Origin of the sequence: Sphingomonas montanisoli (genome assembly GCF_008274695.1) — a bacterium.
GTDB classification, from domain to species: Bacteria; Pseudomonadota; Alphaproteobacteria; order Sphingomonadales; family Sphingomonadaceae; genus Rhizorhabdus; species Rhizorhabdus montanisoli.
The window spans coordinates 668,282-895,747 of record NZ_VTOU01000003.1; the positions used below are offsets into that span (position 1 = coordinate 668,282).

Annotated in this window: 213 protein-coding genes, 2 tRNA genes and 1 pseudogene (2 of these 216 only partly in view); 81 read left to right on the forward strand and 135 right to left on the reverse strand. The window is 65.4% G+C overall.

The window, feature by feature from the left end; genetic code table 11:
• The 10 genes from nuoF to efp all read right to left on the reverse strand — a co-directional run.
• A protein-coding gene (gene nuoF, locus FYJ91_RS14475) for an NADH-quinone oxidoreductase subunit NuoF (protein ID WP_149522966.1) crosses the window boundary here: on the reverse strand, positions 1-314 show its beginning. Its footprint begins 979 nt before the window's first position; 314 of the gene's 1,293 nt are visible here — the first part of the coding sequence; the start codon lies at positions 312-314; its stop codon lies off the left edge, out of view.
• A 21-nt stretch (positions 315-335) separates the two neighbouring features.
• Positions 336-488, reverse strand: a complete 153-nt coding sequence (locus tag FYJ91_RS20690) for a hypothetical protein (protein WP_181008523.1) — start codon at positions 486-488, stop codon at positions 336-338.
• Positions 485-1,159, reverse strand: coding sequence for a complex I 24 kDa subunit family protein (locus FYJ91_RS14480; RefSeq protein ID WP_149522967.1), 675 nt, complete (start codon positions 1,157-1,159; stop codon positions 485-487). The genes FYJ91_RS20690 and FYJ91_RS14480 overlap by 4 nt, the downstream gene beginning before the upstream one ends.
• Positions 1,159-1,464: a nuclear transport factor 2 family protein gene (locus FYJ91_RS14485; protein ID WP_149523380.1), complete on the reverse strand. Its 306-nt coding sequence runs from the start codon at positions 1,462-1,464 to the stop codon at positions 1,159-1,161. The genes FYJ91_RS14480 and FYJ91_RS14485 overlap by 1 nt, the downstream gene beginning before the upstream one ends.
• A gap of 23 nt (positions 1,465-1,487) precedes the next feature.
• Positions 1,488-2,711 (reverse strand): NADH-quinone oxidoreductase subunit D, encoded by a 1,224-nt coding sequence (locus FYJ91_RS14490; protein WP_181008545.1) that lies wholly within the window; start codon positions 2,709-2,711, stop codon positions 1,488-1,490.
• On the reverse strand, positions 2,711-3,478 hold the full coding sequence (locus FYJ91_RS14495) for an NADH-quinone oxidoreductase subunit C (RefSeq protein WP_181008524.1): 768 nt from the start codon (positions 3,476-3,478) through the stop codon (positions 2,711-2,713). The genes FYJ91_RS14490 and FYJ91_RS14495 overlap by 1 nt, the downstream gene beginning before the upstream one ends.
• Positions 3,479-3,488: 10 nt before the next feature.
• Positions 3,489-4,046, reverse strand: coding sequence for a NuoB/complex I 20 kDa subunit family protein (locus FYJ91_RS14500; RefSeq protein ID WP_149522970.1), 558 nt, complete (start codon positions 4,044-4,046; stop codon positions 3,489-3,491).
• Positions 4,037-4,414, reverse strand: coding sequence for an NADH-quinone oxidoreductase subunit A (ndhC, locus tag FYJ91_RS14505; RefSeq protein WP_149522971.1), 378 nt, complete (start codon positions 4,412-4,414; stop codon positions 4,037-4,039). The genes FYJ91_RS14500 and ndhC overlap by 10 nt, the downstream gene beginning before the upstream one ends.
• A gap of 162 nt (positions 4,415-4,576) precedes the next feature.
• The gene (locus FYJ91_RS14510) at positions 4,577-5,398 is read right to left on the reverse strand and encodes an inositol monophosphatase family protein (protein ID WP_149522972.1); all 822 of its coding nucleotides are present in this window, start codon (positions 5,396-5,398) and stop codon (positions 4,577-4,579) included.
• 47 nt (positions 5,399-5,445) lie between these two features.
• Positions 5,446-6,009: an elongation factor P gene (gene efp / locus FYJ91_RS14515; protein WP_149522973.1), complete on the reverse strand. Its 564-nt coding sequence runs from the start codon at positions 6,007-6,009 to the stop codon at positions 5,446-5,448.
• A 272-nt stretch (positions 6,010-6,281) separates the two neighbouring features.
• On the opposite strand from efp, the gene zwf reads away from it, so the two are divergent.
• Genes zwf through glk form a run of 4 tightly spaced genes read left to right on the forward strand, consistent with a single transcriptional unit; the run spans position 6,282 to position 11,263 of the window.
• On the forward strand, positions 6,282-7,742 hold the full coding sequence (zwf, locus tag FYJ91_RS14520) for a glucose-6-phosphate dehydrogenase (RefSeq protein WP_149522974.1): 1,461 nt from the start codon (positions 6,282-6,284) through the stop codon (positions 7,740-7,742).
• Positions 7,743-7,756: 14 nt separating this feature from the next.
• A complete protein-coding gene (gene pgl, locus FYJ91_RS14525) occupies positions 7,757-8,461 on the forward strand; it encodes a 6-phosphogluconolactonase (protein ID WP_149522975.1) in 705 nt (234 codons plus the stop codon).
• 13 nt (positions 8,462-8,474) lie between these two features.
• Positions 8,475-10,295 carry a phosphogluconate dehydratase gene (edd, locus tag FYJ91_RS14530; protein WP_149522976.1) on the forward strand — a complete coding sequence of 607 codons (1,821 nt, stop codon included), beginning with the start codon at positions 8,475-8,477 and terminating at the stop codon, positions 10,293-10,295.
• Between the two features lie 2 nt (positions 10,296-10,297).
• Positions 10,298-11,263 carry a glucokinase gene (gene glk, locus FYJ91_RS14535; protein WP_149522977.1) on the forward strand — a complete coding sequence of 322 codons (966 nt, stop codon included), beginning with the start codon at positions 10,298-10,300 and terminating at the stop codon, positions 11,261-11,263.
• Between the two features lie 2 nt (positions 11,264-11,265).
• On the opposite strand, the gene FYJ91_RS14540 is transcribed toward glk, so the two are convergent.
• From FYJ91_RS14540 to FYJ91_RS14570, 7 genes are all read right to left on the reverse strand, one after another.
• Positions 11,266-11,613 carry an energy transducer TonB gene (locus FYJ91_RS14540; protein ID WP_149522978.1) on the reverse strand — a complete coding sequence of 116 codons (348 nt, stop codon included), beginning with the start codon at positions 11,611-11,613 and terminating at the stop codon, positions 11,266-11,268.
• A gap of 121 nt (positions 11,614-11,734) precedes the next feature.
• The gene (locus tag FYJ91_RS14545; protein WP_149522979.1) at positions 11,735-13,717 is read right to left on the reverse strand and encodes an acetyl-CoA carboxylase biotin carboxylase subunit; all 1,983 of its coding nucleotides are present in this window, start codon (positions 13,715-13,717) and stop codon (positions 11,735-11,737) included.
• 34 nt (positions 13,718-13,751) lie between these two features.
• Positions 13,752-14,765 carry a biotin synthase BioB gene (gene bioB, locus FYJ91_RS14550; RefSeq protein WP_149522980.1) on the reverse strand — a complete coding sequence of 338 codons (1,014 nt, stop codon included), beginning with the start codon at positions 14,763-14,765 and terminating at the stop codon, positions 13,752-13,754.
• Positions 14,765-16,912 (reverse strand): methylmalonyl-CoA mutase, encoded by a 2,148-nt coding sequence (scpA, locus tag FYJ91_RS14555; protein WP_149522981.1) that lies wholly within the window; start codon positions 16,910-16,912, stop codon positions 14,765-14,767. Before scpA ends, bioB begins: the two co-directional genes overlap by 1 nt.
• A 2-nt stretch (positions 16,913-16,914) precedes the next feature.
• Positions 16,915-17,697, reverse strand: a complete 783-nt coding sequence (locus tag FYJ91_RS14560) for an enoyl-CoA hydratase-related protein (protein ID WP_149522982.1) — start codon at positions 17,695-17,697, stop codon at positions 16,915-16,917.
• Positions 17,697-18,140, reverse strand: coding sequence for a methylmalonyl-CoA epimerase (gene mce / locus FYJ91_RS14565; RefSeq protein WP_127740106.1), 444 nt, complete (start codon positions 18,138-18,140; stop codon positions 17,697-17,699). Before mce ends, FYJ91_RS14560 begins: the two co-directional genes overlap by 1 nt.
• 110 nt (positions 18,141-18,250) lie before the next feature.
• Positions 18,251-19,783, reverse strand: coding sequence for an acyl-CoA carboxylase subunit beta (locus FYJ91_RS14570; RefSeq protein ID WP_149522983.1), 1,533 nt, complete (start codon positions 19,781-19,783; stop codon positions 18,251-18,253).
• A gap of 238 nt (positions 19,784-20,021) precedes the next feature.
• On the opposite strand from FYJ91_RS14570, the gene FYJ91_RS14575 reads away from it, so the two are divergent.
• The 3 genes from FYJ91_RS14575 to FYJ91_RS14585 are packed head-to-tail and all read left to right on the forward strand — an operon-like array spanning position 20,022 to position 22,741.
• Positions 20,022-21,425, forward strand: a complete 1,404-nt coding sequence (locus tag FYJ91_RS14575; protein WP_149522984.1) for a helix-turn-helix domain-containing protein — start codon at positions 20,022-20,024, stop codon at positions 21,423-21,425.
• 36 nt (positions 21,426-21,461) lie between these two features.
• A complete protein-coding gene (gene hisN, locus FYJ91_RS14580) occupies positions 21,462-22,226 on the forward strand; it encodes a histidinol-phosphatase (RefSeq protein WP_149522985.1) in 765 nt (254 codons plus the stop codon).
• Complete coding sequence (locus FYJ91_RS14585; RefSeq protein ID WP_149522986.1) at positions 22,223-22,741, forward strand: GNAT family N-acetyltransferase; 519 nt, start codon at positions 22,223-22,225, stop codon at positions 22,739-22,741. Before hisN ends, FYJ91_RS14585 begins: the two co-directional genes overlap by 4 nt.
• Before the next feature lie 103 nt (positions 22,742-22,844).
• Here the strand turns inward: FYJ91_RS14585 and FYJ91_RS14590 are convergent, their stop codons facing one another.
• The gene (locus FYJ91_RS14590; RefSeq protein WP_149522987.1) at positions 22,845-24,974 is read right to left on the reverse strand and encodes an AsmA family protein; all 2,130 of its coding nucleotides are present in this window, start codon (positions 24,972-24,974) and stop codon (positions 22,845-22,847) included.
• Between the two features lie 154 nt (positions 24,975-25,128).
• On the opposite strand from FYJ91_RS14590, the gene rpmI reads away from it, so the two are divergent.
• Positions 25,129-25,332, forward strand: coding sequence for a 50S ribosomal protein L35 (rpmI, locus tag FYJ91_RS14595; RefSeq protein WP_149522988.1), 204 nt, complete (start codon positions 25,129-25,131; stop codon positions 25,330-25,332).
• A 14-nt stretch (positions 25,333-25,346) separates the two neighbouring features.
• Positions 25,347-25,724, forward strand: a complete 378-nt coding sequence (gene rplT / locus FYJ91_RS14600) for a 50S ribosomal protein L20 (protein WP_149522989.1) — start codon at positions 25,347-25,349, stop codon at positions 25,722-25,724.
• Positions 25,725-25,831: 107 nt separating this feature from the next.
• On the opposite strand, the gene FYJ91_RS14605 is transcribed toward rplT, so the two are convergent.
• A complete protein-coding gene (locus tag FYJ91_RS14605) occupies positions 25,832-26,278 on the reverse strand; it encodes a hypothetical protein (protein ID WP_149522990.1) in 447 nt (148 codons plus the stop codon).
• Positions 26,279-26,414: 136 nt separating this feature from the next.
• Positions 26,415-27,272: a S1/P1 nuclease gene (locus FYJ91_RS14610; protein WP_149523381.1), complete on the reverse strand. Its 858-nt coding sequence runs from the start codon at positions 27,270-27,272 to the stop codon at positions 26,415-26,417.
• Between the two features lie 60 nt (positions 27,273-27,332).
• On the opposite strand from FYJ91_RS14610, the gene FYJ91_RS14615 reads away from it, so the two are divergent.
• Positions 27,333-28,559 (forward strand): phospholipase D-like domain-containing protein, encoded by a 1,227-nt coding sequence (locus tag FYJ91_RS14615; RefSeq protein WP_219822603.1) that lies wholly within the window; start codon positions 27,333-27,335, stop codon positions 28,557-28,559.
• A gap of 39 nt (positions 28,560-28,598) precedes the next feature.
• On the opposite strand, the gene FYJ91_RS14620 is transcribed toward FYJ91_RS14615, so the two are convergent.
• The gene (locus FYJ91_RS14620; RefSeq protein WP_246152634.1) at positions 28,599-29,555 is read right to left on the reverse strand and encodes an isoaspartyl peptidase/L-asparaginase family protein; all 957 of its coding nucleotides are present in this window, start codon (positions 29,553-29,555) and stop codon (positions 28,599-28,601) included.
• A 70-nt stretch (positions 29,556-29,625) separates the two neighbouring features.
• Here FYJ91_RS14620 and ispG point away from each other — a divergent pair, with 70 nt between their 5' ends.
• From ispG to FYJ91_RS14670, 10 genes are all read left to right on the forward strand, one after another.
• Complete coding sequence (gene ispG / locus FYJ91_RS14625) at positions 29,626-30,768, forward strand: flavodoxin-dependent (E)-4-hydroxy-3-methylbut-2-enyl-diphosphate synthase (RefSeq protein ID WP_149522992.1); 1,143 nt, start codon at positions 29,626-29,628, stop codon at positions 30,766-30,768.
• A gap of 11 nt (positions 30,769-30,779) precedes the next feature.
• Positions 30,780-31,655 (forward strand): DMT family transporter, encoded by an 876-nt coding sequence (locus tag FYJ91_RS14630; RefSeq protein WP_149522993.1) that lies wholly within the window; start codon positions 30,780-30,782, stop codon positions 31,653-31,655.
• Positions 31,652-32,134, forward strand: a complete 483-nt coding sequence (locus tag FYJ91_RS14635; RefSeq protein ID WP_149522994.1) for a GNAT family N-acetyltransferase — start codon at positions 31,652-31,654, stop codon at positions 32,132-32,134. Before FYJ91_RS14630 ends, FYJ91_RS14635 begins: the two co-directional genes overlap by 4 nt.
• A 70-nt stretch (positions 32,135-32,204) precedes the next feature.
• Positions 32,205-32,657, forward strand: coding sequence for a hemerythrin domain-containing protein (locus tag FYJ91_RS14640; RefSeq protein ID WP_149522995.1), 453 nt, complete (start codon positions 32,205-32,207; stop codon positions 32,655-32,657).
• Between the two features lie 250 nt (positions 32,658-32,907).
• On the forward strand, positions 32,908-33,441 hold the full coding sequence (locus tag FYJ91_RS14645; RefSeq protein ID WP_149522996.1) for a response regulator transcription factor: 534 nt from the start codon (positions 32,908-32,910) through the stop codon (positions 33,439-33,441).
• Between the two features lie 84 nt (positions 33,442-33,525).
• A complete protein-coding gene (locus FYJ91_RS14650) occupies positions 33,526-33,873 on the forward strand; it encodes a hypothetical protein (RefSeq protein WP_149522997.1) in 348 nt (115 codons plus the stop codon).
• Positions 33,874-33,940: 67 nt separating this feature from the next.
• The gene (locus FYJ91_RS14655; RefSeq protein ID WP_149522998.1) at positions 33,941-34,378 is read left to right on the forward strand and encodes a hypothetical protein; all 438 of its coding nucleotides are present in this window, start codon (positions 33,941-33,943) and stop codon (positions 34,376-34,378) included.
• Positions 34,379-34,419: 41 nt separating this feature from the next.
• Positions 34,420-34,959: a JAB domain-containing protein gene (locus FYJ91_RS14660; protein ID WP_149522999.1), complete on the forward strand. Its 540-nt coding sequence runs from the start codon at positions 34,420-34,422 to the stop codon at positions 34,957-34,959.
• A 114-nt stretch (positions 34,960-35,073) separates the two neighbouring features.
• Complete coding sequence (locus FYJ91_RS14665) at positions 35,074-36,207, forward strand: Gfo/Idh/MocA family protein (protein ID WP_246152635.1); 1,134 nt, start codon at positions 35,074-35,076, stop codon at positions 36,205-36,207.
• Between the two features lie 11 nt (positions 36,208-36,218).
• A complete protein-coding gene (locus FYJ91_RS14670; protein WP_149523000.1) occupies positions 36,219-37,406 on the forward strand; it encodes a glycosyltransferase family 4 protein in 1,188 nt (395 codons plus the stop codon).
• 23 nt (positions 37,407-37,429) lie between these two features.
• On the opposite strand, the gene FYJ91_RS14675 is transcribed toward FYJ91_RS14670, so the two are convergent.
• From FYJ91_RS14675 to FYJ91_RS20945, 11 genes are all read right to left on the reverse strand, one after another.
• Positions 37,430-37,723, reverse strand: coding sequence for a hypothetical protein (locus FYJ91_RS14675; protein ID WP_149523001.1), 294 nt, complete (start codon positions 37,721-37,723; stop codon positions 37,430-37,432).
• A gap of 18 nt (positions 37,724-37,741) precedes the next feature.
• Positions 37,742-38,785, reverse strand: a complete 1,044-nt coding sequence (gene cheB, locus FYJ91_RS14680; RefSeq protein ID WP_149523002.1) for a chemotaxis-specific protein-glutamate methyltransferase CheB — start codon at positions 38,783-38,785, stop codon at positions 37,742-37,744.
• A 24-nt stretch (positions 38,786-38,809) separates the two neighbouring features.
• Positions 38,810-39,259 carry a chemotaxis protein CheW gene (locus tag FYJ91_RS14685; RefSeq protein WP_149523003.1) on the reverse strand — a complete coding sequence of 150 codons (450 nt, stop codon included), beginning with the start codon at positions 39,257-39,259 and terminating at the stop codon, positions 38,810-38,812.
• Positions 39,260-39,280: 21 nt separating this feature from the next.
• Positions 39,281-39,649 (reverse strand): response regulator, encoded by a 369-nt coding sequence (locus FYJ91_RS14690; RefSeq protein ID WP_149523004.1) that lies wholly within the window; start codon positions 39,647-39,649, stop codon positions 39,281-39,283.
• 90 nt (positions 39,650-39,739) lie between these two features.
• Positions 39,740-40,258 (reverse strand): chemotaxis protein CheD, encoded by a 519-nt coding sequence (locus FYJ91_RS14695; protein ID WP_149523005.1) that lies wholly within the window; start codon positions 40,256-40,258, stop codon positions 39,740-39,742.
• Entirely contained in the window at positions 40,246-41,274 is a 1,029-nt protein-coding gene (locus FYJ91_RS14700; RefSeq protein WP_149523006.1) for a protein-glutamate methylesterase/protein-glutamine glutaminase, read from the reverse strand. Before FYJ91_RS14700 ends, FYJ91_RS14695 begins: the two co-directional genes overlap by 13 nt.
• Entirely contained in the window at positions 41,271-42,131 is an 861-nt protein-coding gene (locus tag FYJ91_RS14705; RefSeq protein ID WP_149523007.1) for a CheR family methyltransferase, read from the reverse strand. Before FYJ91_RS14705 ends, FYJ91_RS14700 begins: the two co-directional genes overlap by 4 nt.
• A gap of 16 nt (positions 42,132-42,147) precedes the next feature.
• Positions 42,148-44,274: a chemotaxis protein CheA gene (locus FYJ91_RS14710; RefSeq protein ID WP_149523008.1), complete on the reverse strand. Its 2,127-nt coding sequence runs from the start codon at positions 44,272-44,274 to the stop codon at positions 42,148-42,150.
• On the reverse strand, positions 44,271-44,552 hold the full coding sequence (locus FYJ91_RS14715) for an STAS domain-containing protein (protein WP_149523009.1): 282 nt from the start codon (positions 44,550-44,552) through the stop codon (positions 44,271-44,273). The genes FYJ91_RS14710 and FYJ91_RS14715 overlap by 4 nt, the downstream gene beginning before the upstream one ends.
• Before the next feature lie 14 nt (positions 44,553-44,566).
• A complete protein-coding gene (locus tag FYJ91_RS14720; RefSeq protein WP_149523010.1) occupies positions 44,567-45,937 on the reverse strand; it encodes a methyl-accepting chemotaxis protein in 1,371 nt (456 codons plus the stop codon).
• 70 nt (positions 45,938-46,007) lie between these two features.
• The gene (locus FYJ91_RS20945; protein WP_149523011.1) at positions 46,008-47,849 is read right to left on the reverse strand and encodes a methyl-accepting chemotaxis protein; all 1,842 of its coding nucleotides are present in this window, start codon (positions 47,847-47,849) and stop codon (positions 46,008-46,010) included.
• 165 nt (positions 47,850-48,014) lie between these two features.
• On the opposite strand from FYJ91_RS20945, the gene FYJ91_RS14730 reads away from it, so the two are divergent.
• A complete protein-coding gene (locus FYJ91_RS14730) occupies positions 48,015-48,461 on the forward strand; it encodes a response regulator (RefSeq protein WP_149523012.1) in 447 nt (148 codons plus the stop codon).
• 11 nt (positions 48,462-48,472) lie between these two features.
• Here the strand turns inward: FYJ91_RS14730 and FYJ91_RS14735 are convergent, their stop codons facing one another.
• Positions 48,473-50,206, reverse strand: coding sequence for a DEAD/DEAH box helicase (locus tag FYJ91_RS14735; protein ID WP_149523013.1), 1,734 nt, complete (start codon positions 50,204-50,206; stop codon positions 48,473-48,475).
• 179 nt (positions 50,207-50,385) lie between these two features.
• Between FYJ91_RS14735 and FYJ91_RS14740 the strand changes: the two genes are divergently transcribed.
• On the forward strand, positions 50,386-51,540 hold the full coding sequence (locus tag FYJ91_RS14740; protein WP_246152636.1) for an acyltransferase family protein: 1,155 nt from the start codon (positions 50,386-50,388) through the stop codon (positions 51,538-51,540).
• On the opposite strand, the gene FYJ91_RS14745 is transcribed toward FYJ91_RS14740, so the two are convergent.
• Entirely contained in the window at positions 51,495-52,667 is a 1,173-nt protein-coding gene (locus FYJ91_RS14745; RefSeq protein WP_149523014.1) for a BaiN/RdsA family NAD(P)/FAD-dependent oxidoreductase, read from the reverse strand. The genes FYJ91_RS14740 and FYJ91_RS14745 overlap by 46 nt on opposite strands.
• A 127-nt stretch (positions 52,668-52,794) precedes the next feature.
• Here FYJ91_RS14745 and FYJ91_RS14750 point away from each other — a divergent pair, with 127 nt between their 5' ends.
• The 5 genes from FYJ91_RS14750 to FYJ91_RS14770 all read left to right on the forward strand — a co-directional run bounded on the left by FYJ91_RS14750 (position 52,795) and on the right by FYJ91_RS14770 (position 58,834).
• Positions 52,795-54,381: a peptide chain release factor 3 gene (locus tag FYJ91_RS14750; RefSeq protein WP_149523015.1), complete on the forward strand. Its 1,587-nt coding sequence runs from the start codon at positions 52,795-52,797 to the stop codon at positions 54,379-54,381.
• 108 nt (positions 54,382-54,489) lie between these two features.
• Positions 54,490-55,482 carry a L,D-transpeptidase family protein gene (locus FYJ91_RS14755; protein WP_246152637.1) on the forward strand — a complete coding sequence of 331 codons (993 nt, stop codon included), beginning with the start codon at positions 54,490-54,492 and terminating at the stop codon, positions 55,480-55,482.
• Between the two features lie 10 nt (positions 55,483-55,492).
• Positions 55,493-56,098, forward strand: coding sequence for a M23 family metallopeptidase (locus FYJ91_RS14760; RefSeq protein ID WP_149523017.1), 606 nt, complete (start codon positions 55,493-55,495; stop codon positions 56,096-56,098).
• Positions 56,099-56,199: 101 nt separating this feature from the next.
• The gene (locus tag FYJ91_RS14765) at positions 56,200-56,829 is read left to right on the forward strand and encodes an arylesterase (protein WP_149523018.1); all 630 of its coding nucleotides are present in this window, start codon (positions 56,200-56,202) and stop codon (positions 56,827-56,829) included.
• A 190-nt stretch (positions 56,830-57,019) separates the two neighbouring features.
• On the forward strand, positions 57,020-58,834 hold the full coding sequence (locus FYJ91_RS14770; RefSeq protein WP_149523019.1) for a DUF885 domain-containing protein: 1,815 nt from the start codon (positions 57,020-57,022) through the stop codon (positions 58,832-58,834).
• A 124-nt stretch (positions 58,835-58,958) separates the two neighbouring features.
• On the opposite strand, the gene FYJ91_RS14775 is transcribed toward FYJ91_RS14770, so the two are convergent.
• Positions 58,959-59,035 (reverse strand) — tRNA-Asp (locus FYJ91_RS14775).
• A gap of 93 nt (positions 59,036-59,128) precedes the next feature.
• A complete protein-coding gene (locus tag FYJ91_RS14780) occupies positions 59,129-60,286 on the reverse strand; it encodes an AI-2E family transporter (RefSeq protein WP_425474052.1) in 1,158 nt (385 codons plus the stop codon).
• A 462-nt stretch (positions 60,287-60,748) separates the two neighbouring features.
• Here FYJ91_RS14780 and FYJ91_RS14785 point away from each other — a divergent pair, with 462 nt between their 5' ends.
• The gene (locus FYJ91_RS14785) at positions 60,749-61,321 is read left to right on the forward strand and encodes a cell wall hydrolase (RefSeq protein WP_149523021.1); all 573 of its coding nucleotides are present in this window, start codon (positions 60,749-60,751) and stop codon (positions 61,319-61,321) included.
• Between the two features lie 73 nt (positions 61,322-61,394).
• Positions 61,395-61,868 (forward strand): Cys-tRNA(Pro) deacylase, encoded by a 474-nt coding sequence (ybaK, locus tag FYJ91_RS14790; protein WP_149523022.1) that lies wholly within the window; start codon positions 61,395-61,397, stop codon positions 61,866-61,868.
• 47 nt (positions 61,869-61,915) lie between these two features.
• Here ybaK and FYJ91_RS14795 read toward each other — a convergent pair whose 3' ends face one another.
• The 9 genes from FYJ91_RS14795 to rpoB form a co-directional block, all read right to left on the reverse strand.
• Positions 61,916-62,245, reverse strand: a complete 330-nt coding sequence (locus tag FYJ91_RS14795) for a hypothetical protein (RefSeq protein ID WP_149523023.1) — start codon at positions 62,243-62,245, stop codon at positions 61,916-61,918.
• Between the two features lie 14 nt (positions 62,246-62,259).
• Positions 62,260-63,657, reverse strand: a complete 1,398-nt coding sequence (locus FYJ91_RS14800) for an MBOAT family O-acyltransferase (RefSeq protein ID WP_149523024.1) — start codon at positions 63,655-63,657, stop codon at positions 62,260-62,262.
• A complete protein-coding gene (locus tag FYJ91_RS14805; protein ID WP_149523025.1) occupies positions 63,658-65,094 on the reverse strand; it encodes an SGNH/GDSL hydrolase family protein in 1,437 nt (478 codons plus the stop codon).
• Positions 65,091-66,251, reverse strand: a complete 1,161-nt coding sequence (locus FYJ91_RS14810; protein ID WP_149523026.1) for a DUF459 domain-containing protein — start codon at positions 66,249-66,251, stop codon at positions 65,091-65,093. Before FYJ91_RS14810 ends, FYJ91_RS14805 begins: the two co-directional genes overlap by 4 nt.
• Before the next feature lie 203 nt (positions 66,252-66,454).
• Positions 66,455-67,165: a glutathione binding-like protein gene (locus tag FYJ91_RS14815; RefSeq protein WP_149523027.1), complete on the reverse strand. Its 711-nt coding sequence runs from the start codon at positions 67,163-67,165 to the stop codon at positions 66,455-66,457.
• A 33-nt stretch (positions 67,166-67,198) separates the two neighbouring features.
• Complete coding sequence (locus FYJ91_RS14820; RefSeq protein WP_149523028.1) at positions 67,199-68,464, reverse strand: glycoside hydrolase family 130 protein; 1,266 nt, start codon at positions 68,462-68,464, stop codon at positions 67,199-67,201.
• A 27-nt stretch (positions 68,465-68,491) separates the two neighbouring features.
• Positions 68,492-70,771, reverse strand: coding sequence for a glycosyltransferase family 4 protein (locus FYJ91_RS14825; RefSeq protein WP_149523029.1), 2,280 nt, complete (start codon positions 70,769-70,771; stop codon positions 68,492-68,494).
• A gap of 200 nt (positions 70,772-70,971) precedes the next feature.
• Positions 70,972-75,258, reverse strand: coding sequence for a DNA-directed RNA polymerase subunit beta' (gene rpoC / locus FYJ91_RS14830; protein ID WP_149523030.1), 4,287 nt, complete (start codon positions 75,256-75,258; stop codon positions 70,972-70,974).
• Between the two features lie 74 nt (positions 75,259-75,332).
• A complete protein-coding gene (gene rpoB / locus FYJ91_RS14835; protein ID WP_149523031.1) occupies positions 75,333-79,481 on the reverse strand; it encodes a DNA-directed RNA polymerase subunit beta in 4,149 nt (1,382 codons plus the stop codon).
• A 289-nt stretch (positions 79,482-79,770) separates the two neighbouring features.
• On the opposite strand from rpoB, the gene FYJ91_RS14840 reads away from it, so the two are divergent.
• The gene (locus tag FYJ91_RS14840; RefSeq protein WP_149523032.1) at positions 79,771-80,742 is read left to right on the forward strand and encodes a L,D-transpeptidase; all 972 of its coding nucleotides are present in this window, start codon (positions 79,771-79,773) and stop codon (positions 80,740-80,742) included.
• A 19-nt stretch (positions 80,743-80,761) separates the two neighbouring features.
• Here the strand turns inward: FYJ91_RS14840 and FYJ91_RS14845 are convergent, their stop codons facing one another.
• Together FYJ91_RS14845 and FYJ91_RS14850 are read right to left on the reverse strand one after the other, a co-directional pair.
• A complete protein-coding gene (locus FYJ91_RS14845) occupies positions 80,762-82,228 on the reverse strand; it encodes a sulfatase family protein (RefSeq protein WP_149523033.1) in 1,467 nt (488 codons plus the stop codon).
• Positions 82,229-82,264: 36 nt separating this feature from the next.
• The gene (locus FYJ91_RS14850; protein ID WP_149523034.1) at positions 82,265-82,711 is read right to left on the reverse strand and encodes a MarR family winged helix-turn-helix transcriptional regulator; all 447 of its coding nucleotides are present in this window, start codon (positions 82,709-82,711) and stop codon (positions 82,265-82,267) included.
• A 58-nt stretch (positions 82,712-82,769) separates the two neighbouring features.
• Here FYJ91_RS14850 and FYJ91_RS14855 point away from each other — a divergent pair, with 58 nt between their 5' ends.
• Together FYJ91_RS14855 and FYJ91_RS14860 are read left to right on the forward strand one after the other, a co-directional pair.
• Complete coding sequence (locus tag FYJ91_RS14855; RefSeq protein WP_149523035.1) at positions 82,770-83,501, forward strand: DUF899 domain-containing protein; 732 nt, start codon at positions 82,770-82,772, stop codon at positions 83,499-83,501.
• 12 nt (positions 83,502-83,513) lie between these two features.
• Positions 83,514-84,269: a VOC family protein gene (locus FYJ91_RS14860; RefSeq protein WP_149523036.1), complete on the forward strand. Its 756-nt coding sequence runs from the start codon at positions 83,514-83,516 to the stop codon at positions 84,267-84,269.
• Between the two features lie 65 nt (positions 84,270-84,334).
• On the opposite strand, the gene rplL is transcribed toward FYJ91_RS14860, so the two are convergent.
• Together rplL and rplJ are read right to left on the reverse strand one after the other, a co-directional pair.
• Complete coding sequence (gene rplL, locus FYJ91_RS14865; RefSeq protein ID WP_149523037.1) at positions 84,335-84,712, reverse strand: 50S ribosomal protein L7/L12; 378 nt, start codon at positions 84,710-84,712, stop codon at positions 84,335-84,337.
• A gap of 63 nt (positions 84,713-84,775) precedes the next feature.
• Positions 84,776-85,291, reverse strand: coding sequence for a 50S ribosomal protein L10 (rplJ, locus tag FYJ91_RS14870; RefSeq protein ID WP_149523038.1), 516 nt, complete (start codon positions 85,289-85,291; stop codon positions 84,776-84,778).
• 374 nt (positions 85,292-85,665) lie between these two features.
• Here rplJ and FYJ91_RS14875 point away from each other — a divergent pair, with 374 nt between their 5' ends.
• On the forward strand, positions 85,666-86,421 hold the full coding sequence (locus FYJ91_RS14875) for a hypothetical protein (RefSeq protein ID WP_149523385.1): 756 nt from the start codon (positions 85,666-85,668) through the stop codon (positions 86,419-86,421).
• Positions 86,422-86,452: 31 nt separating this feature from the next.
• Here FYJ91_RS14875 and FYJ91_RS14880 read toward each other — a convergent pair whose 3' ends face one another.
• The 8 genes from FYJ91_RS14880 to FYJ91_RS14915 form a co-directional block, all read right to left on the reverse strand.
• A complete protein-coding gene (locus FYJ91_RS14880; RefSeq protein ID WP_149523039.1) occupies positions 86,453-87,880 on the reverse strand; it encodes a M20/M25/M40 family metallo-hydrolase in 1,428 nt (475 codons plus the stop codon).
• A 325-nt stretch (positions 87,881-88,205) separates the two neighbouring features.
• Complete coding sequence (gene rplA / locus FYJ91_RS14885) at positions 88,206-88,904, reverse strand: 50S ribosomal protein L1 (RefSeq protein ID WP_149523040.1); 699 nt, start codon at positions 88,902-88,904, stop codon at positions 88,206-88,208.
• Between the two features lie 4 nt (positions 88,905-88,908).
• Positions 88,909-89,340 (reverse strand): 50S ribosomal protein L11, encoded by a 432-nt coding sequence (gene rplK / locus FYJ91_RS14890; RefSeq protein ID WP_149523041.1) that lies wholly within the window; start codon positions 89,338-89,340, stop codon positions 88,909-88,911.
• Positions 89,341-89,475: 135 nt separating this feature from the next.
• Positions 89,476-90,015, reverse strand: coding sequence for a transcription termination/antitermination protein NusG (nusG, locus tag FYJ91_RS14895; RefSeq protein WP_149523042.1), 540 nt, complete (start codon positions 90,013-90,015; stop codon positions 89,476-89,478).
• A gap of 16 nt (positions 90,016-90,031) precedes the next feature.
• Positions 90,032-90,229 (reverse strand): preprotein translocase subunit SecE, encoded by a 198-nt coding sequence (secE, locus tag FYJ91_RS14900; protein WP_127740229.1) that lies wholly within the window; start codon positions 90,227-90,229, stop codon positions 90,032-90,034.
• A gap of 103 nt (positions 90,230-90,332) precedes the next feature.
• Positions 90,333-90,408: transfer RNA gene (locus FYJ91_RS14905), tRNA-Trp, on the reverse strand.
• 67 nt (positions 90,409-90,475) lie between these two features.
• The gene (locus FYJ91_RS14910; RefSeq protein WP_149523043.1) at positions 90,476-91,186 is read right to left on the reverse strand and encodes a hypothetical protein; all 711 of its coding nucleotides are present in this window, start codon (positions 91,184-91,186) and stop codon (positions 90,476-90,478) included.
• 118 nt (positions 91,187-91,304) lie between these two features.
• Entirely contained in the window at positions 91,305-93,029 is a 1,725-nt protein-coding gene (locus FYJ91_RS14915; protein WP_149523044.1) for a fatty acyl-AMP ligase, read from the reverse strand.
• Between the two features lie 175 nt (positions 93,030-93,204).
• On the opposite strand from FYJ91_RS14915, the gene FYJ91_RS14920 reads away from it, so the two are divergent.
• From FYJ91_RS14920 to FYJ91_RS14945, 6 genes and pseudogenes are all read left to right on the forward strand, one after another.
• Positions 93,205-93,750 (forward strand): regulatory protein RecX, encoded by a 546-nt coding sequence (locus FYJ91_RS14920; RefSeq protein WP_149523045.1) that lies wholly within the window; start codon positions 93,205-93,207, stop codon positions 93,748-93,750.
• A gap of 92 nt (positions 93,751-93,842) precedes the next feature.
• A complete protein-coding gene (locus FYJ91_RS14925; RefSeq protein WP_149523046.1) occupies positions 93,843-94,439 on the forward strand; it encodes a cold-shock protein in 597 nt (198 codons plus the stop codon).
• Positions 94,440-94,444: 5 nt separating this feature from the next.
• Positions 94,445-94,918 carry a DUF192 domain-containing protein gene (locus FYJ91_RS14930; RefSeq protein ID WP_149523047.1) on the forward strand — a complete coding sequence of 158 codons (474 nt, stop codon included), beginning with the start codon at positions 94,445-94,447 and terminating at the stop codon, positions 94,916-94,918.
• Between the two features lie 55 nt (positions 94,919-94,973).
• Positions 94,974-95,363, forward strand: a complete 390-nt coding sequence (locus tag FYJ91_RS14935; RefSeq protein WP_149523048.1) for an NADH:ubiquinone oxidoreductase subunit NDUFA12 — start codon at positions 94,974-94,976, stop codon at positions 95,361-95,363.
• A 51-nt stretch (positions 95,364-95,414) separates the two neighbouring features.
• Complete coding sequence (gene mlaD, locus FYJ91_RS14940) at positions 95,415-95,921, forward strand: outer membrane lipid asymmetry maintenance protein MlaD (RefSeq protein ID WP_149523049.1); 507 nt, start codon at positions 95,415-95,417, stop codon at positions 95,919-95,921.
• A pseudogene (locus tag FYJ91_RS14945) lies at positions 95,918-96,403 on the forward strand (DUF2155 domain-containing protein); the annotation flags it as partial. The gene mlaD and the pseudogene FYJ91_RS14945, both read left to right, overlap by 4 nt.
• 35 nt (positions 96,404-96,438) lie before the next feature.
• Here FYJ91_RS14945 and aat read toward each other — a convergent pair.
• Entirely contained in the window at positions 96,439-97,155 is a 717-nt protein-coding gene (gene aat, locus FYJ91_RS14950) for a leucyl/phenylalanyl-tRNA--protein transferase (RefSeq protein WP_149523050.1), read from the reverse strand.
• A 77-nt stretch (positions 97,156-97,232) separates the two neighbouring features.
• Between aat and FYJ91_RS14955 the strand changes: the two genes are divergently transcribed.
• Entirely contained in the window at positions 97,233-97,766 is a 534-nt protein-coding gene (locus tag FYJ91_RS14955) for a nuclear transport factor 2 family protein (RefSeq protein WP_149523051.1), read from the forward strand.
• Between the two features lie 143 nt (positions 97,767-97,909).
• Here FYJ91_RS14955 and FYJ91_RS14960 read toward each other — a convergent pair whose 3' ends face one another.
• The 10 genes from FYJ91_RS14960 to FYJ91_RS15005 all read right to left on the reverse strand — a co-directional run bounded on the left by FYJ91_RS14960 (position 97,910) and on the right by FYJ91_RS15005 (position 105,945).
• Positions 97,910-98,302 carry a hypothetical protein gene (locus tag FYJ91_RS14960; RefSeq protein ID WP_149523052.1) on the reverse strand — a complete coding sequence of 131 codons (393 nt, stop codon included), beginning with the start codon at positions 98,300-98,302 and terminating at the stop codon, positions 97,910-97,912.
• 58 nt (positions 98,303-98,360) lie between these two features.
• Positions 98,361-98,753 carry a hypothetical protein gene (locus FYJ91_RS14965; RefSeq protein WP_149523053.1) on the reverse strand — a complete coding sequence of 131 codons (393 nt, stop codon included), beginning with the start codon at positions 98,751-98,753 and terminating at the stop codon, positions 98,361-98,363.
• Positions 98,754-98,782: 29 nt separating this feature from the next.
• Positions 98,783-99,286, reverse strand: a complete 504-nt coding sequence (locus FYJ91_RS14970) for a demethoxyubiquinone hydroxylase family protein (protein ID WP_246152638.1) — start codon at positions 99,284-99,286, stop codon at positions 98,783-98,785.
• Entirely contained in the window at positions 99,283-99,750 is a 468-nt protein-coding gene (locus FYJ91_RS14975) for a disulfide bond formation protein B (protein ID WP_149523055.1), read from the reverse strand. Before FYJ91_RS14975 ends, FYJ91_RS14970 begins: the two co-directional genes overlap by 4 nt.
• Before the next feature lie 68 nt (positions 99,751-99,818).
• Positions 99,819-101,162 (reverse strand): S41 family peptidase, encoded by a 1,344-nt coding sequence (locus FYJ91_RS14980; protein ID WP_149523056.1) that lies wholly within the window; start codon positions 101,160-101,162, stop codon positions 99,819-99,821.
• 129 nt (positions 101,163-101,291) lie between these two features.
• Positions 101,292-102,476, reverse strand: a complete 1,185-nt coding sequence (locus FYJ91_RS14985) for a murein hydrolase activator EnvC family protein (RefSeq protein ID WP_246152639.1) — start codon at positions 102,474-102,476, stop codon at positions 101,292-101,294.
• A complete protein-coding gene (locus FYJ91_RS14990; RefSeq protein ID WP_149523058.1) occupies positions 102,466-102,888 on the reverse strand; it encodes a 23S rRNA (pseudouridine(1915)-N(3))-methyltransferase RlmH in 423 nt (140 codons plus the stop codon). Before FYJ91_RS14990 ends, FYJ91_RS14985 begins: the two co-directional genes overlap by 11 nt.
• Before the next feature lie 36 nt (positions 102,889-102,924).
• Positions 102,925-103,254, reverse strand: coding sequence for a ribosome silencing factor (gene rsfS / locus FYJ91_RS14995; protein WP_149523386.1), 330 nt, complete (start codon positions 103,252-103,254; stop codon positions 102,925-102,927).
• Positions 103,255-103,316: 62 nt separating this feature from the next.
• Positions 103,317-103,964, reverse strand: a complete 648-nt coding sequence (locus FYJ91_RS15000; protein ID WP_149523059.1) for a nicotinate-nucleotide adenylyltransferase — start codon at positions 103,962-103,964, stop codon at positions 103,317-103,319.
• Between the two features lie 10 nt (positions 103,965-103,974).
• Positions 103,975-105,945, reverse strand: a complete 1,971-nt coding sequence (locus FYJ91_RS15005) for an OPT family oligopeptide transporter (RefSeq protein ID WP_149523060.1) — start codon at positions 105,943-105,945, stop codon at positions 103,975-103,977.
• A 226-nt stretch (positions 105,946-106,171) separates the two neighbouring features.
• Between FYJ91_RS15005 and FYJ91_RS15010 the strand changes: the two genes are divergently transcribed.
• A complete protein-coding gene (locus tag FYJ91_RS15010; protein ID WP_149523061.1) occupies positions 106,172-106,525 on the forward strand; it encodes a hypothetical protein in 354 nt (117 codons plus the stop codon).
• A 105-nt stretch (positions 106,526-106,630) separates the two neighbouring features.
• Positions 106,631-109,546 (forward strand): excinuclease ABC subunit UvrA, encoded by a 2,916-nt coding sequence (uvrA, locus tag FYJ91_RS15015; protein WP_149523062.1) that lies wholly within the window; start codon positions 106,631-106,633, stop codon positions 109,544-109,546.
• 5 nt (positions 109,547-109,551) lie between these two features.
• Here uvrA and FYJ91_RS15020 read toward each other — a convergent pair whose 3' ends face one another.
• On the reverse strand, positions 109,552-111,078 hold the full coding sequence (locus FYJ91_RS15020) for a deaminase (RefSeq protein ID WP_149523063.1): 1,527 nt from the start codon (positions 111,076-111,078) through the stop codon (positions 109,552-109,554).
• Between the two features lie 272 nt (positions 111,079-111,350).
• Entirely contained in the window at positions 111,351-112,022 is a 672-nt protein-coding gene (locus FYJ91_RS15025; RefSeq protein ID WP_149523064.1) for a hypothetical protein, read from the reverse strand.
• Positions 112,023-112,209: 187 nt separating this feature from the next.
• Between FYJ91_RS15025 and FYJ91_RS15030 the strand changes: the two genes are divergently transcribed.
• The gene (locus FYJ91_RS15030; RefSeq protein ID WP_149523065.1) at positions 112,210-112,806 is read left to right on the forward strand and encodes a hypothetical protein; all 597 of its coding nucleotides are present in this window, start codon (positions 112,210-112,212) and stop codon (positions 112,804-112,806) included.
• 169 nt (positions 112,807-112,975) lie between these two features.
• On the opposite strand, the gene FYJ91_RS15035 is transcribed toward FYJ91_RS15030, so the two are convergent.
• From FYJ91_RS15035 to FYJ91_RS15055, 5 genes are all read right to left on the reverse strand, one after another.
• Positions 112,976-113,899 carry a DUF3237 domain-containing protein gene (locus FYJ91_RS15035; RefSeq protein ID WP_149523066.1) on the reverse strand — a complete coding sequence of 308 codons (924 nt, stop codon included), beginning with the start codon at positions 113,897-113,899 and terminating at the stop codon, positions 112,976-112,978.
• A gap of 15 nt (positions 113,900-113,914) precedes the next feature.
• Complete coding sequence (locus FYJ91_RS15040) at positions 113,915-114,739, reverse strand: sulfurtransferase (RefSeq protein ID WP_149523067.1); 825 nt, start codon at positions 114,737-114,739, stop codon at positions 113,915-113,917.
• Complete coding sequence (locus FYJ91_RS15045; RefSeq protein ID WP_149523068.1) at positions 114,736-115,287, reverse strand: nuclear transport factor 2 family protein; 552 nt, start codon at positions 115,285-115,287, stop codon at positions 114,736-114,738. Before FYJ91_RS15045 ends, FYJ91_RS15040 begins: the two co-directional genes overlap by 4 nt.
• A 26-nt stretch (positions 115,288-115,313) precedes the next feature.
• Positions 115,314-116,768 carry a pyruvate kinase gene (pyk, locus tag FYJ91_RS15050; protein WP_149523069.1) on the reverse strand — a complete coding sequence of 485 codons (1,455 nt, stop codon included), beginning with the start codon at positions 116,766-116,768 and terminating at the stop codon, positions 115,314-115,316.
• 95 nt (positions 116,769-116,863) lie between these two features.
• Positions 116,864-117,562 carry a dienelactone hydrolase family protein gene (locus FYJ91_RS15055; RefSeq protein ID WP_149523070.1) on the reverse strand — a complete coding sequence of 233 codons (699 nt, stop codon included), beginning with the start codon at positions 117,560-117,562 and terminating at the stop codon, positions 116,864-116,866.
• A gap of 125 nt (positions 117,563-117,687) precedes the next feature.
• On the opposite strand from FYJ91_RS15055, the gene gpmA reads away from it, so the two are divergent.
• The 3 genes from gpmA to FYJ91_RS15070 are packed head-to-tail and all read left to right on the forward strand — an operon-like array spanning position 117,688 to position 119,945.
• Positions 117,688-118,374: a 2,3-diphosphoglycerate-dependent phosphoglycerate mutase gene (gene gpmA / locus FYJ91_RS15060; RefSeq protein ID WP_149523071.1), complete on the forward strand. Its 687-nt coding sequence runs from the start codon at positions 117,688-117,690 to the stop codon at positions 118,372-118,374.
• Positions 118,375-118,401: 27 nt separating this feature from the next.
• Positions 118,402-118,887: a 5-(carboxyamino)imidazole ribonucleotide mutase gene (gene purE / locus FYJ91_RS15065; protein ID WP_149523072.1), complete on the forward strand. Its 486-nt coding sequence runs from the start codon at positions 118,402-118,404 to the stop codon at positions 118,885-118,887.
• Positions 118,888-118,889: 2 nt separating this feature from the next.
• Entirely contained in the window at positions 118,890-119,945 is a 1,056-nt protein-coding gene (locus tag FYJ91_RS15070) for a 5-(carboxyamino)imidazole ribonucleotide synthase (protein WP_149523073.1), read from the forward strand.
• Between the two features lie 132 nt (positions 119,946-120,077).
• On the opposite strand, the gene FYJ91_RS15075 is transcribed toward FYJ91_RS15070, so the two are convergent.
• Together FYJ91_RS15075 and FYJ91_RS15080 are read right to left on the reverse strand one after the other, a co-directional pair.
• Positions 120,078-120,389 carry a hypothetical protein gene (locus tag FYJ91_RS15075; RefSeq protein WP_149523074.1) on the reverse strand — a complete coding sequence of 104 codons (312 nt, stop codon included), beginning with the start codon at positions 120,387-120,389 and terminating at the stop codon, positions 120,078-120,080.
• Complete coding sequence (locus FYJ91_RS15080) at positions 120,386-123,235, reverse strand: M16 family metallopeptidase (protein WP_149523075.1); 2,850 nt, start codon at positions 123,233-123,235, stop codon at positions 120,386-120,388. The genes FYJ91_RS15075 and FYJ91_RS15080 overlap by 4 nt, the downstream gene beginning before the upstream one ends.
• 131 nt (positions 123,236-123,366) lie before the next feature.
• Between FYJ91_RS15080 and clpB the strand changes: the two genes are divergently transcribed.
• Entirely contained in the window at positions 123,367-125,946 is a 2,580-nt protein-coding gene (gene clpB / locus FYJ91_RS15085; protein ID WP_149523076.1) for an ATP-dependent chaperone ClpB, read from the forward strand.
• 47 nt (positions 125,947-125,993) lie between these two features.
• On the opposite strand, the gene FYJ91_RS15090 is transcribed toward clpB, so the two are convergent.
• The gene (locus tag FYJ91_RS15090) at positions 125,994-126,179 is read right to left on the reverse strand and encodes a hypothetical protein (RefSeq protein WP_149523077.1); all 186 of its coding nucleotides are present in this window, start codon (positions 126,177-126,179) and stop codon (positions 125,994-125,996) included.
• A gap of 176 nt (positions 126,180-126,355) precedes the next feature.
• Between FYJ91_RS15090 and FYJ91_RS15095 the strand changes: the two genes are divergently transcribed.
• Complete coding sequence (locus FYJ91_RS15095; protein ID WP_181008526.1) at positions 126,356-127,804, forward strand: tetratricopeptide repeat-containing sulfotransferase family protein; 1,449 nt, start codon at positions 126,356-126,358, stop codon at positions 127,802-127,804.
• Here FYJ91_RS15095 and FYJ91_RS15100 read toward each other — a convergent pair.
• On the reverse strand, positions 127,801-129,039 hold the full coding sequence (locus FYJ91_RS15100) for an aspartyl/asparaginyl beta-hydroxylase domain-containing protein (protein WP_246152641.1): 1,239 nt from the start codon (positions 129,037-129,039) through the stop codon (positions 127,801-127,803). The two genes, FYJ91_RS15095 and FYJ91_RS15100, sit on opposite strands and share 4 nt — an antisense overlap.
• Positions 129,040-129,121: 82 nt before the next feature.
• On the opposite strand from FYJ91_RS15100, the gene FYJ91_RS15105 reads away from it, so the two are divergent.
• A complete protein-coding gene (locus tag FYJ91_RS15105) occupies positions 129,122-130,138 on the forward strand; it encodes a hypothetical protein (protein ID WP_149523080.1) in 1,017 nt (338 codons plus the stop codon).
• A 106-nt stretch (positions 130,139-130,244) separates the two neighbouring features.
• Here FYJ91_RS15105 and FYJ91_RS15110 read toward each other — a convergent pair whose 3' ends face one another.
• Positions 130,245-133,187 carry a TonB-dependent receptor domain-containing protein gene (locus FYJ91_RS15110; protein ID WP_342788018.1) on the reverse strand — a complete coding sequence of 981 codons (2,943 nt, stop codon included), beginning with the start codon at positions 133,185-133,187 and terminating at the stop codon, positions 130,245-130,247.
• 263 nt (positions 133,188-133,450) lie between these two features.
• Between FYJ91_RS15110 and FYJ91_RS15115 the strand changes: the two genes are divergently transcribed.
• Positions 133,451-133,975: a hypothetical protein gene (locus FYJ91_RS15115; protein ID WP_246152642.1), complete on the forward strand. Its 525-nt coding sequence runs from the start codon at positions 133,451-133,453 to the stop codon at positions 133,973-133,975.
• Between the two features lie 3 nt (positions 133,976-133,978).
• On the opposite strand, the gene FYJ91_RS15120 is transcribed toward FYJ91_RS15115, so the two are convergent.
• From FYJ91_RS15120 to xseA, 3 genes are all read right to left on the reverse strand, one after another.
• Positions 133,979-134,746 (reverse strand): M23 family metallopeptidase, encoded by a 768-nt coding sequence (locus tag FYJ91_RS15120; RefSeq protein WP_149523082.1) that lies wholly within the window; start codon positions 134,744-134,746, stop codon positions 133,979-133,981.
• Between the two features lie 119 nt (positions 134,747-134,865).
• Positions 134,866-135,063: a DUF2093 domain-containing protein gene (locus FYJ91_RS15125; protein WP_149523083.1), complete on the reverse strand. Its 198-nt coding sequence runs from the start codon at positions 135,061-135,063 to the stop codon at positions 134,866-134,868.
• A gap of 40 nt (positions 135,064-135,103) precedes the next feature.
• The gene (gene xseA, locus FYJ91_RS15130) at positions 135,104-136,549 is read right to left on the reverse strand and encodes an exodeoxyribonuclease VII large subunit (RefSeq protein WP_149523084.1); all 1,446 of its coding nucleotides are present in this window, start codon (positions 136,547-136,549) and stop codon (positions 135,104-135,106) included.
• On the opposite strand from xseA, the gene purD reads away from it, so the two are divergent.
• A complete protein-coding gene (purD, locus tag FYJ91_RS15135; protein ID WP_149523085.1) occupies positions 136,548-137,828 on the forward strand; it encodes a phosphoribosylamine--glycine ligase in 1,281 nt (426 codons plus the stop codon). The two genes, xseA and purD, sit on opposite strands and share 2 nt — an antisense overlap.
• A gap of 64 nt (positions 137,829-137,892) precedes the next feature.
• Positions 137,893-138,369: a hypothetical protein gene (locus FYJ91_RS15140; protein WP_149523086.1), complete on the forward strand. Its 477-nt coding sequence runs from the start codon at positions 137,893-137,895 to the stop codon at positions 138,367-138,369.
• Here the strand turns inward: FYJ91_RS15140 and modC are convergent.
• The 3 genes from modC to FYJ91_RS15155 all read right to left on the reverse strand — a co-directional run bounded on the left by modC (position 138,366) and on the right by FYJ91_RS15155 (position 141,909).
• Complete coding sequence (gene modC, locus FYJ91_RS15145) at positions 138,366-139,454, reverse strand: molybdenum ABC transporter ATP-binding protein (RefSeq protein ID WP_181008527.1); 1,089 nt, start codon at positions 139,452-139,454, stop codon at positions 138,366-138,368. The genes FYJ91_RS15140 and modC overlap by 4 nt on opposite strands.
• Entirely contained in the window at positions 139,451-140,146 is a 696-nt protein-coding gene (modB, locus tag FYJ91_RS15150) for a molybdate ABC transporter permease subunit (RefSeq protein ID WP_246152643.1), read from the reverse strand. Before modB ends, modC begins: the two co-directional genes overlap by 4 nt.
• 542 nt (positions 140,147-140,688) lie before the next feature.
• Positions 140,689-141,909, reverse strand: coding sequence for a polyhydroxyalkanoate depolymerase (locus tag FYJ91_RS15155; protein WP_149523088.1), 1,221 nt, complete (start codon positions 141,907-141,909; stop codon positions 140,689-140,691).
• A gap of 159 nt (positions 141,910-142,068) precedes the next feature.
• Here FYJ91_RS15155 and FYJ91_RS15160 point away from each other — a divergent pair, with 159 nt between their 5' ends.
• Positions 142,069-142,725, forward strand: coding sequence for a glutathione S-transferase (locus tag FYJ91_RS15160; protein WP_149523089.1), 657 nt, complete (start codon positions 142,069-142,071; stop codon positions 142,723-142,725).
• On the opposite strand, the gene FYJ91_RS15165 is transcribed toward FYJ91_RS15160, so the two are convergent.
• The 10 genes from FYJ91_RS15165 to FYJ91_RS15210 form a co-directional block, all read right to left on the reverse strand.
• Entirely contained in the window at positions 142,722-143,354 is a 633-nt protein-coding gene (locus FYJ91_RS15165) for a response regulator transcription factor (RefSeq protein ID WP_181008528.1), read from the reverse strand. The genes FYJ91_RS15160 and FYJ91_RS15165 overlap by 4 nt on opposite strands.
• On the reverse strand, positions 143,354-145,990 hold the full coding sequence (locus FYJ91_RS15170; RefSeq protein ID WP_149523091.1) for a PAS domain-containing sensor histidine kinase: 2,637 nt from the start codon (positions 145,988-145,990) through the stop codon (positions 143,354-143,356). Before FYJ91_RS15170 ends, FYJ91_RS15165 begins: the two co-directional genes overlap by 1 nt.
• Before the next feature lie 139 nt (positions 145,991-146,129).
• Entirely contained in the window at positions 146,130-146,978 is an 849-nt protein-coding gene (locus FYJ91_RS15175; protein ID WP_149523092.1) for an HpcH/HpaI aldolase/citrate lyase family protein, read from the reverse strand.
• Positions 146,979-147,124: 146 nt separating this feature from the next.
• Positions 147,125-147,931, reverse strand: coding sequence for a LytR/AlgR family response regulator transcription factor (locus tag FYJ91_RS15180; RefSeq protein WP_149523093.1), 807 nt, complete (start codon positions 147,929-147,931; stop codon positions 147,125-147,127).
• A complete protein-coding gene (locus tag FYJ91_RS15185; protein ID WP_149523094.1) occupies positions 147,928-149,037 on the reverse strand; it encodes a sensor histidine kinase in 1,110 nt (369 codons plus the stop codon). The genes FYJ91_RS15180 and FYJ91_RS15185 overlap by 4 nt, the downstream gene beginning before the upstream one ends.
• A 33-nt stretch (positions 149,038-149,070) precedes the next feature.
• Positions 149,071-150,348 (reverse strand): dicarboxylate/amino acid:cation symporter, encoded by a 1,278-nt coding sequence (locus tag FYJ91_RS15190; protein ID WP_149523095.1) that lies wholly within the window; start codon positions 150,346-150,348, stop codon positions 149,071-149,073.
• A gap of 32 nt (positions 150,349-150,380) precedes the next feature.
• On the reverse strand, positions 150,381-152,351 hold the full coding sequence (locus tag FYJ91_RS15195; protein WP_149523096.1) for a TonB-dependent receptor: 1,971 nt from the start codon (positions 152,349-152,351) through the stop codon (positions 150,381-150,383).
• Entirely contained in the window at positions 152,348-152,869 is a 522-nt protein-coding gene (gene rsmD / locus FYJ91_RS15200; RefSeq protein ID WP_149523097.1) for a 16S rRNA (guanine(966)-N(2))-methyltransferase RsmD, read from the reverse strand. Before rsmD ends, FYJ91_RS15195 begins: the two co-directional genes overlap by 4 nt.
• A complete protein-coding gene (locus FYJ91_RS15205; RefSeq protein ID WP_219822604.1) occupies positions 152,866-153,738 on the reverse strand; it encodes a pseudouridine synthase in 873 nt (290 codons plus the stop codon). The genes rsmD and FYJ91_RS15205 overlap by 4 nt, the downstream gene beginning before the upstream one ends.
• 36 nt (positions 153,739-153,774) lie before the next feature.
• The gene (locus FYJ91_RS15210; protein ID WP_181008529.1) at positions 153,775-154,800 is read right to left on the reverse strand and encodes a cache domain-containing protein; all 1,026 of its coding nucleotides are present in this window, start codon (positions 154,798-154,800) and stop codon (positions 153,775-153,777) included.
• Between the two features lie 168 nt (positions 154,801-154,968).
• Here FYJ91_RS15210 and pgi point away from each other — a divergent pair, with 168 nt between their 5' ends.
• Positions 154,969-156,471: a glucose-6-phosphate isomerase gene (gene pgi / locus FYJ91_RS15215; protein ID WP_149523099.1), complete on the forward strand. Its 1,503-nt coding sequence runs from the start codon at positions 154,969-154,971 to the stop codon at positions 156,469-156,471.
• A gap of 1 nt (position 156,472) precedes the next feature.
• Here pgi and FYJ91_RS15220 read toward each other — a convergent pair whose 3' ends face one another.
• The 8 genes from FYJ91_RS15220 to FYJ91_RS15255 all read right to left on the reverse strand — a co-directional run bounded on the left by FYJ91_RS15220 (position 156,473) and on the right by FYJ91_RS15255 (position 164,441).
• The gene (locus FYJ91_RS15220) at positions 156,473-157,201 is read right to left on the reverse strand and encodes a tetratricopeptide repeat protein (protein WP_149523100.1); all 729 of its coding nucleotides are present in this window, start codon (positions 157,199-157,201) and stop codon (positions 156,473-156,475) included.
• Between the two features lie 2 nt (positions 157,202-157,203).
• Positions 157,204-157,929, reverse strand: a complete 726-nt coding sequence (locus tag FYJ91_RS15225) for an alpha/beta hydrolase (protein ID WP_149523101.1) — start codon at positions 157,927-157,929, stop codon at positions 157,204-157,206.
• 55 nt (positions 157,930-157,984) lie between these two features.
• Positions 157,985-159,490 carry a hypothetical protein gene (locus FYJ91_RS15230; RefSeq protein WP_246152644.1) on the reverse strand — a complete coding sequence of 502 codons (1,506 nt, stop codon included), beginning with the start codon at positions 159,488-159,490 and terminating at the stop codon, positions 157,985-157,987.
• 41 nt (positions 159,491-159,531) lie between these two features.
• Positions 159,532-160,878 (reverse strand): glutathione-disulfide reductase, encoded by a 1,347-nt coding sequence (gor, locus tag FYJ91_RS15235; RefSeq protein ID WP_149523102.1) that lies wholly within the window; start codon positions 160,876-160,878, stop codon positions 159,532-159,534.
• Positions 160,879-160,977: 99 nt separating this feature from the next.
• Positions 160,978-161,571, reverse strand: coding sequence for an ABC-type transport auxiliary lipoprotein family protein (locus FYJ91_RS15240; protein WP_149523103.1), 594 nt, complete (start codon positions 161,569-161,571; stop codon positions 160,978-160,980).
• A gap of 4 nt (positions 161,572-161,575) precedes the next feature.
• Positions 161,576-162,526, reverse strand: a complete 951-nt coding sequence (locus FYJ91_RS15245; protein ID WP_149523104.1) for an MlaD family protein — start codon at positions 162,524-162,526, stop codon at positions 161,576-161,578.
• Positions 162,526-163,344 carry an ABC transporter ATP-binding protein gene (locus FYJ91_RS15250; RefSeq protein ID WP_149523105.1) on the reverse strand — a complete coding sequence of 273 codons (819 nt, stop codon included), beginning with the start codon at positions 163,342-163,344 and terminating at the stop codon, positions 162,526-162,528. Before FYJ91_RS15250 ends, FYJ91_RS15245 begins: the two co-directional genes overlap by 1 nt.
• Positions 163,344-164,441 carry an ABC transporter permease gene (locus FYJ91_RS15255; RefSeq protein ID WP_149523106.1) on the reverse strand — a complete coding sequence of 366 codons (1,098 nt, stop codon included), beginning with the start codon at positions 164,439-164,441 and terminating at the stop codon, positions 163,344-163,346. Before FYJ91_RS15255 ends, FYJ91_RS15250 begins: the two co-directional genes overlap by 1 nt.
• 134 nt (positions 164,442-164,575) lie before the next feature.
• On the opposite strand from FYJ91_RS15255, the gene FYJ91_RS15260 reads away from it, so the two are divergent.
• Positions 164,576-165,250 carry an HAD family hydrolase gene (locus tag FYJ91_RS15260; protein WP_149523391.1) on the forward strand — a complete coding sequence of 225 codons (675 nt, stop codon included), beginning with the start codon at positions 164,576-164,578 and terminating at the stop codon, positions 165,248-165,250.
• A gap of 121 nt (positions 165,251-165,371) precedes the next feature.
• Here FYJ91_RS15260 and FYJ91_RS15265 read toward each other — a convergent pair whose 3' ends face one another.
• Both FYJ91_RS15265 and FYJ91_RS15270 read right to left on the reverse strand, forming a co-directional pair.
• Complete coding sequence (locus FYJ91_RS15265) at positions 165,372-165,857, reverse strand: CHAP domain-containing protein (RefSeq protein WP_181008530.1); 486 nt, start codon at positions 165,855-165,857, stop codon at positions 165,372-165,374.
• A gap of 142 nt (positions 165,858-165,999) precedes the next feature.
• On the reverse strand, positions 166,000-167,328 hold the full coding sequence (locus FYJ91_RS15270; RefSeq protein WP_149523108.1) for a dihydroorotase: 1,329 nt from the start codon (positions 167,326-167,328) through the stop codon (positions 166,000-166,002).
• Positions 167,329-167,368: 40 nt separating this feature from the next.
• Here FYJ91_RS15270 and ygfZ point away from each other — a divergent pair, with 40 nt between their 5' ends.
• A complete protein-coding gene (gene ygfZ / locus FYJ91_RS15275; RefSeq protein ID WP_149523392.1) occupies positions 167,369-168,028 on the forward strand; it encodes a CAF17-like 4Fe-4S cluster assembly/insertion protein YgfZ in 660 nt (219 codons plus the stop codon).
• Positions 168,025-169,167: an aspartyl/asparaginyl beta-hydroxylase domain-containing protein gene (locus FYJ91_RS15280; RefSeq protein ID WP_181008531.1), complete on the forward strand. Its 1,143-nt coding sequence runs from the start codon at positions 168,025-168,027 to the stop codon at positions 169,165-169,167. The genes ygfZ and FYJ91_RS15280 overlap by 4 nt, the downstream gene beginning before the upstream one ends.
• Positions 169,168-169,299: 132 nt before the next feature.
• On the opposite strand, the gene acnA is transcribed toward FYJ91_RS15280, so the two are convergent.
• From acnA to FYJ91_RS15325, 9 genes are all read right to left on the reverse strand, one after another.
• Positions 169,300-171,984 carry an aconitate hydratase AcnA gene (acnA, locus tag FYJ91_RS15285; RefSeq protein ID WP_149523110.1) on the reverse strand — a complete coding sequence of 895 codons (2,685 nt, stop codon included), beginning with the start codon at positions 171,982-171,984 and terminating at the stop codon, positions 169,300-169,302.
• Between the two features lie 143 nt (positions 171,985-172,127).
• Complete coding sequence (locus tag FYJ91_RS15290; RefSeq protein ID WP_149523111.1) at positions 172,128-172,568, reverse strand: DUF6628 family protein; 441 nt, start codon at positions 172,566-172,568, stop codon at positions 172,128-172,130.
• A 72-nt stretch (positions 172,569-172,640) separates the two neighbouring features.
• On the reverse strand, positions 172,641-173,966 hold the full coding sequence (locus FYJ91_RS15295; protein WP_149523112.1) for a bifunctional folylpolyglutamate synthase/dihydrofolate synthase: 1,326 nt from the start codon (positions 173,964-173,966) through the stop codon (positions 172,641-172,643).
• Between the two features lie 12 nt (positions 173,967-173,978).
• The gene (gene accD / locus FYJ91_RS15300; protein WP_149523113.1) at positions 173,979-174,833 is read right to left on the reverse strand and encodes an acetyl-CoA carboxylase, carboxyltransferase subunit beta; all 855 of its coding nucleotides are present in this window, start codon (positions 174,831-174,833) and stop codon (positions 173,979-173,981) included.
• Positions 174,830-175,645, reverse strand: coding sequence for a tryptophan synthase subunit alpha (trpA, locus tag FYJ91_RS15305; RefSeq protein WP_149523114.1), 816 nt, complete (start codon positions 175,643-175,645; stop codon positions 174,830-174,832). The genes accD and trpA overlap by 4 nt, the downstream gene beginning before the upstream one ends.
• Positions 175,642-176,874 carry a tryptophan synthase subunit beta gene (gene trpB / locus FYJ91_RS15310; RefSeq protein ID WP_149523115.1) on the reverse strand — a complete coding sequence of 411 codons (1,233 nt, stop codon included), beginning with the start codon at positions 176,872-176,874 and terminating at the stop codon, positions 175,642-175,644. The genes trpA and trpB overlap by 4 nt, the downstream gene beginning before the upstream one ends.
• Positions 176,871-177,509, reverse strand: a complete 639-nt coding sequence (locus FYJ91_RS15315; RefSeq protein WP_149523116.1) for a phosphoribosylanthranilate isomerase — start codon at positions 177,507-177,509, stop codon at positions 176,871-176,873. Before FYJ91_RS15315 ends, trpB begins: the two co-directional genes overlap by 4 nt.
• Positions 177,510-177,669: 160 nt before the next feature.
• On the reverse strand, positions 177,670-178,356 hold the full coding sequence (locus tag FYJ91_RS15320) for a Crp/Fnr family transcriptional regulator (RefSeq protein ID WP_149523117.1): 687 nt from the start codon (positions 178,354-178,356) through the stop codon (positions 177,670-177,672).
• 105 nt (positions 178,357-178,461) lie between these two features.
• Positions 178,462-178,899: a cupin domain-containing protein gene (locus FYJ91_RS15325; RefSeq protein ID WP_246152646.1), complete on the reverse strand. Its 438-nt coding sequence runs from the start codon at positions 178,897-178,899 to the stop codon at positions 178,462-178,464.
• 163 nt (positions 178,900-179,062) lie between these two features.
• On the opposite strand from FYJ91_RS15325, the gene FYJ91_RS15330 reads away from it, so the two are divergent.
• Genes FYJ91_RS15330 through FYJ91_RS15355 form a run of 6 tightly spaced genes read left to right on the forward strand, consistent with a single transcriptional unit; the run spans position 179,063 to position 183,039 of the window.
• Positions 179,063-179,548, forward strand: coding sequence for a hypothetical protein (locus FYJ91_RS15330; RefSeq protein WP_149523118.1), 486 nt, complete (start codon positions 179,063-179,065; stop codon positions 179,546-179,548).
• A gap of 48 nt (positions 179,549-179,596) precedes the next feature.
• The gene (gene crcB / locus FYJ91_RS15335; RefSeq protein WP_149523119.1) at positions 179,597-179,971 is read left to right on the forward strand and encodes a fluoride efflux transporter CrcB; all 375 of its coding nucleotides are present in this window, start codon (positions 179,597-179,599) and stop codon (positions 179,969-179,971) included.
• Positions 179,971-181,086: an RluA family pseudouridine synthase gene (locus FYJ91_RS15340; protein WP_149523120.1), complete on the forward strand. Its 1,116-nt coding sequence runs from the start codon at positions 179,971-179,973 to the stop codon at positions 181,084-181,086. The genes crcB and FYJ91_RS15340 overlap by 1 nt, the downstream gene beginning before the upstream one ends.
• Complete coding sequence (locus FYJ91_RS15345; protein ID WP_149523121.1) at positions 181,086-181,685, forward strand: FMN-binding negative transcriptional regulator; 600 nt, start codon at positions 181,086-181,088, stop codon at positions 181,683-181,685. The genes FYJ91_RS15340 and FYJ91_RS15345 overlap by 1 nt, the downstream gene beginning before the upstream one ends.
• A complete protein-coding gene (locus FYJ91_RS15350; RefSeq protein WP_149523122.1) occupies positions 181,682-182,353 on the forward strand; it encodes an HAD-IA family hydrolase in 672 nt (223 codons plus the stop codon). Before FYJ91_RS15345 ends, FYJ91_RS15350 begins: the two co-directional genes overlap by 4 nt.
• Entirely contained in the window at positions 182,350-183,039 is a 690-nt protein-coding gene (locus FYJ91_RS15355) for an ATP12 family chaperone protein (protein ID WP_149523123.1), read from the forward strand. Before FYJ91_RS15350 ends, FYJ91_RS15355 begins: the two co-directional genes overlap by 4 nt.
• Positions 183,040-183,096: 57 nt before the next feature.
• Here FYJ91_RS15355 and FYJ91_RS15360 read toward each other — a convergent pair whose 3' ends face one another.
• The 4 genes from FYJ91_RS15360 to FYJ91_RS15375 all read right to left on the reverse strand — a co-directional run bounded on the left by FYJ91_RS15360 (position 183,097) and on the right by FYJ91_RS15375 (position 185,076).
• Positions 183,097-183,657: a hypothetical protein gene (locus FYJ91_RS15360; protein WP_149523124.1), complete on the reverse strand. Its 561-nt coding sequence runs from the start codon at positions 183,655-183,657 to the stop codon at positions 183,097-183,099.
• Between the two features lie 95 nt (positions 183,658-183,752).
• A complete protein-coding gene (locus tag FYJ91_RS15365) occupies positions 183,753-184,160 on the reverse strand; it encodes a DUF1801 domain-containing protein (RefSeq protein WP_149523125.1) in 408 nt (135 codons plus the stop codon).
• Between the two features lie 5 nt (positions 184,161-184,165).
• A complete protein-coding gene (gene gmk / locus FYJ91_RS15370) occupies positions 184,166-184,807 on the reverse strand; it encodes a guanylate kinase (protein ID WP_149523394.1) in 642 nt (213 codons plus the stop codon).
• A 59-nt stretch (positions 184,808-184,866) separates the two neighbouring features.
• Positions 184,867-185,076, reverse strand: coding sequence for a hypothetical protein (locus FYJ91_RS15375; RefSeq protein ID WP_149523126.1), 210 nt, complete (start codon positions 185,074-185,076; stop codon positions 184,867-184,869).
• Positions 185,077-185,163: 87 nt separating this feature from the next.
• Here FYJ91_RS15375 and FYJ91_RS15380 point away from each other — a divergent pair, with 87 nt between their 5' ends.
• On the forward strand, positions 185,164-185,577 hold the full coding sequence (locus FYJ91_RS15380; RefSeq protein ID WP_149523127.1) for a VOC family protein: 414 nt from the start codon (positions 185,164-185,166) through the stop codon (positions 185,575-185,577).
• 112 nt (positions 185,578-185,689) lie between these two features.
• Here FYJ91_RS15380 and FYJ91_RS15385 read toward each other — a convergent pair whose 3' ends face one another.
• The 3 genes from FYJ91_RS15385 to FYJ91_RS15395 form a co-directional block, all read right to left on the reverse strand.
• Positions 185,690-186,616, reverse strand: coding sequence for an EamA family transporter (locus FYJ91_RS15385; RefSeq protein ID WP_246152648.1), 927 nt, complete (start codon positions 186,614-186,616; stop codon positions 185,690-185,692).
• A complete protein-coding gene (dnaN, locus tag FYJ91_RS15390) occupies positions 186,613-187,716 on the reverse strand; it encodes a DNA polymerase III subunit beta (RefSeq protein ID WP_149523128.1) in 1,104 nt (367 codons plus the stop codon). The genes FYJ91_RS15385 and dnaN overlap by 4 nt, the downstream gene beginning before the upstream one ends.
• A gap of 120 nt (positions 187,717-187,836) precedes the next feature.
• Positions 187,837-188,406: an outer membrane protein gene (locus tag FYJ91_RS15395; RefSeq protein ID WP_149523129.1), complete on the reverse strand. Its 570-nt coding sequence runs from the start codon at positions 188,404-188,406 to the stop codon at positions 187,837-187,839.
• A 218-nt stretch (positions 188,407-188,624) separates the two neighbouring features.
• On the opposite strand from FYJ91_RS15395, the gene FYJ91_RS15400 reads away from it, so the two are divergent.
• The gene (locus FYJ91_RS15400; RefSeq protein ID WP_246152649.1) at positions 188,625-189,041 is read left to right on the forward strand and encodes a hypothetical protein; all 417 of its coding nucleotides are present in this window, start codon (positions 188,625-188,627) and stop codon (positions 189,039-189,041) included.
• A gap of 123 nt (positions 189,042-189,164) precedes the next feature.
• Entirely contained in the window at positions 189,165-190,757 is a 1,593-nt protein-coding gene (locus FYJ91_RS15405; protein WP_149523131.1) for a M28 family metallopeptidase, read from the forward strand.
• 111 nt (positions 190,758-190,868) lie between these two features.
• On the opposite strand, the gene FYJ91_RS15410 is transcribed toward FYJ91_RS15405, so the two are convergent.
• A complete protein-coding gene (locus FYJ91_RS15410) occupies positions 190,869-194,228 on the reverse strand; it encodes a trifunctional glycoside hydrolase family 18/polysaccharide deacetylase/glycosyltransferase family 2 protein (RefSeq protein WP_149523132.1) in 3,360 nt (1,119 codons plus the stop codon).
• Positions 194,229-194,359: 131 nt separating this feature from the next.
• On the opposite strand from FYJ91_RS15410, the gene rlmN reads away from it, so the two are divergent.
• Together rlmN and FYJ91_RS15420 are read left to right on the forward strand one after the other, a co-directional pair.
• Positions 194,360-195,568 carry a dual-specificity RNA methyltransferase RlmN gene (gene rlmN, locus FYJ91_RS15415; protein ID WP_181008548.1) on the forward strand — a complete coding sequence of 403 codons (1,209 nt, stop codon included), beginning with the start codon at positions 194,360-194,362 and terminating at the stop codon, positions 195,566-195,568.
• A 226-nt stretch (positions 195,569-195,794) separates the two neighbouring features.
• The gene (locus FYJ91_RS15420; RefSeq protein WP_149523133.1) at positions 195,795-197,018 is read left to right on the forward strand and encodes an SAM-dependent methyltransferase; all 1,224 of its coding nucleotides are present in this window, start codon (positions 195,795-195,797) and stop codon (positions 197,016-197,018) included.
• Between the two features lie 135 nt (positions 197,019-197,153).
• Here FYJ91_RS15420 and bdcA read toward each other — a convergent pair whose 3' ends face one another.
• Entirely contained in the window at positions 197,154-197,867 is a 714-nt protein-coding gene (bdcA, locus tag FYJ91_RS15425; RefSeq protein WP_149523134.1) for an SDR family oxidoreductase, read from the reverse strand.
• A gap of 73 nt (positions 197,868-197,940) precedes the next feature.
• Between bdcA and FYJ91_RS15430 the strand changes: the two genes are divergently transcribed.
• Positions 197,941-198,561, forward strand: a complete 621-nt coding sequence (locus FYJ91_RS15430) for a TetR/AcrR family transcriptional regulator (protein WP_149523135.1) — start codon at positions 197,941-197,943, stop codon at positions 198,559-198,561.
• Between the two features lie 95 nt (positions 198,562-198,656).
• Here FYJ91_RS15430 and FYJ91_RS15435 read toward each other — a convergent pair whose 3' ends face one another.
• Both FYJ91_RS15435 and FYJ91_RS15440 read right to left on the reverse strand, forming a co-directional pair.
• Positions 198,657-199,310, reverse strand: coding sequence for a calcium-binding protein (locus FYJ91_RS15435; protein ID WP_246152651.1), 654 nt, complete (start codon positions 199,308-199,310; stop codon positions 198,657-198,659).
• A gap of 117 nt (positions 199,311-199,427) precedes the next feature.
• Positions 199,428-199,895: an EF-hand domain-containing protein gene (locus tag FYJ91_RS15440; protein ID WP_149523136.1), complete on the reverse strand. Its 468-nt coding sequence runs from the start codon at positions 199,893-199,895 to the stop codon at positions 199,428-199,430.
• A 113-nt stretch (positions 199,896-200,008) separates the two neighbouring features.
• Here FYJ91_RS15440 and FYJ91_RS15445 point away from each other — a divergent pair, with 113 nt between their 5' ends.
• Positions 200,009-201,226, forward strand: a complete 1,218-nt coding sequence (locus tag FYJ91_RS15445; RefSeq protein ID WP_149523137.1) for an argininosuccinate synthase — start codon at positions 200,009-200,011, stop codon at positions 201,224-201,226.
• A 73-nt stretch (positions 201,227-201,299) separates the two neighbouring features.
• On the opposite strand, the gene FYJ91_RS15450 is transcribed toward FYJ91_RS15445, so the two are convergent.
• From FYJ91_RS15450 to FYJ91_RS15460, 3 genes are all read right to left on the reverse strand, one after another.
• On the reverse strand, positions 201,300-202,883 hold the full coding sequence (locus FYJ91_RS15450; protein WP_149523138.1) for a glycosyltransferase family 39 protein: 1,584 nt from the start codon (positions 202,881-202,883) through the stop codon (positions 201,300-201,302).
• A 206-nt stretch (positions 202,884-203,089) separates the two neighbouring features.
• Positions 203,090-203,800: a glutathione S-transferase family protein gene (locus FYJ91_RS15455; RefSeq protein ID WP_149523139.1), complete on the reverse strand. Its 711-nt coding sequence runs from the start codon at positions 203,798-203,800 to the stop codon at positions 203,090-203,092.
• A 157-nt stretch (positions 203,801-203,957) separates the two neighbouring features.
• On the reverse strand, positions 203,958-205,814 hold the full coding sequence (locus tag FYJ91_RS15460) for an ABC-F family ATP-binding cassette domain-containing protein (protein WP_149523140.1): 1,857 nt from the start codon (positions 205,812-205,814) through the stop codon (positions 203,958-203,960).
• A 220-nt stretch (positions 205,815-206,034) separates the two neighbouring features.
• On the opposite strand from FYJ91_RS15460, the gene FYJ91_RS15465 reads away from it, so the two are divergent.
• The 4 genes from FYJ91_RS15465 to FYJ91_RS15480 all read left to right on the forward strand — a co-directional run bounded on the left by FYJ91_RS15465 (position 206,035) and on the right by FYJ91_RS15480 (position 209,798).
• On the forward strand, positions 206,035-206,394 hold the full coding sequence (locus FYJ91_RS15465) for an endonuclease domain-containing protein (RefSeq protein ID WP_246152679.1): 360 nt from the start codon (positions 206,035-206,037) through the stop codon (positions 206,392-206,394).
• A gap of 41 nt (positions 206,395-206,435) precedes the next feature.
• Positions 206,436-206,981 (forward strand): hypothetical protein, encoded by a 546-nt coding sequence (locus tag FYJ91_RS15470; protein ID WP_149523142.1) that lies wholly within the window; start codon positions 206,436-206,438, stop codon positions 206,979-206,981.
• Between the two features lie 141 nt (positions 206,982-207,122).
• Entirely contained in the window at positions 207,123-209,057 is a 1,935-nt protein-coding gene (acs, locus tag FYJ91_RS15475; RefSeq protein WP_149523143.1) for an acetate--CoA ligase, read from the forward strand.
• 216 nt (positions 209,058-209,273) lie between these two features.
• Positions 209,274-209,798, forward strand: a complete 525-nt coding sequence (locus FYJ91_RS15480; RefSeq protein WP_149523144.1) for a cytochrome b — start codon at positions 209,274-209,276, stop codon at positions 209,796-209,798.
• Here the strand turns inward: FYJ91_RS15480 and FYJ91_RS15485 are convergent.
• Entirely contained in the window at positions 209,795-210,640 is an 846-nt protein-coding gene (locus tag FYJ91_RS15485) for an acyl-CoA thioesterase (RefSeq protein ID WP_149523145.1), read from the reverse strand. The genes FYJ91_RS15480 and FYJ91_RS15485 overlap by 4 nt on opposite strands.
• 48 nt (positions 210,641-210,688) lie before the next feature.
• On the opposite strand from FYJ91_RS15485, the gene thrS reads away from it, so the two are divergent.
• Both thrS and infC read left to right on the forward strand, forming a co-directional pair.
• Complete coding sequence (gene thrS / locus FYJ91_RS15490) at positions 210,689-212,800, forward strand: threonine--tRNA ligase (RefSeq protein WP_149523146.1); 2,112 nt, start codon at positions 210,689-210,691, stop codon at positions 212,798-212,800.
• 132 nt (positions 212,801-212,932) lie between these two features.
• A complete protein-coding gene (infC, locus tag FYJ91_RS15495; protein WP_149523147.1) occupies positions 212,933-213,475 on the forward strand; it encodes a translation initiation factor IF-3 in 543 nt (180 codons plus the stop codon).
• A 116-nt stretch (positions 213,476-213,591) separates the two neighbouring features.
• Here the strand turns inward: infC and FYJ91_RS15500 are convergent, their stop codons facing one another.
• The 4 genes from FYJ91_RS15500 to mutS all read right to left on the reverse strand — a co-directional run bounded on the left by FYJ91_RS15500 (position 213,592) and on the right by mutS (position 220,072).
• Positions 213,592-214,218, reverse strand: a complete 627-nt coding sequence (locus FYJ91_RS15500; protein ID WP_149523148.1) for a Pr6Pr family membrane protein — start codon at positions 214,216-214,218, stop codon at positions 213,592-213,594.
• Positions 214,215-214,595, reverse strand: coding sequence for a VOC family protein (locus FYJ91_RS15505; RefSeq protein ID WP_149523149.1), 381 nt, complete (start codon positions 214,593-214,595; stop codon positions 214,215-214,217). Before FYJ91_RS15505 ends, FYJ91_RS15500 begins: the two co-directional genes overlap by 4 nt.
• Before the next feature lie 11 nt (positions 214,596-214,606).
• Positions 214,607-217,366 (reverse strand): [protein-PII] uridylyltransferase, encoded by a 2,760-nt coding sequence (locus FYJ91_RS15510; RefSeq protein ID WP_149523150.1) that lies wholly within the window; start codon positions 217,364-217,366, stop codon positions 214,607-214,609.
• A gap of 120 nt (positions 217,367-217,486) precedes the next feature.
• Positions 217,487-220,072: a DNA mismatch repair protein MutS gene (gene mutS / locus FYJ91_RS15515; protein ID WP_181008549.1), complete on the reverse strand. Its 2,586-nt coding sequence runs from the start codon at positions 220,070-220,072 to the stop codon at positions 217,487-217,489.
• 145 nt (positions 220,073-220,217) lie between these two features.
• Here mutS and FYJ91_RS15520 point away from each other — a divergent pair, with 145 nt between their 5' ends.
• Together FYJ91_RS15520 and FYJ91_RS20695 are read left to right on the forward strand one after the other, a co-directional pair.
• A complete protein-coding gene (locus FYJ91_RS15520; protein WP_149523152.1) occupies positions 220,218-222,479 on the forward strand; it encodes an NADP-dependent malic enzyme in 2,262 nt (753 codons plus the stop codon).
• A 74-nt stretch (positions 222,480-222,553) separates the two neighbouring features.
• The gene (locus FYJ91_RS20695) at positions 222,554-222,820 is read left to right on the forward strand and encodes a hypothetical protein (RefSeq protein ID WP_181008532.1); all 267 of its coding nucleotides are present in this window, start codon (positions 222,554-222,556) and stop codon (positions 222,818-222,820) included.
• Here FYJ91_RS20695 and FYJ91_RS15530 read toward each other — a convergent pair.
• Positions 222,769-223,488, reverse strand: coding sequence for a hypothetical protein (locus FYJ91_RS15530; protein ID WP_246152654.1), 720 nt, complete (start codon positions 223,486-223,488; stop codon positions 222,769-222,771). The two genes, FYJ91_RS20695 and FYJ91_RS15530, sit on opposite strands and share 52 nt — an antisense overlap.
• Positions 223,489-223,550: 62 nt before the next feature.
• Between FYJ91_RS15530 and recF the strand changes: the two genes are divergently transcribed.
• The 3 genes from recF to FYJ91_RS15545 all read left to right on the forward strand — a co-directional run.
• Complete coding sequence (recF, locus tag FYJ91_RS15535; protein ID WP_149523153.1) at positions 223,551-224,603, forward strand: DNA replication/repair protein RecF; 1,053 nt, start codon at positions 223,551-223,553, stop codon at positions 224,601-224,603.
• A gap of 55 nt (positions 224,604-224,658) precedes the next feature.
• On the forward strand, positions 224,659-227,157 hold the full coding sequence (gyrB, locus tag FYJ91_RS15540; protein WP_149523154.1) for a DNA topoisomerase (ATP-hydrolyzing) subunit B: 2,499 nt from the start codon (positions 224,659-224,661) through the stop codon (positions 227,155-227,157).
• Between the two features lie 139 nt (positions 227,158-227,296).
• On the forward strand, positions 227,297-227,466 hold the beginning of the coding sequence (locus FYJ91_RS15545) for a YaiI/YqxD family protein (RefSeq protein WP_149523155.1). 292 nt of this gene lie beyond the right edge of the window; the window shows 170 of its 462 coding nt (coding positions 1-170); it begins with the start codon at positions 227,297-227,299; its stop codon lies off the right edge, out of view.

A 227,466-nucleotide genomic window follows, 5' to 3' on the forward strand; every position in this document is an offset into this window, starting at 1 on the left:
TTGTGCGGATCGTGGCGGATGATCTCGCGATCCTTGCACGAACCAGGTTCGGATTCGTCGGCGTTGATCAGCAGGAAGCTGGGCTTACCCGGCTTCGGTTCCTTGGGCATGAAGCTCCACTTCATGCCGGTCGGGAAACCCGCGCCGCCGCGGCCGCGCAGGCCCGACGCCTTGATATCCTCGATGATCTGATCCTGGCCGCGGGCCATCAGATCCTTGGTATTGTCCCAATCACCGCGCTTGCGCGCCGACTCAAGGTTCCAGGGCTGGAACCCATAGACGTTGGTGAAGATACGATCCTTGTCAGCGAGCATGCCGGCGATCCACAGAAACGGTCATCGTGCCGCCTTCCCGAAAAAACGGTCGGCGATGAAATAGAAGGCGACGCCGATCGCGATCGCGATGACGATCCCGAGAAGCTTGAAAGCAAGCTTCAGCAGGATGATCGCGACGACGATCGTGACGATGATCGAGAGAAGCGCGCTCATGCCGCAGTCCACTCGCCACGATAATCGTGGTTCTCACCGGCCATCTCTTTCAGGCTGGTCGGGCCGCCTTCGGGACAGCTGGTCTGGCGATCGATCGCGGGGCCGATCTTCGGCTGACGGCCGGCCGCGAGATCATCGAGGATCGCGGTGGTCGTGTCGAAGGTCAGATCCTCGTAATTGTCGTCGTTGATCTGAACCATCGGCGCGTTTGCGCAGGCGCCGAGACACTCGACCTCGGTCAGCGTGAAGAGGCCATCGGCAGTCGTCGCGCCCTTCTTCATGCCCTTCTTGTAACAGGCATCGAGCACGTCGTCCGAACCGCGCAGCATGCACGGCGTCGTGCCGCACACCTGGACATGGTAGCGGCCGACCGGCGCCAGATTGTACATCGTGTAGAAGGTCGCGACCTCGTACACGCGGATATAGGCCATGCCGAGCTGCGCGCCGATATATTCCATCACCGGCACGGGCAGCCAGCCCTGGGTGTTGGTCTCGGCGCCCACCTGGCGCTGGGCGAGATCGAGCAGCGGCATCACCGCCGACTGCTGACGGCCCGGCGGATAGCGCGCGATGATCTTCTTCACCTGCGGCTCATTTTCGGCCGACCAGGCGAAACTGCCCCAGCGCGCGCGGACTTCCGCCTCGTCGGGGATCTGCGGTGCGTCGGCCATTAGCGAACGAACTCCACGCGCGACACCTTGTCGCCTTCGAAACTGTAGATGCTCATCACCTCGAACGGCTCTGCGTCGTTCGAGCGGAACACCTTCTCGTGCAGCAGGACATAGTCGCCCAGCTGCTGGCCGGTGATGATCTCGGCGCGGTTTTCCGGGAATTGCGCGAACATGGCCTTCAGGCCCGATCGCACGCCTTCCTTGCCATCGCGCACCACATCACCGCGATAGCCAGCCTCGGCCGCATCGTCGGTCATCAGCGCGACATAGGCGTCGGCATCCTGCGCATTGTAATGCGCGATCATCTGCTCTGCGATCTTCAGCTTGCTCACCGGTCGCACTCCCCGAACACGACGTCGATCGCGGAAAGGATCGCGGTGGTGTCGGCCAGCATGTGGCCCTTCATCATGAAATCCATCGCCTGCAGATGCGAAAACGCGGTCGGCCGGATCTTGCAGCGATAGGGTTTGTTGGAGCCGTCCGACACCAGATAGACGCCGAACTCGCCCTTCGGGCTTTCGGTCGCGACGTAAACGTCGCCGGCGGGAACGTGGAAGCCCTCGGTATAGAGCTTGAAGTGGTGGATCAGCGCCTCCATCGATCGCTTCATCTCTCCACGCTTGGGCGGGACGACCTTACGATCGGAACTGGCGATCGGCCCTTCGGGCATTTCGCTGAGGCACTGCTTCATGATGCGCGCCGACTGACGCACTTCTTCGACACGGACCATGAAGCGATCATAGCAATCGCCCTTGGTGCCGACCGGGATTTCGAAGTCCATCCGGTCATAGACGTCGTAGGGCTGGCTCTTGCGGATATCCCACGGCACGCCGGCCGCGCGGATCATCGGGCCGGAAAAGCCCCAGGCGATCGCCTCGTCGCGGCTGACCACGCCGATATCGACGTTGCGCTGCTTGAAGATGCGGTTGTCGGCGACCAGGCTGATCGCATCCTCGAACAGGCGTGGCAGGCGGGTGTCGAGCCAGTCACCGATGTCGGTCAGCAGCTTCAGCGGCACATCCTGGTGCACGCCGCCCGGACGCAGATAAGCGTGGTGCATGCGCGCGCCCGACATGCGTTCGAAGAAGTTGAGGCAATCCTCGCGGACTTCGAACAGCCACAGGTTCGGCGTCATCGCGCCGACGTCCATGACGTGCGCGCCGAGGTTGAGCATGTGATTGCAGATGCGGGTCAGCTCGGCGAAGAACACGCGCAGATATTGCGCGCGGATCGGCACTTCGATCTGCAGCAGCTTTTCGATCGCCAGCACATAGCTGTGCTCCATGGCGAGCGGCGAGCAATAATCGAGCCGGTCGAAATACGGCAGCGCCTGCAGATAGGTCTTATACTCGATCAGCTTTTCGGTGCCGCGGTGGAGCAGGCCGACATGCGGATCGACGCGTTCGACGATCTCGCCGTCCAGCTCCATCACCATGCGCAGCACGCCGTGCGCGGCCGGGTGCTGCGGGCCGAAGTTGATCGTGTAATTCTGGATCTCGACGTCGCCGACAGTGGGCTTGTCCGGGGTGAGAGCTTCGTAAGCGCTGGCCATCATTTCGCTCCGTCACCCTTGGGATCGGCCTTGCCCTCGCCGGTCTGTGCAGGAGACTCGGTCGTCTTGGGCGTGGCCGGGGGCGCTTCGCCCTTCACCGGTTCGGGTGCCGTCTGCGCGGGGGCAGGCGTGGGCGCGCCCGGCTGGGTCGCCGAAGCCTTCTCGTCGCCGGGAAGGATGTAGTCCGCACCCTCCCACGGCGACATGAAGTCGAAGCTGCGGAAGTCTTGCGCCAGCTTCACCGGCTCATAGACGACGCGCTTGTCGCGCTCCGAATAACGCAGCTCAACATAGCCGGTCAGCGGGAAGTCCTTGCGCTGCGGATGCCCCTTGAACCCGTAATCGGTCAGGATACGACGCAGATCCGGATTGCCGTCGAACAGTACGCCGTACATGTCGTACACTTCGCGCTCGAGCCAGCCGGCGACCGGCCACACGCCCGTCACCGACGGCACCGGCGTCGCTTCGTCGGTTGCGACATGGACGCGGATGCGGTGGTTCCTGGTGAGGCTCAGCAGGCAATAGACCACCTCGAACCGCTCCGCGCGATCCGGATAGTCGACGCCCGCAATCTCCATCAGTTGCTGATAGGCCAGTTGATCGCGCAGGATCGTCACCACCTCGACGATGGCATCGCGGCGCACGTGCAGCGCATATTCGCCCACGCATTCGCGGATCTGGATCAACTGATCGCCGAGTGCGGCGGTCAGCGCATCGCCCAGCCCTTCGGGCATCGCGAAACGGGGAAAGGCATGGGAGACGCTCATCAGCCGGCCCTCAACGCTCGAACGTCCCGACGCGGCGGATCTTCCGCTGCAGCTGCATCACGCCATAAAGCAACGCTTCGGCAGTCGGCGGGCAACCGGGAACGTAGATGTCCACGGGCACGATCCGGTCGCACCCGCGCACGACGCTGTAGCTATAATGGTAATAGCCGCCGCCATTGGCGCAGCTGCCCATCGAGATCACGTATTTCGGCTCCGACATCTGGTCGTAAACGCGGCGCAGCGCCGGGGCCATCTTGTTGCACAGCGTGCCCGCGACGATCATCACGTCGGACTGACGCGGCGATGCGCGCGGGGCGGCGCCGAACCGCTCCATGTCATAGCGCGGCATGTTGACGTGGATCATCTCGACCGCGCAGCAGGCGAGGCCGAAGGTCATCCACCACAAGGAGCCGGTGCGCGCCCAGGTGAACAGGTCTTCCGCCGAGGTGACGAGGAAACCCTTGTCGTTCACTTCGGACTGAAGCGAATTGAAGAAGTCCGCGTCGGGCGGAACCAACGCATTTTCGGTCGGATGCGGGTTCGCAGCCGGGTCGAGGATCACTCCCATTCCAGCGCTCCCTTCTTCCACGCATAGATATAACCAATGGTCAGCTCGACCAGGAAGATCATCATCGACAGCCAGCCGGCGAAACCGATCGCACCGAGCGAGACCGCCCACGGATACAGGAAGGCCGCTTCGAGATCGAAGATGATGAACAGGATCGCGATCAGGTAGAAGCGCACATCGAACTGCGCGCGGCTGTCCTCGAACGCCGGGAAGCCGCACTCATATTCGGTGAGCTTCTCAGGGCTGGGCTGATGCGTGCCTGTCGCCCGGCCGACCAGCATCGGCAGGAATACGAAAGCGCTGGAAAGCGCCAGCGCGATGCCCAGAAACAGCAGGATCGGCAGATATCCGGCGGCGACCGACGCCATTCGATTGCTCCGACAAGGATGGCCGAGGAACGGCCTTTCGCGGGACGTTTAGGCCCGCTGCACCTGCGAAGCAAGCGGGCGGGGAGTGAGAATGAATCGCAATAATGCGGGCGCTTTTCCGAAGGATTTCCCGTTCGCGACCGCGTCCGCGAAATCCTCCGCTCAGGCGGCCTTCAAGCCCTGCGCCACCAGCTTGTGCATGCGCGTGGCAAGCCCGTCATTGGTCACGAGATATTCGTTGCGCTCATGGAAGCGATCGCCGCCACGGAAGTCCGACACGAAACCGCCCGCTTCCTTCACCAGCAAAATGCCGGCGGCGACATCCCAGATCTTGAGATCCGATTCCCAGAAAGCGTCGAAACGCCCCGCCGCGACCCAGGCGAGATCGAGCGATGCCGCGCCGAAACGGCGGATGCCCGCAACTTCGGGCGCGACCGATGCGAAGATCGAGGTCCACTGCCGGAAATCGCCATGTCCCAGAAAGGGGATGCCGGTCGCGATCAGCGCCTCCGAAAGCTCGCGCCGCGCCGACACGCGAAGGCGGCGATCCTGCAGCCAGGTGCCACGGCCCTTCTCCGCCCAGAAGCTCTCGTCGGTCAGTGGCTGATAGACCAGAGCCTGCGTGATCTCGCCATGCTCCTTGCCCGCGCGCGGCTCCTCGACCGCGATCGAGATCGCGAAGTGCGGGATGCCGTGGAGGAAGTTGGTGGTGCCGTCGAGCGGATCGATGATCCAGCGCGGCTTGGTCGGATCGCCTTCGATCACGCCGCCTTCTTCCATCACGAAGCCCCAATCGGGCCGCGCCTTCTTCAGCTCCTCATAGAGCGTCTGTTCGGCGCGCTTGTCGGCCATCGACACGAAGTCGGCCGGGCCCTTGCGGCTCACCTGGAGCTGCTGAACCTCGTTGAAGTCGCGACGCAGGCGGGGTGCCGCCTTGCGCGCCGCGCGGTCCATGACGGTGATAAGGCCGAAATGCGCAACCATAACTCAAAAACTCCTCCCCTCCCGGCGAAGGGGAGGGTCAATGGCGATCAATCCGCGCGGCGGACATATTCCTGGGTATAGACGTCGACGACGATCTTCGTGCCCGACGAGATGAACGGCGGCACCATCACGCGCACGCCATTGTCGAGGATCGCCGGCTTGTAGCTGGACGAGGCGGTCTGCCCCTTCACCACGGCATCGGCCTCGACGATCGTCGCTTCGACCGTGTCGGGCAGCTGAACCGAGATCGGACGCTCGTCATAGAGTTCCATCACCACGTCCATGCCGTCCTGCAGGAAGGCGGCAGCATCGCCGAGCAGGTCGCGCGGCAGCGTGATCTGATCGTAGGTCGCCTTGTCCATGAAGGTCAGGTCTTCGCCGTCGGCGAACAGGAACTGAAAGTCGGTGGTGTCGAGGCGAACCTTCTCGACCGTCTCGGCCGAGCGGAAACGGACGTTGTTCTTGCGCCCGTCGATCAGGTTCTTCATCTCGACCTGCATATAGGCCCCGCCCTTTCCCGGCTGGGTATGCTGGATTTTCACAGCGCGCCAGATGCCGCCTTCATATTCGATGATGTTGCCGGGACGAATGTCCACGCCGCTGATCTTCATGGGTTCACCTGGATTCACGATTGTGTGGAAAGAGCCGGCGGGCGCAATAGCGGTGAAGCGCCAAAAGGGCAAGCCAAGCCCCCCTCCGTTCGTGTCGAGCGTAGTCGAGACACGCCCCCGCATGCCCAGCCAACGTGTCTCGACTACGCTCGACACGAACGGCGTTTTGGGATCAAGGCGTGCGCGGCCGAAACATTTCTGGCGCAGACGGCTACCGGAACCGCATCGCTTTCCCTAGAGTTGCGCCGTTCCGGGCAGGGAGACTTAAGACGATGGTGCGCACCCCCAGCGGCAAGCTGCTCCTGTTCGGGGCGACCGGCGATCTGTCGCAACGGATGCTGCTGCCCTCGCTGTACGGGCTCGATGCCGACGGGCTGTTGCCGCCCGACCTCGCGATCGTCGCGACCGCGCGCAGCGGCCATGACGACGAAGGCTTTCGTGCCTTCGCCGAAGCGGCGCTGCGCAAGCATATGCCCGCCGACCGCTGCACCGAGGACGGTCTGAAGACCTTCCTCGCCCGCCTGCGCTACGTCCCCGTCGATGCATCGAAGGAAAGCGACTTCCAGGCGCTGGCCGATGTCGTCGGATCGACCGAGAAGGGGTTATCGATCTTCCTGTCGACCGCGCCATCGCTGTTCGAAGCGACGATCGACGGTCTCGCATCGGCCGGCCTGGCGGGCGACGGGGTTCGCATCGGCCTCGAAAAGCCGCTCGGCTACGATATGGCGTCGAGCCGCGAGATCAACGATGCGGTCGCCGCCGTCTTTCCCGAGGAGCGGATCTTCCGCATCGACCATTATCTGGGCAAGGAAACCGTCCAGAATCTGCTCGCCTTGCGCTTCGCCAACTCGCTGTTCGAGCCTTTGTGGAAGGCGGGCGGGATCGATCATGTCCAGATCACCGTGTCGGAAACGGTGGGCCTGGAAGGCCGGGTCGGCTTCTACGACGGCGCCGGTGCAATCCGCGACATGGTGCAGAATCACATGCTCCAGCTCGTCGCGCTGGTCGCGATGGAGGCGCCGGCGCAGTTCGATTCGACCTCGATCCGCGACGAGAAGGTGAAGGTGCTCCGCTCACTGCGCCGGATCGACCGGACCAACGCCGACAAGATGATCGTGATCGGCCAATATGCCGCCGGCGCGGTCGCGGGCGGGGCGGTGCCGGGCTATGCCGACGAACTGGGCAAGCCGTCCGACACCGAGACCTTCGTCGCGATCAAGGCGAATATCGACAATTGGCGGTGGAAGGGCGTTCCCTTCTACCTGCGCACGGGCAAGCGCCTGCCGACCCGCCAGTCCGAAATCTTCATCCAGTTCAAGCCGGTGCCGCATTCGATCTTCGAAGCGCGCGGCGCAGTGCTGCAACCCAACAAGCTGGTCATCCGTTTGCAACCCGACGAGAATGTCCGGCTGCTGCTCATGTCCAAGGTGCCGGGGCTGGATCGCGACGGGATCAAATTGCGCGAAGTGCCACTCGACATCGCCATGCCGAACGCTTTTGCCGACAGCCATCGCCGTATCGCCTATGAACGGCTGCTGCTCGATCTGGTCGAAGGCGATCAGACCCTGTTCGTCCGTCGCGACGAAGTGGAAGCGCAGTGGGAATGGGTCGATGCGATCCGCGACGGCTGGTCCGTCAACGCCATGAAACCCCGCCCCTATACGGCGGGAACCTGGGGCCCGTCCGCCGCCATCGCGCTTACCGAGCGTGACGGCGTGACGTGGCACGATTGAGAGAAGAGAAGACGATGATCGAAGCTGAATGGTGGGATTATGACGATGCCGACGAATTCGCCGAGGCCGTGGCCGGCGATGTCGGCTTCATCATCGAAAGCGCGCTGGACGCGCGCGGTCAGGCGCTGATCGCGCTGCCGGGCGGCAAGACCCCGCTGCCGATCTACGAAAAGCTCGCCAAGGCGAAGATCAACTGGAAGAACGTGACGATCATCCCGACCGACGATCGTCTGGTGCCGCTGACCGACGCGCTGTCGAACGCCGCGCTGCTCGCCAAGATCTTCCTGCCCAAGGGCGCGCGCGTGCTGCCGGTATCGACCGACAAGGCCGCCGATCACCACATGGCCGGCAAGGCTGCCGATGCGCGGATCGCGGAACTGCACTGGCCGCCCGATCTGGTCTGGCTGGGCATGGGCGCCGACGGGCACACCGCCTCGATCTTTGACGGGCCCGATCTGCAGGAGGCGCTCGATGCGCCCAAGGCGCGGCGGATGGTGGGTGTAATGCCCGATCCGCTGCCCGCCGAGGCGCCGGTCGCCCGCGTGACGCTGACCAAGGCCGCAATCCTCTCCGCCCGCGCGATCACGATCGTACTGACCGGCGACGAGAAGCGCGCGCTGCTGGAAAAGGCGATCGAGGACGGCCATTCGTCGAAACTGCCGATCGGCCGCGTTCTTGCGGACGCCGAGCAGGCGATCGACATCCACTGGGCCGCCTGAGCGGGAGAACGTCATGGCGCTGCACGTCGAAGTCGAAGCCGTCACCGCCCGCATCGTCGAGCGCTCGGCGCCGACGCGCGGCGCCTATCTCGACCTGATCGCGCGGGAGCGGGATACCGGCGTCGACCGGCCCAACCTGTCATGCGGCAACCTTGCCCACGGCTTTGCGGCATCGGGCGACGACAAGGCCGCGATCCGTGGCGGGCGCGCCATGAACATCGGCATCGTCACCGCCTATAACGACATGCTGTCGGCGCATCAGCCTTATGGCCGCTACCCCGAGCAGATGAAAATCTTTGCCCGCGAAGTCGGCGTCACCGCGCAGGTGGCGGGCGGCGTGCCGGCGATGTGCGACGGGGTGACCCAGGGGCAGCGCGGCATGGAGTTGTCGCTGTTCAGCCGCGACACGATCGCGCTGTCGACTGCGGTCGGCCTTAGCCACGGCATGTTCGAGGGCGCGGCGCTGCTCGGCATCTGCGACAAGATCGTCCCGGGCCTGCTGATCGGCGCGTTGCGCTTCGGCCACCTGCCGACGATCCTGATCCCCGCCGGCCCGATGCCATCGGGCCTCGCCAACAAGGAGAAGGTCCGCGTCCGGCAGCTTTATGCCGAGGGCAAGGTGGGCCGAGAGGAACTGCTCGAGGCGGAAGCCGCGAGCTATCATGGTGCTGGCACCTGCACCTTCTACGGCACCGCCAATTCGAACCAGATGATGATGGAGATGATGGGTCTCCACATCCCCGGTGCGGCCTTCGTCAATCCGGGCACCAAGCTGCGCCAGGAACTGACCCGCGCCGCGGTCCACCGCCTTGCCGAGATCGGCTGGGATGGCGACGATTATCGCCCGCTGGGCCACTGCATCGACGAGAAGGCGATCGTGAACGCGGTCGTCGGCTTGCTCGCGACAGGCGGATCGACCAACCACGCGATCCACATCCCGGCAATCGCGCGCGCCGCGGGCATCGTCATCGACTGGGAGGATATCGACCGCCTCTCCGCCGTCGTACCACTGATCGCGCGGGTCTATCCCAATGGTGCCGGTGACACGAACCACTTCCACGCCGCCGGCGGCATGGCGTTCGTGATCGACACGCTGATGGACTCCGGGCTGATGCACGCCGATCTGCTGACCGTCGCGAAGGGCGGCATAGGCGACTATGCCAAGGAGGTCGCGCTCGACGGCGAAGCGCTCGCCTGGACCGACGCCCCCTCCCCCTCACGCGATCCCGACATGCTCCGCCCCGCCAGCGCGCCCTTCCAGCCCGACGGCGGGATGCGGCTCGTTCGCGGCAATCTGGGCCGCGGCACATTCAAGACGAGCGCGGTCGACCAGAGCCGCTGGACGATCGAAGCGCCGTGCCGCTGCTTCGATGACCAGGATCAGGTCAACGCCGCGTTCAAGGCGGGGCAGTTGGACCGCGACGTCATCGTCGTCGTCCGGTTCCAGGGCCCCCGCGCCAACGGCATGCCCGAACTGCACAAGCTGACGCCGGCGCTGGGCGTGCTGCAGGATCGCGGGCACAAGGTCGCTTTGGTCACCGATGGCCGCATGTCGGGCGCGTCGGGCAAGGTGCCGGCCGCCATCCACCTGACCCCCGAGGCGCTGGCCGGCGGCCCGATCGCGAAATTGCGCGACGGCGATATCGTCCGCCTGTGCGCCGAGACCGGCACGATCGAGGCGCTGGTCGATGCGGCAGAATGGAGCACGCGCGAGGAGGTGATGCCCCCGCCGCCGCAGATCGGCACGGGCCGCGAACTCTTCGCCTTCATGCGCGCGGGCGCCGACAGCGCCGAGGCGGGCGGTTCGGCGATGCTGGCGCTCGCGGGGCTTTAAGGATGAAGCTCGTCGCGGTCGACCTGGGCGGCACCCACGCCCGCTTCGCCCTTGCCGAAGTCGAGCCAGGTGGCCGCCCGCAGATGGGCGAGGCGCGCAAATACAAGACCGCCGATTATCCCGATCTGTCCGCCGCCTGGGCCGCCTTCGCGAAAGACTGCGGCTGCGATCTGCCGTCCGCCGCGAGTATCGCGATCGCCGGCCCGGTCGAGGGCGAACTGATCCGCTTCACCAACAGCAGCTGGACGATCCGGCCGAAGACGATCGCCGCCGATCTGGGCATCGACAAGGTTCACCTGCTCAACGATTTCGCCGCGATGGCAGCGGCGGTCAGTGGGTTGAAGGACGATGAACTCGTCTATGTCGGCGGCCCGCCCGGTGATCTGCCGGACGAGGGCGTGACGACCATCGTCGGCCCCGGCACCGGCCTGGGCGTCGCGCAGCTGCTGCGCCGGGACGGCAAGGCGTTCGTGCTGGCGACCGAGGGCGGGCATCTCGATTTCGCGCCGCTCGACCCGGTCGAGGAAAAACTGCTGACCCGCCTGCGCGAACGCTATCGCCGGGTATCGACTGAACGGATCGTGTCGGGGCCGGGCCTGTCCAACATCTATGAATCGCTGGCGGCGAGCGCGGGGATCGCGATCGTGCCGGTCGAGGATCCGGTGCTATGGCAGGCGGCGATCGACGGGACCAACCGTCTGGCGGCCAGCGCGCTCGATCGCTTCGTGATGATCCTCGGCTCGGTGGCGGGCGATCTGGCGCTCGCGCACGGCGCCAATGCCGTGGTTCTCACCGGGGGGCTGTCCAATCGGGTGATCGATCGGGTCGCGGGACCGTTGTTCAACGAGCGGTTTCGCGCCAAGGGCCGGTTCGAGAAAAGAATGGGGCAGTTCCCCATCCGCCTCGCCGTCCACCCCGAACCCGGGCTGCTCGGTGCAGCCACGGCGTTCGGGAACGATCTGGAATAAAGTTACATCATCTTCCAGGTGAGCGGCACGATCACCGATGCCGGGCCACCCGGGGGCGGCGGGAAAGCGCCGACCTTGCGCGCGACGGCGATCGCTTCCCTGTCGAGCGTGGCAGAGCCGGTGGGCTGCACCAGCGCGACGGCGGCGAGCGAACCATCTGCGGCAACATCGATCTTGAGCTTGGCGGTGCCTTCATCGCCGCGGACCTGCGCCGCGCGCGGATAATCCTGCTTGGCGGCGAGCATCTGACGGACCTTCCCGGTCCACTCGGGCGACGGCGCAGCGAAGGCCGGAGTCGCACCCGCGCAGACCAGAGCCAGAACCGCCGTACGCACCCACAACTTCGCCATCACCAATCTCCGTCCCCTTTGCGGACCGTCTGGCCCGTTCGGGGAAGAGATGTAACGCGACAGCCCTAAGCGTCCGTTAAAGCAGGGGCGGGAAATGATGCCCGCCCCTACGACATTCGGTTTATTCGAACTCGAGAATCACCGCGTCGACGGCCAGGCTCTCGCCCGCCTTGGCCGAAACGGACTTCACCACGCCCGCCTTTTCGGCGCGCAGGATATTCTCCATCTTCATCGCCTCGACGACCGCGAGCGGCTGTCCGGCCTCGACCTTGTCGCCCTCGCCAACGTTGATCGCGGTGATCAGGCCCGGCATCGGGCAAAGCAGGAAGCGCGACAGATCCGGCGGGATCTTTTCGATCATGTGATGCGCCAGATCAGCCACGCGCGGCGTCAGCACGCGCAGATTGTGGCTCGCGCCGCGCGCCGTGAAACGCCAGCCGGTGCGCTTGCGCTCGACCCGGATCGACAGGCCTTCACCGTCGACGACCGCCTCGACCAGCTTCTGCCCCGGCACATAAGCGACGTCGACGACGACAGCCTCGCCATCCACCGTCACCGCCGCATCGGCGATCGACACGCGATGCTCGGCGCCGTCCATCGTCACCACCCAGTCGGACGGCGGCTCGGCGGGGCCGTTTAGGCGCCCGTCGATCTGCGCCGCGCGGCCCGCATCGACGCTGGCGAGGACGCCCGCAATCGCCGAGAGGCGCGAGGTGAGTTTGGCATCGGCCGGCGCGCCGACGAAGCCTTCGGGATATTCCTCGGCGATGAAGCCGGTGGTGAGGTTGCCCGAGGCGAACCGCGGGTGCTGCATGATCGCCGACAGGAAGTCGATGTTATGGCCGATGCCTTCGAGCTCGAACCGGTCAAGCGCGGTAACCTGACGCGCGGTCGCTTCCTCGCGCGTCTCGCCCCACGTGATCAGCTTGGCGATCATCGGATCGTAGAACATCGAGATTTCGCTGCCCTCGTACACGCCGTCGTCGACGCGGACATGATCCACCTCGGCGGGCGGGCGATAGCGCACGAGGCGGCCCGTCGAGGGCAGGAAGCCGCGATAGGGATCTTCGGCATAGACGCGATTCTCGATCGCCCAGCCGTTGATGCCGACATCGGCCTGCGTCATCGCCAGCTTCTCGCCATAAGCGACGCGGATCATCTGTTCGACCAGGTCGACCCCAGTGATCAGTTCGGTCACCGGATGTTCGACCTGCAGGCGGGTGTTCATCTCGAGGAAGTAGAAGCTCTCGCCGGTCTCATCGGCGCCCGAGACGATCAGCTCGACCGTGCCCGCCGAATAATAGCCGACGGCCTTGGCCAGCGCGACGCACTGCTCACCCATCGCCTTGCGCATCTTGGGGGTGACGAAGGGCGACGGCGCTTCCTCGACCACCTTCTGGTGACGACGCTGGATCGAGCATTCGCGCTCGTTCAGGTAGAGCGTGTTGCCGTGCTTATCGCCCAGAATCTGGATCTCGATGTGGCGCGGATTGAGGATGAACTTCTCAATGAAGACTCGATCGTCGCCGAAGCTGTTGAGGCCCTCGCGCTTGGTCGCCTCGAAGCCTTCGCGGACGTCCTTTTCGGAATAGGCCAGGCGCATGCCTTTGCCGCCGCCGCCGGCCGATGCCTTCATCATCACCGGATAGCCGATCTCGCCCGCGATGCGGACGGCGTGCTCGGTATCCTCGATCTCGCCGACGAAACCGGGCACGACGTTGACGCCCGCCGCCTTGGCCAGCTTCTTCGATTCGATCTTGTCGCCCATCGCCGCGATCGCGTTCACCGGCGGGCCGACGAAGGCGATGCCGGCGGCTTCCAGCGCCTCGGCGAAGCTCGTCCGCTCCGACAGGAAGCCGTAGCCGGGATGGACCGCTTCCGCGCCGGTCTGCTTGCAGGCGGCGATGATCTTGTCGGCGATCAGGTAGCTCTCGGACGCGGGCGAAGCACCGATATGCACCGCCTCATCGGCCATCTGGACGTGCGGCGCGCGCGCATCAGCATCCGAATAGACCGCGACGGTCGCGATCCCCATCTTCTTCGCGGTCTTGATGACGCGGCAGGCGATCTCGCCACGATTGGCGATCAGGATCTTCTTGAACATCTTGGCCCCTTCAGGTCGTCTGGTCGGCGTTCAGTTATTCGGCGGCGATCGCGCAGGGCGACGGCTGCGGCTCGGCTGCGGCCATCGGCACGACGCCCAGCTTCGCGAACAGAGCGGCGTCCTTGTCGTCGCCGGCATTGTTCGTGGTGAGCAGCTTGTCACCCGTGAAGATCGAGTTGGCGCCCGCCATGAAGCAGAGCGCCTGGCACGCCTCGCTCATGCTCTCGCGGCCCGCCGACAGGCGCACCATCGATGCGGGCATCACGATGCGGGCGACCGCGACGGTGCGGACGAACTCGATCTCGTCGATCTTGGCGAGCGGCGTGTCGGCGAGCATGTCGCCCAGCACCGTGCCCTTCACCGGCACCAGCGCGTTGATCGGCACGCTTTCGGGATGCTCCATCGTCGCGAGCGCGTGGAGGAAGCCGACGCGATCCGCGCGCGTCTCGCCCATGCCGACGATCCCGCCCGAACAGACGTTGATCCCCGCCTCGCGCACGCGCTCCAGGGTCTGGACGCGATCCTCGAAGCTGCGTGTCGTGATGACGTTCGCGTAATTTTCCGGCGAGGTGTCGATATTGTGGTTGTAATAATCGAGGCCCGCATCGGCGAGCTGACCGACCTGCTTGTCGGTGAGCATCCCCAGCGTCATGCAGGTTTCGAGCCCCATCTGGCGCACGCCCTTCACCATTTCGATGATGGCGGGCATGTCGCGATCCTTGGGCTCACGCCAGGCGGCGCCCATGCAGAAGCGCGACGATCCGCCGTCCTTGGCCTGCGCGGCCGCCTGCAGCACGGCGCGCACGTCCATCATCTTGGTGGCCTTGAGGCCCGTTTCGGCGTGGGTCGACTGGTTGCAATAACCGCAGTCCTCGACGCAGCCGCCGGTCTTGATCGACAGCAGGGTCGACAGCTGGACCTCATTGCGCGGAAAGTTCGCGCGGTGGACGGTCTGCGCATCGAACAGCAGGTCGTTGAACGGCAGATCGAACAGGGCCGCGATCTCGTCGCGGGTCCAGTCCTGGCGGATTTCAGTCGTAGCAGTCATTATTCGGCGGCCTCGTCGATGCCTTCGGGCGGTTGGTTGTGTCCCAACAGCTGTAGCACTTCGGTCGCCGCGTTGACGAGGTTGGTGCCGGGGCCGAAGATCGCCTGCACGCCCGCGTCGCGCAGAACCTGATAGTCCTGCGCGGGGATCACGCCGCCGGCGATCACCTTGATATCGGTGCGGCCGGCGTCCTTGAGATGCCCGATCAGCTCGGGGATCAGGGTCTTGTGGCCCGCAGCGAGCGACGAGGCGCCGACCACGTCGACATCGGCCTTGATCGCAAGATCGGCGGCCTCCTTGGGCGTCTGGAACAGCGGCCCGGCGACCACGTCGAAGCCGAGATCGCCGAACGCAGACGACACGAGATTCGCGCCGCGATCATGCCCGTCCTGGCCCATCTTGGCGACGAGCATCTTGGGCTTGCGGCCCATGCGGCGTTCGATCGAGGACACGCCGTCGACCAGCCCCTGCCACTTGGCGTCCTCGCCATAGGCGCCGCCATAAATGCCCTTCACCGGGGTCGGGAAGGTGCCGTGACGGCCGAACACATCCTCCATCGCCAGCGAGATTTCGCCGAGCGTCGCACGCTTGCGGGCGCATTCGACGGCGAGTTCGAGCAGATTGCCCTTGCCCTTCGCGCCTTCGCGCAGCGCATCGAGCGCGACCTGGCACGCGGCTTCGTCGCGCCCTGCCTTGACCTTGTTGATCCGCGCGATCTGCGCCTCGCGCACCGCGACGTTATCGACATCGAGGATGTCGATCGGGTCTTCCTTGTCCTTGGCGTACTTGTTGACGCCGACGACGACCTCTTCGACGCGGTCGACGCGCGCGGCCTTGGCGGCCGAGGCTTCCTCGATCATCGCCTTGGGCCAGCCCGCCGCGACGGCCTTCGCCATGCCGCCTTCGGCCTCGACCTTCTCGATGATCTCCCACGCCGCATCGACGAGCTGCTTGGTCAGGCTCTCGACATAATAAGAGCCGCCCAGCGGATCGACGACGTTGCACATGCCGGTCTCCTCCTGGATCACCAGCTGCGTGTTGCGCGCGATGCGGGCGGAAAAGTCGGTCGGCAGCGCGATCGCTTCGTCGAGCGCGTTGGTGTGGAGCGACTGGGTGCCGCCCAGCATCGCCGCCATCGCCTCGATCGTCGTGCGCATGACGTTGTTGTACGGATCCTTCTCGGTCAGCGAGACGCCCGACGTCTGGCAGTGCGTGCGCAGCATCTTGCTGCGCTCGTCCTTGGCGCCCAGCTTCGTCATCACGCGGTGCCACAGCACGCGCGCGGCGCGGAGCTTCGCGACCTCCATGAAGAAGTTCATGCCGATCGCGAAGAAGAAGGACAGGCGCCCGGCGAACTTGTCGATGTCGAGGCCCGATGCCACGCCGTACTTCACATATTCGGCGCCGTCGGCGATCGTGAACGCCAGCTCCTGCACCTGCGTCGCACCGGCTTCCTGCATGTGGTAGCCGGAGATGGAGATGCTGTTGAACTTCGGCATCTCGCGCGACGTATAACCGAAGATGTCGGAGATGATCCGCATCGAGGGCTCGGGCGGGTAGATATAGGTGTTGCGGACCATGAACTCCTTGAGGATGTCGTTCTGGATGGTCCCGTCGAGCAGCTTGCGGTCGACGCCCTGCTCCTCACCCGCGACGATGAAGAAGGCGAGGATCGGGATCACCGCGCCGTTCATCGTCATCGAAACCGACATCTGATCGAGCGGAATGCCGTCGAACAGGATCTTCATGTCGTCGATCGTGTCGATCGCGACGCCCGCCTTGCCGACATCGCCGGTGACGCGGGGGTGGTCGCTGTCGTAACCGCGATGGGTCGCGAGATCGAAGGCGACCGACAGGCCCTTCTGACCCGCCTTCAGATTGCGGTGATAGAAAGCGTTGGACGCCTCGGCGGTCGAGAAGCCGGCATATTGACGGATCGTCCACGGACGGCCCGCATACATCGACGCCTTCACGCCGCGCGTGAACGGCGCGAAGCCGGGCAGGCCGGCGTCCCAGCCTTCGAGGTCCTCCTCGGTGTAGAGCGGCTTGACCGCGATCCCCTCGGGCGTGTTCCAGGTCAGATCCTTGCCCTTCACCTCCTTGGAGGCGGCGGCGGACCACTGGTCGAGAGTAGGCTTCTCGCTCATCTTCAACGGCCTTCGAACTGGGGGGGACGCTTCTCGCCGAACGCCTTCACGGCCTCGGCGAAATCAGCGGTCTTGCCGGCGGCGCTCTGGTTGTTGCGCTCGATCTGAAGGTTTTCGCTCAGCGAAGAATTGAGCGCGGCGGCGACCTGCTTGCGGATGAAGCCGATCGCGACGGTCGGCCCGCGCGCGAGCTTCGCGGCGATCGCCTGTGCTTCTTCGAGCACCTTCTCGTCATCGACGACGCGGGTGACGAGGCCGGCGGCCTGTGCGTCTTCCGCAAACAGTTTCTCACCGAGCAGCGCCATTTCGAGCGCCTTCACCCGGCCCGCGCCCTTGGCGACGAACCATGTTGCGCCCGCATCCGGCACCAGCCCGATATTGACGAAGGCGAGCAGCACATAGGCCGACCGCGCCATCACGCTGATGTCGCCCGACAGCGCGATCGACGCGCCCGCGCCCGCCGCAATGCCGTTGATCGCGGTGATGACGGGAATGTCGAGGCCCGCAATCTTCTTGGCGAAGGGATTATAGGCTTCGTCGACGATCAGCCCGAGGTCCGACGGCAGCCCGGCATCGCCGCGCGCCTGCAGATCGGCGCCCGAACAGAAAGCGCGGCCCTCGCCCGTGATGACCAGCGCGCGCGCACCGGCGGCGATCGCGCCATCGATCGCGGCGGTCGCCTCGGCGAACAGATGCGGGGTCAGCGCGTTGAGCCGGACGGGACGGGCGAGCCACAGGGTCGCGACCCCGTCCTTCAGCTCCAGCTTGATCGTCTCGTACGTCATCAGTGCGCGGCCCCCTCCTTCGGGGTCTCCATGATCTCGGTCAGCACCCCGTTCATGTCCTTGGGGTGGACAAAGAAGATCAAAGTGCCGTGCGCCCCGATGCGGGTGTCGCCCAGCACCTTCTTGCCGAGTCCTTCGAACCATGTCCGGGCTTCGTGAATGTCGGGCACCTCATAGCACATATGATGCTGCCCGCCCGCCGGGTTCTTGGCGATGAACCCGTGGATGGGGCTGTCCGCCCCAAGCGGCTCGATCAGTTCGATCTGGGTGCCCGCGGTGCCGTTCTCGCCCGGCGTGTCGACGAAGCAGACTTTGACGCCGTTCGACGGCATGTCGAACGGCTCGTGGATCTTGGTCGCGCCCATCACGTCGCGATAATAAGCGATGCTCGCCTCCAGCGAGGGGGTCGCAACGCCGATATGGTTCAGGCGGCCGAGTTTCATATGTCTTCGTCCTTCATATCGTCACCCCCGCGAAGGCGGGGGCCTATCCAGTGTCATCGCAAGCGGAGAGCCTGGATGGGTCCCCGCCTTCGCGGGGATGACGTGGAGGTTTAAAGCGGGATGTTGTCGTGCTTCTTCCAGGGGTTCTCCAAGCTCTTGTTCTTGAGCTTGCGGAGGCCCAGCGCGATGCGCTTGCGGGTCGAGTGGGGCATGATCACCTCGTCGATGAAGCCCTTCGACGCCGCGACGAACGGGTTGGCGAAGCGGTCTTCATATTCCTTGGTGCGCGCGGCGATCTTTTCGGGGTCGCCGGCTTCCTTGCGGAAGATGATCTCGACCGCGCCCTTCGCGCCCATCACCGCGATTTCGGCGGTCGGCCAGGCATAGTTGAGGTCGCCGCGCAGATGCTTGGACGACATAACGTCATAGGCGCCGCCATAGGCCTTGCGCGTGATGACGGTGATCTTGGGCACGGTAGCCTCGCCATAAGCGAAGAGGAGCTTCGCGCCATGTTTGATGATGCCGCTATGTTCCTGCGCGGTGCCGGGCAGGAAACCGGGCACGTCGACGAAGGTCACGATCGGGATTTCGAACGCGTCGCAGAAACGGACGAAGCGCGCCGCCTTCTTCGACGAATTGATGTCGAGCACGCCCGCCATCGCCATCGGCTGGTTCGCGACGATGCCGATCGGCGAACCCTCGATACGGCCGAAGCCGCAGACGATGTTGGGCGCGTGGGTCGGCTGGACCTCGAAGAAATCGCCTTCGTCGACGACCTTCGCGATCAGCTCCTTCATGTCATAGGGCTTGTTCGCGCTGTCGGGGATCAACGTGTCGAGGCTGGGGTCGAGCCGATCCCAGGGGTCGTCGGTCGGGCGGGTCGGCAGGTCGTGCCGGTTCGACGAGGGCAGCAGATCGATGAAGTCGCGGGTCGCCAGCAGCGCCTCAATATCATTCTCGAACGCCAGATCGGCCACGCCCGACTTGGTGGTGTGCGCGGAGGCACCGCCCAGTTCCTCCTGGGTCACGACCTCGTTGGTGACGGTCTTCACCACGTCAGGGCCGGTGACGAACATGAAGGACGAATCCTTCACCATGAAGATGAAGTCGGTCATCGCCGGCGAATAGACCGCGCCACCCGCGCACGGGCCCATGATCAGGCTGATCTGCGGGATAACGCCGCTGGCCAGAATGTTGCGCTGGAACACTTCAGCATAGCCGCCGAGCGATGCGACGCCTTCCTGAATGCGGGCGCCGCCCGAATCGTTGAGGCCGATCACGGGCGCGCCGACCTTCATCGCCATGTCCATGACCTTGCAGATCTTCTGCGCGTGCCGTTCGGAAAGCGCGCCGCCATAGACGGTGAAGTCCTGGCTGAAGACGAAGACGAGGCGGCCGTTGACGGTGCCCGATCCGGTGACGACGCCGTCGCCCGGAATATGCTCGTTCTCCATGCCGAAGTCGGTGCAGTTGTGTTCGACATACATGTCGAGTTCCTCGAAGCTGTCGGCGTCGAGCAGCACTTCGAGCCGCTCTCGGGCCGTCAGCTTGCCCTTCTTGTGCTGCGCCTCGATGCGCTTTTCGCCACCGCCAAGCCGGGCGGCGGCGCGCTTGTCCTCGAGTTTCTGCAGGATGGCGAGCATATCGGGCTGTCTCCGCGGGAATCCGTAAAGTCTGCCTCTTTCCAATCTTCGCCCGAACATGCAAATGTGAATTTGTGAAATTGCGAAGGACATTCTGCAAACCAATCCTCCCCGGCACGGGGAGGGGGACCGGCGCAGCCGGTGGAGGGGGGCCGCGGCAAGTGTCGCCGCCCAGCCTCCCGCCCCCTCCACCACGCCTGCGGCGCGGTCCCCCTCCCCGTGCCGGGGAGGATTTTGCATGAGGAAGCCGCGCCGCTTCGCCGGGGGCGACATCCGCGCGCTGCGCCGCCGCTCGGGGCTGGGGCAGGCGGCGATGGCCGCGCGGCTCGATCTGTCGGTCAGCTATTTGTCGCAATTGGAAAATGACGATCGGCCGGTGACGCCCAAGGTCGCCGAAGCGCTGGCGCGCGCCTTCCCCGAATGGGATGCCGGCGGCGATCCCGATGCGCAGCGATTGGCCGACGTTCGCGCGGCGCTCGCCGATCCTTTGTTCGCCGACGCGCTGCTTTCGCCCGACCAGCTGCACCGCGCGGTCGAACAGCAGCCCGCGCTCGCCGACCGATTCGTGCGGCTCCATCAGGCGTGGCGGCGCGCCGAGGAACGGCTCCACCATGTCGACGATCGCATCGCCAGCGGAGTGCCCGGCGACGATCGCCTGCCGTGGGAGGAGGTGCGCGACTGGTTTCACGAGGCGGGCAATTATGTCGACACGCTCGACCGCGCGGCCGAGGCGCTCGCGCTCGAACTCGATGCCCAGCCCTTGCCCGAGGCGCTGATCGCCCACGTCCTCAAGAACCGCCACGGCGTCGACATCCTCTCCGGCACCGACGAGAGCGGATCGATGCGCCGCTTCGATCGCGCGCGGGGCCTGCTGACGATCGGCGCCGCGCTGCCACCCGAAACGCGCCGCTTCATGCTGGCGCATCAATTGGCCTTGCTCGAGTTCCGCGACGCGATCGCCGACGTCGCGGGGAATGCGCGGCTGCGCTCGGCCGAGGCGCACACCCTGCTGTCGGTCGGCCTCGCCAATTATGCGGCCGGCGCACTGCTGATGCCTTATGGCCATTTCCGCGAGCAGGCGCTGGCGGTGCGCCACGACATCGACCGGCTATGCCGGTTGTTCGGGGTCAGCTTCGAACAGGCGTGCCACCGCCTGTCCAACCTCCAGCGCCCCGGCGCGCGCGGCGTGCCCTTCTTCTTCTGCCGCGTCGACATGGCGGGCAACATCACCAAGCGCCATTCGGCGACGCGCCTGCAGTTCGCGCGCTTCGGCGGCGCATGTCCGTTGTGGATCGTGCATGAGGCGGTGGCGATCCCCGATCGCATCCTCGTCCAGCTGGCCGAAATGCCCGACGGGGTGCGCTACGTCTCGATGGCCAAGGGGCTGGTGAAGCCATCAGGCAGTTTTACGCGGTCGCCCCGCCGTTACGCCGTCGCGCTGGGCTGCGAGGCCGACCATGCGCGCGACTTCATCTATGCTGACGCACTCGACGTCGGCAATGCGGGTGCGGCGACCCCGATCGGCGTCTCTTGCCGCCTGTGCCCACGCGAACAATGCGACCAGCGCGCCTTCCCCCCCGCCGATCGCGGCATCGCGGTCGATGCCGACACGCGCGACGTGGTGCCCTATCGCGTGCTGTGACTTGCAACCGTCGCCTTGTGCGGGGATGAGGGCGACATGACCGACGACGACATCGCCCTCGCTCTCCGGCTCGCCGATGCGGCGGGGGAAGCGATCCGCCCTTTCTTCCGCCGCCGCTTCATCCGCGAGACCAAGGACGACGCCTCCCCAGTCACCGAGGCCGATCGGGCATCCGAAGCCGCGATGCGCCGCATCCTCGACGCCGAGCGCCCCGGCGACGGAATCATCGGCGAGGAATATGGCGAGGAGCGCGCGCAGGCGAACCGCATCTGGGTGCTCGATCCGATCGACGGCACCCGCGCCTTCATCGCCGGCCGTCCCCTGTTCGGCACGCTGATCGCACTGATTCAGGACGGCAAGCCGGTGCTGGGCGTGATTGACCAGCCGATCATCGGCGATCGCTGGATTGGCGCAAAGGGCCGTCCGACATCATTCAACGGCGAACCTGCGCGCACCCGCACATGTTCTGGCGTGGCCGACGCGCATATCGGCACGACCTCCCCCGCTGCCTTCCCCGGCAACGACTTCGCCAACTTCCAGCGCCTGGGCGCGGCCGCGCGCGACGTGCTGTGGGGCGGCGACTGCCACAATTACGGGCTGGTCGCGTCGGGTCACCTCGATGCCGTGATCGAATCGGGGCTCAAGCTGTACGACTTCGCGGCCCTGGTACCGGTGGTCGAGGGTGCGGGCGGCCGAATGACCGACTGGCAGGGCCGCGATCTCGATCGCGACAGTGCAGGCCATGCGATTGCAGTGGGCGATCCCTCGCTGATCGCCCCGATCGTCGACCTCCTCGCATGATCCGCGCCGCCCGCGCAGAGGATGCGCCCGCGCTCGCCACGCTCAAGCTCGAAACCTTCCGGCAGACCTTTCTCGAGGGCGGTTTCGCCATCCCCTATCCGCCCGCCGACCTCGCGATCTTCGAACGCGACAGCTACGACCCCGCGGTCGTCGCGCGTGAAATCGCCGATCCGGGCCGTGCGACCTGGGTCGCCGAACGCGACGGCGCACTGATCGCTTATGCGCAGGTCGGCCCCAGCAAGCTGCCGCACCCGGACGTTCGCCAAGGGCATGGCGAACTCTATCAGCTCTACGTGCTCAGATCGGCGCAAGGGTTGGGTCTGGGCGGCCAGTTGCTCGACCTCACCCTCGATCATCTTGGCGATACGCGGCCGGGGCCGATCTGGCTCGGCGTCTGGTCGGGCAACCTCAAGGCGCAGGCCGTCTATGCAAAACGCGGCTTTTCCAAGGTCGGCGAATATGACTTCCCGGTCGGCGCGTGGCGCGACCATGAGTTCATCTTCCGGCGGGGTTGAGCCTAAATCTCGTCATTGCGAGCGTAGCGAAGCAATCCACTCCTCACTTCGGAATGGATTGCCGCGTCGCTTTCAGCTCCTCGCAATGACGATGTGAAGCGGGTTACTTGATCAACGTCGTCGGCTGCTTGCGGTCGCCCGCCTGCTGACGGTTTTCCGACACGTTGCCCGTATCTTTGCGGCGCTCGCCCTTGGCGGTTCGCTGCGCGGCCGTGCTGGCGCCAGCAAGGATCGGTCCGCATGCCGCCGCCTTTGCATCGCCCGGATCGACGAAGGCGAGGACGGCCGCGAGCGGGCTTGCCACGACCCCAAGCGCAACGCCCGCGCCACCGCGCGCCAGCAATTGCGGGCTGATGATGTTGATTCCCGGCTGGGCGAAATAGCCACGGATACCGACAGGCGACTGGCCCGAAAACAGGCTAAACTTCTTGCCATCGGCACGGAATGCCATGTCGAGGCTCTCGTCCTTGAAATTGAAGCCGCCCTTGGCCGTCATGACGTTCTTGGTTGTGTCGATCAGGATCGGATCGGCCGCCGCGACACCATTCTTCACGGTGAAGGCGATCAGGCCGCAGTTGATCTCGATCGGCTTCTTCAGCTTGTCCTCGAACAGCTTCTGCACGAACACGCCGATGTCGAACTCCGCCAGCTGGACATACTGGGTCCAGAAGGTGCCGCGCGGCAGGATGATCGCGATCCGGCCGTTCGAGGTGGCGAGCGAATCGCGCAGCGTATCGCCGGTGCCCTTCATCTGGACGCGCGCCTTGATCGTGCCGGTGGTGCCGTTCTGCGTGACGCCGAAGCCCGCGAGCAGCTTGCCCATCGGCGTCGGCGACAGGCGGATGTCGTAATCGGTGATGACCGATGGCACGCGCGCGTTGATCGAAATGTCCGACGCCAGCCGCCCGCCCGCGATGTCCAGCGTGAAGGGCGACAGCACCATCAACTTGTCCTTCAGGTCGAAGGTCAGATCGACGTTGGAAATCGGAAACTTCGGATTCCGGAAGTCCTTGATCTTATAGAGGATGTGCGCGTCGAAATGGCTGATCGCGTCCATGCGCAGCGGGGCGTCCGGCAGAATGCGCGGGGTGCCGCCGGTCTGGGCGACGGCCGCCGTCGGCCCCTTGGTTGCCAGCGTGGTGGGCTCGTAACCGATGAAAGGCCCGACATCGATGATGTCGACGCGGTTCGAATCGAGCACCGCGTCTAGGAACAGCCGCTCGTTCGGGAAGCTGATCGTCATCTTGCCATGCAGGTCCGACGCGCCATAGCGGCCGTTGATCCGCGTGAAGCGCCATTCGTCGCCCGCCTTGGTCAGCTTCGACGTGAAGAGATAGTTGCGCGTATCGGGCGCGGCGACGCCCAGGAAGTCGAACAGCTGGCGGATGTTTGGGCCGCGCACCTTCAGGTTCAGGTCCGATCCTTCGATCTGGGTCGCGGCCGGCAGCGTGCCGTCGAGATCGAGATAAGTCGCACCCGATTTGGCGTGCATCTCGAATCGGGTCTTGCCGAAGGTGACGGTCGAATTGGGGCTGAGGATCGCGCCGTTCATCGTGAACGGCTTGTCGCGCAGCGTGCCTTCGCCCGTAAACGGCACCTTGCCGTCGATCCGCGTGCCGCCCGATGCAATATCGCCGACCTTGACGTCGACTTTCACGAACAGCGCCGGATCGATGTAGCGAACTTCGGTGTCGGTGATATTGGCGCGGCCGATGATCGGCCACTGGAACGGCTCGCCCTTCTTGTTCGGATCGCCGAAGGTCCAGGTATTTCTCTTGTCCTTCGACCATTCGGCATCGACGCGGCCGCCATCAAGCACCAGCCATTCGGCGCGCCGCTCGCCGAAGATCAGCGGGATCGTCTTGATCCGCGTCTCGATATGCTTGGCTTCGAAGAAATTGGGCCTGGTCGCCCAGGCGGCGCCCTTCGGATTGGAAATCGTCATCCCGTCGGCCAGGAATTTGGCGTCGATGATGTCGAAATAGAACTGGAAGTCGCCCGCCACCTTGATGTCGCGTTCGGCAAAGCGGCTGGCCACCGATTCGAACGTGTTCTTCAGGAAGCGGCCCTTGGTCACGTAGAGCACGAACCAGGCGAGCACGATCAGGCCGAGGATTGTCGAGACGATCCCCACCCCCACCGCCAAGGTCGTGTTGGCGGGGTCGCGACGCCGGCGCACCGGGCTGTTCGCGGTCTCGGGCGCCGTGATCGGCGGGTGGGGCTCTACAACCATAAGGCCCCGAAACCCCCGAATGAGCCGGCAAGTTCCGAATCGTTGCAATCGCGCACGATCGCCCCTATAGGCCCGCGCTTCCGCGATTTGATGGATGGTCCGGCTGTATGGGCTGCCGTGGCTGTCTGCAAACGTCGCATATCAGGAGACGAAAATGCCCAAGCTCAAGACCAAGAGCGGCGTCAAAAAGCGCTTCAAGCTCACGGCCACCGGCAAGATCAAGCACGGCGTCGCTGGCAAGCGTCACCGCCTGATCAGCCACAACGCCAAGTATATCCGCCAGAATCGTGGCACCAGTGTTCTCGCCGACGCCGATACGGCTCGCGTGAAGCTCTGGGCGCCGTACGGCCTGAACTAAGGGAGGGCCGATAGATGGCACGCGTCAAACGGGGTGTTACCACCCACGCAAAGCACAAGCGCGTTCTTGAACAGGCGAAGGGCTATTATGGCCGCCGCAAGAACACGATCCGTATCGCCAAGCAGGCCGTCGAAAAGGCCGGCCAGTACGCCTATCGCGACCGCAAGGTTAAGAAGCGTTCGTTCCGCGCCCTGTGGATCCAGCGTATCAACGCCGCGGTCCGCACCGAAGGCCTGACCTATGGCGTGTTCATGCACGGCCTGAAGCTGGCTGGTGTCGAACTGGACCGGAAGGTCCTGGCCGACCTGGCGATGCACGAGGCTGCGACCTTCAGCGCGATCGTCGCGCAAGCGAAGGCCGCCCTCCCGGCGGACGCCCGCGTCGCGGCGTAAGTCGCGCTTCGGCTGACAAGATCAGGGCGCGGTGGCTTCAGCTACCGCGCCCTTTTTCTATTTCGCCAACCGTCATCCCAGCTTCCGCTGGGAGGACGGTGTTGGGTTTACTCCAACGACAGCAAATGATCGCGCAGCGCCCGCGCATCGTGGAGCGCGTTGTGCGGCACCGCGCTGTTGCGCGCGGTCGAAAAACCGGGGGTGCGGCGATATTCGAACGACAGGTTCGGCAGGTCGACCACCTCGCGCTCGCTGATCAGCATCAGGCGGCAAAATAACGCGATGTCCTCGGGCCAGTCGGCGATGATCAGCGGATCGGGATCCCCCTGCAGATAATGGGCGATGTCATACGCGGCCGCCTCGCGATCGAGAACGTTGAGCAGCATCGGCGGCACCGACCGCAGATAGGGGACGACGTGGCGGTCGACCCATTCCTCATAAGGCTGCTCGATCGGCAGGACGACATAATAGTCCTCGCCATGTTCGGCCGCGATGCCGACGCTGATCAGCTCGCCGCCGAAACCGTTGAATTCGGTGTCCAGATAATAGCGCATCCGCTCACCTAACCGTTCGTGTCGAGCGAAGTCGAGACACGTTCACGCGCGCCCAGCCAACGTGTCTCGACGTAGTTTATCCTGAGCGACGCTGCAGGCGGCGCCGAAGGGCTCGACACGAACGGAGTTGGGGAGGTTAGGACAGCGCCTCGTTCAGCAGCCGCGCGAGCCGGATGCCACCGCGCGCGACCTGCAGGCGCAGGACCGGGATCAGCGCCTGGATCTTCTCGTTTGTCAGCGTCGGCTTCTCCGCCGGAGCCGGGCCGCAGCCATCGCCGCCCAGCAGCGCGCCATAAGCATCGTGCGCGACCTGCCAGCTTTCGCGGCTCCAATCCTCAACCGACCCCTGCACCATCGCCGGCCGATCGGCCGCGGGCACCTCGGCCAAAATCCCCATCGGCCCGCCAACGGGGGTCGAGATCGCACGGTCCGCGAGCAGGCCGTCCCAGATCGAATGGATGTTGGTATTCTTCAGCGCGCCGTAATTCGCCTTCGTATCGTTGCCGCCGCGATCGTGCCGGTCGCCGGCGTGGAGCGGCTGCGCGAGATCGCCCATGAAGTGGACGAGCAGCGCCAGCGCCTCAACGCGCACGCGGACAGGCTGGCTGCGATCCTTGAGCAGCCGCGCATTGCGTTCGATCTGGCGGGCGACGCAATTGCCGTCGGGGCAGGCCGCTTTCAGATCGAACGGCTTGCACACGTCCATATTTTGATAGTGCCAGCTATAAATATAGCTGAAGCGATCCTTCATCGGCTTGATGCAGTCGGCCCAGACCGACGCCTGCTCGATCGTCCGCGCCGGACAGGTCGGTGTTTCGAGCAAGGCCGATTTGGCGAGCAGCGCCTTGATCTCCGCGCGCGCCTTGGGGTTCACCTCGTGCAGCGCGATCGTCGCGACCGTCTCATGCCCATATTCCCACCAGGCATGGGCAGGGGCGGCGGCGAGGAGGCTCGAAAGCCCGGCGATGAGGAGAAGGATCAGGCGCGTCACGATCCTTGCATTTAAGCCCGGTAGCGCGGATGTCGACGTGGTTTCGATGCGCAGGTGATGACGATGACAACGATGTTCGGCCGTTTCTCGCTTGCGGTTAGCGCGCTGCTGCTCCCGATCGGGGCGGCGCACGCCAAGTTCGAGATTCCGGGCTTCGAACTGGTCCACACCGCGCCTGTCGAAACCACCCTCGCCACCACCGACCTGCGCGATCCGACGACGGTGTGGTGCGAGATGTTCGATACCGCCAAGTCGACGATCGACATCGAGCAATTCTACATTTCCGGGCAGAGCGGGGAGCCGCTCGACCGCGTGATCGCCTCGCTGGAGGCGGCGGGGAAGCGGGGCGTGAAGATCCGCTTCCTGATGGATGAGAAGGGGCAGGGCGCCTCCGATCAGGCGACGATCGACAAAGTGAAGGCGATCCCCAACCTGACCTTCCGGATGCTCAGCTGGGCCAAGGTCAACGGGTCGGGCATCATCCACGCCAAATTCTTCGTCGTCGACGGCAAGGCCGCATTCGTCGGCAGCCAGAATTTCGACTGGCGCGCGCTCAAGCATATCGACGAAACCGGGCTGAAGATCACGCAGGCCAAAATGGTCGGCCAGCTCCAACGCATCTTCGAGCATGACTGGGCCGCCGTGCCGCTGACCATCGCCGGCCAGCCGGTGCCCAAGTTGCGCGACACGGTCTATGCCCCGATCGACGCCAAGGCATTCCTGATCGCCAGCCCCAATGCCTACGATCCCGCCGACGTCGCGGATTCGCAGGCCGCGCTCGTCAAGCTAATCGGCGCGGCCAAGCGCGAGATCCGGATCGAGGTGATGGAATATTCGGCCAATGCCTTCGGCGGCGGTACCTATACGATCATCGACGACGCGCTGCGCGCCGCGGCAGAGCGGGGCGTGAAGGTTCAGTTGCTCGTCGCCGACTGGAACATGTGGCCGAACAACCTGCCGAGCCTCGAACGGCTCGACAATCTGCCGACCGCCGAGGTGCGGGTCGCGTCGATCCCGCAGGCATCGACCGGCTTCATCCCCTTCGCGCGCGTCGTCCACACGAAGATCATGACGATCGACCGCGAGATCGCCTGGGTCGGCACCAGCAACTGGGAAGGCGGCTATCTCGATAATTCGCGCAATCTGGAGATCGTGTTGCGCGACCGAGCCATGGCGAAGCGCCTCGGCGCGATGGAGACCCGTTTGTGGGATTCCCCCTACGCCAAGCCCTTCGCGCAAGCGAAGCTGATCCCGCGACCGAATACCAAGGAAGCGGCTGGGGCGAACTGACCCCATATAATCCTCCCCTGCCAGGGGGAGGATTAAGCCTTACTCATCCCCGTAGAGCGCCACCTGCGGTTCACCGCCGGCCGCCACGCGCCCGCGATACATACCGGCGCTGTTGAAGCACCAGCCGCCAGCACCATCATGGCCGACCGCGATGATCCCGCCGGTGCCGCCCAGCGCGCCAATTTCCCCGATCGTCGCGACCGCCGCGCTGCCCAGCGCCTCGCCGGCCAGCCGCACCCGACCCGACACTTCATGCCCCGCGCCGACGCGGATGAAATGCTCGCCCGATCCCGTGCAGGAAATGGCGGCACCGCGATCGTCGGCCCAGGTGCCCGCCCCGATCACCGGCGAATCGCCGATACGGTTCCATCGCTTGCCCGTCAGCCCGCCAGTCGAGGTCGCCGCCGCCAGATGCCCCTCAGCATCGCGCGCCACCGCGCCCACAGTTCCATATTTCAGATCGGCATCGAAGCGCCCGCCCGCGCGCAGCTCCTCATATTGGCGCCAGCGTTCGTCGGTGTGGAACCAGGCGGGTGGCGCCTGATCGATGCCATGTTCGGCCCCGAAGCGGTCCGCACCCGCGCCGGTCAGCATCGCATGCGGGCTCTTTTCCATCACCGCGCGCGCCAGCGTCACCGGGTGGCGGCTGTGCGTCACCGCGCTCACCGCGCCCGCATCGCGATTGCTGCCGTCCATGATCGCCGCGTCGAGTTCGTTGACGCCTTCCGCCGTGAAGACCGCGCCGCGCCCGGCATTGAAATGGGGATCGTCCTCCAGCACGCGCACCGCCGCCTCGACCGCGTCGAGCGCGCTGCCGCCCGTTGACAGGATCGCCGATCCTGCAGCCAGCGCGGCGTTCAGCGCGGCCCGAACCGCGACGTCGACATCGGCGTCAAGCACGCCGCGCCTTATCTGCCCCGCACCACCATGAACGACGAGCGTCCACCCATCGGCGGGTGCGCTCCATTGCGATGTGATGCCAGGATGTGTCGCCACGGTGGAATGCCTTCAAACGGGAACGGGAAACGCCTATAGCGTCCTCGAGTAAGCTTCAGAACGGAAAAGCATGTCGGTTCGTCCCTGGCGCGATATAGCGCGCCGCCAGTCGCGTCAGATCATGGTCGGCAATGTCGCCGTCGGCGGCGGCGCGCCCGTCACCGTCCAGACGATGACCAACACCCCCACTGACGACATCAAGGCGACGATCGACCAGATCCGCCGGTGCGAGGATGCGGGCGCCGACATCATCCGCGTCTCCTGCCCCGACGAGGCATCGACGGCCGCATTGAAGCAGATCGTTCGCGCCGCGCGCGTGCCGATCGTCGCCGACATCCATTTCCATTATAAGCGCGCGCTTGAGGCCGCCGATGCGGGTGCCGCGTGCCTGCGCATCAACCCCGGCAATATCGGGTCCGAAGCACGCGTGGCCGAAGTGGTGCGCGCCGCCAAAGCGAACGGCTGTTCGATCCGCATCGGCGTCAACGCCGGCAGCCTGGAAAAAGACCTGCTCGAAAAATATGGCGAGCCCTGCCCCGAGGCACTCGTCGAAAGCGCGCTCGATCATATCAAGCTGCTGCAGGACGCCGATTTCCACGAATATAAGGTCGCGGTGAAGGCGTCCGACGTCTTCCTGGCGGTTTCCGCCTATATGGGCCTCGCCGAAGCGGTCGATTGCCCGCTCCATCTGGGCATCACCGAGGCGGGCGGCTTTGTCGGCGGCACGGTCAAGTCGGCGATCGGCATCGGCAATCTGCTGTGGGCCGGGATCGGCGACACGATCCGCGTCTCTCTGTCGGCCGAGCCCGAGGAGGAGGTCCGCGTCGGCTTCGAGATCCTCAAGTCGCTGGGCATCCGTAATCGCGGCGTGCGCGTCGTTTCCTGCCCCAGCTGCGCGCGGCAGGGCTTCGACGTGATCCGCACCGTCCAGACACTCGAGGAACGGCTCCAGCATATCCGCGTGCCGCTCTCGCTCTCGGTGCTCGGCTGCGTCGTCAACGGCCCCGGCGAAGCGCGCGAAACCGATATCGGCCTGACCGGCGGCGGCAACGGCAAGCATATGGTCTATCTCTCCGGCATCACCGACCATACGGTGCAGGACGAAGGCATGGTGGACCACATCGTCAAGCTGGTCGAAGCCAAGGCCGCCGAGATTGAGGCGGCCGAAGCCGCTCAGGCGGCCGCCGACGATCACCCGCAAGCCGCGGAGTGAAGCAAACTCCCGTGGCGATCGCGTTCGCGGTCGCCTGTCTCGGTATCGCGGTCTTTTCGTCGATGGATGCTGTCGTGAAGCATCTGAGCCTCGCCATTGGCACCTACAACACTTTGCTCTGGCGCAGCCTTGCCGGGGTGCCGATGACGCTCGGGCCGTGGCTGTCGCGGAAACCGACTTGGCCGAAGGGTGCGGTCCTGCGCATCCATATCGAGCGCGGGCTGGTCGCGGCGTTGATGGCGGTCCTCTTCTTCTGGGGTCTGGCGCGCACGCCGATGGCGCAGGCGATCGCGCTGACCTTCATATCGCCGCTGATCGCGCAAGGGCTGGCGGTCGTTCTGCTCAAGGAAAGGCTGCGGCGGGGCGCGCTGCTCGGGTCCGGTCTCGCACTGGTCGGCGTGATCGTGATCCTGTCGGGGCAAGCGATGAAGGCGATGGACGGCGAGGCCACGCTCGGTGCGATCGCCGTGATGCTGTCCGCCGTCGCCTATGCCTACAACATCATCCTGATGCGGCGGCAGTCACAGGTGGCCGATCCTTATGAGGTCGCCTTCTTCCAGAACGGCATCGTCGCGATCGTCCTCGCCTGCGCGATGCCGTGGATGGCCGAGCTGCCGCCCACGCCGCACATACCCGCCCTGCTGCTCGCCGCCGCGCTGGCCAGCCTCTCGCTGTTCCTGCTGAGCTGGGCCTATGCGCGCGCCGAGGCGAGCTATCTCGCTCCGGTCGAGTTCACCGCCTTCGTCTGGGCGAGCCTGTGGGGCTTCGTCGTGTTCGGCGAGCATGTTCGCCTGACCACGGTCGCGGGCGCCGCGCTCATCATCGGGGGCTGCTTCATCGCCGCCCGATCGCCCGCTAATCTGTCTGAGAGAGACGTCCTGCCATGACCTTGATCATCCGCCCCGCCCATCCCGGCGACGAGGGCGACATCCTCCGCCTCATCCGCGCGCTTGCCGATTATGAGCGCGAACCCGATGCGGTCGAGGCGACAGAAGAAGGGCTGGCCGCACATTTCTTCGGGCCGGATCCGAAGGTGTTCGCACATATTGCCGAGCAGGACGGCCATGTCGTCGGCATCGCAGTCTGGTTCTTCAATTTCTCGACCTGGACCGGGCGGCACGGCATCTATCTGGAAGATCTGTTCGTCGAACCCACGGCGCGCGGCGGCGGGATCGCGCGCAAGCTGTTCGAGGCGATGGCGGCGGTAGCCGAGGCGAAGAATTGCGCGCGGATCGACTGGCAGGTGCTCGACTGGAATGAGCTGGGCAAGGGCCTCTATCGTCGGCTCGGCGCACACCACAAGGCCGCGTGGGAGCAGTGGCGGATCGATGGAGACGCGCTCACGGCGTTGCTAACGCCGAACTAACCATCTCGGGCAAGCAGGCGGAAATCATCCGAAAGTAGCACTACGCAAACGCTTTCGGAGAGATGCTATTATGAGCCGCACCGCCAATCTGCGCCGACAACATGATGATGCGGTCGCCATCGTCGGCGAATTCAACGCCCTTCTGGCCGGGCGGCCCGGAATCGAGACGCGCGACGGCGCGTTCCAGGCGACATTGCTGCTCGCGAAGCTCACGGGCCTCCTCCGGATCCACTTCGCGCAGGAAGATCGCCAGCTTTATCCGTCGCTTATGGCGTCGGGTGGCCGTGCCGCGATGATTGCGCGCCGTTTCGTCGACGAGATGGGCGATCTCGGCCCGACTTACGGCGCCTTTGCGCAGCGTTGGGAATCGGCTGCGCGGATCTTGAGCGATCCGCGCGGCTTCCGGCGCGAATCGAAAGCCGTTTTCACGGCCCTCGCGGACCGAATCACCCGTGAGAACGAGCAACTCTATCCGATCGCCGACGCGCAGATGGATGCGGATGCTCCCCTGCGCGCCGCATAAGGTGCTTTGATACTCTCGGAAATGAGTGAGACTCGCTCATTGCGCAGCGCGTATCTCAACCTCTGATACGGCGTAACCGTAACATTCCCACCAGAATGGCGATAAGCCAGGCCTTATCGCGGCCCAGGCACCCGCAAACGACAACATCTCAGCTTTTCGTCCCCAAACGCGATTTTAAGTGCACGCCGGTGGTACCCGGGGCGCTTTAAGTGTATTGCCTGAGTCGCGCACTATCGAGCTTTGGGGCCTCATGATCATCGACCCAGTCTCCAAATTGACCGAGGGTCAGCGCGCCTGTTTACGGCGTGTGCTGCTCCATATGTCGTCCAAGGACATCGCTCGCGAGCTCGATATCTCCCCCCATACGGTGGATCAGCGGCTACGCGTCGCGATCCAGACGCTGGGCGTCAGCAGCCGCTTCGAGGCGGCCCGCCTGCTCGCGCAGCACGAGCGCCCCGACCTATATCAAGCGCCCGTATATCAAACACCGCATGTTGCTCCCCACCCCCGTCATCCCATCATGGGCTCGTCGGGCAGTCATGAGGATCGACGCTACGGCCAGGCCCACGGAGCTGATCAGCTCCGCGAGGAACAGGTCGCCTTCCAGGCGACTCCCTGGCAGTTCGCGCCGCCCCTCCGGCTCCCGATGCCGATGGCGGGAGGAGACAGGAATGATCTCGGCACCTTGCCGAGGGTTGCATGGATCGGTGGCATCGCCATCGGAACCGCGCTCTCGTTTGGAGCCTTGATTGCCGGTCTCGATGCGCTCTCGCGGTTGCTCTAAGGGCACCCGCTAGAACGTCTCCCTTCAAAAGTTCGACTTTAATCGACGCGCTGCCGCAGGGGGCGGCGCGAGAGGGAGACTCACATGCTCGTCAAGCGCCGCAACGCCGCCCAGGAAGTCGCCAACCGCCTGATGGCCGCAGAGGAGGCGATCGACGCCGCACTCGCCGCCGTCGCCGAACTTTCGGGCTATCTGCCCGTCGCACGCTGCGAAGCCAATCTTTCCGCCTGTGTCGGCCAGGACGCCTTCGAAGGCGCCGCCGAGACCTTTGCATCGCTGATCCGCGCCCGCCGCAACATCGTCGATACCCACGCTTCGCTCGCGGAGACGAAGGACCAGATCGGCCTGCGCACCGTGGCGCTGGGCGGTCTTGCCCAGAAGGCCGAGCTGCGCCCCGGTGGCCTGTCGGTGGTCGAACGCACCGCCGCCTGAACGAGCCCCCCCGATGAGGTAGGTCAGCTGGCTTGACCGGCTCCTCCCCTTATGGTCCGGTCGAAGGATGAGCCTCCTCATCATCCTGCAGCTGGCCTACCTCATCACCCTGATTTCCATCTGCGCCTATGCGATCCGCTGCGGTGGACGCCCGGAGCGGCAGGGGGCTGCGATCATGATCGCGGGATCGGTTTTGACCGTGCCTGCGGCCTCGCTGGTTGCCCAATGGCAATCCCCCGCGCTGGGCGTTCTCGCCGTGGACATGGCCGTATTGGCCGCGTTCCTCGCGATCGCGTTGCGGAGTGACAGATATTGGCCGTTATGGACGACAGCGTTTCAACTCGTGGGCGTCGCAACGCATCTCGCGCGCCTCGCCGATCCCGGAATCATTCCGCGCGCTTATTCGATCGCGCAGGGTTTCTGGGCCTATCCGATGCTGGTGGCCTTGGCGATTGGGGTTCGGGAGAGCCGTTCCAGGGTGATGCCCAGGGGCGTACGCTTCTAGAATCGCTGCTCCAGCCTTTCGGCTGGTGCCGGGCGGAAACCTTGTCGGGGCAGCTGATCGAAGAGTTCGGCTCACTCCCCGCCATATTCGCGGCCGGGCCGGATGCGCTGACCGCCGCGGTGCCCGACGAACCCGGTATCGCCGGCTTCCTGATGATCGTGCGGTCGACCATGCTCCACTGCCTGCGCACCCAGGCGCGGCGGGGGCCGGTCTTCTCGACATCGGAGGCGCTGATCGACTATCTGAAGCTCAGCATGGCCTATGACCCGGCCGAGCATCTGCGCGTCCTGTTCCTCAACGCGTCGAACTGCCTGCTGCGCGACGAGGTGATGGGGAAGGGTTCGGTCACGCAGGCGCCGATCTATCCGCGCGAGATCATGAAACGCGCGCTCGAACTCGGTTCGACCGCCCTGATCCTGGTCCACAACCATCCGTCGGGCGATCCGCTGCCCAGCCGCGGCGACGTCGAGGCGACCGAGCGCATCGTCGCGGCCGCCTCGGTCCTCGACATCGCGATCCACGACCATCTGGTCATCTCGCGGAACGGCTGGACGAGCTTCCGGGAGCGCGGGCTCCTCTAAACACTTACAGGTGGACCGCTGTACGGGGATGGCGGCCATCTCGCTGGAGCGGCTTCGTGCAATCGAAGCCGCTCCCTTCTTGTCCGGAGCCGGCGACCCTCATAGGCTTGGCGCGTGGCAAGGGGCACCGACAGCATCAGCGCGCGGATCGCGATCGTGGGGACCGGCTATGTCGCCGATCTCTACATGCCGTCGCTCGCCACCTTCCCCGGCCTGACTGTCACCGGCGCGTGGGATATCGACGCAGGGCGGCTCTCCGCCTTCACGACGCATTGGGGCGTGCGGGCGGCATCGTCGTTCGACGATCTTCTGGGCGATGGCACCCCCACGATCATCCTCAACCTGACCGATCCGACCGCCCATGCCGCAATCAACCGCGCGGCGATCGAAGCGGAACGGCATGTGTGGTGCGAAAAGCCACTCGCGCTCACGATCGACGATGCGCAGACGCTGCGCGACCTTGCGGTCGACCGCGGCGTCCACCTCGCCTCCGCGCCGTGCAGCGTGCTGGGCCGCGCGGCGCAATCGGCCTGGGCTGCGCTGCGCGACAATCGGATCGGCAAGCCGCGCCTCGTCTATGCCGAACTTGACGACGACTTCATCCCCGCAGCCCCCTATCGCGACTGGCACAGCGCCAGCGGCGCCCGTTGGCCGGCACAAGGCGAGTTCCGCACCGGCTGCACGCTCGAACATGCCGGCTATTATCTCAGCTGGCTGATGGCGATGTTCGGCCCCGTCGAGCGCGTCGTATCGGGCGCTGCCCGGCTGTTGGACGAGCATCAGACCGGCACGGGCCACATCACGCCCGATTATGCCTCCGCCAGCCTGTTCTTCACCGGCGGGATGGTGGCGCGGCTGACCTGTTCGATCGTCGCGCGCCACGATCATCGCCTGCGCATCTTCGGCGACGACGGCATCGTCGAAGTGGACGAGGCGTGGGCCAATGCAGCTCCCGTGCGGATCCGCAAGCGCTTCACCCTGCGCCGCCGCCTGATCAACAGCCCGTTCGCCGCACGTGCCAAAGCCCCGGATGCGTCGCACCCTCTGGTCGGGCGCAAGGGCGCGGCATCGATGAACTTCGCGCTGGGCGTGGCCGAGATGGCGCAGGCGATCGGTGTTGGCCGCGCACCGCGCCTCGCGGGCGACTATGCGCTCCACCTCACCGAAGTCTCGATCGCGATGCAGGCGGGCGGTGAGCATCGCATCGCGAGCCGCTTCGATCCGATGATCCCGATGGACTGGGCCTGAGACGCCGACCGATGACGCTCGCTTATCTGCTCAACAGCTATCCAATGACGAGCACCACCTTCATCCGACGCGAGATCGAGGCGATCGAGCGCGCCGGGGTGCCGGTCAAACGCTTCGCGGTGCGGCACTGGAGCGAGACGCTCGTCGATCCGGCCGACGTCGCCGAACAAGCGCGAACCGAATATCTGCTGACCCGCAATATCGGCGTTCTGCTCATCGGTGCAGTCTGCGCGCTGGTCACCCGGCCCCGAAAAATCGCTGCGTCATGGCCGGCATGGCGCGTCATGCTGCGCGCGAGCGGCAGCGGACTGGTGCGGCATATCGGATATTTGCTGCAGGCCATCCGCCTGCAGCATCGCTGCGCCAGGCTCGGTATCACCCACATCCACGCGCACTTTTCGACCAATGCGGCGGGGGTCGCGATGCTGTGCCGCCTGATCGGCGGCCCTGCCTACAGCTTCACCGTCCACGGCCCCGACGAACTGGTCGATCCCGCCGTCAACGCCATCACCGTCAAAACGCAGCATGCGCGCAGCATTATCGCGATCAGTGGCTATTGTCGTGCGCGGTTGCACAACGCGCTGCCACCCGATCTGCACGATCGCATCGTCATCATTCCGTGCGGCATCGAGCCTGCCGCCTATGCCGGCATGCCGCCGCCATCAGGTAGCGATCTGCTCTGCGTCGGCCGGCTCTGTCCGCAGAAGGGACAGGTCGAAATCCCCGCAGCCGTCGCGGCGCTGGCCGAACGCTTTCCCGATCTGCGCGTACTCCTGGTCGGCGACGGCGAGTCCCGTCCGACCGTCGAAGCCGCGATCGCGCAGCACAAGGTCGCCGATCGCGTCCGCCTGCTCGGCTGGCGCAGCAATGACGAGGTCCGCGCCCTGCTCGGCCAGGCCCGCGCCCTCCTCCTCCCCAGTCATGCCGAGGGTCTGCCGGTCGTCATCATGGAAGCGCTCGCCAGCGGGCGCCCGGTCATCAGCACGACGATCGCCGGCATCCCCGAACTGGTCGACGACACATGCGGCTGGCTCTACCCGGCAGGATCTGTCGAAGGTTTGCGCGACGCCATCGCGGCCGCGCTTGAGGCAAGTCCCGAACGGCTGGCGACGATGGGAGAGGAAGGCCGTCAGCGCGTCGCCGAACGCCAAGATATCGACCGGATCGCCCCCCAGCTTCTGGCGCTGTTCGCAGGCTGAGGGCAACGCCGTCGAAGCATCAATCAATGCTGCGGCTGGCGGCTCGCGAGGCTTTCGATCAGGGCGGCGAGGCGGCCGGTGATGCTTTCGAGGCGGGCATCGCGGCTGGCGGCTTGAAGGTCGTCCGAGCGCAGGATCGCCGCGACCGAGGTGCAGCGTTGCCCGACATGATCGAGCGACTGAAGATCGTGGACGTGCGCGCGGGCGGTCGCGGGGTTCGAACACAGGCGAACGCCAAGCTGCTCCAGCTCGGCGCGTGCGGCGTCGAGCTCGTCAGCGAGCATCGACAGAAGTTCGTCCTCTGCAATCACCGCCATACCCGTTCCCCCACCGCCTCAGGCCGCGTCCGCGTCACGCCGGCGGCACGCATCGAGCGCGGCCGTCGTGATGCCGTTGAGCGGAAGCTCGGTCTCGACACCACCCGCCGCAAGCGCCGCAGCCGGCGCTTCGTGCACGACCGATGTGGCCGCGTCCTGGCACATCGTGCGGCCCCCCGCCGCCCGTAGCGCCTTCAATCCCGCCGCCCCGTCATTGCCGAGCCCGGTCAGCACCGCGCCCACCCCATGCTTGCCCGCCGTCTTCGCCATCGTGGCGAACAGGAGGCTGGCCGATGGGCGCACGCCGTTGACCGGATCGGTGCGCAGCAGGCGCAGCGACGGATTGGGCCAGCGATCCACCACGGCGTGCGCGCCGGGATCAGTCACCAGATAGATCCTGCCCTGTTCGAGAGGCTGGCCGTCCTCCGCCATCACGATGCGCGCGGCGCATTTGGCGCGCAGTCGGTTGATCAGCGGGGCGACGAAGCCTTCCTCGATCTGGAGAAGAAAGATCGTGGGCGGGCAATTCTTCGGGAAGGCCGGCAGCATCTTCAGCGCGGCATCGACGCCGCCCGTCGACGCGCTCATCGCCAGGATATTGCCGTTCCAGTCGAAATATTGGACCGGCGCGTGATGTTTTACCTCGCGCTGCGGCCCCACCTTGGTGCGCGACGCGGCCTGGACCAAAGCGGCGAGGCGCGGCGCGAGTTCGTTGAACTCCTCGGGCGTCGCGCTCTTGGGCTTGGGGAAGCAATCGACCGCGCCAAGCTCCAGCGCGCGGAACGAGATTTCGGCGCCCTTCTGCGTCAGCGACGACAGCATCACGACCGGCGTCGGCCGATCGCGCATGATTTCTTCCAGGAAGTCGATGCCGTTCATTCCCGGCATCTCGACGTCGAGCGTCACCACCGACGGACGCAATGTGTCCATCATCTTGCGGGCTTCGGCGGCGTCGGCGGCCATTCCGACCACCTCAATGCCCTTGGCGCGTTCCAGCACCCCACCAAACAGCGCGCGCATGGTGAAAGAATCGTCGACGATGAGCACGCGCGCGTTGATCATCGCGGGTGGCAGCTCCTTGAGAGGTCAGGCGGCCTCGGGAAGCGGCACGCCCCCGAGGTCCATGGAAAGATTGTCGAGCGCGAGCACCATGACCATCCGGTCTTCTACGGTGACGAGCCCTTCGAGATAGGATGTCGTATCCCCATTGCCCAACGCGGGCGGCGGCTGGAGCGTTCCCTCGTCGATCGCAACGATGTCGTTGACGGCGTCGACGATCATCCCGTGCAGCTGTTCGCCGATCCGCACGACGATGATCACGTGGCGCGCGGTCGGATCGGTCAGGCCCCAGCCCAGGCGAGCCGACAGATCGATCACCGGCAGCACGGTGCCGCGCAAGTTCACCACACCGCGGACGTGCGCGGGGACGTGCGGCAGCATGGTCGTCGGCGTCCATGCGCGGATCTCGCGGATCGCCATGATATCGACGCCCAGATATTGCTGGCCGATCTGGAACGTGATGAGCTGTCGGACCATGATGCCTGTCCCTGGATCAGATCAATGGATGACGCGGCGGATCGCCGAGTGGAGCTTTTCGGGATCGAAGGGCTTCACGATCCAGCCGGTCGCCCCGGCTTCGCGCGCACGCGCCTTCTTCTGGTCGGAGCTTTCGGTGGTCAGCACCAGCACCGGCAGATCGCGATGCTTGGGCATTTCTCGCAGTTTTTCGATCAGACCGAACCCGTCGAGGCGCGGCATGTTGATATCGGTGATCATGATCGCGGGCTGATCGTTGGCGGCAAGCCACTCGAGCGCCGCGACGCCGTCTTCGGCCTCACGCACCTCATAGCCGCGCTCGACCAGAGCGCTGCGCAGGAGAAGACGCATGCTGGGGCTATCATCGACGGTCAAAATCGTCTTGGGCATGCATACCTCTGCTCGTTGGCCCGAGGCTCGGACCGTTCCAGTCGGGTGTAGGTGTGGAGGGTTAACGACTCATTGAGCGCTGCCCGTGGATCAGAAGATTTCGGCATCGTTTGCACGCCCCCTTTGCACGATCGGCCGCAGATCGGCGGGCGCGTCGACGATCTGGCAGCGAACCTTTCCATCGACCGCGCGAAAGTCCACGCGGCGCGCGGCGCTGCCGCCGAGATGACTGCGGATCACCGGAATCCGGTCGCGTTGCAGGAAATCCTGCGCGAAGGCGATATTGCCCTGCCCGATCGCGGCGAGCCCCGCATGAAGATTGGCCCCGCCGTAAAGGTGCGCACGCAGGCCCGATCGGGTCGCCCCGGCCAGCAGCATCGCGTTGACCAGCTGCTCCATCGCGAACAGGCCGTAGCGTTCGTCGGCGGCCTCGCCATCGGACAGCAGGAAATGGTTCATGCCGCCCACACGCGAGCGCGGATCATAGAGACAACAGGCGACGCAGCTGCCCAGCACCGTCGTCAGCACGACAGTGGGGTCGCGCGAGACGCGGCTCGTCCCCTGGTTCACACTGATCCGCTGTTCGCGGATCGAGTTCAGCGGCTGCACAATGCAAGAATCCGGTTCGCGATCTGCTGGATCGGCTGTTCTTCCTCGACCGCACCGATCTGCTGGGCAGCGCGCGGCATGCCATAGACGACACAGCTCGCCTCGTTCTGGCCAATCGTGCGGCAACCGGCTTCGCGCATCTCGGCCAGGCCCGATGCGCCATCACGCCCCATGCCGGTCAGCAGCACGCCGACCGCCTTGTCGCCCATATTCTGCGCGACCGATCGAAACAGCACGTCGACCGACGGGCGATGCCCGCTGACCGGCGACGCCTCGACCAGCCGACAATGCGGCGACGATCCGCCGCGCACCATCAGGTGCCTGTTTCCGCCGGGCGCGATATAGACATGGCCTTTCAGCAGTGGGGCGTCGTCGGTCGCCTCGAGCACCTTGGGCGCGCACTGCGAATCGAGGCGACCGGCGAAGGATTTGGTGAAACTGCCCGGCATATGCTGGACGATCACGGTCGGCGGGCAATTGGCGGGGAACCCCGACAGCAGGGTCGTCAGCGCCTCGACCCCTCCGGTCGATGCGCCGATCGCGACGACGCGGTCGTCGCCTTCGAAGGTCGCGGGGCGCTCGGCCGGGCGCAGGCTACGGCCAAGCCCGAGCCGACGACGGCTGCGCGCGGCCTGCTTGACCATCTCAGCCAACTTGCCGTCGTCGAGCGCGAGCACGTCCTGCAGGCGCCCCTCGGGCTTGGCGAAGCAATCGACGGCGCCAAGCTCCAGCGCGCGCACGGTCGCTTCGGCGCCCTTGGTGGTCAGCGTCGAACACATCACGACCGGCGTCGGGCGCAGCCGCATCAGCCGGTCGAGGAAGTCGAGCCCGTTCATGTGCGGCATCTCGATATCGAGCGTGATGACGTCGGGATCGAGTTCGCGGATCATCGCGCGCGCCTTGTGCGCATCTTCGGCCGTGCCGATCACCTCGATCTCGCGGTCGCGCGTGAGCAGCCCGGTCAGCAGCGCGCGCATCGTCGGCGAATCGTCGACGATCAGGCAGCGCACGCTCATGCCGCGTCCTTTCGATAGACGGTCTGGCCGATCGCGCGCAGGCGGCGGGCGGCTTCACCGCCGATCCGCTCGCTATGGCCGATATAGAGATGTCCGCCGGGCGCGAGCTGGTCGACCAGCCGCTGCACCAGCCGCTCGCGCGTCGGTTCGTCGAAATAGATCATGACGTTGCGGCAGAAGATCACGTCGAACCTGCCCCGCATCGGCCAGGCGTTGAGCAGGTTGAGCCGGCGATAGCGCACCAGGTCACGCAGCATCGGCGCGACCGCCATCGTGCCGCCCGACACCCGTGTCCACGTCTGACGCAAATCGAGGGGCACGTCCTGCGACAAGGCGGCCGGATAATGCCCACGCCGCGCGACATCGAGCACCGCACCCGACAGATCGGTGCCGAGAATCGCGACGTCGGCGCCCGCGATCACGCGCCCCTCCACCGGATCCGGGCCAAGCAGGCTCATGGCCAGCGAATAGGGTTCTTCTCCCGTCGACGCCGCCGCGCACCACATCCGAACCTTCCCGCCGGCGTCGAGCCGTTCGATCAGGCCGGGGCGCACGTCGCGTTCGAACTGGCGGAAGTGATGATCTTCGCGAAAGAACTTGGTGTGATTGGTCGTCATCGCCTCGATCGCGCGCTGGCGCTCGGCGGGATCGCGACGGATCAGATCAATATAGGAGGCGAAATCGCGCAGGCCCCGCTCACGCACCAGCTTGGCGAGACGCGAATAGACGAGCATCGTCTTGGTCTGCGGCAGGCAGATGCCCGAATGCGCATGCACCATCGCCGACACCGCCGCGAAATCCTGCGGCGTATAGGGATATTCGCGCCCGTCGAACGAGCGGGGTGTCATGTCGTTCATGGACGCGGTCGATCGATCAGGCGCGACGCAGCGCGCGATCGGGCGCGCGGACGGTGGTGACGCCTTCGACGTCGAGGATCAAAGCGACGCGGCCATCGCCCAGGATGGTGGCCCCCGCCAGTCCTTCGACCTGGCGATAATTGGTCTCCAGGCTCTTGATGACGACCTGGCGCTGATCGCAGATCTCGTCGACCATCAGCACCGCCTGCCCTGCGGCTTCGGATTCGACGACGATCAGCACCGCCTTGGCCGGATCGACCTGCGCGCCTGGGATCGCAAATTGATTCGCGACCGACTGGACCGGCAGCCAGCTGCCACGCACCGAGATCATCGGCTGGTTGGCGCCGATATATTTGATATCTTCGGGTTCGGGCTGGACGCTTTCGATGATGTGGGTGAGCGGGATGACATAGGTCTCCGCACCCACCGTGACGATCATCCCGTCAAGGATCGCGAGCGTCAGCGGCAATGCCAGCGTGAAGGTCGTGCCCTTGCCGGGCGTCGAGGCGATCGTGATGCGACCGCCCAGCGCCTGCACGTTGCGGCGGACCACATCCATGCCAACGCCGCGGCCCGAAATGTTCGATACGGTCGCCGCGGTCGAGAAGCCCGGCGAGAAGATCAGATTGTCGATGTCCTCATCGCTGAGGCGCGCTTCGGGCGCGACGAGACCGCGTTCGATCGCCTTGGCGAGCACGCGCGGCCGATCGATGCCCCGACCGTCATCCGACACACAGATCACGATCCGGCCCGAACGATGTTCGGCGGTCAGGCGGATGCGGCCTTCGGCGCTCTTGCCGGCGGCAAGGCGCTCCTCGGGGCTTTCGAGGCCGTGATCGATCGCGTTGCGGATCAGGTGGGTCAACGGCTCGCCGATCCGCTCGACGACGGTCTTGTCGAGCTCGGTCGCCTCGCCCTCGACCTCCAGGCGCACTTCCTTGCCGGTGGACGCGGTGACTTCGCGGATGATGCGCGGTACGCGGCTGAACACCGACCGGATCGGCTGCGCACGGATCGACATCGCGCTGTCCTGCAGCTCGCGGGTCAGGTGATCGAGGTCGTTGAGTTCCTCGATCTGCGCGAGCCCCGAATTGTGGAGCCGCTGCGCCAGCATCGCCTGGGTGATGACGAGTTCGCCGACCAGGTTGATCAGCCGATCGAGCTTTTCCAGGTCGACGCGGATCGTCGCCGTCATGCTCTGCGTCGCGCTTGCCGGTAACTCGGCGGGAGCCATGTCGGCTTTGGCCGGTTCGGCGGGCGCGACGAAGGGCAGCACGTTGGTGAGCGGCGCGGGCTCGATCGCCGGCTCGACTTCGGCGATTGCGCCGTCCTCGACGATAGCTTCTACCACCGGCGCCGCATTGCCCTTGAACTCGAGCAGGCAATCGTCGGCGACGAATTCGAAGATCTCCTCGATATCGCTGCGCGCCACCGTCGCCGGCACGTCGACATGCCAGCCAAGATAGGCGCCCGTCGCATCAAAACGGTCGATCGTGGGAACGGCCGAGGCATCGACCGCGCGGATGATGCCGCCCATGTCGACCAGTTCGCGGATCAGCAGCAGCGGTTCGCCACCATGCGCCAGCGCGCCTTCACGCGGGCGCACGAACAGGCGGGTCGCATCGATATGCTCGTCTTCCGCCGTATCGCGTTCCCAGTCGGCGAACGGATCCTCGCCGGTGTCGAGATCGCCCAGCAGCCCGTCGAGATCGAAGTCGAGTGCTGCGGCAAGCCCCGTATCGTCCACGACCTCAATAGCGGCCCCTGCCCCGCTCGCCGTCTCCTGAAGCCGTTGCAACATGCCCGCATCGTCGGGTGTCGGCTGATCGCCACGTGCCGCCGCGACATGATCGGCGAGCATATCGAACGCGGCGAGCAGCAGGCCGATCAGGCCCGGCGTCAGTGCATGTTCGCCCTCGCGCAGCTGATCGAGCAGCGTTTCGAAATGATGGGTGTACGCCTGAAGCCGTTCGAAGCCGAACGCGCCCGATCCGCCCTTGATCGAATGGACTGCGCGGAAGACGGTGTTGACCGTCTCGTCATCCTGCGCGCCGCCCTGCAGCGCGAGCAGGCCCGCTTCGGCTTGGCCCAGACCTTCGTCGCATTCCTGGAAGAAGATGTCCTGGATTTCTTCCAGTTTCATCGTGCGTCTCCGCTCATGAACAGCATGTCGGACATGCCCGCCAGCCGTGCCGCGGCCTCCACCGCGCCCCCGGCGCCGCTCAGCGACAGCGCCACCCCCGTTTCACGACCCGTGCGGACCGCGCTCATCAACAATTGCAGCCCGGCCTGACCGATCTGTTCCACGGCGTCGCACACGATCTCGATCGGTTCGCCGCCCGCAAAGGCCGCGCGCAACGGCTCGATCTGGTCGGCGACCGTCTGGCGGTCGATCGTCTGGGGAAGGATGATCCGCGTCATGGCCGGCTCTCCGTTCAGAACTCGCTCCAGTCCTCGTCGCTCGGCTCGATCGCGCGGGCGAGGTTGCCCTGCACGACAGGTCTGGCGACGCGGCGGTGCGCGGTAACGGGCTCAGCGAAGGATGCGGGCTCGGCGCGATTGCCGACCAGGCTGCCCAGCGTCGCAGCCTCGTCGCGCAGGCTGCGCGCCGCCGCGCTGCACTGTTCGACCATCGCGGCATTCTGCTGAGTCATCTTGTCCATGTCGCCGACGACGCCGTTGACCTGTTGCAGATTGCCCGCCTGGGTCTCCGCAGCCGACGAGATCTGCGCGACCAGCGCCGCGATCTCCGCCACGCGGGTGACGATCCGATCGAGCGCCTGCCCGGTCTGGCCGACGAGCTGAACGCCCGTCTCGACCTGCGCCGAGCTGGCGGCGATCAGTTCCTTGATATCCTTGGCGGCATCCGCCGAGCGCTGCGCCAGAGCGCGCACTTCGTTGGCGACGACCGCAAAGCCTTTGCCTGCATCGCCGGCTCGCGCGGCTTCGACGCCTGCGTTGAGCGCGAGCAGATTGGTCTGGAAGGCGATGCCGTCGATCAGGGTGACGATCTGGCCGATCTCGGACGACGACTTTTCGATCCCCGCCATGGCGGACACGGCGTCGCGCACGATGCGGCCGCCGGCCTCGGCATCGCGATGTGCCTCGCCGACCGACTGGTTGACGTGGGCGGCGCCCTGCGCGGTCTCGCGGACCGTGGTGGTGATGTCGGCCATCGCGGCCGCGGTCTGTTCGAGGCTCGATGCCTGCTGCTCGGTGCGGCGGGCGAGATCGTCAGACGCCTGGGCGATTTCGCCGGCACCCGTGATGATGCCCGAAGAGACCCGTGCGACGCGGCTCAGCAATTCGCCAAGCTGTACGTCGGCGCGGTTGAAATCGAGGCGGAGCGATTCGTAGCCATCGCCGAAGGGAGCCGTGATCGGTTGACCGGCGCGACCCTCCGCAAGACGCTTCAACCCCTCCCCGACCGAAGCGATCGCGGTATCGAGCGCCTTGCGGTCCGCATCGCGATCGGAGACCATCTCGTCACCCAGATTACGGATGTGCAGCATCGCGCGATTGATCCGCCCGACACAATCGGCGCGGTCAATATAACGGTCCGGCATCCTGCCGTCGTCGTCGCAAAAGCGTTCGACGCTGCTGGTCAGATCGGCGATCGGCGTACCGATGATACGGCCGGCCGCAAAAGCGCCCACGGCGCCCGCCACGGCCAGAACCAGCGCTACATAGCCCGCCGCACCCGGCACGACGAACCCGGCGATGGCGCTCACGAAGAGCATCGCGACGAAGATCGCCCCCACGACACGCACCTTCTTTTCGAAGGACAGGCTGTTGAACCAGGTCATTGGGACTCCTCGATCGGTATCTGCGCGCAGCTTGGGCGGAATATGGATAATGAAGCGTTAAGAGACGGGTTTAGAATTCGGCCCAGTCATCCTCAGCGACGTCGATCTTGAGTGCCAGATTACCGTGAACGGCGCGCATCCCCGTCGCGGGCGACGGCATCGGAGCGCGCATGTGATCGGCGCCGAGCCGGAAGCGGCCGACCAGAGCGGCCAGTCGATCGGCCTCGCCATGCAGGCTGCGCGCGGCCGCGGTCGATTCCTCGACCATTGCGGCATTTTGCTGCGTGGTGCGGTCCATCTCGGTGACGGCGACGTTGACCTGCTCGATGCTGGATGCCTGGGCGACCGTCGCCTCGCTGATGCCGGCGGCGAGGTGGTTGATCTCGGCGATGCGGCCGAGGATGCGGTCGAGCGCCTCGCCGGTCTGGCCGACGAGCTTGACGCCGCCTTCGACCTGCTGGCCCGCCTTGCCGATCAGATCCTTGATGTCGCTGGCGGCATCGGCCGAACGCTGTGCCAGCGCGCGCACCTCGTTGGCGACAACGGCGAAGCCCTTGCCCGCATCGCCCGCGCGCGCCGCCTCGACGCCCGCGTTGAGCGCGAGGAGGTTGGTCTGGAACGCGATGCCGTCGATCATCGTCACGATCTGGCCGATCTGGCTCGACGAAGCGGCGATGCCGTCCATCGCAGTGATCGCCTGACGGACGATGCGACCACCCTCCGCCGCATCGCCATGCGCGATGCCGACGAGCTGATTGACCTGTTCCGCGCTGCGGGCCGAACCCTGCACCGACACGGTGACCTGATCCATCGCCGCCGCCGATTCCTCGAGGCTCGACGCCTGTTGCTCGGTGCGGCGCGAAAGATCGTCGGACGCGGCGCTGATCTGCTGCGCGCCGCTGCCGATGCCGTTGGTGGCCTCGTCGATCTGGCGCATCGCTTCGAGCAGCTCGCCGACCGCGTCGTTGAAATCGTCGCGCAGGCGCAGATAAGCGTCGCCCACGGTCTCGTTGATCGACACGGTCAGGTCGCGTTCGGCGAGCCGGCCCAGCGCGCCACTGACCAGATCGACAACCCGCGCCTGTTCGGCATCGGCTTCGGCCTTCGCGGCCTCCATCTTGCCCTTGGCGATCGATGCCGTGCAGAACACTTCGAGCGCGCGGGCCATCGTGCCGAGTTCGTCCTTGCGGTTGTAGCCGGGAATGCCGCTCTGATCGTCGCCCTTGGTAAGCTTCGCCATACGGTCGGTCAGCCGCGCGATCGGGTTCACGATGCCGAGCCGCGCGATGACATAGCCGAACGCCGTGAACAGGATGACGGCGATACCCCAGCACGCCAGTACCGTGAGCAACGTGGCGTACGCGTCGGCTTCGAGCACCTTGGTACGATCGGTCACGCCCGCTTCGAGCCGGTCGTTGAGATTGGCGATCGAATCCGAGAAATCGGCAAGCTTCAGGTCGACCTGTGCGAGCTTGCGGCGGGCGGCCTCGTCATTGTCGCTCGCGCTGTCGGTGACGGCCGCCTGGTTGAGCGTGTTGATCGCGTCGAGCTGGGTACGGATCGAGGCGACGTCGCCCGCGATCGAAGGATTGAGCTTCGCCGCCTTGTCGAGCGCCTCGCCCGCATCACCATAGCCGAAACGGCTCATCGAACGCGCGATCTTCGCCTGGGTGTGGGCGGCCGGATAGGCCATCGCCCGATAGGCGGCATAGACCATCTCCACCGTCGCGCGATTGGCCACGCCCATCTGCACGACCGCGGGATATTCCTTGGCGCTCAGCTGCCCATAGTCATCCGACAGGGTCGACATCCGCCAGCACGCGATCGCGGTGATCGCGGTCGACGTGATCGACATCATCGCCATCACCATGCCGATCTTGGCGGTGACGCTGGTGTGGGTGAGTAGGCGCATCCTGATCCTCGCAAGGCGACTCTGGTCTTGTCGGCCGCGAGGATGCCGTCCTTTCCTGAAGAAATGGTTAGCCGCCCGTTCACCATGAGCGAGACCGGAAATAGGATGATTTCGTCGGCAGTTATGCAGAATTCGACATAGAATTAGGTATTAGCCCTGCGCGCCATGACGGCTTGGGACGGCTATCATGACGATATGGAATCACCCGCCTGCATCCTGATCGTCGAGGACGACGAATCCGTTCGGCTAAGCCTGTCGCTGCTGCTCGAAACGCTGGGGCTCACTGTCGTCTCGACGTCGAGCGGCACCGAGGCGCTGGCGGCGATGACGCGGCGATTCGACATCTTCCTGATCGACATGGGGCTGCCGGACATGGACGGCACCACGCTGGCGATGCGGTTGCGCCGGATCGCGCCGGCGACCCCGGCGATCATCATGTCGGCCGATCACGATCGCCTGCGCAATGCGGCTCCGCTCGCCGTGTGTCTGCTCGAAAAACCGATCAGCGCGCATGCGATGACACGCGCGATTCGCGACGCCGCGCCAAATGCGCTGATGCTGCCATCGGTCGGCGCGCGACAGGCGGACGGCCTGAGGCCGCCCGCCGTTTAGGATCGGGGCGCTTACGAAGGCCGACGACGCGGAGGGCCGCGATGCGGGCCGCGCGGAGGACCGCGACGCTCGCCCTGCGGCCGATCACCCTGTGGCCGATCACCGGGAGCGCGCGACAGGCGCGGACGTTCGGCGGGCGGCGGTCCATCGCCGGCCGGCTCGATGATCACGCCGTCATCCTCACCCGCCGTACGGCGCACGGCATCGGCGAACTTGGCGGCGATACCGCGCGGAACCTCGAACCGGGTTTCGCCCGGCAGGATGCGAATCGCGCCGATATCCCGCTTCGTGATGTGGCCGCGACGGCACAGCAAAGGCAGCAACCAGCGCGGATCGGCATTGGCATTGCGACCGACATTCATGCGGAACCAGACGGTATCCTCAAAACCGGGGCGCGGCCCCTGCTCGCGTTCGGGCCGCTGGCCGGGTGCGGCCGGCGATGCGTCAATCAGATCCTCGGGCGCGGGCAGGCTCTGGCGCTGCGTGCGCACGAAGGCGGCGGCGATATCCTCGGCACTGGTCGTCTCGAGCAGCTTGCGGGCGACGATCAGATCCTCCTCGGCGATCTCGCCGACTTCCAGGCTGGCGACCAGCCGTTCCTGATCCCGCGCGTAGATCGCATCGGGGCTGGGCACCGATTCCCACGTCGCGTTGACATTGGCGGCGCGCAGCAGCCGTTCGGCATGGCGGCGGCGCTGATAGGGGGCGATCAGGACGCAAGTGCCCTTCTTGCCCGCGCGGCCGGTACGGCCCGAACGGTGCTGGAGCGTTTCCGGGTTGATCGGCAGCTCGGCGTGGATGACCAGTTCGAGTCCGGGAAGATCGATGCCGCGCGCCGCGACGTCGGTCGCGATGCAGACCCGCGCACGGCGATCGCGCAGCGCCTGCAGCGCATGGTTGCGCTCATTCTGGCTGAGTTCACCCGACAAGGTCACCGCCGAAAAGCCGCGCTCCGTCAACGTTGCCGACAGGCGGCGGACATTTTCGCGGGTGGCGCAGAACACCATCGCACCCTTGGCTTCATGGAAGCGCAGAACGTTCACGACGGCGTTCTGGATGTCGGCCGGAGCGACCGCCATCGCGCGATAATCGATGTCGGCGTGGCTCTCGCGCTCGCTGGTCGTCTGGATGCGCAGCGCGTCGCGCTGGTACCGCTTGGCGAGCAAGGCGATCGGCTTGGGCATCGTCGCCGAAAACAGCAGGGTGCGACGCTCAGGCGGGGTGAGATCGAGGATTTCCTCGAGATCTTCCCGGAAGCCCAGGTCGAGCATTTCGTCCGCTTCGTCGAGAACGACGGCGCGCAGGGAGCCCGGCTGCAGGTTCCCGCGTTCCAGATGGTCCTTAAGGCGCCCCGGCGTGCCGACGACGATGTGGCAACCATAGGAGAGATTGCGCTGTTCGACCCGGACGTTCATGCCGCCGACGCAACTCGCGACCCGCGCGCCCAGCTTGGCGTAGAGCCATTGCAGCTCGCGCTGGACCTGCAGCGCCAGTTCGCGCGTCGGCGCGATGACGAGCGCGAGCGGCTCGCCCGCACGCGGCAGCGTGTCGGACCCGCCGAGCAAGGTGTCGGCAATGGCCAGACCATAAGCGACGGTCTTGCCCGATCCGGTCTGCGCGGAGACCAGAAGGTCGCGACCGATCGCTTCCTCCGTGATGACAGCGGCCTGGACAGGGGTGGGCGCGGTGTAGCCACGCTCGGTAATTGCCTCCGCGACAGGCCGCGGCAGGGAAGAAAAGGGCATCGAGGTTCCGATATCTGGGTGGCGGGCGCCTGGAAGCGCGCTGGCTCTGATCGCGGGGCTATAGCTGCGGATCGCCGAAAAAGCCAGCGGGCGTTTGTCCGTGCCGCCCGCGCGATGAGCCGTGACGCAGACGAAAGGATGACAGCTTCGGTTCAGGCGCGGGAATTAGGCTGATGCGGATGGACGCCATACCGATGCCCGACTGGACCAAGAAGCGCACGCCGATGCCGGCGGTGTCCGATGCGATCGGCCTGTCGCGACTGATCTGCATATTGGGTGTGGTCTATGTTCACGCCTGGACCGGCCTGGGTGGAGACAAGATGACCGCGCTCGCCGGATCGGGGCAGGACGTGCTGCGCTGGTCGCTGGTCGAACTGTTTGGGCGCAGCGCGGTGCCGCTGCTCAGCATCATTTCAGGCTGGCTGGTCGCGGGTTCGGTGACGAAGCGCAGCTATCGCGTGTTCGTCGGCGGCAAGACGCGCGCGATCCTGCTGCCGATGCTGCTGTGGAACGCCATCGCGATCGTGCTGGTGGTGGGTGCGGGTGCGCTCCGGATCGTACCCGCGCCGCTGCTGGGCGACCTGCGCTGGGTGCTCGACAATATGCTCGAACTCACCCGCGCGGGCGACATCAACGTGCAGATGGGATTTCTGCGCGACCTGTTCCTGTGCATGCTGATCGCGCCGGTCATCGCCCGCTGGCCGACGAGTGCGCTGGCGAGCGTCGCGGTGCTGAGCGGCATCTACATGATCTCCGAATATAATGCGCCGATCCTGCTGCGCCCGTCGATCCTGATGTTCTTCACGCTGGGTATCATCGCGCGCCGCCACGGCTGGGCCGAACGACTCGCGATCCTGCCCTGGTGGCAGGCGGCCTTGCCATTCGCGATCCTGGTCGTGCCCAAGACATTGCTGTCGATCTGGGGCCACGGATCGGCCGACTATCACCGTTTTCTGCTCGCCTCGACCGACCTTGCCCTGCGGGCGGCGGCGGCACTGCTCGTCTGGCGCTGCGCGATCGCGCTGGCGCAGACCGCAGCCGGGCGCCGCGCGCTCGTCCTCGAACGCTACGCCTTCTTCCTGTTCTGCTCGCACCTGATCTTCATGTGGCTGATCGGCCCTGCGATCGGCGACCTGACCGGGCCGATGGGCAGCCGCTGGTGGCCAGCCTATTTCATCCTGCAGCCGCTGCTCGCCCTCGGCTTCGCGATCGGGCTGGCGCAGGCGATCGTCGCGGTTTCCCCGAAGGTGGCGGAGACGTTGAGCGGCGGCCGAATCGGTGGGCGCCGTCAGGCGACCTCGCCCGCCGCCCGTCCGCTGGCCCAAGCCCATTGAAAATTATAGCCGCCGAGCCAGCCGGTCACATCGACCGCCTCACCGATGAAGTGCAGCCCTGGCACCTTCTTCGCCATTAGACCCTTCTGATCGAGGCCGTCGGTCGAAACCCCGCCGATCGTCACCTCGGCCTTGGCGAATCCCTCCGACCCTGACGGCGTAAAGCGCCAGCCCTTCAGCCGCCCCCCCGCATCGGCCAGCGCCTGGTCCTTCAGGCCGGCCATCGTGCCCGACAGCGCCAGCCGATCGGCCAGTGCATCGGCGAGCCGATCGGCGAAGAGATCGCGCAGCACGGTGCGGAACTCGGCCTTGGGGCGCGCCGCCTTGGCATCGACCAGCATCGTCGCGCCCGCATCGGGCAGCAGATCGAGCGCGATCTCCCCGCCATTGCGCCAATAGCTGCTGATCTGGAGGATCGCCGGACCGGAAAGCCCGCGATGCGTGAACAATGCCGCCTCGCGGAAACTCGTCTTGCCCGACGACGCGATGACATCGAGCGACACGCCCGACAATTGCTCGAACAGCCGATCATCGGCGCCCAGTGTCAGCGGCACCAGCGCCGGGCGCGGCTCGACGACCTTCAAGCCGAACTGCCGCGCGACATCATAAGCGAAGCCGGTCGCGCCCATCTTCGGGATCGACGGGCCGCCCGTCGCGATCACCAGCGACGGCGCGCAGACCTCTCCTGCCGAAGTCTCGACGCGATACATCCCGTCCGCATGCGCGATCCCGACGATTCGGGTGAGCAGCCGCGTTTCGACTCCGCCCTTCGCGCACTCGTCTGCGAGCATCGCGACGATCTGCTTGGCCGATCCGTCGCAGAACAGCTGGCCCAGCGTCTTTTCGTGCCAGGCGATGCCGTAAGCGTCGACCATCGCGACGAAGTCGCCCGGTGCAAAGCGCCCCAGCGCCGACTTGGCGAAATGCGGGTTGGCCGAAAGGTAGCGATCGGCGATCCCACCGTTCACATTGGTGAAATTGCACCGCCCGCCGCCCGAAACCAGGATTTTCGCCCCGGCCCGATCGAGATGATCGAGCAGCAGCACCCGCCGCCCGCGCTGCCCCGCAGTGAGCGCGCACATCATGCCGGCGGCACCGGCGCCGATGATGATCACGTCAAAAGCCATCTCATCTCCGTTCGTGTCGAGCGAAGTCGAGACACGGTCCACCAAGCCAGCGCGCCTCGACGTCGCTCGAACACGAACGGGGGTTGGTTGGGTTTCAGTCCGAAGGCTGCTATCCGCCGCCGCCATCATGAGCAAGCCGAACCGCCCCGACCGCCGCACCTTCGCGATCATCTCGCATCCCGACGCCGGCAAGACCACGTTGACCGAAAAGCTGCTCTATTTCGGCGGCGCGATCCATCTCGCCGGCGAGGTGAAGGCGCGCGGCCAGAATCGGCGCGCGCGATCGGACTGGATGAAGATCGAGCAGCAGCGCGGCATCTCGGTCACGTCGTCGGTGATGACGTTCGAGCGCGACGGCATCACCTTCAACCTGCTCGACACGCCGGGCCACGAGGATTTCAGCGAAGACACCTATCGCACGCTGACCGCGGTCGATTCGGCGGTGATGGTGATCGACGCCGCCAAGGGCATCGAGCCGCAGACCCGCAAGCTGTTCGAGGTCTGCCGCCTGCGCTCCGTTCCGATCATCACCTTCGTCAACAAGGTCGATCGCGAGGGCCGCCCGCCCTTCGAACTGCTCGACGAGGTGGCCGACGCGCTCGCGCTCGATGTCTGTCCGATGAGCTGGCCGGTCGGCATGGGCGGCCAGTTCGAAGGGATCTACGATCTCGCCAGGGATCGGCTCCACCGCCCAGCCGCCGACGCGACCGGCGCTTATGAGGGCGACGCCGCCTCGGTTGCGGGCCTTGGCGATTCGCAGCTGGAGGACATGCTGTCGGCGCAGGGCCTCGCGCTGCTGCGGGAGGAGGCCGAGCTGGCGCAGGTCGGCTATGCGCCGTTCGACGAGACCGCTTATCTCAACGGCGATCTCACGCCGGTCTATTTCGGATCGGCCCTGAAGGATTTCGGGGTCGAGCAGCTGATCGACGCGCTGGCCGATTTCGCCCCCTCGCCGCGCCCGCAGCCGGGCGACCCGCGCGACGTCGACCCGTCCGAACCGCAGGTCGCGGGCTTCGTGTTCAAGGTGCAGGCCAACATGAACCCGCAGCATCGCGACCGCGTCGCCTTCATGCGGTTGTGCTCGGGCAAGTTCAAACGCGGCATGAAACTCAACCAGGTAGGCACCGGCAAGTCGATCGCGGTGCACAGCCCGATCCTGTTCTTCGCGCAGAACCGCGAACTGGCCGAAGAAGCCTTCCCCGGCGACATCATCGGCATTCCCAACCACGGCACCTTGCGCGTGGGCGATACGCTGCTGGAAAGCGGGGAGACGATCCGCTTCACCGGCATTCCCAATTTCGCGCCCGAAATCCTGCGCCGCGTGAAGCTGGTCGATCCCACCAAGACCAAGCAGTTGCGCACCGCGCTCAACGACATGGCCGAAGAGGGCGTGATGCAGGTGTTCGTGCCGCAGATCGGTTCGCAGATGGTGGTGGGCGTCGTCGGTCAGCTCCAGCTCGACGTGCTGATCAGCCGCCTGCAGGCCGAGTATAAGGTCGATGCGGCGTTCGAACCCTCACCATGGGACACGGCGCGCTGGATCGCATCGGACGATCCCAAGGCGATCGCCGAGTTCGAAGGACTCCATCGCAGCGCGATGGCCGCCGACCGCGATGGGGCGCCGGTGTTCATGGCGAAGGATGCGTGGGAGCTGAACTACATCACCGGCCGCTTCCCCAACATCCGCTTCTCGGCGACCAAGGAGCGGCACTGATCGCCTTCGCCGTCATCCCAGCGAAAGCCGGGATGACGTATGGGGGTGGCTGGGGATAGATTTCGGTTCCGGCACGTTCTGCCCTCTCAAGATCGAGAGGACTGCCCTTTGCGTTATTTGCTCGCCGCCATCGCCCTGATCCCCGCCGCCGCGCTGGCCCAACCCGCAAAGGCGCCCTCCACCGGCCCCGATTCCGGTGTGATGGGCGCGCAGGTGCTGCTCGACCGGCTCGGCTTCGGACCCGGCGTGATCGACGGCAGATCGGGTGCCTCCTATACGCAGGCGCTCAAGGGCTATCAGGAAGCGAACGGCCTCAAGGCGACAGGCAAGCTCGACGCCGCGACGCAGGCGAAGTTCGACGCCTATCGCGGCATGCCGACCGTCATCACGATCAAGCTCGACGAGCAGATCCTCGCCGGCCCCTTCGTCGGCCCAATCCCGAAGGACGAGGGCGATCAGGCGAAGCTCAAGACGATCGGCTATTCGGACGTGAACGAGAAGCTGGCCGAGCGATATCACACCACTCCCGCGACGCTCGCCGCGCTCAATCCCGAAAAGCCCAAGCTCGATCCCGGCAGCGAGATCAAGGTGCCCAACGTCATTCCTGCGGCGCGCGAATATTCTGCCGACCTCAAGCCCGAATGGCGCGATACGTTGTGGACGCTCAACGTCGGATCGGATCAGCCCAAGGCGGTGAAGATCGTGGTCGACAAGTCCGACAGCGTGCTCCGCGTGATCGGTGAGGGCGGCAAGCTGATCGCGCAATTCCCAGCCACGATGGGCAGCGCGAAGGATCCTTTGCCTATCGGGACCTGGAAGATTCAGGGCGTAGCGTACAACCCGCCCTTCCATTACAATCCCAAATTGTTCTGGGATGCCTCGTCGAAGGACGACAAGGCGTTGCTGCAACCCGGCCCGAACGGCCCGGTGGGGGTGGTGTGGATGGACCTGAACAAAGCGCATTACGGCATTCACGGCACGCCGCGGCCGGAGAATATCGGCAAGACCGAAAGCCATGGCTGCATCCGCCTGACCAACTGGGATGCAGCGCGCGTCGCGATGATGGTGAAGCCGGGCACTCCGGCGATCTTCCAGAACTGAGGCCGCACGCATGAGGATAATCCACCGCATCGCGATCATCCTGCTCGTGGCGGTTATCTTTTATGTGGGGTGGGTTATCTATCTTAACCTGCCCGGCGCCGACACGCCGCAACCCAAGGCGATGGTCGGCCCGGCCAAGACGATCGCCGCGCCTGCCGCGCCCGAGCAGGTCGTCCCCGCCAAAGGCCCGCTGCTGATCCCGGTCGCGGGGGTGACGGCGGCGCAGTTGCAGGACACGTTCACCGATGCGCGCGGCGACGGCAGCCGATCGCACGGCGCGCTCGACATCATGGCGCCGCGCGGCACGCCTGTGCTGGCGGCGGCAGCGGGCACGGTGGAGAAATTGTTCACGAGCAAGCTGGGCGGGCTGACCATCTACATCCGTCGGCCGGGCGGCGGCTGGGTCGATTATTACGCCCACCTCGATCATTATGCGCCCGACCTTGCCGAAGGGCAGAACGTCGCACGCGGACAGACCATCGGCGCGGTCGGCTTCACTGGCGACGCCAGCCCCGAAGGCCCGCACCTTCACTATGAGATCAAGGCGATGGCCCCCGGTGAAAGCTGGTGGCAGGGCAAGGCCGTGAACCCCTATGCGATACTGAGTGGGAAATAGCCCCTCCACTCGTCATTGCGAGGAGCCTCAGGTGACGAAGCTCCGCTCGCAATGACGAGTTGGCACTTGAGAGCCGCTTAAGGAGCGCCAATATCCCACCCATGACGATCCTCCGCCATGCGCTGATCGCGCTCGCCGCCCTGGTTTCCGCCACCGCCCCCGCTCATGCGGCCGACAAGCTGGTCCTCGCCTTCGGAGACAGCCTGACGGCGGGCTACCAGCTGCCGCCTGGGCAAGGGTTCGCGCCGCAGCTCGAAGCCGCGCTGCGCAAGAGCGGAGTACCCGCGCGGGTCCACAATGCCGGCGTATCGGGCGATACGACCGCGCAGGGCAAGGCGCGGCTTGCCTGGGTGCTGGGTGCGCTCAAGGCCAAGCCCGATCTCGCGATCGTCGAGCTGGGCGCCAATGACATGCTGCGCGGGCTTCCGGCCGATCAGGCGCGCGCCAATCTCGATACGATCCTGGGCGAGTTCAAGAAGCGCAATATCCCCGTGCTGATCGCCGGGATGCGCGCCGCACCCAATCTGGGTGCCGATTATCGTCGCCGCTTCGACAGCATCTTCCCCGATCTGGCGGCCAAATATCGCGCGCCGCTCTACCCCTTCTTCCTGAACGGAATGATCGGCAATCGCGGGCTCCACATCGGTGACAACCTGCATCCCAATGCGAAGGGAGTCGCGGTGATCGTGAAGGGCATATTGCCGCAGGTTAGGGCGGCACTGGCGCGCTAACCCTTTTCGTCATCCCAGCGAAAGCTGGGATCCCATGAGGCTCCAGCACCGCGCACCTCTCCAGAGATCCCAGCTTTCGCTGGAATGACGGAGAAATGGAGCGGAACCGTATCAGACGCGTAACACGCTCTTGCGTGTCACGATTCCGTCTCTAGTCTCCCCGCCATGCCCAACAGGGGAGCAATATTACATGGATAGACGTCAATTCCTCGGCGCGGCCGGCATCGCCACGCTCGTCGCCAGCCTGCCGCGCATCGCGGTCGCCGCCACCGGCAATGCCGCCGATATCAAGCTCGACGCGCTTCTCACCAAGATCTTCGACAAGATCGTCGATGACAGCCCGGAGACCGCAACCAGCCTTGGCTATGACAAGGGCGCGCGGGTCGCGCTCAAGAGCAAGCTCGACAATTATTCCAAGGCCGAGCAGGCCCGGAGCCTTGCCGAGAACAAGGACTATCTGAAGCAGGTCAAGGCGATCGATCGCGCCGCGCTCTCGCCGGCCGCCGCGATCAACTATGACGTCGTCGCCTATCTGCTGACCGCCTTCACCAAGGGCGGCGACAAGTACAGCTACGGATCGACCACAGGCTATTATGTCCCTTATGCGATCACGCAGCTGAGCGGCCCCTATTCGAACGTCCCCGACTTTCTCGATTCACAGCATGTGATCGAGACGAAGGCCGACGCCGACGCCTATGTCGCGCGCCTCCACGATTTCGCGCGCGTCCTTGATGAAAGCACCGCCTTCCAGAAGGCCGACGCAGCGCAGGGCGTGTTCGGTCCGGACTTCACGCTCGACCTCGCGCTGGCCCAGCTGAAGGCGCTGCGCGACAAGCCGGCGGCCGAGACCGTCCTCGTCGAATCGGTCGTCCGCCGCACGAAGGAAAAGAAGATTGCCGGCGATTATGCCGTCCAGGCCGAGAAGATCGTCAGCGGCGAAATCTTCCCCGCGCTCGACCGTCAGATCGCTTTGATCACCGAATTGCGCGCCAAGGCGTCGAAGGAAGCGGGCGTGTGGCGCCTGCCCAAGGGCGACGAATATTATGCCGACGCGCTGATGAACGCGACGACCAGCACCTACACGCCCGAGGAGGTCCACAAGCTTGGCCTGGAGCAGGTTGCCGAGATCACCGCGCAGATCGACACGATCCTGAAGGGGCAGGGCATGACCAAGGGGTCGGTCGGCGACCGACTGACCGCGCTCAACAAGGATCCTAAGCAGCTTTATTCGAACGACGATGCCGGGCGCGCCCAGCTGATCGCCGACCTCAATCGCCAGGTGAAGGCGATGGAGGCGAAGTTGCCGCAGGCGTTCGCCACGCTGCCCAAGGCCAAGCTCGACATCAAGCGCGTGCCCCCGTTCATTCAGGACGGCGCGCCCAACGGCTATTACAATTCGGCCGCTCTCGATGGCTCGCGCGATGCCATCTATTACATCAACCTCAAAGATACGGCCGACTGGCCCAAATATGGCCTGCCGTCACTGACCTATCATGAAGGCGTGCCGGGACATCACCTGCAGATCAGCCTGGCGCAGGAATCGAAGGACATCCCGATGCTGCGCAAGATTGCGCCGTTCGGGGCCTATGTCGAAGGCTGGGCGCTCTATGCCGAGCAACTGGCCGACGAGATGGGCGCTTATGAAGGTGATCCGCTGGGCCGTGCGGGCTTCCTGCAGAGCTTCCTGTTCCGCGCCGTGCGCCTCGTGACCGACACGGGGCTGCATTACAAGAAGTGGAGCCGCGAGCAGGCGACCGATTATATGGTCGGCGCGACCGGCTTCGCCCGCCCGCGCACGCTGCGCGAGGTCGAGCGTTACTGCGTGTGGCCGGGCCAGGCGTGCAGCTACAAGGTGGGCCATATGAGCTGGGTCAAGGCGCGCGATGCCGCCAAGGCGACGCTGGGCGCCAAGTTCGACATCAAGCAGTTCCACCAGGTCCTGCTCGACGGCGCACTGCCGCTCACGATGCTCGAAGCCCGCGTGGCGGAGCGCAGCAAGGCGTAACAACGGAATCATCCTCCCCGCCAGGGGGAGGATGATTGAAAGCTAAGGGCTTCAGAGCCACAAACGAAAAGGGCGGGATCTTGCGATCCCGCCCTTTTTCCGACCGCCATTCCATCAAGGAAAGTGGCGCGAGTGACGGGGCTCGAACCCGCGACCTCCGGCGTGACAGGCCGGCGCTCTAACCAACTGAGCTACACCCGCATATTGCGTGGAGGGGGCACCTAGGGGACAGCCGATACGCTGTCAACAGCACGATGCGACGAATTTCTGACATCAGGCGAAACGGTTGCCCGATCAGCGCCCCAGCGGCGCCGACGGGGTCGAGTCCTCGTCATCGGGTCCGTTGGTGAAGGTGCCCTCCGCAAACAGGAAGCCGGCGATGTCGGGACGGCCTGCCGCGTCGAGGATCGTCTTGACGATGATGAGCAGCGGCACCGCCAGCAGCGCGCCCGTCGTTCCCCACACCCAGCTCCAGAAACTCAGGGCGATCAGGATGAGGAGCGGATTGATCGTGAGCCTGCGGCCCACCAGCAGCGGCGTGAACAGGTTCGCCTCGACCAGGTGGAGGCCGACGAACATCGCCGCCGGCACCAGTGCGTAGCCGAGATCGGCGAAGGTCATCAGCCCGCCGACGGCCAGCAGGCCCGCCGCCATCACCGGCCCGAAATAGGGGATATAGTTGAGAATCGCGACGAGACCGCCCCACATCACCGGGGTCGGCATGCCGACGAACCACAAGACCAGCGACACGATGATGCCAAGCCCGATGTTGATCAGGGTGATCGTCGCCAGATAGGCCGACGTGCGATCGACCATTTCCTGGATCACCCGCGCGGTCGTCATCGCGCTGGAGAAGCTGCCTCGGCTCGTGATCGTGCGGCGGCGCATTCGCGTCCAGCCGCTCAGGAAGAAATAGACCACCAGCGTGGCGAACACCATCTGGACGATCGCGTGCGGGGCCGAGGTCGCGACAAGATCGAACAGCGAATTGGGCGATTCGACCCGCACGGTGCGCGCGCTCGACGCTGAAGAGCGCATGATCACACCCATCGTCTGATCGATGAAGCGTTCGAATGTCGAATAGAGATCGATCAGCGGCGACAGGTTGCGCCGTATCTGCGCGATCCGCGAGGGCAACAGCGCGAACCAGTCCGTGGCCGGCACCACGATCGAGGCGATCGCGACATTGGCGATCGTCAGGAACAGCAGCACGCATGACAGCGCGGCAAGGCCCGATGGCAGACCGCGCCGCTCCATCCATTCGAGCAAAGGCACCAGGGCGATCGCGATCACCAGCGCGGTCGTGGTCGGCAGGAAAAACTCGGCGCCGGCGCGCAGCGCGAAGGGAACGGCAAGGACGAGGCCCGCGCCCGCCGACAACGCCAACCAGGCGAGCAGGCGATCGCGGCGAAAAGCATGATCGGCACTCGCGACGATCGATTCGCGCACGATCTCGACAACTTTTTCGCGTCGTTCCTCGGCGATAACCTCGTCCGCCAACCGATTCTCGTCGGCCTCCGCCAAAAACCGCACTCCCCCACAGGCTCAAATGCCGAATCGCATGATATCGCAGGCGATCCGAAACGTCTCGACCAACCGACCTTCGATCGCGCGTTATTGTGACATGAAGACAAGCTTTTCGTGACCATTGGAAGGCGTTTCGCGTCCCGATTTGTTGCCGAAACGGCCAAAAATGTTCCTCCGTTCACCGCATCACCGAAACGATTCATCGTGGATTGGTTGCCTGTAGCCGGTTGATACCGCATGGGGCCGCCAGATCCGGTCGCCGGGGGGCACGACGTTTCCGTCACCGCCCCATCTGCGACAAGTCGTGAATGACCGCCCGTCCCTGGGTTTTGTTGAGTTCTTTATAGGGACGGCTTCGGGCCATTGGCGCATGGCATGGAGTGCTGAATGGCTGCGAAACTGGCTCAACATCCGCTGATGATTGCGGCGATGCTGTTTGCTGCTGCGACTGGTGTGATGGGCTACGCGGCTATTCCGACGAGCGAGCCTCAGCTCGCCTATAATCTCGACACCCAGATCACGGCCGACGCAATCGTCGCCGACGACGGGGTCGACCAGGTTCTCTACAAGGAAACCGCCGCGACGACGGCGAAGCTCGACACGCAGCTCGAATGCCTTGCCAAAGTGGTGATGCACGAAGCCGCCAACCAACCGCGCGCCGGCCAGCTTGCGGTCGCGCAGCTGATCGTCAACCGCGTTGGCCAGGATCGCTTCGGCAGCAATGTCTGCGAAGTCGTGAACCAGCCGGGCCAGTTCTTTCGCACCGCCAGCTACAATCCGCGCCGCGATGGCGAGCGTTGGGCGAATGCGGTCGAAGTTTCGCGCCAGGCGATGGAACGCGATGGCGAGGCTGTCGTCCCCGGCGCGGTCTTCTACCACGCGGCCTATCAGCGCCCGAACGCGTTCTTCCGCACGCGCACCAAGCTGTCGACGGTCGGCGACCACATCTTCTACCGCTGATCGGCGTCACCCCGATCGCGTCACGGACCCCGCCATCTGGCGGGGTTTTGTGTTTCTGGGTTAGGTGGGTGCCATGTCCCGCACCACGCGCGCCACGCAGGCGCTCACCCAATCCGACACCGCCTTCACCGTCCACCTCTATGCCTATGATCCCGATGCCGAACGCGTCGGATTGCAGGCTGCCGAGGCGCTGGGGGCCGAGCCGGGCGAGGTGCTCAAGACGCTGATGATCCTTGTCGACGGCAAGCCCGCCTGCGCCGTGATCCCGTCGGACCGCGAGCTTTCGATGAAGAAGACCGCCGCTGCCTTCGGGGGCAAATCCGCCCAGATGATGAAACCTGCCGATGCCGAGCGCGCGACCGGCTTCGTCGTGGGCGGGATCAGCCCCTTCGGCCAGAAGAAGCGCGTGCCCACCGCGATCGAGGCGGAAGCGATGGCGCTGCCGCTCGTCTTCATCAATGGAGGCCAGCGCGGGCTTCAGGTCAGGCTTGCGCCCGGCGATGCGGCGCAGGTGCTGGAGGCGGTCGTCGCGGGGCTCGTCGCCTAACCACCGCCCGTCATCCCAGCGAAAGCTGGGATGACGAAGCGAGGCAGCTACTGCGTCCCGCCCGCCGCCTCGTCACCGAAGCGCGCGGCCTGCAGCTTCTTCCATCCATCGTGGAGCGCGGTGCGCGGTTTGCCGATGCCGACAGCATCCATCATCGCCGCCCAGCCGCTCGCTGCCTCGGACGCGCGCAGTTGCACCTCGCTCGGCGGCTTTTCGTCGACCCAGGCGGAAAGCGTGCCGGCATTGGCGAAGAGCAGCACCAACGTCGCGACGATGATCGCGACGCTCGCAAAGCTGAGCGGATGCCCGTCCTCGATCGGCTCGGCCGGCAGATCGACCGGCGAGGCCAGTTCATGCTCCTTCATCTCGCGCGCCATCCGATCGTCTCCGCTCAGAACTGGTAATAGATGAAGGGCGCGACCCCTTCGTAGCGCATCGCGTCGATCACGATGATCGCGACCGCGGTGAGCAGGCCCAAGGCCCACGCGGGCATCAACCGCAGCCGCAACGCCATACCCTGCGCCAGCAGCGGCGGCGTGAAGTGGAACGCCATGCCCAGCACCATCAGCCCCGCGAGCAGCGGCGTCGTCATCGTGTTGCGCCAGTCGCCGCCCGCCATTCCGCTGATGAAGCTGATCGCCCCGTCGAAGGTGTCGGCGCGGAAGAAGATCCAGCCCAACGTCACGATGTGGAAGGTGACGAGGATGGCGAGCAGCTTGGGCAGGCCTGGCAAACCGGCCTTGCGCCACACGGTCTCGATCACCTGCACGCCGCCATGCAGGCCACCCCAGATGAGGAAGGTCCACTTGGCGCCATGCCAGAAGCCGCCGAGCAGCATCGTGATCAGGATGTTGCGGCATTGCCCGGACAATCCGCCGCGATTGCCGCCGAGGCCGATATAGAGATAGTCGCGCAGCCAGCTCGACAGGCTGATGTGCCAGCGCCGCCAGAAATCCTGCAGCGACTGCGCGCGATAGGGCTGGTTGAAATTGCGCGGAAAGCGATAGCCGAACAGCGCCGCGATCCCGATGGCCATGTCCGAATAAGCCGAGAAATCGCAGTAGATCTGCACCGCATAGCCATAGGCCGCGAGCAGCAGATCGAGGCTGCTATGCGCCGCCGGATCGAAGAAGACCGGATCGACCAGGTTCACCGACAGTTCGGACGCAACCACCGCTTTCTTGAACAGCCCCCACACGATCAGCAGCAGAGCCATCGCGATCATGTCGCGGTTGAGCCGAGGCGTCTTTTCGAACTGCGGCAACAGATCGGATGCGCGCACGATTGGCCCGGCAACGAGGTGCGGGAAAAAGGACATCAGCAACGTGATGTCGAGCAGCCCCGCGGCACGCACCCGCCCGCGATAGACGTCGATCAGGTAGGACATGCCCTGGAAGGTGAAGAAGGACACGCCGACCGGCAGCACGATCTGCATCAGCGGCAGATCGCGCGCCATGCCCCAGCTACTGAGCAACGCGCCGAGCTGCTCCAGAAAGAAGTCGTAATATTTGAAGAAGCCGAGGATGCCGAGATTGGCGATGATGCCGATCGTCACCACCGCCTTCTGCGTACCCCGCGTATCCGCCGCATAGATCAGCCGCGCCGCCCCCCAATTGAGGAAGGCCGACGTGATCAGGAGCGCAACGAAGCGCCAGTCCCACGCGCCGTAGAACACCCAGCTGCCCAGCAGCAGCAGGATCTTGCGCCATTCGTTCGACCCGCTGGCGGCCCAGATGACCGCGAAGGCGACGAGGAAGAACAGCCCGAAGTCGAGCGTGGGGAAGAGCATCTAGCGGACCGCGTTGGCTGCGGCATCGAGATCGGTCTGGAGTCGCGTCGCGATCTCCTGCCCGCCCGCGCTGTTGAAATGGACATAGTCGCCGCGCATCCGGGTCGGCTGCAGCTTGACCCAGCTGACCGCGGTGCAGCGCCCGCCCATCCGCGCCTCCCAATCCCAGAAGCCCAGCCGCAACTGCTGCGCGACGCGGCGCTGGACGTCGCGGACCATCTTGAGGCCCGCGGGTGGGAACAATGGCCGCGCGGTGATCGACCAGCCGATCTGCGTCGGCTGCCTCACAGGCGGCGGTGCGAGAAGGGGGGCGGTCGCGGGCGGCGGGGTGGTGATCATGCGGCGACCGTCGACCGTCTGGGTCGCCTGGGCATCGAGTTCGCCCAATATGTCGTCGATGCTGTCGGGCGCGATCTGCGAGGGGGGCGGAGCCACCGGCGCGACCGGGGGCAGCGGTGCGGGTTCGAGGCAGGGCGCGGGCGTCGCGGTCGGCGCGTTGGACAGCAGCTCGCTGCGCCGGGTCAGCGCATCGGGCGCGCCGAGCAGCAGGATCGGCACGCGCCCGGCCAGGCGGCGGATGCGGCTGATCTGGGTGCGCAACGTGATCTCATATTCCTGCGGCGCGATGCGCGGCGAGAAACCCTCGTTGGTGCCGAAGGCGACGACGATCAGGTCGGGATCATAAGCGCGCAGTTCCTCCGCCACGACAGCGTCGTCGTTGCGCGAGAAATGGACGAGCTGCGATCCGACCACGCCGGCATTGGACAGGGCCACGCCGCCGGTATCGCGGAAGCTGGCCCAGCTGGTGATCGTGACCGGCCGCCCCTCCGCCACCACCGACACTGCGACCTGGGGCGCGTCGAACGTCAGCTCCTTGCATTCGGGGCGCGACAGGAAGGCGTCGAGCGCGATCCGTTCGGTCTTTCCCCCGATGCTGATCGCCAGCGTCCCCGCCCCCGGCTGCGCCATCGCGCAGACGACGAAGCGATCGAACTGCTCGTTGGCACCTGCGACCATCGATATGCGCGCGCCGTCGCGGGTGGACGTCAGGTTGAAGCCCGCAAGGCCGACCGGCGGATGCGGCGTCTGCGACCCCGGCCCGAAGATCGATGCGATCGACCAGCCATCCGACATGTCCACGCTCACGCCGCGCGGATTATAGCCGTTGAAGGGCTTGCCCGGCGGCATCATCCCACGCCCACCGCTGCCGTAGCGCGCCTGCAGCATGTCGCGCCATGCGCCGGTGATCGCGTCGCCCGCCGTGTGGCTGTCGCCGATCTGCAGGATGTGGACCGGCTTGCCCGATCGCCCGCGCGCCGCCGTCAGCTTTTCGAAATAGGGTTTGAGCACAGGATAGCCGCACAGCCCGCCTGCGCAGTCGGCGGTGACGACGGGCGTGGCGGCGGCGGCCGCAGCAAGGGCGAGCAGCGACATCATTCGCTGCGATTGCCCTCTTCCTCTCCGCGCAGGTCGGGCGGCAACAGATCGACTGGCGCACCCTTGGCCGGGGGCGCGCGATGTTCGGGCGCAGGCGGCGATGGGTTCGTCACCGGCGCAGGCGCCAACGGATCCTCGAGCTTCGGCGGCCTGACCCGGACGATTGCCGGCGGAGGCGGTGGCGGCGCGACCACGGGCGGCGGCGGCGCGGCATCTCCACCGGCCTCGCCCCGCGCACGATCGACATAGGTCCGGATGCGCCCGGCCAATCCCCGCGTGATGCGGACATAGCCGTTCATCGACATATGGATGCCGTCATTGGCGCGCATCAGCACCTGGCGACCATCGGCACCCGGCAGGTAGGCGGCATAACGCCCGTCGGTATCGACGCTGTAGGGCGCGGTCTCGACATAAGCGACGCCGAGCTGGCCCATCAGGTCGCGGTAGAAGGCGTTCATGCGGGCGACGTCGGCATCATAAGCCGCCTCGCGCATCTTGGGCAGGCCGACCCAATAGACGATCGCCCCCTGTCCGCGCAGCATCGCGACATAGCGCGTCACGCGCCGCGCGATCTCCGCCTTCCAATTGGGGCTGAGCAGGGCATAGACATGGCCGTTCGCCGCGACACCCATCATGTCGTTCGCGCCGAAGCTGATCACCGCGATATCGACCGGCGCGGGCGCCAGGCGGGCGCGATCATGCTCCTCCAGGTTCAGCGTCTTGTAGCGGGTGAAGCCGGTCGCCTGCTGGCTGAACTTGACGACCTGATAGCCCTGTTTCCGGCTGAGTTGATTGTAGAGCGCGGACCAGATGCCGTCGCCGAAGCTGTCGCCAAACACGCCGACGCGCACCGGCCGGCCCGCCGCGATCGCGTTGACGATGCCGGGCTGGATCGGGCGGCTTTCCGCGACGGTCGGCTGTTCGGGCAGCGCGCCGGGCGCGGGCTTCGGGGCGTCACCCGGCTGCGCAGGGGGCGCATCGGCCGGATGGGTGTCCGTGCCCAAAGGTGCCGCCACGTCCGACGCGCCGACCTCAATCGGCGGCGCGACCGGCTCTGTCGCGTTGTGGACGCCGAAGGCATAGCCCATCGCCGCACCTGCCGCGACACCGAGGAACAGGACCGCCGTGCGATCGAACAGAAAAAACGCCGCCCTCATCGTGCCCTTCGCGAACCGTCCGCATCATCTTTCAAGAACGAACCGAAACGGGCGCTGAACAGGCTCGGGCGGGACGTCGTCGCTCAAGTCCCTATCGCACGCCCCCGCGCCCTGTCGAGCGGGTCGCGGCGTGGGTGCGGCGAGACGAGTCGTTCCCGCCGCAAAACCATAACCCTCCCCGCCAAGGGGAGGGTTAAGAGGGGCTAGACCTTCTTCACGACCTTCGGCGGCTCGATCCCGAACAGGATGCGCGCGAACTCGACCGGATCAGGCGGGGGCAGGTTCTTGAGGCTGTCGGCGACGGCATAGGCCCGCGCAGTGGCCGGTCGCGCGGCGATCTCGTCGAACCAGCGCTTCACATGCGGGAAATCGTCGAGGTCCTGCTTCTGGCGCTCATAGGGAACGATCCAAGGATAGATCGCCATGTCCGCGATCGAATAATCTTCGCCACCGACGAAGCTGTGGTCGGTCAGCCGCCGGTCGAGCACGCCGTAGAGACGCGCGGTTTCGCGGACATAACGTTGCCGCGCATAGGGAATGTCTTCGGGCGAATAACCATTGAAATGGTGGTTCTGCCCGGCCATCGGCCCCAGCCCGCCCACCTGCCAGAACAGCCATTGCATCACATCGACCCGGGCGCGTGCGCCAGTCGGCAGGAAACGCCCCGTCTTTTCGGCAAGGTAGAGCAGGATCGCGCCCGATTCGAAGATCGAGATCGGCGCACCGCCCCCCGCCGGGGCGCTGTCGACAATCGCCGGAATACGGTTGTTCGGTGCAATCTTCAGGAAGCCCGGCGCGAACTGCTCGCCCTTGCCGATGTTCACCGGCTTCACGCGATATTCGGGGCCCGCTTCCTCCAGGAACAGCGTTACCTTGTGCCCGTTGGGCGTGCCCCAATAGTACAGGTCTATCATGCATCCCCCCTTATTTATGCGGGGGAGATTGCGCTATTTCATGCCCGCCAGCAATTCGTCGAGCGCGACGAAGCCAAAAGCGACCGAGCTGTCGGCCACGCCATAGGGAATGAACAGATGGTCGCCATGGAGCATCGCGCCGCAGGTATAGACCACGTTGGGCACATAGCCCTCGCGATCCTCATGCGCGGCGGAGAGCAGCGGAACTTCGGTGCGCCCCAGCACCTTCGACGGATCATCCTTGTCGAGCAGCACCGCCCCGATCGAATATTTGCGCATCGCGCCGACGCCGTGGGTCAGCAGGATCCAGCCCTCATCGATCTCGATCGGCGAACCGCAATTGCCGATCTGCACCTGCTCCCAGGCATATTTTGGGGTGAGCAGCAACTGGCCCTCGCCCCAATCGTCGATCCGGTCGGATGAGATCAGGAAGACGTTCTCACCATCCTGCCGCCCGATCATCATATATTTCCCGCCGACCTTGCGCGGGAACAAGGCCATGCCCTTGTTGCGCGCGGCGGGCCCAGTCATCGGCGCCAGCGTGAAGGTGCGGAAGTTCGACGTGCGCAGTAGCTCCGACTGGATCTGCGTGCCGTTATAGGCGGTGTAGGTGCCCAACCATTCCTTCGATCCGTCTTCATGGTCGAACTGGACGAGGCGAAGATCCTCAAGGCCGTTGCGCTGCGCCTCGGTCATCGGGAACAGCACCGTGCCCGACAGCGAGCTGTCACGATGACGGTGGATTTCGATCGCGCCCTGATCGAGCTCGATCGCGCTGTCGGCCGCGGTCGCGAAGGGCGGTTCGGACATCAGTTCGAACACGGGGCCCGGACCCAGAATGCCCTCGCGGAAGGCGACCGAACTAATGTGGCCCTCGCCCACCGCGCGCAACGACATGATGATGCGGACCGCGCCGTGGCTCATGCCCGTCTGGTCGGGGTGCGGCACGATGCTGGGGTTCATCAAAGCAGCGGCAGCATAGCTATATTCGTGGCAGAAGAACGCGCCGATCAACTGCTTCTTCGTCTCCGGCAGGCTGGCGCCATCGAGCCCCAGCCCCGCTTCGATCTGGGCATAACGTGCGTTGAATACGTTGCGTGTCTGCCAATGGCGCAGATCGAAATCGCGCAGGACCAGTTCGAGTTCCTCGCCCGCTGCCTTTTCGTCGAGGCCAAGGACGTAGTCCGCGATACGGCGCACACGACCGCCCTCCGGCGTGAAGGCGATGTGGAATGGGCGGACAACGACGCGGGTCGGGTCAGCCTTGAGACGCAATGGACAGTGGATGATGTCGAACAAGGAGGACTCACCCTGCTGTTTTAGCGATCAGGATGCCAGGCTCTCCCTGCCATCATTCGTCTCTTTGCGCGCGAGCCGGCCCATCGCGCAAGCCGCGAATTGGAAGGCGAGAACCGATTCGGCTCCCTGATTGAGGTTAACCCGGTCGCGCATCAGCCCATCATAACAGCCACCGCTGTCGGGCAACGCGATCGGCAGGCCGCAATCATTGTCGCCCAGATACCAGGCGAATGCGCGCTCCGCTGCCGCGATCCAGCGCGGATCGCCGTCGATCGTGTGGGCATACAAAACCGCATCGATCGCGGCCCACGCTTCGAGCGGCTGCTGATCGAAAGGCTCCGGCGGGACATAGGATCGGCCGAAACTGTCGGTGCCCACAGCGCGGAACTGGCCCTGCGCGTTGGTCTGGACGTCGTCGATCCAGCGCAGCGTCGCCAGGCCCTTGGCCACCATCGCCGCATCGCCCAAACGCCGACCGCCGCGGATCAGCGCTTCGGGCAAACGGGCATTGTCGTAGCCGAGCACCGGCTCGAACCAGGTCCACCCTGGGCGGCTCGCGCTTTCGACCAACGCCGCGAGTTTAGGCGTGAACGCCGCGATCAGCCCGCGCGCCTGCATGTGGCCGGGATATGCGTCGAGCATCGCGTCGGCGGCGAGGATCGCGAAAGCCATCGTGCGCGGGGACGTCAGCGCACGGGCATGCGGCGCGACCTGATCGAACAGGTGGAGCGCCCAGCGGCGAAGCTCACTCGATCGCGCTTCGGCCGCAGTGACGCCGAGCGACCAGATCGACCGACCGAAACTGTCCTCCGATCCGACGCTTTCCAGCCAACCGCGATCGAAGCCCATGAAGTTGCGGAAGCGCCCCTCCTGCCCGTTCCAGGCATGTTGGACGAAGCTGGCATAGACCTCCGCAAGCTCGTCGGCGCGCGGGACGGGGTCGCCTTCGACCCGGTGCATCAGCATCAGCGCGCGGCAATTGTCGTCGACACAATAGCCGTGGTTGCGATCGGGCACCGAGAAGATCGAATGCTGCAGCATGCCGGTGCCGTCGGTCATCCGCTCGACGCCGCCGAGATTCGCCCTGGCCGAGACATCGATCGCGCGAACCGGCCGGGTGGCCAGCGGGAAACGCACGGGCGCTCTGCCGATCGCTTCCCGGCAGATCGCAGCATAACTTTCGGCAAGGCGCGGCCACAGCATCGTGCGGCCAATCTCCCACGCGCGCTGGCGGATCGCGTTGAGCCGCTCGGAATCGTCGAGCATCGCCGCAATCTCTTGGGCGAGCGCTTCGCTGTCGCCGAACGGAACCAGCGCACCGACGCCATCGGCCAGCAGTTCGGTCGCATGCCAATAGGGCGTGGAGACGACCGGCTTGCCCAGCGCGACCGCGTAGGAGAGCGTCCCCGAGGTGATCTGCGCCTCGTTGAGATAAGGCGTCACATAGATGTCGGCAGCCTGGATATAGTCGAGCAGTTCCTCCTGTTCGACGAACTGGTTGCGGAACATCAGGTGGTCGGCGACGCCCAGTTCCTGGCCCAGCGCCTTCAGGCTGTCGCGATAAGCTTCGCCCTCATGCGCGATCAGGTGCGGATGGGTCGCGCCAAGCACGAGATAGGTGAGGTCCGGATGGGTCTCGACCAGCGACGGCAGCGCGCGGATCATATTCTCGATCCCCTTGCCGGGCGACAGCAGCCCCATAGTCAACAGAACCGTGCGCCCTTCGAGGCCGAAGCGCGGCTTGAATTCGGCTGGATCGGCAAGCGGGCGGTCCGGCACGCCGTGCGGCACCTCGACGACGCGATCGTCGTCGATCGCGTGAACCTTCAGCAGCAACTCGCGCCCCTTGGCGGCCATTACAATCAGCTTCGACGCGCGCCGTGCCAGCGCTTCCAGCACGCTGCGCTGATCAGGATTGGGATGCTCCAGGACGGTATGGAGCGTCACCACCACCGGTGCCTCGACCCGATCGAGCAGGCGCAGCAGGTTCGCGCCCGCCGGGCCACCGAAGATCCCATATTCATGCTGGACGAGGACCGCATCCGCGCCGCTCGCGTTGATGCGTCGCGCCGCTTCCACATAATCCGCCAACTCGTCCTGACGGACGTCGAAGCACACCGCGGACGGATAGTCGTATGACTGGCCCGGATCGGTCATAGCATAGGCATCGACCGTCAAACCGTCGATCGTCGAGATCAATGCCTCTTGGACGTCGCGCGTGAAGGTGGCGAGGCCGCAGATACGCGGGGGGAAGTTACCGATGAGTGCGATCCGATTGAGTTGGGTCGCCCCGGCACCATCCGCCATATCTGCCTCGCCGCTATATTTTCTGAACCCCGGATAAACGCCGGGATGTGCAGAAAGTTGCAGTGCAGCAAAGGCTTCGCGGCGATTCTTTCGAAATCGGATCGAAAAGCTAATATGGGTTTAGGCGCGGTTGGAACGGCGCACGAAAAAGCCCCGCCGGATCGCTCCGGCGGGGCCAATTCTGTCGGCTGAGCCGGCGATCAATCGTTCAGATAATCGCCCGCATCGGCATCGGTGCCATGGCCCGAAGGAACCACTTCGCCGAGCGCATCGTCGCCAGTGCCCGCCGCATCACGCGCCGGGCGCGCCAGCTCCGCGGCATGCTCCTCGGCCGCGGACTGCGGCGCGATGAGCGAAGCCTGCCAGTTGCGCTGCTGCGCACGAAGCGCGGCGTCGCGGCTGGAAGCGGTGACGCGCAGGCGCGACATACCGGCACCCGTACCCGCCGGGATCAGGCGACCGACGATGACGTTCTCCTTGAGACCGTTCAGCGTATCGATCTTGCCCTGAACCGACGCTTCGGTGAGCACGCGGGTCGTTTCCTGGAACGACGCGGCCGAGATGAAAGACCGGGTCTGGAGCGACGCCTTGGTGATGCCGAGCAGGATGGGCTTGCCCTCCGCCGGAGCGCCGCCGGTGGCGACGACCTTGGCGTTGACCTCGTCCATCTCCTCGCGATCGACCTGCTCGCCGGGGAGCAGGGTCGTGTCGCCGGCCGCGGTGATCTCGACCTTCTGCAGCATCTGACGAACGATCGTCTCGATGTGCTTGTCGTTGATCTTCACGCCCTGGAGTCGATAGACTTCCTGGATTTCCGACACGAGATATTCCGCGAGCGGCTCGATGCCGAGCACCTCGAGAATGTCATGCGGATCGGGCGAACCGCCGATCAGGTTGTCGCCACGCTTGACGTAGTCGCCTTCCTGAACGTCGATCACCTTCGACTTCGGCACCAGATACTCGACCGGATCCGCGCCATCATCCGGACGGATGATGATCTTGCGCTTGGCCTTGTAATCCTTACCAAACTCGACGCGGCCCGAGACCTTCGCGATGATCGCGTTTTCCTTGGGCTTGCGCGCTTCGAACAGCTCGGCGACGCGCGGCAGACCGCCGGTGATGTCGCGGGTCTTGGCGGACTCGCGGCTCACACGGGCAAGAACCTCACCCGCCTGCACCGTCTGACCGTCCTCGACCGAGAGCATCGCGCCCGGCGCCAGCATGTAGCGCGCCGTTTCGCCCGACGAGTCGTCGAGCAGCGTCAGGCGCGGACGGAGATCTTCCTTCCGGCTGGTGGCACGATACTCGATCACGACCTTCTGGCTGATGCCGGTCGCTTCGTCGGTCTGCTCGGTGAGCGTCTGGTTGTCGATCAGGTCCTGATACTTCACGACGCCGCCCGTCTCGGTGATGACCGGCATGGTGAAGGGATCCCATTCCGCGACCCGATCGCCCTTCGACACGACCGCACCGTCATCGACGAGCAGATGTGCGCCGTAAGGCAGGCGGTGGACCGCACGCTCGCGGCCCTCCATGTCGAGGATCGCGAACTCGCCGTTACGGCTGAGCGACACGCGACGACCGCGCGGATCGGTGATCGTGCGCAGCTCGCGATATTCGATCTTGCCGTCCGACACCGCTTCGAGGTTCGACTGCTCGTTGAGCTGCGCCGCGCCGCCGATGTGGAAGGTCCGCATCGTCAGCTGGGTGCCCGGTTCACCGATCGACTGCGCCGCGATGACGCCGACCGCTTCGCCGATGTTCACCGGGGTACCGCGGGCAAGGTCACGACCATAGCAGGCGCCGCAGACGCCGCCCTTCGATTCGCAGACCAGCGGGCTGCGGATCTTGACGCCGATCACGCCGGCGGCCTCGATCTCCGCGACCATCGGCTCGTCGAGCAGGGTGCCCTCCGCGACGACGATCTCGCCCGACTTGACGTCGATCACGTCCTCGGCCGTGGTGCGGCCCAGGATACGCTCGCCCAGCGACGCGATAGTCGCGCCACCCTGGACGATCGCCTTCATGTCGAGCGCGCGCTCGGTACCGCAGTCGTTCTCGACGACGACGCAATCCTGCGACACGTCGACCAGACGGCGGGTCAGGTAACCCGAGTTGGCGGTCTTCAGCGCGGTGTCCGCGAGGCCCTTACGAGCGCCGTGGGTCGAGTTGAAGTACTCAAGGACGGTCAGACCTTCCTTGAAGTTCGAGATGATCGGCGTTTCGATGATCTCGCCCGACGGCTTGGCCATCAGGCCGCGCATACCGGCCAGCTGCTTGATCTGCGCGGCGCTACCACGGGCACCGGAGTGCGCCATCATGTAGATCGCGTTGATCGGCTTCTCGCGGCCTTCGTTCGGGCCATCGGTGTACTTCTGGACCGCCGAGATTTCCTTCATCATCTCGGCCGCCACGCGGTCGCCGCAACGCGACCAGGCGTCGATCACCTTGTTATACTTCTCCTGCTGCGTGATCAGGCCGTCCTGATACTGCTGCTCGAAGTCCTTCACGAGCGCCTTGGTCTCTTCGACCAGCGGCACCTTCGCGTCGGGGATGATCATGTCGTCCTTGCCGAACGAGATGCCGGCCTGGAAAGCGTGGCGGAAGCCGAGCGCCATGATCGCGTCGGCGAACAGCACGGTCTCCTTCTGGCCGGTGTGGCGATAGACGATGTCGATGACGTCGCCGATCTCACGCTTGGTCAGCAGGCGGTTGACCGTCTCGAAGGGCACCTTGTGCGACTTCGGCAGGGTTTCGCCCAGCAGCATGCGGCCCGGGGTGGTCTCCACGCGCTTCATGTACTGCTTGCCGTCCTCGTCCGTCTGCGGGACGCGGGTGATGATCTTGGTGTGGAGCGTCACGGCCTTGGCCGCGAGCGCCTGATGCACCTCCTGCATGCTCGACATCAACGTGCCCTCGCCGGGCTCGTTTTCCTTCAGCATCGACAGATAATAGAGACCGAGCACCATGTCCTGCGACGGCACGATGATCGGCTTGCCGTTCGCGGGCGACAGGATGTTGTTGGTCGACATCATCAGCACGCGCGCTTCCAGCTGCGCTTCAAGCGACAGCGGGACGTGAACGGCCATCTGATCGCCATCGAAGTCGGCATTGAATGCCGAGCAGACCAGCGGGTGAAGCTGGATCGCCTTGCCTTCGATCAGCACCGGCTCGAACGCCTGGATGCCCAGACGGTGAAGCGTCGGCGCGCGGTTCAGCAGGACGGGATGCTCGCGAATGACTTCGTCGAGGATGTCCCAGACTTCCTTGCGCTCCTTCTCGACCCACTTCTTCGCCTGCTTCAGGGTCATCGACAGACCCTTGGCATCGAGACGCGCGTAGATGAACGGCTTGAACAGCTCGAGCGCCATCTTCTTCGGCAGGCCGCACTGGTGGAGCTTGAGCTCCGGACCCGTCACGATGACCGAACGACCCGAATAGTCGACGCGCTTGCCGAGAAGGTTCTGGCGGAAGCGGCCCTGCTTGCCCTTGAGCATGTCGGACAGCGACTTGAGCGGACGCTTGTTGGCACCCGTGATCGTGCGACCGCGGCGGCCATTATCGAACAGCGCGTCGACCGACTCCTGCAGCATGCGCTTTTCGTTGCGCACGATGATGTCCGGCGCGCGCAGCTCCATCAGGCGCTTGAGGCGGTTGTTGCGGTTGATCACGCGGCGATACAGATCGTTGAGATCCGACGTCGCGAAGCGGCCGCCGTCGAGCGGCACCAGCGGACGCAGTTCGGGCGGGATGACCGGCACGACTTCGAGGATCATCCATTCCGGGCGGTTGCCCGAATCGATGAAGCTCTCGACGACCTTCAGGCGCTTGATGATCTTCTTGGGCTTGAGCTCGGACTTGGTGACCGCGAGCTCTTCGAGCAGCTCCTTGCGCTCGCCCTCGAGATCGAGATCCTCGAGCATGCGACGCACGGCTTCGGCGCCGATGCCGGCCGAGAAGGCGTCCTCACCATATTCGTCCTGCGCGGTGAGCAGTTCGTCTTCGGTGAGCAGCTGATACTTTTCAAGCGGGGTCAGGCCCGGCTCGATCACGATGTAGCTCTCGAAATACAGCACGCGCTCGAGCTGCTTGAGCTGCATGTCGAGCAGCAGGCCGATGCGCGACGGCAGCGACTTCAGGAACCAGATGTGCGCGACCGGGGCAGCGAGCTCGATATGGCCCATGCGCTCACGACGGACCTTCGAGACGGTAACCTCGACGCCGCACTTTTCGCAGACGATGCCCTTGTACTTCATGCGCTTGTACTTGCCGCACAGGCACTCGTAATCCTTGATCGGACCGAAGATGCGCGCGCAGAACAGGCCGTCACGCTCGGGCTTGAACGTGCGATAGTTGATGGTTTCCGGCTTCTTGATCTCGCCGAAGGACCAGCTGCGGATACGCTCCGGGCTGGCGATCCCGATCTGGATCTGGTCGAACGTCTCGGCCTTGGCGACCGGGTTCGCGAAATTGGTCAGTTCGTTCATGTCTTTCGTCCCTCTGGAGGGTCAAATTCGTTGGGCGGCCGGTTGGCCGCCGCCCGAAGGCGGCGGCCGATCGATCACTCCGCAGCCTCGGCGATGTCGTCGCCGCCCGTGTTCTCGATCGAGGACAGTTCGACGTTGAGACCGAGCGAGCGCATTTCCTTGACGAGCACGTTGAAGCTTTCGGGAATGCCCGCTTCGAACGTGTCGTCGCCCTTGACGATCGCTTCGTACACCTTGGTGCGGCCGACCACGTCGTCCGACTTCACCGTCAGCATCTCCTGCAGCGTATAGGCGGCGCCATAGGCCTGGAGGGCCCACACCTCCATTTCGCCGAAGCGCTGGCCACCGAACTGCGCCTTACCACCCAGCGGCTGCTGGGTGACGAGCGAGTACGGCCCGATCGAACGCGCGTGAATCTTGTCGTCGACCAGGTGGTGGAGCTTCAGCATGTAGATGTAGCCCACGGTCACGCGGCGATCGAAGGTGTCGCCGGTGCGGCCGTCGAACAGCTCCGACTGACCCGAGGTGTCGACCCCGGCCAGTTCGAGCATGTCGGACACGTCCGATTCCCGGGCGCCGTCGAACACCGGCGTCGCCATCGGCACGCCGTTCTTCAGCAGCTTCGCCATCTCGACGATCTCGTCACCCGAACGGGCGTCGATTTCGGCATGATAATGTTCGCCGTAGATCGCCTTCATCCGCTCCACGACCGCTTCGGGCGGCTTGCCGCCGGTCACGCCGGGATTGGCATCGCGCCAGGTTTCGAGCGCTTCGGTGATCTGCTTACCCAGGCCACGCGATGCCCAGCCGAGGTGGGTTTCGAAGATCTGCCCGACGTTCATGCGCGAAGGCACGCCCAGCGGGTTGAGCACGATGTCGACCGGGGTACCGTCCGCCAGGAACGGCATGTCCTCGTTCGGCAGGATGCGCGAGATGACGCCCTTGTTGCCGTGACGGCCGGCCATCTTGTCGCCTGGCTGAAGCTTGCGCTTCACCGCGACGAAGACCTTGACCATCTTGAGCACGCCCGGGGGCAGCTCGTCGCCGCGCTGCAGCTTCTCGACGCGATCCTCGAACTTCTTGACGATCAGGCTGACGGCCTGGTCGTACTGAGCCTTGACCGCTTCGAGATCGGCCTGAACAGCGTCGTCCGCGACCGCGAACTTCCACCATTCGCGCTTCTCGACTTCGTTCAGAAGTTCGTCGGTGATCTCGACGCCCTTCTTGACGCCCTTTGGCGCTGCGCCGGCCGTCTGGCCGAGCAGCATTTCCCGCAGCCGCGCATAATTTGCGCGGTTGAGGATGCCACGCTCGTCCTCGCGATCCTTGGTCAGGCGGTCGATCTCCTCGCGCTCGATCGCCATCGCGCGCTCGTCCTTGTCGATGCCGTGGCGGTTGAACACGCGCACGTCGACGACGGTGCCCGACACGCCCGGCGGCAGACGCAGCGAGGTGTCGCGCACGTCGCTGGCCTTTTCACCGAAGATGGCGCGGAGGAGCTTTTCTTCCGGCGTCATCGGGCTTTCGCCCTTCGGCGTGATCTTGCCGCACAGGATGTCGCCCGGCTCGACCTCGGCACCGATGTACACGATGCCCGCTTCGTCGAGGTTGCGCAGCGCTTCCTCGCCGACGTTCGGGATGTCGCGGGTAATGTCTTCCGGCCCGAGCTTGGTGTCACGCGCCATGACCTCGAACTCGTCGATGTGGATCGACGTGAACACGTCGTCCTTCACGATCCGTTCGGAGATCAGGATCGAATCCTCGTAGTTGTAGCCGTTCCACGGCATGAACGCGACGAGGACGTTGCGACCCAGCGCCAGCTCGCCGAACTCGGTCGACGGGCCGTCGGCGATGATGTCGCCGGTGTTGACCACGTCACCCACCTTCACCAGCGGACGCTGGTTGATGCAGGTCGACTGGTTCGAACGCTGGAACTTCATCAGCGTGTAGATGTCGACGCCCGACTTGCCGGCCTCGACCGAACCCGACGCGCGGATCACGATGCGGCTGGCGTCGACCTGGTCGATCACGCCGGCGCGGCGCGCGGCGATCGCGGCACCCGAGTCACGGGCGACGGTCTCTTCCATGCCGGTGCCGACGAACGGCGCCTCGGCGCGAACCAGCGGCACCGCCTGGCGCTGCATGTTCGATCCCATGAGCGCGCGGTTGGCGTCATCGTTTTCCAGGAACGGGATCAGCGATGCGGCGACCGACACGAGCTGCTTGGGGCTCACGTCCATCAGGGTGATCTGATCGCGCGGCGCCATTAGGAACTCGCCCGCTTCACGCGCCGAGATCAGGTCCTCGACGAAGCGATTCTCACCGTCGAGCTCGGCGTTCGCCTGCGCGATGGTGTGCTTGGCCTCTTCCATCGCCGACAGATAGACGACCTCGTTGGTCACCTTGCCGTCGATGATCTTGCGATACGGCGTCTCGATGAAGCCGTAGCGGTTGACCCGGCTGAACGACGCCAGCGAGTTGATCAGACCGATGTTCGGGCCTTCCGGCGTTTCGATCGGGCAGATACGGCCATAATGGGTCGGGTGAACGTCGCGGACTTCGAAGCCCGCACGCTCACGCGTCAGACCGCCCGGCCCGAGCGCCGATACGCGACGCTTGTGCGTCACTTCGGAGAGCGGGTTGGTCTGATCCATGAACTGCGACAGCTGCGACGAGCCGAAGAATTCACGGACCGCGGCGACCGCCGGCTTGGCGTTGATCAGGTCGTTCGGCATCGCGGTCGACACGTCGACCGACGACATGCGCTCCTTGACCGCACGCTCCATGCGCAGCAGGCCGACGCGATACTGGTTCTCGAGCAGCTCGCCCACCGAACGCACGCGGCGATTGCCGAGATTGTCGATGTCGTCGATCTCGCCCTTGCCGTCCTTCAGGTCGACCAGCGTCTTGACGACGGCGAGGATATCCTCGGCACGCAGCGTGGTGACCGTATCCTCGACGTCGAGTTCGAGGCGCATGTTGAGCTTCACGCGGCCGACGGCCGAGAGGTCATAGCGCTCGGGGTCGAAGAACAGGCCGGCGAACAGCGATTCCGCGGTTTCCTTCGTCGGCGGCTCGCCGGGGCGCATGACGCGATAGATCTCGCTGAGCGCATGATCGCGCTCCTCGACCTTGTCGGCCTTCAGCGTGTTGCGGATCCACGGACCGGTCGAGACATGATCGATGTCGAGCAGGTCGACATGGTCGAAGCCCGCCTTGTCGAGCGCCTCGAGGTTCTCCGGGGTCACTTCGTCGCCCGCCTCGATGTAGATGCGGCCGGTCGACTCGTCGATCAGGTCATAGGCCGAATAGCGGCCGTAGATCTGATCGGTCGGGATCAGCAACGTGGCGAGGCCGTCCTTGCCGGCCTTGTTGGCCGCACGCGGCGACACCTTGGTGCCCGCCGGGAACACGACTTCGCCCGTATCGCCATTGACGACGTCGAACGCCGGCTTCTGGCCACGCCAGTTCTCGACGACGAAAGGCACCTTCCAGCCGCCTTCGCCGCGGACATAGGCCTGGGTCTTGTAGAAATAGGTGAGCATGTCTTCGCCGCTGAGGCCCAGCGCGTAGAGCAGCGAGGTGACCGGCAGCTTGCGCTTGCGGTCGATGCGGACGTTGACGATGTCCTTGGCGTCGAATTCGAAATCGAGCCACGAACCGCGATACGGGATCACGCGTGCAGCGAACAGATACTTGCCCGACGCATGGGTCTTGCCGCGATCATGATCGAACAGCACGCCCGGCGAACGGTGCATCTGCGAAACGATGACGCGCTCGGTGCCGTTGACGATGAAAGTGCCGTTCTCGGTCATGAGCGGCATGTCGCCCATGTAAACGTCCTGCTCCTTGATATCGAGCACCGAGCGGGTGTCCGTATCGGGATCCACCTCGAACACGATCAGGCGCAACGTGACGCGCATCGGCGCCGCATAGGTCATGCCGCGCTGACGGCACTCGTCGGTGTCGTACTTGGGATCTTCCAGTTCGTACTGGACGAAATCGAGCTCGGCGGTGCCGGCGAAGTCGCGGATCGGGAATACCGAGCGCAGCGTCTTTTCGAGGCCCGAGACGTAGCCGGTCGACGGGTCCGAACGCAGGAACTGCTCGTAGCTCTCGCGCTGAACCTCGATCAGGTTCGGCATCTGCACGACTTCGTGGATGTTGCCGAAGACCTTGCGGATGCGCTTCTTGGCGGTCGTCGGAACTGCCTGGGTGGCCATGGAGTTGATCCCTCGCGTCAAATTTTTTCACCGCCTTTCAGCGGTCAGCAGCCGATTCGCGGGTGCGATCCCACGCAAAAAAGTGCGGGTCCGGGCTGTCGGAACCGCACTGCAGCGTCTGAAGAAACCCTTGTATAACCGGCCCCAATTCGTCGCGAACCGTGCGCAAGGCGGTCCGTGTCCCGAGGCGGCAAGGGCGGCATCCACTATCGCGATCGTGGACTTCTGCCGATGTCTGGAAGACGGCTATATAGTCCGCGACACATGCTTTGGGAAGGGGGACGGCCATATGATTCGCCGGATAGTGATGGCTTCGCTGATGATCGCCGCACCGATCGTGCCGGCCGCCGCGCAGATCGCGCTGCACGACGGCGCAGTGGCGGACATCGTCACCCAGATGAAGCCCGGCGACTATCTGTGGGCGCCTGATATCGCGCCCGGCGGGCCGGTCGTTATCGTCGTCTCGATCCCGCAGCAGCGGGCCTATGCCTATCGCAACGGTATTCCGATCGGCATCACCACGGTATCGACCGGCAAGAAGGGGCATGAGACGCCGACCGGGGTCTTCACGCTCCTCCAGAAGAATATCGACCACAAGTCGAACCTCTATAATTCGGCTCCCATGCCCTACATGCAGCGGCTGACGTGGGACGGGATCGCGATGCATGCGGGCAACCTGCCGGGCTATCCCGCGAGCCACGGTTGCGTGCGGATGCCGCTGGCCTTCTCCAAGCTGCTCTACGGCATCACCAAGCTGGGGCTGACCGTGATCATCACCAATGACGCGCAGGTGCCGCGCGTCGCGCCCACCCCCGCCTTCATGGCCAAGGGCGCGGCCAGCCACGCCGACGAATGGCTGATGGGCGGAAGTCTCTGGCAGCCCGAGCGATCGACGACCGGGCCGGTTTCGATCATCGTCTCCGCCGCCGACAAGCGCATGCTGATCCTGCGCAACGGCGTGCCGATCGGCTCTGCACCGGTCCACATCCACGGCGATGTCCCCGGCGCCACCGCCTATACGCTGACCGCGATCGAGGGCGAGACGTACAGGTGGAGCCGCCTGCCGCTGCCTGGCCAGGGGCTCAGCGCCCCCACGCTCGTCAGCCAGGAGGAGCGCGACCGGCTTGTCGTGCCTGAGGATATACGCCTTTCGATGGCATCGGTCGTGACCCCCGGCACCACCGTCGTCGTCACCCCCGATACGCTGCGCAGCGGTGGCACCGGCACGAAGATGACGGTGCTGACGACCGACAAGAAGTAAGCCGCCAGGCAATAGGAGGTCAGATCTCCTTGGGGCGTCCGAAGCCCGGATCGCTGTAGCTGGGATAATCGTCGAACACGTTGCCCTGGCCCTGGGCGCGTGGATCGCCCGTCGCGCGCAATTCGGCGTCGAGCTTCGCGCCGAACGACCGCACCAGCGCGCGATGCTTCGGGTCGGCGGCGAGGTTGGTGAGGCACCAGGGATCGGCGACGATATCGAACAGCTCCTCCGCCGGTCGCCGACCCGTAGCGCGTTCGAACGCCGGATGAACTGCCGGATCGTCCTGCCGCAGGATCAATTCGGCCTTGGTCGGCCCGCCGTCGATATCGGCGAAGCCCGCGAACGATCTCTCCTCGATCTCGGCGCGGTCGCGCGGGCGGCCGCTCGGATTGCCGGCGGGCCAGCGATCGGGCTTGAAGTTGCGGATGTAGAGGTGCCGTGCGGTGCGGTAGGCGCGCATCGGATAGCCCTCGCCGGGATTGGTGCGCCCATCCATGTGCCGCTCCATCGATCCCAAAACATGGTCGCGCCCGAACGGCCCGCGTCCCGACAGCAGCGGCAGCAGGTCGCGCCCACTCGTCTCCGCCGGCGCCGGCAGGCCCGCCGCCCCCAGAAAGGTGGGGGCCAGATCGATCAGGCTGACCGGCACTTCACTCACCGCGCCGGCGCGCACCCCCGGCCCACGGATCGCGAGCGGGACGTGCCAGCCTGCGTCGTAGAGCGTCGCCTTGCCGCGCGGAAACGGCCAGCCATTGTCACCGGTCATCACCACGATCGTATTGTCGAGTTCGCCCATCGCCTCGATCTTCGCGAGCAGCGCCCCCGCCTCACGATCCAGCCGCTCGATCTCGTGACGATAGTCGACGATGTCGGATCGGACGACCGGCGTATCGGGCAGATAGGACGGCACCGTCACCTTCGCCGGATCGCCACCGGCCGCGATCCCCGCCCCCTTCACATAGGGACGGTGCGGATCGTGCGATCCGAACCAGAAGGCGAAGGGCGTATCCTTCGGACGCCTGGCAAGAAAGGCGTCGAAATCCTCGTAAGAAGCACCTGCCGGATTGCGCGTGCGGCGCGCGGGTTCGATCTGCCCCGGCGCCCATCCCTTGCGCGCATAGCCGACATGATAGCCCGCGCCTTCGAGGGCGTCGGGATAGACCTTGAACCGGCGCGGCAGGATCGAGGCGAGGTTGGCGCCCTCCGCCAGCCGCCATGGATATTGCCCGGTCAGGATGCCGCCGCGCGACGCCGTGCAGCTCGGCGAGGCAGAGAAGGCGTTGCGAAAGCTCGTCCCTTCGCGCTGAAGCCGCGCGAAGGTGGGCAGCTGATCGATCAGCCGGTCGCGATCGTCCTCGGGCTGCCAGCTCCAGTCGTCGGCGAGGATCAACAGGATGTTCGGGCGGCGCGGCAGGGTCGCGCCGAGTTTCGCGACGGCGGCCGAGGCGGCAGCGGCACCCAGCAGATGGCGGCGGGATATGGTCATGGGCGCAACGATGGCGGCACCCGCCCGACTTGGCAATCAGGCCGCGATTGTCGCCAGATTAGCCCGCAGCGCATCGGCCGTGCCGTCGCCCATCGCCGCCTCGATCGCGCCATGATGCTCAACCCAGATCGGCACCGCGCGGGCGAGCAGCGCCTCGCCGTCGGGCGTTAGCGTCAACTGCCGCGCGCGTTTGTCGCTTTGCGACACCGCGATCGCCAGCAGCCCGCGCCGTTCGAGCGGCTTGAGCGCGGCGGTGAGCGAGGTGCGGTCCATCCCCAGCAAATGGGCAAGCGGCCCCATCGGCGTGGAGCCGGGCCGGTTGAGCGCCATCAGCAGCGAGAATTGCTGGTTTGTCAGGCCCAGCGGCTTGAGCGCCTGATCGAAATGCCGCGCCAACATCCGGGCCGCGCGCTGGACATGCAGGCACAGACAATGGTCGCGAACATGGATCGTCGTTTCGAAAGGAACGGGTCGCTTTGACATGACACATTTACGTTGATATCAACCAAAATGTCAAGAGTCGCGAAGAGGAGAGGTTTGGATGCCCGACCACAAGATCGTCGACCACGCAGCGTGGCTGGAGGCCCGCAAGGCGCTTCTCGATCTCGAGCGCGAGGAGACGCACTTGCGCGATCGCGTCAACGCCGCCCGCCTCGCACTGCCGTGGGAGCGCGTGGAGAAGGATTACCGCTTCGGAACGCCCGACGGTTCCGCCGCGCTCGGCGACCTGTTTGCGGGACGCCGCCAGCTGATCATCTATCACTTCATGCTCGGCCCGGGCTGGGATGCGGGTTGCCCCGGCTGCTCGTTCATCGGCGATCATATCGACGGCACGCTCGTCCACCTGAACAATCATGATGTCAGCTGGGTCGCGGTGTCGCGCGCGCCGATGGCGGAGATTGCGGCCTATAAGGCGCGAATGGGCTGGCGTTTCCCGTGGGTCTCGTCCCACGGCTCCGATTTCAACTACGACTTCAACGTATCCTTCACGCCCGAGCAGATGGCGAGCGGGACGATCGACTATAATTACGCCCCGCTCCCCTCCGATCAGGGGCATGACGAGCTGCACGGGATGAGCAGCTTCTGGCGCGATCCCGACGCGGGCCTGTTCCATACCTATTCGAGCTATGCGCGCGGGATCGAAAACTGGCTCACCACGATGATGATCCTCGATCGCGCGCCGCTCGGCCGCAACGAAACGGGGACGATGAGTTTCCTGAAGCGCCACGACGAATATGACGCGGCCCCGCAACCGGCCTGCTGCCACTCCTGAAGGAGACGAGAGATGCCCAACCAATTCTGCTGGTACGAGCTGATCACGAGCGACGCGGATGCCGCCAAGACCTTCTATGGTGCGGTGGCGGGATGGACCTTCACCGACTCCGGCCTGCCCGGCATGGACTATTCGATCATCCACGCGAACGGCGTCCCGCTGGGCGGGGTCATGAGCCTGAAGGACGGCCCGCCGCCGGGCTGGTTCGGTTATGTCGCGGTCGACGATGTCGATGCCTTTGCCGACAAGGTCAAAGCTGCGGGCGGTCGCATCGATCATTCGCCGAGCGACATCCCGCAGGTCGGTCGCTTCGCGATGGTGGCCGATCCGCAGGGCGCCAGCTTCGTGCTGTTCAAGGGGGTGCCCGGGACCGACATGGCGCTGCCCCCCTTCATGTCGCCCGGATCGATCAGCTGGCACGAACTGCATACGAGCGACTGGGAGGCAGGCTTCGATTTCTATGCCGGCCTGTTCGGCTGGACCAAGGATACACCCGTCGACATGGGGCCGATGGGCACATATCAGCTGTTCGCGGCGGGCGGGGACGCGATCGGCGGGATGTTCAGCATCGCATCGGAAAAGCCGCACTGGCTCTACTATATCGGCTGCGACGATATCGATGCGGCCGAAGCGCGGGTGAAGGCGGCCGGCGGCACCGTGCCCGAAGGCCCGATGGAGGTGCCGGGCGGCGCCTGGGTAATCCCCGCGATCGATCCGCAGGGCGCCTTGTTCGCGATGGTCGGCATGCGGCCCAACCCGCCGGCTTAAGGCAAAGAAAAAGGGCGGCCCCGAGAGGCCGCCCTTTCCTGTTCGTCGCCGAAGCGAGAAGCAGATTACTTGAGTTCGACGGTCGCGCCGGCTTCCTCGAGCTGCTTCTTGATCTTCTCGGCTTCGTCCTTGTTGACGCCTTCCTTGACGGCCTTCGGAGCCGACTCGACCAGAGCCTTGGCTTCGGTCAGGCCCAGGCCGGTGATGGCGCGGACTTCCTTGATGACGTTGATCTTCTTGCCACCGTCGCCGGTGAGAACGACGTCGAACTCGGTCTTCTCTTCAGCAGCCGGAGCACCGGCGCCGGCGCCGGCCGGAGCCGCAACCGCAACCGCCGCAGCGGCCGAAACGCCCCACTTCTCTTCGAGGAGCTTCGAGAGCTCCGCGGCTTCGAGAACGGTGAGAGCCGAAAGATCGTCAACAAGCTTCTGCAGGTCAGCCATGTGTAGTCTCCATGTGGGGCGCGCAGCCCCGAATGTTCAGTTCAATTGAAAAGATATCGAAGATCAGGCGTCTTCTTTGGCGGCATAAGCGCCAAACACCCGAGCCAGCTGACCCGCAGGCGCCTGGACGATCTGGACGACCTTGGTCGCGGGCGCCTGGATAAGGCCCACGATCTTGGCGCGCAGCTCATCGAGCGACGGCAGTTCGGCCAGCGCCTTCACGCCAGCGACATCGAGGATGGTTTCGCCCATCACACCGCCCACGATTTCCAACTTGTCGTTGGTCTTCGCGAAATCGACGATCACCTTGGCCGGAGCCACGGGATCGACGGAGGTGCTCAGCGCGGTCGGACCCACCAGCAGATCATTGATCGCGCTGTAGGTCGTGCCCTCGGTGGCAATCTTGGCGAGCTTGTTCTTCGAAACCTTGTAGCTGGCGCCGGCATCGCGCATCTTCGTACGCAGCGCAGTCGACTGCGCCACGGTGAGGCCGAGATTGCGGGTGACGATCACCACGCTCGTGCCTTCGAAGGTGCTCTTCAGTTCGGCGACCAGCTCGGTCTTCTGAGCCCGATCCATGCCTTACTCCTTCAAACCACCCCTGCAGAACATCCGCAGGAGCCTTGAGCCACGGAGCAAAAAAAGCCGCTCCATGACCCGTCCGAGGGGTCGGTCGCCTGGCCGGGCACACGAAAGGAGCGCGGCAGACCCGGGCAGAAGCCCGGTAAAACTTTTCCCCGTCTAGGCAGGGCATTAAGCGGGGCAAATCCCCCGCGCCTGCTGTCTCGGACGGCACAGGCCCGAATCACCCGAAAGGGTATTCCGGAACCATGAGGCGCGGCCCCTACAGGATCGGTTCGGCCTTGTCGACTCCCCGCGCCTTTCGCCGCGATGACCGGAGTGACGCTCCGCCGTTGCGGGCGGCGTGGTGTCGGTCTAACGCGCCATTCGTGATGCGCGCGGTACTGCTACGATTCTCGGCCGACCCGCATGCCCCCTCGGTGCGTCGACGCGCCGTCACCCTGACGATCGTCGCGATCATCCACGCGCTGCTGCTGTGGGCCTTCCTCACCCTCGCCCCCACGGCCGACCTGCGCAAATCGGGGCTGCTCAAAAACTTCTCGCTGATCCAGATCGACAGCGACAAGCAGGAGGAGAAGAAGGCGGCCCGCGCGCAGAAGGAGCAGGAGAAGACGCCCACCGTCACCGTCCAGCGCGCCTCCGCGCCCACCGTACCGCCGCCCACCCCGGAGACGAGGCCGCTCAACATGATCGTCGTCTCCAGCGAGGATTTCCGCGCGGGCGACATTTCGAACGTGCCGCGTCCGTCGGGGGCTGCGGCGGGCAATGCGCAGGTCGCCGAAAATGGCGATGCCGCCAACCAGGGCCAGCGCGCGCCCAATGGCGAGCGGCTCTACGATGCCGCCTGGTATCGCGAGCCGACCGATGCCGAAATGGCGACCTACATGCCCAAGCGCCAGTTGCCCGATGGCGCGTGGGGCGACGTCTATTGCCGCACCGCGCCCGACTGGCGGGTCGAGGATTGCCACGAACTGGGCGAATCCCCGCCCGGATCGGGGCTGGCCCGCGCGGTGCGCCTCGCCTCCTGGCAGTTCAAGGTCCGCCCGCCGCGCGTCGGCGGCAAGACCCAGATTGGCACCTGGGTCCGCATCCGCTTCGACATCGTGAACCGCAAGACGGCGGATTGAGCCCTCCCCGCCGGGGGAGGGTCTTTCTTCCTCAATCCATCTCGGCGTAGGTCTTGACCAGTTCGGTCAGGAAATCGCGACCGACATAGAGCGAGCGGACCGAGCGGCGTTCGTTGAGGCCGTGGGTGCCGTTGCCATCGGGATCGCCCCAGCCGCCCGGCGCGCCATAGACCGGGATGCCGATTGCGGCGAGGAAGATGCCGTCGGTCCCGCCGGTCGACATCGACGGGATCAGCGGCACACCGGGGAAATATTTGGCGACAAGCTTTTCCGCAGGCCCGATGATCTTGGGATTGAGCGGCGGTGGCACCGCCGGCGGGCGGATCGGCGGCACGAAGCTGATCTTCACCTTCGGATCGCCGATCGCGGTCGCGAGCGCGGCCTGGACACGTTCGACGCTTTCGCCCGGGAAGATGCGGCAGTTCACGTTCGCGGCAGCATGCTGGGGCAGCGCATTGTTGGCATGACCGCCGTCGAGCAGGGTCGCGACGCAGGTGGTGCGCAGCATCGAGTGGTAGCTGCGATCCTTCGACAAGGTCGCCGCGGCTTCGGCATCGGCGGGGTTCTTTGCGATCGCGAGCATCGCCGCGCCCATCGCATCCTTCCGCGTCGCGCCGAGCTTGGCGAAGAAAGCGCGGGTCGTATCGCTGAGCACGACCGGAAACTCATAGTCGCGGACCTTGGCGATCGCGTCGGCGAGTTCGTAGATCGCATTGTCGCGCACCGGCACCGAGCTGTGCCCGCCGGGGTTGAAGGTTTCGAGCTTGTAGTTCTGGACCGCCTTCTCGCCGACCTGGATCGACTGCGAGACGACCTTGCCATGCCCGTCGCTGCGCCCGCCGCCGCCTTCGTTGAGCGCGAATTCCGCCGCGATCAGATCGGGCTTGTTCTTGGCCAGCCATTCGGCGCCGTTGAAGGCGTAGGTCGTCTCCTCACCGCAGGTGAGCGCAAGCTTGATCGTACGCTTGGGCACTGTGCCCGCCTTCTTCATCCGCGCGAGGATATCGACCCATGCCGCGTCCATCGCCTTCATGTCGGACGATCCGCGCGCGTAGAAATAGCCATTCTCTTCGATCAGGGTGAACGGATCGCGGGTCCAATCCTCGCGCTTGGCCTCGACCACGTCGAGATGGCCGAGCAGCAGCATCGGCTTCACCGTCTTGGAGCGGCCCTGAAGGATCGCGACGAGGCCGCCTTCCTTGGGATGTTCGGGGGTCGAAAAGAGCGTGAGGTCGCTATCCTTGAAGCCGGCGGCCTTCAGATGCGCGGCCATCTTTTCGGCGGCGAGCGTGCAACTGCCCGCCGAGAGCGTGGTGTTGGTTTCGACCAGTTCCTTGTAGAGCGCGCGGAACTCGACCTGATCGGGGCGCAGCGGCCCCATCGGCGGCCCGGCATCCTGCGCCAGCGCGGGCGCCGCCGCCAGCGCGCTCGCCGCCATCAACTTCGCCCATGTCCGCATGATGCCCGCCCTCAACAAATCCCTGAAAGCGCCATCAAAGCATATCGGTGGCGCAATACCAAAGGGTGGATTCGGCACGCGCAACAATCTTCCGAAGTTGTCAAAGTTGTCACTACGTCGGCATCGCAATCGCCTTGCCGACGAGCCTCAAGGCGTGACGCAGGGAGGAGGCTTTGCGGTTCGGCATGCGCTCCGCGTAGCGACGGGCGGCCGTGTAGGACAGCGCACCGTTTATCCTCGCTCGCCAGGGGGAGAGGAAAAGGAAGGCAAACAAAAAGGGCCGGGATTGCTCCCGGCCCTCTCGTGTCTCGAAAGACGGTCTGGATCAGGCGACCGAGACGTCCGCGACGTCGAGCTTGATGCCCGGACCCATCGTGGAGCTGAGCGCGACCTTCTGGAGATACTTGCCCTTGGCGCCCGCCGGCTTTGCCTTGACGATCGCGTCGACGAACGCGTCGAAGTTGGCGCGCAGGTCTTCCGCCGGGAACGACGCCTTGCCGATGCCCGAGTGGATGATGCCGGCCTTTTCGACGCGGAACTCGACCTGACCGCCCTTGGCGGCCTTGACGGCCTCACCGACGTTCATCGTCACGGTGCCCAGCTTCGGGTTCGGCATCAGGCCCTTCGGACCCAGGATCTTACCCAGGCGACCGACGAGGCCCATCATGTCCGGGGTCGCGATGCAGCGATCGAAATCGACCGTGCCGCCCTGGATCTGCTCGAGCAGGTCTTCGGCACCGACGACTTCGGCGCCGGCGGCCTTGGCTTCGTCAGCCTTGGCGCCGCGCGCGAACACGCCGACGCGGACGTCCTTGCCGGTGCCCTTGGGCAGCGTGACGACGCCGCGGACCATCTGGTCGGCGTGGCGCGGATCGACGCCCAGGTTCAGCGCGACTTCGATCGTCTCGTCGAACTTCGAGGTGGCGTTGGTCTTGGCGATCGCGATCGCTTCGTCGACGCCATACAGCTTGTTCGCGTCAACCGACGAGGACTGGCTCTTCTGCTTCTTGCTCTGCTTGGCCATCGGATCAGCCCTCCACCACTTCGAGGCCCATCGCGCGGGCCGAGCCTTCGATGATGCGGGTCGCCGCTTCGATGTCGTTCGCGTTCAGATCCTTCATCTTCGCGCTTGCGATGTCGGCGAGCTGCGAGCGCTTGATCTTGCCGGCGCTTTCCTTGCCCGGCGCCTTCGAACCCGACTTGAGGCCGAGGGCCTTCTTGATCAGGAAGGTCGCGGGCGGGGTCTTCGTCTCGAACGAGAAGCTGCGATCGGCGTACACGGTGATCTTGGTCGGCAGCGGGGTGCCGACTTCCTGATCCGCAGTCGCTGCGTTGAACGCCTTGCAGAATTCCATGATGTTGACGCCGCGCTGACCGAGCGCGGGGCCGATCGGCGGCGACGGGTTCGCCTTGCCGGCCGGAACCTGCAGGTTGATATAACCTGTGATCTTCTTAGCCATGTTTCACTCACTCTGTTGCTGGCGATGCCCGAAGGCGCCGCCGGTTCAAGTTTAGCGGTTCATGCGGAGGCCGAAGCCTCCTCCCGCGAACATCCCGGCCGAAGCCGGAATTCATTGTGCGCCCGAAGGCGCGAATTACTTGACGCGCTCGACCTGTTCGAACTCGAGCTCGACCGGGGTCGCGCGGCCGAAGATCGACACCGACACCTTGACGCGGCTGCGATCGAAATCGAGCTCCTCGACGGTGCCGTTGAAGCTGGCGAAGGGGCCGTCGAGCACCTTGACCTGATCGCCGATCTCGTAATCGACCTTGAGCTTCGCCTTCGGCGCGGCGGCGGCGGCCTCTTCCTTGGTGTTCAGGATGCGCGCGGCCTCGGCCTCGGTGATCGCCTGCGGCTTGCCCATCGAACCCAGGAAGCCCGTCACCTTCGGCGTGTTCTTCACCAGGTGATAGACGTCGTCGTTCATGCTCAGCTTCGCCAGCACATAGCCGGGGAAGAATTTGCGGTCCGACGTGATCTTCTTGCCGCGGCGAACCTCGGTGATCTTTTCGGTCGGAACCTCGACCGCTTCGACGAGCTGTTCGAGACCCAGGCGCGTCGCATCGGCGAGGATGGCTTCCTTCACCTTGTTCTCGAAGCCCGAATAGGCATGAATGATGTACCAGCGCGCCACGCGATCCGTCTTTCTCTTAACCCAGCAGCGACAGCAGCATCTGAACGATGCGGCTGAACAGCTGGTCGATGCCGAAGAAGAACAGGCCGAGCACCATCGTCATGATGCCGACCATGACCGTGGTCATGATCGTTTCCTTGCGGCTGGGCCACACGACCTTTGCGGTCTCGGCCTTTACCTGCTGGATGAACTCGCCCGGTGAAGTCTTCGCCACCAAAAAACCTTCCTAATAGCGACACGAGGCCGCGATCCGCCCTTAAAGCCTTACGGCCGGCGAACCTGACCTCGTCTCTTCTCGCGATCCACCATCAAAGAAATGGCAGGAGTGCACGGACTCGAACCGTGGGCCCTCGGTTTTGGAGACCGATGCTCTACCAACTGAGCTACACTCCTCCGGATCGGAGACGGCGGCACATAGCGGTGGGGGGAGGCGAGTGCAAGTGGCTGAGCGCGCGCAGGATCAGGGTTTATAGACGATCTTGTCGTCCGCGACGTCCCATCCGGCGCCGCCCTTGCCGTCAGCCGTGAACGTCACCGGAACCGCGATTCGGTGGCCGCACGGCGCGAAGCTCCACACCTCGCTCCACGACCCCTTGTAACGGATGCCGAGGCGGTCGGGCGACAGATCGGCGCTGCGGCCGGCAACCCGCACCGCGACCGGCGCGATGTTCGCCGGCCTGCAGCGCGGATCGGAGAGCGCGAGTTTTGCGAGAGCGGGCCGGACAATGGCTGGCATCACGGCGCGGGCGAGCGAGGGCCAGGCCAGCCCTTCGCCGCGTCCGTCATAGAAAGCGCTCAGGCTCTGGCCGTCGGCGCCGCGCAGCACCAGGATGCGCGCGGGATCCTCCGCCGGGCAGTTCGCGACGGTCGCGGAAAGCAGCCACCCATTCTCGATCCGCCCCGCGACGATCGCCTGCGTGACGAAATTGTCGAGCGTAACGGGGCGCAGGACGCCCAGCTTCACATTGGCGGGCATGCAGCCGCCGCGCCGCTCGGCATCGGCGCGCAGCACATCGGCGACGGCGCGTGCCAGCGGCTCGCCCTCGGGCAGCGGCTTGGCGTTGATCGCATCGAGCTGCCGCGCCATGTCCTGCGCGCCCGCCATCGGATCGAGCGGGGCGGCGGCGGCCGGGACGGCGAAGGCGGTGAGGAGCAGGAGAAGCAGGCGCATCGCATCTCCATAATCGTCATTGCGGGTGAAGCGAAGCAATCCATTCTGCCGTTCGGAGTGGATTGCCGCGTCGCCTTCGGCTCCTCGCAATGACGATTTTTCAGAAACGACCGACAGCTTACGCCGCGATGTCGTAGCCCTGGATCTCGCCCGACAGGTAAAGATTGCGCGCCTTGGCACGGCTGAGCTTGCCCGAGCTGGTCTTGGGCAAGGTGCGCGGCGGCACCAGTTCGACCACGCAGTGCATGCCCGTGATCGCGCGCACCTTCTCGCGGATCTGTTCGCGCAGGCGCGCGCGCTCCTGCGGGTCCGACGTGCGGCACTGGACCAGGACGGCGGGGGTCTCCTCCCCGCCCGGGGTGGTGATCGCGAAGGCGGCGATGTCGCCCGCCTTGAAGCCCGGCAACTGCTCCACGGCCCATTCGATATCCTGGGGCCAGTGGTTCTTGCCATTGATGATGATCATGTCCTTGGCGCGGCCGACGATGTAGATATAGCCGTCCGAAATATAGGCCATGTCGCCGGTGTCGAGCCAGTCGTCGACCATGCAGGCGGCGGTCGCATCATCGTCGCGGAAATAGCCGGTCATGATCGACGGGCCCTTGGCCCACAGCTTGCCGATCATCTTTTCGGGCAGGATGCCGCCATCGTCGTCGCGGATCTCGACGAGCATGTCGCGTACCGGCTTGCCGCAATTGACGATCGAGCGGAAACGGCGCGGGCGATCCTGGCTATGGTCGCCGCCCGACAGCTGGGTCTCCTCGACCAGCTCGACGCGGATGCCTTCACCCGGCGGCATGATCGAGACGGCGAGCGTCGCTTCGGCGAGGCCATAGCTGGGCAGGAAGGCATTGGCCTTGAACCCCGCCTCGGCAAAGGCATCGACGAAGGCCTGCATCACGTCCGGACGGATCATGTCCGCGCCGTTGCCCGCAAGCCGCCAGCGCGACAGATCGAAGCGATCGACCGCCTTGGTCTGGCTCGACATGCGGCGCGCGCAGATGTCGTAGCCGAAGGTCGGCGAGTAGCTGATCGTCGTGCCCTCGTTCCGGCTGATCATGTCGAGCCAGGCGAGCGGACGGCGGGCGAAATCCTCGGTCTTCAGATAGTCGGTCGACACCTGGTTCGCGACCGGCGACAGGAAGCAGCCGACCAGACCCATGTCGTGATACCAGGGCAGCCACGAAATGCAGCGATCGCCGGGTTCGACCTCCATGCCGTGCGAATGCGCGGCGAGGTTGTTGAGCAGGGCGCGATGCGTGACGGCGACGCCGTGCGGGAAGCGGGTCGATCCGCTCGAATATTGAAGATAGGCGATGTCGTCGCCATCGGCGCGGGGCAGATCGACCACGGGCGCATCCGCCGCGTTGAACGTCTCGTACGCGATGCTCTCGACATTGCGCAGCGCGCCGGCGGCACCGGCCATTTCGGCGAGTTCGGCCGGGAACAGGAACAGGCGCGGGTCCGACGAGCCGAGCTGGACCGCCAGCTGATCGATATAGCTGTCCTTGCCGCCGAAGCTGGTCGGCAGCGGCAGCGGCACCGGCCAGGCGCGCGCATAGACCGCACCAAAAAAGGCCACCGCGAAATCGACACCGGTTTCGGCCACCAGCGCGATGCGATCGCCCGGCGCGATACCCGCAGCGATCAGGCGATGCGCGTGGACGATCGCATCCGCACGCAGTTCGGCGAAGCTGTACGGGCGGGCCAGATTGCCGCGCGCATCATGGAAATTGAGGCCGCGCACGCCGCTGGCGGCATAATCGAGCGCCTGGTCGAGCGTGCCGAAGTCGGCGAAGCGGCGGGCAAGCGTGTCGGTCGTCGGCGTCGGCACAAGGGCCATGTTCGTTCTTTTCCTCACTCGATCCGGATCACCGCGCTGCGCAAAACCGGCACTTTCTGCCGATATTCGCGCACGATAACCCCGATCGGTTCATGGGCCCAAGGCCCGCAATGTTACGCTTTTACAGTCGCTCCCGCGTTCAAATTCCGGCCCGACTGTGGCACAAAGATGGCGCATGCCCTACGAAACCCGAAAGCGCGGCGAAAGCCCGACCTCCCGCCCCTATGATCGCGCGGGCCTCGATCGCATCGCGCTCGCTTATGTCGGCCGCTATGCCACGACGCGCGCGAAACTGGCCGATTATCTGCGCCGTAAGCTGCGCCAGCACGGCTGGGCGGAGGACGGGAGCGCGCCCATCGATGCGATCGTCGAACGCATGACGGAACTCCGTTATGTCGACGACGAAGTCTTCGCCCGGTCGCGCGCCGAATCGCTGTCGCGACGGGGCTATGGCGGGCACCGGATCGCCGCCGCACTGGCCGCCGCCGGTGTCGATCGCGACATGGCTGCCGATGTCGCGCCCGACGAGGATCAGGCGGAGGCCGCCGCGACAGCCTTCGCCCGCCGGCGCCGCATCGGCCCGTTCGCGACCGCCCCGGCCGATCGCGAATCGCGGAATCGCGCGCTTGCGGCGATGCTTCGCGCGGGACATGATTCCACGATCGCGCGACGGATCGTCGATCTCGATCCGTCCCTTGCCGGGACCGAACAGGATGATTAGCCGTAAAACGGCGATGGACGACGCGCGATAAGCATCTTCGTTTCACAAATGTTATATGTTAACTTGGCGTATTGAGGGCAGGTGTTTCGATAATGAACGAGCAGTCGGTTGCGTCCCTATCCATGCGCGATCCCGGCGATGTCGCCGATGACGGCCGTCTTGCGCCCCCAGTAAACGAAGCAGCAGAAACCATCGTCGGTGCGGTCAAGTGGTTCGACGCCACCCGCGGCTTCGGGTTCATCGCGGCCGATGGCGATCGCGGCGATGTTCTGGTCCATTTTTCGGTTCTGCGCGATCATGGTCGCCGCACCCTGCCCGAAGGCGCGCGCGTGGCGTGCGAAGTCGTGGGTCGCGATCGTGGCCTGCAGGCACGCCGCATCCTGGCGATCGACCTGTCGACCGCAACCGGCCCCGATCCCGACCTGATCGCCCGCCGCAACGCCGACCGCGTCGATCCCGTCGCGCTGATCGACGACGCGGGTGATCCCGAGCCCGTGACGGTCAAGTGGTTCAACCGGCTGAAGGGCTATGGCTTCGTCGTCCGCGATGGCGAGACCCAGGACATCTTCGTCCATATGGAGACGGTGCGTCGCGCCGGCCTGGCCGACCTTCTGCCCGAAACGCGGATGCGCGCGCGCATCGCCGCCGGCCGCAAGGGGCCGCTCGCGGTCGAGCTGATCGCGGACTGATTTCCATGCTGCGTTTTCGTCTGAGCCTGGCGCTCGCCTGCGCGTCGCTGGCCGCATGTGCGCCGACCGCCACCACCGCCGCGAAGGCGCCCGCGATGGCGACGGCTCCGCTGACGATCGAAACGGCGAAGGGCAAGCTGCACTATCAGGTCGAGGTCGCCCGCAGCTTCGACGAGCAGGAACGCGGCCTGATGTTCCGCACCAGCCTGCCCGCGCAGGGCGGCATGATCTTCCCGATGGTGCCCAACCGGGTCGCCACCTTCTGGATGAAGAACACGCTGATCCAGCTCGACATGATCTTCATCCGCGCAGACGGCACGATCGCCCGCATCGCGACCGCGCAGCCCGAGACGCTCGACACGGTCGATTCGGGCGAGCCGGTGGCCGCCGTGCTGGAAATCGTCGGCGGTGGCGCCGCCAAGGCGGGCATCGCCGAGGGCGATCGCGTCACATGGGCCGATCCCGCGCTTCGCCATTGATATTGCGCGAGCCTTGATATTGCACAGGGGCGGCTATCCGGGCTAAGCGGCGCTCATGGGTCTGCTCAAATCGATCTTCACCTGGTGGGACGGCGCCACGATCGGCACGCGTCTCTTCAGCAGCCGCAACGGCACTCGCGTCGGCGAGGATGCTCTGGGCAACCTCTATTTCGAAGGTGGTACGACCACCGACGGCCGCAAGCGCCGCTGGGTGATCTACAACGGTCCTAACGACGCCAGCCGCGTGCCTGCCGAATGGCACACCTGGCTGCACCACACGACCGACATCACCCCCGACAAGCTTCCCGCCCCGCGCACCTGGCAGAAGCAGCCCTTGCCCAATTTGACGGGTACCGAGGCCGCCTATCTGCCGTCGGGCGCGCTCGAGCGTGGCGGCGTGCGCGCCGCGGCGACCGGCGACTACGAGGCGTGGACGCCCAATTGAGGCATCGCCCGAACTTCCAGGCCAGAACTTCCAAGAAGGCTTCCGACTGACATGAAGGCTGTGCTGCGCGATCATCTGGGCGAGGCGTTCGTCGGCCTGTTCGTCGTCATCTTCGCGGCGTGGTTCGTGTGGTTCGCCTGGTCGCAGACCGGCGGCGGCGCGAAAGCGGGCGCGATCCACGTCGCCGCCCTCTTCCCCAATTCGAGCGGGATCAACGTCGGCAGTGACGTGCGTGTCGCCGGCATGAAGGTCGGCACCGTCACACAGCAGGCGCTCGATCCGCAGAGCTTTCAGGTCAAGCTGACCCTCGCCATCGATCCGTCGGTCAAGCTGCCGGCGGACAGCAGCGCGGCGATCACGTCCGAAGGCTTTCTCGGCTCCAATTTCATCTCGCTGATCCCGGGCGGGGAAACCGCGCCGCTCAAGGAAGGCGACACCATCGCCGATACGCAGGGCGCGATGGACCTGATGAGCATGGTCGGGCAGTTCATCAATAAGTCCGGCGACGCCAAGACCCCGGAAACGTCGGCCGAAGCGCCGGCAGACGCCACGAAATGAACTGGTCGACGCTGGGCGCGCTGACGCTCGGCATCGCGGTGCTCGGCACGGCCGGGCTGATCGCCTGGGAAGCCGATGCCTTCCAGCAGGCCGAGATCGAGGCGGTGCCCGACGAGGCCGCAGCGGCGGCTGCCGCGCCTGCGCCGGTTGCCACGCCCGAGGAAGAATCCGCGCCCGCCGAAGCGCCCAAGGAGGTGGTGCGCGCGCCCGTTCCTGCGGATACCCCGCTCGCCACCGCCGAAACCCCGCTGAACGAGCGCGTCGCCGTGCTGGGCCTGCTCAACAAGCGTAACGGCGAATCGCGCGAGCTGACCCTGCGCCCCGGCCAGGCGGTGCGCGTACGCGACGTGATCATCCGGCTCGCCTCATGCGAGACGACCGCGCCATGGGAGGACCAGAAGCTGACCGGCGCCTTCGTTCAACTGGACATCCAGCGGCGCGAAGGCGGCTATCGCCGCGCCTTCTCCGGCTGGCTGTACAAGGAATCACCGTCACTGAACGCGGTGCAGGATCCGGTTTACGACGTCTGGCCCAAGAGCTGCACGATGTCGCATCCCGATATCGGCCCGGCGACAGTGCGTGTTTCGGGATCGACGGCCCCGTCGATCGCAAAGAAGTCCGCACCAGCCCAGCCGGTCGAGAGCGAAGCGCCCGCCCCGACGCCGAGTGCCGAATCGAGCAACGCCACATAAGCGTCGCGGCTCACCTCCACCGCGCCCAGCGAGGCGAGGTGATCGGTGATGAACTGGCAATCGAGCAGCTGGAATCCACCCACCCGCATCCGTGCGACCAGGTGCGCGAGCGCGACCTTCGACGCATCGCTCTCCCGACTGAACATGCTTTCGCCGAAGAAGGCGCGGCCGAGCGTGACGCCGTAGAGCCCGCCCACCAGCCGCCCGTCGCGCCACGTCTCGATCGAATGGGCATGGCCGCGCCTGTGGAGATCGGCATAGGCCGTCTCGATCGCGGAGTTGATCCAGGTATCGGGTCGCCCGGCGGTGCTCTGCGCGCACATCGCGACGACCTCGGCAAAAGCGCGATCGGCCGTGATCGTGAAGCGATCCGATCGCAGTGTCTTGGCGAGCGAACGCGACAGGCGAAAGCCGTCGAGGGGCAGGACGCCGCGCATCTTGGGTTCCACCCAGAATACGTCGTCGGCTCCCCGGCTGTCGGCCATGGGGAAGACGCCGATCGAATAGGCGCGCAACAGCAGCTCGGGGTCGATGACTTTCATCCGGCTCCTTCGGAAAACAGCCTATCCGACTGCCGCGCGCAGGCCAATATGGTAGCGAAAGCAAAAGGGAGAGTTTGATGCCGCCCTCGCTCACGCCGCAATCCATGACGATCGAAGCGATGCTCGACAAGGCCGCGCTCGAACAGCTCAACCTCACTTATTGTCACGCGGTCGACCGGCAGGATTATGCGCTGCTGCGCGCGCTCTATCACGACGATGCGACCGACGATCATGGGCCGATCTTTCGGGGTTCGGCCGACGACTATGTCGCGTGGCTGCCTTCGATCCTGTCGAAATGGCAATTGTCGGCACACCGGCTGACCAACATGCTGTTCCTGATCGACGGCGATCGGGCCGAGGGTGAGGTGGCCTTCACCGCTTATCATCGCCATCGCGACGGGGAACGCGAATGGGTGGCGCATGGCCGCTATCTCGATCGCTACGCAAAACGCGACGGCATATGGCGCTACGCGCATCGATCGGTCGTGCTCGACTGGAACGAGAAAAGATCGGCGGTGCCCAGGCCCGAAGACGGCACCTTGCTCGGCGCGCCCGATGGCCGCGATCCGATCTACGCGCAGCTACCGATGTTCGCCGCGCAGCGCGCTTAGATCCTCCCCCGGAGGGGGAGGGGGACCGGCGTAGCCGGTGGAGGGGTAGCTCTCCACAAACGATGCCCACCGTTGCCGGCCAATACCTCTCCACCACGCCTTCGGCGCGGTCCCCCTCTCCCTCCGGGAGAGGAGCTGCGATGTCAGGGCTTCTCGGCCGCGGCCTCTTCGCGATCGGCCTGGCGCTGGGCGCGCATGAAATCCTGGAACTGGCGGAAGCAGCCGGTCTGCCCGTTCGATCCGATCGGCGAGCAGCTGTTGGGCAGCCCCTGCTTGCTGACGACGTCCATCGTGCGGGCGCGCGCGACCCAGCTTTCGGCGGGCGCCTGATCCTTCTTGCGTTTGTCGCGCAACGCCTTGGGGATGCGGTAGCGTTCGCTTTCGGGCTGGCGCGCGCAGACGACGATCTCGTCATCCTTGCTGCGTGGGCACGGATCGTTGCCGAACACGACGAGGGTCGAGATCTGCGCCGGCGGGGGTTCGGGCGCGACGGCCGGTACCGCAGCGGCGGCCATCAGGAGGGGGAGGATCAGCATGATCGAGGCGGTGCGCCCGGACGGCTTTCGCGGATATGAACGCCCGGAACCCTGAAGGTCAGAACTTGATCCCGCACTTCTTGCCGTCGGCCTTGTCTTCGTCGCACGCCTTGCGGGCCAGTTCGCGGACGCACCCGTTGGCGCCGCCGGGGCCGATCGGCGAACAGCTGGTGACGCCGGTCTTTCCGACATATTCGAGGCTGCTCGCGCGGTCGCCCCACGTCTCGTTCGCGCGCGAATCGGATTTGCGCAATTCCTCGGGGATCCGGTAGCGCTCGCTCTCGGGCTTGCGCGAACAGACGACGATCTCCTCGCCGCCGCTGGTCGGGCATTTGTCGGACCCGTAGATCACCAGGACCCGCTCGCTGCGTTGTGCGGCCGCGGGCGCCGTCAGCGCAGGGAGCGACAGCGCGATCAGGAGCGCCGGGGCAAAAGCACGAACCATCTTCATCGGCGTCATCCTAAGCTGCTGCGCTGTCTCTATATGTGCCGCGACAGGCCGATGGCAATGCGGCAACCGAGCCTGATCGCTCCCGATAAAAGCGGAAAAGCCGGCGCTTGTTCCGCGCCATTGGCGATCGCCGTTTCGCGATGTTCGACCTCCTCGGCGCGAAACTCGGCGATGACATCGGACAATTCGGGGTCAGAATCGCCCAGCCGATCGAGCTGCTCGCCATAATGGCGATCGATCTCGGTCTCGATCGCTGCGGTGCAGGCCATCGCCGCCTCCGGTCCGATCAAGGCGGTCGCGGCGCCCAGCGCGAAGCCGGCGACGCCCCAGATCGGCTGCAGCAAAGTCGGCCGCACGCCCCGTTCGGCGATCAGCGCGTCGAAACGCTCGCGGTGGATCTCTTCCTGCGCCGCCATGCGCGCGATCGCGCCGGCCTTGGGGTGGCGACCGCCCATGATCGCGAGCTGGCCGGCATAGATGCGGGTCGCGCCATATTCGCCGGCCTGATCGACGCGGATAATCTCGTCTTTCAACGCCCCCTCCACCAATATGCGATGCCGAGCCCGCCGAGGATCGAGATCATCGCGTTGAAGCCGGCCAGCGAAATCCCGAACAAGGTCCATTGTGCCTGATCGCACTGAATCATCGGCGTCGCCATGATCTGCGCGAGCATGTCGGCGTGCGATCCGCTCGCTATCGTCGCGGCGCACCGCGTGATCCCCGGCCACCAATGATATTCGACACCCGCGTGGAACACGCCGATCCCCCCGCTGACCAGCACCGCCACCAGCGCCAGCGCGACAAGAGCGCGGCCGAGTTTAGCGGGGACGAGGAAAGCGAGGAGCGCGAGGCCGATCGCCGTATAATGCGGCCAGCGCTGCCAGTGGCACATCTCGCACGGAAACAGATGGCCGATATATTGCGAACCGAGCGCGCCGGCCATCAGCGCAGCGGGCAGCAACAGGGTGGCGAGGCGCGCCTTGGCGAACGGGGTCATGGGAAGGGTATAGAAGCCCGCGCCACCAAAAATAAGCCCCTCCCTTGCAAGGGAGGGGCTGTGATTTTTCAGCGTGCGCCCGTGCGGGCGCCCGCCATCGCCGTCTTGAGCGCGGGCTGCGTCATGCGGGCGATCGTCTTGACCGCATAATCGAGCTGGAAGTCCTCGACGCCGTCCTTCTTGAGCTGATCGGCGGTCAGGATGAAGCGTGGATCGGGCTTGCCGTCATCCTCGAGCACCTTGTCGTCGACCTTCGCCTCGTTGATCAGGTGGCGGCGCAGATCGGCTTCGCGCAGGCGCGGGCGATCCTTGTAATCGGCGTCGGTCAGCTGTGGTACGCGGATGTCGGGATCGATCCCGCCTTCCTGCACCGAACGACCCGACGGCGTGAAGTAGCGCGCCGTCGTGAGCTTGAGCGCGGTATCGTCCGACAGTTCGAGCACGGTCTGCACCGAACCCTTGCCGAAGCTGCGATCCCCCATCACCAGCGCGCGCTTGTGGTCCTGCAGCGCGCCCGCGACGATTTCGGCCGCCGAGGCCGATCCCGCATCGACCAGCACGATGATCGGCAGGCCATGGGCCAGATCGCCCGGCGTGGCGAAGCGGCGCTCGATATCGGTCTTCTCGCGCCCGCGCTGCGAGACGATCTCGCCGCGTTCCAGGAAGATGTCCGACACGTCGATCGCCTGATCGAGCAGGCCACCGGGGTTCGATCGCAGATCGACGACATAGCCCAGCGGGTCGTGGCCGACCGTCTTCTGGATACCCATGATCGCCGCGCGCACCGAATCGCCGGTGTTCGAGTTGACGAAGGTGTTGATGTTGATGATGCCGACGCCGTTCTTGACCTCCCACTTGACCGGCTTGAGCTGGATCAGCTCCCGGGTCAGCGAGACATCGAACGGCTTGTCGCGGCCGGGGCGCACGATCGTCAGCGTGATCTTGCTGCCCGGCTTGCCGCGCATCTGATCGACCGCCTCGTCGAGCGTACCGCCATAAAGCAGGTTGCTGTTCAGATGGGTGATATAGTCGCCCGCCTTCAGCCCCGCCTTCCACGCCGGCGTATCTTCCTGCGGGGTCATGATCTTGACCGCGCCGTCCTCCATCGTGACCGACAGGCCCAGGCCGCCATAGGCGCCCTGCGTCTGGGTGCGCATGTTCTGGCGATCGCGGACGTCGAGATAGGAGCTGTGCGGATCGAGGCTGGCGAGCATGCCGTCGATCGCGCCCTTGATGAGCTTACGATCGTCGACCTTGTCGACATAATCGGAACGGACTCGTTCGAACACCGACATGAACTGATCCAGTTCCTTGTAGGTGTTCATATCCACCGCGCCGATCGCAGGCGCGAGCGTGGCGACCATCGCACCGGCACCGAAAAGACCCAAACTACGCAACAGGCTCTTGTTCATCAGCTTTGTCGTCCAAGCATGAGGAAACGACGATGCTACCGCATCTCGACGTTCACGCAAATAACATGCGAACCTTGACCAGACATTGCACATTGCGACGAAGATCAGACTTTCGGTGGATATGCGCCGTCACCGCGCCAGCAGCGGCACGATATCGATGGGCGTTCCGCTGTGCCGCAGTTCCACGCCCACCCGCGGATCGGCGCCGTCGGCCGTGCCCAGCGGGCTGCCCTGCAGCACCGACAGGCCCGGCCGGATCGCCGCAACGCGCAGACCGGTGACCAGCGTCGCCCAGCCATCATTGTGGTCGATGATGACGATGCCGGCATAGCCCCGGAACGGCCCCGCATAAGCGATGCGCCCGGCAGCCGGCGCCACGACCTGCGCGGCGCGCGCGGTGGCGAGGGTGATGCCACGCGCCCGAACGCCCGAATCGCCTATCTCCCCCATGCCCGAGACCAGCCGGCCGATCACCGGCAGGCGATAAGGCGGGGCGGCCGAGACGCCTTCCTGCATCAGCGTATCGGGCGCGGTCGCGACCCGCCCGGGCACATTCGGCCGCAGGATCGGGCCGGACAGGTTCGTCAGCCGATCGCGCACGTCGGATTGCTCGCCCAAAGTCTCGATCAGCTGGGCGATGTCGTGCGCCTTCTCGCCCATCGCCAGCACGCGATCCTGCTGGACCATTGCGCCGTCGACCAGCCCCTGCTGCTGCTGACGCTGGACCGCTTCGAGCCGGGCGAGCGCGGTGCGACGGATGGCTAGCTGTTCGCGATCGTGGCGCAGATCGGCGACGGCGGCATCGGCGCGGCGACGCAAGGCATCGGCCCGTGCCACTTCTGCGCGCAGCCCGGCGGTGCGTTCGCGGATCACCGGCAGGGTCGAGCCGAGCAGCGCACGGACATGGATCAAATCGTCGACCGATCCGGGCTGGACGAGCGCGAGCGCGGCGGGCCGGCGCGCCATCGTCTGCAAGGCGGCTGTCAACCGCACGACCGGCCCCTGCCGTTCGGCGAGCCGGGCGCGCTGGATCGCGCGAAGCCGATCGATCAACGCGACGCGGCCCTTCGCCGCCTCGATCCGCGCCTCGGCGGCCTGGATCGCGGCGGCGGCCGCGACCTGATCGGCTTGCGATCGTTCGGCCGCCTTGCCCATCGCCTTGGCCTGCGCATCGAGATCGGCGGCGCGCCGCTCGGCCGCCTTCGCCGACGCCTGCGCCCTCACCAACGCGCGCTGCTGTGCGACCACCGTGGGATCGGCGGCGCACAGGAGGAAGGGCGCGAGTGCCCCGGCGAAAAGCGCCCTAGCCCTCACGGTGATAGGGATGTCCGGCGAGGATGCTGGTCGCGCGCCACAATTGTTCGGCGAGCATCGCGCGCGCCATCATGTGTGGCCACGTCATGCGCCCGAAGGCGATCAGCAGGTCGGCGCCGTCGCGCTGCGAATCGTCGAACCCGTCTGCCGCGCCGATCAGGAAGCGCACCTCGCGCCGCCCGTCGTCGCGCCAGCGGCCCAATTTTTCCGCGAATGTGGTGGAGGGCAGCTGATCGCCCTTCTCGTCGAGCATCACCAGCACGGTGCCCGGCGCGCGATCGGGCATCTTGCCGCCGGTATCGGGCAGCTCGGTGATGCGGGTCGGCCAGCCGATGCGCTTCATATAGCGATCGACCAGATCCGCCTCCGGGCTGCGCCCGATGCGCCCGCGCGCGACGATATGCAGCAGCACGGGCGCGTCAGAGCCAGAAAACGAACGGCCTGCGGATCAGGCTTGCGCCATCGTGGAGGCCGGCGCGTCGCCGAAATTCCACATCCGTTCGAGATTGTAGAAGCTGCGCACTTCCGGACGGAACAGATGGACGATGATGTCGCCGGCGTCGATCAGCACCCAGTCCGCGGTCGGCAGACCTTCGATCCGCACGGCTCGGCCGGTCATCTGCTTGATCTTGTCGGCCAGTTTGGTCGCCATCGACGCGACCTGACGCGTCGAACGGCCGCTGGCGATCACCATATGATCGGCGATCGACGACTTGCCCGCCAACGGGATGGTCACCGTTTCCACGGCCTGGTCGTCATCGAGCGACTGGAGCACCATCTGGTGCAGCGCTTCGATCGGGTCGGCATCGTGAGCTTGGGGCTCGATGCTACTTTGGGCGGTCAATGTGCCTCCTGATGTACCGGGATCGACGGCGCGGCGGCACCGTCGGGACCCTTCTGGTTATATGACAAGTGCCAGCGCGGGTTGGCCGCCCTCAACTGCGTCGCCGACGCCGGATCGGGATAGAAGCGCAACAACACGAGCGCGGGCGGACTCCATGTCGTCCACTGCCTTGCCTGACTTGCGGGCCGGACGAAGCGCCGCAGCCAACCCATCGCTCTCGATGCGCGGGCAGGGCCATCATACTCCGGTCGGGCCACCACGGCAATGGTGACCGTCCGCGCGATAACCCGCCAATCGCGCCAGCGGTGGAACTGGACAAGGTTGTCCGCCCCCATGATCCAGACGAATCGGCGATTGGGGTAACGGCGCACCAGCTTTTTCAGCGTATCCGCGGTGTAACGGGTGCCCAGCCGCGCCTCGATCGTGGTCGGGCGGATCCGCGCGCGCGCGGCCATCCTGCGGGCCGAGGCATAGCGCGCGGCCATCGGCGCCATGTCGGGCACGCCGGCCTTCAGCGGATTGCCGGGAGAGACGAGCCACCACACCTCGTCCAGCCCCATCGCGTCGAGCGCGTGGAGGCTGATATGCCGATGGCCATGATGGGCGGGGTTGAAGCTGCCGCCCAGCAATCCCGTGCGAATCATCGGCGCGCGATCAGGCTGCGGCCACGCGGGCGGCGGCGCGGGCCGTCCAGCGGTAGAGGCCGAACAGCAAAGCCACGACCAGCAACGTCCCCGCCGCCATCGTCGCTGCCTCATGCCCTTCGCCGATCAAGGCGAGCGGGGAGCCGCTGTCGGTGCCGACGATCAGCCCCGCGAGCAGCACGCCGAACAGGCTTTCGCCGACGATGAAGCCCGATGCCAGCAGCACGCCCATACGCTGGGAGATCGGATCGGGATGCCGGCGGTCATACCATGTGCCGATCACCGCACCTATCACGACCGGCAGCGTGACCGACATCGGCAGGTAGATGCCGATCCCGACCGCGAGCGGCGACAGACGGATCCAGCCCTTTCGTCCCATCAGCGCGTCGAGCGCGACGAGGGCGAGGCCCAGCACCGCGCCGATGCCGACCATGTTCCACGGAATGTCGCCCGCACCGAGCACCCCGCGCGCCAGCGTCGAGATCAAGGTCGCCTGCGGGGCGGGGAGCGGATCGCGCGGATTGCCGACCACGCCCGGCAACGGTGCGAAGCCATAGGCGCCGTTGAGCAGATCGAGGATCGGCGGGATCACGGCAGCACCGGCGATCGTGCCGATCATCAGCGCGACCTGCTGCTTCCACGGGGTCGCGCCGATCAGCTGGCCGGTCTTCAAATCCTGCAGATTGTCGTTGGCGATGACCGCGCAGGCGAGGACGAACGACGTCACGAACAAGGCGAAGGCGACGAGCTGCGGCACCGCGTCCGCACCCACCAGCGGCCTGACGGCCACCGCGAGCAGCACCGCCGACCCCAGCACCGCAAGGATCGCGAGGCCCGAAACCGGGCTGTTCGACGAACCGATCAGCCCCGCCATATAGCCGCACACCGCCGCCACGAAGGCGCCGGCCAGCAGCACGTAGACCCAGAAACCCAGCGACAGCGGGATCGCATAGCCGGCCAGCGGCCCCTGCGCGACGAAATGCCAGAGCAGGCCGACGATCGGCAGAGCGGTGACCGCGGTGATAACACCCATCCAGCCGACGGGCAGATCGCGCTCCTCGATCGGCAGCAGCTCGGCCGAATTCCTGCGCGCCTTCGACGCCGCCGCCGCACTCTTCAGGCCGCCCCAGATCGGGCGGACGAGCTGGCCCAGGGTCCAGATCGCCGCCGCGCCGATCACGCCGGCGCCCAGGAAGCGCACCTGACCGCTCCACGCACCCAAGGCAGCGTCCGCGGCGGCGCCCGGCTCGGCGGCGATGAAGCTCAGGATCGGTGTCGCGACGCCGAAGGCGATGACGAGGCCGAACAGCATCGCCATGCCGACCGACAACCCCACCAGATGGCCAGCGCCCAGCAATGCGAAGCTGAGCGAGCCCCACAGGCCGGTCGCCGCGCTTGTGCCGCCGATGCGGAACCAGGTCGCCGCCTCAGCCGCGACCAGCTTGGTGGCCGACAGGATCGCAAAGCCGATCGATGCGAGCGATCCGACGAGGATCACGCGCAGGCCAATCTTGCTTTCCTCGGCGCCCTCGGCGGTCTGGGTGCCGACGCGCAGCACCTCGGCCGCGGCGACGCCTTCGGGATAGGGCAGGTCCGATCCGGTCACGAGCGCGCGGCGCAGCGGCACCGACAGGACCACACCCATCATCCCGCCCGACGCGCACAGCAGGAAGGTCTGCCAGAAGGGAAAGCCCTGCCACCAGCCGACCATGACGAGGCCCGGCAGCACGAAGATGACCGACGCGATACACCCCGCCGCCGACGCGACCGTCTGGACGATGTTGTTCTCGTGGATCGTGGCGTTCCGCACGAAGCGCAGCACCGCCATCGATATGACCGCCGCCGGGATCGACGTCGCGAAGGTCAACCCGACCTTCAGCCCCAGATAGACGTTCGCCGATGTGAAGACGAAGGTGATGAGGATGCCGAGGATGATACCCCGGACCGTGAGCTCGCGTGTCGCGGCGGGAAGGCTTGCCATGCGGGCATATTGGGGGAGCGGCGAATTAAACGCAATTGATCCCCCCGGCTCCGGATCGGGAAGCCTGACGCCCCCTCACATGCAGCCTCATCAGGGTCGGATCACGGATTCCGGGCGCCGATCGCGTCGGTCTTGCGCGCCGCCAGATCCTGCTTGCGTTTCGGCATGTCCCACCTCGCTCCCCGCCTGCTATACAGCATCGCAACAACAGGATGGAGGGGGCATCATGGACGTCGCAACGGTCGGCCTCGCGCTCGGCATATTCTCGATCGCGCTGGGGCTCGTCGAGGTGTTCGGCGCGCGGTTCCTGGCCGGGACGATCGCGGCGCAGGGTTATGAGCCGGTCATCCGTCTGTTCGGCGCGCGGGAGATCGCGACCGGGCTCTACCTGCTCGCCTTCCCCACCGATCCCGCCGGGGTTTGGGCGCGCGTGGCCGGCGACGTGATGGATCTGGCCGCGCTCGCGCTGCTCCTGCGGCTGCATCCGCGCCATCCGATGATCTGGGTGAACCTCGGCCTCGTCGCCGGTGCGACCGCGATCGACGCGTGGATCGCGCGCTGGATGGCGGGCGCGCTCTAGACTGCGATCCACTCACGCGGATGAAACGGCGGACTCGCAACTCGCCGCACCGCACCCTATCTCTCCCTCTGGAATCCCGATCAGAACAGAGATAGAACAGGCGGCATGGCACTCACGCAAATTTCCGTGCGCGGCGCGCGCGAGCACAACCTCAAGGGCGTCGACGTCGATCTGCCGCGCGACAAGCTGATCGTGATCACTGGCCTCTCCGGCTCGGGCAAGTCCAGCCTCGCCTTCGACACCATCTATGCCGAGGGGCAGCGCCGCTACGTCGAATCGCTCTCCGCTTATGCGCGCCAGTTCCTCGAACTGATGCAGAAGCCGAATGTCGAGCATATCGAGGGCCTGTCGCCCGCCATCTCGATCGAGCAGAAGACGACCAGCCGCAACCCGCGCTCCACGGTCGCCACCGTCACCGAAATCTACGATTATATGCGCCTGCTGTGGGCGCGCGTCGGCATTCCCTATTCGCCGGTCACGGGGGAGCCGATCAGCGCGCAGACGGTCAGCCAGATGGTCGACCGCGTCATGCAGCTGCCCGAGGGCACGCGCTTCTACCTGCTCGCCCCCGTCGTGCGCGGCCGCAAGGGCGAGTATAAGAAGGAGCTGGCCGAATGGCAGCGCGCGGGCTTTACCCGCGTCCGCATCGATGGCGAGTTTCACGAGATCGAAAGCGCCCCCGCGCTCGACAAGAAGTACAAGCATGACATCGAGGTCGTGGTCGATCGCCTCGTCGTCCGCCCCGATCTCGAGACCCGCCTCGCCCAGTCGTTCGAAACCGCGCTGCGCCTCGCCGACGGCCTCGCTTATGCCGACATCCTCGGCGATCGCGAGCCGACCGCGGATACCAAGAAGGGCATCAAGGCGCTCGCCCTCCCCGACGGCGTGTCGGAACGCATCACCTTCTCCGAAAAGTTCGCCTGCCCCGTCTCGGGCTTCACGATCAGCGAGATCGAGCCGCGTCTCTTCTCGTTCAACGCGCCGCAGGGCGCCTGCCCCGCCTGCGACGGCCTGGGCGAAAAACTCTATTTCGATCCCGGCCTCGTCGTCCCCAACGAGGCGCTGTCGATCAAGCAGGGCGCGGTCGTCCCCTGGGCCAAGTCCAACCCGCCCTCACCTTATTACATGCAGGTGCTGGGCAGCCTTGCGCGCGCCTACGACTTCAAGCTCGAAACCCCGTGGAACGAGCTGCCCGAGGAAGCGCGCGACGCCGTCCTCCACGGCACCAGGGGCCGCGCGATCAAGCTCACCTTCGTCGACGGCCGCAAATCCTATGACGTGCAGAAGCCGTTCGAAGGCGTCATCGGCAATCTCGATCGCCGCATGATCGCCACCGAAAGCGCGTGGATGCGCGAGGAATTGTCCAAATATCAGTCCGCCGCCCCGTGCGAGGTGTGCCACGGCGCCCGCCTGAAGCCCGAGGCGCGCGCGGTGAAGATCGCGGGGGAGGACATCTCCATGTCCACCCGCCGCGCGGTCGGCCCCGCGCTCGCCTTCTTCCGCGCGATGCCCGATCACCTGAATGATCAGCAGACCCAGATCGCCACCCCGATCCTCAAGGAGATCGTCGAGCGATTGGGCTTCCTCGACAATGTCGGGCTCGATTATCTCAACCTCGATCGCACCTCGGGCACGCTGAGCGGCGGTGAGAGCCAGCGCATCCGCCTCGCCTCGCAGATCGGCAGCGGCCTGTCGGGCGTCCTCTACGTCCTCGACGAGCCCTCGATCGGCCTGCACCAGCGCGATAACGACCGCCTCCTCGTCACGCTGCGTCGTCTGCGCGATCTCGGCAACACCGTGATCGTGGTCGAACATGACGAGGATGCGATCCGCACCGCCGATCATATCGTCGATATGGGGCCAGGCGCGGGCGTCCACGGCGGGCAGATCATCGCGCAAGGGTCGCTCGAAGACATCCTCGCCAACGAAGAGAGTCTCACCGGCGACTATCTCTCCGGCCGCCGCGCGGTCGCGGTGCCCACGAAGCGCCGCAAGGGCAATGGCAAGAAGGTCACCGTCCACGGCGCCAAGGCGAACAATTTGAAGGACGTGACGGCCTCCATCCCGCTCGGCACCTTCACCTGCATCACCGGCGTTTCGGGATCGGGCAAGTCGAGCTTCACGATCGACACGCTCTACGCCTCGGCCGCGCGCACGCTCAACGGCGCCCGCGTCATCGCCGGCGCGCATGAAAAGGTCAGCGGGCTGCAGCATTGCGACAAGGTGATCGACATCGATCAGTCGCCGATCGGCCGCACCCCGCGCTCCAACCCCGCCACCTATACCGGCGCCTTCACCCAGATCCGCGACTGGTTCGCGGGCCTCCCCGAAAGCCAGGCGCGCGGCTACAAGCCCGGCCGCTTTAGCTTCAACGTCAAGGGCGGCCGCTGCGAAGCGTGCCAGGGCGATGGCGTGCTCAAGATCGAGATGCACTTCCTGCCCGACGTCTATGTGACGTGCGACGTCTGCCACGGCGCCCGCTACAACCGCGAAACGCTGGAAGTGAAGTTCAAGGACAAGTCGATCGCCGACGTCCTCGACATGACGGTCGAGGATGCGGTCGAATTCTTCAAGGCCGTGCCCCCGATCCGCGACAAGATGGCGATGCTGGCGGAGGTCGGCCTCGGCTATGTCAAGGTCGGCCAGCAGGCGACGACCCTGTCGGGCGGCGAGGCCCAGCGCGTCAAACTCGCCAAGGAATTGTCGCGCCGCGCCACCGGCAACACCCTCTACATCCTCGACGAACCCACGACCGGCCTGCATTTCGAGGATGTCCGCAAACTCCTCGAAGTCCTCCACGCCCTCGTCGAACAGGGGAATACGGTGGTCGTGATCGAGCACAATCTGGAGGTCATCAAGACCGCCGACTGGATTTTGGACCTCGGCCCCGACGGCGGCGTCCGCGGCGGCGAGATCGTGGCGGAGGGCACGCCCGAGACGGTCGCGAAGGAGCCGCGCAGCTATACGGGGCGGTATTTGGCGCCGTTGTTGGGGTTGGGTGATCGCGTGGCGGCGGAGTGATGCCTCTAAACGTCAAGCGGGTTGTGTTTGTTTTTTACGTTTTGGATCACCGTCTTTAGATTTTCCACCGCAATTGACGTTTCCAAATTCAAATAAGACGGCACATCTGTAGTAAATATCGGCCATGCTTCTGTAGGTTGCCATTTTATGGCATTATTCATTCTGTCCTTCCGACGCCCCTTTTCAAATACCATTCGAAATCCATTTGGCGTCACACCACGAAATGGTTTGAAATTTACTCGATCGGGAATTTCTTCGTCTATCGAAACAGAGTCTTCGTACAATTCACGTATCAGGCTCTTATAGTACGGCTGAAGGAATTGAACCTCTCTTATTCCAGCGGCTACAATCAATCTTGTGCACAGATGACATGGCATCGTTGTGCAATAAAGTGTTCCATTTTTTGTAGGGCGTCCAAAACGAGCAGCATCACTTAGAGCGTTCATTTCAGCATGAACGATTCTACCATACTCGATGATATCCCCTATCATCGCCCTTGATAGTGGCCCCTGCTTTCCCTCTTCATCAAGCAGCGCCTGCACAGATAATTCATCAGGAGAATGCTTAGAGTGCTCTGCATTCAGCCACTTCGCCTCTTTCAAACGAGCCAGAAGATCGCGAACCATGTCCGCATGAATGCGCGCATTCGAGTCGTAACCAACCTGAAAATCTCGACTATCTTGTTCGTGATCTAGCCAGTACGTGCCACCCCCAGACGCCGGCACCTCATTACAACCGAGCGCGACAATTTCCTTATTCTCTCCGAAAATGGCAGCGCCAACTTGGCGCGATAAATCAGTGGAACGAAGCGATGCTGATTGAGCCAGATACATGCCATGCTCTTCTCTTGTTGGGCTCACGAACGGATGTCCAAAGAAGCATTTTATGAACCTCTCCATCGAACTTCTAATCGTGTTGGGAGATGTCCCATCCACGATAAAATCAGAATAGGGGTATGCATCTAGAAATCTCTGACCATCCGCGACTTGGCGCTGATTTTCATCAATTCCGATTATTTCCAATGCCTCTGCTTCTAATTTATTCTGATCTGTTCCCCTGTGATTTTTAAGCAGCAACGAAACAAGGTTCTTTACGCGCGCTTTGCGCGGGGAATAGCATCCGAGAAATATGACATTCTTTCCATAAATCTGACGGAGAGTTTTGACTTCCTCCACTCTTTTCAGCTGCCTGAAAATTATCGCCGTGGAAGGAGAAAATTCCTCCGGCCTTTTTGGAAAATCCCGATAAATTTGAGCAACCCCGGCCAAGGCAAGTGCGTCGCGACGGCCGCTGTCGGAGCAGAAGTCGTTTCCAGCCTTGATGTACTTTTCGTATCTCTCAAAAGGAGTTTGATGTTTCAGATCAAACCATTCTTGATGATCATCAAGGAAACTCGTGAGCTTCACGACGTGGGGCTGATAAGCGACCGTTCTAAGCGCACTACATAATTCATCCTGGACCAACTCCAGGTTGATACCGATCGGAGCTATGAGCGCGATAAAGACTTCAGGTTTTTTTGTCGCTTTCACCACTCACCGCACCCTTGTGGATAATTATCGGAAAACTGTGGACCAACGAATCCCACATGTGTCAAGGTAACCACATCGGGGAAACGGAGGTTCAAATGAGCTATGAGAGCCAAGCTACATCTTGGTTGAACAGCGTTTTTGAACGTTCGAATCAGGCAATACAGAACACACCAAAGCCGGTTCGAGAGGGACAGATGCGCCATGTCTCAACCAGTCAAACTGGCAGTTCTAAAACGGTAACGTCATCCAAGAGCGGATGACGTTACCATCTCCGGTTACAGATCGTATTCCGGTTTGAGCGCTTCCCATTGCTCAATAATATTCATGTATTTTCTCTGAAAGATTGCTTCCTCGTCGCCTTTAAGGAAGTCCATTCCTCCAGAAAACGATCTACCACGTAGAACGTCGAGGATTTCCATATCCACGATATCGTATTCGCTGAGCGCCTCTCGCATCAGCCACAGGCCAATGCGCCCCCATAATGATGACAGGGCAGGCTCCTCGAAAAAGTATGGGTAAATAATTTTGTGCCTGTCGCTACCAATCTTTAACGCGAGAAGATTGTCGACTTTTACAATCAGTTCCAACCCTGGAACGGTGTAGTGCGTATGAATGTTCTCTTGCGTCCATACGATTTCCGCGTTGGTTGTCCTACGCAGATGGCGAAACCATTGTAGGAATCCCTCCGTAAGTAAGGGATAAAGCCGCTTCCGGCTCTTGAGATCGCCTATCAGCACCGGAGTGAAGGTTTCAAGATCAACTAGCCCAACAGAATGCTGCTTTGCAGCATTCCACCAAGGGTAGTGAAAATGCCCTCCGCCTGTCGGCAAACCTAGAGCCTTTCTCCGTTCACCACGCAAATCAATGCGGAGTTCCCGGGTAAGTAAATTCTCTGGAAGTTGGCAGATTTTGAGGATTTTATTAAGATTAACGACTCTGATCGTCATGAGCGCAACCTTTCGTTGCCGCTTCCGCGGACAGCTACTGATGCTTTGCTCCCCCGAATCACTTTTCGCACTCGGGATGTAGGAGTGCCAGCCGTTTTTTATATGTTCCCTTCCGTCAGCGCCTGATCGCATCAACGATCCCTCTTTGTTCTTGACATTGCAAACCTATTTGGTTATACGTCTTCGTATGACCATCCATCCGCATATCGCCGTCGACGCATCTGCTCCGGCCGAACCGCCCGCCGATCTCACCGATTTCGCGCCCGTGCCCGTCTCCGGACGGCATGACGGGTGGACGCCCGACAAGCAGCGCGCGTTCATCGAGGTGCTGGCTGATACGGTATCGGTGCCGGCCGCCGCGAAGGCGGTCGGGATGGGGGTGGAGGGGGCGTATCGGCTGCGCAGGCGCGCCGACGCGGCCGGCTTCGCCGAAGCCTGGGACGCCGCCTATGGCATGATGACCCGGCGGCTGACCGACGCCGCCTTCGCCCGCGCGATCCACGGCGTCACCAACCCGGTCTATCATGCGGGCGAGGTGGTGGGGGAGCGCGTCCAATATGACGAGCGGCTCACCCGCTTCCTCCTCGAACGCCACGATCCCGAGGGCTATGGCCGGCTGATGGGCTGCGATCCGCGCTGGGTGGAGGAGAAAGACGTGCTGCGCCCGCGCATCCGCAAGCTGCCCCACCTCCTCGCCCGCCTGTTCGGCCTTGCCGGCGATCCCCGGCCCGAGGATGCCGCCCCGCTCGGCCTCGCGCCCCCGCCGAAGACGCGCCGCCGCTGATCCGAAAAGACCCCGCTCCCCCTTCATCATCTGGGCGGGGTCCGGGGTGGGGCGACTCCAGACGCCCCACCCCAAACCCCTCATTTCCCACCGAAAAAGCAAAGGCCACAAAAGCCACAACCATTGTGGCCTTCGCCTTCACCCCGCGATTTGGGACGCCGCGAACGCCTTACCGCATCGCATAATATTCGTAATGCGTTTCCTCGCCCTGGACCCAGCCGAAGCCCAAAGCGACCACCTCGTTCAGCCATGCATTCGGCCCGTCGACGGGCGCTTCGAACATTGCGGTGGTGCGCCAGCTGCGGTCGATATCGGGGGAGGGATCGAGCAGGGTGCGGCTGTTGGTGCCGATATATTGTTGGACGATCATGTCGCCATTTTCGGCGACCATTTCGGCCTTCATGTCGATGTGGAAGGGGAAGCCCATCGGCCCCTTGCCCATGCGGTGCGCGCCCCATGCGAAGCCGACCGGCCATTCGGCGGTGAGCGGCCCTTCCGTCCGGCAACCGCTTTCGGCGATCGAGAGGTAGCGTTTGGCGACCTGGCTCTCGATCTTGATCCGCTCGCCCAGCGTGCCCGATGCGACCATGTGATAGACGGGGTCGACCGCGATCGCATTGGCATCCGGCGCGGTCTTGCGGCCCAGAAGTTCGTGGACGGTGTAGATCAGGTCGTCGCCGCGCACCTCCACCGTCGCGGCCGCGACCACGTCGTTCAGCCAGTCGTGCGCGCCGTCCTCGCCCGCGGCATCGGCTTCGAAGCCCACCCCGATCCGCCACGCGCCCTCGCCATAACGCGCCGCGCGCCGCCCGATATATTTCATCAGGATCGGGGTGCCCCCCGCGGTCCTGAGCGTGATCAGCCCCTCGACCCAGGCGAGACCCGGCTGCTTCTCGCTCTCCACCTGCCATTCGGTCGCGAGGCCGGGGACGATATCGGCGGTCAGGCGATCGCCCGCCGCCCCGCCGCCGATCGGCCGCGCGACGCTGCGCCGCCCCATCGGCCCGTCATGCGCCAGCACCTCGCGCGCCATGCCCTTCGCCGTTAGCACGAACAAAGGCCGCGCCGGAAAGCTGTTCCCCATCTCGCCCATCACCCTCTCCTTATGTTATATCTCGCGCGCGACCGGCCTTTCCGGATCGGCGATCCATTCGCTCCACGACCCCGGATAGAGGGCCGCGCCGCACAGCCCCGCGACTTCCATCGCCAGCAGATTGTGGCACGCGGTCACCCCCGATCCGCACTGCATCACGCTGTCCTTGGGCGCCGCATCGCCCAGCACCGCGCCCCATTCGGCGGCCAGTTGCTCCGCCGGCTTGAAGCGCCCGTCGGCCTGCAGGTTGTCCTTGAAGAACCGATTGGTCGATCCCGGAATATGCCCCGCGACCGGATCCATCGGATTCGCCTCCCCCCGCCACCGCTCGGCGGTGCGCGCATCGACGACGAGGAACTTTGGCGACGCGATATTGGCCAGCACCGCATCCGCATCAACCGTCGCCAGCGCGGGTCCGCTTGCGGTGAAGTCCCCCGGTACGGCGTCACTGGTCCCGCCCTCCAGCGGCCCGGTCCACGCCTGCAGCCCGCCGTCAAGCACCGCCACCTTGTCATGCCCCGCCCAGCGCAGCAGCCACCACAGCCGCGCCGCATAAGGCCCGCCCTGTGCATCATAGGCCACGACCTGCTGCCCTTTGTGGAGCCCGATCCCCCGCATCGTCGCGGCGAAGACATCCGGATCGGGCAGCGGATGCCGCCCGTTGGTGCCCTTAGGCGGCGCGGACAGATCGGCGTCGAGGTGCAGGTAGTGTGCGCCGGTTATGTGCCCCTGCGCAAAGGCCCGCCGCCCCGCCTCGGGATCGCCGAGATCGAACGAGCAGTCGACGATCAGCATGTCCGGCGTGATCGCATCCGCCCCGATCAAAGTGGCAAAACTCATGCGTCGCGCTCCGACGATCCATGCGCCTTCCGCGGATAAGGCGGCTCGCCGATATAGGGGCGCGGGAACGGCCCCTCGTGGAACTGGCGGGTGGCCTTGCGGCGGATGATCCGCCAGTCGTCGCCGACGCGGATCAGATCGTCCTGATAGCGCAGGCCCAGCAGCAGGCTGTCGATCGGGCTGTCGGCCGCCTCCATATGATAGCCGAGCACCCAGCTTTCGACGAAGGCGGTGTCGCCTGTCATCTCGACATATTGGTTGCCCTTGAAATGCATCGTCGCTTCATAAGCGGGCAGGCTGGCGACGAGGCCGTCGATATAGTCGTCGAGGGTGCCCTCCTCCATCGTGCCGACGATGACGCAATCGGGGTGGAAGACGGTGCGCAGCAGATCCGTGTCGATGCTGTCGACCGCATAGGCATAGCGGCTGTAGATGTCCTTGATCAGCTCGCGGTCGCGCAGCCACGCGACAGTGGCGGCGATATCATCGGCGGGGGGCGGTGGACTGCTCCGGAACTGCATCGCCTGCCGGATGCGGCTTCTCTCCATCGCTCACCCCTCCCCCTCCGCGGGCGTCAGCCCTTATAGTCTTTCAGCTCGTTCCCCGTCAGGCGTACCACATGGATCATGTTCGTCGAGCCCGGCGTACCGAACGGTACGCCCGCGACCAGGACGATCCGCTCGCCCGCTTTGGCAAGGCCGTGACGCAGCGCCATGCGCTTGGCCTTGGCGACCATTTCCTCGAAGCTGGCGACGTCGCGGGTGCGGACGGCGTGGCTGCCCCACAGCAGCCCCATCCGCCGCGCGGTGGCGAGTTTGGGCGTCAGCACCATCAGGGGCACCGACGGGCGCTCGCGCGAGATACGGCGCGCGGTGGAGCCCGACAGGGTGAAGCACAGGATCGCGGCCGCCGACACGGTATCGACGATCTTCGCCGCGGCCTCGGCCAGCGCATCGGCGGTGGTCGCATCGGGCTGGGTGTCGGTGAAGTGGAGGCGCGCGGCATAGCCGGGGTCGCTTTCGACCGACATCGCGATCGCGTTCATCATCGCGACGGCCTCCTCGGGCCACGCGCCGCTGGCGGACTCGGCCGACAGCATCACTGCGTCGGCGCCGTCATAGATCGCGGTCGCGACGTCGGAGACTTCGGCGCGCGTCGGGCTGGGCGACACGATCATCGATTCGAGCATCTGGGTGGCGACGACCACCGGGCGGCCGATGCGCCGCGCGGTCTCCACGATGCGCTTCTGCATCGCGGGCACGCGCTCGGGCGGCAGCTCGACGCCGAGATCGCCGCGCGCGACCATCACCGCATCGGCGAGCTCGAGGATTTCTTCCAACCGCTCCACGGCCGCGGGCTTTTCGATCTTGGCGAGCAGAGCCGCCTTGCCGCCGATCAGGCGCCGCGCCTCGGCGACGTCCTCGGGCCGCTGGACGAAGCTCAGCGCGATCCAGTCGGCGCCCTGCTCCACCGCGAAGGTCAGGTCGCGCCGGTCCTTTTCGGTGAGCGCGGCCATCGGCACGATCACGTCGGGGACGTTCAGCCCCTTGTTGTTCGAAAGCGCCCCGCCGACCTCAACCCGCGTCTCGACATGATCGTGGCGCACGGTGATGACGCGAAGTACCAGCTTGCCATCGTCGAGCAGCAGGCGTGCGCCGGGCTCCAGTGCCTCGAAAATCTCGCGGTGGGGCAGTTCGACGCGGTTCTGTGTGCCCAGGGTGGGATCGCGATCAAGGACGAACTTCTGGCCGGTAACCAGCTGGACCTTGCCCTCTTCGAACTTGCCGACGCGCAGCTTGGGGCCCTGCAGATCGAACAGGATCGTCGTCGCGCGGCCCAGATCCTTTTCCATAGCGCGGATCGCCTGGATGATCGGAACCTTATCCTCATGCGCGCCGTGGCTCATGTTGATGCGGAAGGCGTCGGCGCCCGCGAAGAACAGCTTGCGGATCATCTCGGGAGATCCGCTTGCGGGTCCGAGCGTCGCGAGCACGCGCACTTTGCGCAGACGGGGAGGTATGTGATCCACCTGGAGGCGTCCTATCGTTGTCGACCGGAGCTTGCGCGGTTTAGTCGCTTGGGCGGCGAACGCAACCGGCAAGCCTGCGATCTTTGAAACCGGTGTCAGAAGATTTCTGCGAGGAAGTCCTGCATCAGCCGCCACGAGCGCGCATCGACAACCGGGCTGTACATTTCCGGCCGCTTCGGATTGGTGAAGGCGTGGACGGTGTGGCCATAAGCGTGGATCTGCCAGTCGACCTTGGCGTCGGTCAGCTCGGTGGCAAGCGCGAGCACCGCGTCGGGCGGGCAGAGCGGATCGTCCCAACCGTGGAGCATCAGCACCTTGGCGGTGATCTGCGCATTGGCGAAGGGCGGTGCGTCGTAAACGCCGTGGAACGCCGCGACGCCCAGCACGTCGGCCCCGCCGCGCGCGAGATCGAGAACGCACTTGCCCCCAAAGCAGAAGCCGATCGCGGCCGCCTTTGCGGAATCGACCTGTTCGAGTTCGCGCGCGATCTTGAGGTTGGCGAACATGCGTTCCTGCAACAGCGCACGATCTTCGTTAAGCACCGCCATCGCCGCCGAAGCTTCTTCGGCATTCGCCGGCTTCACGTCGACGCCGTAAATGTCGACCGCGAAGCCGACAAAGCCGAGCGCGGCGATCTGCGCGGCTTTGTCATCCTCGAACGGGGTGCGGCCCATGAAGCTGGGCGCGACCAGCACCAGCGGGCGCGGGCCGCCGATCGCATCGTCCCAGCTTGCCTGCGCTTCGAAGCGCAATCCGCCCTGATCGAAGGCGATGGTCTGGCTGACGATGGTCATGGGGTGCTCCTTTTGGTCTGCATCCCTCTTGCGCTGCATATTATGACGCGATCAAGCGTGACATTCGCCCGCCCCCCCGGCTAGGAGCGCCGCCAAGGCTTCGAATCCCAACGCAGGAGACCGCATTGCCCACGCTCGTCCTCGTCCGCCACGGCCAATCGGCGTGGAACCTCGAAAACCGCTTTACGGGGTGGTGGGACGTCAACCTGACCGAGCAGGGCATCGCGGAGGCGATTGCCGCAGGCGAGCTGATGGCCGCCAAGGGCCTCGATTTCGACCAATGCTATACAAGCTTCCAGACGCGCGCGATCAAGACGCTGAACCTGGCACTGGAGGCGATGGGGCGGCTGTGGTTGCCTGTCGAAAAGGACTGGCGCCTGAACGAACGCCATTATGGCGGACTGACTGGGCTCAACAAGGCGGAGACCGCCGCCAAGCATGGCGACGATCAGGTGAAGGTGTGGCGCCGCAGCTTCGACATTCCGCCTCCGGTGCTGGAAGCGGGCGGCGAGTTCGATCTGGCGGCCGATCGCCGTTATGCGGGCATCCCGATCCCGAACACCGAAAGCCTGAAGGACACGATCGCGCGCGTCCTGCCTTATTGGGAGGAACGGATCGCGCCCGACCTGCGCGCCGGCAAGCGCGTGATCATTTCCGCGCACGGCAATTCGTTGCGCGCGCTGGTGAAGCATCTGTCGAACATTCCCGACAGCGAGATCACCGAGCTGGAGATCCCGACCGGCCAGCCGATCGTCTATGATCTCGCCGACGATCTGACCGCCAAGGATCGCTATTATCTGTCGGAGCGCTGATCAGCGCGCGCTTTGGGGGAAGAGGATATGACCGCGCCATTGGTGGGCATCATCATGGGCAGCCGTTCCGATTGGGAAACGATGCGCCATGCCGCCGAAACGCTCGACGCGCTGGGCGTGCCGCATGAAACCCTGGTGGTTTCGGCGCATCGCACGCCCGATCGCCTCTACGACTATGCCAAATCGGCGGTGGGGCGCGGGATCAAGGTGATTGTCGCGGGTGCGGGCGGTGCGGCGCATCTGCCGGGCATGACCGCGGCGATTACGCGGCTGCCGGTGCTGGGCGTGCCGGTCGAATCCAAGGCGCTGAAGGGCATGGATAGCCTGCTGTCGATCGTGCAGATGCCGGGCGGCATCCCCGTCGGCACGCTGGCGATCGGCAAGGCTGGCGCGATCAATGCGGGGCTGATGTCCGCCGCAATCCTGGCCAACAACGATCCCGCGCTGGCCGACAGGCTCGACGCGTGGCGGGCCAAGCAGACCGCCGACGTCGCGGTCGAACCGTTCGACTGACCTTGAAGACGATTCCGCCCGGCTCGACCATCGGCGTCATTGGCGGCGGCCAGCTTGGGCGGATGCTCGCGATCGCGGCCGCCAATCTCGGCTATCGCACGGCCATCTACGCACCCGAAGCGAGTGGGCCGGCGGCCGAAGTCGCATGGCGCTGGGTTCGGGGCGGCTATGACGATGCGTCGGCCGTCGCGGCCTTTGCCGCCAGCGTCGACGTGCTGACCTATGAGTTCGAAAATGTGCCGGTCGCGCCGCTGGAGGCGCTGAGCCCGCTGCCGCATCCGCGCGCGCTGGCGGTGGCGCAAGACCGCGCGGCGGAGAAGGCGTTCGTCGAGGGGTTGGGCGGGCGTCCGGCACCCTGGGCGGTGGTCGACGATCGGGCGGGGCTCGATGCGGCGCTGGCGACAATCGGCGCGCCCGCGATCCTGAAGACGCGCCGCTTCGGCTATGACGGCAAGGGACAGGCGCGGCTCAAGAGCGAGGCCGACGCCGACGCCGCCTGGTCCGCGATCGGCGAAGCGCCCGCGGTTCTCGAAGGCTTCGTGCGGTTCGATCGCGAATTCTCATTGCTGGTGGCGCGCGGGCAGGACGGCGCGATCGTGTTGTGGGATCCGGTGCTCAACCGGCATGATGACGGCATCCTCGCGCTCTCGATCGTCCCCGCCGGGATCGCGCGCGATACGATCGCGCAGGCCGAGACGCTGGCGCGTGCGATCGTGGAAGCGCTCGATTATGTCGGGGTGCTGGCAATCGAGTTCTTCGACACGCACGAAGGCCCGGTGTTCAACGAGATGGCGCCCCGCGTACACAATAGCGGCCATTGGACGATCGAAGGCGCGGTCACTTCGCAGTTCGAAAACCACATCCGCGCGATCTGCGGCCTGCCGCTGGGATCGACCGCGCTTGCCGCGCCGCGTGTCGAGATGCGCAACCTGATCGGCGAACAGGCCGACGAATGGCCGACGATCCTCGCCGATCCGACCGCGCACCTGCACCTCTACGGCAAGGGCCAGGGCCGTCCCGGCCGCAAGATGGGGCATGTGACGAAGCTGGTGTTCTGACCTTCATCCTCCCCCGCCAGGGGGAGGTGGCGCCGAAGGCGACGGAGGGGGAGGATGCGACTCAAATGAGTTGGTCGCCGTCCTCCCCCTCCGTCAGCTAGCGCTGACATCTCCCCCTGGCGGGGGAGGATTTTAGGCACCCCGCTTCATCCCCGACATCGTCGCCTTGCCGAAGGCGCCGAGCATCACGACGCCCTCCAGCTTGCCGTCGTTGACGATCGCCTTGCCCACCAACGTCATCTTCATCGGCTTGGTGGTCGGCATCTTCCACGTCAGGCGGTGGCCTTCGATCCGCCCATCCTGCACCTCCAGCTCACCGACATCGGCGATGTTGGTACCGGTGAAGGCATCGCCATCCCGCACGATCGTGAGGACCGATTCCTGCGTGCCGAACGAGGCGACCGTCACGCAGTCCCAGACGCCCGCGATGGGATCGCCGCTCACTTGGCGCCCCCCGGCAGGGTGGTGGCTTCGATCGGCAGCTTGAGCTGATCGAGCTGCGGGCGGACCTTTGCGGCGTCGCCGACGACGACCCAGAGCAGTTCGTCGGGCTTGATCTGCGCGCGGATCGACGCATCGAGATCGGCGGCGGTCATCGCGCGATAGCGATCGGCGAGGTGATCGTAATAATCGTCCGCACGCTTGGCGTAGAAGTTGCGCTGCATGCCACTCAGCACGTCGGCGCCGGTTTCGAAGCTGCCCGGAAGTTCGCGGATCTTGCCGTCGATCGTGCGATCGCGCTCCACCTGAGTCACGCCCTTCGGGCCGAGGAAGGCGCGGGTGTCGGCAAGGATCGCGGCGATCGAATCGCCCGAGCGATCCGACTGGACCGGCGCATAGAGGAAGAAGGGCATGCGTTCGTCGACGCGGTTCACGATCGACGAGACGCCGTAAGCCCAGCCCTTGGTTTCCCGCAGATCCGAATTGAGCCGCGACAGGAAATCGCCGCCCAGCACGTCGTTGGCCGCCAGCAATGTCGCGATCTCGTCGGTGCCCTTGGCAGCGATCACCTGCCCGCCGAGGATCAGCGTCTGCGGCGAGCCGGGGCGATCGACCAGCAGGATGCGGGGCTTCTGTGCGGGGATCGGCGCGGTATCGGCCTTGGTGCCGGCCGCCCCCTTCCCCTTCCAGTCGCCCAGCCCGGTGTTGAGCGCAGCGACGATGCGATCGAGCGGCAGATCGGAAACGACGAACGCCACCCCCTTGTCGGGGCGCAGCCAGGCGTCGTGGAAGGCGCGCATGTCGGCGGACGACAATGTCTTGACCACCGCCGGATCGCCCGTGCCGCTGAACGGCACGCCATAGCCGTGCGCCGGCCCATAAAGCAGAGGCGGCAGGATGCGCGTCGCAATCCCCTGCGGCCGGGTGAGTTCGGAGGCGATGCGGGTCAGTTGCTGATTGCGCAGGCGATCGACCTCTTCGGGCGCGAAGGCAGGGTTGCGCAGCATGTCGGCATAGAGCGCGAGCGCGGGGGTGAGGTTCGCGCTGAGGCTGGTGACCGCCATGCTCGTCCGGTCCATCGCGGCTCCGGCGCCGATCGAGACGCCGAGACGCTCCTCCGCGATCGCGATCTCTTCCGAACTGAGGCTGGTCGTGCCTTCGTCGAGCAGCGCGAGCATCAGCGACTGGGTGCCCAGCTTCGCCTTGGGATCGGCGGCGTTGCCCGCGTCGAACGCGAAGGAGACGCGCGTCAGCGGCACCGTGTCGCGATGCGCGTAAAGCAGCTTCATCCCGTTCGCGAGCGTGGCATGCTCGACCTTGGGAAAATGCAGGTCGGCATCCTTGCCGATAGGCGGCATCGCGAGGCGCGGCTTGTTCTCGACAAGCTGCGCGGGCTTGGCCGGGGCGACCGGGGGCGCCTTGACGGGCGCGGGCTTCGCCTCCTCATAGCCGGCGCGCTGGCCGGGCTTGATGACGATCGTGAGCGCCGGGCGCGACATCCACTTGCGCGCGACCGCCGTCGCCTGCTCGGGCGTGGCGGCGGCATAGGCCGCGAGTTCGGCCTTGTAGTGGGCCGGATCGTTCGCATAGACCGCGCCCTCGGCCAGTCGCGACGCCTTGCCGCCCAGCCCGCCGACGACTTCGAGCCCACCGATCTTGTCGGTGACCTCCTGTGTCGCGACGCGGGCGACCTCGTCCGCGCTCGGCCCCTTGGCGAGCAGATCGGCGATGATCTCGTCAAGCCGCTTCGAAACCGTCGCGGGATCGACGCCGGGACGCACGTCGGCGCTGACGACCAGCATGCCGACATCTTCCATCGCCTGGATGCCGGCCGAGACGCTCACCGCCAGCTTCTCGCGCCGGACCAGCGCATTATCGAGGCGCGAGGCGTTTAGCCCTCCCAGCACGGTCGCGGCGACGTCGAGCGGGACGATATCCTTGTCGGTGATGCCCGGCACCGCCCACAGACGCATGATCCGCGTGGTCGCGACCTGATCGGTCATCTCGATCGTCTTGGGCGCGGCCAGCGTCGGCACGCTGATCGCAGGGTGGGTCACCTCCGGCCCGCGCGCGATATCGCCGAAATATTTCTCCATCAGCGGCTTTGCGGTCGCCGCGTCGATGTCACCCGCCAGCACGATCACGGCGTTGTTCGGGCCGTATTTCGCGCGGAACCACGCCTTCACATCGTCGAGACTGGCGGCATCGAGATCGGCCATCGAGCCGATCGTCGAGTGATGATAGGGATGCCCTTCGGGAAACAGCCCCTCCATCATCGCATAACGCGACATGCCATAAGGCTGGTTGTCGCCCTCGCGCTTCTCGTTCTGGACGACGCCGCGCTGGTTATCGAGGATCTTCTGGTCGATCGCGCCGAGCAGATGCCCCATCCGATCGCTTTCGAGCCACAGAGTGCGCTCCAGCCCCGCGGTCGGTACCGTTTCGAAATAGTTGGTGCGTTCGAAGCTGGTCGTGCCGTTCATGTCGGTCGCGCCGATCACCTGAAGCGGCGCGAAGAAATCGCCGGGCGAATTTTCCGATCCGTTGAACATCAGGTGTTCGAACAGATGCGCGAAGCCCGTCTTGCCCGCGGGCTCGTCCTTCGACCCGACATGATACCAGACCTGCACCGCGACGATCGGCGCCTTGCGATCGGTGTGGACGATCACGCGCAACCCGTTGGCCAGCGTGAAGCTGTCATAAGGAATATCGACACGGGCGACGAGATCGGGGAGCTTGGCGGTCGGCGCGATCTGCGCCTGGGTCAGTGCGAATGCCGGGGTCGAGGCCAGCAAGGCGAGGAGAGTGAAGGTGCGCGACGAACGGGTGCGGAATCGGGAAAGGAACAAGCAGGCTCTCCGCAAATGGACTAAGTGTCGAGAATAGCGTTGTTCGCCGGGACGGCAATCTTTGCGCCGCCCAGACTTGTGTTGCCCAAAAGTCACACCATATCCGGCCTATAAGCAACAGGGTATCACGAATGAACCTCGAGAAATTCACCGACCGCGCCAAGGGCTTTCTGCAATCGGCGCAGACCGTCGCGATCCGGATGAGCCATCAGCGGATCGCGCCTGAACATCTCCTTAAGGCGCTGCTCGAAGACGAACAGGGCATGGCGTCCGGCCTGATCGAGAAGGCCGGCGGCGACGCCAAGCGCGCGCTGAGCGAGACCGATCTGGCGCTGTCGAAGATTCCGGCCGTCAGCGGATCGGGCGCGCAGCAGACGCCCGGCATCGACAATGATCTGGTCCGCGTGCTCGATCAGGCCGAGCAGATCGCGCAGAAGGCGGGCGACAGCTTCGTCACGGTAGAGCGGCTGCTGGTCGCGCTGGCGCTCAGCCTCAACACCGCCGCCGGCAAGGCACTGCAGACGGCGAATGCGAAGCCCGAGGCGATCAACGCCGCGATCAACGAGCTGCGCGGCGGCCGCACCGCCGACACGGCAGGTGCCGAGGATCGCTACGATGCCCTGAAAAAATTCGCGCGCGATCTGACGCAGGCGGCGCGCGACGGCAAGCTGGACCCCGTCATCGGCCGCGACGAGGAGATCCGCCGCACGATCCAGATTCTGGCGCGGCGTACCAAGAACAACCCCGTCCTGATCGGCGAACCCGGCACCGGCAAGACCGCGATCGCGGAAGGGTTGGCGCTGCGCATCGCCAATGGCGACGTGCCCGATGGCCTGAAGGACCGCAAACTGATGGCGCTCGACATGGGCAGCCTGATCGCCGGCGCGAAATATCGCGGTGAGTTCGAGGAGCGGCTGAAGGGTGTGCTCGACGAGGTGAAGGGCGCCGACGGCGACATCGTCCTGTTCATCGACGAGATGCATACGCTGGTCGGTGCCGGCAAATCCGAAGGCGCGATGGATGCCGGCAACCTGCTGAAACCCGCGCTCGCGCGCGGCGAACTGCACTGCATCGGCGCCACCACGCTCGACGAATATCGCAAATATGTCGAAAAGGACCCGGCGCTCCAGCGGCGCTTCCAGCCCGTCTTCGTGGGCGAGCCGACCGTCGAGGATACCGTGTCGATCCTGCGCGGGCTGAAGGACAAATATGAGCTGCACCACGGCGTGCGGATCACCGACGGCGCGCTGGTTTCCGCCGCGACGCTCAGCAATCGCTACATCACCGACCGTTTCCTGCCCGACAAGGCGATCGACCTGATGGACGAGGCCGCGTCGCGGCTGCGCATGGAGGTCGAATCCAAGCCCGAGGAGATCGAGGCGCTCGACCGGCGGATCATACGCCTGAAGATCGAGCGCGAGGCGTTGAAGAAGGAGACCGATGCGGCGTCGGCCGATCGTCTCGACGCGCTCGAGACCGACCTCGCCGATCTGGAGGAACAGTCGGCGGCGCTCACCACGCGCTGGCAGGCCGAGAAGGACAAGATCAACGCCGACGCGAAGATCAAGGAGCAGCTCGACACCGCGCGCATCGCGCTCGACCAGGCACAGCGCCAGGGCGATCTCGCGCGCGCGGGTGAGCTGAGCTACGGCACGATTCCCGGCCTCGAAAAGCAGCTCGCCGAGGCGCAGGCCGCGTCCGAGGGCGCGATGCTGCGCGAGGAAGTCACCGCCGAGGACATCGCCGGCGTCGTCAGCCGCTGGACCGGTATCCCCGTCGACAGGATGCTCGAGGGCGAGCGTGAGAAGCTGCTCGCGATGGAAGCCGAACTGGGCAAGCGCGTGATCGGACAGAAGGACGCGGTCGAGGCCGTAGCGCGGGCCGTGCGCCGTTCGCGCGCGGGTTTGCAGGATCCGAACCGGCCACTGGGCAGCTTCCTGTTCCTGGGGCCGACGGGTGTCGGCAAGACCGAACTGACCAAGGCGCTGGCAGGCTTCCTGTTCGACGACGACAGCGCGATGGTTCGCATCGACATGTCCGAATTCATGGAAAAGCATTCGGTCGCACGCTTGATCGGCGCGCCTCCGGGCTATGTCGGTTATGAGGAAGGCGGCGTGCTGACCGAGGCGGTCCGTCGTCGCCCCTATCAGGTGATCCTGTTCGACGAGGTCGAGAAGGCACATGGCGACGTGTTCAACATTCTGCTCCAGGTGCTCGACGACGGGCGCCTGACCGACGGGCAGGGTCGCACGGTCGACTTCTCGAACACGTTGATCATCCTGACGTCGAACCTGGGCAGTCAGTATCTCGCCAACCTGGCTGACGATCAGCCGGTCGAGAGCGTCGAGGATCAGGTGATGGACATCGTGCGGGCGCATTTCCGGCCCGAATTTCTCAACCGCCTGGACGAGATCATCCTGTTCCACCGTCTGGCGGCGGGCCACATGGGGCCGATCGTCGATATCCAGGTTGGCCGCGTCGCCAAGCTGCTGAAGGATCGCAAGATCCGGCTGGAGCTGACCGACGGAGCGCGGGCGTGGCTGGGGCGGGTCGGTTACGACCCGGTCTATGGCGCGCGGCCGCTGAAGCGGGCGGTGCAGAAATATCTGCAGGATCCGCTCGCCGACGCGATCCTGCGCGGCGAGGTGCCCGACGGATCGTCCCTGACGATTGACGAGGGCGACGGAAAGCTGGAGTTGAAGACAGCGTGAAGATGTGGCCGGGAGTCAGATCCCGGCCATAATTCTGCAGACGGCGTTCAGCCGGGGTTAGGAACGATGAAGGCGCGGGACCGCACGACCAGATCGTTTGCACCCGTCTGTTGCTCGGCTTCGATCGCATCCCATTGCGCATTGGTGCGACATGTTTTCCGCTTCTTGACCAGCGAGCCTGTTTCCGGCTGGGTGACGCAGCGCACATAATCGGGCGACTTGCGATCTTTCACCTTAGGCGCATCCTCCGCAAATGCAGCGGACGATATTGTGGCAGCGAGTAGAGCGAGACCAACGAGAACTTTCATCTGATTTACCCCGTTTCGGATGGCTTACTATATGTCGAAGCCGGGTTGCCATCAACGGATCCTGGTGGATTTACGAGGTTTGGCGTGGCATCGGGGATGTCATGGTTTCGCAATCGGTTGATATCGCCAGCCTGGGGCGACAGGCCGCCACCCTGCTGTCGCAGCGACGGTACGAGCCCGCGGCGGACGCCTATGCCGCGTTGCTCGCCGCGCGCCCGGACAGCGCGAACGACTGGTTCAACTATGGCTATGTGCTGCGCTGCCTGCGCCGGTTCGAACCGGCACTGGATGCTTATGCCCGTGCGCTCGCACTCAACGTCGCGCAACCTGAAGAGGCGCACGTCAACCGCGCGGCGATCCTGTCGGATCACCTTCTGAGCGAAGCGGAAGCCGTCGCCGAACTGAACGCCGCGCTACGTGCCAATCCCCGCTACGTCATCGCGCTGCTCAATCTGGGGCACATCCACGAGGATCATGGGCGCCGGGCGGATGCGCGTGCCACATATGCGCGCGTGCTTGGGATCGATCCGCTCAACGGCCGCGCGCTCGCGCGGACCGCGGCGATCGACCAGTTCGAACAGGCACCTGAGCGCGCCGTCACCGCATTGCGCAAGGCGCTGCAGCACCGGCTGCACCCCGAAGATGCTGTCGAGATCGGCTTCGCGCTGGGCAACGCGCTCGACGCAGCCGGCCGATATAATGAAGCGTGGGCGGCGCTGCGATCGGCCAATGACGGGGCGCGGCGGCTCCGGTCACCCGCCGAAACCTATTCGCGCGACGCCCATGATCGCCTGGTCGACGCGCTGATCGCGGCGAAGCTGCCGCCGCCGCTTCCCGCCGGCAGCGACATGCCGCCTTTATTCATCTGCGGCATGTTCCGATCGGGATCGACACTGGCCGAACAGGTTCTTGCACGCCACCGCGATGTCGCCGCCGGTGGCGAACTGGAAGCGGTGCCCGCGATCGTGGCGCAGCGCCTGTCGCCTTATCCCGCGACACTGGAGTCGGCGACACCGGCTTTGCTGGCCGAACTGCGCGACCAATATCTCGGCGAGATCGCGACGCTTCGAGCCGGCGCGCGCATCGTCACCGACAAGCGACCCGACAATTTCCTGCATATCGGGCTGATCAAGACGCTGTTTCCGACCGCGAAGATCATCCACACGCGGCGCGACCCGATCGACACTCTGGTGTCGATCTACAGCCTCAACTTCGCCGACGGCGTCGCTTACGGGAACGACCTGGGCGACATCGTCCATCATATCCGCGCCTATCGCCGGCTGATGGACCATTGGTCGCGCCTATACCCCGACGATATCTTCGATCTCGATTATGATCGGCTTGTCACAAACCCGCAGCCCGTCGTCGAAGAATTGCTGGCGTTCGTCGGGCTCGATTGGGACGACGCCTGCCTGTCGCAGAAACCGAGCGAGGCATCGGTGCGCACCGCGAGCAGCTGGCAGGTGCGGCAACCGCTCCACAGTCGATCGTCGGGCCGATGGCGCAATTACGCACCGTTCCTGGCCGACGTGAGGCGCGCGCTCGGCTAGACAGTATCGGCCGCCTCGAAAAAGGCCGCCAACAGCTGCTGTTCGTCGGTTGTCAGATAGGGATTCCACACGTCGAGGATCAGGACGATCCGGATCTCGTCGCTGGCGTTCCATGCCTCGTGCTCGATCGTATCGTCGAAGCCGAAGGCCTCGCCGACCCGCCATTCGCGCGTCTCCCCGCCGACGCGGAAACGACAACCACCGGGAACCACGAGCGGCAGATGGATGATCGCGCGGGTGTTGGTGACGCCGGTGTGCGGCGGGATATGCGCGCCCGGTCGCAAGATCGAGAAGAAGGCCGACGGCGCCTTGCCCGGAATGTTCGTCTGCGGGATCGCCGCCAGCGCCGCGGCAGTTTCAGGGCAGGCCGCGCAGACCGGATCGTTGCGGACGCCATATTCCCACAGGAAGCAGGCGCTCCAGTCGAGCGAACCGTCGAGGCCCGACCATTTGGTCTCGGGCGAACCGGCATCCATGCGGACATAAGGCCGGATCAATGGCCCGGCATCGCGCAACATCGCGATCGCTTCGGCGGCGATGGCCTCGGTCCGGGCTTCGAGTGCGGGCAGCCACGGGAAATGCGCGCGATCGAAGAACTCGTCGGCGGGCAGGAAGGGATAATGCAGCCCTTCGCACTGGTTCGTGTAGATACGGCGCCGACCGAGGCTGTGGTCGACACAGGCGCGGAACCGGCGCGCGGCGTCGCCCATCGCATCGACCTTGTCGCCCACCAGCGCATCGAGCCGCGCGTCGATCCGACCGTTATGCGCAGCCAGAAAGGCCTCACCCCGGCGTGCCGCGTCGGCCACGATCGGCGGCTGCGGATCCACCGTGCGGGCGAGCTGGACCACCGCACTCCACCCGATCGCGGCGGCGATGGCGTCACCCCGGCGCTCGTGCAGCTCGGCAAGCCGGAGTTGCGCCATGAAATTGCGGCGATCGATCGCAAGCGCCTGTTCGAGCGCGCTTTGCTCACCCGCATCGTCCTGAAGCGTGCGGCAGGCCGTCGCGATGTTCATCCACAAAGCAGGCTGTTCGCGATCACGATCGGCGGCGGCCTCGAACCAGCGGCGGGCGGCGGCCGGATCGCTCCGGCGCAGCGCCGCCATGCCGCAGGCGTTGAGGATCAGCGGGTTTTCCGGCGCGAGGCCGCGCGCCTGATCGAGCAGGCGCCGTTCCGCGGCGGCATCGCCCGCATCGCGGGCGCGGGCGGCGGCGGTCAGGAGATCGTCCACGGACACAGGATCAGGCTTCGATCATCGGCAGATCGGGTATCGGCGACTTGCCTCGCGATGCCGAGGGTTGCACATCAGGGCCATGATCAGCATCTCCAGCCTCGGATTTCCGCTCACGCCCGAGTGGCTCGCCCATCGTTACGATCCGGATCATGACGCCTTCCAGTTCGTCGTGAGCGATCGCGCACAAAGGCAGTCCATTCCCTTCCTGACCGACGAGAACATGCCGCAGGCGCGCGAGCCATTGGTCGCGTCGCGGAACGACATTGCTGTTTCAGCGCCGGCGGCTCCGCTGCATTTCATATTCCATTCGGCTTACTGCTGCTCCACGCTGCTGGTCAATGCGCTCGACCAGCGCGGATCGGCGTCGGGGTTGAAGGAGCCCGTGCTGCTCAACGACATCGTCGGCTGGCGCCATCGCGGTGGCCAGCCCGAGCGGATCGGCGACGTCCTCGATCGATCGCTGACCCTGTTGGCGCGCCCGTTCGAAGAGGGCGAGGCGGTGATCGTCAAGCCATCCAATATCGTCAACGGGCTGTCCGCCGCGATGCTGTCGATGCGGCCCGATGCGAAGGCGATCCTGCTCCACGCCCCGCTCGGCGCCTTCGTCGGATCGATCGCGCGCAAGGGGATGTGGGGGCGGCTGTGGGTCCGCGAACTGCTGGCGAACCAGCTGGCCGAGGGGATGGTGCGGCTGGGCTTCGAACAGCGCGACTATCTGCTCCACACCGATCTGCAGGCCGCTGCGGTCGGCTGGCTGGCGCAGCAGGCGCTGTTTGCGGAGATCGCGCGCCGCTGGCCGGATCGCGTCCGGACACTCAACAGCGACGTGCTGACCGCGCGGCCACTCGAGACGTTGGCGGCGTGCAGAAGCTTTCTCGACTTGGGGGGTACCGTCGATCATCAGGCGGTGGTCGCCGACATATTCGGGCGCAATGCCAAGGATGGGACCGCCTTCGCATCGGGCCAGCGCGAAGCCGACCGTGTCGACGCGCAGGCGCTGCATGGCGATGAGATCGGCAAGGTGACCGAGTGGGCACTCGCGATCGCCGACAAGGCCGGGATTCCGATGGACCTCGACGGCGCGCTGCTGCGCTGATCGTATGCAGGCCGGCCGCATCGGCCGAGCCGTTCAATCTCGATAAGGCACAAAAAAGGGAGGCGCCCTTTCGAGCGCCTCCCGATCTTTGCCGTCGAAGTTCGACTTAGAACTTCAGGCGCGCGGTCACCGAGTAGCGGCGGCCGATCGCGTCGTAGGTCGACGGATAGGTGTTACCGCTGTTGAACGCGGTCGAACCCGTGGTCGAACCGACGATCGGCGGCTTCTTGTTGAACAGGTTGATCGCCGCCATCGTGACTTCGACATTGTCGGTCACGTTAACGCGGGTCGTCAGGTCGAACAGGCTGTAGGCCTTGATCCGGTTGAAGTCATAGCTGTTGCCAGCCAGCGGGCTCGGGCCGGTGACGGTGCCGCTGAAGATCCGGCGGTTCGCGGCGGTGAAGCCACGAGCGACGAAGTCAGAAGCTGAACCTTCATATTCGACCTTGTCGATCCAGCGCCAGAACAGCGACACGTCGACGCTGTCGAACGACAGGGTCGTGCGCTGCGTGAACGAGTATTCCGGCTGGATCGATTCGCAGTTGGCGCTGTAATAGCCGACGCAATCACGCGCATAGGCCGTCGAAGACGCCTGGAACACGTTCTTGTGCGTCCAGTTGCCCTGGAAGTTCAGGCCGAGCTTCACGACGTCGAAGTCGTACGTGTAGTTGAGCGCCAGATCGATACCGTCGGTCTTCAGACGGCCCAGGTTGGTGCGCGGCGACGGCAGACCCGGGATTGGGTTGGCCGCGGTCGACGTACCGCTGAGACGGCCGTTGGCGACGTTACGACGGATGCCGGTGCAGGCCGCCGAGGTAGCCGATGCCGCGGTGATGTTACCGAAGCAGGCGTTCAGCACGTCGTCCGGGGTCGCGCGCGTGATCGCGTTCTTGATGTCGATGTTGTAGTAATCGACGGTCATGGTGAAGTTCGGGAGGAACTCACGCGGCTGCAGGACGACACCGATCGTGTAGGTGTTGGCCTTTTCCGGCTGCAGGTTCGGGTTGCCGCCGCCCGTGTAGTTGGCCTGGCCAGCGCTCGGCGTCTGGATCGAGCCAGCTGCCACCGACGCTGCGGGAGCGCCCTGTGCACGGCAGATCGCCGCCAGGTTGGCGTTGGTCGTCGGTGCCGCACCCGCGCAAGGATCGCGGTTGAGGTTGGTCAGGCTCGTCACCACCGGTGCGAACAGCTCGGAGATGCTCGGCGCACGAACCGCGCGCTGATAGTTACCGCGGATCTTGAAGTCCTCGACCGGAGCCCAGGTGCCGCCGACCTTCCAGGTCGTGGCGCTGAACTTCGGGCTGCCAGCCGCATCGACCTTGTACTTCGAATAGCGGACGCCGGCTTCGGCGGTCAGCTCGTGGAAGAAAGGCTTGTCGGAAACGAGCGGCGCGATGATTTCGCCGAACGCTTCGCGGACGTCATAGCCACCCGAGAGCGGCAGGACCGCGCCACCGGCGCCACCCAGTTCACCCGGGACGAGCGCCAGGATGTCAGGAATGCGCTTCGCGACGTAGTTGCGATATTCGGCGCCCGCCGCGAATGCGATCGGATCCGAAGCCGCCGGCGAGGTGAAGCCGAAGTCACCGCTGAGCACGCCGTGGACCTGCGAAAGCTCGGTCTTGTTGGTGATCGTGCTCGAACCGTTCAGGAACGCAGCCTGCGCCGGCGTGATCGTGCCGAACAGGTTCAGCGGAACGCAGCTGTTGGCCGTGTTCACGCAGCTGGTGGTGTTCGTCGCGTTCAGCGCCTGCTGGACACGCGAGTTCAACACGTAGCCCGACTGGGTCTGCTGATTCTCCGATTCGCCATGCGAACCGTAGAGGTCGAACGACAGGGTGTCGGTGATATTGAACTTGGCGCCGACGTTGATGTCGAACTGCTGCGTGACATATTCGCTGACACGCGGGCCGATTTCGACCGTGCGGCGATAAACGGCCGGGATCGTGATCGTCGTCGGCGTGCAGGTGATGCCGCCGATCGTGCAGAGCTGGGTCTGCAGCGCAGGCGTCAGATACGGATTGGTGCGCGGAATGTCATAGCCGACGCCGAAGATGCCCGACGGCGCGACGATGGTCGACACCTTGTTCTTCGAGAACATGCCGCGCGAATAGACTTCGATCGAATCCGACACTTCATAACGCGCCGCGCCGTACATGTTGAAGCGCTCGAACGGCGTGCTGTAGATGTTGTACGGGTTGAAGTTGAAGCCCTGATAGAAAGGCACGAACGCCGTACCAGCCGGGTTGATCTGGAAGTCGCCGCCCGAAGCCGAAATGGCCGTCGGGGTCGAGGTGAACGACGAACCCGAAGCCACGCCGGTGGTGGTGCTGATGCCGAAGATGCCCGAGTCACGATCGCCCTGATAGATGGGGTCGGACTGCTGATAACCGAGGCTCAGAACCGCGTTGCCGCGACCGTCGTCGAAGTTGGCGCCAACGGTCATGTCGACGCGAATGTTGTGGCCGTCACCCTTTTCGGTGATGCCGTTCTGAACCTGCAGGTCCATGCCCGAGAAATCGGCACGCGTGACGAAGTTGACGACACCCGAGATCGCATCCGCACCGTAGGTGGTCGATGCACCGCCGGTCAGCACGTCAACGCGCGAAACCAGGGCAACCGGGATGTTGTTGAGATCGACCGCGCCGTCGGAGTCGGCGGGGATGATGCGCTTGCCGTCCAGCAGGACGATGTTGCGCTGTTCACCCAGGCCGCGCAGATCGACCTGCGACGTACCGTTGTTGCCGTTGTTGACGTTCGCACCAAGGCTGGGAACGACGCCCGGAATGTTGCGGATCAGCTGTTCGGCGTTGGTGGTCTGGCGCAGCGAGATTTCGTTCTCACCGACGCTGGCAACCGGGCTCGACGCCGTGAGGTTCGGATTGCGAATGAGCGAGCCGGTAACGACGATGACGTCGCTGTCGGACGCGGCCGCATCCGCCGGCGGGGTGCCCTGCGCGAAGGCAGGCGTCGCAACCATAGACAGCGCGATCGACGCGGCGCTGACGCCGAGCCCAAACCGGGCGGTCTTCTTGAAGTTATTCGTCACTTTCCAGTCCCTTTTCTGGAGTGAGCGGAGCTGAAACGCCCCCCTGCTCAACCCTTCCGGGAAACGGTTTGGCGCTGGCACGCCTCACCCGCCCCTTTCAGGCATGGCAACAGATGTGCAAGAAATCCGATCGGGCTGTAAAGCGGACGTTAAGGTCGGGAGCGTGTTGCGCCGTCGTTGTCGCCTTTTTGCAACAGTTGCGACATCTCGTTGCTACACTGCGCCCTGCAGGGTCATAATATTTCAAATGGATGGAGATTGCATTGCCAAACCGCGCAAAAATCCTGCTCCCCGCCGTCATTGTCGCGCTGCTCGCGCCTGCGGTGGCGGCTGCACCCGAAGCGCGCCGGCCCGAGATGTTCGATAAGCTGGTCGCCTGCCGCGCGATAACCGAGCCGACCCAGCGGCTTGCCTGCTATGACGCGCAGGTGAGCGCGCTCGACGCGGCCGAGAAGAATGACGACCTGGTGATCATGGACCGCAAACAGGTGCAGGAGACGCGCCGCTCGCTGTTCGGCTTCACGCTTCCCAAATTTTCGCTGGGCGGCAAGAAGCTGGACGAGAAGGACGACACCAACGAGATCGAATCCACCGTCCAGTCGGTGCGGCGCGCGGGCAATGGCTGGTCGTTCGTCCTGGCCAACGATGCCGGCACCTGGGAAACCAGCGATGGCATGGCGACGGCGCCCAAGATCGGCGACAAGATCCGGATCAAGAAGGCGACGATGGGCAGCTTCCTGGGATCGGTCGGCTTCAACCGCGGCGTTCGTTTCCGCCGCGTCCAGTAAAGATCAGGGCATCGGCCCGGCGAGCGGTGCCGGGTCGATGCGAGCATCGCGCCATTTCATTGCCCAGTGAAGGTGCGGGCCGGTCGCGCGCCCGGTCATCCCGATCGCGCCGACGATCTGGCCGCGCCGCACGATATCGCCTCGCCGGACGTCGATCCGCGAGAGATGGAGGAAGGCGCTGTTCAGGCCCATGCCGTGATCGATCATCAGCAGATTGCCCTCCAGGCTGAAGGGCGCATCGGCGGCGAGGATGATCACCCCGTCTGCGGGCGCCGCGACCGGTGTACCGGTCGGCCGTGCAACGTCGACCCCAGCATGGAACGCGCCGGGTTCCCCCGCATAGATACGCTGCGATCCGAACACACCACTGATCCGCCCGGTCGCAGGCCAGGCGAGCGCCTGACGCCACCCCTGCGCGCCCGTATCGGTCGCACGCGCCGTGACGATCCGGTCGAGCTCGATCTTGCGGCGGGCGAGAAATTCGGGCGTCGGCGTCGTCCCGCGCGGCAGCGTGGGGAGCGATTCGATCTTCCAGGCGTGCGGCAAGATCGACAAGGCAAGCTGGTGCCGGCTGCCATCCGCCATCGTGGCGACGAGCAAAGCGGTCGCCGGCGCATCGCGATCGAAGCCGATCAGGAAATGGCGATCGGTGGCGAAGGGCACCGGCTTGCCATCGAGACCAAGCGCCACGGTGCCCGTCGGCACGATCCCGGAGGCGAGACCGCCCTGTTCGATCCGGCCGCTGAGCGCGAAATCAGCCTTGGTGGCCATAACGGTGGCAGACGGACGGACGGGAGCGGCGGAAACCGGAGGAGGAGGTGGCGGCGCGCTGGGTGCAACGCATCCGCCAATCAGCAGGAAACCGGAAAGCGCGCCCGCCCGAAGGCGGATCAAGCGCGGCGTTCCGCGGCGGTCGCTTCCTCGGCGGAGGCATAGGCTTCCTGCCGCGCGACACTCCAATATTTCAGATTGTCGAGCGCGACAGGCGCGCCGCTGACCGCACAGACGACATGATCGCCAGGCACCAGCACGCGAAACCCGTTCGCGAGATAGTGCAGCTTGGCCTGGCGGCTGTGGGACATCAGCATCGAAAACTCCTCGGCCGCCGATATAACGACAAGGATGCGGTTAGAACAGGTCGGGTTGCGCGGGCACCGGCGCGGACGCTGCCTTTCCGCCGCGATCGGTGCGCACATCGACCGGACCGTCGGCGAAATGGAGCGTCAGCGCAGTGGCCGTGCGTGCCGCATCGGCGCTCGCCACCACGCCCCCGCCGCGCTTCTCGACACGGACATAGCCGAGCCGCAGCGGCCGATCGGGATGGAGGCTTTCGGCGAGGCGCCAGATACGGTCGAGCCGGTCGCGCCGCTCGTCGATACGGCGAGTGACCAGTTGCGGATCGAGGCGGACTGCTTCGAAACGCTCCGTGGCTCGGGCCAGCCGCTGAGCCAGCAAAGCAGGGCGAAGCGCGCCCGCCGCATGCGCCAGATCGCCGCGCGCGATCGCGATCCGCCGTTCGAGCCCGCGCCCCACCCTCTCACCAAGATCGTCGACCTGCTGGCGACGCGCATCGAGCAATTGTGCGGGCCCCGGAAGGAGCCGGGCGATCGCTTCGAACCTTTCCCCCGCACGCTCCTGATACCGCGCGAGCAGACGTCCCGCGCGCGCGCCGAGCTCGCGGATATGGTGAGCGAGATCAGCGCGCACCGGCACCGCGATCTCGGCTGCAGCGGTCGGCGTGGGCGCACGCAGATCGGCGGCGAAGTCGCACAGGGTCGTATCGGTCTCATGCCCCACGGCCGAGATCACCGGGATCGGCGATTCGGCAACCGAGCGCACGACCGCCTCTTCGTTGAAGGCCCACAGATCCTCGATCGATCCGCCACCGCGCGCGACGATGAGGAGATCGGGACGCGGGATCGGCCCGTCGGGTGCCAGCGCGCCGAAACCGCGTACTGCATTCGCCACCTGCTGCGCCGCGCCCTCCCCCTGCACCAGCACCGGCCACAGGATCACGCGGGTCGGACAGCGATCCTCAAGCCGATGGAGGATATCGCGGATCACCGCACCGGTGGGCGAGGTCACCACCCCGATCACGCGCGGCAGGAAAGGAAGCGGCCGCTTGCGCCCTTCATCGAACAATCCTTCGGCCGCCAGCGCGCGGCGGCGCTGGTCGAGCAGCGCCATCAGCGCGCCCGCGCCCGCAATTTCCATACGGTCGATCACGATCTGATATTTGGACCGGCCCGGATAGGTGGTGAGCCGCCCCGTCGCGATCACCTCGATCCCGTCCTCGGGGCGGAAACGCAGCATGTTCGCCTGCCCTTTCCAGATCACCCCGTCGATGACGGCGCCGTCATCCTTCAGCGCCAGATAACAGTGGCCCGATGCGACCCTTTTGAATCCCGAAATCTCGCCGCGCACGCGAACATGGCCAAACTGGCTTTCGACCGACCGCTTGAGCGCGCCCGACAGTTCGGACACGCTTTGCGCGGGCGCGTTGTCGCCCGGCAACTCCTCGGCTAACAGGCGGCCTTCGCCCGAACCGGGCTGCGTCGAGGGGAAGTCGTTCATGATCGTCCTGCTGCTCGGATCGGGGGGCCGCGAACATGCGCTCGCGTGGAAGCTGGCGCAATCCGAACGGCTGACCAAGCTCTTCGCCGCACCCGGCAATCCGGGGATAGAAGAGGTGGCGGAGTGTGTCGACCTCGACCCGACCCACATCGAATCGGTGCTGGCCTTCGCGCGCGACGAGAATGTCGGGCTGGTGGTGATCGGGCCGGAAGCGCCGCTGGTGGTCGGTCTCGCCGATCTGCTGCAGGCGAACGGCATCCTGTGCTTCGGCCCAACCCGGGCGGCGGCGCAGCTCGAAGGATCGAAGGGCTTTACGAAGGATCTGTGCGCGCGGGAGAACATTCCGACCGCCGCCTATAAGCGCTTCACCGACGCGACGACGGCGAAGGCGGCGCTGTCGGAGTTCGGCCTGCCGGTGGTGATCAAGGCCGATGGCCTCGCCGCGGGCAAGGGCGTGGTGATCGCCGAAACCTCGGCCGAAGCCGAGGCGGCCCTCGACGACATGTTCGCTGGCGGGTTTGGCGGTGCGGGCGCCGAAGTGGTGATCGAAGAATTCCTGACCGGCGAGGAAGCGAGCTTCTTCGCGCTGACCGATGGCATGACGGTGGTTCCGTTCGGATCGGCGCAGGATCACAAGCGCGTCGGCGATGGCGATGTCGGCCCCAATACCGGCGGCATGGGCGCCTACAGCCCCGCCCCCGTCCTGACCGCAGACCTCGAAGCGCGCGCGATGCGCGAGATCGTCGAGCCGACCGTCCGCGCGATGGCGGCGGCGGGCATGCCCTATGCCGGTGTGCTCTATGCCGGACTGATGCTGACCGCCGATGGCCCCAAGCTGATCGAATATAATGCGCGCTTCGGCGACCCCGAGTGCCAGGTGTTGATGATGCGCCTGGAGGACGATTTGCTGCCGATTCTCCTCGCGGTTGCCGAAGGCAAATTGGCCGAGGTCGCACGACCCAGCCTGTCGCCCAACACCGCACTGACCGTCGTCATGGCGGCGAACGGCTATCCCGGCACGCCGGCGAAGGGCGGGCACATCCGCCAGATCGTCGAGGCCGAGGCGAAGGGCGCCAAGATCTTCCACGCGGGCACCTATCGCGGCGCGGCCGGCCTCGTCGCCAGCGGGGGCCGCGTGCTCAACGTGACCACGATCGAAGCCGACATCGGCCGCGCCCGCGACACGGCCTATGCCGCGGTCGACGCACTCGATTTCCCGAGCGGCTTCTGCCGCCGCGACATCGGCTGGCGCGAAATGGCACGGCAGCGGAACGGTTGAGCCGCAGGGGCATTTGAGAGGAGACGGGGTGGCAACGCCCCGCCCGAAAATAGAAGGGCAAAATATGTCGAACACCACCCTCATCATCATCGCGGTCGCGGTCGTGCTGGTGATCGCCGTCATCTTCCTGCTGACCCGCAAACCTACCGCACAGGTGCCGCCCGCGTCGGTCGCAAAGCCTGCCGCCCCCGCCCCCAAGCCCGTCGAGCAGCCGCATAGCGGGATCGCCGATGGCGCCGCTGCCGCGATGCTCGATGTCGCCGGGCCGGTCGTCGGCGTCGACCTGAATCCTGATCTGCCGTCGGACGACCTGACCCGCATCAAGGGCCTGGGGCCGAAGGCGCAGGCGGTGCTCAACAGCATCGGCATCCACCGTTATTCGCAGCTAGCGGCGCTCGATCCGGCGCAGGCGGGCGAGGTCGACGGCCGGATGGGCAATTTCAAGGGCCGCATCCACCGTGACGAATGGGTCGATCAGGCACGCTTCCTGGAGCAGGACGACACCATCGGTTTCGAAGCGAAATACGGAAAGCTCGGTTAACCTCTGCGCCGCTCGGCCAAGGCGGCGGCCTTGATCGCCGCCTCGACCCCGTCCCCGACCGCCAGTTCCAGCCGATCCCATGACTTGCGGGTGATGCTGGAGAGCAACCGCGGGCCATCCTCGCCGTCGCCAAGGCTCAGCACCACCCGCATCTGCGCGGTGCGGGTATGTTCGGCGGCGACGATCCGCGCGGAAATGTGATTGAGCGCGCTATCGACAGTCTCTGTCTTCGACAGCGTAACGTCGGCCGCGCGAATCCGCAGCCGGACCAACGGATCGGCATCCCAGCGCCCCGGCACCTGGAGGAACGTCTCACCGATCCGGCAGGTGGTGATGTCGTAATCGGCGTCATAGCCGACCGGCGCAGCCTTCAGGATGACCAAAGCGTCGCCGGCACGCGCCAGGGGCAGCGACAGATCGGACAAGATCGCATTCGCCTCACCCGCCGCGATCACCGCGCCTTCATCGACCAGTACGATATTGTCGGCGAGCCGCTCGACCTCGTCGCGATCATGGCTGACGAGCAGGATCGGGAGCGGAAGGCGATCGCGCAGCTCGGCGATCATCGCGATCACATCGAGCTTCATCTCGCCATCGAGGCCGGTCAGCGGCTCGTCCATCAGCAGGAAAGCGGGGCAACCGAGCAGCGCCCGGCCGATCGCCACACGCCGCGCCTCCCCGCCGGACAACGTCCTCGGCTTGCGATCGAGCAGTGCGCGCAGGCCGAGCAGGTCGACCAGCGCATCGAACCCTATCGGCGGGATACGCCCCCCCGCCAGCCGCGCGCCATAATCGAGATTGTCGCGCACATTGAGATGCGGAAACAGCCGCCCGTCTTGAAAGATATAACCGCAACGCCGCTCCTCGATCGGGACCGCGATCCCGCCCGCGCGATCGTAGAGCGTCCGCCCGCCGACTGCGATCCGGCCCGAATCGGGCTGACCGATGCCGGCGATCATGTCCATCAGCGTCGTCTTGCCCGCACCCGACGGCCCCAGCACCGCCGTCAGCCCCGCGCCGGCGCGAAAATCGAAAGCGAAGCGCATTCCGCCCAGCACCCGGCCAATCGCAACGTCGAAGCTCATGCGGTACGCCGCTTCACGAGCCATTCGGCAAGCACCAGCGCGCCGAGCGACAGGATGATCGAAACAATCGACAGCCGCATCACCTCCGCCTCGGTCCCCGGCATCTGGAGCAGGCTGTAGATCGCGATCGGCAGGGTGCGCGTTTCCCCCGGAATGTTGGACACGAAGGTGATCGTGGCGCCGAACTCGCCCAGGCTGCGCGCGAAGCCAAGTGCAGTGCCCGCCGCGATGCCCGGCAGGACCAGCGGCAGCGTGATCGTACGGAACACATGCCAGCGCCCGCCGCCCAGGCTGCGCGCCGCATGTTCGATGCGGGGATCGAGCGCCTCGATCGACAGGCGGATCGTGCGCACCATCAACGGCAGACCCATCACCGCCGCCGCGATCGCCGCACCGGTCCAGTGGAACAGCACCGACAGCCCGAACCACTCGCGCAGCGGCGCGCCGATCGGCCCAGTCGGCAGAAAAGCTTCCAGCAGCATATAGCCGGTCACCACCGGCGGCAGCACGAGTGGCAGGTGTACCAGGCCATCGACCAGCATTTTGCCCGGAAAGTCGACGCGCGCGAGCAGCAGCGCGAGCGCGATACCAATCGGCAGGCTCGCGATCACGCCGACCACCGCCACCTGCACGGTCAGGAGGATTGCCTCCGCCCCGTCTGGCCCGATCCCAAACATATCAAGACCCGTCATAATATCGATCATGGCCTAGGCCGGAATAGCTGTCATCGCCCTAACGGACCCAAAGCGGGCAAATCACCAAAATGGCGCAGAAGCCCGGAAATCCGCCCAAGACCGGTCGCCGCACATGCGAAGAGAGAAAGCGCCCCTGGCATTATTGAAGCCAATGTCAGGAAAATTGTTGCTCTATATCAACGGTTTCGCATTTTTCTTTTGCTGCAGAGCAAAAAAATGCTTGATCCTCGTTGTTCGCAGATGCACAAAGAAGCTGCCTTTCAGGCATCCTCTCCTAAAACTTTTCAGGCCGGTCCTTCGGGATCGGCCCTTTTTTTTGTTTTTGCCCTCAGGCGCCGGGCGGAGCGCATCCGCGCTCCTTGGCTTCGCGCCAATAAGGCGCGGCGGCCGTTCGGCCTTGCGGAGCCTGCGGCTCCGACGCTGATCTGAAGGGTGGAACGAGGCGTAGCCTCGCAAGGCCGAACGGCCGCCCGAGCTTATTGCGAGGAAAGCCAAGGGCGGCGGATGCCGCCCGCCCGGCGCCTGAGGGCTAAAACAAACTAGGCAGCGCCTAGGATGAAGGCGCGCACCTGCGGGTAGATCTGATTGTCCCACTTCCTGCCCGAAAAGACGCCATAATGACCGACACCGGGCTGAAGATAATGGCGCTTCATATGCGGGCGAAGCGACGTGCACAGATCGTGCGCCGCCGCCGTCTGGCCGACCGAGCAGATATCGTCGCGCTCGCCTTCGACCGTCAGCAGCGCCGTGCAGCGAATCTTCGCGCAATCGACCCGCCGCCCACGATAGTCGAGCTCGCCCTTCGCCAGCAGCACCCGCTGGAACACGCGATCGACCGTTTCGAGATAATATTCCGCCGCCATGTCGAGCACCGCGAAATATTCGTCGTAGAATTCGCGGATCACCTCCGCCTGTTCCTCCTCGCCATCGGCGAGATGCTGGTAGAGCGCGCGCAGCTTGTCGCCATGCCGGCTGAGGTTCATCGACATGAAGGCGGTCAGCTGCAGGAAGCCCGGATAGACGCGGCGACCGGCCCCGGCATAACGCCAGGGGACGTGCGTAATCAGATTGTCCGCAAACCAATCGAGCGGCTTGGCCGTGGCGAGGTCGTTGACCGACGTGGGGTTGATCCGGACGTCGACCGGGCCGCCCATCAGCGTCAGGCTGCGCGGGGTGCAGGGATGCTTGTCCTCCGCCATCAGCGCCGTCGCCGCCAGCGCCTGCACACAGGGCTGGCACACCGCGAGCATATGCGCCCCCGGCCCCAGTTCCTCCATGAACATGATCACATGGTCGAGATATTCGTCGAACCCGAACTGGCCGGCGGTCAGCGGTATGTCGCGCGCATTCTTCCAGTCGGTAATATAGACGTCATGGTCGCGCAGCATCGTCGATACGGTATTGCGCAGGAGCGTTGCGAAGTGGCCCGAAAGTGCGGCAACGATCAGCACCTTGGGTTGTTCGGCCATCGTCTCGCCACCCTTCACGAAGCGGACGAGGTTGCCGAAGGGGGTCGATCGCAAGACCTCCTCGCGCACCGGCACCTCGCGATTGCCCGACAGCACCGATGTGATCTTGTAGGACGGCCGATCATGCGTCAGCCGGGTGTTGGCGGCCATATCGAGCGCGGCGAACCAGCTGCGCGCCAGCGGCGCCTCCGCCCAGTCGCCGAGCGCAGGCCGCGTGGCCAGACCGGCCGACGCGAACATGCGCATCGGCTCCATGATGTCGCTCAGGCCCTGATAGAATTGATACAGCATCGAACGAACGCGCCCCCGCCTCCGATCCTGTCCAGCCGCATCAAGAGACTCGCAACGGGATCGGAATGTGCATAATCCATTATATGCTGCAGTGCGCCATAAATGTTTGCTAGGACGTGGCGGGACGGTACGACAAGCTGGGCACGAAGGGAGAGGGCGATGGCGAACGCGGTCCTGACCATATCGAGCAAGAATTATTCATCCTGGTCGCTGCGTGGCTGGCTGCTGTGCAAACTTGCCGGTCTCGACGTGACCGAGGAACGCGTTCCGATCGACGCCCCCGGCCAGCGCGCCGAGCTGCTCCTGCTGTCGCCGTCGGTGCTGGTGCCGCGGCTGACGCATGACGATGTGAGCGTGTGGGACACGCTCGCCATCGCCGAATATCTGAACGAATGCTTCCCCGAAGCCGGGCTCTATCCAGCCGACGCGAAAGTCCGCGCGCATTGTCGCAGCATATCGGGCGAGATTCATTCGGGTTTCCACAATCTACGTTCGGCGCTTCCGATGAACCTGAAGGCGCGCAACGACAGTTTCCGCCTGTTCGCCGGCGCGAAACCCGACATCGATCGGATCCAGGCGATCTGGCGCGAATGCCTGTCGGCTTATGGCGGCCCGTGGTTGTTCGGGGACAAGCCGACCGTCGCCGATGCGATGTTCGCCCCCGTCGCGACCCGCTTCCAAACCTACGCCATACCGCTCGACGCGCAGAGCCGCGCCTATAGCGCGACCGTGCTCGGCTGGGACTTCGTCAAGGCATGGACCGCCGCCGCGATTGCGGAGCCCGAGGAAATGGAAGAGCTCGACGCGGAATTCTAGGATTTCTCTTCGGGCATGAGTGGCACGAGGCCGGAAGCGAAGGCCATCCGCACCGCTTCCGCCACGCTGCGTACGCCGAGCTTTTCCATCAGGTGCGCGCGATAAATCTCCACGGTGCGCGGGCTGATATCGAGCTGATAGGCGATGACCTTGTTGGCGCGGCCTTCGACCAGCCCCATCAACACGTCGCGTTCGCGCGGCGTGAGTTTTTCGATCTGCTCGCGCGACGCGCGCGCAACGCGCTCCATGCGTTCACGATCCTCGATCCGAGCGAAAGCGGTTTCGATCGCGGTGGTCAGGGTTTCCGCGCTTGAAGGTTTCTCCAGGAAGTCGCTGGCGCCCGCCTTCATCGCTTCGACCGCGCGGGAAATGTCCCCGAAGCCAGTGAGCACGATCGTTTCGAACCGTCCGTCGAGCAAGCGGACCTCACGCAGGACGTCGAGTCCGTTCATGCCGGGCAGCGCGAGATCGAGCAGCAGGCAACCCGACGGCAGCATCGCCAACTTGGCGATGAACGCCTCGCCCGACGCGAAGCTCACCACTTCGACATCGAGCCGGGTCTTGACGACCATCGCCACCGAGGCGCTGAACCCTTCGTCATCATCGACCAGATAGATGCATCGCGTCATCAGGCGGCTCCCCCGACAGGCCCTGCGACCGGCAATGTGAACTGGAAAATGCTGCCGCCGCCATCGGCAGGCACGACGGATAAGGTACCGCCATGCGCTTCCACGATCCGGCGCGAGATCGACAGGCCAAACCCCATCCCCTCCCGCTTCGTGGTGGCAAAGGGGCGAAACAGCTGTTCGTACATGGCCGGATCGATACCCGGACCATGATCCCGCACGGAAAGGACCAGCATGGCATCGTCACGCATAGTTGAAGAAACTATCAGGTCGCGACCCATCCCGCCATCCGCCGCCATCGCGTCCGCCCCGTTGCGGATAAGATTGACCAGCACCTGCTGAATCTGAAGGCGATCGCACATCACTTTGCGGCTGCTCGCCTCGAACGCATAGCGGATGCGGATGTCGCGCGATCCACGGTTGATCATCGCGAGTGCGGTCGCCTCTTCCGCCAGCGCGACGATGGGCTCGGGCCGCATGTCGATTTCGCCACGGGTGATGAACGCACGCAGCCGGCGGATGATCTCGCCGGCCCGGCTGGCCTGTTCGCTCGCGTGGCGGATCGCCTCGATCGCGGGCTGGTGCCGTTCATCCTCTCCCAACATGATGTCGGCGGCGCCCAGAAAGTTGACGATCGCCGCCAGAGGCTGGTTGATCTCATGCGCGAGGGCCGCCGCCAGTTCACCCATCATCCCAGCTCGCGAAACCTGATCGAGCTGCGATCGGAGCCGCACCAACCGGCCTTCGGCCTCGATCGCGGGTCGCATGTCGCGGCCGGAGATTACGAACATGCAGCGATCGTCGACGATCGTCTCGCTGACGGTGGCAAGAACGGGGACTTCTTCGCCATCGAACCGGCGGAAGGTGATGCGGCCCGGCCACCGGCGGCTGTCGTCGACCAGCTCGGCCATGGACCGAGCCTTGCTGCTTCCGTCCGCCGGCCGGGCACCGATGCTGAGTATCTCGATGCCGATCAGCCCACCTGGTTCACAACCGTAAAGCACATCTGCGGCGGCACTCGCCGAACGGATCACGCCATGCTCATCGCACACCACCAGCGCGTCGGGCATCGTCGCCAGGATCGCGCGCATCTCCGCCTCCGCCGCGCGCAACGCATGCTCACGCGCGATGCGGTCGGTGACGTCGAGATAGGTGCCGATCACCCGGAGCGCCTTCCCGTCGTCATCATAGATGATCCGCGCCCAGCTTTCGGCGTGGCGGGTGAGGCCGTCTTCGTCATCAAACGGCATTTCGAAATGAACCCGAACCTGCCGCTGGTCGATCGCGAGACCCAACGTGTCGGCCACGCGGTTGCTGAGACCACGCGGGTTGTCCTCGCGGCCCAGACTGCCGTGAAACAGCGCCTGATCGCCCGTCGACCAGCGTAGCCGCTCCGCAACCAGATCATATTCGTAAATGAATATCCCCTGCACCGCGACGGCAGTGGCGAGCCGGGCCTCGGTGATCGCGATCGCCTGATCACGCAGCCGCACTGCGGATTCGGCGGCACGGCGTGCCGTGATGTCCGTCAGCGCGATGACGGTGGTCGCCGATTGCCCCGGCATCGTCACCGCCCGGGCCTGCCCAAAGATCACCAGTTCATGCCCGTCACGGTGCAGTTCGACGCGTTCGACTTCGACGCCGTCCTCGTTCGATATGGATATGCTGGCGAGAAGTTCGTCGCGCCGCCGGCCGATAGCCTCCTTCGCGGTCCATCCGTAAATCTCGGTACAGCCATGCGACCAGTATCGGATGATTCCGTCCTGACCGACGACCATCACGGGTGCGAGATCGATCGTATCAACCAAAGCATCGCGCTCGGCACGGTTTCGGGCGGACCGCTCGGCCGCACGGCCGACGATCGCGGTCGCGATCGCGACGTTGAGCACGACGACAGCCGCATCGATCATCGCGGGATGCAGATGCGCCATCTGCGCTGCGGCGTGGAGCAGTATCTGGGCAACCGCGACCGCGATGATGATCCCGGGCAGATGCCAGCCCTCGATCGCCGCCGTATCGGCATCGATCGCGAAATAACCGGGCCAGCCGTCGCCATGCCGCCAGATCAGGATCGCCCCGGCCAGCGTCGCGAAGATCAGCGCGCCCGGCGCCGCAAGCAACAGGGTTCGCGGCCCCAACTCGCTCAGTTCGATGCCGATGACATGTCCGATGACGACCGTGGCGGAAAACAGAAGCACGATCGTCGCCAGCACCACGGCGACCTTCGCCGGCCAGCCGCCCCGGCCGCTATCGGGCCATGATGCCGCTGCGAGCATCAGCAGGATCAGTATTGCCGCGATCCTGGTCGTCGCCAGTCGCGGGGGATCGGGCGAAGGCAGAAACGCGTTCACACTCCGGTCGATCATGCCGTCGATATTCAAGATCGGCGCGATCGTCGGCAGGCAGGCGAGCAGCACGCCGACGACGATCAGGATTCGCGAAGCCCGCGGCGCGTCGAAAAGACGGGCGATAAGACCAACCGCCAGCGCAATCGCGGATGCGGCAACGACCGGCGGCGTCGCGAGACGGCTCAGCCCGAGGGTCGCAACACGGGGCTCGCCCGCGACCCACCCGACGAGCACGGCCCCGCCGAGCAGCACGCATGTGCCGCTGGCCACTGCCGACAGGCGCGCCGCCATGCGGCGACGACCCGGATTCTGAGACCCGCTGCCCGTCTCCCCCTCCAACAGGCCATTGTCGTTATCGGAAGTGTAACACCGAGCACAGAAGCGGGGAAGCCGGATAATCTTATGAAAAGCTTCGGATTTTTCTGCCCGTCTAACGAGACTTCGCTATTGCGACGATGCTTTCTGCTTCAGCGAGATGGAGCCGCTCCACCATCTCGCCTCCGACCCGGATCGCGCCCTTGCCGGCATTTTCCGGGTCGGCGAAGCCTGCGATCGCGGCTTTGGCCCATGCCACCTCCTCCTCGGACGGACCGAACAGGCGGTTGGCTGGCTCGACCTGCTTGGGGTGGATCAGGCTCTTGCCGTCGAAGCCGAAGATCTTTGCCTGGCGGCACTGCGCCTCCAGTCCGTCCTGATCGTCGAGAACATTATAGACGCCATCGATGATGCCGACGCCATGGCCTTTCGCCGCCGCGACGGCGAGCCCCATCATGCCGAGGAAGGGCGCGCGATCGACCGTCAGCTTGGCGCCCATTTCCTTGGCGAGATCGTTCGTGCCGAGCACGAAGCATGCCGAGCGCGCCGCCGACGCTTCCGCAATTGTATCGAGCCGGAAGATCGCGCGGGTCGTCTCGATCATCGACCAGAAGCCCATTTCCGGCGCGGACGACAGCGCGGCATGATAGCGGCCGACCTCTTCGGCGCTCGACACCTTCGGTGCCAGTACCGCGTCGGCACCGGAGCCCGCCGCGGCCGCCAGATCGTCGGCGCCCCAAGGGGTATCGAGCGCATTGACGCGGATCACGAGTTCGCGGGGTCCGAAGCCGCCGGCCTTCACCGCGGCGACGGCATTGGCGCGTGCCTCGACCTTCATGTCGGGCGCCACCGCATCTTCGAGGTCGAGGATCACAACGTCGCAATCGAGGCTTTTCGCCTTTTCGATCGCGCGCAGGTTCGACGCGGGCATGTAGAGCGCGCTGCGGCGCGGGCGGATGGTCATCGGGCGGCTCCTATCAGGTCGCCGCCCGCATAACCCAAAATCTCGTCATTGCGAGGAGCCAATGGCGACGAAGCAATCCACTCCAGCGTCGGAATGGACTGCTTCTTTATGCTCGCAATGACGAATGAGACGAGACAGCCGCCGTCTTAGTGGACGAAGCGCGCGACGACCTCACGGTAAGAGCGGCTCACCTTCACCTGCGCGCCGGAATCGAGGACGAGGAAGCATTCGCCGTTGGTGTGCGGCTTCACCTGCTTGACCAGATCGAGATTGACGATGGTCGAGCGGTGGACGCGCTGGAAGCGGCGCGGATCGAGCCGCTTTTCCAGATCTTTCATCGTTTCGCGCAGGATCAGCGTGTTATCGCCGGTGTAGATGCACATATAGTCGCCGGCGGCATCGATCCGCTCAATCGTGTCGACATCGACGCGGAAGATCTTGCCGCGATCCTTGATGTTGATCAGCTTTTCGAAGCGGTTGGCGGCAGGCGCGTCGGCATCACTGTCGGCGGCCAGGGTTTCGGCGGCTTCGGGCGCGACCTCGGCCAGCACTTCCTTGAGACGACCCGCCTCCTCATGCCCCTTCTTCTCGGCGAGGCGCTGGCGAACGCGATCGAGCGTATCGGCCAGTCGCTGCTCGTCGACCGGCTTGAGCAGATAATCCATCGCCTGCGCTTCGAATGCGCGGATCGCGTGATCCTGATAGGCGGTCACGAAAACGAAGAGCGGGGGTTCGACCTCCATCAGGCCCTGGATCACCGAAAAACCGTCGAAGCCCGGCATCTGGATGTCGAGAAAGACGAGATCGGGCTTGTGGGTCTTGATCGCCCGGATCGCCTCGCGGCCATTCAGGCAGGTTTCGATGATTTCGACATCCTCGTGTGGTTGAAGCCTGAGTTGCAGGCCCTGGATGGCCAGCGGCTCGTCATCGACGAGAATGGTTCTGATCGTCATGCAACGTCCCTAAGCTGTTCGCGCGTCTGGAGGGGAATGTCGATGAGGACACCGAACCCCTTCTCCCGATCGGTTTGGACCTCAAAACGATGGTCCGCACCATAAGCCTGCGCCAGTCTGTCGCGAATGTTCGCCAGTCCGACGCCGGTGGAATAGCTGGGTCTGGCGTTGAGATCGTTCAAGCCCGGCCCAGTATCACTGACCGTAACGATCAGCCTGCGTTCGGGTTCATTTCCTGCCACACGCGCCTCGACATTGATGTCGGCGCCTTCCTCCATCGGGGTCACCGCATATTTGATCGCATTCTCGACAAGCGGCTGGAGGAGCAGCGAGGGGAGCCGCGCCTCGGCCGCTGCGGGATCGACCTCGAAGTTCGCACGAAGCCGATCCTCGAAACGCATCTTTTCGATATCGAGATAGAGTTTCAGCGTCTCGACCTCCTGCGCGAGGGTGACGGTGCCCGACGGTTCGTTGGCCAGCGTATAACGCAGGAAGGAACTGAGGCGTGACAACATCGTGTTGGCGCGCTGGGTTTCCTTCAGCAACACCAGGGTCGAGATCGAATTGAGCGTGTTGAACAGGAAGTGCGGATTGAGCTGGTACCGCAACATGGCGAGTTGCGCGGTCGACGCCTGGCTTTCCAGCCGCTCAACCCGATCCGATTGCGCTTCCAGCAGCAGATAGAAATTGATGCCGTAATAGAGCGCCGACCATGCCGCGAGCAGCGCGAAATCGAGCAGGATCGCCCCGAAGAACTGCACGCCTTCCGGCATTTCGCGCGGGCGATAGAAGGTCGCATGCGCCCAGGTTTCGATCGACGAGAACATCGCCGAGGCAAAAATCAGCAAGACGATCGAAAAGCCCCAGGTGACGATCGGCTTCTGGCGGATAAGCCGCCTGTAGGCCGACGCCATGAGCAGGGTCAGCGAATAGCCGGTCGCCGTGGTCAGCGCGGTCGGCACGATGAACAACAGGCCCATATTGTTCGCGATGCCACCGAGCGTCCGGAGCACGAAATAGCCGGTCCATCCCGCCGACTGGAGCGTCCAGAACGCCTTGTTCTTATCGGCGAAGAAGGGCCGCTTGCTGGGAGTGAGGAGCGACATCGGATCGTTACTTAGCCCAAGCGATCGCGGCTGTCAGCCAAGGGCTGCCTTCAACTTGTCTCGGTCGAGCGCGCCTTCCCACCGCGCCACCACGATCGTGGCCACCGCATTGCCGACGAAATTGGTGAGACTGCGGCATTCGGACATGAAACGATCGACCCCCAGGATCAGCGCCATGCCCGCCACCGGCACCGACGGCACGATCGAAAGCGTCGCGGCGAGCGTTATGAAGCCCGCCCCGGTGACGCCGGCGGCGCCCTTCGATGAGATCATCGCGACCAGCAGCAGGCTGATCTGCTGCCCCAGCGTCAGATCGACGTCGCACGCCTGCGCGATGAAGAGGGCCGCGAGCGTCATGTAGATGTTGGTGCCGTCGAGGTTGAACGAATAGCCGGTCGGCACGACCAGCCCGACGATCGGCTTCGACGCGCCCGCGCGCTCCATCTTCTCGATCAGCAGCGGCAACGCGCTTTCGGACGAGGAGGTGCCGAGCACCAGCAGCAGCTCGTCCTTCAGATAGGCGATCAGCTTGAGGATCGAGAAGCCCGAAGCGGCGGCGACCGCCCCCAGGATCACGATCACGAAGAAGAGCGAGGTCAGGTAGAAACAGGCGACCAGACCGCCGAGATTGACGAGTGTCCCCAGCCCGAACTTGCCAATCGTGAACGCCATCGCACCGAACGCACCGATCGGCGCCGCCTTCATCAGGATCGCGACGAGCCGGAACACCACCTGCGCCAGCCGTTCGAACAGATCGAGGATCGGTTGACCTGCCTCCCCCGACAGCGACAGCGCGATCCCGAACAGAATCGCAATGAACAGCACCTGCAGGATATCGCCGTCGGCCAGGGCGGACACGAGCGTGGTCGGGATGATCCCGGTCAGGAAGCCGACCATGGTCTGATCGTGCGCCTTGGCGGCATAATCGGCGACGTGGGATGCATCGAGGCTGGCCGGCGCGATGTGGAGCCCGGCGCCCGGCTGGACGAGATTGGCGACGACGAGGCCGACGATCAGCGCCAGCGTCGACATCACCAGGAAATAGCCGAAGGTCTTCCCCGCGACCCGGCCGAGATCACCCAGATGCCCGAGCCCGGCGATACCGGTGACGACCGTCAGAAAGATCACCGGGGCGATGATCATCTTCACCAGCTTGATGAAGGCATCGCCGAGCGGCTTCAGGCTGGAGCCTATATCGGGCGCGAAATGGCCGAGGGCGATGCCCAAGGCGATCGCCACCAGCACCTGCGCATAAAGCGAGCGGTAGAAGGGCGGCCGCTCGGGCGGCGGAGTATCGGTGTCGATTTTCATGGCTGCTTGATGGCTCGCGGTCCCGCGCCTGTCTAGCGAACTGCGTAACGCAGCGCGAACCAGAGCGTGCGGGGCGTCGCGCGCTCGATCGTGCCGTCGGTCGCCCGGGTCGCCTCGACGCGCGCATTGCCGAGATTCTCGGCACGCAGTTCGGCGGTGAAGCCGCGCCCGATGGGCACGCCCACCACCGCGTCGACCGTTACCGCATCGTCGAGCGTCAGACGGTTGAGATCGTCCTCGAACTGTTTGCCGACATACCGGACCGTCGTCGCCGCACGCAAATCACCACGCCGCCATTCGAGCGTCGCGCTCGCCTGATCGCGCGGAGTCTGGGCGGGGCGTAGGCCGGCAAGCGGGGCCGCCGCGCCGTTCGAGCGCACCTTGGCGGCAGTATGCGACCAGCTGAGGATGCCGCGCCACTCGCGCCAGCTCGCCTCAGCATCCAGCTCGATCCCGCGCGACCGGATCGCACTGAGATTCTGCCGCTGGCGCGTGTTCGCCGCGACGGTGACATTGGCGATCGCATCCTCGAGCCGATTGTCGAAGACGGTCACGCCCATCCGCCAGCCGGGCAGCGGGTGGAAATCGAACCCGCCGTCGATGCCCCGCACCCGTTCGGGATTGAGCGCGGCATTGGCAAGCGTGCTGTCGCTCGCGGTGCGGAAGGGGCGATAAAGTTCGTTGAGGGTCGGCAGGCGCCAGCCGGTATAGGCCGCCGCGCGCACCGTTAGCGCGCCCAGTGGCGACCAAGCGATGCCGCCGCGCGCGGTCGTCTCGTCGCCCGATCGATCGGCAAACGTGCGCGCATTCGCGGTCGCGAGACCGGTCGTGCGCGAAAACTCGCTGATATAACCATGGTCGATCGACCAGTGATCGATCCGGCCACTTGCGGTCAGCACCAGCTTGGGATCGGCCTCGAAGCTTGCTTCGGCGAACGCACCCAGCACGTCCTGCCGCCCGCCCGCACGCCGATCGACGCTGGTCGAAAAGACTGTCTCTTGCGTCCGCCCGGTGACCCGCCGCGCGTCGCCGCCCAGCCGCAGCGTCACCCGGTCGCCCAGTGGCGGGCGGATTTCGAAGCGCCCGCCCACGCCGGTTGCCGGCACGCGATATTGGTCGAGCGAGCGGTTGACCGCCGTGCGGGTCGCGTTGGCGGCGGCAAAACCGCTGGAGAACTGGCGTAGCTGGAGCCAGCTCGCCGCCTCCCACCCCCAGTCGCCATGCCCCACGAGCCGCAGGCTGCTGTCGACCGCGACATTGCCGTTGCCGGTGAACGGAAGGCCGCGATCGCGGCGGTCGACGAGCAGGCTGCCATTTGCCTGCAACTCGGTCGCCTCGCCCAGCGGCATCACCGCCCGAGCCGACGCGCGACTCTGCCGATAACGAGCCGCCCGATCGATCGCGCCGCGCTGCTCCTCGACGATCGGCACGAAGCCGTCGCCCTGCGCATGCCCTGCCGAGAGGATCGCATAACCACCGCCAAGCTTCGCGCCGACAGTCACGTCGGCATCGATCGACTCGCGGCTGCCATAAGCGATCGAGGCGTTGACCGAACCGATCTGGTCGGGCGTCGCGCTGGTCAGTTCAATCGTGCCGGCAAGCGCGCCCGGCCCCAATGCTCCGGTACCGCCGCCACGCGTCACGCGGATATGCCCGATCCGCGCGGGATCGAGCGCCGCCCAACCAATCCAGCCCCCGAAGGGATCGACCATCGGCACGCCATCGAGCAGCACCAGCGCGCGCGTCGAGGCATTGCCGCCGAGGCCACGCAGGGTCGCGCCCTGACTCGTCGGGTGTGCCGAGCGCGAGTCCGATCGGCGGAACTGCTGGAAGCCCGCGGCATCGCGCAGCAGATCCTCCATCCGCCCGCTCGCGCTCGTTTCGATCCGGCTGCGATCGATCGAGACGACGTCATAGGCCGCGTCGCCCTTGGTGCTCCCGAGCCCCTGCCCGGTCACGATGATTTCCTGCGCGGCGAGCAGTGCCGCCAAAGTGGCGCTCATGCTTTGGCCCTCAACAACGTCAACATCGCCTTGCCATGAACCCGTTCGACGACCGCCTCGAACCCGGGAATCGTGACGGCTTCGCCCTTGGCGGTCTCCACGCTCACCCAACCGCCCGGCGCGATGCCGACCTTGGGCAACACCTTCTGCGCAAGGCCGCTGCCATAAGGCGGATCGATCAGGACAAGGTCGTAGGATCCGCCGACGAAGCTCTCCGCCGCGATAGCGCGCACTTCGGCCTCGGCGCCCATCTTGGCGATATTGGTTCGCAGCGCATCGACGGCGGCGCGATCGCGCTCGACGAAGGTGCAGTGCGCGGCCCCTCGCGACAATGCCTCAAGGCCGAGCGCCCCCGTGCCCGCGCAAATGTCCGCGACCTTAAGCCCTTCGAGACTCCCGAGCCGGCTTGTGAGCATCGAGAACAACGCTTCGCGCGTCCTGTCCGACGTCGGACGAGTCGCCGCCCCTTCGGGCGCGACCAGCGCCCGGCCACGCCATAGCCCTGCGATGATCCTCATTTATCGAGCGTCTTCCGGAAGGTGACCAGATCATGCTGCCGGATCTCGACGACCTCACCCACCGGCAGATCGGCCAGCGGGAACGGGCCGTAGGCGGTGCGGATCAGCCGCGAAACCTGAAGGCCGAGATGTTCGAGCACGCGCCGAACCTCGCGATTCTTGCCTTCCTTCAACTTCATCTCGATCCAGGTGTTCGCGCCCGTCCGCCGCTCCAGATTGGCGTCGATCGATCCATAGCGGACGCCTTCGATCTCGATCCCTTCGATCAGATCCTCGAGCTGCTCCTGCGTGATGTTGCCGAAGGCACGCGCACGATAGCTGCGCTCGACCCCGGTCGAGGGCAGTTCGAGCTGGCGCTTGAACTCGCCATCGGTGGTGAGCAGCAATAACCCCTCGGTGTTCAGATCGAGCCGTCCGACCGGCATCACCCGCGGCAGACCGGCAGGCAGCTTGTCGTAGATGGTCGGCCGCCCCTTGGGATCGCGCTCGGCGGTCAGCAACCCGGCAGGCTTGTGATAGAGGAACAGGCGGGTCGGCGTGGGCGCCTGCACCGGCTTGCCGTCGACCGTGACGCCATTGAGCGAGGTCAGCAACGTCGCGGGCGTGTCGATCGCGACCCCGTTGATCGCGACGCGTCCTTCGACGATCATCCGCTCGATCTCCCGACGCGAGGCGACGCCGGCGCGGGCGAGGATCTTGGCAATACGCTGCGGCTCTTTCGATCCCTGGGCGGCAGCGGCGGCACGCGCGGGATGCGGGTTGTTCGTGGCGGCGGCTTTGATGCCACGCGCCTGCCGGCGCCCCAACTTCGGAGGCGGGAGCGAACGGGTCGACGAGGTCGGGGGCTTGGCTGGCGGTCTGGGGGGCATGGCGCCCTTTAACCGCTGCGCGCCCATCGCGCCAGTTCAGACGCTTTCGTCGGTCCTGGTCTCGATACAGCCCAGCCAACCGAGGCCGCGATAAGTTTCGTAGCCGGGGGTTTCCGCGAACGCGACCAGCGCGCCATCATGCTGGTAATAACCGCTCGTCCGGCCATCCAGACGCAGCGGATAATGGCTGCCGAACGCGCCACGATCGCCGCCGGCGATCACGCGATGACTGGCATCGAGCAGCATCAGCTTCGAACCGCGTCGCTCGGCCGGGGTCAGGCCGATCCCGTCAAGCACCGCCGCCGCCTGCGGTTCCCAATCGAAGAAGATACCGAGCGCGCCGATCGCATTGCCGCGTGTCCGCCCCTCGGCGCGCACCGCCGTGGAATAGGTCGCGACTTGGGCGTTGCCGAGGGTCGGGTTGGTCGTGATGTCGCACACGCGGAATTCGTCACCGTTCGCGGTGGTCAGCGCATGGCGGAACCAGGCTTCCTGCGAGACATCGAGATTGTGGGCGAGTGGATAGCGATCGGGACGTCCGGTCGCGATCACCCGGCCTTCACGGTCGGCGACCCACAGGTCGAGATAAACGGTGTAGGATCGCAGTATCGTCGCCAGGCGCTCGCGCGCATGCTGGACGCTCTCACGCGACGGCTTCTGCAGCACGTCGACGATCGCGCTGTCGGTCGCCCACCAGCGGACGTCGCACGACCGTTCGTAGAGGTTGCGATCGATGATCTCGACCGCCGATCGCGCCAGATCGGTGTGGCGGGTGCCCTTGAAGTCGACGAGCATTTGCGTGCCGGCATTGCTGAGGGACGCGATATTCGCGCTGATCGCCTGACGCAGTTCACCACCGATATGGCTGATCGAGGTCGCGAGCACGCCCAGTTCCTGCGCCACCACCGAAAAGGCACGGCCCGCCTCGCCCGCGCGCGCCGCTTCGAGCCGCGCGTTGATCGCGAGCATGCCGGTCTGCTTCATCACCCGATCGAAGCGATCGACCTTTTCCTCGGTGACGCGCGACACTTCATAAGCCAGCCGTAATATATCGTCCTGCACAGCGACGTCTCCCCAACGGCCTCCTGCGGCTCCCTCTCGTCACAAAATCTGCGGCATTTGCTGCTCTGGGGTTCAACATGTCCGTCACAATGGTAAACCATCCGTAACCATGACGGCCGAAACCAGCAGAAAACCGGCTTTTTCCGGCCTAATCCACGGAGCGACCCAATGACCGAGCCTACCGGCCTGCCTTCGGCCATCGTCGATGCCCCACGAACGTCGCTAACTGAACTGTTCAAGCAGGAACCCGACCGCCTTTCGCGACTCGCGTTCGAGGAGTCGGGCATCCTGTTCGATTTCGCGAAAACCCATCTCGACGCCGGTCTGGTCAAGGCGTTCGCCGACCTCGCCGCCCAGCGCGGGCTGGTCGCCAAGCGCGATGCGCTGTTCGCTGGCGCGACGATCAACGTCACCGAAGGCCGCGCTGCCGAACATAGCGCCGAGCGCGGCCAGGGATCGCCCGAAAGCGTCGCACGGGCCCGCGGCCTGCAGGCGCGGATGCGCGCGTTGATCGACGCGATCGAAGCCGAAGCACTCGGACCCATCAGCCATATCCTGCATGTCGGCATCGGCGGATCAGCGCTCGGCCCCGAGCTTCTGGTCGATGCTTTAGGCCGCGACGCGGATCGCTACGACGTTGCGGTCGTCTCCAACGTCGATGGCGCCGCGTTGGAGGAGGTGTTCCAGAGCTTCGATCCCGCCGCCACGCTACTGGTCATCGCGTCGAAGACCTTCACCACCACCGAGACGATGATGAACGCACGGTCGGTGCTGTCGTGGATGGAGGAAGGCGGGGTCGACGATCCCTACGCGCAGGTCGTCGCCCTGACGGCGAGCCCCGACAAGGCGATCGAATGGGGTGTCGACGAGACACGCGTCCTGCCCTTCTCCGAAAGCGTCGGCGGGCGTTATTCGCTCTGGTCGTCGATCGGCTTTCCCGCCGCGCTCGGCCTCGGCTGGGATGCGTTCGAGGATATGCTGGAAGGCGCGGCGGCGATGGACCGCCATTTCCGCCTCGCCCCGCTGGAAAAGAACGCGCCGGTCATCGCCGCCTTCGTCGACCAATATTATTCGGCCGTGCGCGGCGCCGAGACCCGCGCCGTATTCGCGTACGACGAGCGGCTGCGGCTCCTGCCGTCTTATCTCCAGCAGCTCGAAATGGAATCGAACGGCAAGAGCGTGAAGGCCGACGGATCGCCCGTCGACGGCCCGACCGCAGCGATCACCTGGGGCGGGGTGGGCACCGACGCGCAACATGCCGTGTTCCAGCTGCTCCATCAGGGCACGCGCCTCGTCCCCGTCGAGTTCGTCGCGGTTTCGGAGCCGGGCCACGCGCTCGACGACGGGCATCACCGCGCGCTGCTGATCAACTGCTTCGCGCAGGGCGCCGCGCTGATGGCAGGCAAGGCGAATGACGATCCCGCCCGGGCCTATGCCGGCGACCGTCCGTCGACCACACTCCTGATCGACCAGCTGACCCCCGCACGGCTCGGCGCGCTGCTCGCCTTCTACGAGCACCGAACGTTCGTGAACGCGGTGCTGCTCGGCATCAACCCGTTCGACCAGTTCGGGGTCGAGCTGGGCAAGGAGATCGCCAAGTCGATCGAGAGCGAAGGCACCGACCGCTTCGACGCCTCCACCCGCGCACTGATCCAGCGGGCGTTCGGCTGACCTAGTTCGCAGTCGCCTCCTTCAGCGCCATCGCCGCGGCCTGCCCGGCATCGCTCTGCGGAGCGAGCTGGGCAGCGCGGGTCCAGGCGGCCTTGGCGTCGTCCAGATTGCCGCCGAGCGCGGCGATATTGCCCGCTTCATAGGCGACCGGCGCATCCTGCGGTGCGAGTTCGGCCGCCTTGCGAATCGCCTCAACCGCGCCGGGCAGATCCTTCTGCCGCCGGTTGAGCGTTGCGAGCAGCAGCCAGCCGAGCGGATCGCGCGGAACGAGCTTGGTCGCTTCCACCAGATCGAGCTTGGCGCCCGCCAGATCGTTAGCCGCAACGCCGGCACGCGCACGATCGAGCCGTACCTCGCCCTCCATCTCCGCACTCATCGTCTTGAGCCGGAGCGCGCGATCGAGCGAATTGCGGGAGCGCACAGGCTCGTCCGCCGCCAGCGCGGCATTGCCCGCCTGCATCCACAGCACGGCCGCCATCCGATCGTGGCGCAGTTCGGCGTCCTTGGCGACATCCTCGAAGGTTGCCGTCGCCGCCTGCCATTGCTCCAGCCCCGCTTGCGCGAGACCAAGGCACTGGCGCGCGGGCAGATCGCCCTTGTCGGCGATCCACGCCTTCGCGACGTCGACCGCTTTCAACGGATCGGCCTTGGCAAGCGCCGCGCAATCGGCGCCGCGTATGGGCTTGGGCACTTCGACCGTGGCGGCGGCGAGCAGCAACAGGGGTAGCATTGTCACTCCAAAAGGGCCGCGACCGTCGCGATCAGCAACGCGATGTCGGCATCGCGCGACAGGCGGTGATCGCCATCCTTGATCAGGATCGTCTGCACGTCGGCCGAACGCAGCGCCCGCGACGCGCGCAGCGCGATCGACACCGGGACGACATCGTCCATCTGCCCGTGCAGCAACCGCACCGGACCATCGAAGGCGATCTCGCCATCGAGCAGCAGGTTAGCCTGCCCCGATTGCCAGAAGCCATGGGTCGTCACATGGGGTTCACCATAGTCGCCGGCTTCCTCGATCCGGCGATCGGTGGCGAGGCGCGCGCGCTTTTCGTCGTCGAAATCCCATTCGGTGAAGTCGGGCGCCGCCGCGATCCCCACCAGCGCCTGCACCCGCCCCAGCCGCAACGCCACGAGCAGCGCCAGCCAGCCGCCCATCGACGATCCGACGACCAGCAGCGGCCCCGTCGGCGCAAAGGCATCGATCGCATCGAGCACGTCGCCGAGCCACAGGTCGAGCGTCCCGTCCTCGAAATCGCCCTCGCTCGCGCCGCAGCCGACATAATCGAGCCGCAGCATCGCACGGCCCGTCCGCCCGGCCCAGGCATCGAGCGCGGTCGCCTTGCCGCCCCCCATGTCGGATCGATAACCGGGGAGGAAGACGATCGTCGGCCCACGCCCCGGCCGATAGCGATAGGCGAGCGCGGGCTTGTCGGGGCGGGTGAGATAGGCGGTCATCGTGGGGGGCTTACTCCACCCCCGCGATCAAGTCAGCGCCGCGACTCGGCTTCGCTCACAGGAACATCGGGGGCAGCGGCCATGCGCGATCGTAGCAGGCGGGTGGATCGCGATCCGTCGCAACCGCCGGCTCGACGGGCCGGATTGCCGCCGGTACGCGATCGATGGGCGCGAGATAGGAGCCCTTGGGGTAGGCGCCGAAGGTTTCGTCCCATGCGCGCGAAAAGCCGCAATGCGGCACCGGCGACGTCGGAAAAGTGACCGCGCGAGCGATCTCGCACAGGCCCGTGATGCTGCCGATCACCAGCAGGCGGATCAGCATTGAGCGCCGCTCTTTCGACAAAACATTGCCCACCATCATGTCACCAAGGTGCGCCGCGAGGATCGCGAGCGCCGGGATCGATGCGCGCATCGTGAAATCGATCGACCAGCCGATCTGCACCAGCGGCGCGACCGCGAGGCACAAGCCGACGACCAGCAATGTCGCGCCTCCGAACCGCGCGCGCCATGCCCAGCCGGCGATCAGGAAGGGCACGGCCTCAACCAGCGCGAACAGCACATATTGGTTGAGCGGGATCGGAAAGAAGCGAACGCCCACCGCATCGGGCGCGGCGGCGAGATAGATCAGCCCCGGCAAGGCCAGCAACGTCGCGGATATTAAGGCGCACAAATCCCGGCGGCCGATCCGCTGAGCGATCAGCGCATGGAGCGCGAAGGGCATCGCCCCGATCGTGCCGAAGGGCGACCAGAGCGCGACCAGCGGCAATGTCGCGAACAGCACGCCGCTGCGCAGCCTGCCACTCCGCCACAGCAGATAAGCGAGCGCGGGCACCCAGCCCGCCAGCGCATGTTGCGGCACCCAGAACAGCAGGGTGATCGTCGACGAAAACTGGGTGAAGCCCCACCCTTCGAGATGCGCGGTCGGCGAAAAGCCGGCGATATGACCGCGCAGAAGCTGCCCGACGATGTCGAGCCCGCTGAAGCCGACGAAAACCGCCAGCGCGATCGCCCGGGCGCGGGCGGTTTCGAACAGGGTCGATGCGATCGCGAGCAACAGCCCGATCAGCAACCCGTTCTGCGTGAGCAGCGCGATATCGCCCACACCCTGCCCGCCTGCCTTCGCCGCAAGCGCCGGCACCAGATACATGCCGAGTGGTGCGCGCAGCAGATTGCCGTCTGCATAAACGAACGGCCACGGGTGAATGGCCATATCCCGCAACACCGCGTCACGGACCTGCCAGTCGGCATTGGCGTAGAAAAACCGCCCCTGCCCACCCAGCGCGCAAAGCAGCAGGGCAATCCCGATGCACAGCCACACGCGGCGCCAGGGGACGGCATCCAGCCTTTCCCGCGCAACCACCCGCACGAGTAGTATGATAGCCACAGCGTCGGCGACATAGATCAGCGGATTCGCGAAACCCAGAAAACGCTGCAGCAACACCAGATCGAGCGCGAGCCACCCCAGCAACCCCGCAAGCAGCCACGCGGCCGGAACCCCACGCGACACAGCGCGCGGAACGACGATTTCGGCAACCGCGATCGGATGGGCATGAATGCTCATCCGATCAGGTTAGAGGTTGAGGGGTTAAGGCGGGGTTCGCCTTATTTCATCAGCACCAGTTCTTCGGCCATCGACGGGTGCAGCGCGATCGTCTGGTCGAACTGCGCCTTGGTAAGCCCCGCCTTCACCGCGATCGCTGCGGCCTGAAGAATCTCCGGCGCGTCAGGGCTGATCATGTGGATGCCGAGCACCACGTCGGTCTCCGAATGCACGACCAGCTTGTAGAGCGAGCGTTCCGTCTTGCCGGCCAGCACGTTGCGCATCGGACGGAAATCGGAGGTGAAGACCTTCACTGATCCATATTGCTCGCGCGCCTTCTGCTCGGTCAGGCCGACGCCGGCCATCGGCGGGCTCGAAAAGACCGCGCTGGGGATCATATCGTAATCGACGCGGTGCGGTTTGTTGCCGAAAACGGTGTCGGCGAACGCCTGCCCCTCGCGGATCGCGACGGGGGTCAGCTGAACACGGTTGGTGACGTCGCCAACCGCATAGATGCTCGATACGCTCGACCGATTGTCCTCATCGACGACGATCGCGCCCTTGTCGTCGATCTCGACCCCGACCTCTTTCAGGCCGAGGCCATCGATCTTCGGGGTGCGGCCGATCGCGAACAGCAGCAGATCGGCGTCGCACTGATCATGCTCCTTGAAGTGGACGCACAGCGAGCCGTCCGCCTTTTTCTCGACCTTCTCGAACGCGGCGTTGAAAATGAATTCGATCCCCTTCTGCGTGGAGATCTGGAACAGCCGGTCGCGAATCTGCTCGTCATAGCCGCGCAGGATCTGGTCCGATCGGTTGACGACCGTCACCTTGGCGCCGAGCGCATGGAAGATGCCGGCGAATTCATTGGCGATGTAACCCGCGCCCGCAATTACCACCCGCTTGGGGAAGGTATCGAGGTGGAACACCTCGTTCGAAGTGATGCCATATTCGGCGCCCGGGCAATCGGGCACGACCGGCCACGCGCCGGTCGCGATCAGGATCTTGCCCGCCGTGACCTTCCTGCCGCTTGCCAGCGTAACCTCGTTCGGGCCGCTGACCGTCGCGCGCTCGTGGAACGTCTCGACGCCATTGTTGTCGAGCGTGTTCTGATAAAGGCCCTCAAGCCGATCGACATCGGCGTTGACGTTATCGCGCAGCACCTTCCAGTCGAAACTGGTTTCGCCCAGCGTCCAGCCGTAGCGCGCCGCGTCGTGCAGATCCTCGGCGAAGTGCGATCCGTAAACGAGCATCTTCTTGGGCACGCAACCGCGGATCACGCATGTGCCGCCGACGCGATGTTCCTCAGCCACAGCGACCTTCGCACCATGCGCTGCGGCAACGCGGGACGCGCGGACGCCACCCGATCCCGCGCCGATCACGAACAGGTCAAAGTCAAAATCGGCCATCGGGGGCGCCTCTCAGAAAAACGGTGTCGGACGCGATATGGCGACCGCCGTTTGATCGCGCAAACCGATCGTGATGATCAGACTGATCGTCAGGGTCGTTTACTGGACAACCCAGTCGGCGACGTCGGTTGCAATCGCGTTGCTCGCGCGGTTCAGCGCCTCGACGACGGCCCGCGAATCCTCCGACGCGACCGGCGCCGTCGACTCGAAGCGGCGCGCGCGAATCTGGTCCGATCCCTCACGCGCGACAGTCGCGTCGTAGATCACCAGCACCTTGCCCTGTCCACCGAGCAACTGGAACGCGACGAGCGATCCGCCGAGCCGCGTCGCGGGCGTGATGGAGGGATTGCGGCTGTCGGGTACGAAACGCCCCGTCTTGGCCTCGATCGTCTCCGCCAGCACGTTGCGGAACAGGCGGGCGGGCTCGTCGGCCCATGCGGTCTTGGGAAGATAGGCGAACGAGTCATTCGAACGCACCGCGACGCGCTGATTGCGCAACGGCGTTGGCGCGGTGATCAGGCCGACGCTGATCGCCTCCTTGTCGGTCACGGTCTTGGCGGTGTTGGCCGCCACCCGCGCGTCCGACGACAGGCTCATCAGCTGTGCGGGCGGATCCTCGCCGAAGCTGATGCAGCCGCCGAGCGCCAAAGCGCCGGAAAGGGCAAGGGCGAGAGGAAGGAACTGGCGCATCATGACCTCACTTGCCGGGCTTATAATCGGGGAGTTTGCTGCTGCCGCCGATCAACGCGCCCGCACCACCCCGATCGAGCTTGTTTGAGATCGCGCCGAGCGATTCGGACATTTCGGCCAGGTTTCGGACCAGCGAATTGATGTTTGGCACCGTCTGGGTCGAGAAGGATTTGAGTCCCGGCCGCGCGTCGGTGATCGCCGAATCGAGCGTCTCGATCGTGTGCTGCGCCGATTGCGTCGCCTTGTTCAAATTCTGCATCGCCGGGCCGACATCGCGGTTCATCACATTGTTGGTGCTTTCCGCCAGCGTCGCGATCTGCCCGGCGGCAACGCCGACCTGCTGCACCGCCGTCTTGGTTTCGGCGAGCGCGGCGGCGATTTCCGGCCCGCGATTGGCCAGATCGTTCGACAGGCGATCGACATTGCCCAGGATGCCGGTGATCGACTTCTGATTCTTGTCGTTGAGCAGCAGGGTCAGCCGCTCTGTCAGGGCCGACAGCCGCTGGAGCAATTCGGGGGCCGACGACAAAAGCTCGCCCAGCGCGCCCGGCTTGGTCGGGATCACCGGAACACCATAAGGGCCGGACTGCGTGATCGGCGGGGCGCCCTTGATCGCGCCATCAAGGTTGATCTGGCTGACCCCGGTAAAGCCGACCCCCGCGATCGTCGCGGTGGTACCCTGCAGGATCGGCGCCTCATTCTGGACACTGATGCGCACACGCACGAATTCCGGGCTTTCGGGCATCAGCTGGATCTTTTCGACCTTACCCACCGGCACGCCCGAAAAGGTCACCGCCGATCCTTTCGCCAGCCCGTCGATCGAGCTTTTGAAGAAGATATCGAATTTCTGTTCGCTGACCGCGGTGAAATTGGCGAGCCAGACGGTGAAGGCCAGAAGGGCCACCAGCATCGCAAGCACGACGCCGCCGACCAGCACATGGTTCGACCGGGTTTCCATCAGTGCGTCATCCCCGGTTTTCCCTCTTCGGCTTGTGCCTGCGCCCTTGCGACGGTGTCGGCCGCGGCGCGCCCGCGCGGCCCGTTGAAATATTCCTGAATCCAGGGATGATCCAACGCCAATAATTCCGGGATCGTTCCAACCGCGATCACCTGACGATCGGCCAGCACCGCGACACGATCGCAAATCGCATGCAGCGTATCGAGATCGTGGGTGATCAGGAATACGGTGAGCCGCATCGTGCCTTTCAGCGCGTGGATCAGATCGTCAAACGCCGCCGCACCGATCGGATCGAGGCCGGCGGTCGGTTCATCGAGGAACAGCAGCTGCGGATCGAGCGCGAGCGCGCGCGCCAGGCCGGCGCGCTTGCGCATGCCGCCCGACAGTTCGGACGGATATTTCGGCCCAGCTTCGGCGGACAGGCCCGACATCGCGACCTTATAGGCAGCAATCTCGTCGAGCAGCGTCTGATCGATATTCGGATAATATTGGCGGATCGGCACTTCGACATTTTCGGCGACGGTCAGCGTCGAAAACAGTGCGCCGTTCTGGAACAGCACGCCCCAGCGCTGGCGCACGCGCTGCGCTTCATGCTCATCGCGGCCGATCATGTTTTCACCGAACACCTCGACCGAACCTTCGGCCGGGGTCTGCAGCCCGATGATCGATCGCATCAGCACCGACTTGCCCGTACCCGATCCGCCGACGACCCCCAGGATCTCGCCGCGCCGCACGTCGAGATCGAGATTGTCGTGGACGATCTGCTCCCCGAAGCAATTTTTGAGGCCGCGCACGCGGATGATCGCATCGTCGCCCATCAGATCCACCCGATCGAGCTGAAGAACACCGCGAATACCGCGTCGAGCACGATGACGAGGAAGATCGCCTGGACGACCGAGGCCGTGGTGCGCAGGCCCACCTCCTCGGCATTGCCTTCCACCTGCATGCCCTGGAAACATCCCGAAATGCCAATCAGCAGCCCGAAGACCGGCGCCTTGATCAACCCGACCCACAGATCAGTGATCGGCACGACCTCGCGCACGCGCTGAACGAAGGTGATCGGCGGGATGTCGAGGTCGATCCAGCAGAAGATACCGCCACCGAGCATGGCGATGATCGCGGCGTAGAAGCCGAGCAGCGGCATCATCAGCACGCTGGCGAGTACGCGAGGAACGACCAGCGCCTCCATTGGCGACACGCCGATCGTGCGCATCGCATCGACTTCCTCGGCCAGCTTCATCGATCCGAGCTGCGCGGCGAAGGCGCTGCCCGATCGCCCGGCGACCATGATCGCGGTCATCAGCACGCCCAGTTCGCGCAGGGTGATGCGGCCGATCAGATTGATCGCGAACACCTCAGCACCGAACTGGCGCAGCTGGACCGCGCCCTGCTGCGCGATGACGATGCCAATCAGGAAGCTCATCAGCCCGATGATCGCGAGCGCCTTTACGCCCACCACTTCGAACTGGTGCGCTACGGCGTTGCCCCGGAAGCGGCGCGGATGGCGGATCACGCCCCAGAAACCGATCACCGTCGCGCCGAAGAAACCGAGCAGGCCGATCAGCGATCGTGCGGCGGCGTAGGTGGCGTCGCCGGTTTCCTGCAGCACGCGAACGAACCCGGGTTGCGGATCGGGGCGGATCTTGAGAGGCTGATCGGCGGCGGCGACCTTGGCGAGCAGTTCGGCCGCATCCTCATCCGCACCCTCGACCGGTACATCGCCTTCGCGGACGATACGGTGGATCAGCCAGGCACCGACGGTGTCGATCCGGTCGACCCCGCTCAGATCGATTTTCGCGGGCTGTTCGTCGATGGCTTCGAGCCGCGCGGGCAGATCATGGATGCTCGACAGCGTCATCGCGCCGGTGAATCGGAGCGTCCCCCCATCGAGACTGAAGTCGGCTGGCGCGTTCATCGCGTGGAGGAGTGGCGTAAAGGCGCGCGATCGGCAAGCATCCGTAATGAAATCCCGCGCGACGACGGATGTTCCGAGTCTAATTCGTCATCCCAGCTTTCGCTGGGATGACGAATATGGCTAAGCCCCGATTCATGACCGAACTCGCCATCTACGACATGGACCGGACGATCACGCGGACCGGCACCTTCACGCCCTTTTTGATCCACGCCGCGATGCGGCTCGCGCCGTGGCGGCTGATCTTCGCGCCGCTCGTGATCGTGGTGATGCTCGCTTATGTCGTGAAGCTGATCGAGCGGCGCACGTTGAAGGAGATCAACCAGACGCTGCTGATCGGCGGGAAACTGCCGCTCGTGCGGATCCGGCCGATCACCGAGAGCTATGCCGATTTCGTCATGAAGACCAACGTGCATCAGGGCGCGCTCGATCAGATCGCGGAAGATCGTGCGGCCGGGCGCCGGATCGTGATGGCGACTGCTTCGGCGCGGCTCTACGTCACCGCCATCGCCGATAGGCTGGGCTTCGACGATCTGATCGCCACCAACAGCATCTACGGGATCGACGATATCGTCACGGCAAAGATCGATGGCGAAAATTGCTACGGCCCCGCCAAGCTGCGGATGATCGAAGCGTGGATGGCGGCGCAGGGATTGTCGCGCGCCGATTGTCGGATCCGATTCTATTCGGATCACGCGTCCGACGCGCCGGTGCTCGCCTGGTCGGACGTCCCGTTCGCGGTCAACGCCCACGCCAAGCTGCGTCGCATGGCGCAGAGCCGGGGTTGGACGATCGTGGATTGGGGCCTGTAGTCCCGATCCGTCACCCCCTCGAAAGCGGGGGCCTATCCCGTGTCGTCACACGCGGAGAGTCTGCATGGATTCCCGCCGTCGCGGCGACGACAATGTGGGGGAAAGCGCCGAAGCGCCCCGATCAGCCCTGCTGGCTGCCGTCGGCCTTGGCGTAGATGAAGCCGTTGACCGGATAGGCCTTGTTGCCGACCTTGCCGATCGGCGCGAACCAGACCTTCACCTGGCTCCAGTCGTTGTTCGGCGAGGCATCGACGACGGTCACGTCGCGCTCGACCTGGCCGCGATGGCCGTTGATGATCGACCAGTTGGCATGGGTGATCTTGAGCATCCGATCGCCGACGACTTGGGTGACGGTCGCGACATGGCCCGAGCGCATCGAACCGATCGCCTTGAACACCATGACCGCGCCGACTTCGGGCGAATTGCCACGGACATATTTGCCGACGGCCTGGTTCCACCACGAAGCGGCGGCGCCGAACAGCTGGATGCCGGAAAACATGCGGGCGAAGGGAGCGCACTGGAGACCAGCGGCATTGGCCTGAGCGGGCGCCAAAGCCATGCCGGCAAGCAGCATGGAACCAACAATGGCGCGCAACGTTTTGGTCATGTGGTTTTCCCCACCCCGTCCCTTGAGCAAAGTCATGGGGGCCTTTTCGGGGCGAGGAAAGAGCAAAAGGTTAACAGGATGCTGCGCTGCGGTGAGTTGTTTTCACCGCACGATGGAATCCTTTTATCCACAGGATGAACCGTCAGAGCGCGACGCTGTCGAAGCGGATCGGGGCGCCGATCGCCTGATTGGCGAGCGCGCCGTCCCACATCACGCGGTTGCCGCGAATCACCGCACCGATCGGTTTGCCCGTCAGCGCCATGTCGGTGAACGGCGACCAGCCGCAGCGTGACGCGAGCCAGCTTTCCTCGACTTTCCAACGCTTCTTGAGATCGACGATCGTGAAGTCGGCATCATAGCCGAGCGCGATCCGCCCCTTGGTGCGCAGCCCGAACACGCGCTGCGGCCCCGCCGAGGTGAGTTCGATCAGATGTTGGAGCGTCAGCCGCCCTTCGGCGACATGGTTGAGCATCAGCGGCAGCAAAGTCTGCACGCCGGGCATGCCGCTGGGCGACGCAGGATAGGTCTTGGCCTTTTCCTCGATCGTGTGCGGCGCATGATCCGAACCGAGCACGTCGGGCACGCCTTGGCGCAGATAGTGCCACAGCCCGTCGCGATGCGCGCCCGACCGGATCGGCGGGTTCATCTGCGCATAGGTGCCGAGACGCGGATAGGCATCCTCCCCCGCCAGCGTCAGATGCTGGGGCGTCACCTCGCAGGTCGCGATATCCTTGTTCTGCGCGATCAGTGCGAGTTCGGCGGGCGTGGTGATGTGGAGGATGTGGATCTTGCGCCCCGTCTCGCGCGCGATCTTCAGGATGCGGCGCGTGGCGAGCAGCGCGCTTTCATCGTCGCGCCAGACCGGGTGGCTCGACGCATCTCCTTCGACCCGCTCGCCCATCCGCGCGATCATGCGCTGTTCGTCCTCTGCGTGGATCGCGACGCGGCGCTTGCCGGCGCGCAGCACCCGCGCGAGATGCTCGTCCTCGGCGACGAGCAGATTCCCGGTCGACGATCCCATGAAGATCTTCACCCCCGCCGTACCCGGCAGCATTTCGAGCTCGGCGAGCTTCTCCGCATTCTCGGTGGTCGCGCCGACATAGAAGGCGTGGTCGCACCACATCCGGTCCTTGGCGCGGGCAAGCTTGTCGTTGATCGCTTCGGCCGAATCGGTGTTCGGCTTGGTGTTGGGCATTTCGAACACTGCGGTGACGCCGCCCAGCACCGCCGAGCGGCTGCCGCTTTCCAGATCTTCCTTCGTCTCCAGCCCCGGCTCGCGGAAATGGACCTGGCTGTCGATCACGCCGGGCATGACGGTGAGGCCGGTGCAGTCGATCACTTCGCCCGCATCGCCATCTTCGCCGATCGCAACGATCTTGCCCCCCCGAACCCCGACGCTCGTCTCGATCGGGCCGCCAACGGTCCAGACGGTGCCGTTCTTGAGGATGAGATCATAAGTGGGGCTGGTCATGGTGCTTTCCTTTCGGCTTCGCGCTTCCTACCTTCGCGCCATGCCGCACACCACCCTTGAAGATCGCACCATTATCCGTCTGAGCGGCGCGGACGTCCGCGATTTCGTCCAGGGCCTCGTCACCAACGATGTCAGCGGCGACCTGCCCGTCTGGGCCGGGTTGCTGACGCCGCAGGGCAAGGCACTGTTCGATTTCCTCGTCTGGGCCGATGGCGACGATTTGCTGATCGACTGCGAAGCGTCGCAGGCCGAGGCGCTCGTCCGCCGCCTGTCGCTCTATCGCCTGCGCAAGCCGATCACGATCGCGATCGACCCCACGCTTGCCGTGCATTGGGCGCCTGATGGAAGCGAAGGTGTGCCCGACCCCCGCCTGCCCGCGCTCGGCCGCCGCTGGGTCGCCCCCGCCGACGAGCCCGCAGAAGGGTGGCGCGGGCATCGCCTTGCACTTGGCGTGCCCGAGGGTGTCGAGGAACTGGGATCGGACAAGACGCTCTGGCTCGAGGCCAATGCCGATCTGCTCAACGGGGTCAGCTTCACCAAGGGCTGCTATGTCGGGCAGGAAAACACCGCGCGGATGAACTGGCGCAACAAGGTCAACCGGCGGCTGTTCGTGCTGCCGGATGGCCGCGTGGAGCGGCGATCGGTCGACAATCCGGGCGACGCGCTGATCCCGACATGGATGGTGGCCGAACAGGCATGAGCGCCGCTGCAGAGGCTGCGGCCCGCGCTGGGGTCGACGCCCTGCGCCGGGGCGATGCGCGGGGTGCGCGCGCCGGGCTGGAACAGGCGATCACGCTGGGGATGAAGCCCGAACCCTGGTTTCTTCTCGCCCAGGCGAGTCGGTTGATGGGCGACGACGAACGCGAAAAGCACGCGCTCGACAAACTGCTCGAAGGCGATCCGCGCCACGCCGGCGCGCTGGTGCTGCGGGGCGATCTGGCGGCGCGGCACAAGGACAATCGAGCCGCGACATCCTTCTATTCGCAGGCGCTCTATGTCGCTGCATCGGGCCTGCCGATCCCCGATTCGATCCGCGCCGAATTGCCGCGCGTCCAGGCGTGGCTCGACAGTGCATCACGCGATTACAGCGCGCACCTGAATCAGACGCTGCGCAACGCGGGCTTCGGCACGCCCCCGCCGCGCCTTGCCGAAGCGATCGCGATCCTGACGGGCGAGGCCGAAGTCTATCTGCAACAGCCGACATCGTTCTTCTATCCCGGCCTGCCCCACACCCAGTTCTACGAACGCGAGCAGTTCGACTGGGCAGCGGAGATCGAAGCCGCCGCCGTCACCATCCGCAGCGAACTTGAAGCCTTCATCGCCGACAGCGAGGCGGCCTTCCGCCCCTATGTCGAGCGGGTCGAGGGGCGCCCGAACAAGGCGCACAGCCTGCTCGACGATCCGCGCTGGAGTGCGCTCCACCTCTGGCGCGAGGGTGGCCCGACCGAACATGCGGCGCGCTTCCCCGCCACGATGAAGGCGCTCGAGGTTGCGCCGATGCCCGTCATCAAGGCGCGATCGCCGAGCGCGCTGTTCTCGATGCTGCGGCCGGGGGCGCATATCCTGCCGCACAATGGCATGATCAACACGCGGCTGATCTGCCACCTGCCGCTGATCGTCCCAGGCGACTGCGCGCTGCGCGTCGGCAACCAGACCCGGGCGTGGGATCCGGGCGAGCTGACGATCTTCGACGATTCGATCGAGCATGAGGCATGGAATCGGTCGACCGAGACCCGCATCATCCTGCTGTTCGAAATCTGGCGCCCCGAACTCTCGACCGAGGAGCGCGCGGCGCTGACGGCCATGTACGAAGCGATCGGTCTTTACGACGCCGAATAAAGTCCTCCCCCGCCAGGGGAGGTGGCGCCGGAGGCCACGGAGGGGGAGGACGCGAGACCTTCAGTTGGCCGCCGCCCTCCCCCTCCGTCAGCTAAAGCTGACACCTCCCCTGGCGGGGGAGGATAAATCGCGTCAGGCGGCCAGCTTGCGCAGCACGTACTGCAGGATGCCGCCGTTCAGGAAATACTCCAGCTCGTTGACCGTATCGATCCGGCACCTGGTCAGGAAGGTTTCGACCGTGCCGTCGGCGCGGGTCATCTTCACGGTCACGTCCTGACGCGGGCGCAGGCTCGCGACGTCGATGATCGTGAAGGTCTCGGTCCCGTCGAGCTTCAATGTGTTGCGGTCGATGCCGTCGGCGAACTGCAGCGGCAGCACGCCCATACCGACAAGGTTCGAACGGTGGATACGTTCGAAGCTTTCGGTGATGACCGCCCGGACGCCAAGCAGGTTGGTGCCCTTGGCCGCCCAGTCGCGTGACGATCCGGTGCCATATTCCTTGCCCGCGACGACAACGAGTGGGGTGCCCTCGTCCTTATACTTCATCGCCGCGTCGTAGATCGCCATCACTTCCCCGGTCGGGATGTGCTTGGTCATGCCGCCTTCGACGCCGGGGATCATCTGGTTCTTGATGCGGATGTTGGCGAAGGTGCCGCGCATCATGATGTCGTGGTTGCCGCGGCGCGCGCCATAGCTGTTGAAGTCGGCCTTGGTGACCTGATGCTCCATCAGATAGCGGCCCGCAGGCGAATCGGCCTTGATCGATCCGGCCGGCGAGATGTGGTCGGTGGTGATCGAATCGGCGAAGATCGCAAGCGGGCGCGCCTCGATGATGTCGGTCACCGGCGCCGGGGTCATCGACATGCCATCGAAATAGGGCGGGTTGGCAACATAGGTCGAACCGGCCGGCCACGCATAGGTGTCCGAACCCTCTACCTCGATCGCCTGCCAGTGCTTGTCGCCCTGATAGACGTTGGCATAGCGCGTGACATACATCGCCGAATCGATCGCGGCCGCGACGGTGTTCGCCACCTCGGCGGTCGTCGGCCAGATGTCTTTCAGATAGACCGGCTTGCCCTCGGTCGACGTGCCGATCGGATCCTCGGTAATATCCTTCGCGGTGGTACCGAAGATCGAATAGGCGACGACCAGCGGGGGCGATGCCAGATAGTTGGCGCGCACGTCAGGGCTGACACGGCCCTCGAAGTTGCGATTGCCCGAAAGCACCGCCGAGGCGACCAGATCATTGCCGTTGATCGCCTTGCTGATCGGATCGGGCAACGGGCCCGAATTGCCGATGCAGGTGGTGCAGCCATAGCCGACCAGATTGAAGCCGATGGCGTCGAGATCCTTCTGAAGACCCGCACGCGCCAGATAATCGGTGACGACCTGACTGCCCGGGGCGAGCGAGGTCTTGACCCACGGCTTCGCCTTGAGGCCGAGCGCGTTCGCCTTGCGGGCGACCAGGCCGGCAGCGACCATCACCGACGGGTTCGACGTGTTGGTGCAGCTGGTGATCGCCGCGATCACGACGTCGCCATGGCCCAGATCGAAGTCGGTGCCTTCGACGGCGACGCGCTTGCTGCCCTCGTCACCCTTCTTGTACCCGCTGGCGAGTTCCGAATTGAACCCTTCGTCGACCGCGTTGAGCAGGACGCGATCCTGCGGGCGCTTCGGGCCGGCGAGCGATGGCTGCACCGTCGACATGTCGAGTTGCAGCGTATCGGTGAAGACCGGGTCTTCCGCGGTCGCATCGCGCCAGAAACCCTGCGCCTTGGCATAGGCCTCGGTCAGCGCGATCGTCTCATCGCTACGCCCCGTCAGGCGCATATAGACGAGGGTCGCGTCGTCGATCGGGAAGAAGCCGCAGGTCGCGCCATATTCGGGCGCCATGTTGGCGATGGTCGCGCGATCCGCGAGGCTCAGCGCGTCGAGGCCGGCACCGTAAAACTCGACGAAGCGGCCGACCACGCCCTTGGCACGCAGCATCTGCGTGACGGTCAAAACCAGATCGGTCGCGGTAATGCCTTCGTTCAGCGTGCCGGTCAGCTTGAAGCCGACGACTTCGGGGATCAGCATCGACACGGGCTGGCCCAGCATCGCGGCTTCGGCCTCGATGCCGCCGACGCCCCAGCCAAGCACGCCCAGGCCGTTGACCATCGTCGTATGGCTGTCGGTGCCGACGCAGGTGTCGGGATAGGCGACCGGGGTGCCCGATCCGTCGGCCGAGCTCCACACCGCCTGCGCGATATTCTCCAGATTGACCTGGTGGCAGATGCCGGTGCCGGGGGGCACCACCTTGAAATTGTTGAGCGCCTTCGATCCCCAGCGCAGAAACTCGTACCGCTCGCCATTGCGGGCATATTCGAGTTCGACATTCTCATCGAACGCCTTGGGGGTACCGAAGCTGTCGACCATCACCGAGTGATCGATGACGAGGTGGACGGGAACCAGCGGATTGATCTTCTGCGCGTCGCCGCCCAGCTTTCCCATCGCATCGCGCATCGCGGCCAGATCGACCACGCAGGGGACGCCGGTGAAATCCTGCATCAGCACGCGCGCGGGGCGGTACTGGATTTCGCGTTCGGACTTGCGCTCCTTCTGCCAGTCGATGATCGCCTGGACATCCTCGACGGTGACGGTGGTGCCGTCTTCGAAGCGGAGGAGATTTTCGAGCAACACCTTCATCGAGAACGGCAGTCGGGATACGTCACCCAGCTGTTCGGCCGCCTTCGCCAGCGAATAATAAGCGTAGTGCTTGCCATCGACGTTGAGAGTCGCGCGAGTCTTGAGCGTATCCTGGCCAACCGCTGTCATGCGTCGCCCCCTTCTTTTCGTGAAGATGATAGGGACTATATAGGCGCGGACGTTGACAGGAAAAGGGCGCAGCACGGCTTCCGTGCCATCTCAAGGCGGCGCGGGACTTATCTTCGTGCTGCAACGCGGCACCCCGCGTCGTATCAGTGGCCGGCGGGCTCCAGCGGACGGGCAAGGTCCGAGAACGCCTGCACGACAGCCTGCGCGCTCGACAACAGGCCAAGGCAATTGTCCGCGCAGGTGAGTGCGCGGAACATCGCATGCGCGGCGCGCGGGCTTTCGCACGATCCCGCCACCGCTTCGACCAGCATCGATTCGGCCGCCGTCATCCGGCAGCAGCACGCCGGCGCGATCATGATCGATCGTTCGGAAACCCGCGCCAGTTCGGACATGAGCGCGCGCATCAGCACCAGCGGACGGCGAAAAGACAGGCCGAACGCGCCGATCAGCGCATTGGCCGCCTGCGCATCGTTGAGGCCGCCCGCGCCCATCCGCCGTACGGCGTGGAGGAACAGGCGCACGCCATCGTCGTCGGGTGCTGCGATCGGCAGGATATCGGCGATGGGCTTGGCCTGGCTGCTCATTGGGGCGTCCTCCTTGTAGGGATGCAGAGGAGCCCATTTGTTATTGCAAGTCAATCGCAATTGCAGAAAGAGTCAGTCGGGCAACATCCCGTTTGCGGCGAGCACCGTTCCGGCGAGATAAAGCGAACCGCCGATCAGCACGACGGGCGGCAGATCGCCCGGCTCGACGGCAATCGCCGACAGTGCCGATTCGACCCCGTCGCTGCTCCACGCCTTGAAACCGGCGCTGCGCGCCAACGCGGCGAGCGCCTCGGGTTCATGATGGGCGTGGCCCGCGATCGGCACCGCATGCACGGTCGCACCGATGAGCCCCAAGCTGCCCAGAAAGCCCGCCGCATCCTTGTTCGCGAGCAGACCGAGGATCAGGTGGAGCGGCCTGTCGCCAGCAAAGCGGCTCCGCAGAAAATCGCCGATCGCCCGCGCCGCTGCCGGATTATGCCCGCCGTCGAGCCATAGTTCGGAGCCGGGCGGCAACATCCCCAGCAACGGCCCGTCGTGCAGATGCTGCAGCCGGGCAGGCCAGTGCGCCCACCCCATCGCCGCGCGCAACGCCGATGGCGGGATCGTCAGCGCCTGCTGATGCCGCAGCATCGCGACCGCCAGGCCGGCATTCATCGCCTGATGCCCGCCCGCAAGGCTCGGCAATGGCAGTTCGAGTTTGCCCTGCGCATCGCGATAATGGAGCCGCCCGCGATAGGCCGCTCCGTCCCAGACACCGCCTTTCGCCAGCCACGGCGCCCCGGCTGCGCGGGTCGCCTGCCCGATCCGGTTCGCGACATTGGCGGGATAATGGAGGGTGACGATCGGCACGCCAGCCTTAGCGATGCCCGCCTTTTCGGCGGCGATATCCTCAATCTTGTCGCCGAGGAACGCCTGATGATCGAGGCCCAGCTGCGCAATGCCGCAAATTGCCGGCGCCTCGATCACATTGGTCGCGTCGAGCCGACCGCCCAGCCCCACTTCGATGATGCAGGCATCGGCCGGCGCGCGCGAAAAGGCCAGCAAGGCGGCAGCGGTCGTCACTTCGAAGAAGCTGGCGCCCAAATCTCCGCCGACCTCCAACACTTCGGCCAGCAGCGGCGCGAGTTCGGCATCCTCGATCAATTCGCCCGCGATCCGGATCCGCTCATTGAAGCGCACGAGATGGGGGCTGGTGTAGACATGCGCGCTCATCCCCGCCGCCTCGATCGCGGCGCGCAGATAGGCGCAGGTCGATCCCTTGCCGTTCGTCCCCGCCACATGGAAGACCGACGGCAGACGATCCTGCGGCCGCCCGAGCCGATCGAGCAGCGTCGTGATCCGATCGAGCCCCAGGATATCGGCCCCTGGCGACAATAGGGTCAGTCGATCGAGCTGTGCCTGCACCGCAGGATCGGAGGAGACGGCAAAGTCGACCATCTCAGTAGCGGATCACGCCGCCTTCTTCTGCGGCGCCAGATAGTCGATCAGGCGCGCGAGTTCGCGGCGCAGGTCGGCGCGGACGACGACCATGTCGAGCATGCCGTGATCGAGCAGATATTCGGCGCGCTGGAAGCCTTCGGGCAGCTTTTCGCGGATCGTCTGTTCGATCACGCGCTGGCCTGCAAAGCCGATCAGCGCCCCCGGCTCGGCCAGCTGGACATCGCCTAGCATCGCATAGGATGCGGTGACGCCGCCGGTCGTCGGATCGGTCATCACGACGATATAGGGCAGGCCCGCATCGTGGAGCTTCTGGATCGCCACCGTAGTCTTGGGCATCTGCATCAGCGAGAGGATACCCTCCTGCATCCGCGCGCCGCCGGCCGCGGTGAAGATGATGTACGGGCACTTGTCCGCAATCGCCGCCTCGACCCCCGCGACGAACGCCGCGCCGACCGCCAGCCCCATCGATCCGCCCATGAAGGCGAAGTCCTGCACGCCGACGACGGCGCGGAATCCCTCGATCAAACCGCGCGCATTGATCAGCGCGTCCTGTTCGCCGGTCGCGGTGCGCGCCGCCTTGATCCGATCGGCATATTTCTTCGTGTCGCGGAATTTGAGCGGATCTTCGCGCACTTCGGGCGTGGGCAACGGCGTATAGACGCCATTGTCGAACAGCTGGTCGAAGCGCTCGTCGGGTCCAATCCGGCCGTGATGGTTGCAGCGCGGGCAGACCGACAGATTTTCCTCATATTCCTTCACGAAGATCATCTGCGCGCAGCCCGGGCACTTGTGCCAGAGGTTCTCGGGCGCATCCCGCTTCGCGATGAAGGGGATCTTCTTGCGGACATTATCGAGCCAGCTCATGCGGCTTTCTCCCGGTCGGCCGAGCGGATCGCACCGCTCAAGGCCTCGATGAATTGACGAACGGCAGGCGCGGCAGTCGCGCCCTCTTGCCCCACTATATCGACGATCGCGGAGCCGACCACCACCCCATCGGCGACAGCGGCGATCGCGGCCGCCTGTTCGGGGGTGCGCACGCCGAAGCCGACCGCGACGGGCAGGTCGGTGCCCGCCTTCAGCCGCGCGACCGCATCCTCGATGCTGGCCTGCGCCGCCTGCTGCAGCCCGGTAATCCCCGCGACCGAGACATAATAAAGGAAGCCCGATGCGCCATCCAGGACGGCGGGCAGCCGCTTGGCATCGGTTGTGGGGGTCGCGAGCCGGATCGGATCGACCCCCGCCGCGCGCAGCGCCGGCCCGAGATCGCGATCCTGTTCCGGCGGAATATCGACGCAGATCACCCCGTCGACGCCCGCTTTGGCGCATTCGGCCGCGAACCACTCCGCGCCACGGCGGACCATCGGATTGGCGTAGCCCATCAGCACCAGCGGCACGCTGGGGTGCCGTGCACGAAAAGCGGCGGCCATCGCGAAGATGTCGGCGGTGGTCGTATTCGCGTCCAACGCGCGCAGCCCCGCCTTCTGGATCGCGGGGCCATCGGCCATCGGATCGGTAAAGGGCATGCCCAGTTCGATCACGTCGGCCCCGCCCGCGACGAGCGCGTCGAGGATCGCCGCGGTATCGCCCTGCGTCGGATCGCCCCCCATCACATAGGTGACGAGCGCTGCGCGCCCTTCGCCCTTCAGCCGCGCGAAAGTCGTCGCTAGGCGGCTCACAGCGCCACCCCCAGCCGATCGGCGATCGTTGGAATATCCTTGTCGCCGCGGCCCGACAGGTTGACGACGATGATCTTGTCCTTGCCCATCGTCGGCGCGATCTTCTCGCACGCCGCGACCGCATGCGCGGATTCGAGCGCGGGGATAATCCCTTCGAGCTTTGTCAGCCGCTGGAAGCTGTCGACCGCCTCATTGTCGGTGACGGGCACGTACTTCACCCGGCCGATTTCGTGCAGCCAGCTATGTTCGGGGCCGATCCCCGGATAATCGAGCCCGGCCGAGATCGAGTGCGGCTCTGTGATCTGACCATCCTCGTCCTGGAGAAGATAGGTGCGATTGCCGTGGAGGACGCCTGGCGTCCCGCCGGTCAGGCTCGCGGCATGGCGGCCGGTGTCGACCCCGTCGCCCGCCGCCTCGGTGCCGACCATCGCGACATCCGCGTCGTCGAGGAAGGGATGGAACAGCCCGATCGCGTTCGATCCGCCGCCGACCGGCGCGATCAGCATGTCGGGCAGGCGCCCCTCGACCGCCAGGATCTGCTGGCGCGTTTCGTTGCCGATCACCGATTGGAAGTCGCGGACCAGCTCCGGATAGGGATGCGGGCCGGCTGCGGTGCCGATGATGTAGAAGGTGTCGTGAACGTTCGCGACCCAATCGCGCAGCGCCTCGTTCATCGCATCCTTGAGCGTCTGCGCGCCGCTGATCACCGGGCGGACTTCCGCCCCGAGCAGCTTCATACGGAACACGTTCGGCTGCTGCCGCGCGACATCGACCGCGCCCATGAAGATCGTGCAGGGCAGGCCGAAGCGTGCCGCGACGGTGGCGGTCGCCACGCCATGCTGGCCTGCGCCTGTCTCCGCGATGATCCGGGTCTTGCCCATGCGGCGGGCCAACAGGATCTGGCCGATGCAATTGTTGATCTTGTGCGCGCCGGTGTGGTTCAGCTCCTCACGCTTCAGGTAGATCTTGGCGCCACCCAGATGCTCGGTCAGCCGCTCGGCATAATAAAGCGGGCTCGGCCGGCCGACATAATTGGCCAGCAGATCGTCGAATTCGGCCTTGAACGCGGGATCGGCCTTCGCCGCACGATATTCACCCTCGAGATCGAGGATCAGCGGCATCAGCGTCTCGGAGACATAGCGTCCGCCGAACTGGCCGAACTGGCCCTGCGCATCGGGATAGGAGCGCAGGGAATTAGGCAGGGGGGAATTTGGGATGGCTTCGGTCATAATTGCGCGATCCGTTGGAGGAAGGCGGCGATCTTGTCCACGTCCTTTACGCCGGCTGAGCTTTCCACGCCCGACGAGACGTCGATCAGCCGCGCGCCCGTCCGGCCCGCCGCATCGCCGACATTGCCGGCATCGATGCCTCCCGCCAGCGCCCAGGGCAGCGGATGCGCGAAGCCGTCGAGCAGCGCCCAATCGAAGCGCAATCCCATGCCACCGGGCAGCGCGCCTTCGGGCGTCTTGGCGTCATAGAGGATGCGATCGGCCGCCCCCTTATAGGCGCGCGCCTTGTCGAGATCGGCGCGGGTGCGGATCGACAGAACCTTCCACGCCTCGATCCCGTGTCGCACCTTGAGCGCCGCAACCCGCTCGGGGGTCTCGCCGCCGTGCAACTGGATCACATCGAGCCCCGCCGCGACGGCCCGGGCGACCATATCGTCATCGGGATCGACGAGAACGCCGACCTTCTTGACGTGTTCGGGCACGATCGCGCCAAGCTGCGCCGCCTGATCGGGCTCCACGTTGCGCGGGCTTTTCGGGAAGAACATGAAGCCGACATGGCTCGCCCCATGGCGCACGGCGGCGGCCACCGTTTCCGGCGTCGAAAGCCCGCAGATCTTGGCGGTTACGCGCTGCATGGAGCGGCATGTCGGCTTGGGACGCCCTCACGTCAACCATCTCGTCATTGCGAGGAGCCGAAGGCGACGCGGCAATCCACTCCGAACTGCGGAATGGATTGCTTCCCCCGGATCAGGTCCGGGGTCGCAATGACGAGGTTATTGGGAGGAGGGCGACGCCTCAGTAAACCGCCTCGGCGATCTGGCTGAGATAGTCGGGGTCGATCACGCGGATCTTGCCCTGGCTCAACTCGATCACGCCGTCATTCGCCCAGGCGGACAGCTGACGGTTGATATTCTCGCGGCTGATGCCGACGAACATGCCGAGTTCGGACTGGCTGAGATCGCTGGTGAGCTTCGCGCCGTTCACCTTCGAATCGCTCAGCCGCTTGAGATAGCGGGCCAGGCGCGGGCCGGTGGTGAACGCGCGGTCGCTTTCGATCGTCGCGTTGGTCTGGCGCAGGCGGTGCGCGAGTTCGCGCAGCAGACGGATCGCGATCTTCGGGTGCCGTTCCATAAGCTCTTCGAACGAACGGCGGCTGAGGCGCAGAAGCCGGCCCTGCCACATCGAGATCGCCGAAGCGGTGCGCGGTTCCCCGTCGAGGACCGCGATCTCGCCAACGACAGCGCCCGGCTCGGCATAATCAAGGATGATCTCGCGCCCGTTCGGGGTCACCATACTGACCCGCATCACGCCTTCGAGCAGGATGACGAGCGAATCGCCATCGTCGCCCTGGCGCAGAACCACCTCGTTGGGCGCGAGCGTCTGCAGCTTGCCGGCGCGCAGCAGATCGGCGAGCTGTTCGGACGAGCCGTCGGCGAAGACGCTGTTCGCCGGCAACAATGCGGCAAGCTGTTCCGGCGTCATTCCAGATCCCCCAAAAAGCGCCCGACGATGTACGCAAACCCGCGCCGATTCCCGGCGGCGCGACAGAGGTTAAAGTCGCATGGACGCCTGCACCTTGGCAAGCGATCAGGGTGCCCAGCCGGTTGGGGCAAGCTCGAAACCGCCAAATTCGAACCCCGGTGCGACCACGCAGCTCACCAGCGCCCAGCCGCCATCGGTTTCGGTCGCCTGCCACCAGCCGGCTGGCACGATCGCCTGCGGACTATGCCCGGCCAACGGATCGGGGCCGATCCGGATCGTGTCGATCGCCGCGCCTTCGGCCTCGGCGATCAGCAGGCGGGGCGGCGTTCCGGCATGAAACAGCCAAAGCTCGGTCGCGTCGACCCGATGCCAGTGCGATCGCTGCCCCGCCTCGAGCAGGAAATAGATCGCAGTCGCATGGCCCCGGCCGTCTTCAGACCCTTCCCGCCACGTCTGGCGGTACCAGCCGCCTTCGGGGTGCGGCGCGAGATCGAGCGCGCGGATCAGCGCGGCGGCGTGGGAATCCTGCATTCGGGTGAACATGCCGTTGTTTTCTGTTCATGCAACTCGCGCGCTCGCCGCCGGTTGAATCCATCAGCGTTGCGTTGCTTACCGAAAGGCCTCGTTCTCGAAAGGGAGCGGGGCCTTTCTCTTGTTCGGCGTGTGTTGCCATGTTAACACAGTCATAGATATTCGGAGGATGACGATGCGCGCCAAACTGATCCTGATCGCCCTGCCCGCGCTGGCGCTCGCCGGTTGCGAAGTGAAGGTCGGCGAGAAGGCCAGGGACGAGGGCGGCAACGTCTCCGTCTCGGCCGAACGCGGCGTTTCGATCGACGCGCCCGGTTTCAAGGCGAAGGTCGACATTCCCGGCATCGACATCGGCGGCGCGGACATGGACATCGACGGGATGAAGCTGTTTCCCGGATCGAAGCTCGCCAACGTCAACGTCGTCGGCAAGGACGGCCCGGGCGACAAGGTGACGATGGGCTACACCGCCCCTGGCGCGCCCGCCGCCGTCGCCACTTATTATCAGAATGCTGCGAAGGAGGCCGGCTTCACCGGCGTTTCGATCGACGGCACGACGGTCCACGCCACCAAGGACGATGGCGACAAGCTGACGATCACCGCCGCCCCGGACGGCGCCAATACCAGGGGCCAGATCCTGGTCGTCGACACCAAGGCCGACTGATACCGCGCAGGCTGGCGCATAGGGGCGCCAGCCGCTAAAGCGCGGGCCATGCCTCCCCTGTTACTTGTCATGATCGGTGGCGCGATCGGCTCCGGCTTTCGCTACCACCTCAGCTATCTGATGATCCGTCTGTTCGGCCCTGGTTTCCCCTGGGGCACATGGGCGGCGAACCTGATCGGCGGCTTCCTGATGGGTATTCTCGTCGGCCTTCTCCTGAAGATGACGGACGGTGGAGAGCCGGTCCGCCTGTTCTTCGGCGTCGGCGTTCTGGGTGGCTTCACCACATTCTCGTCGTTCACGCTGGAAACGATCAACATGTTCGGCCGGGGCGACTATGCGCTGGGTGCTGCCTATGTCGGATCGTCGGTCGCAGGATCGCTGCTGGCGCTGATGGCCGGACTCGCACTGGTTAGGATCGCCTGATGGCCGAACAGAAGCCCCCCGCCGGCGAAGCCCGCCAGTTCACGATAGCGCAGGATGACGATGGCATCCGGCTCGATCGCTGGTTCAAGCGGCACATGCCCGATACCAGCTTCAACATCGTCTCACGCTGGGCGCGCACGGGGCAGCTGCGGCTCGACGGCAAGCGCGTCGAGCCGGGCGACCGGATCGAGGCGGGCCAGGTGCTGCGCGTGCCGCCGCCCGAAGCCACGCCCGTCCCGACGACGGCGCCCAAGCCCAAGCGCCCGCGCGCGCCGCTGAGCGCGGAGGATACCGAACTTGCGCAGTCGATGGTCATCCACCGCGATCGGCAGGCGATCGTCCTCAACAAGCCGCCCGGCCTCGCGACGCAGGGTGGTACCAAGACCGAGCGGCATGTCGACGGCCTGCTCGACGCGATTCAGTTCGAGGCGGAGGGGCGGCCCAAGCTCGTTCACCGGCTCGACAAGGACACGTCGGGCGTCCTCCTGATCGCGCGCAGCGCCAATGCCGCGGGCCATTTCGCCAAGGCATTCAGCAGCCGCACCGCGCGCAAGGTCTATTGGGCACTTGTCGCCGGCGTGCCTTCGATCGACGACGGCATGATCGAGCTTCCGATCGGCAAGCAACCCGGTTCCGGCGGGGAAAAGATGCACGTCGACGAGAAGGAAGGTTCGCCCGCCCGCACCCGCTATCGCGTGATCGACCGCGTCGGCAACCGTGCCTGCTGGGTCGAGCTGCAGCCTTATACCGGCCGCACCCACCAGTTGCGCGTCCATATGGCGGCGATCGGCCACCCGATCGTCGGCGACGGCAAATATGGCGGTCTCGAAGCCTTCCTGACGGGGGGCGTCAGCCGCAAGATGCACCTCCACGCGCGCCGGCTGAAGGTCGATCATCCCGATGGCGGCGTGGTCGACGTCACCGCCGCTCTGCCCCAGCATTTCGCGGAAAGCTTTGCCTTGCTCGGTTTCCAGGAATCGCGCGGCGATGCCCTGCCGATCGACGACGTGAAGTTTTCCGAGACCGCCGAGGGCAAGCGTCGCGCCACGGCCGCCCGCGCCAAGGATGCGCGCAAGGCCCGCAAGGGCGAACGGCGGGGTCGGAGCAAGGCCTGATGCATCCGGCGAAGAGTTTCGCGTGGGATGACGTCTCCGCGATGGCGGCGTTCGCGCGCGATATCGCGTTCGCGCATCTGTGCGTCGCGGGGCCGGATGGACCGATCGTCGCCCACGCGCCTTTGCTGGTGGCAGAGGATGGATCGGTGCTTGTCCACCTGTCGCGCGGCAACCGGATCCTCCGTCATCTCGACGGCGCGACGATCGTCGCCAGCATCGCCGCGCACGATTTCTACGTCAGCCCCGATTGGTATGAGGCGAAGGACAGCGTGCCGACGTGGGACTATGTCGCAGTCGAGATCGAAGGCACGGCGCGCCTGCTCGACCAAGCCGAACTGGTCGCGCAGCTCGACGGACTGAGCGCGGAGCACGAAGCCCGGCTCGCGCCCAAGCCCGCCTGGACGCGGGACAAGATGCCCGAGGGGCGGTTCGATGCGATGCTGTCGGGCATATCCGGTTTTTCGATCGATGCGCCCACCTGGCGCGGCACGCGCAAGCTCAGCCAGAACAGAGCCGCGGCGGATCGTGCGGGCGTGATCGCCGCGCTCGAAACCACGCGCCCCGATCTTGCGGCATTGGTCGCGCAGGAGCGCGGATGAACCGGCTCGCTCTGTTCGATTGCGACGGCACGCTGGCGGACAGCCAGGCGATCATCTGCCGCGCGATGGCCGACGCCTTCGTCGCCGAGGGACTTGCGCCGCCCACCGACAGTGCCACGCGCCGGATCGTCGGGCTCAGCCTTCCCCAGGCGATCGGCCGGCTGATCCCGGAGGCTGACGACGCGCTCCACCACCATCTCGCCGAACGCTACAAGCAGGCGTTCCAGCGGCTGCGCGCGATGGGGCAGGTCGACGAGCCGCTCTTTCCCGGCATCGCCGAGGCGCTCCGGACTTTGTTCGACGCGGGCTGGATGCTCGGCGTCGCGACCGGCAAGTCGGATCGCGGGCTGGCGCACCTCCTGACCGCCCACAAGCTGACGCACCTCTTTTCCACGCTCCAGACCGCCGATCGCCACCCGTCCAAACCGCATCCCTCGATGGCGATCCTCGCGATGGCCGAAACGGGCGCCGCGCCCGAGACCACGGTGATGATCGGCGACACCAGCTTCGATATCGGCATGGGAATAGCCGCAGGCTGCACCACTGTCGGGGTCGCCTGGGGCTATCACGAGGCCAAGGAATTGTTCGACGAGGGCGCGCATTTCGTCGCCGACCAGCCCGGCCAGCTTCCCGCCGTCCTCGAAACCGCGATCGGCGTGCGCCCGTGAAGCGTTTTTACGCCGACGTCACCACCGCGCCGGCCGACGGCGGCCACGCGATCCTGCTCGACGGGCGGAGTGTGAAGACGCCCAAACGCGCCGCCCTGATCGCGCCCACGCCAATGCTGGCCAATGCCATCGCCGCCGAATGGGAGGCGCAGGCCGAAACGCTCGACCCGCGCACGATGCCGCTGACCGGCATTGCGAACGCCGCGATCGACCAGGTCCTCGCGAACCCCGCGCCCTTCGCCGCCATCGTCGCGGTATATGGCGAAACCGAATTGCTCTGTTACCGCGCCGACAGCCCTGCGGAACTGGTCGCGCGACAGGCGGCGACCTGGGATCCGCTGCTCGGCTGGGCGCGCGAGCGTTATGACATCGGCTTCACCCTCGTCACCGGAATCATGCACCAGCCCCAGCCGGCCGAAACGGTCGCCCGGCTCGCGCAGGCGGTCTCGGCACTCGATCCCTTCCGGCTCGCGGCGCTTCAGCCGATCGTGACGATCGGCGGATCGCTGGTCGTGGCGCTGGCGCTGCTCGAAGACCATATCGATCCGGTCGAGGCGTTCGACACCACCCATCTCGACGAACTTTGGCAGGTAGAGCAATGGGGCGAAGACGTGCTCGCCGCCCAGGCGCGCGACGCCCGCCGCCACGATTTCGCGGCGGCGGCGCGCTTTCTCACGCTGCTTTAGCGCCGTCCTACCTTCTGCCGTTCGTGTCGAGCGCAGTCGAGACGAACGGAGAGGGAGTTAGCCCAGCGCCGTGCGCGGCAGGAACCAGCGCGCGACGATCAGCCCGCAGACCGCCAGCCCCAGGAATTGGCTGAAGAACAGATAGACCCAATAGCCCCAACCGAAATGGTTGAAGATCGGCTGCCCCAGCACGGTGTAGAGCGTCGTTCCCAGTGCGAAGAGGATCGCGATCCGCGCGCGGCTGGCGAAATCGATCACGCGATTGCCCACCGCACCCATTGCCAGCGCGATCAGGATGCCGGTGATCAGCGCGAGGATCAGCCCCTGCAGCATCGCCGACGTGTCGACCACCGGGAAGCCGCTGATATTGTAATGGATCGTCGCGATCGGTCCCTTGCCGTACAGCACCGATCCGTTCGCGCTGCCCGGCGACGGGATCGCATAGGTGCCGGTGCCGCCGCTCGTCAGCGTTTGCGCGAGCGCGAGTTGCAAGGCTGCGGCCTGCGGCTCCTCGATCCGGTTGAACGCCAGCAGGCTGAGCGGCGTCCCCCAGAACAGAAAGCCGATCAGGTAGAGCGCGAAGCCCCCTACCAGCCCCCCGAACAGAGTTTTGGCCATGATGCGTTCCTTGTCGTTATCGTGGCGCAACAGACTAGAAACGCGATCGTTCCGCGCAAACGAAGTGCGGCGGACCGGGCGACGATCTCGATGATCTAGAGCTTCTCGCCTGGCAGCGCGCTCGCCTGGCGAATCCAGTCGGCCAGTTGGGCTTCGTCGATCGCGTCATCCTCGCGAATATCGAGATAGCGGACCTCGGCCTGCTTCGATTTACCCGGCGGCATGGGATCGAGCGACGTGCCGCGAAAGAAGGTGAGCTTCACGTAGCGTTCGAAACAGTGAAACGACAGAAACCAGGTCGCGCCGTCCAGCCCGTAGAAGGGCGTGTTCCATTTGACGGCCTTGCGCACGTCGGGAACCACCCGCGCCACGATCGCGTCAACGGTGCGCCCGATCCGCTGCTTCCAGCCGGGCATGGCGGCGATATAGGCCTGAACAGGCGCATCGCCTTCGCCCTTGGCAATCTGGGGGTTGCCGCCGGACAGCAGTTTCGGCCCGGCCATCGCGATCAGGCCGGCGGATTGTTGAGCTTGCGGACGAAGCCGATCAGCCCGGTCTGGCGGCTGCGCTTCAGCCGCTCGGCCTCCAATATGTGCTTCACCTCGGCAAAGCAGCGATCGATATCGTCGTTGATCAGGACATAGTCATAGCCGTCCCAATGGCTGATCTCCGCGTTCGCACGCTGCATCCGGCCAACAATGACGTCCTCGCTGTCGGTCGCGCGCTTGCGCAGCCGTTCCTCCAGCTCGGGCATCGACGGCGGCAGGATGAAAACGCGCACCACATCGCCGCCGCATGTCTGGAACAGCTGCTGGGCGCCCTGCCAATCGATGTCGAACAGCACATCGCTGCCCGAATCGAGAATGTCGTAGATCGGCTTCTTCGGGCTGCCGTAGCGATGGTTGAAGACGTGGGCCCATTCGAGGAACTCGCCCTCGGCCACGCTGGCGCGGAATTGCTCGAGATCGACGAAATGATAGTCGACACCGTCGACCTCACCCGGGCGCATCGACCGGGTGGTCGCGGAAACCGACATCTGCAGTTGATCGTCCGATGCGAGCAGCCGGCGCGCGATTGTCGACTTGCCGGCGCCGGAGGGCGAGGACAGCACGAACAACACGCCGCGCCGCTTGAGGGTCTTGTGGGCCATGCGCGCCTTTGCCTCGGGAACGGCCCCGGCGTCAATGTCGCGCATGGCTATAGGCTATACTAGGCTGGCGTGATCGGCGCCTTGCTTTCCTTCCTGCGGTCATAAGCCCGCTTGGCGAGGAAAGCGCCGCCCGCGAGCAGTCCGATCGGCCCCAGCCGCCGCAGCAGCCCGACCGATGCGGCACCCAGCACCGCGCCCTTGACGCCGCCTTCACCGTCACGACGATCGATTTCGCGCCCGACGAGCGCGCCGATGACCTTACCGATCATGTCCGAGATCTCCCTTTTCAAACTCGCGCAAAGAACAATGCCGGGCGCGGCTTGTTCCGGTTTCGCCCGCGCCTTAGATTGGCGCCCATGAAATATCTCCACACGATGATCCGGGTGTCCGACCCGGCCGAGACGATCCGCTTTCTCGAGCTGGTCGGCCTGCGCGAGACCAAGCGTTGGGACAATGAGGCGGGACGCTTCACCCTGATCTTTCTCTCCGCGCCGGGCGACGAGGATGCGCAGGTCGAACTCACCCACAATTGGGACGAGGCGGGCTATGACGGCGGCCGCAATTTCGGCCACCTCGCCTATCGCGTCGACAACATCTACGAGACCTGCCAGCGGATCATGGACGCGGGCTACACGATCAACCGCCCCCCGCGCGACGGCCACATGGCCTTCGTCCGCACCCCCGACAACATCTCGATCGAGCTGTTGCAGGACGGGCATCTCGAACCCGCCGAACCCTGGGCATCGATGCCGAACACCGGCGTCTGGTGATGTCTCAAATCCTCTCCCGGCGGGAGAGGGGGACCGCCCGAAGGGTGGTGGAAAGGTATTGGCCGGCAGCGGGACTAAGCGCCGGTCCCCCTCCCGCTCCGGGGGAGGATTTCTAGACGCCCGCGCCGCGCCGCCACGGCAGACCGGGAAGACGCGCGGCCATCGGCCAGAGGATGTTGATCGCCAGTCCCGCCATCACCAGCGCGGCGGCGATCAGCTTCCACGCCGGCAACGATTCGCCCAGCAGCAGCGCCGATGCGCCCATGCCGAACAAGGGCACCAGCATCGCCATCGGCGTGATCGTCGCCGCCGGATGCCGCGACAGCAGCCAGCCCCAGGCGGCATAGCCGAACATCGTATTGCCCAACGACTGCCACACCACCGCACCCCACGCGCCGGGACCGGCGGCGGCGAGCGCGGCGACATCGCGGTGCCAGCCTTCCATCACCAGCGACGCGATCAGCAGCGGCGGGACCGAGAACAGGCTGGCCCACACGACGAAGGCGAGCATGTCGGTCGCCCCGCTGAGCTTCGCGACCTGATTGCCGCCAGCCCAGCTCAGCGCCGCGACGAGCACCAGGCCCAGCCCCAGCGCAGTCGCGCTACCGCCGCCGTGGAGCATGATCGTGCCGATCCCCGCCGTCCCCAGCAGCAAGGCGACGAACTGGAACAGGCGGATCTTCTCCCCGCTCATCCGCATCGCCAGGCCGATCGTGAAGAACACCTGCGTCTGGACGACGAGGCTCGCGAGCCCGGGCGAGATATGCCCGTCCATCGCGATATAGAGCATGCCGAACTGGCCGAAACCGATCAGCACGCCATAGGCCGCCAGATAGCGCCAGCCGACCGCCGGACGCTTCAGGAACAGGCAGGCCGGGAACAAGGCGAAGGTGAAGCGCAGCGTCGCGAACAGAAGCGGCGGCAGATCGTCGAGCGCCCAGCGGATCACGACGAAATTCGTCCCCCACACCGCGACCACCGCGATGGCGAGGAGGATGTGGGTCAGCGGCAGGCGGTGGTGAAGCGCTCCGCCGGTCACACCCGCATCGGCATCAGCACATACAGCGCCGGCGCGTTGTCATTCTCGCGGATCAGGGTCGGCGCGGCGGCGTCGGCGAGGTGGACTTCGACCAGATCGCCGTCGATCTGCGCCAGGATGTCCATCAGGTAACGCGCGTTGAAGCCGATCTCGAAGCCCGGCGAGGTATATTCGCCCGGCACTTCCTCGGCTGCGGTCCCGTTCTCGGGGCTCGTCACCGACAGGGTGATCTTGTCGCGATCGAGCGCCATCTTGACCGCACGGGTCTTTTCCGACGCGATCGTCGCGACACGGTCGACGCCCTGCATGAAGCTCTTGGGATCGATCTTGAGCAGCTTGTCGTTCGCGGTCGGGATGACGCGATTATAATCGGGGAAGGTGCCGTCGATCAGCTTCGACGTCAGTACGGCCGTGCCCAGGCCGAAGCGGATCTTCGTCGACGACAGCGAAACCTGCACCGAACCGTCGACCTCGTCGAGCAGCTTGCGCAGTTCGGCCACGCACTTCCGCGGCACGATCACGTCGGGCATGCCCTCCGCGCCATCGGGCCGTGCGACGGTGACCCGCGCGAGGCGGTGGCCGTCGGTCGCCGCCGCCTTCAGCACATCGTCGGCGACATGGAAGAAGATGCCGTTCAGATAATAACGCGTCTCTTCGGTCGAGATCGCGAAGCGGGTCTTGTCGATGATCTGCTTGAGCGTTTCGGCCGGCAGCTCGAAGCTGGTCGGCAGGTCGCCCTCGGCGATCATCGGGAAATCGTCACGCGGCAGCGTCTGCAGGTTGAACCGCGCCCGGCCCGCGACGATCAGCATCTTGCCGTCGGCGGCCGACAGGCTGACCTGGCTGCCTTCGGGCAGCTTGCGGACGATATCGAACAGGGTGTGCGCCGACACGGTGATCGCGCCCGGCTGATCCACCGTCACCGGCACGGATTCGACGACCTGCAGATCGAGATCGGTCGCCATCAGCTTGAGCGTGCCGTCGGCCGCAGCCTCCAGCAGCACGTTGGACAGGATCGGAATCGTGTTACGGCGCTCGACCACCGATTGGACGTGGCCCAGGCTCTTCAGAAGAGTCGCCCGCTCGATCGTTGCCTTCATTGCCGCCCCGAATATGCTGAATGGAGAGACGTTATAGCGCGGTGGATGCGCCCCGCCAGCCCCCATGCACAGCAAATATGGGGATAAGGCCGGGGCGTCTGCCGCCCCGGCCCTCTCTTATCAGAAGCGGAAGCCGAAACCGCCCACGACCTGGTGGCGGCTGAAACCATCCTGATAGTTGGTGTAGCGATATTCCGACTTCACATAGGCGTTCTGGCCCAGCGCATATTCGACACCCGCGCCGACACGCACGCCGTCGAGGTTGGTCGTGGCGAGCGTGGTCTGCCCGGTGCCGTCATTGCCGGTCAGCTTCGCGCGGCTGTTGGCATAGCCGGCCTTTGCATAGAGCAGCGCCTTGCCGCCCACGACGGTGCCGACGCGGCCGCCGACATAGAGATCGCGGCCAGCCTTGGCGCACAGGCGCGGGTCGGCGACGGTGCTCGAACCGACGCACTGCTTGGTGCTCGAATCGCCGACTTCGCCCTCGATGCCGACAACACCCATGCCGGTCTGGAAATCGTAGCCGGCGGCAACGCCATAGTTGACGCCGTCGTCATGCCCGTTGTTCTGGACGCGGTCCCAACCCACAAGGCCTTCGACGCGGGCGCCGGTGAAAGGCGCGCTGTCCTGCGCGAAGGCGGGGGCTGCGATGGTGCCGGCGAGCAGGGCGGCGACAATGATGCTACGCATTTGTATAACTCCGTTCATTCCGTTCCCGAACGAACCAGTGGGAACGGCGCTCAAATGGACCTGATCGCCTGGCGTTGCATGAACCTCAGATAAACAGATGGAATCGTTGCATTTTTACCACGATGACAAAGAAGCGGCTTGACAGTTTTGGCCCCCGGTTTTTGGGGACTATTGCACTTTTGTTACTTCTGGCGGCCGCTCCGCCGGGGCGGCAGCCGATGGGAATTTTTGGGGATTGGGGCGCGTTTCGCGATGTGAAGCCCCGCCATTGCTATGCGATCGCCACACCCGAGACGCGCCGGTCGGGCGAATGGCGCCCCTTCGCGAGCGTCGCGCACTGGCCCGATCGCGGCATCCGCAACCAGCTTCACATCCGCCTGCGCGAAGAGCGGGCGCCGCGTAGCCCGATCGCGCTCTATGTCGGCGAGGCGCGCTTTCCACTGGTCGCCGGCCGGGTCGACGCCTGGGCGCCCGATGCACGCGCCGATGCCGCGATCGTCGCGGCGATGCGCGGGGCCACGTCGATGCGGGTCGCCTGGGTATCGAAGGGCGGCAAGGACCGATCGGACGGCTATCTGCTGAAAGGAGTCGCAAGCGCGATCGACGCCGCCGCGATCGGTTGCGCGCGACGTTAGATTTTGATCCAGCTCACGCTGGATGCGGCACGGCGGATGCCGAACCAGTCTAACAAGGCATCGTTGACGCATGGCTGCATTGCGGTGCAGCATCATCATTTCCTCTCGCCTTCCGGAGCATCGATGCCCAGCCTTCGCCTGACCGCCCTTTCGCTGCTGATGCTCGGAACCGCCGCCAACGCCGCCATCCCCGAACCTACCGCCCAGCGGATCGACGCGTGGTGGGGGCATATCGCCACGATCGCGTCGGACAAGAATGAGGGCCGGCTGACCGGATCGCCCGGTTTTGATCGCGCCGCCGATTATGTCGTCGATCAGTTCACCCACCTGCGCCTGATCCCTGCGGGCAGCGACGGGTGGTTCCAGCCGGTCGAACTGACCGAACAACGCTTCGATCAGGCGGCGAGCAAGGCGATGCTGAAGGGGCCGGCGGGAAACACGATCCTCGCCACCCCGACCGAGCTCTATTTTCGCGGCAGCGCGCCGATGCCGCCGAGCGTCGACGCGCCGCTCGTCTTCGCCGGCTATGGCCTGTCGATGCCCGATGAGGGGCATGATGATTTCGCGGGGCTCGATCTCAAGGGCAAGATCGTCGTCGTGCTGTCGGGCGGGCCCGCCGGGATTTCGGGCGCGCTCAAATCCGATGCGCGCTCGCGCCGCGCCGCCATCCTGGCCGAACGCGGCGCCGTGGGCCTGATCGCGCTCACCACGCCCAAACAGACCGAGATCAAGTGGGACCGGCAGGTCGCATTGTCTGCGCAGTCCTTCATGTATCCGGCCGACACCGGGTTGCGGGAGGTTGCGGTGCCGTTCCTGAACGCCTTCGTCGGCCCCGATGCCGCGCCCAAGCTGTTCGCCGGCGCGCCGCAGGATTTTGCCGCGCTCTCCGCGCTCGCCGATGCATCCAGGCCCCTGCCTGTCTTCGCGCTGCCGCAGCGGTTCGCCGCCACCGTCGTCAGCAGTTCGCGTCCCGTCCATGCCAGGAATATCGTCGCGCGCCTGCCCGGATCCGATCCGGTGCTGTCGGCGCAGAATGTCGTCCTCTCGGCACATCTCGACGGGCTGGGCGTCGGCGCGCCGATCAAGGGCGATACGATCTATAACGGCGCGTTCGACAATGCGGTCGGCGTCTCGACCCTGATCGAGACCGCCAAGGCGCTGACCAGCTTCAAGAAGCGCCCACGCCGATCGATCCTGTTCGTGATCGTGACGGGTGAAGAGAAAGGATTGCTCGGATCGCGGCATTTCGCGGCACGCCCGACGGTGCCCGCCCAATCGCTGGTCGCCGACATCAACCTCGACATGCCGTTGCCGATCTTCGCCTTCACCAGCGTGACGCCGATCGGCTATGAAGAAAGCTCGCTGGGCGAAAATGCCAAGATCGTCGCCGCATCGCTCGGCCTGCCGGTCGTCCCCGATCCCAAGCCCGACCGCAACGTCTTCATCCGGTCGGACCAGTATAGCTTCATCCGCAAGGGCGTGCCCTCGCTCTTCCTTAAATACGGCTTCAAGCTCGGCACGCCCGAGGAGAAGATCGAGGCCGACTGGCGCACCAACATCTACCATTCGCCGCAGGACGATCTGGATCAGCCGGTCATGAAGGCCGAAGGCGTCAAGTTCACCGATTACGTCATCGCCCTCGCCCGCAACATTGCCGACGATCCGGCCAAGCCGAGCTGGAACGCCGACAGCTATTTCAAGCGGTTCGCAAAGTAGCCCCCACCCTCACGTCACCCGGGGCTTGACCCGGGGTCCCGCTTCTTCTTCTTCGTCTGGAACAGGCAGCTGGATCCCGGAACAAGTCCGGGATGACGAAAGAGGCATTGGTCACGCCGCGAGAGGCAGCGGCTCCTCGTCCATCTGGACGCCGGGCGCGACGATCGCGGTCATCTCGCCCGATCGTTCGAGCTTGCCCCAGCGCAGGGCCGCCCCCGCCAGTGCCGAGAAGACCGCGCGTACCACGACCGCATAGAGCAGCTGGCGATAGCCGAAGCGCATCGCCAGCAGGCGGAGCGCGGGGAAGCGGGTTTCGCGCGCGTCGAGGCGGTAGGCGATCCAGCCACAGGCCAGATCGATCGCCGCAAAGGCCAGCCAGAAGCCCGCCATCGTCGCGAGGTCCGCCTGCATCGCGCCGAAGCCGTGATTGGCGACGCGCAACCCGGTGTCGATCAGGCTCGCGATCAGGGCGATATCGATGAAGGGCGAAACCAGACCGAAGCCGATCTGGAACAGCCACGCCTGCGGCATGCCATAACGGGCCAGGCCGTGCGGCTTGCCCTCGAACATCGCCGCACGATGCTTCCACAGGCATTGCAGCGTTCCGAACGCCCAACGGCGGCGCTGCTTGAACAAAGCGCCGAAGCTGTCGGGCGCTTCGGTCCACGCAATCGCATCGACATCGCACGCGACGCGCCAGCCGGCGCGCTGGATCGCGATCGTCAGATCCTGATCCTCGGCCAGCGTATCGTCGGGATAGCCGCCCACCTCGTCCAGCGCAGTGCGCCGCCATGCGCCGACCGCACCGGGCACGACCGTGATCGCATCGAGCGCCGAGAGCGCACACCGCTCCAGATTCTGCGCGGTGACATATTCGACCGACTGCCAGCGGGTGACGAGGTTGGTCGCATTGCCGATCTTGGCATTGCCCGCGACCGCGCCGATCGCCGGATCGGCGAACCAGCGGGTGAGTTTCGCGATCGTATCCGGCTCGAACTGGGTATCGGCATCGAGTGCCACGACCACATCGCCCTTCGCGATGCGCAGCGCCTGATTGAGCGCGCGCGCCTTCCCGCCATTTTCTAGGCAAAGCAAGGTCACGCGCGGATCGAACCCGAAGGCGCGCGATACGACTGCCGAGGTCGCATCCTTCGAACCATCGTCGATCACGATCACTTCGATGCGCGGGCCGTTGCTCGCCAGGATGCGGCGCACCGACGCCTCGATCACGCGCTCCTCGTTGAACGCGGGGATCAGCACCGAGACGAAGCTGGGCACCAGATGCGGCGCGGGATTCGGCACCACCGCCCGCTTAGCCGCCCGCACCGCAAGCGCGGTCAACGTGATCGAGCGCGCGATGCCGAGCAGGATCGCGACCAGAAACAGACCGCCGAGCGCCTTCCAGCCGTTGGACAGCCCGACGAACAACGCGCTCGCGCCGCCCGCCGCCGCCTTGTGCCCGTCAACCAGCGGCGGCATCGCGGCGTCGCGCGAAATGCCCGCCAGGGTCGAGACGGTGACGAGATCATAGCCGCGCGCGCGCAAGCCTTTGATGATCCGGGGCAGCGCCGCGACGGTCGCGCGGCGATCGCCGCCCGAATCGTGGAGCAGGACGATCTGGGTCGATTTGCCCGCATGGCCCGATTCGACCTGTTCGATCGTGCGACGAACGATCGCGTCGGCGCTCGTCCCCGCCCAGTCGAGCGGATCGACGTTCAGGCCGACCGACAGATAACCCATCTCCGCCGCGACCTTCGCCGCATGCAGTTCGTCGGGCCGATCGGGATCGGCGTCGCCCAGATAGGGCGCGCGGAACAGCCGCATCGAACGGCCGGTATGGCTCTCGACGATCCGCTGGGTCGCGTTGATCTCCAGCCGCACCGCCGCCTCAGGCAATTTGTCGAGATCGGGGTGCGTCATCGAATGGTTGCCGAGTTCGGATCCCTCGTCGACGATCCGGCGCAGCAAATCGGGCTCGCCCATCGCATTCGATCCGGTGACGAAGAAGGTCGCCGTCGCGCGGTGGCGCTTCAATATATCGAGGATCGCTGGAGTCCAGCGCGGATCGGGGCCGTCGTCGAAGGTCAACGCGACCTGACGGCGCTTATGCCCGGCGCGTTCGACCACATTGGTCGTCGGCAGGCTGTGATAGCGCGCGTCGCGGATCAGCCCGTCGGCTGCCGGCTCGGCCTTGCGGACACCGGCCGTCGCGAAGCTGGCGAGGCGCAGCACCTCCCCCTGCCCGTCGAGCGCGACCTTTTGATGCTCGATCGGCAGATGGCTGAGGTTGGGCACCTGCCCCGCAGGCGTATCGAGCGCCGCCCAAAAACCCGGATCCTCGCTGCCCAGCCGCCACAGCGCGACCCCGGCGGCGCCCGCACGCCGCGCGACCTGCAGCTCGTTCCAGCTCGCGACCGCATCGAGCAGCCAGACCTGATGGTGCACGCCGCCTTCAACATAGGCAAAGTGCGTGTTGCCGGTGGCGGGATCGAATGTCGGCAGCGCGTGCGCCTCGTCCGCCTTCTTCCACGCGGCCTCGACGGTCAGCGGCTTGGCCGGACCCTTGCCGTCCCAGTCATAGGCATAATTGCCCAGACCGACGATCAGCTTGGCCGGCCCGGCCGCCTTGATCGCTTCGGCCACGACGCGCGCGAACCACGGCTGCGACGCGATCGGCCCCGCTGCGCCATCGGGCCAATGTTCGTCATAGGCCATCAGCACCAGATGATCGGCCAGCGGCGCATAAGCCGCGAGATCCCACGCCGCATCGTCGGCGGGCACCGCAATGTCGACACGCCAGCCGCGTTCCGCGAAGCGCGCCTTCATCTCGGTCAGCAGCGTGCGATAGCCGCCATGCGCGGCGGCGGGCAGATCCTCCAGATCGAGCATCACACCGCCCGCCTTCTCGGCGACCAGGGCCGCCTCGATCTGGCCTATGAATCGTTTGCGCGCGACGGCATCGGCCACGAGCCCGGCAGTGCCGCGCCCATCCCACTGGCCGTCATCGCCGATATTCTGAACCATCAGCATCAGCCGCGGCGCCTTCGCGCGTCCGTCGAGCAAGGCGTGCAGCTTCGCGTCCGGCTCATAGGTCCAGCGATTGTCGCGCCCGTGCACCCGCGCCAGCCCCGCCGCGACCCAGTCGAGCGAATCGGCATGCGCCGCCAGCGTCCTCCGCCCCGCCTCGTCCCACGGCACATAGAAACCGATTCGCTCGCCGCGCGCCTCTGCGGCGGCATTCGCAGGCGCCCACGCGCCGCGCTCGATATCCATCGGCATCTTGGACGCCACCGCCTTCGCTCGCGTCGCATCCGCCGCCCGCAGCGCCGGCGCGACGTGACGTTCGGCGGCCAGCACCGCGATCGCGAGGAAAGCGGCGGCGGCGGCCAGCGCGAGGCCCAGCGCCCAAAGCGTTAACTTCGTCCGGCGCGCGCGACGGCCACTTGGATCGTGGAAAATCTGGAGATTCACGTGTGCCGCCACCGCTGTTGATCGCGGCGGCAGGTAAAGCGAAATGGATAACGAAGCTTTTACGCAGCCCTTCGACGATCGTTTGAGGGGCGCCTGTGGAAAAATACGCCGCTTTCCACTATGTGGCAGCGATGAATCACCCGATGCCTGCGAATATGTCGATCCCCGGCCCGATCGATCCCGTGCCTGTGCCCCGCGCGGTGCCGCTGCGCGCCGATGGCCGTATCGACCTGATCGGCCTTTCGCGCGACGATCTGCGCATGGCGCTGGAAACCGCGCAGCTCGAGCCGAAGCAGGCCAAGCTGCGCGCCAAGCAGCTCTGGTCGTGGATCTACAATCGCGGCGTCACCGATTTCGCGCTGATGACCGACATCGCCAAGGATATGCGCCTCTGGCTCGCCAACCGCTTCGCGGTGTCGCGGCCCGAAATCGTCGTCGCGCAGGTGTCCGAAGACGGCACGCGCAAATGGCTGCTCAAGACCGACGACGGCCACGATTACGAGATGGTGTTCATTCCAGACGCCGATCGCGGAACACTCTGCGTCTCGTCGCAGGTCGGCTGCACGCTCAACTGCCGCTTCTGCCACACCGGTACGATGAAGCTGGTCCGCAACCTCACGCCCGGCGAGATCGTCGGGCAGGTGATGCTCGCGCGCGATTCGCTGGGCGAATGGCCGTCGCAGCCCGAAGGCCGCATGCTCACCAACATCGTGCTGATGGGCATGGGCGAGCCGCTCTACAATTTCGACAATGTCCGCGATGCGCTGAAGATCACGATGGACGGCGACGGCCTCGCTTTGTCCAAGCGCCGCATCACCCTGTCGACCTCGGGCGTTGTGCCGACGATGGCGCGCGCGGGGGCCGAGATCGGCGTCAACCTCGCCGTCTCGCTCCACGCCGTCACCAAGGAAGTCCGCGACGAACTCGTGCCCCTCAACCGCAAATACGGGATCGAGGAGCTGTTGCAGGCGTGCGCCGACTATCCGGGCGCGAACAATGCGCGGCGCATCACCTTCGAATATGTGATGATCCGCAACAAGAATGACAGCGACGAGGATGCGCGCGAACTCGTCCGCCTGATCCGCAAGTACAAGCTGCCCGCCAAGGTGAACCTGATCCCGTTCAACCCGTGGCCCGGCACCGATTACGAATGTTCGGACGCGGACAGGATCGCGCGCTTTTCGGACATCGTGTTCAAGGGCGGCATCTCCGCCCCCGTCCGCACCCCGCGCGGCCGCGACATCATGGCGGCGTGCGGCCAGCTCAAGTCGGCGGCCGAGAAGAAGAGCCGCGCCGAGCTGGACCGCCTCGCGGCCGAGAAGCAGGCGGCGCTCGGATAATCGTCATCCCGGCGGAGGCCGGGATCTCGGGAGGCTCTCGCCTCCAGCTGCGCTCCCTGCATCCTGAAATTCCGGCCTCCGCCGGGATGACGGATATGAGAACGTAAACACCTCCAGACACAGTCGCGCTTCATCGCGAACGATTGCATAAACAACCGGGTGGCGGGTCTTGCCAGCGCCACATTTCCAGCGCTTATCTTGCCAGATCAGGGAGTAAGCCTCACCGATGTCCTTGTTCGAAAAATTCGCCGGCCACCTGTTCAAGCGCGGCCGTATCACCATCCACACCGCCGACGGCAAGACCTACAATCTGGGCGACGGTGATCCGGCGCTGAAGCCCGTCACGATCCGTTTCCTCGACAAAGGCGTGCCAGCCTATATCGGTCGTAACCCCCACCTCCACGCCGCCGAGGCGTTCATGGACGGTCGGCTGGTGATCGAGCAGGGCGACATTCGCGATCTGGTCGATCTGGTCCGCGCCAACGGCAAGTGGGAGGAAGGCCGCATCACGCTGCGCGGCACCTTCATGCACCACGCGAAAAATCTGATCGCGGGCAGCAAGCGCATCAACGACAGGGTGCGATCGAAAAAGAATGTCGCGCACCATTACGACCTGAACGATCGGCTCTACGATCTCTTCCTCGATCGCGACCGGCAATATAGCTGCGCCTACTTCACCGATCCCGCGAACGACCTCGATACCGCGCAGGCCGACAAGAAGGCGCATATCGCAGCCAAGCTGCACCTGAAGTCCGGGCAGAAGGTGCTCGACATCGGCTGCGGCTGGGGCGGGATGGCGCTCTATCTGAACCGCGTCGCCGACGTCGACGTGCTGGGCATCACCCTGTCCGAAGAACAGCTCAAGGTCGCCCGCCGCCGCGCCGAGGAAGCCGGCGTCGCCGATCGCGTAAAGTTCGAGCTGATCGACTATCGCAACCTCACCGGCACATTCGACCGGATCGTATCGGTCGGCATGTTCGAACATGTCGGCGTGCCGCATTATGAGGAATTCTTCCTCAAATGCCGCGATCTGCTCGCCACCGACGGCGTGATGCTGCTCCACACGATCGGGCGGCTCGGCGTGCCGGGCAAGACCGATGCGTTCACGCTCAAGTATATCTTCCCGGGCGGCTACAATCCGGCCTTGTCGGAGATCGTGGCGGCCAGCCAGGTCGCCAAGCTGATGGCGTCGGATGTCGAGATGCTGCGCATGCATTACGGCCACACGCTCGATCACTGGTACGACCGTACCGTGGCCGCGAAGGATGCGATCATCGCGCTCTATGACGAGCGCTTCTACCGGATGTGGACCTTCTACCTCTCCGGCGCGCGCGCGGCCTTCTTCCACGGTAATCTGTGCAACTATCAGATCCAGTATATCCGCGACCGCGCCACCCTGCCGATCACCCGCGATTATATGGCGGAGACGGAGAAGTGGTTGCCGCGCTGATCTGATCCGCTCACGCGGATAGGCGGCACCGGCCCGCTCCCCCACCCGGCCTCCCATAAGATACTACCGCTGGGAGGCCGGGTGGGGGAGCGGGCCGGTGCCGCCGCTGGTTCAGCTTTGCTGAACCAGCCAAAACTAAGCCCCGAACCCACCGTCGATCGTCTGCAGCGACCCGGTGATCATCGCCGCCGAGGGGCTGGCCAGGAATGCCGCATAATCGGCGATTTCCGATGCGTGGACGTGGCGCGGGATCGCCATGAAGCTGTGCATGTAATCGGACATCGGGCCGTCGGCGGGGTTCATGTCGGTATCGACCGGGCCGGGCTGGATCGAATTGACGGTGATGCCGCGCGCGCCGAAATCGCGCGCCAGGCCGCGCACCATCCCCTGCATCGCCGACTTGGTGAGCGCATAGGCCGCGCCACCCGCAAACGGAATCCGATCGCCATTGGTCGATCCGATCACGAGGATACGGCCATTGTCCGGCATCGTCCGCGCGGCTTCGACCGCGGCGAAATAAGGCGCCTTCACATTGACGTCGATCATCTCGTCGACTGCCTTGGGGTCAAGCGTCAGCGGATCGCCCAGCGCGAGCTTGCCTGCGTTGACGATCAGCACGTCGATCGGCCCCTGATCGGCGACCGCCTTGGTGAGCGCTGCGATATCGGCGCTGTCGACGCGGGTCGCGGTCGTGCCGGTTTCGGTGGCCAGCGCCTGCGCGGCGTCGGCCGATCCCGCATAGGTGAAGACGACATTCGCACCATCGGCGGCGAAGCGGCGGACGATCGCGGCGCCGATGCCGCGGCTGCCGCCAAGGACGAGGACTTTCTGGGAAGCTTTGGTGGTCATTTCGAAGTTCCTTTCAATTTCTATAGTGATCGCTATATAAGTCGCATGTGACGGTTGCAAGAGATTTATAGCGATGACTACAAAAAAAGTCGGAACGCGCGGACGCCCCCGCTCCTTCGATCCCGCAGCGGCGGTGGAAACGGCGCAGACATTGTTCCAGCAGCGCGGCTATGACGGGGTCGGCGTGGCCGATATCGGCAAGGCGCTGGGGATCACCCCGCCCAGTTTCTACAATGCATTCGGCAGCAAGGCGGCGCTCTTCGCGCAGGTGCTCGACAGCTATACGGCGGGCTATGGCCGCTTCGTGCCCGAGGCGCTGGAAGGGCCGGGCGACAGCGCCGACGCGGTCGATCGGCTGCTGGCCGAGGCCGCGTGCCGTTATGCGACGAAGGACGGGATTGCCGGTTGTCTGGTGATCGACGGGGTTCGCAACAGCAGCGATGCCGAGGCGCTGGCGATGATCGTGCGCCACAAGGCCGCGTCGCGCGACATGCTGAAGGCGCGATTCGCGCGCGAGCATCCCGAAAAGGCGGATGGCCTCGCCTCGATCGTGATCACCGCGCTCAACGGTCTGTCCGCCTCCGCCCGCGACGGCGCGAGCGAGGCCGAACTGATGCTGTCCGCCAAAGCCTTCGCCCGCGCCTTCCGTGAGGAGACGCGGGCGAGTGGTGGCCCGAGGGTTCGGGTATTGTAACTTACGTCACCCCCGCGCAGGCGGGGGCCTATCCAAAGCCTTCTCTCGTGAAGAGACCGGATAAATTCCCGCATTCGCGGGAATGACGAAAGTGGTTAGCGTTCGCCACGCCCCTTCCAGCCGCCACGCATCGCCTGACGCGCAGCCTGCTTTTCGGCGTCGCTCAGCTTGCCGTCCTTGTTCGTGTCGGCCTGGTCGAAGCGGGCGAGCGGGGCGGCCTGCGCTTCGGCGAGGCTGACCTTGTTGTCCTTGTTCGCATCGGCCTTCGCGAACCAGCGTTCGCCGAACATGCCGCCACCATGACCGCCGCGACCGAAGCGACCGCCGTGCATCTTGCCGTCCGGGCCATGCCCGCCGGGGCCGCGCATACCGTCACGGCCTTCGGGTTTCGCCGGCGGCGTGGTGAACTCGGCCTTCGAGATGTTGCCATCCTTGTTGGCGTCGAGCTTCGCGAACATGTCCGCGCGACGCTCGGCGCGGCGCGCTTCGAACTTCGCCTTCATCTCGGTGCGCATCTTTTCGCGGCCAGCGGCCATTTCGTCGCGCGTGACGAAGCCGTCCTTGTTGGCATCGATCATCTTGAAATGCGCGGCGACCATCGTCTGCACTTCGGCGCGGGTTTCGGGCATCTTCATCATGCCGTGGCCGGGGCGCGGCGGCGGCGCATCCTGTGCGATCGCAACCGCACCAACCGAAAGCGTCGCGGCCATCATGCCGCCGCCGATCATCAGCTTGGTGATCCTGTTCATCTCAAATCCTCTCAACTCATGCCGATCAGAACGCTTGGGAGGGGTGCCCCGATCCGATCTCATGATCCGATTTAAGACCTGATTCTTGCAGCATATGTCGGTGTTGAAATGTCCGGATCAGAGGCCAAGCGCGCTAAGCATCGGCGCCAGTTCGGTCCGCGCGGCCTCGATCTCCGCGCCGCTGAGCGTGCCATCGCGATTCCTGTCGGCGCGGTCGAAGCGCTGGCGCGCGGCGGCCTGCGCCTCCGCGAGCTGGAGCATGCCGTCGCCGTTCCGATCGACCTGCCCGAACATCATCTGCAGCATCCCTGCGGCAGCACCGTCCTGCGACACGTGGAGCTGCGGGCGGCCATCGGCGCCGATCGAATATTCGAAGGGCGCCGCACGCGCCGCCGTCGGCGACATGCCCAAGGCCCGCGCCGCCTCCGCCCGATCGATCGCGCCATCCTTGTTCGTGTCGCTGGCGGTGAAGCGCTGCGCGATCGCCTGTTCCATCGCGGCGCGGGTGCGCGGCACGCCGTCCGCCTGCGCGAGAAGCGGGGTCGCCGCCATCGCCATGACTGTCACAAAGATCGCCTTACGCATCACATAATCCTCATCAACCGGCGGCCGCGATGCCCCGTCTGGCCTGTATGCCGCTTGAACGGGGGCGGCCGGCGTGGCAAGGGCGCGCCGCGCCTGGCCTTTGGAGATTTGCAATGTCTGACATCAAGCGGGTCGTGCTCGCCTATTCGGGTGGCCTCGACACCAGCGTCATCCTGAAGTGGCTGAAGGAGACCTATCAGTGTGAGGTCGTCACCTTCACCGCCGATCTCGGCCAGGGCGAGGAGCTGGAGCCCGCGCGGGCCAAGGCCAAGCTGATGGGCATCAAGGACGAGCATATCTTCATCGACGATCTCCGCGAGGAGTTCGTGAAGGACTATGTGTTCCCGATGATGCGCTCGAACGCGCTCTATGAGGGGCTGTATCTGCTCGGCACCTCGATCGCGCGCCCGCTGATCGCCAAGCGCCAGATCGAGATCGCGAAGATGGTCGGCGCCGACGCGGTGTCGCACGGCGCGACCGGCAAGGGCAACGATCAGGTCCGCTTCGAACTCGGCTATTATGCGCTCGCGCCCGATATCAAGGTGATCGCGCCGTGGCGCGAATGGGATCTGACCAGCCGCACCCGCCTGATCGAATATGCCGAGCAGCACCAGATTCCGGTGCCCAAGGACAAGCGCGGCGAATCGCCCTTCTCGACCGACGCGAACCTTCTTCACACCTCGTCCGAAGGCAAAGTGCTCGAGGATCCGTGGGATGAGGTGCCCGATTACGTCTATTCGCGCACCGATAACCCGGAAGACGCGCCCGACACGCCCGAAGTCATCACGATCGACTTCGAACGTGGCGACGGCGTCGCGATCAACGGCGAGGCCCTGTCGCCCGCCATGCTGCTCACCAAGCTCAACGAGCTGGGCAAGCGCCATGGCATCGGCCGGCTCGATCTGGTCGAGAATCGCTATGTCGGCATGAAGTCGCGCGGCATGTACGAAACGCCCGGCGGCACGATCTATCACCTCGCCCATCGCGGGATCGAGCAGATCACGCTCGATCGCGGCGCCGCGCACCTGAAGGACGAGCTCGCGCCGCGTTATGCCGAGCTGATCTACAACGGCTTCTGGTTCTCGCCGGAGCGCGAGATGCTCCAGGCCGCGATCGATTACAGCCAGGAAAAGGTGACGGGCACCGTCCGGCTCAAGCTCTACAAGGGCAGCGTGATCGTGACGGGCCGCAAGTCGCCCTACACGCTCTATTCGGAAAAGGTCGTCACCTTCGAAGACGACGCCGGCGCCTATGACCAGCGCGACGCCGCGGGCTTCATCAAGCTCAACGCCCTGCGCCTGCGCCTTCTGGGTCGTCGCGACGGGCGGTAACCCACTCTAAAATCCTCCCCCGCCAGGGGGAGGTGTCAGCGCAAGCTGACGGAGGGGGAGGACGGCGAGCAACTCATTGGGGTCGTCGTCCTCCCCCTCCGTCGCCTTCGGCGCCACCTCCCCCTGGCGGGGGAGGATTAAGTTGAAGCCCAACGATATCGATCGGGAAGCGGTAATAATGGCCGGTGTTGAGCCGGCCAGCCGCTTCCAGTTCCTTCACGAACACGTCGCCCTTGTCATAGGCCCACGGCCCCCCGCGCACGAGCCAGATGGTCGGCGCGGCGCGGCTTACCTTGTCCCTCGCTATGCCACGCAGATGCGCCTGATCGAGTGACGGCACGCCGCGCGATCCGCTGACATACCAGCTGCCCGGCGGCGGATTGAGCACGGGCACTTCGCCGGGGATCGGCCGCGTCTGCAGCGGCAGCCCCAGATCGCGCACCGCCCGATCGAACGGCAAGGCGCTCTCGTTCGGATAGGCATAGACGAGGTCGCCCGGTTTCGCGCGCGCACCGACCCAGCGCGCCGCGGCATACCAGTCCTCCTGCGGCCGATTGGCGATCCGCGCGTCGACATCGGCCGTCCCCTGATCGACCAGCAAATAGATGGCGGCGGCCCATAACAGCCACTTCACCTTGCCCGCATAGCCGCCCGCGCCGATCCCGATCAGCACCATCGCCGGCACCGCCAGCGCGGTCATCGTGCGGATGATGAACACCGGCGCGACCGTCGCCGACAGGATCAGCGACACCGCAACGGGGAAGATCGCCAGGATCAGCAGCGCGCCCGCAATCCGCCGCCCGGCCGGCACCTTGCGCACCCGCCACAGCGCCGCCAGCACCAGCAGCGCCACGGCCGCGCGCAGCCCGTCGCCATTGCCGGTCCAGATCAGGGTCACGCGCCGCCACAGGTTCGCGGTCGAGAATTTGAGCCACGTCGCCTTGATCCACATCGGCGCCTGATCGAGCAGGATCACCAGCGCCGGACTCCACACCAGCAGCACGATCGCGTGCCCGCCGACGAGCCAGCCCCAGTCGCGTGGCGTTCGCGGCCACGCGACGACCAGCAGCGCCAACCCCATCGCGGCGGCATAAAGCGGCCCCATATTGTGGAGCCACAGCATCAGCGCCGAACAGGCCAGATAGGCCGCATAAGGCACGCCCTCCAAGCGTCCGCGCGCCGCGATCCGCATCAACGCCCAGATGCCCAGCGCATAGGCCATGATCATCAGCGGATAGGGCCGCACCTCGCGCGCCATCTCGACCAGCACCGGCGACACCGAAGCCGCCGCCAGCGCCGAGACCGCGATCAGCCCCGCGCGATCGGCCAGCCCGCTCGCCCGCGCGGCGTCACGCGCCGCCAGCGCCACCACCGGCAGCGCGATCGATCCCGCCACGACGCCGAGCGACCGATGCCCCAGCAACCCGTCGCCCACGATCAGGGTCCAGCCGCGCAGCAGCGAATAATAGAATGGCGGATGCGTCTCGTACGCCGGCACCACGGCCCACAGGAAATGCCAGCCCTTCGACGCGGCATAGGCGCTGTACGCCTCGTCGAGCCACATCGGCTCGTCGGTCAGCCCCCAGGCGCGCACGCCGATACCGAACAACAGGATGACGAAACCGACGAGAAGCCAGCGATTGCGGAGCGAAAGCATGGCCGGGCCTATGCCACCGGCGGAAAAGGAAGGACAGGGCCGGCGGGGGCTGGTCGAGCGGGCCGACCCTGTCCAGCCGGGCGCGTCAGGATCCGTCGCGCATGACGGCTGCCGTCGGATTGGGGGACGATGACAGCCCGACCCCGACGTTGTTGCCCGGTTGCATCGTGGTAAGCCCGCCGCCGATCGGTTCGGAGTCGGGGAATCTACTGTGGTGCGGGTGGTATGTTCAGCCCGCGATGGACCGCAGGCCGCGCGAGCCCGCGATCGAGCCACGCGGCGACGTTCCGGAACTGCGCATAATCGACCAGATCGCCCGCCTCGTAGAAATTGACGAGGTTCCGGACCATGCCGAGCATCGAGATATCGGCGATCGTGAAGGCATCGCCCACGAACCAGTCGCGCCCCGCCAGATGCACGTCCATCACGCCCAGCAGGCGCTTGCTCTCCGCCGCGTAGCGATCGCGCGGGCGCTTGTCCTCCCAATCCCTGCCGTCGAACTTCACGAAGAAGCCGAGTTGCCCGAACATCGGCCCGACCCCGCCGACCTGAAAGAACACCCATTGCAGCGCCTGCCAGCGATCGGCCGGGTTCGCGGGCAACAGCTTGCCGACCTTGTCGGCCAGATAGACCAGGATCGCGCCCGATTCGAACAAGGGCATCGGCGTGCCGCCCGGCCCGTGCGGATCGAGGATCGCCGGGATCTTCCCATTGGGATTGATCGCCAGATATTCGGCCGTCTTCTGGTCGCCCTTGGCGAAATCGATCCGGTGCACCTCGTAAGGCAGCCCGATCTCCTCGAGCATGATCGATATCTTCACCCCGTTGGGGGTGGGGAGTGAATAGAGCTGGAGCCGATCCGGATGCTGCGGCGGAAAGCGCTTCGTGATCGGGAAGGCGTCGAGGGGCTGAGGCATGAGCGCGACTCCTGTGCGGACATCGTCTTAGCTAGGAACTCGATCCGCAGTTCCAACCCGGTCGTCATCCCCGCGCAGGCGGGGACCCATCCGGTCTCATCGCAAGCGAAGCACGTCCGACAGACCCTCGCCTGCGCGCGGGAGACGCCAGAAGATGCTAGGCCGCCTGCTCGAGCGCCTCGCTGGCTTCCAGCCATTCTGCCTCGATCGCGTCGCGTTCTTTCGCCACGTCGGCGCGCAGCTTCATCAGCTCGGTCGTCGTGCGCTTCGAATCGGCGGGGGTCGCCGTCTTGGGATCGAACAGGGCGCGGTCGATTTCGGACAGGCGCTGCCCCAATGTCGCGATCTTCTGCTCCATCGCCTTGACGGTGCTGCGTAAGGCCTGTGCCTTGTCGCGGGCCTGCGCGGCCGCCTTCTTGTCCTTCTTCGCGCCTTTGCCGCCCTCGCTCTTCGGCGCTTTGCCCAGGATCAGATCGGTATAGTCCTCCAGGCTGCCGGCAAATTCCTTCGCGGTGCCGCCGTCGACCAGGACGAGGCGATCGGCGGTCAGCTCGATCATGTGGCGATCGTGGCTGACGATCACGACGGTGCCCTTGTAACCGTTGAGCGCCTGCACCAGCGCCTCACGCGCGTCGACGTCCAGGTGGTTGGTCGGTTCGTCGAGGATCAGCATGTGCGGCGCATCGCGGGTGATGAGCGCGAGCGCAAGGCGGGCGCGTTCGCCGCCCGAAAGCTTGCCGACCTTCTGCGTCGCGCGGTCACCCGAAAAGCCGAAGCGGCCAAGCTGCGCGCGCACCGCCGCCGGGGTCATCCCCTTCATGATCCGGGTCATGTGCTCCAGCGGCGTATCGTCGCGGTCGAGTTCCTCGACCTGATATTGCGTGAAATAGCCGACCCGCATCTTGCCCGATGACGCCATCGCGCCATCCATCGGCTTGAGCTGCGCCGCCAGCAGGCGCGCCAGCGTGGTCTTGCCGTTGCCGTTGCGGCCGAGCAAGGCGAGCCGATCGTCGGGATCGATGCGCAGGTTGAGCCGCTGCAGGATCGGCGTGTCGCCATAGCCCACGCTCGCCAGATCGAGCGTGATCAGCGGCGGGCGCAGTTCCTCGGGATCGGGGAAGTCGAACGACAGGCTCGGATCCTCGGCAAGTGCTGCGATCGGCTGCATCTTGGCGAGCATCTTCTGGCGCGACTGCGCCTGCTTGGCTGTCGAGGCACGCGCCGAATTGCGCGCGATATAGTCCTGCAGCTTGGCGCGCTGGACATCCTGGTTCGCCCGGGCCGCGGCCAGCTGCGCCGCGCGCTCGGCCCGCTGCCGCTCGAAGCTGTCATAGCCGCCCGCATAGAGCGTGGTCTTGCCGCCTTCGAGGTGGAGGATGTGGTCGACCACGTTGTTGAGCAGATCGCGTTCGTGGCTGATCACCACGATCATCCCCGGATAATCCTGCAGGAAGTTTTCGAGCCACAACGTCGCTTCGAGATCGAGGTGGTTCGAAGGCTCGTCGAGCAGCAGCAGATCGGGGTTGGAGAACAGCAAAGACGCGAGCGCGACGCGCATCTTCCAGCCGCCCGAATAGCCGTCGAGCGGACGCCCCTGCATCTCCTCGTCGAAACCCAGGCCGACGAGGATCGTCGAGGCGCGCGACGGCGCAGTATAAGCGTCGATCGCGTCGAGTCGCTCGTAAATGTCGCCCATCCGGTCGGGATCCTCGACCGTCTCGGCCTCCGCCAGCAACGCGGCGCGCTCGGCATCCGCCGCCAGCACCGCCTCGATCGGCGTGGTCGTGCCCGACGGCGCTTCCTGCGCGATATAGCCGACACGCAGCCCCTTGGGCTTGTCCATCTCGCCATCATCGGGCTCGAGCTGGCCGATCATCACCTTCATCAACGTCGACTTGCCGGCGCCGTTGCGGCCGATCAGGCCCACCTTGGATTTGGGCGGCAAAGCGGCCGACACGCGATCGAGGATCGTGCGTCCCCCAAGACGGACCGTCAGATTCGAGAAATTGAGCATGGCGCGCCCGTAGCAGGCGCACGCGCGCGAGAAAACCATCCCGTGCTGCGGTGCCGCAATTAGCTTGACATTGGCATATTTGTTCTATATATGTTCTAATCAGATCCTCCCCTGGAAGGGGAGGGGGACCACTCGCGTAGCGAGTGGTGGAGGGGTAGTTCGCCACATGCTGCACGGCCCGAAGTCGACTCAGAAGCGTTCGGCCAAACTCCGGCAGACCATGAGCCTGCCTGAAGTGCTGCTATGGCAGGAACTCCGGAAGCAGCCGCGCGGCAGTCGGTTTCGGCGCCAGCATCCGGCCGGGCCATATTCGCTCGATTTCTTTTCCGCCCGTCATCGCCTTGCGATCGAGATCGATGGGGAGGCGCATGCTCGCGGCAATCAATCGGCGCGCGATGCCGTTCGCGACCGCTGGTTGAGCAAACAAGGCATAAAGGTGCTCCGCATTCCTGCGGTCGAGATATTGTCCAATTTGGAAGCCGTGCTTCTCCACATCCTAGTCTGCGTTCGCGGCGAATACCCCTCCACCGCTGCGCGGTCCCCCTCCCCCTCCGGGGGAGGATCGAGATCGCTGCAATAATGTAATAGCGTGATAATTCGGGGATTGGGGGAAACAGAGGCATGCGAATCTGGCTGGCATTATGGGCCATCGCGATGGGCTTTATGCCCACGATCGCGCCGGCGGCGGAGCCGGGCGCCGCGCCGATTCCCGCCCCGGTCGCGGCGCTTGCCGGCTGCTGGGGTGGCCGGGGCGAGGTGATGGGCAAATCGGTGTCGATCACGGTCCACGCCGCGCCGATCGTGCTCGACGCGATGATGGCGGTCGATGCCGACAGTGTGGCCACCGCCGATCCGAACGATCGCTATGCCGCGCACCTGATCTTCGGCGGCGCTGGCGATCCGCAAAAGGCGCCGGCAAGCGTGATCATGGGCTATTGGACCGACAGCTTCGGGGGCACCTTCGCCGCAGCCGGAAATGGTGAAGTCCGCGCCGACGGTTTCGACATGACCTATGCCTATCCCGACGACGCCTTCGTGAATCGCTGGCGGATGAAAGGGGATGCGTTGTCGTGGCAGATCGTGGCGCGCGATGCGAACGGCGTCGAAAAGCCCTTCGCCAGTTATGCGCTTCAAAAAGCCGCCTGCGCGTCTTCTGCGAAGCCCTGACCAAAGGCCACAAAAGCCACAACCATTGTGGCTTTCGCTCGGCCTAACCTTTCTTGCCCCCGGAAAACCGGCCCGCAGGCTTGAAGCCATAACCTTTATCTCTTTATGTCGGCGCCACCGATAAGACCCAAGGGGAGCCTCATGTCCGATATCTATCCCGTGCCCGCAGAATGGGCTGCGAAGGCCAAGGTGACGAAGGCGGATTATGAGGCGGGGCATGCCCGCTCGCTCGACGATGCGGATGCCTTCTGGCTGGAAAAGGCGCAGCGGCTTGACTGGCTGACCTTCCCGACCAAGGCCGACGAAAGCAGCTTCGACGAAGCCGACTTCCAGGTGAAGTGGTTCGCCGACGGGCAGCTCAACGTCGCCGCCAACTGCCTCGACCGGCATCTGGCCGAGCGCGGCGACCAGATTGCGATCATCTGGGAACCCGACGTCCCGACCGAAGAGCCGAAGCGCTTCACATACAAGCAGGTTCACGCCGAGGTCTGCCGCTTCGCCAATGTCCTGAAGGGCCAGGGCGTGAAGAAGGGCGATCGCGTCACCGTCTATATGCCGATGATCCCCGAGGCGGCGTTCGCTTTGCTCGCCTGCGCGCGGATCGGGGCGATCCATTCGGTCGTGTTCGGCGGGTTCAGCCCCGAGGCGCTCGCGGGCCGCATCACCGATTGCGACTCGACCGTCGTCGTCACCGCCGACGAAGGGCGGCGCGGGGGCAAGCATGTCCCGCTCAAGGCCAATGTCGATGCCGCAGCCGCGCACACGCCCTGCCTCAAGAGCGTGATCGTCGTGAAGGCGACCGGCGGCACGATCGCGATGCAGGACGGCCGCGACATCTGGTATCACGAGGCCGCCGCGACCGTATCCGCCGACTGCCCGATCGAGCCGATGAACGCCGAGGATCCGCTGTTCATCCTCTACACCTCGGGCTCCACCGGAAAGCCCAAGGGCGTGCTCCACACCACCGGCGGCTATCTGCTGTGGGCGGCGATGACGCATGAGGCGGTGTTCGATTATCGCCCCGGCCAGATCTACTGGTGCGCGGCCGATATCGGCTGGGTCACTGGCCACACCTATATCGTCTATGGCCCGCTCGCGAATGGCGGCACCACCCTGATGTACGAAGGCGTCCCTAACTGGCCCGATGCCAGCCGCATCTGGCAGGTGGTCGATCGCCACGATGTCGAGATCATCTTCACTGCCCCCACGGCGCTGCGTGCGCTGATGAAGGACGGTGACGACTTCGTTGCGAAAACATCGCGCAAGTCCCTCAAGCTGCTCGGCACGGTCGGCGAGCCGATCAACCCCGAGGCGTGGCGCTGGTATCACGACGTGGTCGGCGAGGGCCGCTGCCCGATCGTCGACACCTGGTGGCAGACCGAGACCGGCGGCGCGATGATCACCCCGCTGCCCGGCGCGATCGACCTCAAGCCCGGTTCGGCGACCAAGCCCTTCTTCGGCGTCGAGCCGCAGATCGTCGATGCCGACGGCAAGATTCTGGAGGGCGCGACCGAGGGCAATCTCGTCATCGCGCGCAGTTGGCCGGGGCAGATGCGCACCGTCTGGGGCGATCACGAACGCTTCTTCCAGACCTATTTCTCGACCTATCCCGGCAAATATTTCACCGGCGACGGCTGCCGCCGCGACGAGGACGGCTATTACTGGATCACCGGCCGGGTCGATGACGTCATCAACGTCTCGGGCCACCGGATGGGCACCGCCGAGGTCGAATCGGCGCTCGTCCTCCACCCCAAGGTCGCCGAGGCCGCGGTCGTCGGCTTCCCCCACGACATCAAGGGCCAGGGCATCTACGCCTACGTCACCCTGAACGCCGGCGAGGAATCGAGCGAGCCGCTGCGCAAGGAATTGCGCGACTGGGTCCGCACCGAGATCGGCCCGATCGCGACCCCCGACGCGATCCAGTTCGCCCCCGGCCTGCCCAAGACCCGATCCGGCAAGATCATGCGCCGCATCCTGCGCAAGATCGCCGAGGGCGACACGTCCTCGCTCGGCGACACCTCGACGCTGGCCGATCCTTCGGTCGTCGACGATCTGGTCGCGAACCGGGTCGGGTAATCTTCTTATCCTCCCCCGCCAGGGGAGGTGTCAGCGCTAGCTGACGGAGGGGGAGGATACGGTACGCTAATTTGTCGCCGTCCTCCCCCTCCGTCGCCTTCGGCGCCACCTCCCCCTGGCGGGGGAGGATCGAAAAGTGGGCAATAGTTCGTTACGGAACCGGAGCGCATCGGCTATCGTTTGCGCTCCATATCCGTCAGCCTGAGGGCAGTCCGAATGACCGACAGCGTCCGTTACAACGGCACCGCGCGCCTCCTTCACTGGACGATCGCGGTGCTGATCATCGTCAATCTGATCCTCGGCATCGGCCATGATCCGTTGGGCGAGATTCTGCCCGCGATGCCGATCCACAAGTCGATCGGTCTGACCGTGCTGGCGCTCAGCCTGTTCCGGCTCGTCTGGCGCCTCACCCACACCCCGCCGCCCCTCCCCGTCTCGGTCGCTGGGTGGGAGAAGGGCGCAGCGCATGCGATGCATTGGCTGCTCTACGCGCTGATGATCCTGCTGCCGCTGTCGGGCTGGATCATGTCGTCGGCAGGCACGCGGCCGCTTCAGTGGTTCTGGCTGTTCGACGTACCCAAGTTCGACGTCGCAAAGGGCGACGCGATCGTCGGCCTGTCAGGCGGCGGCCACGGCCTGATGGGCTATGCGATGATCGCGCTGCTGATCGGCCATATCGGCGCTGCGTTGCGCCATCACTTCCTGCTGAAGGACGACGTGCTGCGGCGGATGCTGCCCTAAGCTGGCAAGCGCATCAGCCCTTCCTGGGTGGTCGTCGCGATCAGGCGGCCGTCGCGGGAGAAAATATGACCGCGGTTCATGCCGCGCCCCTGCCCGGCCGACGCGCTGTCGCTGACGTAGAGCAGCCAGTCCTCGATGTTCACGTCCTGATGGATCCACAGGCCATGATCGAGGCTGGCAACATGCGCACCCTTCTTCAGCCGGCTGCGGTGCGGGCCGATGCACGCATTCACCAGGAACAGATCGGATGCGTAGGCCAGCAGGATGCGGTGCCAGCTCTGATCGGCGGGCACGTCGCGGCATCGGAACCACATCGCCTGTTCGGCGGGGCCGTCCTCGCGCTGGAAGGGCTGGCAGCCGGTGATCGGATGGACGTCGATCGACGTGATCCGCCGCAGCATCGATTCACGCATCGATGCGGGCGCCTGTTCGGCCGCCGCGCGTTGGACATCCTCCAGGCTCGGCAGCGCTTCGGGCGGGGGCACGTCGGGCATCTGGGGCTGGCGCCACGACCCCGGCTCGGGCGCGTGGAACGACGCCATCATCGTCAGGATCGGCTTGTCATTCTGATGCACCACGACGCGCCGGCTGCTGAACGCCCCGCCATCGCGATCGCGCGCCACCTCAACCTTGATCGGCGTATCGAACGCGCCGCCGCGCAGGAAATAAGCGTGGAGCGAATGGACCGGGCGATCGGCGGGCACCGTCAGGGTCGCGGCGCTCAGCGCCTGCGCGATCACCTGCCCACCGAAAAGCGTGAACCAGCCGTCATTGGTCGTGCGCCCTTCGAACAGGTCCGGTCCGACCGCGTTCATCGTCAGCGCGCCGATCAGTTCGTTCATGCATTCCTCCCGTTACCCCGTCCTTAGGCGGCGGGACACAAAACTGAAATGGATTCTGCTGAAGCTTCCAGCGAGGCGTTCGCACTTGACTTGGGGGCACCCCCCTCCCAAGGCTCGCGGCCCTTCCAAAACCCTTTTAAAAAGGCTGTTCCCGTGTCTGATGTGCCTGAAATCGCCCTCACGCTTCCCGATGGTTCGGTGCGTAAGGTCGCGACCGGCACCACCGCGGGGCAGATTGCCGCCGCGATCGGGCCGGGCCTTGCCAAGGCAGCGCTGGCCGCGCGCGTCGATGGCGAGCTGCGCGATCTCGATCGCCCGATCGAGGCCGATGCGACGTTGTCGCTCGTAACCGCGAAGGACGAGGCCGACGCGCTCGAACTCGCGCGCCACGATTATGCGCACGTCCTGGCCGAAGCGGTGCAGGCGCTGTTTCCGGGCACGCAGATCACCTTCGGCTCATCGACCGACGACGGCTTCTACTACGACTTCGCGCCGAAGGATCGCCCCTTCACCGAGGAGGATCTGCCCGCGATCGAGGCGGAGATGCGCAAGATCATCGCCGCCAACAAGCCGCTGCGCCGCGAAGAATGGAGCCGCGAGCAGTTGATCAGCCGCTGGAAGCAGCAGGGCGAAAGCTTCAAGGCCGAATGGGCCGCAGAGCTTCCCGGCGACGAGCCGCTGACGGTCTATTGGTCGGGCGACGACTGGCTCGACATGTGCCGCGGCCCGCATCTGCCCGCGACCGGCAAGCTCGATCCGGCGGCGTTCAAGCTGACGCGCGTTTCAGGCGCCTATTGGCGCGGCGATCAGAAGAACGCGATGCTCAGCCGCATCTACGGCACCGGCTGGCTCAACAAGAAGCAGCTCGACGCGCATCTGACGCGGCTGGAAGAAGCGGCCAAGCGCGATCACCGCAAGATCGGGGCGGAGATGGACCTGTTCCACCTCCAGTCCGAAGCGCAGGGGTCGGTCTTCTGGCACCCCAAGGGCTATGCGATCTGGCGCGTGCTGGAGGCCTATATGCGCCGCCGCCTCGATGGCGCCGGCTATGTCGAGGTCAAGACGCCGCAGCTGATGGACGCGCGCCAGTGGGAGCAGTCCGGCCACTGGGGCAAATATCGCGAGAATATGTTCGTGGTGCCCGACGAGGTGCCGAACACCGAGGAGGAAGGCCCGGTCCTGACCGGCGAAGGCGACCTGATGGCGCTCAAGCCGATGAACTGCCCGGCGCATATCCTGATCTTCAAACAGGGCATCACCAGCTATCGCGACCTGCCGATCCGCATGGCCGAGTTCGGCTGCTGCCACCGCAACGAAGCGCATGGCGCGCTGCACGGCATCATGCGCGTTCGCCAGTTCACGCAGGACGATGCGCATATCTTCGTGCGCGCCGATCAACTGGTCGAGGAAGTCCGGCTTTTCTGCGACTTGCTCGATAGCATCTACAAGGATCTCGGCTTTGACAGCTATGCGATCAAGCTGGCGCTGCGCCCCGAAAAGCGTTTCGGCAGCGAAGAGATGTGGGACTGGGCCGAACAGTCGCTGCGCGATGCGGTCGCCGCGACCGGACGTGCGACGCCCGAATTCGGCTGGGAGGAGCTGGAGGGCGAAGGCGCCTTCTATGCGCCGAAGCTGGAGTTCCACCTGACCGACGCGATCGGCCGGACGTGGCAGTGCGGCACGCTGCAGACCGACACGGTCCTGCCCGAACGACTCGACGCGGCTTATGTCGGCGAGGATGGCGCTCGCCATCGCCCGATCATGCTCCACCGCGCAATCCTGGGCACGTTCGAACGCTTCATCGGCATTTTGATCGAACATCATGCCGGCCGCTTCCCCGTATGGCTGGCGCCGGTGCAGGCGGTGGTCGCGACGATCGTGTCGGACGCGGACGGCTATGCGGCGGACGTCGCAGCCAAGCTGGCGGCGGCGGGCATCCGCGTCGAAACCGATCTGCGCAACGAGAAGATCAACTACAAGGTGCGCGAACACAGCCTGGCCCGCGTGCCTGCTCTGCTGGTCGTCGGGCGGCGCGAGGCGGAGGAAGGCACCGTCGCGGTCCGCCGTCTGGGCAGCGAAGGCCAGACGATCATGACCGTCGACGAAGTGATCGCCGCCCTCAAGGCCGAGGCCACACCGCCCGATCTGCGGACCGCCTGATCGGCTCTACCGCAGTGCAGCGAGGAAAGGCCCGAAAATTCGGGCCTTTCCCATCTTTTAAAAGCCTGCGCGAAAGCCTATATCGCCCGGCGTCCAGAAGTTTCGACAGGAGAAGAACCTATACGTCCCCCCATGATGCGCCGCCCCCTGGGGCAGCCGCCGATGCCGCTCAACGGCCCCCGATTCAATGAGTTCATCCAGTCCCAGAAGGTCCGGGTGATCGATGAGAACGGCGAAAATCTGGGCGTGATGTATACGCGCGAGGCGATGGAGCAGGCCCAGTCGGTCGGGCTCGATCTTGTCGAGGTTTCTCCGAACGCCGATCCGCCCGTCGCCAAGTTCCTCGATGTGGGCAAGTTCAAGTACGAGGCGCAGAAGAAGGCGAACCTCGCCCGCAAGACCCAGAAGACGCAGGAGATCAAAGAGATCAAGATGCGTCCGAACATCGACGATCATGATTATGATACGAAGATGAAGAAGATCCACGAGTTCATCGAAGAGGGCGACAAGGTCAAGGTCACCCTGCGCTTCCGCGGTCGTGAACTTGCACATGGTCAGCTCGGCATGCAGGTGCTGCAGCGGGTTCAGGTCGACATGGCCGAAACCGCGAAGGTCGAGCAATATCCGCGCATGGAAGGCCGTCAGATGCTGATGGTCATCGCGCCAAAGAACTGATCTTCGATCCAGCGGCACGCCTCGTCTCTTCCGTCATCCCAGCGAAATCTGGGATCTCTGGAGAGTCGCGGTGCGCTGGAGCTGGATGAGATCCCAGCTTTCGCTGGGATGACGATTCAGGGAATGGCGACCCGCAGCGCGAGTCGTCCGTCGATCCATCGGAACCCAAATCCGAGCGCGAGAAACAGCGCTGCGATCCCCACGACATATCCGGCTACACCCCAGCCCACACGATCCGGATTGAGGAAGAAATAGGGATACCAGCCGGTGATGGAGCCCATCGCCATCGTCCAGCCGCAATAGCCGAGCGGATAGATCAGCCAACGCCACGGCCCAGCGCGATCGACATCGCCATGCGGGCCGAACCACAGCCAGCCGACGATCCACAACCCCGGCACCAGCTGGTGCGCGAGCAGATTGCCCCACCAGCCGACGGCGTCGAACTTCTGATGTCCGGCGAGCAGCGCCTGAAACACCAAGGCGACGACCAGGATATAGACGGTCAGCGCCGCCCGCGTCCCCGCCGCGCTCGCCCAGCGATGGAGCCGGCCATGGCCTGTCACCATGCAAATCGAGGCGAGCAGGATCAGCGTGTTGGTCTGGATCGTGAAGAAGCTGACATAATGCGCACTCTGGATCAGCGGGCGATCGGGGTGCTGCGACAGCGCCCAGAGATATTCGAGGACCAGCCCCAACGCCGCAAGGATCGCTAGCGCACCATGCGCGACCCGCGACAGGCTCACGCAGGCGGCTGCCACAGTTCGATCGGATTGCCTTCGGGATCGTGGATCCGCGCGAAGCGGCCGGTTTCGGGCGCGTCCCATTCGGCCCGCGTCTCAACCGCGATGCCGGCGGCCGTCAGCGACGCGATCAGTTCGTCGATCCCCTCGACCCGCAGGTTGAGCATATGCTGCTTGTCGGCCGGGAAATAATCGGTGTCCGCCTTGAACGGCGCGAAGACGACCGGCCCTGCCTGGATGCGCCAGAACCAGTCGGACGGATCGTCGCCACCATCGCCGCTGCACCCCGCGCCGACGTTCAGATGATCCTTATACCATTTGGACAGCGCGTCGGGATCCTTCGCCCGGAAGAAGATGCCGCCGATCCCGAGCACGCCCATCCGCTTTCTCCTTAAGCCGCCCGCTTCGCCGAAGCCGGCCCCGCGGCATCGAGCAGCAGCCGTTCGAGCGTCTTGAGGCGCGACTGGCTGCCGATCTTGTCGCCGGTCAGATCGGTTATGTAGAAAACGTCGACCGCGCGTTCGCCATAGGTCGCGATATGCGCCGAGTGGATCGTCACCTTCGCCTGGAACAGCGCGTGCGACAGCGCATGAAGCAGAGCGGGGCGATCGCGGGCATTGACCTCTACCACGGTGTAGCGGTTTGACGCGCGATTATCGATCAGCACGTTGGGCTCGATCGAGAAGGCATCGGCGCGCGGGCGCGACAGTGGCTTGGCGGCGAGGCGATCGGCCATGCGATTGCGGTTGGCGAGCGCGTCCTCGATCGCGATCGCGAGCCGCTTCATCCGATTATCCTCATCGAAGGGCTGACCGAACGGGTCCTGCACGACGATATTGTCGATCGCCATCCCGTCGCGCGTCGTGTGGATGCGCGCGTCGATGATGCCCGCGCCCGCCAGATGAATCGCGCCCGCTATCCGGTAGAACAGGCCCGGATGGTCGCCCGCATAGATGGTGACGAGGGTCGCGCCGCTATCGGACTGTGGCATCGCGACGATCGCAAGCGAGCGGCCATCGCCATCGGCATCCGCGATCTGTCGGGCGTTCCGTTCGAGCACGTCGATGCTTTCGGCGACCCAATAGCTTTCGGGGAAACGCGCGGTGTAGCTGGCCATCAGATCGGCGGGCCAACCGAGCCGTTCGGCCAGTGTCGTCTGCTTGACGGCGACACGCTCGCGCCGGCCGGTCTGCTTGTGGCCAAGGCGGAGGACTTCCTCCGCCGCTTCATACAGATCGCCGAGCAGCTGGCGCTTCCAGCTGTTCCACACGCCGGGGCCGACCGCGCGGATATCGACGACCGTCAGGCACAACAGCAGGCGCAGGCGCTCGGGGCTCTGCACCCGCTCAGCGAAGTCGAGGATCGTCTTGAAGTCGGACAGATCGCGCTTCATCGCGGTGTCGGACATGATGAGATGATAGCGCACGAGCCAGGCGACCGTCTCGGTTTCCGCAGGCGTCATGCCGAAGCGCGGACACAGTTTTTCGGCCACCTCCGCGCCCAGCACGCTGTGATCGCCGCGCCGACCCTTGGCGATGTCGTGGAGCAGGATCGCGACGTAGAGAACGCGGCGCGACACGATCTGGTGGATGATCACCGATGCGATCGGATGATCCTCACGCAATTCGCCCTTTTCAATCTGCGCCATCAGCCCGATCGCGCGGATCGAATGTTCGTCGACCGTGTAATGGTGGTACATGTCGAACTGCATCTGCGCGACGACACGGCCGAAATCGGGAACGAAGCGACCGAATACGCCAGCCTCGTTCATCCAGCGAAGCACCGTTTCCGGATCGTTGCGCGACGCGAGGACATCGAGGAACAGCGCATTGGCGCGGGGATCGCGGCGCACTTCGTTGTCGATCAGCCGCACGTCGCGCCCGGCTGCGCGCATCGTGAGCGGGTGGATCTCCAGCCCATGCTTGTCGGCGAGCGCGAAGAGCTGAATCAACCGCACCGGATCCTGCGCGAAGAAATCGTCGGACGGGATCGCCAGCCGTCCGCGATCGAGAACGAATCCGTCGAGCTTGGTCGGCTTGCGGCGCAGACTGGGCAAACCGAAGCGGCGGCCCTTGCCGGCGAAGCTTTCGTCGATATGCGCCAGGAAGATCGCGGTCAGATCCCCCACCCGCTTCGCCATCAGGAAATAATGCTGCATGAAGCGTTCGACCGCCGACTTTCCGGGTCGGTCGGCATAGCGCATGCGCCGCGCCAGTTCGGGCTGCAGATCGAAGGTCAGCCGCTCCTCGGCGCGCTTCGCGATGATGTGGAGGTGGCACCGCACCGCCCACAGGAAATTCTCGGCCTGCTGAAACTGGCGCAGTTCGGTGCGGGTCAGCAGCCCCTTTTCGACCAGTTCGGGGACCGAGCGCACCTGATAGGCATATTTGCCGATCCAGAAGAGCGTGTGGAGATCGCGCAGACCACCTTTGCCTTCCTTGAGATTCGGCTCGACCACATAGCGACTGTCGCCCATCCTCTTGTGCCGGTCGTTCCGTTCGACGAGCTTTTCGGTGACGAAGGCGCGCGCCGTGCCCGACACGACCTCCTTGTCGAACAGGCGCGCGGCCTGATCGTAGAGATCGGTATCGCCCCAGACGTAACGCCCTTCGAGCAAGGCGGTGCGGATCGTCAGGTCCGACTTCGCCATGCGCACCATCTCGTCGAGCGAGCGCGACGAATGGCCCACCTTCAGCGCCAGATCCCAGAAGGAATAGAGCATCGATTCGATGACCTGTTCCGACCAGCTCGTCTGCTTCCAGGGGGTGAGGAACGCGATGTCGACGTCCGAATGGAGCGCCATCTCCCCGCGCCCATAGCCGCCGACCGCGACGAGGGTCAGCCGCTCGGCGGCACTGGGATTGTTGAGCGGATACAGCCGCTCGATCGTGAAATCGTGGATCAGGCGAATGATCTGATCGGTCAGGAAGGCGTAGGCCGACGCCGCCTCGGTCCCGCGCCCCGGACTGTCCTCCAGCCGGCGTGCGATTTCGGCGCGGCCAGCCTCCAGCGCGGTGCGGAGGATCGGGGTCGCCGCGTTGCGCATATCCGATGCGCCACCCTTATTCGGCAGGTTGGCAAGCGCATCGGCGACATCGCGCCGATCGATGATCGCGCGGCGCTGCGGCAGGGCATCGAAACGGGAGGCCATGCAGCGGACATAGGGGCGATTCGGTTACGTCTCAATCGTCATCCCAGCGAAAGCTGGGATCTCAGGAGAGTCGCGGTGCGCAAGAGCCTCCCGATATCCCAGCTTTCGCTGGGACGACGATCATTGTTGGTCCGCCGCCAGTCGCTTCAGCCGGTAGATGAGGTCGAGTGCCTCGCGCGGCGACAGCGCGTCGGCGTCGATCGATTCGACTTCGGCGCGCAACGGATCGGAGACCGGCTCGGGAATTGCCGCCGCCGCGGCAGCGAACAGGGGCAGATCGTCCAGCCCCGCCGCGAGGCCGCCGGTCGCGGCCTTGCCGGCCTCCAGCCGCTTGAGCACGTCGCGCGCACGGCCGAGGACGGCGGGGGGCAGGCCGGCGAGCTTGGCGACCGCGATGCCGTAGCTGCGATCGGCGGGGCCATCGGCGAGTTCGTGGAGCAGGACCAGTTCGCCCTTCCACTCACGCGCACGAACGTGATGGAGCGAGAGCGCATCGAGCCGTTCGGCCAGCCGGGTCAGTTCGTGATAGTGCGTCGCGAACAGGCAACGGCAGCGATTCATGTCGTGCACCGCCTCCACAACCGCCCAGGCGATGGCGAGCCCGTCATAGGTCGAGGTGCCACGCCCGACTTCGTCGAGGATCACGAAGCTGCGTTCGGTCGCCTGCGCGAGGATCGCGGCCGTTTCGACCATTTCGACCATGAAGGTCGATCGGCCACGCGCCAGATTGTCCGACGCGCCGACCCGGCTGAACAGCCGATCGACGATGCCCAATCGCGCGCTCGTCGCCGGCACCGGGCTGCCGGCTTGGGCGAGGATCGCGATGGCGGCATTCTGGCGCAGAAAGGTTGATTTACCGCCCATGTTCGGGCCGGTGACGAGCCAGAGCCGACGGTCTTCGGAAAGGCAGCAGTCATTGGCGACGAAGCGTTCGCCCGACGCCGCGACCGCCGCTTCGACCACCGGATGGCGACCGCCGCGAACGTCGAAGCAATTGTCCGATTCGAACTGTGGGCGGGTCCACCCGCCCTCGATCGCGCGTTCGGCGAGTGCCGAGGCGACGTCGAGCCGGGCAAGCGCGTCTGCGGTGGCGGCGATCTCGGCGGTGCGGGCGAGCGCGGCCTGGGTCAGTTCCTCCAGATGCGCCGCCTCGGCCGCGAGCGCATGCGCCCCCGATTGATCGACGCGCTGCGCCTGTTCGTGGAGTTCGGGGGCGTTGAAGCGGACCACCCCGGCCAACGTCTGGCGATGGGTGAAACCCGAATCGGCCGCCATCAGCGGATCGGCGTGCTTGGCCTGCACCTCGATATGGAAGCCGAGTACGCCATTATGCTTGATGCGCAGCGAGGCGATACCGGTGCGCTGACGATAATCGGCTTCGAGCGCGGCGATCGCGCGCCGCCCCTCGCCGCCCGCACCGCGCAGCGCATCGAGCGCGGCGTCATAGCCCTCGGCGATATAGCCACCCGACGCGGCGTCGATCGGCGGCATCGGCACCAGCGCACGCTTGAGATGATCGACCAGCGCACCGTGGCCCAGGAAGGCCGGTAGCAACTGCCCCAGCAGCGCGGGGCTGGGCTCGATCCGCCGCAGCAGTTCGTGGAGCGCATAGCCTTGGTCGAGCCCGTCGCGGAGCTGCCCGAGATCGCGCGGGCTCCCCCGTCCCGCGACGATGCGGCCGAGCGCGCGACCGATATCGGGCAGCGCACGCAGGGTGCCGCGCATCCGATCGCGCAAGGCCCCATCGCGTTCGAACAGTTCGACCAGATCGAGCCGGTCGACGATCGCCACGACATCGGTGAGCGGCGCCGACAGATCGGCCGCGAGCAGACGGGCGCCCGCGCCCGTCACCGTGCGATCAACCGCGTCGAGCAGACTGCCCTTGCGCGTGCCGGCCTGGCTCTGCGTGATTTCCAGGCTTTCGCGGGTCGCGGCGTCGATCATCATATGATCGGCGATCACGCGACGGCGCGGCGGCTGCAGGAAAGGCAGGCTCCCCTGCCCCGCACGTTCGAGATAGGCGATCAGCGCACCCGCCGCCGCCAGTTCGGGCCGACCGAAGGCGCCGAATCCATCGAGCGTCGCGACGCCCAGCAGGCTTTTCAGCCGCGCCTCACCCTTCAGCGAATCGAAGTTTTCGTGAGGCCAGATGATAGCGCCGTCGGGCGCATCGGTCATCGTCTCCGGAACCAGCAACTCAGCCGGGTCGAGCCGCGCCAGTTCGGCGTCAAGTGCGCCTTCTGGCAATGAGATTACCTCGAACCGCCCCGTCGAGATGTCGGCCGCTGCGATACCATAGCCGCCGCTCACGCTCCCCACCGCGACCAGCCAGTTGGCGGTGCGCGCATCGAGCAGCGATTCCTCGGTCAGCGTGCCCGCCGTCACCACGCGCACGATCGCGCGGCCGACAAGCGCCTTCGATCCCGCGCGCTTCTTGGCCTCGGCCGGGCTTTCGGTCTGTTCGGCCAGCGCGACGCGGTGCCCCGCCTTGATCAGCCGTGCGAGATACATCTCGGCCGAATGGACCGGAACGCCGCACATCGGGATCGGCACGCCTTCATGCTCGCCCCGCGCCGTCAGCGCGATGTCGAGCGCAGCCGCAGCGGCTTTGGCGTCCTCGAAGAACATTTCGAAGAAGTCGCCCATGCGATAGAATAAGAGGCAATCGGGCGCGGACGCCTTCAGCGCCAGATATTGCACCATCATCGGGGTCGGCCCGGCCGCCCCTTCTTTCACATCACCCCGCGCCATTTCCGGCTGATAGCGACTTGTGGGCGGAGCGACCATGCCCCAAAAGGCATGCGCGAACGCGATCGGCCAAAGCCGATCATATGAGGGGCGGGAATATCCGATGAGCGATAGCAAGGTTCAATTTTCGGATCGCGAGGCGCTGCATTTCCATTCGACCGGGCGCCCCGGCAAGATCGAGATCATCGCATCCAAGCCGATGGCGACCCAGCGCGACCTGAGCCTGGCCTATTCGCCCGGCGTCGCCGTTCCCGTCCTCGCGATCGCCGAAGATCCCGCCACCGCCTATGACTATACCGCCAAGGGCAATCTGGTCGCCGTCATCTCGAACGGCACCGCGATCCTGGGCCTGGGCAATCTCGGCGCGCTGGCGTCCAAGCCGGTGATGGAGGGCAAGGCTGTCCTCTTCAAGCGCTTCGCCGACGTCGATTCGATCGACATCGAACTCGACACCGAGGATCCCGACGCGATCATCGCGGCTGTCGCGCTGATGGAGCCGAGCTTTGGCGGCATCAACCTTGAGGACATCAAGGCGCCGGAATGCTTCATCATCGAACAGACGCTGCGCGAACGCATGAACATCCCGGTCATGCACGACGATCAGCACGGCACCGCGATCATCACGGCCGCCGGCCTGATCAACGCCGCGCACCTGACGGGCCGCAAGCTCGACGACATGAAGGTCGTCGTGAACGGCGCGGGCGCCGCCGCGATCGCCTGCACCGCGTTGATCAAGTCGATGGGCGTGCGCCCCGACAACGTCATCATGTGCGATCGTTCGGGCGTGATCTATCAGGGCCGCGAAGGCGGGATGGACCAGTGGAAGTCCGCCCACGCCGCCAAGACCGACCGGCGCACGCTGGCCGAAGCCTTGGTCGGCGCCGACGTGTTCCTGGGCCTGTCGGCCAAGGGTGCGCTCAAGCCCGAAATGATCAAGGATATGGCCGAGCATCCGATCATCTTCGCGATGGCCAATCCCGATCCCGAAATCACCCCGCCGGATGCCAAGGCGGCCCGCCCCGACGCAATCATCGCGACCGGCCGTTCGGACTATCCGAACCAGGTGAACAACGTGCTGGGCTTCCCCTTCATCTTCCGCGGCGCGCTCGACGTGCGCGCAACCGCGATCAACGAGGAGATGAAGATCGCGGCGGCGCAGGCGCTGGCCGAATTGGCGCGCGAGCAGGTGCCCGAGGAAGTCGCCGCCGCCTATGGCGGCACAGCGCCGCGCTTTGGCCGCGACTATATCATCCCTGCGCCGTTCGATCCGCGCCTGATGGAGGTGGTGCCTGCCGCCGTCGCGCAGGCCGCGATGGATACGGGAGTCGCACGCAAGCCGATCCTCGACATGGACGCTTACCGCCAGGGACTGAAGGCGCGCCTCAACCCGACCACGTCGGTGCTGACCAACGCCTATGAAAATGCGCGCGCCCACCCCAAGCGCGTCGTCTTTGCCGAGGCGGAGGAAGAGGTGGTGCTGCGCGCCGCCATCCAGTTCAAGAATCTGGGTTACGGTACCCCCGTCCTCGTCGGCCGCGACGACGTGCCCGATAAGCTCCGCGCGCTGGGTGTCGACGATCCCGAGAGCTTCGAACTGCACAACAGCCGCATCTCGCCGATCGTGCCCAAGATGGTCGACTATCTCTACGAACGGCTCAAGCGCCGCGGCTATCTGCGCCGCGAAGTCGAAGTGCTGGTCAATCAGGATCGTCACATCTTCGGCGCCCTGCTGCTGGCGCTGGGTGAGGCCGACGCGATGGTGACGGGCACGACCCGCTCCTACGGCCAGGTGTTCCGCCAAGTGCGCCGCGTGCTCGATCCGGCCGAGGGCCAGCGCCCGTGCGGTATCCACCTCTTCGTGAGCCAGAACCACACGACCTTCATCGCCGACACCACCGTCAGTGAGCGTCCGTCGGCGAGCGATCTGGCCGACATCGCCGAACAGACCGCCGCCGTGGCGCGCAAGATGGGCCACGAACCGCGCGTCGCCTTCCTGAGCTATTCGACCTTCGGCAACCCCGAGGGCAGCTGGCTGGAATCGATCCGCGGCGCGGTCAACCTGCTCAACGAGCGCGGCGCGAGCTTCGAATATGAAGGCGAAATGGCGCCCGACGCCGCGCTGAACCCCAAGGTGATGGAACTCTATCCGTTCAACCGCCTGTCCGCGCCCGCCAACGTGCTGGTGATGCCGGGCCTGCAATCGGCCAACATCTCGGCCAAGCTGCTGCGCGAGCTGGGCAAGGGCACGATGATCGGCCCGATGCTGGTGGGCATGGAAAAGCCCGTCCAGATCATGACGATGTCGTCGAACGCGAGCGAGATCCTGACGCTGGCAGTGCTCGCAGCTTCGGGTATCGCGAGCTGAGGTTCGATCAGGGCGCCGAGCGTAGATGGATCAGGGGATAAGGACGCCCCTGGCCCGATGAACAGCGCTTCCATATGGGCGTCGTCCATCAGCATGAAGCCGAGCGCCCGATCGCCGGCATCGACGGCCAGCAGCAGCGGCGCGCCGGGCAGAAAGTCGCGCAGTTCATCTTCGATCGCGTCGCGATCTTCGGGCGCGAGGAAATCATGGGTCGCATCGACGGCGTCACGCCAGATGCGCAGCACGGTGTCGCCATCATCGGTCGTCGACCGCCGGATCGCGATTCCGCTCACCGGTGTGCGTCCTCGGCCTGTTCGGTCTTCATCGCGGCGGCGAGCTGATCGACGGTCTGCGGCGTCGCGGGCAACTTCAGGCGGTTCGCGGGCACGTCGACCGTCTCGACCCGATCGAGCAGGAAGCGGCCGCCGACGTCGATCGGCGTGCCCAGCGCGAAGATCGCGCGCGTTTCCGCGATGATCGTCTTGATCGCGGGCCCCACCAGCGGCGCCGCTGGCACCAGCGCCGAGTTCATGAAACGTTCGAGCGCGCGGCCGACGGGCACGAGCGATGCCTCCCGGCTGATCACATAATCGATCGTCTTGGCGGGATCGGAGGTGTCGAGCCCCTTCACATGGTAGATCGTGCCGGTGTGCCCGCCGACGCTGCGCCCGCCATCGGGCGTGAGCTTCAGACCGGTCGCGACCGCAGCAGCATCGGGCGCGCGCAGCAGATCGCCGAAGATCGGGGGCATGATCCGGTCGATCGCGGCGCCCACATCGGCGATATCGGCGACCATCGGCATGCCCTCCTTGTCGCCGATCACATAGAATCGATCGCCGATCATCAGGCCATAATCGCTGCTGTCGGCCTCTCCTATGCGCGCGTCGCCATTGTCGGCGACCTCGATCACGAGCGCGCGGGTCTTGCCCGCATCGAAATAGGTCGCGCGCAGCCCCGCCTCGGCGGGCGCTGCCAGGGCCAGCATCAGAACCAACAATGTCGCGCGCATCGCATCCCTCCCAATCATCGGCCCGGCTTCCCCCAAAGCCCGAAATCGCGCAAGGGGCGGTGATGGCCGTCACCCGCCTCGCGTTGACCGACTTCCGATCGCATGGACGATTGCTGATCGAGCCCGGCACGGGCCTGGTCGTGCTGACCGGCGAGAATGGTGCGGGCAAGACCAACCTGCTTGAGGCACTGTCGCTGCTCGCACCAGGACGCGGCCTGCGCGGTGTGGCGCTGTCGGATATGGCGCGAACCGACGGACCGGGCGGCTTTGCGGTAGCCGCGCGGCTGGTCGATAGCACCGGCGAGCCGATCGACATCGGCACCGGCACCGAACCACAGGCGCCAGATCGGCGCATCGTGCGGATCAACGGCGCGCCAACAGCGGCGAACACACTTGCCGAATGGCTGTCACTGGTCTGGCTGACGCCGGCGATGGACCGGCTGTTCGTCGATACGCCGGGCGGGCGACGGCGCTTCCTCGACCGGCTCGTCCTCGCACTCGATCCCGCCCATGCCGCGCACGCCACGCGCTACGAGGCGGCGGTACGCGATCGCAACCGCCTGCTGGGCGAAGAGACACCCCCCGATCCGGTCTGGCTCGACGCGCTGGAGGCCGCGATGGCCGAGCATGGCGATGCCGTCGCTCAGGCACGCGCACACATGGTGGTGGCGCTGAACGCTCGGATCGCCGCCGAACCCGAAGGGCCGTTCGCGCGCCCGACGCTCGACATTGGCGGGTGGAACGGTAGCGATCTTGCCAGCGAACTGCGCCAGGGACGTGGACGCGATCGCGCGGCGGGACGCACGCTGAGCGGACCGCACCGCAGCGACCTGATCGTCACCCACGCCGCCAAGGGCCAGCCTGCCGCGCGCAGCTCGACCGGCGAGCAGAAGGCACTGCTGCTCAGCCTGATCCTCGCCCATGCCGATCTGGTCGCCGAGCGGAAAGGCGCGCGACCGATCCTGCTGCTCGACGAGGTCGCCGCGCATCTCGATCCCGGCCGCCGCGCCGCTTTGTTCGATCGGTTGGCAGCCGGCGGCGGGCAGATCTGGATGACCGGGACGGAGCCCGCACTGTTCGAAGGCGCCGACGCCTGGCGGATGAGCCTGCCGTGAAGGCCAGACGCCCATTTCGCTTTAGTTTTGCGGCGTCATTTCCTATATAATCGGCATGTCAGAGAACGAACCCCAGAAGACCGAAAATCCCAACAGCTATGGCGCAGACTCGATCAAGGTCCTCAAGGGCCTCGACGCGGTCCGCAAGCGCCCTGGAATGTATATCGGTGACACCGACGACGGATCTGGCCTCCACCACATGGTGTTCGAGGTCAGCGACAACGCGATCGACGAGGCGCTGGCCGGCCATTGCGACCGGATCGTCATCACGCTGAACCCCGACGGATCGGTCTCGGTCGAGGATAACGGACGCGGCATCCCGACCGGCATCCATGCCGAGGAAGGGGTTTCGGCGGCCGAGGTCATCATGACCCAGCTTCACGCCGGAGGTAAGTTCGACAACACCAATGACGCGAATGCCTACAAGGTCTCGGGTGGCCTCCACGGCGTCGGCGTGTCGGTGGTCAACGCGCTCAGCGATGTGCTCGATCTCACGATCTGGCGTGACGGCGAAGAGCATAATATGCAGTTCCGTCGCGGCGATGCGGTCGCGCCACTCAAGGTCACCGGCCCCGCGCCGCTAAACGATGCCGGGGTGCCCAAGAAGGGTACCAAGGTCACCTTCCTGCCATCGGCCGACACCTTCAAGATCACCGAGTTCGATTTCGAGAAGCTTGAGCATCGCTATCGCGAACTCGCCTTCCTCAATTCGGGCGTGCGGCTGTTCCTGGTCGACGGGCGCCATTCGGAACCGAATGAGATCGAGCTGTTCTACGAAGGCGGCATCGCGGCGTTCGTTCGCTATCTCGATCGCGCGAAGACCGCGTTGATGCCCGATCCGGTCGCGATCAACGGACAGCGCGACGATGTCGGCATCGACGTCGCGCTGGAATGGAACGACAGCTATTATGAGCAGGTCCTCTGCTTCACCAACAACATCCCGCAGCGCGATGGCGGCACGCATCTGGCGGCTTTCCGCGCGGCGCTGACCCGCACGATCAACAATTATGCGGACAAGTCGGGCCTGCTGAAGAAAGAGAAGGTCACTCTTACCGGCGACGACATGCGCGAAGGGTTGACCGCGATCGTCTCGGTCAAGCTGCCCGATCCGAAGTTCAGCAGCCAGACCAAGGACAAGCTCGTCTCGTCGGAGGTTCGCCAGCCGCTCGAAAGCCTGATGGCCGACAAGCTGGCCGAATGGCTTGAGGAGAATCCGGCGCATGGCCGCTCGATCGTCCAGAAGGTGATCGACGCCGCCGCCGCGCGCGAAGCGGCCAAGAAGGCGCGCGAGCTGACCCGGCGCAAGGGCGTGATGGACATCGCCTCGCTGCCCGGCAAGCTCGCCGACTGCCAGGAGCGCGATCCCAGCAAGTGCGAACTGTTCCTCGTCGAGGGTGACTCGGCCGGCGGTTCTGCCAAGCAGGGCCGCAATCGGGAAAATCAGGCGATCCTGCCGCTGAAGGGCAAGATTCTGAACGTCGAGCGCGCGCGCTTCGATCGCATGCTCTCGTCCAAGGAGGTCGGTACGCTCATCCAGGCGATGGGCACCGGCATCGGCCGCGACGATTTCAACCTGGAAAAGCTGCGCTACCACAAGATCGTCATCATGACGGACGCCGACGTCGACGGCGCGCATATCCGCACGCTGCTGCTGACCTTCTTCTATCGCCACATGCGACCGATCATCGAAGCGGGGCATCTCTATATCGCCCAGCCGCCACTTTATAAGGTCGCGAAGGGCCGGTCCGAGGTGTACCTGAAAGACGGCGCGGCGATGGACGCCTATCTGGTCGATGCAGGTCTCAACGCGATGATCCTCGAAAGCGCCACCGGTGCGCGATCGGGTGAGGATCTGCGCGGGCTGGTCGACCATGCCCGGCGCATGTCGACGCTGATGGGCTATGTGCCGCGACGCTACAATCTGGCGGTGGTCGAGGCGCTGGCACTGACCGGCGCGCTCGATCCGACATTGCCGGTTGCGCAACGCGCGCAGGCCGTGGCCCTTGCCGCCGAATGGCAGGGCCGTGCCGATCTCGAGGCGCAGTGGAGCGGCGAGGTGACGACCGAGGGCGGCTATCACTTCAAGCGGCTGTGGCGCGGCGTCACCGATCACCACATCGTCGACGCGGCCTTCGTGGGATCGACCGAGGCACGCAAGCTCCACACGCTCGCCAGCGAACAGGCCGAATCCTATGCGCAGGTCGCGCGTCTCGTTTCGACCAAGGCGGCTGAGGCCGCGGCGTCGGACGATGACGAGCCTGTCGCCCCGACCAAGGGCACGGCAGTGACGCGTCCGTCCGAACTACTCGAGGCGATCTTTGCGGCGGGCCGCAAGGGCCTGTCGATCGCGCGCTACAAGGGGCTGGGCGAAATGAACGCCGAGCAATTGTGGGAAACCACGCTCGACCCCGCCAACCGATCGATGCTGAAGGTCGAAGTCACGCAGGCCGACATGGCCGATGAGATCTTCACCCGGCTGATGGGCGACGTGGTCGAACCGCGCCGCGAGTTCATTCAGCAGAACGCGCTGTCGGTGGCTAATCTGGACGTTTGATGCCTCCTCTTCACCGTTCGTGTCGAGCGGAGTCGAGACAGGTTTCCGCGCGCCAAGCCGACGTATCTCGACGGAGTTTATCCAGAGCGACGCCGCAGGCGTCGTCGAAGGGCTCGATACGAACGGGATGGGATAACTGATGTCGGTCCGTATCCTGGTCGATGCCGATGCCTGCCCGGTGAAGGACGAGATCTACAAGGTCGCGTGGCGCCATGAGGTGCCGGTGACGATCGTCAGCAACCAGCATCTGCGCGTCCCCGTCCATCCGCTGATCGCGCGCGAGGTGGTGAGCGACGGATTCGATGCGGC

What these genes read in the sequence shown, in the direction of transcription:
- FYJ91_RS20690 (WP_181008523.1), bottom strand. Translation starts at nt 488, where the DNA reads ATGAGCGCGCTTCTCTCGATCATCGTCACGATCGTCGTCGCGATCATC.
- FYJ91_RS14480 (WP_149522967.1), bottom strand. Translation starts at nt 1,159, where the DNA reads ATGGCCGACGCACCGCAGATCCCCGACGAGGCGGAAGTCCGCGCGCGC.
- FYJ91_RS14485 (WP_149523380.1), bottom strand. Translation starts at nt 1,464, where the DNA reads ATGATCGCGCATTACAATGCGCAGGATGCCGACGCCTATGTCGCGCTG.
- FYJ91_RS14490 (WP_181008545.1), bottom strand. Translation starts at nt 2,711, where the DNA reads ATGGCCAGCGCTTACGAAGCTCTCACCCCGGACAAGCCCACTGTCGGC.
- FYJ91_RS14495 (WP_181008524.1), bottom strand. Translation starts at nt 3,478, where the DNA reads ATGAGCGTCTCCCATGCCTTTCCCCGTTTCGCGATGCCCGAAGGGCTG.
- FYJ91_RS14500 (WP_149522970.1), bottom strand. Translation starts at nt 4,046, where the DNA reads ATGGGAGTGATCCTCGACCCGGCTGCGAACCCGCATCCGACCGAAAAT.
- ndhC (WP_149522971.1), bottom strand. Translation starts at nt 4,414, where the DNA reads ATGGCGTCGGTCGCCGCCGGATATCTGCCGATCCTGCTGTTTCTGGGC.
- FYJ91_RS14510 (WP_149522972.1), bottom strand. Translation starts at nt 5,398, where the DNA reads ATGGTTGCGCATTTCGGCCTTATCACCGTCATGGACCGCGCGGCGCGC.
- efp (WP_149522973.1), bottom strand. Translation starts at nt 6,009, where the DNA reads ATGAAGATCAGCGGCGTGGACATTCGTCCCGGCAACATCATCGAATAT.
- zwf (WP_149522974.1), top strand. Translation starts at nt 6,282, where the DNA reads ATGGTGCGCACCCCCAGCGGCAAGCTGCTCCTGTTCGGGGCGACCGGC.
- pgl (WP_149522975.1), top strand. Translation starts at nt 7,757, where the DNA reads ATGATCGAAGCTGAATGGTGGGATTATGACGATGCCGACGAATTCGCC.
- edd (WP_149522976.1), top strand. Translation starts at nt 8,475, where the DNA reads ATGGCGCTGCACGTCGAAGTCGAAGCCGTCACCGCCCGCATCGTCGAG.
- glk (WP_149522977.1), top strand. Translation starts at nt 10,298, where the DNA reads ATGAAGCTCGTCGCGGTCGACCTGGGCGGCACCCACGCCCGCTTCGCC.
- FYJ91_RS14540 (WP_149522978.1), bottom strand. Translation starts at nt 11,613, where the DNA reads ATGGCGAAGTTGTGGGTGCGTACGGCGGTTCTGGCTCTGGTCTGCGCG.
- FYJ91_RS14545 (WP_149522979.1), bottom strand. Translation starts at nt 13,717, where the DNA reads ATGTTCAAGAAGATCCTGATCGCCAATCGTGGCGAGATCGCCTGCCGC.
- bioB (WP_149522980.1), bottom strand. Translation starts at nt 14,765, where the DNA reads ATGACTGCTACGACTGAAATCCGCCAGGACTGGACCCGCGACGAGATC.
- scpA (WP_149522981.1), bottom strand. Translation starts at nt 16,912, where the DNA reads ATGAGCGAGAAGCCTACTCTCGACCAGTGGTCCGCCGCCGCCTCCAAG.
- FYJ91_RS14560 (WP_149522982.1), bottom strand. Translation starts at nt 17,697, where the DNA reads ATGACGTACGAGACGATCAAGCTGGAGCTGAAGGACGGGGTCGCGACC.
- mce (WP_127740106.1), bottom strand. Translation starts at nt 18,140, where the DNA reads ATGAAACTCGGCCGCCTGAACCATATCGGCGTTGCGACCCCCTCGCTG.
- FYJ91_RS14570 (WP_149522983.1), bottom strand. Translation starts at nt 19,783, where the DNA reads ATGCTCGCCATCCTGCAGAAACTCGAGGACAAGCGCGCCGCCGCCCGG.
- FYJ91_RS14575 (WP_149522984.1), top strand. Translation starts at nt 20,022, where the DNA reads ATGAGGAAGCCGCGCCGCTTCGCCGGGGGCGACATCCGCGCGCTGCGC.
- hisN (WP_149522985.1), top strand. Translation starts at nt 21,462, where the DNA reads ATGACCGACGACGACATCGCCCTCGCTCTCCGGCTCGCCGATGCGGCG.
- FYJ91_RS14585 (WP_149522986.1), top strand. Translation starts at nt 22,223, where the DNA reads ATGATCCGCGCCGCCCGCGCAGAGGATGCGCCCGCGCTCGCCACGCTC.
- FYJ91_RS14590 (WP_149522987.1), bottom strand. Translation starts at nt 24,974, where the DNA reads ATGGTTGTAGAGCCCCACCCGCCGATCACGGCGCCCGAGACCGCGAAC.
- rpmI (WP_149522988.1), top strand. Translation starts at nt 25,129, where the DNA reads ATGCCCAAGCTCAAGACCAAGAGCGGCGTCAAAAAGCGCTTCAAGCTC.
- rplT (WP_149522989.1), top strand. Translation starts at nt 25,347, where the DNA reads ATGGCACGCGTCAAACGGGGTGTTACCACCCACGCAAAGCACAAGCGC.
- FYJ91_RS14605 (WP_149522990.1), bottom strand. Translation starts at nt 26,278, where the DNA reads ATGCGCTATTATCTGGACACCGAATTCAACGGTTTCGGCGGCGAGCTG.
- FYJ91_RS14615 (WP_219822603.1), top strand. Translation starts at nt 27,333, where the DNA reads ATGACAACGATGTTCGGCCGTTTCTCGCTTGCGGTTAGCGCGCTGCTG.
- ispG (WP_149522992.1), top strand. Translation starts at nt 29,626, where the DNA reads ATGTCGGTTCGTCCCTGGCGCGATATAGCGCGCCGCCAGTCGCGTCAG.
- FYJ91_RS14635 (WP_149522994.1), top strand. Translation starts at nt 31,652, where the DNA reads ATGACCTTGATCATCCGCCCCGCCCATCCCGGCGACGAGGGCGACATC.
- FYJ91_RS14640 (WP_149522995.1), top strand. Translation starts at nt 32,205, where the DNA reads ATGAGCCGCACCGCCAATCTGCGCCGACAACATGATGATGCGGTCGCC.
- FYJ91_RS14645 (WP_149522996.1), top strand. Translation starts at nt 32,908, where the DNA reads ATGATCATCGACCCAGTCTCCAAATTGACCGAGGGTCAGCGCGCCTGT.
- FYJ91_RS14650 (WP_149522997.1), top strand. Translation starts at nt 33,526, where the DNA reads ATGCTCGTCAAGCGCCGCAACGCCGCCCAGGAAGTCGCCAACCGCCTG.
- FYJ91_RS14655 (WP_149522998.1), top strand. Translation starts at nt 33,941, where the DNA reads ATGAGCCTCCTCATCATCCTGCAGCTGGCCTACCTCATCACCCTGATT.
- FYJ91_RS14670 (WP_149523000.1), top strand. Translation starts at nt 36,219, where the DNA reads ATGACGCTCGCTTATCTGCTCAACAGCTATCCAATGACGAGCACCACC.
- FYJ91_RS14675 (WP_149523001.1), bottom strand. Translation starts at nt 37,723, where the DNA reads ATGGCGGTGATTGCAGAGGACGAACTTCTGTCGATGCTCGCTGACGAG.
- cheB (WP_149523002.1), bottom strand. Translation starts at nt 38,785, where the DNA reads ATGATCAACGCGCGCGTGCTCATCGTCGACGATTCTTTCACCATGCGC.
- FYJ91_RS14685 (WP_149523003.1), bottom strand. Translation starts at nt 39,259, where the DNA reads ATGGTCCGACAGCTCATCACGTTCCAGATCGGCCAGCAATATCTGGGC.
- FYJ91_RS14690 (WP_149523004.1), bottom strand. Translation starts at nt 39,649, where the DNA reads ATGCCCAAGACGATTTTGACCGTCGATGATAGCCCCAGCATGCGTCTT.
- FYJ91_RS14700 (WP_149523006.1), bottom strand. Translation starts at nt 41,274, where the DNA reads ATGAGCGTGCGCTGCCTGATCGTCGACGATTCGCCGACGATGCGCGCG.
- FYJ91_RS14705 (WP_149523007.1), bottom strand. Translation starts at nt 42,131, where the DNA reads ATGAACGACATGACACCCCGCTCGTTCGACGGGCGCGAATATCCCTAT.
- FYJ91_RS14710 (WP_149523008.1), bottom strand. Translation starts at nt 44,274, where the DNA reads ATGAAACTGGAAGAAATCCAGGACATCTTCTTCCAGGAATGCGACGAA.
- FYJ91_RS14715 (WP_149523009.1), bottom strand. Translation starts at nt 44,552, where the DNA reads ATGACGCGGATCATCCTTCCCCAGACGATCGACCGCCAGACGGTCGCC.
- FYJ91_RS14720 (WP_149523010.1), bottom strand. Translation starts at nt 45,937, where the DNA reads ATGACCTGGTTCAACAGCCTGTCCTTCGAAAAGAAGGTGCGTGTCGTG.
- FYJ91_RS20945 (WP_149523011.1), bottom strand. Translation starts at nt 47,849, where the DNA reads ATGCGCCTACTCACCCACACCAGCGTCACCGCCAAGATCGGCATGGTG.
- FYJ91_RS14730 (WP_149523012.1), top strand. Translation starts at nt 48,015, where the DNA reads ATGACGGCTTGGGACGGCTATCATGACGATATGGAATCACCCGCCTGC.
- FYJ91_RS14735 (WP_149523013.1), bottom strand. Translation starts at nt 50,206, where the DNA reads ATGCCCTTTTCTTCCCTGCCGCGGCCTGTCGCGGAGGCAATTACCGAG.
- FYJ91_RS14740 (WP_246152636.1), top strand. Translation starts at nt 50,386, where the DNA reads ATGGACGCCATACCGATGCCCGACTGGACCAAGAAGCGCACGCCGATG.
- FYJ91_RS14745 (WP_149523014.1), bottom strand. Translation starts at nt 52,667, where the DNA reads ATGGCTTTTGACGTGATCATCATCGGCGCCGGTGCCGCCGGCATGATG.
- FYJ91_RS14750 (WP_149523015.1), top strand. Translation starts at nt 52,795, where the DNA reads ATGAGCAAGCCGAACCGCCCCGACCGCCGCACCTTCGCGATCATCTCG.
- FYJ91_RS14760 (WP_149523017.1), top strand. Translation starts at nt 55,493, where the DNA reads ATGAGGATAATCCACCGCATCGCGATCATCCTGCTCGTGGCGGTTATC.
- FYJ91_RS14765 (WP_149523018.1), top strand. Translation starts at nt 56,200, where the DNA reads ATGACGATCCTCCGCCATGCGCTGATCGCGCTCGCCGCCCTGGTTTCC.
- FYJ91_RS14770 (WP_149523019.1), top strand. Translation starts at nt 57,020, where the DNA reads ATGGATAGACGTCAATTCCTCGGCGCGGCCGGCATCGCCACGCTCGTC.
- FYJ91_RS14785 (WP_149523021.1), top strand. Translation starts at nt 60,749, where the DNA reads ATGGCTGCGAAACTGGCTCAACATCCGCTGATGATTGCGGCGATGCTG.
- ybaK (WP_149523022.1), top strand. Translation starts at nt 61,395, where the DNA reads ATGTCCCGCACCACGCGCGCCACGCAGGCGCTCACCCAATCCGACACC.
- FYJ91_RS14795 (WP_149523023.1), bottom strand. Translation starts at nt 62,245, where the DNA reads ATGGCGCGCGAGATGAAGGAGCATGAACTGGCCTCGCCGGTCGATCTG.
- FYJ91_RS14800 (WP_149523024.1), bottom strand. Translation starts at nt 63,657, where the DNA reads ATGCTCTTCCCCACGCTCGACTTCGGGCTGTTCTTCCTCGTCGCCTTC.
- FYJ91_RS14805 (WP_149523025.1), bottom strand. Translation starts at nt 65,094, where the DNA reads ATGATGTCGCTGCTCGCCCTTGCTGCGGCCGCCGCCGCCACGCCCGTC.
- FYJ91_RS14810 (WP_149523026.1), bottom strand. Translation starts at nt 66,251, where the DNA reads ATGAGGGCGGCGTTTTTTCTGTTCGATCGCACGGCGGTCCTGTTCCTC.
- FYJ91_RS14815 (WP_149523027.1), bottom strand. Translation starts at nt 67,165, where the DNA reads ATGATAGACCTGTACTATTGGGGCACGCCCAACGGGCACAAGGTAACG.
- FYJ91_RS14825 (WP_149523029.1), bottom strand. Translation starts at nt 70,771, where the DNA reads ATGGCGGATGGTGCCGGGGCGACCCAACTCAATCGGATCGCACTCATC.
- rpoC (WP_149523030.1), bottom strand. Translation starts at nt 75,258, where the DNA reads ATGAACGAACTGACCAATTTCGCGAACCCGGTCGCCAAGGCCGAGACG.
- rpoB (WP_149523031.1), bottom strand. Translation starts at nt 79,481, where the DNA reads ATGGCCACCCAGGCAGTTCCGACGACCGCCAAGAAGCGCATCCGCAAG.
- FYJ91_RS14840 (WP_149523032.1), top strand. Translation starts at nt 79,771, where the DNA reads ATGATTCGCCGGATAGTGATGGCTTCGCTGATGATCGCCGCACCGATC.
- FYJ91_RS14845 (WP_149523033.1), bottom strand. Translation starts at nt 82,228, where the DNA reads ATGACCATATCCCGCCGCCATCTGCTGGGTGCCGCTGCCGCCTCGGCC.
- FYJ91_RS14850 (WP_149523034.1), bottom strand. Translation starts at nt 82,711, where the DNA reads ATGTCAAAGCGACCCGTTCCTTTCGAAACGACGATCCATGTTCGCGAC.
- FYJ91_RS14855 (WP_149523035.1), top strand. Translation starts at nt 82,770, where the DNA reads ATGCCCGACCACAAGATCGTCGACCACGCAGCGTGGCTGGAGGCCCGC.
- FYJ91_RS14860 (WP_149523036.1), top strand. Translation starts at nt 83,514, where the DNA reads ATGCCCAACCAATTCTGCTGGTACGAGCTGATCACGAGCGACGCGGAT.
- rplL (WP_149523037.1), bottom strand. Translation starts at nt 84,712, where the DNA reads ATGGCTGACCTGCAGAAGCTTGTTGACGATCTTTCGGCTCTCACCGTT.
- rplJ (WP_149523038.1), bottom strand. Translation starts at nt 85,291, where the DNA reads ATGGATCGGGCTCAGAAGACCGAGCTGGTCGCCGAACTGAAGAGCACC.
- FYJ91_RS14875 (WP_149523385.1), top strand. Translation starts at nt 85,666, where the DNA reads ATGCGCGCGGTACTGCTACGATTCTCGGCCGACCCGCATGCCCCCTCG.
- FYJ91_RS14880 (WP_149523039.1), bottom strand. Translation starts at nt 87,880, where the DNA reads ATGCGGACATGGGCGAAGTTGATGGCGGCGAGCGCGCTGGCGGCGGCG.
- rplA (WP_149523040.1), bottom strand. Translation starts at nt 88,904, where the DNA reads ATGGCCAAGCAGAGCAAGAAGCAGAAGAGCCAGTCCTCGTCGGTTGAC.
- rplK (WP_149523041.1), bottom strand. Translation starts at nt 89,340, where the DNA reads ATGGCTAAGAAGATCACAGGTTATATCAACCTGCAGGTTCCGGCCGGC.
- FYJ91_RS14910 (WP_149523043.1), bottom strand. Translation starts at nt 91,186, where the DNA reads ATGCGCCTGCTTCTCCTGCTCCTCACCGCCTTCGCCGTCCCGGCCGCC.
- FYJ91_RS14915 (WP_149523044.1), bottom strand. Translation starts at nt 93,029, where the DNA reads ATGGCCCTTGTGCCGACGCCGACGACCGACACGCTTGCCCGCCGCTTC.
- FYJ91_RS14920 (WP_149523045.1), top strand. Translation starts at nt 93,205, where the DNA reads ATGCCCTACGAAACCCGAAAGCGCGGCGAAAGCCCGACCTCCCGCCCC.
- FYJ91_RS14925 (WP_149523046.1), top strand. Translation starts at nt 93,843, where the DNA reads ATGAACGAGCAGTCGGTTGCGTCCCTATCCATGCGCGATCCCGGCGAT.
- FYJ91_RS14930 (WP_149523047.1), top strand. Translation starts at nt 94,445, where the DNA reads ATGCTGCGTTTTCGTCTGAGCCTGGCGCTCGCCTGCGCGTCGCTGGCC.
- FYJ91_RS14935 (WP_149523048.1), top strand. Translation starts at nt 94,974, where the DNA reads ATGGGTCTGCTCAAATCGATCTTCACCTGGTGGGACGGCGCCACGATC.
- mlaD (WP_149523049.1), top strand. Translation starts at nt 95,415, where the DNA reads ATGAAGGCTGTGCTGCGCGATCATCTGGGCGAGGCGTTCGTCGGCCTG.
- aat (WP_149523050.1), bottom strand. Translation starts at nt 97,155, where the DNA reads ATGAAAGTCATCGACCCCGAGCTGCTGTTGCGCGCCTATTCGATCGGC.
- FYJ91_RS14955 (WP_149523051.1), top strand. Translation starts at nt 97,233, where the DNA reads ATGCCGCCCTCGCTCACGCCGCAATCCATGACGATCGAAGCGATGCTC.
- FYJ91_RS14960 (WP_149523052.1), bottom strand. Translation starts at nt 98,302, where the DNA reads ATGCTGATCCTCCCCCTCCTGATGGCCGCCGCTGCGGTACCGGCCGTC.
- FYJ91_RS14965 (WP_149523053.1), bottom strand. Translation starts at nt 98,753, where the DNA reads ATGAAGATGGTTCGTGCTTTTGCCCCGGCGCTCCTGATCGCGCTGTCG.
- FYJ91_RS14975 (WP_149523055.1), bottom strand. Translation starts at nt 99,750, where the DNA reads ATGACCCCGTTCGCCAAGGCGCGCCTCGCCACCCTGTTGCTGCCCGCT.
- FYJ91_RS14980 (WP_149523056.1), bottom strand. Translation starts at nt 101,162, where the DNA reads ATGAACAAGAGCCTGTTGCGTAGTTTGGGTCTTTTCGGTGCCGGTGCG.
- rsfS (WP_149523386.1), bottom strand. Translation starts at nt 103,254, where the DNA reads ATGGTGCTCCAGTCGCTCGATGACGACCAGGCCGTGGAAACGGTGACC.
- FYJ91_RS15000 (WP_149523059.1), bottom strand. Translation starts at nt 103,964, where the DNA reads ATGATTCGCACGGGATTGCTGGGCGGCAGCTTCAACCCCGCCCATCAT.
- FYJ91_RS15005 (WP_149523060.1), bottom strand. Translation starts at nt 105,945, where the DNA reads ATGGCAAGCCTTCCCGCCGCGACACGCGAGCTCACGGTCCGGGGTATC.
- FYJ91_RS15010 (WP_149523061.1), top strand. Translation starts at nt 106,172, where the DNA reads ATGGACGTCGCAACGGTCGGCCTCGCGCTCGGCATATTCTCGATCGCG.
- uvrA (WP_149523062.1), top strand. Translation starts at nt 106,631, where the DNA reads ATGGCACTCACGCAAATTTCCGTGCGCGGCGCGCGCGAGCACAACCTC.
- FYJ91_RS15025 (WP_149523064.1), bottom strand. Translation starts at nt 112,022, where the DNA reads ATGACGATCAGAGTCGTTAATCTTAATAAAATCCTCAAAATCTGCCAA.
- FYJ91_RS15030 (WP_149523065.1), top strand. Translation starts at nt 112,210, where the DNA reads ATGACCATCCATCCGCATATCGCCGTCGACGCATCTGCTCCGGCCGAA.
- FYJ91_RS15035 (WP_149523066.1), bottom strand. Translation starts at nt 113,899, where the DNA reads ATGGGCGAGATGGGGAACAGCTTTCCGGCGCGGCCTTTGTTCGTGCTA.
- FYJ91_RS15040 (WP_149523067.1), bottom strand. Translation starts at nt 114,739, where the DNA reads ATGAGTTTTGCCACTTTGATCGGGGCGGATGCGATCACGCCGGACATG.
- FYJ91_RS15045 (WP_149523068.1), bottom strand. Translation starts at nt 115,287, where the DNA reads ATGGAGAGAAGCCGCATCCGGCAGGCGATGCAGTTCCGGAGCAGTCCA.
- FYJ91_RS15055 (WP_149523070.1), bottom strand. Translation starts at nt 117,562, where the DNA reads ATGACCATCGTCAGCCAGACCATCGCCTTCGATCAGGGCGGATTGCGC.
- purE (WP_149523072.1), top strand. Translation starts at nt 118,402, where the DNA reads ATGACCGCGCCATTGGTGGGCATCATCATGGGCAGCCGTTCCGATTGG.
- clpB (WP_149523076.1), top strand. Translation starts at nt 123,367, where the DNA reads ATGAACCTCGAGAAATTCACCGACCGCGCCAAGGGCTTTCTGCAATCG.
- FYJ91_RS15095 (WP_181008526.1), top strand. Translation starts at nt 126,356, where the DNA reads ATGGTTTCGCAATCGGTTGATATCGCCAGCCTGGGGCGACAGGCCGCC.
- FYJ91_RS15105 (WP_149523080.1), top strand. Translation starts at nt 129,122, where the DNA reads ATGATCAGCATCTCCAGCCTCGGATTTCCGCTCACGCCCGAGTGGCTC.
- FYJ91_RS15120 (WP_149523082.1), bottom strand. Translation starts at nt 134,746, where the DNA reads ATGGCCACCAAGGCTGATTTCGCGCTCAGCGGCCGGATCGAACAGGGC.
- FYJ91_RS15125 (WP_149523083.1), bottom strand. Translation starts at nt 135,063, where the DNA reads ATGCTGATGTCCCACAGCCGCCAGGCCAAGCTGCACTATCTCGCGAAC.
- purD (WP_149523085.1), top strand. Translation starts at nt 136,548, where the DNA reads ATGATCGTCCTGCTGCTCGGATCGGGGGGCCGCGAACATGCGCTCGCG.
- xseA (WP_149523084.1), bottom strand. Translation starts at nt 136,549, where the DNA reads ATGAACGACTTCCCCTCGACGCAGCCCGGTTCGGGCGAAGGCCGCCTG.
- FYJ91_RS15140 (WP_149523086.1), top strand. Translation starts at nt 137,893, where the DNA reads ATGTCGAACACCACCCTCATCATCATCGCGGTCGCGGTCGTGCTGGTG.
- modC (WP_181008527.1), bottom strand. Translation starts at nt 139,454, where the DNA reads ATGAGCTTCGACGTTGCGATTGGCCGGGTGCTGGGCGGAATGCGCTTC.
- modB (WP_246152643.1), bottom strand. Translation starts at nt 140,146, where the DNA reads ATGACGGGTCTTGATATGTTTGGGATCGGGCCAGACGGGGCGGAGGCA.
- FYJ91_RS15155 (WP_149523088.1), bottom strand. Translation starts at nt 141,909, where the DNA reads ATGCTGTATCAATTCTATCAGGGCCTGAGCGACATCATGGAGCCGATG.
- FYJ91_RS15160 (WP_149523089.1), top strand. Translation starts at nt 142,069, where the DNA reads ATGGCGAACGCGGTCCTGACCATATCGAGCAAGAATTATTCATCCTGG.
- FYJ91_RS15165 (WP_181008528.1), bottom strand. Translation starts at nt 143,354, where the DNA reads ATGACGCGATGCATCTATCTGGTCGATGATGACGAAGGGTTCAGCGCC.
- FYJ91_RS15170 (WP_149523091.1), bottom strand. Translation starts at nt 145,990, where the DNA reads ATGGCGGCGCGCCTGTCGGCAGTGGCCAGCGGCACATGCGTGCTGCTC.
- FYJ91_RS15175 (WP_149523092.1), bottom strand. Translation starts at nt 146,978, where the DNA reads ATGACCATCCGCCCGCGCCGCAGCGCGCTCTACATGCCCGCGTCGAAC.
- FYJ91_RS15180 (WP_149523093.1), bottom strand. Translation starts at nt 147,931, where the DNA reads ATGACGATCAGAACCATTCTCGTCGATGACGAGCCGCTGGCCATCCAG.
- FYJ91_RS15185 (WP_149523094.1), bottom strand. Translation starts at nt 149,037, where the DNA reads ATGTCGCTCCTCACTCCCAGCAAGCGGCCCTTCTTCGCCGATAAGAAC.
- FYJ91_RS15190 (WP_149523095.1), bottom strand. Translation starts at nt 150,348, where the DNA reads ATGAAAATCGACACCGATACTCCGCCGCCCGAGCGGCCGCCCTTCTAC.
- FYJ91_RS15195 (WP_149523096.1), bottom strand. Translation starts at nt 152,351, where the DNA reads ATGAGCGCCACTTTGGCGGCACTGCTCGCCGCGCAGGAAATCATCGTG.
- rsmD (WP_149523097.1), bottom strand. Translation starts at nt 152,869, where the DNA reads ATGAGGATCATCGCAGGGCTATGGCGTGGCCGGGCGCTGGTCGCGCCC.
- FYJ91_RS15205 (WP_219822604.1), bottom strand. Translation starts at nt 153,738, where the DNA reads ATGCCCCCCAGACCGCCAGCCAAGCCCCCGACCTCGTCGACCCGTTCG.
- pgi (WP_149523099.1), top strand. Translation starts at nt 154,969, where the DNA reads ATGACCGAGCCTACCGGCCTGCCTTCGGCCATCGTCGATGCCCCACGA.
- FYJ91_RS15220 (WP_149523100.1), bottom strand. Translation starts at nt 157,201, where the DNA reads ATGCTACCCCTGTTGCTGCTCGCCGCCGCCACGGTCGAAGTGCCCAAG.
- FYJ91_RS15225 (WP_149523101.1), bottom strand. Translation starts at nt 157,929, where the DNA reads ATGACCGCCTATCTCACCCGCCCCGACAAGCCCGCGCTCGCCTATCGC.
- FYJ91_RS15230 (WP_246152644.1), bottom strand. Translation starts at nt 159,490, where the DNA reads ATGAGCATTCATGCCCATCCGATCGCGGTTGCCGAAATCGTCGTTCCG.
- gor (WP_149523102.1), bottom strand. Translation starts at nt 160,878, where the DNA reads ATGGCCGATTTTGACTTTGACCTGTTCGTGATCGGCGCGGGATCGGGT.
- FYJ91_RS15240 (WP_149523103.1), bottom strand. Translation starts at nt 161,571, where the DNA reads ATGATGCGCCAGTTCCTTCCTCTCGCCCTTGCCCTTTCCGGCGCTTTG.
- FYJ91_RS15245 (WP_149523104.1), bottom strand. Translation starts at nt 162,526, where the DNA reads ATGGAAACCCGGTCGAACCATGTGCTGGTCGGCGGCGTCGTGCTTGCG.
- FYJ91_RS15250 (WP_149523105.1), bottom strand. Translation starts at nt 163,344, where the DNA reads ATGGGCGACGATGCGATCATCCGCGTGCGCGGCCTCAAAAATTGCTTC.
- FYJ91_RS15255 (WP_149523106.1), bottom strand. Translation starts at nt 164,441, where the DNA reads ATGAACGCGCCAGCCGACTTCAGTCTCGATGGGGGGACGCTCCGATTC.
- FYJ91_RS15260 (WP_149523391.1), top strand. Translation starts at nt 164,576, where the DNA reads ATGACCGAACTCGCCATCTACGACATGGACCGGACGATCACGCGGACC.
- FYJ91_RS15265 (WP_181008530.1), bottom strand. Translation starts at nt 165,857, where the DNA reads ATGACCAAAACGTTGCGCGCCATTGTTGGTTCCATGCTGCTTGCCGGC.
- FYJ91_RS15270 (WP_149523108.1), bottom strand. Translation starts at nt 167,328, where the DNA reads ATGACCAGCCCCACTTATGATCTCATCCTCAAGAACGGCACCGTCTGG.
- ygfZ (WP_149523392.1), top strand. Translation starts at nt 167,369, where the DNA reads ATGCCGCACACCACCCTTGAAGATCGCACCATTATCCGTCTGAGCGGC.
- FYJ91_RS15280 (WP_181008531.1), top strand. Translation starts at nt 168,025, where the DNA reads ATGAGCGCCGCTGCAGAGGCTGCGGCCCGCGCTGGGGTCGACGCCCTG.
- acnA (WP_149523110.1), bottom strand. Translation starts at nt 171,984, where the DNA reads ATGACAGCGGTTGGCCAGGATACGCTCAAGACTCGCGCGACTCTCAAC.
- FYJ91_RS15290 (WP_149523111.1), bottom strand. Translation starts at nt 172,568, where the DNA reads ATGAGCAGCCAGGCCAAGCCCATCGCCGATATCCTGCCGATCGCAGCA.
- FYJ91_RS15295 (WP_149523112.1), bottom strand. Translation starts at nt 173,966, where the DNA reads ATGGTCGACTTTGCCGTCTCCTCCGATCCTGCGGTGCAGGCACAGCTC.
- accD (WP_149523113.1), bottom strand. Translation starts at nt 174,833, where the DNA reads ATGAGCTGGCTCGATAATGTCCGCAAGAAGATCCCCTTCATCGCGAAG.
- trpB (WP_149523115.1), bottom strand. Translation starts at nt 176,874, where the DNA reads ATGACCGAAGCCATCCCAAATTCCCCCCTGCCTAATTCCCTGCGCTCC.
- FYJ91_RS15315 (WP_149523116.1), bottom strand. Translation starts at nt 177,509, where the DNA reads ATGCAGCGCGTAACCGCCAAGATCTGCGGGCTTTCGACGCCGGAAACG.
- FYJ91_RS15320 (WP_149523117.1), bottom strand. Translation starts at nt 178,356, where the DNA reads ATGACGCCGGAACAGCTTGCCGCATTGTTGCCGGCGAACAGCGTCTTC.
- FYJ91_RS15325 (WP_246152646.1), bottom strand. Translation starts at nt 178,899, where the DNA reads ATGTTCACCCGAATGCAGGATTCCCACGCCGCCGCGCTGATCCGCGCG.
- FYJ91_RS15330 (WP_149523118.1), top strand. Translation starts at nt 179,063, where the DNA reads ATGCGCGCCAAACTGATCCTGATCGCCCTGCCCGCGCTGGCGCTCGCC.
- crcB (WP_149523119.1), top strand. Translation starts at nt 179,597, where the DNA reads ATGCCTCCCCTGTTACTTGTCATGATCGGTGGCGCGATCGGCTCCGGC.
- FYJ91_RS15340 (WP_149523120.1), top strand. Translation starts at nt 179,971, where the DNA reads ATGGCCGAACAGAAGCCCCCCGCCGGCGAAGCCCGCCAGTTCACGATA.
- FYJ91_RS15345 (WP_149523121.1), top strand. Translation starts at nt 181,086, where the DNA reads ATGCATCCGGCGAAGAGTTTCGCGTGGGATGACGTCTCCGCGATGGCG.
- FYJ91_RS15350 (WP_149523122.1), top strand. Translation starts at nt 181,682, where the DNA reads ATGAACCGGCTCGCTCTGTTCGATTGCGACGGCACGCTGGCGGACAGC.
- FYJ91_RS15360 (WP_149523124.1), bottom strand. Translation starts at nt 183,657, where the DNA reads ATGGCCAAAACTCTGTTCGGGGGGCTGGTAGGGGGCTTCGCGCTCTAC.
- FYJ91_RS15365 (WP_149523125.1), bottom strand. Translation starts at nt 184,160, where the DNA reads ATGGCCGGGCCGAAACTGCTGTCCGGCGGCAACCCCCAGATTGCCAAG.
- gmk (WP_149523394.1), bottom strand. Translation starts at nt 184,807, where the DNA reads ATGGCCCACAAGACCCTCAAGCGGCGCGGCGTGTTGTTCGTGCTGTCC.
- FYJ91_RS15375 (WP_149523126.1), bottom strand. Translation starts at nt 185,076, where the DNA reads ATGATCGGTAAGGTCATCGGCGCGCTCGTCGGGCGCGAAATCGATCGT.
- FYJ91_RS15380 (WP_149523127.1), top strand. Translation starts at nt 185,164, where the DNA reads ATGAAATATCTCCACACGATGATCCGGGTGTCCGACCCGGCCGAGACG.
- dnaN (WP_149523128.1), bottom strand. Translation starts at nt 187,716, where the DNA reads ATGAAGGCAACGATCGAGCGGGCGACTCTTCTGAAGAGCCTGGGCCAC.
- FYJ91_RS15395 (WP_149523129.1), bottom strand. Translation starts at nt 188,406, where the DNA reads ATGCGTAGCATCATTGTCGCCGCCCTGCTCGCCGGCACCATCGCAGCC.
- FYJ91_RS15400 (WP_246152649.1), top strand. Translation starts at nt 188,625, where the DNA reads ATGGGAATTTTTGGGGATTGGGGCGCGTTTCGCGATGTGAAGCCCCGC.
- FYJ91_RS15405 (WP_149523131.1), top strand. Translation starts at nt 189,165, where the DNA reads ATGCCCAGCCTTCGCCTGACCGCCCTTTCGCTGCTGATGCTCGGAACC.
- rlmN (WP_181008548.1), top strand. Translation starts at nt 194,360, where the DNA reads ATGAATCACCCGATGCCTGCGAATATGTCGATCCCCGGCCCGATCGAT.
- FYJ91_RS15420 (WP_149523133.1), top strand. Translation starts at nt 195,795, where the DNA reads ATGTCCTTGTTCGAAAAATTCGCCGGCCACCTGTTCAAGCGCGGCCGT.
- bdcA (WP_149523134.1), bottom strand. Translation starts at nt 197,867, where the DNA reads ATGACCACCAAAGCTTCCCAGAAAGTCCTCGTCCTTGGCGGCAGCCGC.
- FYJ91_RS15430 (WP_149523135.1), top strand. Translation starts at nt 197,941, where the DNA reads ATGACTACAAAAAAAGTCGGAACGCGCGGACGCCCCCGCTCCTTCGAT.
- FYJ91_RS15435 (WP_246152651.1), bottom strand. Translation starts at nt 199,310, where the DNA reads ATGAACAGGATCACCAAGCTGATGATCGGCGGCGGCATGATGGCCGCG.
- FYJ91_RS15440 (WP_149523136.1), bottom strand. Translation starts at nt 199,895, where the DNA reads ATGCGTAAGGCGATCTTTGTGACAGTCATGGCGATGGCGGCGACCCCG.
- FYJ91_RS15445 (WP_149523137.1), top strand. Translation starts at nt 200,009, where the DNA reads ATGTCTGACATCAAGCGGGTCGTGCTCGCCTATTCGGGTGGCCTCGAC.
- FYJ91_RS15450 (WP_149523138.1), bottom strand. Translation starts at nt 202,883, where the DNA reads ATGCTTTCGCTCCGCAATCGCTGGCTTCTCGTCGGTTTCGTCATCCTG.
- FYJ91_RS15455 (WP_149523139.1), bottom strand. Translation starts at nt 203,800, where the DNA reads ATGCCTCAGCCCCTCGACGCCTTCCCGATCACGAAGCGCTTTCCGCCG.
- FYJ91_RS15460 (WP_149523140.1), bottom strand. Translation starts at nt 205,814, where the DNA reads ATGCTCAATTTCTCGAATCTGACGGTCCGTCTTGGGGGACGCACGATC.
- FYJ91_RS15465 (WP_246152679.1), top strand. Translation starts at nt 206,035, where the DNA reads ATGAGCCTGCCTGAAGTGCTGCTATGGCAGGAACTCCGGAAGCAGCCG.
- FYJ91_RS15470 (WP_149523142.1), top strand. Translation starts at nt 206,436, where the DNA reads ATGCGAATCTGGCTGGCATTATGGGCCATCGCGATGGGCTTTATGCCC.
- acs (WP_149523143.1), top strand. Translation starts at nt 207,123, where the DNA reads ATGTCCGATATCTATCCCGTGCCCGCAGAATGGGCTGCGAAGGCCAAG.
- FYJ91_RS15480 (WP_149523144.1), top strand. Translation starts at nt 209,274, where the DNA reads ATGACCGACAGCGTCCGTTACAACGGCACCGCGCGCCTCCTTCACTGG.
- FYJ91_RS15485 (WP_149523145.1), bottom strand. Translation starts at nt 210,640, where the DNA reads ATGAACGAACTGATCGGCGCGCTGACGATGAACGCGGTCGGACCGGAC.
- thrS (WP_149523146.1), top strand. Translation starts at nt 210,689, where the DNA reads ATGGATTCTGCTGAAGCTTCCAGCGAGGCGTTCGCACTTGACTTGGGG.
- infC (WP_149523147.1), top strand. Translation starts at nt 212,933, where the DNA reads ATGATGCGCCGCCCCCTGGGGCAGCCGCCGATGCCGCTCAACGGCCCC.
- FYJ91_RS15505 (WP_149523149.1), bottom strand. Translation starts at nt 214,595, where the DNA reads ATGGGCGTGCTCGGGATCGGCGGCATCTTCTTCCGGGCGAAGGATCCC.
- FYJ91_RS15510 (WP_149523150.1), bottom strand. Translation starts at nt 217,366, where the DNA reads ATGGCCTCCCGTTTCGATGCCCTGCCGCAGCGCCGCGCGATCATCGAT.
- mutS (WP_181008549.1), bottom strand. Translation starts at nt 220,072, where the DNA reads ATGATGGTGCAATATCTGGCGCTGAAGGCGTCCGCGCCCGATTGCCTC.
- FYJ91_RS15520 (WP_149523152.1), top strand. Translation starts at nt 220,218, where the DNA reads ATGAGCGATAGCAAGGTTCAATTTTCGGATCGCGAGGCGCTGCATTTC.
- FYJ91_RS20695 (WP_181008532.1), top strand. Translation starts at nt 222,554, where the DNA reads ATGGGCGTCGTCCATCAGCATGAAGCCGAGCGCCCGATCGCCGGCATC.
- FYJ91_RS15530 (WP_246152654.1), bottom strand. Translation starts at nt 223,488, where the DNA reads ATGCGCGCGACATTGTTGGTTCTGATGCTGGCCCTGGCAGCGCCCGCC.
- recF (WP_149523153.1), top strand. Translation starts at nt 223,551, where the DNA reads ATGGCCGTCACCCGCCTCGCGTTGACCGACTTCCGATCGCATGGACGA.
- gyrB (WP_149523154.1), top strand. Translation starts at nt 224,659, where the DNA reads ATGTCAGAGAACGAACCCCAGAAGACCGAAAATCCCAACAGCTATGGC.